At 67.0% G+C, this 230686-nt stretch carries 210 protein-coding genes, 7 tRNA genes and 1 pseudogene (1 of these 218 cut by a window edge); 62 read left to right on the forward strand and 156 right to left on the reverse strand.

Translation table 11 applies throughout. From position 1 onward, the window contains the following. Positions 1-423 precede the first annotated feature (423 nt). Both D107_RS0109145 and D107_RS0109150 read right to left on the reverse strand, forming a co-directional pair. Positions 424-514, reverse strand: a tRNA-Ser gene (locus D107_RS0109145). 93 nt (positions 515-607) lie between these two features. Continuing rightward, on the reverse strand, positions 608-937 hold the full coding sequence (locus D107_RS0109150; RefSeq protein WP_018881310.1) for a DUF1820 family protein: 330 nt from the start codon (positions 935-937) through the stop codon (positions 608-610). Positions 938-1048: 111 nt separating this feature from the next. On the opposite strand from D107_RS0109150, the gene D107_RS0109155 reads away from it, so the two are divergent. The 4 genes from D107_RS0109155 (at position 1049) to D107_RS0109170 (ending at position 5751) form a co-directional block, all read left to right on the forward strand. Continuing rightward, on the forward strand, positions 1049-1909 hold the full coding sequence (locus D107_RS0109155; protein ID WP_018877178.1) for a diiron oxygenase: 861 nt from the start codon (positions 1049-1051) through the stop codon (positions 1907-1909). Between the two features lie 87 nt (positions 1910-1996). After that, the gene (mltF, locus tag D107_RS0109160) at positions 1997-3550 is read left to right on the forward strand and encodes a membrane-bound lytic murein transglycosylase MltF (RefSeq protein ID WP_026280783.1); all 1554 of its coding nucleotides are present in this window, start codon (positions 1997-1999) and stop codon (positions 3548-3550) included. A gap of 111 nt (positions 3551-3661) precedes the next feature. Beyond that, positions 3662-4972 carry a TlpA disulfide reductase family protein gene (locus D107_RS0109165; protein ID WP_018881313.1) on the forward strand — a complete coding sequence of 437 codons (1311 nt, stop codon included), beginning with the start codon at positions 3662-3664 and terminating at the stop codon, positions 4970-4972. 77 nt (positions 4973-5049) lie between these two features. Then, on the forward strand, positions 5050-5751 hold the full coding sequence (locus D107_RS0109170; protein WP_018881314.1) for a rhodanese-like domain-containing protein: 702 nt from the start codon (positions 5050-5052) through the stop codon (positions 5749-5751). Between the two features lie 116 nt (positions 5752-5867). On the opposite strand, the gene pgaD is transcribed toward D107_RS0109170, so the two are convergent. The 7 genes from pgaD to D107_RS0109205 form a co-directional block, all read right to left on the reverse strand. Then, positions 5868-6410: a poly-beta-1,6-N-acetyl-D-glucosamine biosynthesis protein PgaD gene (pgaD, locus tag D107_RS0109175; protein ID WP_018881315.1), complete on the reverse strand. Its 543-nt coding sequence runs from the start codon at positions 6408-6410 to the stop codon at positions 5868-5870. Positions 6411-6414: 4 nt separating this feature from the next. Further along, a complete protein-coding gene (gene pgaC, locus D107_RS0109180) occupies positions 6415-7677 on the reverse strand; it encodes a poly-beta-1,6-N-acetyl-D-glucosamine synthase (RefSeq protein WP_018881316.1) in 1263 nt (420 codons plus the stop codon). A 12-nt stretch (positions 7678-7689) separates the two neighbouring features. Further along, positions 7690-9744 carry a poly-beta-1,6-N-acetyl-D-glucosamine N-deacetylase PgaB gene (gene pgaB / locus D107_RS0109185; RefSeq protein ID WP_018881317.1) on the reverse strand — a complete coding sequence of 685 codons (2055 nt, stop codon included), beginning with the start codon at positions 9742-9744 and terminating at the stop codon, positions 7690-7692. Then, on the reverse strand, positions 9744-12140 hold the full coding sequence (gene pgaA / locus D107_RS0109190; protein WP_026280785.1) for a poly-beta-1,6 N-acetyl-D-glucosamine export porin PgaA: 2397 nt from the start codon (positions 12138-12140) through the stop codon (positions 9744-9746). Before pgaA ends, pgaB begins: the two co-directional genes overlap by 1 nt. Positions 12141-12394: 254 nt before the next feature. Then, positions 12395-13663 (reverse strand): TlpA disulfide reductase family protein, encoded by a 1269-nt coding sequence (locus D107_RS0109195; RefSeq protein WP_018880345.1) that lies wholly within the window; start codon positions 13661-13663, stop codon positions 12395-12397. Between the two features lie 92 nt (positions 13664-13755). Beyond that, entirely contained in the window at positions 13756-14328 is a 573-nt protein-coding gene (locus tag D107_RS0109200; protein WP_018875908.1) for an NUDIX hydrolase, read from the reverse strand. Position 14329: 1 nt separating this feature from the next. Continuing rightward, complete coding sequence (locus D107_RS0109205; protein ID WP_018867821.1) at positions 14330-14944, reverse strand: BMC domain-containing protein; 615 nt, start codon at positions 14942-14944, stop codon at positions 14330-14332. 264 nt (positions 14945-15208) lie between these two features. On the opposite strand from D107_RS0109205, the gene D107_RS0109210 reads away from it, so the two are divergent. From D107_RS0109210 to D107_RS0109220, 3 genes are read left to right on the forward strand one after another with little or no spacing between them, the layout of a single operon-like run. Further along, complete coding sequence (locus tag D107_RS0109210; protein WP_018881320.1) at positions 15209-17233, forward strand: site-specific recombinase; 2025 nt, start codon at positions 15209-15211, stop codon at positions 17231-17233. Then, a complete protein-coding gene (locus tag D107_RS0109215; RefSeq protein WP_018881321.1) occupies positions 17223-18257 on the forward strand; it encodes an alpha/beta fold hydrolase in 1035 nt (344 codons plus the stop codon). The genes D107_RS0109210 and D107_RS0109215 overlap by 11 nt, the downstream gene beginning before the upstream one ends. A gap of 58 nt (positions 18258-18315) precedes the next feature. Further along, on the forward strand, positions 18316-18702 hold the full coding sequence (locus D107_RS0109220) for a YajD family HNH nuclease (protein WP_018880342.1): 387 nt from the start codon (positions 18316-18318) through the stop codon (positions 18700-18702). A 15-nt stretch (positions 18703-18717) separates the two neighbouring features. Here the strand turns inward: D107_RS0109220 and D107_RS0109225 are convergent, their stop codons facing one another. Together D107_RS0109225 and D107_RS0109230 are read right to left on the reverse strand one after the other, a co-directional pair. Continuing rightward, positions 18718-19299, reverse strand: coding sequence for a GNAT family N-acetyltransferase (locus D107_RS0109225; RefSeq protein ID WP_018881322.1), 582 nt, complete (start codon positions 19297-19299; stop codon positions 18718-18720). Positions 19300-19324: 25 nt separating this feature from the next. Then, positions 19325-20362, reverse strand: a complete 1038-nt coding sequence (locus D107_RS0109230; RefSeq protein ID WP_018877173.1) for a DUF21 domain-containing protein — start codon at positions 20360-20362, stop codon at positions 19325-19327. A 225-nt stretch (positions 20363-20587) separates the two neighbouring features. Between D107_RS0109230 and D107_RS0109235 the strand changes: the two genes are divergently transcribed. After that, positions 20588-21037: a host attachment protein gene (locus D107_RS0109235; RefSeq protein ID WP_018867815.1), complete on the forward strand. Its 450-nt coding sequence runs from the start codon at positions 20588-20590 to the stop codon at positions 21035-21037. Between the two features lie 100 nt (positions 21038-21137). Here D107_RS0109235 and D107_RS0109240 read toward each other — a convergent pair whose 3' ends face one another. After that, positions 21138-21722 (reverse strand): histidine phosphatase family protein, encoded by a 585-nt coding sequence (locus D107_RS0109240; RefSeq protein WP_018877172.1) that lies wholly within the window; start codon positions 21720-21722, stop codon positions 21138-21140. A gap of 113 nt (positions 21723-21835) precedes the next feature. Continuing rightward, positions 21836-22432 carry a histidine phosphatase family protein gene (locus tag D107_RS0109245; RefSeq protein ID WP_018867813.1) on the reverse strand — a complete coding sequence of 199 codons (597 nt, stop codon included), beginning with the start codon at positions 22430-22432 and terminating at the stop codon, positions 21836-21838. Positions 22433-22596: 164 nt separating this feature from the next. Between D107_RS0109245 and D107_RS0109250 the strand changes: the two genes are divergently transcribed. Then, positions 22597-23421, forward strand: coding sequence for a proteasome-type protease (locus tag D107_RS0109250; protein ID WP_018867812.1), 825 nt, complete (start codon positions 22597-22599; stop codon positions 23419-23421). 39 nt (positions 23422-23460) lie between these two features. On the opposite strand, the gene D107_RS0109255 is transcribed toward D107_RS0109250, so the two are convergent. Both D107_RS0109255 and D107_RS0109260 read right to left on the reverse strand, forming a co-directional pair. Then, entirely contained in the window at positions 23461-24420 is a 960-nt protein-coding gene (locus D107_RS0109255) for an alpha-E domain-containing protein (RefSeq protein ID WP_028485126.1), read from the reverse strand. A 1-nt stretch (position 24421) separates the two neighbouring features. Further along, the gene (locus D107_RS0109260; RefSeq protein WP_018875899.1) at positions 24422-25870 is read right to left on the reverse strand and encodes a circularly permuted type 2 ATP-grasp protein; all 1449 of its coding nucleotides are present in this window, start codon (positions 25868-25870) and stop codon (positions 24422-24424) included. Positions 25871-26000: 130 nt separating this feature from the next. Here D107_RS0109260 and D107_RS0109265 point away from each other — a divergent pair, with 130 nt between their 5' ends. After that, positions 26001-26279, forward strand: a complete 279-nt coding sequence (locus tag D107_RS0109265; protein ID WP_018881323.1) for a hypothetical protein — start codon at positions 26001-26003, stop codon at positions 26277-26279. A 125-nt stretch (positions 26280-26404) separates the two neighbouring features. Here D107_RS0109265 and D107_RS0109270 read toward each other — a convergent pair whose 3' ends face one another. From D107_RS0109270 to rlmE, 31 genes are all read right to left on the reverse strand, one after another. Then, a complete protein-coding gene (locus D107_RS0109270; RefSeq protein WP_018867808.1) occupies positions 26405-27022 on the reverse strand; it encodes a class I SAM-dependent methyltransferase in 618 nt (205 codons plus the stop codon). 67 nt (positions 27023-27089) lie between these two features. After that, positions 27090-29177, reverse strand: coding sequence for a polyribonucleotide nucleotidyltransferase (gene pnp / locus D107_RS0109275; RefSeq protein WP_018877169.1), 2088 nt, complete (start codon positions 29175-29177; stop codon positions 27090-27092). Positions 29178-29298: 121 nt separating this feature from the next. Then, positions 29299-29568 (reverse strand): 30S ribosomal protein S15, encoded by a 270-nt coding sequence (gene rpsO / locus D107_RS0109280; protein ID WP_018867806.1) that lies wholly within the window; start codon positions 29566-29568, stop codon positions 29299-29301. A 124-nt stretch (positions 29569-29692) separates the two neighbouring features. Further along, on the reverse strand, positions 29693-30652 hold the full coding sequence (truB, locus tag D107_RS0109285; protein ID WP_018881324.1) for a tRNA pseudouridine(55) synthase TruB: 960 nt from the start codon (positions 30650-30652) through the stop codon (positions 29693-29695). A 31-nt stretch (positions 30653-30683) separates the two neighbouring features. Beyond that, a complete protein-coding gene (rbfA, locus tag D107_RS0109290) occupies positions 30684-31151 on the reverse strand; it encodes a 30S ribosome-binding factor RbfA (protein WP_018867804.1) in 468 nt (155 codons plus the stop codon). Continuing rightward, the gene (gene infB / locus D107_RS0109295; protein WP_018881325.1) at positions 31151-33886 is read right to left on the reverse strand and encodes a translation initiation factor IF-2; all 2736 of its coding nucleotides are present in this window, start codon (positions 33884-33886) and stop codon (positions 31151-31153) included. Before infB ends, rbfA begins: the two co-directional genes overlap by 1 nt. A gap of 63 nt (positions 33887-33949) precedes the next feature. Further along, complete coding sequence (nusA, locus tag D107_RS0109300; protein ID WP_018867802.1) at positions 33950-35446, reverse strand: transcription termination factor NusA; 1497 nt, start codon at positions 35444-35446, stop codon at positions 33950-33952. Positions 35447-35520: 74 nt separating this feature from the next. Next, positions 35521-35976: a ribosome maturation factor RimP gene (gene rimP / locus D107_RS0109305; protein ID WP_018867801.1), complete on the reverse strand. Its 456-nt coding sequence runs from the start codon at positions 35974-35976 to the stop codon at positions 35521-35523. A gap of 213 nt (positions 35977-36189) precedes the next feature. Further along, positions 36190-36266 (reverse strand) — tRNA-Met (locus D107_RS0109310). Positions 36267-36326: 60 nt separating this feature from the next. Further along, positions 36327-36671 (reverse strand): DUF2818 family protein, encoded by a 345-nt coding sequence (locus D107_RS0109315; protein ID WP_018867800.1) that lies wholly within the window; start codon positions 36669-36671, stop codon positions 36327-36329. Between the two features lie 3 nt (positions 36672-36674). Next, entirely contained in the window at positions 36675-38123 is a 1449-nt protein-coding gene (gene nuoN / locus D107_RS0109320; protein ID WP_018880335.1) for an NADH-quinone oxidoreductase subunit NuoN, read from the reverse strand. 13 nt (positions 38124-38136) lie between these two features. Continuing rightward, entirely contained in the window at positions 38137-39651 is a 1515-nt protein-coding gene (locus tag D107_RS0109325) for an NADH-quinone oxidoreductase subunit M (RefSeq protein ID WP_018867798.1), read from the reverse strand. Between the two features lie 52 nt (positions 39652-39703). After that, positions 39704-41713 carry an NADH-quinone oxidoreductase subunit L gene (nuoL, locus tag D107_RS0109330; protein ID WP_018881326.1) on the reverse strand — a complete coding sequence of 670 codons (2010 nt, stop codon included), beginning with the start codon at positions 41711-41713 and terminating at the stop codon, positions 39704-39706. 6 nt (positions 41714-41719) lie between these two features. Further along, the gene (gene nuoK / locus D107_RS0109335) at positions 41720-42025 is read right to left on the reverse strand and encodes an NADH-quinone oxidoreductase subunit NuoK (protein WP_018141813.1); all 306 of its coding nucleotides are present in this window, start codon (positions 42023-42025) and stop codon (positions 41720-41722) included. A gap of 99 nt (positions 42026-42124) precedes the next feature. Further along, a complete protein-coding gene (locus D107_RS0109340; RefSeq protein ID WP_018877164.1) occupies positions 42125-42781 on the reverse strand; it encodes an NADH-quinone oxidoreductase subunit J in 657 nt (218 codons plus the stop codon). 15 nt (positions 42782-42796) lie between these two features. Then, complete coding sequence (gene nuoI, locus D107_RS0109345; protein ID WP_018141815.1) at positions 42797-43285, reverse strand: NADH-quinone oxidoreductase subunit NuoI; 489 nt, start codon at positions 43283-43285, stop codon at positions 42797-42799. A gap of 10 nt (positions 43286-43295) precedes the next feature. Then, a complete protein-coding gene (nuoH, locus tag D107_RS0109350) occupies positions 43296-44360 on the reverse strand; it encodes an NADH-quinone oxidoreductase subunit NuoH (RefSeq protein ID WP_018867795.1) in 1065 nt (354 codons plus the stop codon). A gap of 12 nt (positions 44361-44372) precedes the next feature. Continuing rightward, positions 44373-46772, reverse strand: coding sequence for an NADH-quinone oxidoreductase subunit NuoG (nuoG, locus tag D107_RS0109355; protein WP_018881327.1), 2400 nt, complete (start codon positions 46770-46772; stop codon positions 44373-44375). Positions 46773-46805: 33 nt separating this feature from the next. Next, positions 46806-48086 carry an NADH-quinone oxidoreductase subunit NuoF gene (gene nuoF / locus D107_RS0109360; protein ID WP_018867793.1) on the reverse strand — a complete coding sequence of 427 codons (1281 nt, stop codon included), beginning with the start codon at positions 48084-48086 and terminating at the stop codon, positions 46806-46808. A gap of 1 nt (position 48087) precedes the next feature. After that, a complete protein-coding gene (gene nuoE, locus D107_RS0109365; protein WP_012982125.1) occupies positions 48088-48618 on the reverse strand; it encodes an NAD(P)H-dependent oxidoreductase subunit E in 531 nt (176 codons plus the stop codon). Then, positions 48618-49871 carry an NADH-quinone oxidoreductase subunit D gene (locus D107_RS0109370; RefSeq protein WP_017941350.1) on the reverse strand — a complete coding sequence of 418 codons (1254 nt, stop codon included), beginning with the start codon at positions 49869-49871 and terminating at the stop codon, positions 48618-48620. The genes nuoE and D107_RS0109370 overlap by 1 nt, the downstream gene beginning before the upstream one ends. After that, the gene (locus tag D107_RS0109375) at positions 49864-50583 is read right to left on the reverse strand and encodes an NADH-quinone oxidoreductase subunit C (protein WP_018867791.1); all 720 of its coding nucleotides are present in this window, start codon (positions 50581-50583) and stop codon (positions 49864-49866) included. Before D107_RS0109375 ends, D107_RS0109370 begins: the two co-directional genes overlap by 8 nt. A gap of 17 nt (positions 50584-50600) precedes the next feature. After that, a complete protein-coding gene (locus D107_RS0109380) occupies positions 50601-51077 on the reverse strand; it encodes an NADH-quinone oxidoreductase subunit B family protein (RefSeq protein WP_012982122.1) in 477 nt (158 codons plus the stop codon). Then, complete coding sequence (locus tag D107_RS0109385) at positions 51068-51424, reverse strand: NADH-quinone oxidoreductase subunit A (protein ID WP_017941353.1); 357 nt, start codon at positions 51422-51424, stop codon at positions 51068-51070. Before D107_RS0109385 ends, D107_RS0109380 begins: the two co-directional genes overlap by 10 nt. A 265-nt stretch (positions 51425-51689) precedes the next feature. Beyond that, a tRNA-Leu gene (locus D107_RS0109390) sits at positions 51690-51774 on the reverse strand. Positions 51775-51796: 22 nt separating this feature from the next. Beyond that, positions 51797-52177 (reverse strand): preprotein translocase subunit SecG, encoded by a 381-nt coding sequence (secG, locus tag D107_RS0109395; RefSeq protein ID WP_018867790.1) that lies wholly within the window; start codon positions 52175-52177, stop codon positions 51797-51799. Continuing rightward, positions 52174-52941 carry a triose-phosphate isomerase gene (gene tpiA / locus D107_RS0109400; RefSeq protein ID WP_018875888.1) on the reverse strand — a complete coding sequence of 256 codons (768 nt, stop codon included), beginning with the start codon at positions 52939-52941 and terminating at the stop codon, positions 52174-52176. Before tpiA ends, secG begins: the two co-directional genes overlap by 4 nt. A 179-nt stretch (positions 52942-53120) precedes the next feature. Continuing rightward, positions 53121-54461, reverse strand: coding sequence for a phosphoglucosamine mutase (gene glmM, locus D107_RS0109405; RefSeq protein WP_018867788.1), 1341 nt, complete (start codon positions 54459-54461; stop codon positions 53121-53123). Further along, a complete protein-coding gene (gene folP, locus D107_RS0109410; RefSeq protein ID WP_018867787.1) occupies positions 54461-55354 on the reverse strand; it encodes a dihydropteroate synthase in 894 nt (297 codons plus the stop codon). Before folP ends, glmM begins: the two co-directional genes overlap by 1 nt. Before the next feature lie 79 nt (positions 55355-55433). Then, positions 55434-57398: an ATP-dependent zinc metalloprotease FtsH gene (gene ftsH, locus D107_RS0109415; protein WP_018875886.1), complete on the reverse strand. Its 1965-nt coding sequence runs from the start codon at positions 57396-57398 to the stop codon at positions 55434-55436. A gap of 42 nt (positions 57399-57440) precedes the next feature. After that, a complete protein-coding gene (gene rlmE, locus D107_RS0109420) occupies positions 57441-58067 on the reverse strand; it encodes a 23S rRNA (uridine(2552)-2'-O)-methyltransferase RlmE (protein WP_018867785.1) in 627 nt (208 codons plus the stop codon). Between the two features lie 68 nt (positions 58068-58135). Here rlmE and yhbY point away from each other — a divergent pair, with 68 nt between their 5' ends. Continuing rightward, positions 58136-58435: a ribosome assembly RNA-binding protein YhbY gene (gene yhbY, locus D107_RS0109425; RefSeq protein ID WP_018867784.1), complete on the forward strand. Its 300-nt coding sequence runs from the start codon at positions 58136-58138 to the stop codon at positions 58433-58435. Positions 58436-58453: 18 nt separating this feature from the next. Here the strand turns inward: yhbY and greA are convergent, their stop codons facing one another. The 10 genes from greA to D107_RS0109475 form a co-directional block, all read right to left on the reverse strand. After that, entirely contained in the window at positions 58454-58933 is a 480-nt protein-coding gene (greA, locus tag D107_RS0109430) for a transcription elongation factor GreA (protein ID WP_018867783.1), read from the reverse strand. Further along, positions 58930-62163: a carbamoyl-phosphate synthase large subunit gene (gene carB, locus D107_RS0109435; RefSeq protein WP_018881328.1), complete on the reverse strand. Its 3234-nt coding sequence runs from the start codon at positions 62161-62163 to the stop codon at positions 58930-58932. Before carB ends, greA begins: the two co-directional genes overlap by 4 nt. A gap of 49 nt (positions 62164-62212) precedes the next feature. Continuing rightward, a complete protein-coding gene (carA, locus tag D107_RS0109440) occupies positions 62213-63346 on the reverse strand; it encodes a glutamine-hydrolyzing carbamoyl-phosphate synthase small subunit (RefSeq protein WP_018881329.1) in 1134 nt (377 codons plus the stop codon). A 1158-nt stretch (positions 63347-64504) separates the two neighbouring features. Next, the gene (gene ruvA, locus D107_RS0109445) at positions 64505-65113 is read right to left on the reverse strand and encodes a Holliday junction branch migration protein RuvA (RefSeq protein WP_018867436.1); all 609 of its coding nucleotides are present in this window, start codon (positions 65111-65113) and stop codon (positions 64505-64507) included. After that, entirely contained in the window at positions 65110-65625 is a 516-nt protein-coding gene (gene ruvC / locus D107_RS0109450; RefSeq protein WP_026279293.1) for a crossover junction endodeoxyribonuclease RuvC, read from the reverse strand. The genes ruvA and ruvC overlap by 4 nt, the downstream gene beginning before the upstream one ends. Before the next feature lie 21 nt (positions 65626-65646). Next, positions 65647-66387, reverse strand: coding sequence for a YebC/PmpR family DNA-binding transcriptional regulator (locus D107_RS0109455; RefSeq protein ID WP_018877156.1), 741 nt, complete (start codon positions 66385-66387; stop codon positions 65647-65649). Positions 66388-66710: 323 nt separating this feature from the next. Further along, the gene (locus D107_RS0109460) at positions 66711-67340 is read right to left on the reverse strand and encodes a triacylglycerol lipase (RefSeq protein WP_018881330.1); all 630 of its coding nucleotides are present in this window, start codon (positions 67338-67340) and stop codon (positions 66711-66713) included. Positions 67341-67361: 21 nt separating this feature from the next. Beyond that, positions 67362-69146, reverse strand: a complete 1785-nt coding sequence (aspS, locus tag D107_RS0109465) for an aspartate--tRNA ligase (RefSeq protein ID WP_018881331.1) — start codon at positions 69144-69146, stop codon at positions 67362-67364. 119 nt (positions 69147-69265) lie between these two features. Next, positions 69266-69916, reverse strand: a complete 651-nt coding sequence (locus tag D107_RS0109470) for a DUF502 domain-containing protein (protein WP_018867441.1) — start codon at positions 69914-69916, stop codon at positions 69266-69268. 3 nt (positions 69917-69919) lie between these two features. Then, positions 69920-70183, reverse strand: coding sequence for an FmdB family zinc ribbon protein (locus D107_RS0109475; protein ID WP_018867442.1), 264 nt, complete (start codon positions 70181-70183; stop codon positions 69920-69922). Positions 70184-70350: 167 nt separating this feature from the next. On the opposite strand from D107_RS0109475, the gene D107_RS0109480 reads away from it, so the two are divergent. The 3 genes from D107_RS0109480 to D107_RS0109490 are packed head-to-tail and all read left to right on the forward strand — an operon-like array spanning position 70351 to position 72989. Next, the gene (locus D107_RS0109480; RefSeq protein WP_018867443.1) at positions 70351-70728 is read left to right on the forward strand and encodes a DsrE family protein; all 378 of its coding nucleotides are present in this window, start codon (positions 70351-70353) and stop codon (positions 70726-70728) included. Between the two features lie 10 nt (positions 70729-70738). Next, positions 70739-71593, forward strand: a complete 855-nt coding sequence (locus D107_RS0109485; RefSeq protein WP_018867444.1) for an SDR family oxidoreductase — start codon at positions 70739-70741, stop codon at positions 71591-71593. A 19-nt stretch (positions 71594-71612) separates the two neighbouring features. Continuing rightward, positions 71613-72989: a nucleoside recognition domain-containing protein gene (locus D107_RS0109490; protein ID WP_018881332.1), complete on the forward strand. Its 1377-nt coding sequence runs from the start codon at positions 71613-71615 to the stop codon at positions 72987-72989. A gap of 23 nt (positions 72990-73012) precedes the next feature. Here the strand turns inward: D107_RS0109490 and D107_RS0109495 are convergent, their stop codons facing one another. The 5 genes from D107_RS0109495 to D107_RS0109515 form a co-directional block, all read right to left on the reverse strand. Next, positions 73013-76768, reverse strand: a complete 3756-nt coding sequence (locus tag D107_RS0109495; RefSeq protein ID WP_018881333.1) for a PAS domain-containing protein — start codon at positions 76766-76768, stop codon at positions 73013-73015. Between the two features lie 28 nt (positions 76769-76796). Next, positions 76797-77003: a hypothetical protein gene (locus D107_RS0109500; protein ID WP_017941374.1), complete on the reverse strand. Its 207-nt coding sequence runs from the start codon at positions 77001-77003 to the stop codon at positions 76797-76799. 42 nt (positions 77004-77045) lie between these two features. Then, positions 77046-77264 carry a hypothetical protein gene (locus D107_RS0109505; protein ID WP_018867447.1) on the reverse strand — a complete coding sequence of 73 codons (219 nt, stop codon included), beginning with the start codon at positions 77262-77264 and terminating at the stop codon, positions 77046-77048. Positions 77265-77845: 581 nt separating this feature from the next. Beyond that, a complete protein-coding gene (locus D107_RS0109510) occupies positions 77846-81151 on the reverse strand; it encodes an efflux RND transporter permease subunit (protein ID WP_018875877.1) in 3306 nt (1101 codons plus the stop codon). Next, positions 81148-82173, reverse strand: coding sequence for an efflux RND transporter periplasmic adaptor subunit (locus D107_RS0109515; RefSeq protein WP_018867449.1), 1026 nt, complete (start codon positions 82171-82173; stop codon positions 81148-81150). The genes D107_RS0109510 and D107_RS0109515 overlap by 4 nt, the downstream gene beginning before the upstream one ends. A gap of 577 nt (positions 82174-82750) precedes the next feature. Here D107_RS0109515 and D107_RS0109520 point away from each other — a divergent pair. The 6 genes from D107_RS0109520 to D107_RS0109545 all read left to right on the forward strand — a co-directional run bounded on the left by D107_RS0109520 (position 82751) and on the right by D107_RS0109545 (position 88200). Then, a complete protein-coding gene (locus D107_RS0109520; RefSeq protein WP_026279294.1) occupies positions 82751-83092 on the forward strand; it encodes a phenylpyruvate tautomerase MIF-related protein in 342 nt (113 codons plus the stop codon). Between the two features lie 34 nt (positions 83093-83126). Continuing rightward, entirely contained in the window at positions 83127-84836 is a 1710-nt protein-coding gene (locus D107_RS0109525; protein ID WP_018881334.1) for a proline--tRNA ligase, read from the forward strand. 136 nt (positions 84837-84972) lie between these two features. Further along, entirely contained in the window at positions 84973-85254 is a 282-nt protein-coding gene (locus tag D107_RS0109530) for a type II toxin-antitoxin system RelE/ParE family toxin (protein ID WP_018867452.1), read from the forward strand. Positions 85255-85279: 25 nt separating this feature from the next. Next, positions 85280-85579, forward strand: coding sequence for a HigA family addiction module antitoxin (locus tag D107_RS0109535; RefSeq protein ID WP_018867453.1), 300 nt, complete (start codon positions 85280-85282; stop codon positions 85577-85579). Between the two features lie 63 nt (positions 85580-85642). Further along, positions 85643-87505: an SLC13 family permease gene (locus D107_RS0109540; protein WP_018881335.1), complete on the forward strand. Its 1863-nt coding sequence runs from the start codon at positions 85643-85645 to the stop codon at positions 87503-87505. 86 nt (positions 87506-87591) lie between these two features. Continuing rightward, positions 87592-88200 carry an Hsp20/alpha crystallin family protein gene (locus D107_RS0109545; protein ID WP_018867455.1) on the forward strand — a complete coding sequence of 203 codons (609 nt, stop codon included), beginning with the start codon at positions 87592-87594 and terminating at the stop codon, positions 88198-88200. A 12-nt stretch (positions 88201-88212) separates the two neighbouring features. Here the strand turns inward: D107_RS0109545 and yccX are convergent, their stop codons facing one another. Next, positions 88213-88503 (reverse strand): acylphosphatase, encoded by a 291-nt coding sequence (gene yccX, locus D107_RS0109550; RefSeq protein ID WP_018867456.1) that lies wholly within the window; start codon positions 88501-88503, stop codon positions 88213-88215. A gap of 23 nt (positions 88504-88526) precedes the next feature. Here yccX and arsC point away from each other — a divergent pair, with 23 nt between their 5' ends. The 3 genes from arsC to D107_RS0109565 are packed head-to-tail and all read left to right on the forward strand — an operon-like array spanning position 88527 to position 89844. After that, positions 88527-88883 carry an arsenate reductase (glutaredoxin) gene (gene arsC / locus D107_RS0109555; RefSeq protein WP_018877148.1) on the forward strand — a complete coding sequence of 119 codons (357 nt, stop codon included), beginning with the start codon at positions 88527-88529 and terminating at the stop codon, positions 88881-88883. Then, positions 88880-89491, forward strand: coding sequence for an NAD(P)H:quinone oxidoreductase (wrbA, locus tag D107_RS0109560; protein WP_018881336.1), 612 nt, complete (start codon positions 88880-88882; stop codon positions 89489-89491). Before arsC ends, wrbA begins: the two co-directional genes overlap by 4 nt. Next, positions 89488-89844 carry a DUF2069 domain-containing protein gene (locus D107_RS0109565; protein ID WP_018867459.1) on the forward strand — a complete coding sequence of 119 codons (357 nt, stop codon included), beginning with the start codon at positions 89488-89490 and terminating at the stop codon, positions 89842-89844. The genes wrbA and D107_RS0109565 overlap by 4 nt, the downstream gene beginning before the upstream one ends. A gap of 283 nt (positions 89845-90127) precedes the next feature. On the opposite strand, the gene hda is transcribed toward D107_RS0109565, so the two are convergent. From hda to D107_RS0109585, 4 genes are read right to left on the reverse strand one after another with little or no spacing between them, the layout of a single operon-like run. Continuing rightward, complete coding sequence (hda, locus tag D107_RS0109570; protein ID WP_018876913.1) at positions 90128-90862, reverse strand: DnaA regulatory inactivator Hda; 735 nt, start codon at positions 90860-90862, stop codon at positions 90128-90130. Continuing rightward, the gene (locus tag D107_RS0109575) at positions 90859-91977 is read right to left on the reverse strand and encodes an AI-2E family transporter (RefSeq protein WP_018881337.1); all 1119 of its coding nucleotides are present in this window, start codon (positions 91975-91977) and stop codon (positions 90859-90861) included. Before D107_RS0109575 ends, hda begins: the two co-directional genes overlap by 4 nt. Continuing rightward, complete coding sequence (locus tag D107_RS0109580) at positions 91974-92564, reverse strand: CDP-alcohol phosphatidyltransferase family protein (RefSeq protein WP_018867462.1); 591 nt, start codon at positions 92562-92564, stop codon at positions 91974-91976. Before D107_RS0109580 ends, D107_RS0109575 begins: the two co-directional genes overlap by 4 nt. Positions 92565-92584: 20 nt before the next feature. Next, positions 92585-93616: a DUF2066 domain-containing protein gene (locus tag D107_RS0109585; protein ID WP_018881338.1), complete on the reverse strand. Its 1032-nt coding sequence runs from the start codon at positions 93614-93616 to the stop codon at positions 92585-92587. 221 nt (positions 93617-93837) lie between these two features. Between D107_RS0109585 and purM the strand changes: the two genes are divergently transcribed. The 5 genes from purM (at position 93838) to D107_RS0109610 (ending at position 99298) form a co-directional block, all read left to right on the forward strand. After that, the gene (purM, locus tag D107_RS0109590; protein WP_018877143.1) at positions 93838-94896 is read left to right on the forward strand and encodes a phosphoribosylformylglycinamidine cyclo-ligase; all 1059 of its coding nucleotides are present in this window, start codon (positions 93838-93840) and stop codon (positions 94894-94896) included. After that, positions 94893-95621: a phosphoribosylglycinamide formyltransferase gene (purN, locus tag D107_RS0109595; RefSeq protein ID WP_018881339.1), complete on the forward strand. Its 729-nt coding sequence runs from the start codon at positions 94893-94895 to the stop codon at positions 95619-95621. Before purM ends, purN begins: the two co-directional genes overlap by 4 nt. Before the next feature lie 31 nt (positions 95622-95652). Next, a complete protein-coding gene (locus tag D107_RS0109600; RefSeq protein WP_026280375.1) occupies positions 95653-96399 on the forward strand; it encodes a DUF3108 domain-containing protein in 747 nt (248 codons plus the stop codon). Positions 96400-96404: 5 nt separating this feature from the next. After that, positions 96405-97811 carry an NAD(P)/FAD-dependent oxidoreductase gene (locus tag D107_RS0109605; RefSeq protein WP_018881341.1) on the forward strand — a complete coding sequence of 469 codons (1407 nt, stop codon included), beginning with the start codon at positions 96405-96407 and terminating at the stop codon, positions 97809-97811. 107 nt (positions 97812-97918) lie between these two features. Beyond that, positions 97919-99298 carry a hypothetical protein gene (locus D107_RS0109610; RefSeq protein ID WP_018881342.1) on the forward strand — a complete coding sequence of 460 codons (1380 nt, stop codon included), beginning with the start codon at positions 97919-97921 and terminating at the stop codon, positions 99296-99298. Between the two features lie 49 nt (positions 99299-99347). Here D107_RS0109610 and D107_RS0109615 read toward each other — a convergent pair whose 3' ends face one another. The 16 genes from D107_RS0109615 to D107_RS0109690 form a co-directional block, all read right to left on the reverse strand. Beyond that, positions 99348-100331 carry a GGDEF domain-containing protein gene (locus tag D107_RS0109615; protein WP_018881343.1) on the reverse strand — a complete coding sequence of 328 codons (984 nt, stop codon included), beginning with the start codon at positions 100329-100331 and terminating at the stop codon, positions 99348-99350. 47 nt (positions 100332-100378) lie between these two features. Then, a complete protein-coding gene (locus D107_RS0109620) occupies positions 100379-100843 on the reverse strand; it encodes a DsrE family protein (protein WP_018867469.1) in 465 nt (154 codons plus the stop codon). A gap of 44 nt (positions 100844-100887) precedes the next feature. Beyond that, positions 100888-103248: a bifunctional diguanylate cyclase/phosphodiesterase gene (locus tag D107_RS0109625; protein ID WP_196799932.1), complete on the reverse strand. Its 2361-nt coding sequence runs from the start codon at positions 103246-103248 to the stop codon at positions 100888-100890. A 67-nt stretch (positions 103249-103315) separates the two neighbouring features. Next, positions 103316-103744, reverse strand: a complete 429-nt coding sequence (locus tag D107_RS0109630; RefSeq protein ID WP_018867471.1) for a rhodanese-like domain-containing protein — start codon at positions 103742-103744, stop codon at positions 103316-103318. A gap of 232 nt (positions 103745-103976) precedes the next feature. Continuing rightward, positions 103977-104180 (reverse strand): cold-shock protein, encoded by a 204-nt coding sequence (locus D107_RS0109635; RefSeq protein WP_018140642.1) that lies wholly within the window; start codon positions 104178-104180, stop codon positions 103977-103979. 367 nt (positions 104181-104547) lie between these two features. Continuing rightward, positions 104548-106464, reverse strand: coding sequence for a M48 family metalloprotease (locus tag D107_RS0109640; protein WP_018881345.1), 1917 nt, complete (start codon positions 106462-106464; stop codon positions 104548-104550). A 474-nt stretch (positions 106465-106938) separates the two neighbouring features. Next, a complete protein-coding gene (gene pmbA, locus D107_RS0109645; protein WP_026280786.1) occupies positions 106939-108327 on the reverse strand; it encodes a metalloprotease PmbA in 1389 nt (462 codons plus the stop codon). Between the two features lie 108 nt (positions 108328-108435). Further along, positions 108436-108699, reverse strand: coding sequence for a hypothetical protein (locus D107_RS0109650; RefSeq protein ID WP_018867474.1), 264 nt, complete (start codon positions 108697-108699; stop codon positions 108436-108438). A 51-nt stretch (positions 108700-108750) separates the two neighbouring features. Continuing rightward, a complete protein-coding gene (gene tldD, locus D107_RS0109655) occupies positions 108751-110193 on the reverse strand; it encodes a metalloprotease TldD (RefSeq protein ID WP_018867475.1) in 1443 nt (480 codons plus the stop codon). Between the two features lie 134 nt (positions 110194-110327). After that, entirely contained in the window at positions 110328-111158 is an 831-nt protein-coding gene (locus tag D107_RS0109660) for a carbon-nitrogen hydrolase family protein (RefSeq protein WP_018867476.1), read from the reverse strand. A 55-nt stretch (positions 111159-111213) separates the two neighbouring features. Beyond that, positions 111214-115140, reverse strand: a complete 3927-nt coding sequence (locus D107_RS0109665; protein ID WP_038035300.1) for a YhdP family protein — start codon at positions 115138-115140, stop codon at positions 111214-111216. A 148-nt stretch (positions 115141-115288) separates the two neighbouring features. Beyond that, positions 115289-116827, reverse strand: a complete 1539-nt coding sequence (rng, locus tag D107_RS0109670) for a ribonuclease G (RefSeq protein WP_018867478.1) — start codon at positions 116825-116827, stop codon at positions 115289-115291. Positions 116828-116906: 79 nt separating this feature from the next. Further along, positions 116907-118016 (reverse strand): AI-2E family transporter, encoded by a 1110-nt coding sequence (locus D107_RS0109675; protein ID WP_018867479.1) that lies wholly within the window; start codon positions 118014-118016, stop codon positions 116907-116909. Continuing rightward, positions 118013-118498, reverse strand: coding sequence for a hypothetical protein (locus D107_RS0109680; RefSeq protein ID WP_026280787.1), 486 nt, complete (start codon positions 118496-118498; stop codon positions 118013-118015). The genes D107_RS0109675 and D107_RS0109680 overlap by 4 nt, the downstream gene beginning before the upstream one ends. Continuing rightward, positions 118495-119241, reverse strand: a complete 747-nt coding sequence (locus D107_RS0109685; RefSeq protein WP_018867481.1) for a type 1 glutamine amidotransferase — start codon at positions 119239-119241, stop codon at positions 118495-118497. Before D107_RS0109685 ends, D107_RS0109680 begins: the two co-directional genes overlap by 4 nt. Positions 119242-119384: 143 nt before the next feature. After that, positions 119385-120293: a LysR family transcriptional regulator gene (locus D107_RS0109690; RefSeq protein WP_018867482.1), complete on the reverse strand. Its 909-nt coding sequence runs from the start codon at positions 120291-120293 to the stop codon at positions 119385-119387. A gap of 172 nt (positions 120294-120465) precedes the next feature. On the opposite strand from D107_RS0109690, the gene D107_RS0109695 reads away from it, so the two are divergent. From D107_RS0109695 to rpmG, 4 genes and pseudogenes are all read left to right on the forward strand, one after another. After that, positions 120466-120720, forward strand: coding sequence for a hypothetical protein (locus tag D107_RS0109695; RefSeq protein ID WP_018881349.1), 255 nt, complete (start codon positions 120466-120468; stop codon positions 120718-120720). A gap of 270 nt (positions 120721-120990) precedes the next feature. Further along, positions 120991-122475, forward strand: a pseudogene (locus D107_RS0109700) (putative bifunctional diguanylate cyclase/phosphodiesterase); the annotation flags it as partial. A 96-nt stretch (positions 122476-122571) separates the two neighbouring features. Beyond that, complete coding sequence (rpmB, locus tag D107_RS0109705; protein WP_017941409.1) at positions 122572-122808, forward strand: 50S ribosomal protein L28; 237 nt, start codon at positions 122572-122574, stop codon at positions 122806-122808. Positions 122809-122820: 12 nt separating this feature from the next. After that, a complete protein-coding gene (gene rpmG, locus D107_RS0109710; protein ID WP_017941410.1) occupies positions 122821-122991 on the forward strand; it encodes a 50S ribosomal protein L33 in 171 nt (56 codons plus the stop codon). 132 nt (positions 122992-123123) lie between these two features. Here the strand turns inward: rpmG and D107_RS0109715 are convergent, their stop codons facing one another. After that, complete coding sequence (locus D107_RS0109715; protein WP_018867485.1) at positions 123124-123354, reverse strand: hypothetical protein; 231 nt, start codon at positions 123352-123354, stop codon at positions 123124-123126. A gap of 84 nt (positions 123355-123438) precedes the next feature. Here D107_RS0109715 and D107_RS0109720 point away from each other — a divergent pair, with 84 nt between their 5' ends. Genes D107_RS0109720 through mutM form a run of 3 tightly spaced genes read left to right on the forward strand, consistent with a single transcriptional unit; the run spans position 123439 to position 126412 of the window. After that, a complete protein-coding gene (locus tag D107_RS0109720; RefSeq protein WP_018881351.1) occupies positions 123439-124653 on the forward strand; it encodes an EAL and HDOD domain-containing protein in 1215 nt (404 codons plus the stop codon). Positions 124654-124656: 3 nt separating this feature from the next. Beyond that, positions 124657-125604, forward strand: a complete 948-nt coding sequence (locus D107_RS0109725) for a hypothetical protein (protein WP_018881352.1) — start codon at positions 124657-124659, stop codon at positions 125602-125604. Beyond that, on the forward strand, positions 125597-126412 hold the full coding sequence (mutM, locus tag D107_RS0109730; RefSeq protein WP_018881353.1) for a bifunctional DNA-formamidopyrimidine glycosylase/DNA-(apurinic or apyrimidinic site) lyase: 816 nt from the start codon (positions 125597-125599) through the stop codon (positions 126410-126412). The genes D107_RS0109725 and mutM overlap by 8 nt, the downstream gene beginning before the upstream one ends. A gap of 336 nt (positions 126413-126748) precedes the next feature. Here the strand turns inward: mutM and D107_RS0109735 are convergent, their stop codons facing one another. Genes D107_RS0109735 through D107_RS0109750 form a run of 4 tightly spaced genes read right to left on the reverse strand, consistent with a single transcriptional unit; the run spans position 126749 to position 132915 of the window. Next, on the reverse strand, positions 126749-128365 hold the full coding sequence (locus D107_RS0109735) for an ABC transporter ATP-binding protein (protein ID WP_018881354.1): 1617 nt from the start codon (positions 128363-128365) through the stop codon (positions 126749-126751). Between the two features lie 2 nt (positions 128366-128367). Continuing rightward, positions 128368-129636 carry an ABC transporter permease gene (locus D107_RS0109740; RefSeq protein ID WP_018867490.1) on the reverse strand — a complete coding sequence of 423 codons (1269 nt, stop codon included), beginning with the start codon at positions 129634-129636 and terminating at the stop codon, positions 128368-128370. Beyond that, positions 129629-131008 (reverse strand): ABC transporter permease, encoded by a 1380-nt coding sequence (locus D107_RS0109745; RefSeq protein ID WP_018867491.1) that lies wholly within the window; start codon positions 131006-131008, stop codon positions 129629-129631. The genes D107_RS0109740 and D107_RS0109745 overlap by 8 nt, the downstream gene beginning before the upstream one ends. Before the next feature lie 47 nt (positions 131009-131055). Further along, complete coding sequence (locus tag D107_RS0109750) at positions 131056-132915, reverse strand: peptide-binding protein (protein ID WP_018881355.1); 1860 nt, start codon at positions 132913-132915, stop codon at positions 131056-131058. Positions 132916-133167: 252 nt separating this feature from the next. Between D107_RS0109750 and D107_RS0109755 the strand changes: the two genes are divergently transcribed. Then, positions 133168-133971, forward strand: a complete 804-nt coding sequence (locus D107_RS0109755; RefSeq protein ID WP_018867493.1) for an enoyl-ACP reductase — start codon at positions 133168-133170, stop codon at positions 133969-133971. A 339-nt stretch (positions 133972-134310) separates the two neighbouring features. Here the strand turns inward: D107_RS0109755 and D107_RS0109760 are convergent, their stop codons facing one another. The 22 genes from D107_RS0109760 to prmB all read right to left on the reverse strand — a co-directional run bounded on the left by D107_RS0109760 (position 134311) and on the right by prmB (position 153968). Then, entirely contained in the window at positions 134311-136200 is a 1890-nt protein-coding gene (locus D107_RS0109760) for a SurA N-terminal domain-containing protein (RefSeq protein ID WP_018881356.1), read from the reverse strand. A gap of 391 nt (positions 136201-136591) precedes the next feature. Beyond that, positions 136592-136668 (reverse strand) — tRNA-Asp (locus D107_RS0109770). A 36-nt stretch (positions 136669-136704) separates the two neighbouring features. Beyond that, positions 136705-136780 (reverse strand) — tRNA-Val (locus tag D107_RS0109775). A gap of 11 nt (positions 136781-136791) precedes the next feature. Next, a complete protein-coding gene (locus D107_RS0109780; protein ID WP_017940837.1) occupies positions 136792-137064 on the reverse strand; it encodes an HU family DNA-binding protein in 273 nt (90 codons plus the stop codon). 260 nt (positions 137065-137324) lie between these two features. Then, positions 137325-139790, reverse strand: coding sequence for an endopeptidase La (gene lon, locus D107_RS0109785; protein ID WP_018867495.1), 2466 nt, complete (start codon positions 139788-139790; stop codon positions 137325-137327). An 82-nt stretch (positions 139791-139872) separates the two neighbouring features. Then, complete coding sequence (gene clpX / locus D107_RS0109790) at positions 139873-141153, reverse strand: ATP-dependent Clp protease ATP-binding subunit ClpX (protein ID WP_018867496.1); 1281 nt, start codon at positions 141151-141153, stop codon at positions 139873-139875. Positions 141154-141301: 148 nt separating this feature from the next. Beyond that, positions 141302-141943: an ATP-dependent Clp endopeptidase proteolytic subunit ClpP gene (gene clpP, locus D107_RS0109795; RefSeq protein WP_018867497.1), complete on the reverse strand. Its 642-nt coding sequence runs from the start codon at positions 141941-141943 to the stop codon at positions 141302-141304. Next, positions 141940-143247: a trigger factor gene (gene tig, locus D107_RS0109800; RefSeq protein WP_026279296.1), complete on the reverse strand. Its 1308-nt coding sequence runs from the start codon at positions 143245-143247 to the stop codon at positions 141940-141942. Before tig ends, clpP begins: the two co-directional genes overlap by 4 nt. An 82-nt stretch (positions 143248-143329) precedes the next feature. After that, positions 143330-143416: transfer RNA gene (locus D107_RS0109805), tRNA-Leu, on the reverse strand. A gap of 122 nt (positions 143417-143538) precedes the next feature. Further along, a tRNA-Lys gene (locus D107_RS0109810) sits at positions 143539-143614 on the reverse strand. Between the two features lie 139 nt (positions 143615-143753). Beyond that, the gene (locus D107_RS0109815; protein WP_028484713.1) at positions 143754-145022 is read right to left on the reverse strand and encodes a YeeE/YedE family protein; all 1269 of its coding nucleotides are present in this window, start codon (positions 145020-145022) and stop codon (positions 143754-143756) included. Between the two features lie 138 nt (positions 145023-145160). Beyond that, positions 145161-145847 (reverse strand): 7-cyano-7-deazaguanine synthase QueC, encoded by a 687-nt coding sequence (queC, locus tag D107_RS0109820; protein ID WP_018881357.1) that lies wholly within the window; start codon positions 145845-145847, stop codon positions 145161-145163. A 1-nt stretch (position 145848) separates the two neighbouring features. Next, positions 145849-146544 carry a 7-carboxy-7-deazaguanine synthase QueE gene (queE, locus tag D107_RS0109825; RefSeq protein ID WP_018878518.1) on the reverse strand — a complete coding sequence of 232 codons (696 nt, stop codon included), beginning with the start codon at positions 146542-146544 and terminating at the stop codon, positions 145849-145851. Then, positions 146541-147383: a tol-pal system protein YbgF gene (gene ybgF / locus D107_RS0109830; RefSeq protein WP_018881358.1), complete on the reverse strand. Its 843-nt coding sequence runs from the start codon at positions 147381-147383 to the stop codon at positions 146541-146543. The genes queE and ybgF overlap by 4 nt, the downstream gene beginning before the upstream one ends. Before the next feature lie 27 nt (positions 147384-147410). Further along, complete coding sequence (pal, locus tag D107_RS0109835) at positions 147411-147965, reverse strand: peptidoglycan-associated lipoprotein Pal (RefSeq protein WP_018881359.1); 555 nt, start codon at positions 147963-147965, stop codon at positions 147411-147413. A gap of 45 nt (positions 147966-148010) precedes the next feature. Continuing rightward, entirely contained in the window at positions 148011-149297 is a 1287-nt protein-coding gene (tolB, locus tag D107_RS0109840; RefSeq protein ID WP_038035303.1) for a Tol-Pal system beta propeller repeat protein TolB, read from the reverse strand. A gap of 34 nt (positions 149298-149331) precedes the next feature. Continuing rightward, positions 149332-150345 (reverse strand): cell envelope integrity protein TolA, encoded by a 1014-nt coding sequence (tolA, locus tag D107_RS0109845; RefSeq protein ID WP_018881361.1) that lies wholly within the window; start codon positions 150343-150345, stop codon positions 149332-149334. 10 nt (positions 150346-150355) lie between these two features. Beyond that, positions 150356-150808 (reverse strand): protein TolR, encoded by a 453-nt coding sequence (tolR, locus tag D107_RS0109850; protein WP_018867506.1) that lies wholly within the window; start codon positions 150806-150808, stop codon positions 150356-150358. 3 nt (positions 150809-150811) lie between these two features. Next, the gene (gene tolQ, locus D107_RS0109855; RefSeq protein ID WP_018867507.1) at positions 150812-151486 is read right to left on the reverse strand and encodes a protein TolQ; all 675 of its coding nucleotides are present in this window, start codon (positions 151484-151486) and stop codon (positions 150812-150814) included. Positions 151487-151518: 32 nt separating this feature from the next. Continuing rightward, on the reverse strand, positions 151519-151938 hold the full coding sequence (gene ybgC, locus D107_RS0109860) for a tol-pal system-associated acyl-CoA thioesterase (RefSeq protein ID WP_018881362.1): 420 nt from the start codon (positions 151936-151938) through the stop codon (positions 151519-151521). Beyond that, positions 151935-152978, reverse strand: coding sequence for a Holliday junction branch migration DNA helicase RuvB (ruvB, locus tag D107_RS0109865; RefSeq protein WP_018867509.1), 1044 nt, complete (start codon positions 152976-152978; stop codon positions 151935-151937). The genes ybgC and ruvB overlap by 4 nt, the downstream gene beginning before the upstream one ends. A 96-nt stretch (positions 152979-153074) precedes the next feature. Continuing rightward, positions 153075-153968: a 50S ribosomal protein L3 N(5)-glutamine methyltransferase gene (gene prmB / locus D107_RS0109870; protein WP_018878522.1), complete on the reverse strand. Its 894-nt coding sequence runs from the start codon at positions 153966-153968 to the stop codon at positions 153075-153077. Between the two features lie 82 nt (positions 153969-154050). Here prmB and asd point away from each other — a divergent pair, with 82 nt between their 5' ends. Then, positions 154051-154905, forward strand: coding sequence for an archaetidylserine decarboxylase (gene asd / locus D107_RS0109875; protein ID WP_018867511.1), 855 nt, complete (start codon positions 154051-154053; stop codon positions 154903-154905). Between the two features lie 252 nt (positions 154906-155157). Here the strand turns inward: asd and D107_RS0109880 are convergent, their stop codons facing one another. Both D107_RS0109880 and recQ read right to left on the reverse strand, forming a co-directional pair. Further along, the gene (locus tag D107_RS0109880) at positions 155158-155910 is read right to left on the reverse strand and encodes a DUF3581 family protein (RefSeq protein ID WP_018867512.1); all 753 of its coding nucleotides are present in this window, start codon (positions 155908-155910) and stop codon (positions 155158-155160) included. Positions 155911-155953: 43 nt separating this feature from the next. Further along, a complete protein-coding gene (gene recQ / locus D107_RS0109885) occupies positions 155954-157843 on the reverse strand; it encodes a DNA helicase RecQ (protein WP_018881363.1) in 1890 nt (629 codons plus the stop codon). 176 nt (positions 157844-158019) lie between these two features. Between recQ and D107_RS0109890 the strand changes: the two genes are divergently transcribed. The 4 genes from D107_RS0109890 to D107_RS0109905 all read left to right on the forward strand — a co-directional run bounded on the left by D107_RS0109890 (position 158020) and on the right by D107_RS0109905 (position 162221). Further along, positions 158020-158484 carry a c-type cytochrome gene (locus D107_RS0109890; RefSeq protein WP_017940857.1) on the forward strand — a complete coding sequence of 155 codons (465 nt, stop codon included), beginning with the start codon at positions 158020-158022 and terminating at the stop codon, positions 158482-158484. Positions 158485-158497: 13 nt separating this feature from the next. Beyond that, positions 158498-159496: a diguanylate cyclase gene (locus tag D107_RS0109895; RefSeq protein ID WP_018881364.1), complete on the forward strand. Its 999-nt coding sequence runs from the start codon at positions 158498-158500 to the stop codon at positions 159494-159496. Between the two features lie 78 nt (positions 159497-159574). Beyond that, entirely contained in the window at positions 159575-159973 is a 399-nt protein-coding gene (locus tag D107_RS0109900) for a hypothetical protein (protein WP_018881365.1), read from the forward strand. A 427-nt stretch (positions 159974-160400) separates the two neighbouring features. After that, complete coding sequence (locus D107_RS0109905; RefSeq protein WP_018867517.1) at positions 160401-162221, forward strand: ABC transporter ATP-binding protein/permease; 1821 nt, start codon at positions 160401-160403, stop codon at positions 162219-162221. A 261-nt stretch (positions 162222-162482) separates the two neighbouring features. Here the strand turns inward: D107_RS0109905 and arfB are convergent, their stop codons facing one another. The 17 genes from arfB to D107_RS0109990 form a co-directional block, all read right to left on the reverse strand. After that, the gene (gene arfB, locus D107_RS0109910) at positions 162483-162899 is read right to left on the reverse strand and encodes an alternative ribosome rescue aminoacyl-tRNA hydrolase ArfB (RefSeq protein ID WP_018867518.1); all 417 of its coding nucleotides are present in this window, start codon (positions 162897-162899) and stop codon (positions 162483-162485) included. A gap of 7 nt (positions 162900-162906) precedes the next feature. Beyond that, complete coding sequence (locus tag D107_RS0109915) at positions 162907-163212, reverse strand: hypothetical protein (protein ID WP_018867519.1); 306 nt, start codon at positions 163210-163212, stop codon at positions 162907-162909. 166 nt (positions 163213-163378) lie between these two features. Further along, entirely contained in the window at positions 163379-164971 is a 1593-nt protein-coding gene (locus tag D107_RS0109920; RefSeq protein WP_018867520.1) for a peptide chain release factor 3, read from the reverse strand. Between the two features lie 132 nt (positions 164972-165103). Then, the gene (locus D107_RS0109925) at positions 165104-165910 is read right to left on the reverse strand and encodes a tetratricopeptide repeat protein (RefSeq protein WP_018867521.1); all 807 of its coding nucleotides are present in this window, start codon (positions 165908-165910) and stop codon (positions 165104-165106) included. A 169-nt stretch (positions 165911-166079) separates the two neighbouring features. Continuing rightward, complete coding sequence (gene rimI, locus D107_RS0109930; protein WP_018878531.1) at positions 166080-166559, reverse strand: ribosomal protein S18-alanine N-acetyltransferase; 480 nt, start codon at positions 166557-166559, stop codon at positions 166080-166082. Positions 166560-166667: 108 nt separating this feature from the next. Further along, the gene (locus D107_RS0109935; protein ID WP_018867523.1) at positions 166668-167399 is read right to left on the reverse strand and encodes a uracil-DNA glycosylase family protein; all 732 of its coding nucleotides are present in this window, start codon (positions 167397-167399) and stop codon (positions 166668-166670) included. A 4-nt stretch (positions 167400-167403) separates the two neighbouring features. Next, positions 167404-168228, reverse strand: coding sequence for a CDP-diacylglycerol--serine O-phosphatidyltransferase (gene pssA, locus D107_RS0109940; protein WP_018867524.1), 825 nt, complete (start codon positions 168226-168228; stop codon positions 167404-167406). After that, on the reverse strand, positions 168225-168899 hold the full coding sequence (locus D107_RS0109945) for a phosphatidylserine decarboxylase (RefSeq protein WP_018867525.1): 675 nt from the start codon (positions 168897-168899) through the stop codon (positions 168225-168227). Before D107_RS0109945 ends, pssA begins: the two co-directional genes overlap by 4 nt. 61 nt (positions 168900-168960) lie before the next feature. Continuing rightward, entirely contained in the window at positions 168961-169977 is a 1017-nt protein-coding gene (ilvC, locus tag D107_RS0109950) for a ketol-acid reductoisomerase (RefSeq protein WP_018862774.1), read from the reverse strand. Positions 169978-170043: 66 nt separating this feature from the next. Next, entirely contained in the window at positions 170044-170538 is a 495-nt protein-coding gene (ilvN, locus tag D107_RS0109955) for an acetolactate synthase small subunit (RefSeq protein ID WP_018867526.1), read from the reverse strand. Between the two features lie 22 nt (positions 170539-170560). Further along, complete coding sequence (gene ilvB / locus D107_RS0109960) at positions 170561-172279, reverse strand: biosynthetic-type acetolactate synthase large subunit (protein WP_018867527.1); 1719 nt, start codon at positions 172277-172279, stop codon at positions 170561-170563. 289 nt (positions 172280-172568) lie between these two features. Further along, positions 172569-174152, reverse strand: coding sequence for a DNA mismatch repair protein MutS (locus tag D107_RS0109965; RefSeq protein WP_018877046.1), 1584 nt, complete (start codon positions 174150-174152; stop codon positions 172569-172571). 148 nt (positions 174153-174300) lie between these two features. Then, on the reverse strand, positions 174301-175467 hold the full coding sequence (locus tag D107_RS0109970; RefSeq protein WP_018878534.1) for an aldo/keto reductase: 1167 nt from the start codon (positions 175465-175467) through the stop codon (positions 174301-174303). A 228-nt stretch (positions 175468-175695) separates the two neighbouring features. Then, a complete protein-coding gene (locus tag D107_RS0109975) occupies positions 175696-176592 on the reverse strand; it encodes a hypothetical protein (RefSeq protein ID WP_018878535.1) in 897 nt (298 codons plus the stop codon). A gap of 277 nt (positions 176593-176869) precedes the next feature. Further along, positions 176870-178087, reverse strand: a complete 1218-nt coding sequence (locus tag D107_RS0109980) for an acetoin utilization protein AcuC (RefSeq protein ID WP_018881366.1) — start codon at positions 178085-178087, stop codon at positions 176870-176872. Next, the gene (locus D107_RS0109985; RefSeq protein WP_018881367.1) at positions 178084-180639 is read right to left on the reverse strand and encodes a nitric oxide reductase activation protein NorD; all 2556 of its coding nucleotides are present in this window, start codon (positions 180637-180639) and stop codon (positions 178084-178086) included. Before D107_RS0109985 ends, D107_RS0109980 begins: the two co-directional genes overlap by 4 nt. Then, complete coding sequence (locus D107_RS0109990) at positions 180636-181496, reverse strand: CbbQ/NirQ/NorQ/GpvN family protein (RefSeq protein ID WP_018867533.1); 861 nt, start codon at positions 181494-181496, stop codon at positions 180636-180638. The genes D107_RS0109985 and D107_RS0109990 overlap by 4 nt, the downstream gene beginning before the upstream one ends. 219 nt (positions 181497-181715) lie before the next feature. Here D107_RS0109990 and D107_RS0109995 point away from each other — a divergent pair, with 219 nt between their 5' ends. After that, a complete protein-coding gene (locus tag D107_RS0109995) occupies positions 181716-182033 on the forward strand; it encodes a hypothetical protein (protein ID WP_018877049.1) in 318 nt (105 codons plus the stop codon). A 376-nt stretch (positions 182034-182409) separates the two neighbouring features. On the opposite strand, the gene D107_RS0110000 is transcribed toward D107_RS0109995, so the two are convergent. From D107_RS0110000 to D107_RS0110110, 23 genes are all read right to left on the reverse strand, one after another. Next, positions 182410-183279, reverse strand: coding sequence for a glycine betaine ABC transporter substrate-binding protein (locus D107_RS0110000; RefSeq protein ID WP_018877050.1), 870 nt, complete (start codon positions 183277-183279; stop codon positions 182410-182412). 52 nt (positions 183280-183331) lie between these two features. After that, positions 183332-184174 carry a proline/glycine betaine ABC transporter permease gene (locus D107_RS0110005; RefSeq protein WP_018877051.1) on the reverse strand — a complete coding sequence of 281 codons (843 nt, stop codon included), beginning with the start codon at positions 184172-184174 and terminating at the stop codon, positions 183332-183334. A gap of 1 nt (position 184175) precedes the next feature. Continuing rightward, positions 184176-185381 carry a glycine betaine/L-proline ABC transporter ATP-binding protein ProV gene (proV, locus tag D107_RS0110010; protein WP_018881368.1) on the reverse strand — a complete coding sequence of 402 codons (1206 nt, stop codon included), beginning with the start codon at positions 185379-185381 and terminating at the stop codon, positions 184176-184178. Between the two features lie 55 nt (positions 185382-185436). Beyond that, positions 185437-185820, reverse strand: a complete 384-nt coding sequence (locus D107_RS0110015; RefSeq protein ID WP_018881369.1) for a hypothetical protein — start codon at positions 185818-185820, stop codon at positions 185437-185439. Between the two features lie 51 nt (positions 185821-185871). Then, positions 185872-186915, reverse strand: a complete 1044-nt coding sequence (locus D107_RS0110020) for a lipoate--protein ligase family protein (RefSeq protein WP_018881370.1) — start codon at positions 186913-186915, stop codon at positions 185872-185874. 3 nt (positions 186916-186918) lie between these two features. Next, a complete protein-coding gene (locus D107_RS0110025; RefSeq protein WP_018867540.1) occupies positions 186919-187347 on the reverse strand; it encodes a hypothetical protein in 429 nt (142 codons plus the stop codon). Between the two features lie 154 nt (positions 187348-187501). Further along, on the reverse strand, positions 187502-188455 hold the full coding sequence (locus D107_RS0110030; RefSeq protein WP_018881371.1) for a hypothetical protein: 954 nt from the start codon (positions 188453-188455) through the stop codon (positions 187502-187504). Positions 188456-188662: 207 nt separating this feature from the next. Continuing rightward, positions 188663-189928, reverse strand: coding sequence for an OmpP1/FadL family transporter (locus tag D107_RS0110035; RefSeq protein WP_018878541.1), 1266 nt, complete (start codon positions 189926-189928; stop codon positions 188663-188665). A gap of 284 nt (positions 189929-190212) precedes the next feature. Beyond that, positions 190213-191385: a radical SAM protein gene (locus D107_RS0110040; RefSeq protein WP_018867543.1), complete on the reverse strand. Its 1173-nt coding sequence runs from the start codon at positions 191383-191385 to the stop codon at positions 190213-190215. A 54-nt stretch (positions 191386-191439) separates the two neighbouring features. After that, positions 191440-192522, reverse strand: coding sequence for an NAD(P)/FAD-dependent oxidoreductase (locus D107_RS0110045; RefSeq protein ID WP_018881372.1), 1083 nt, complete (start codon positions 192520-192522; stop codon positions 191440-191442). A 22-nt stretch (positions 192523-192544) separates the two neighbouring features. Further along, positions 192545-193639 (reverse strand): biotin/lipoate A/B protein ligase family protein, encoded by a 1095-nt coding sequence (locus D107_RS0110050; protein ID WP_018867545.1) that lies wholly within the window; start codon positions 193637-193639, stop codon positions 192545-192547. Beyond that, complete coding sequence (locus D107_RS0110055) at positions 193632-194813, reverse strand: radical SAM protein (protein WP_018881373.1); 1182 nt, start codon at positions 194811-194813, stop codon at positions 193632-193634. The genes D107_RS0110050 and D107_RS0110055 overlap by 8 nt, the downstream gene beginning before the upstream one ends. A 106-nt stretch (positions 194814-194919) precedes the next feature. Next, complete coding sequence (locus D107_RS0110060; RefSeq protein WP_012982053.1) at positions 194920-195357, reverse strand: glycine cleavage system protein H; 438 nt, start codon at positions 195355-195357, stop codon at positions 194920-194922. Positions 195358-195393: 36 nt separating this feature from the next. Next, on the reverse strand, positions 195394-195801 hold the full coding sequence (locus tag D107_RS0110065; protein WP_026279299.1) for a DsrE family protein: 408 nt from the start codon (positions 195799-195801) through the stop codon (positions 195394-195396). Between the two features lie 8 nt (positions 195802-195809). Continuing rightward, complete coding sequence (locus tag D107_RS0110070) at positions 195810-196256, reverse strand: glycine cleavage system protein H (protein ID WP_018867548.1); 447 nt, start codon at positions 196254-196256, stop codon at positions 195810-195812. A 110-nt stretch (positions 196257-196366) separates the two neighbouring features. After that, on the reverse strand, positions 196367-197278 hold the full coding sequence (locus tag D107_RS0110075; protein ID WP_018867549.1) for a CoB--CoM heterodisulfide reductase iron-sulfur subunit B family protein: 912 nt from the start codon (positions 197276-197278) through the stop codon (positions 196367-196369). Further along, positions 197271-197987, reverse strand: a complete 717-nt coding sequence (locus tag D107_RS0110080) for a 4Fe-4S dicluster domain-containing protein (protein WP_018867550.1) — start codon at positions 197985-197987, stop codon at positions 197271-197273. Before D107_RS0110080 ends, D107_RS0110075 begins: the two co-directional genes overlap by 8 nt. A gap of 49 nt (positions 197988-198036) precedes the next feature. Then, complete coding sequence (locus D107_RS0110085) at positions 198037-198909, reverse strand: hypothetical protein (RefSeq protein ID WP_018881374.1); 873 nt, start codon at positions 198907-198909, stop codon at positions 198037-198039. Beyond that, on the reverse strand, positions 198848-199876 hold the full coding sequence (locus D107_RS0110090; protein ID WP_018877060.1) for an FAD-dependent oxidoreductase: 1029 nt from the start codon (positions 199874-199876) through the stop codon (positions 198848-198850). The genes D107_RS0110085 and D107_RS0110090 overlap by 62 nt, the downstream gene beginning before the upstream one ends. A 23-nt stretch (positions 199877-199899) precedes the next feature. After that, complete coding sequence (locus D107_RS0110095) at positions 199900-201306, reverse strand: heterodisulfide reductase-related iron-sulfur binding cluster (RefSeq protein WP_018867553.1); 1407 nt, start codon at positions 201304-201306, stop codon at positions 199900-199902. Positions 201307-201349: 43 nt separating this feature from the next. Beyond that, the gene (locus D107_RS0110100) at positions 201350-202024 is read right to left on the reverse strand and encodes a 4Fe-4S dicluster domain-containing protein (protein WP_017941141.1); all 675 of its coding nucleotides are present in this window, start codon (positions 202022-202024) and stop codon (positions 201350-201352) included. Between the two features lie 189 nt (positions 202025-202213). After that, positions 202214-202444 (reverse strand): sulfurtransferase TusA family protein, encoded by a 231-nt coding sequence (locus tag D107_RS0110105; protein WP_017941140.1) that lies wholly within the window; start codon positions 202442-202444, stop codon positions 202214-202216. 137 nt (positions 202445-202581) lie between these two features. After that, positions 202582-202911: a rhodanese-like domain-containing protein gene (locus tag D107_RS0110110; RefSeq protein ID WP_018867554.1), complete on the reverse strand. Its 330-nt coding sequence runs from the start codon at positions 202909-202911 to the stop codon at positions 202582-202584. 199 nt (positions 202912-203110) lie between these two features. Between D107_RS0110110 and D107_RS0110115 the strand changes: the two genes are divergently transcribed. The 3 genes from D107_RS0110115 to soxB all read left to right on the forward strand — a co-directional run bounded on the left by D107_RS0110115 (position 203111) and on the right by soxB (position 206865). Further along, positions 203111-203464, forward strand: coding sequence for a hypothetical protein (locus tag D107_RS0110115; protein ID WP_018867555.1), 354 nt, complete (start codon positions 203111-203113; stop codon positions 203462-203464). Positions 203465-203540: 76 nt separating this feature from the next. Continuing rightward, positions 203541-204962, forward strand: a complete 1422-nt coding sequence (locus D107_RS0110120; protein WP_026280789.1) for a M48 family metalloprotease — start codon at positions 203541-203543, stop codon at positions 204960-204962. 94 nt (positions 204963-205056) lie between these two features. Next, positions 205057-206865 (forward strand): thiosulfohydrolase SoxB, encoded by a 1809-nt coding sequence (gene soxB, locus D107_RS0110125; RefSeq protein WP_018877062.1) that lies wholly within the window; start codon positions 205057-205059, stop codon positions 206863-206865. Positions 206866-207007: 142 nt separating this feature from the next. Here the strand turns inward: soxB and D107_RS0110130 are convergent, their stop codons facing one another. Further along, positions 207008-207445, reverse strand: a complete 438-nt coding sequence (locus D107_RS0110130) for an RT0821/Lpp0805 family surface protein (RefSeq protein ID WP_026279302.1) — start codon at positions 207443-207445, stop codon at positions 207008-207010. A 293-nt stretch (positions 207446-207738) separates the two neighbouring features. Between D107_RS0110130 and D107_RS0110135 the strand changes: the two genes are divergently transcribed. The 4 genes from D107_RS0110135 (at position 207739) to D107_RS0110150 (ending at position 211654) form a co-directional block, all read left to right on the forward strand. Then, on the forward strand, positions 207739-208077 hold the full coding sequence (locus D107_RS0110135) for a hypothetical protein (RefSeq protein WP_018867559.1): 339 nt from the start codon (positions 207739-207741) through the stop codon (positions 208075-208077). A 147-nt stretch (positions 208078-208224) separates the two neighbouring features. Further along, a complete protein-coding gene (locus D107_RS0110140; RefSeq protein ID WP_026279303.1) occupies positions 208225-208764 on the forward strand; it encodes a YjbF family lipoprotein in 540 nt (179 codons plus the stop codon). Between the two features lie 17 nt (positions 208765-208781). Then, positions 208782-209546 carry a capsule biosynthesis GfcC family protein gene (locus D107_RS0110145; RefSeq protein WP_018881376.1) on the forward strand — a complete coding sequence of 255 codons (765 nt, stop codon included), beginning with the start codon at positions 208782-208784 and terminating at the stop codon, positions 209544-209546. Next, on the forward strand, positions 209543-211654 hold the full coding sequence (locus D107_RS0110150; RefSeq protein WP_018881377.1) for a YjbH domain-containing protein: 2112 nt from the start codon (positions 209543-209545) through the stop codon (positions 211652-211654). Before D107_RS0110145 ends, D107_RS0110150 begins: the two co-directional genes overlap by 4 nt. Before the next feature lie 251 nt (positions 211655-211905). Here the strand turns inward: D107_RS0110150 and D107_RS0110155 are convergent, their stop codons facing one another. From D107_RS0110155 to D107_RS0110165, 3 genes are read right to left on the reverse strand one after another with little or no spacing between them, the layout of a single operon-like run. Next, positions 211906-214086, reverse strand: coding sequence for a polysaccharide biosynthesis tyrosine autokinase (locus D107_RS0110155; protein WP_018881378.1), 2181 nt, complete (start codon positions 214084-214086; stop codon positions 211906-211908). A 22-nt stretch (positions 214087-214108) separates the two neighbouring features. Further along, positions 214109-214552: a low molecular weight protein-tyrosine-phosphatase gene (locus tag D107_RS0110160; RefSeq protein ID WP_018867564.1), complete on the reverse strand. Its 444-nt coding sequence runs from the start codon at positions 214550-214552 to the stop codon at positions 214109-214111. Between the two features lie 2 nt (positions 214553-214554). Next, the gene (locus D107_RS0110165; RefSeq protein ID WP_018867565.1) at positions 214555-215685 is read right to left on the reverse strand and encodes a polysaccharide export protein; all 1131 of its coding nucleotides are present in this window, start codon (positions 215683-215685) and stop codon (positions 214555-214557) included. A gap of 116 nt (positions 215686-215801) precedes the next feature. Between D107_RS0110165 and D107_RS14065 the strand changes: the two genes are divergently transcribed. The 13 genes from D107_RS14065 to D107_RS0110225 all read left to right on the forward strand — a co-directional run bounded on the left by D107_RS14065 (position 215802) and on the right by D107_RS0110225 (position 229855). Beyond that, a complete protein-coding gene (locus tag D107_RS14065; RefSeq protein WP_155985249.1) occupies positions 215802-216071 on the forward strand; it encodes a hypothetical protein in 270 nt (89 codons plus the stop codon). Next, positions 216068-217093, forward strand: a complete 1026-nt coding sequence (locus D107_RS0110170) for an NAD-dependent epimerase (protein ID WP_018881379.1) — start codon at positions 216068-216070, stop codon at positions 217091-217093. Before D107_RS14065 ends, D107_RS0110170 begins: the two co-directional genes overlap by 4 nt. Next, on the forward strand, positions 217093-218946 hold the full coding sequence (locus D107_RS0110175; protein ID WP_018881380.1) for an ABC transporter ATP-binding protein: 1854 nt from the start codon (positions 217093-217095) through the stop codon (positions 218944-218946). The genes D107_RS0110170 and D107_RS0110175 overlap by 1 nt, the downstream gene beginning before the upstream one ends. Before the next feature lie 34 nt (positions 218947-218980). After that, positions 218981-220066: a sugar-transfer associated ATP-grasp domain-containing protein gene (locus tag D107_RS0110180; protein WP_018867263.1), complete on the forward strand. Its 1086-nt coding sequence runs from the start codon at positions 218981-218983 to the stop codon at positions 220064-220066. Between the two features lie 26 nt (positions 220067-220092). Next, on the forward strand, positions 220093-220812 hold the full coding sequence (locus tag D107_RS0110185; protein WP_018867262.1) for a hypothetical protein: 720 nt from the start codon (positions 220093-220095) through the stop codon (positions 220810-220812). Between the two features lie 12 nt (positions 220813-220824). After that, the gene (locus D107_RS0110190; protein WP_018881381.1) at positions 220825-222162 is read left to right on the forward strand and encodes a phenylacetate--CoA ligase family protein; all 1338 of its coding nucleotides are present in this window, start codon (positions 220825-220827) and stop codon (positions 222160-222162) included. Next, positions 222159-223295 carry a glycosyltransferase gene (locus D107_RS0110195; protein ID WP_026280790.1) on the forward strand — a complete coding sequence of 379 codons (1137 nt, stop codon included), beginning with the start codon at positions 222159-222161 and terminating at the stop codon, positions 223293-223295. Before D107_RS0110190 ends, D107_RS0110195 begins: the two co-directional genes overlap by 4 nt. Next, a complete protein-coding gene (locus D107_RS0110200) occupies positions 223292-224638 on the forward strand; it encodes a glycosyltransferase family 39 protein (RefSeq protein WP_018881383.1) in 1347 nt (448 codons plus the stop codon). Before D107_RS0110195 ends, D107_RS0110200 begins: the two co-directional genes overlap by 4 nt. A gap of 75 nt (positions 224639-224713) precedes the next feature. Further along, positions 224714-226003 carry a nucleotide sugar dehydrogenase gene (locus tag D107_RS0110205; RefSeq protein ID WP_018867258.1) on the forward strand — a complete coding sequence of 430 codons (1290 nt, stop codon included), beginning with the start codon at positions 224714-224716 and terminating at the stop codon, positions 226001-226003. A gap of 183 nt (positions 226004-226186) precedes the next feature. Further along, positions 226187-227401: a glycosyltransferase family 4 protein gene (locus D107_RS0110210; RefSeq protein ID WP_018881384.1), complete on the forward strand. Its 1215-nt coding sequence runs from the start codon at positions 226187-226189 to the stop codon at positions 227399-227401. Next, complete coding sequence (locus D107_RS0110215) at positions 227398-228048, forward strand: sugar transferase (RefSeq protein WP_018881385.1); 651 nt, start codon at positions 227398-227400, stop codon at positions 228046-228048. Before D107_RS0110210 ends, D107_RS0110215 begins: the two co-directional genes overlap by 4 nt. Then, entirely contained in the window at positions 228045-228896 is an 852-nt protein-coding gene (locus D107_RS0110220) for an aldolase/citrate lyase family protein (protein ID WP_018867255.1), read from the forward strand. Before D107_RS0110215 ends, D107_RS0110220 begins: the two co-directional genes overlap by 4 nt. Next, a complete protein-coding gene (locus D107_RS0110225; RefSeq protein WP_018881386.1) occupies positions 228887-229855 on the forward strand; it encodes a D-2-hydroxyacid dehydrogenase in 969 nt (322 codons plus the stop codon). Before D107_RS0110220 ends, D107_RS0110225 begins: the two co-directional genes overlap by 10 nt. A gap of 64 nt (positions 229856-229919) precedes the next feature. On the opposite strand, the gene D107_RS0110230 is transcribed toward D107_RS0110225, so the two are convergent. After that, positions 229920-230686, reverse strand: partial view of a nucleoside-diphosphate sugar epimerase/dehydratase gene (locus tag D107_RS0110230; protein WP_018881387.1) — the end only. The gene runs 1234 nt beyond the window's last position; only the last 767 of its 2001 coding nucleotides appear in the window; its start codon lies off the right edge, out of view; the stop codon is at positions 229920-229922.

The following is a 230686-nucleotide window of genomic DNA, read 5'->3' on the forward strand; positions in this document are numbered from 1 at the left end:
GGAGCAAGGTTCCCGGGCGAAATCCGGGTGCCCTTCTTTGGGCACTTTCTTGGGCAAGCAAGAAAGTGCCTCGGGGCGCGCTGGCGAGTCAGCGCAAGGCAGTATGTGGACCGGAGGCACCGTAAACACTGGATGACGAACCAGGACCAGCCACCAGCCGAACCACCGCATTCATTAGCCGAATGCCGAGCGCTGATGCCAGACATGCAAAAGGGGCCACTGGGGCCCCTTTACTTGAATCTGGCGGAGAGGGAGGGATTACTCGGCACGTTGTGCCTCGCCTCCGGGTCGTCGCCTGCGGCGACGCTCGGGTGCCGCTCCGCGTCACCCGTCGAACCAGCGTTCTTGTTCCTCAGGTTCGAATCCCGGCACCTCCGGGGCCAAACATGCAAAAGGGGCCACGCAGGCCCCTTTGCTCGAATCTGGCGGAGAGGGAGGGATTCGAACCCTCGATACGGGGTTACCGTATACACACTTTCCAGGCGTGCGCCTTCGACCGCTCGGCCACCTCTCCATTTTCCGCAACCGCTGGACGGCTACAGAGCGCGGAATCCTAAACCAGGCGCGGCAGCAGCGCAATGGAGGGCCGGTGGAAAACGCTTGCGGATCAGGACCCACCCTTGCCTGGCAACCCCGGGAAGGCATGCACGTTTCCACCCACCGCGCCCGCGTCGTGGATGCGCGGCGTCCCCACGGCGGTGACCTCGTCGATGCGAATCAGGGCATGCATCGGCACGTGGAAGCGCTCCACTCCCTCGAACTCGGTACGCAGGCGTTCCTCCGAGGGATCCACCACGACCTGCGAGCGCTCCCCGAACAGCACACCCTCGATGGTCACGAACCCGTACAGTTCATCCTGATAAACATCACGGGCGAACAATTCGTAGGTTTTGCCATTGTTCAGAAAGCTGATCCGGTAACGTATGTTCTTGTCCATGATCTTTATGATGGGGGAGCAACCGCAGATTGCAACGGGTTGGCGTTGGTCCGGACGGGCAGAGCCGGTATGATTCCCGGCGTCATCCGCATGGGCCCCGGCACGCCAACGATGAATTCCTCCCAGGAGCTGCTCGATCACTTGAGCCGCAACAGTTCGCCATACCAGGATCCGCTGACGCGGATTCGCTGGGATGCGCTGTCGCCGAAGGACTTCTGGATCCCGGAAGAGGCCGTCTCGCTATTTGGTACGCCGGAATACTCGGCGTTGTCCGCCGAGCAGAAACGCCGCCTGTCGCAGTACGAGTTCCTCTACTTCATCAGCGGGGCACTGTGGCTGGAGGGCCTGTTCATGGAGCGCATCTCGCGCATCTCCATGCACTCGACCGGCCGGCTGGACCGGCTGAACTACCGCCTGCACGAGCTGCGCGAAGAGGCCGGGCACAGCCTGATGTTCATCGAGTTCATGCGGCGCAGCGGCCTGGAGCTGCCGGAGAAGCGCTTCCCGAAGCCACGTCTCGCCACGCTGGTCGGACGCTTCGCCCCGTTCGAGTCCTCGATCTTCTGGATCGCGGTGATGATCGGCGAGGAAGTGCCGGATCGGATGAACCGGCTGATCCACCAGCGCCGCGACCAGATAAGCCCCACGGTGCATGACGTCGTCACCACCCACATGATCGACGAGGCCCGCCACATGGCGCATGCCCGCGACACGCTGGAAAGCTACCTGGACTCCCTGCCCGCCTGGCAGAAGACCACCTACCGGCCGCTGATGCGCCGGGTATTCCGTCAGTTCGTGCACGCCTTCTACTACCCGACGGCGGATATCTACCAGCTCGCGGGCCTGCCCGCGGGTCCGGACTACCGCCGACTGGCACGCGACAATCCGCGCCGGGCCGCCTTCATCGACACCTGTGTCGACCCCGCGCTGCAGATCCTGCGCGCTCAGGGGCTGGTCCTGAACTGGCGATAGGGAAACATTCCGGCCAGGACCAGCGCCCGGACCCGGCACCGCCGCGTCCCGCGCGGCCGTTCCGGCCGATTGGGTATCATCCAGTCCATGGCCCCGCACCTTCAGCTCCGACCTCCAAGCACGACCTGGCGTCAGATCGAGCTCGGCATCTTCATCGTGCTGCTGGTGATGATTGGTCTGCGGGTCTGGTTCCAGCCACCCTCTGCACTGGAGCAGCTCACCTTTCGCGAGGAGTTGCAGGTCGTTCTGGTGGACACTCCACTTGGCCGTTCGGAACTGACCATGGCCAACGGCCACGACCAACTGGACCTCGACTTGCTGCACGGCTTTGCGCGGGAGCTGGGCACGCGCATCCGGGTCACCCGCGTGGACACAGCGGCCGAGGCCCACCAGCGTCTGCGCGAACAGCGCGTGGATCTTGCCGCCGGCTTGCTGGTCGATCCCGGCGATCCCGCGGTCAAACCGGGCCCGGAGATCCTCGCGATCCAGCAGCTCCTCGCCTTCTGGCGCGGCAACGAAGCGAACGCGGCCCTGTCCGCCCTCGACGATCTGCCTGCCGGAACCCGTCTGGGGTTCACCGCGCAATCCCCCTTGCCGGAACGCCTGCAGAACCACCTGGCCCAAGTCGAGGCCTCAAGACAACGGAGCTCGACCCTGGCGGAGGGCCCCGAATCCGCCGATCCGGAAGAGAACCCCTTGGAAACGCTGAGCGACGAGCCCCGTGACCCAGCGATCGACCTGGTACCGCTGGGCACTGCCGAGGCGCTGCGCCAGGCCCTGGCCGAAGGCGAGATCGACTATGCCCTGATGAACTCGCTGGAGTTCGGGCGGTTGCGGCGCCTGCATCCCGAGCTGCGCACCGCGTACGAGTTCGAGCGCGGTGCGACCGTCACCTGGCTGTTCCCATCCGGGTTCGACCACAGCCTGATCGAAGCGGCGGAACGCTATATCGAGCGCCTGCGCGAGAACCGCGAACTGGAGCTGATGACCGACCGTTACCTGGGCCACCTGGAGACCCACGATCTGGTGGACGCCCTGACCTTCGCCCGCCGCGTGGAGGACCGCCTGGATCGCTTTCGCGGCCTGTTCGAGAGTGCCGGCGAGCAGTACGACCTGGACTGGCGCTTCATCGCGGCGGTGGCCTATCAGGAGTCACACTGGAATGCCAACGCCGTGTCGCCCACCGGCGTGCGCGGGCTGATGATGCTGACCCAGAACACCGCTGCGGGTCTCGGCATCGACGACCGCACCGATCCCGCATCGAGCGTGGACGGTGGCACGCGATACCTGCTGGATCTGCGCGAACGACTCCCGGAGCGAATCCCGGAACCGGACCGCACCTGGATGACCCTGGCGGCCTACAACGTCGGCCTCGGTCACCTGCACGACGCCCGTCGCCTGGCGGATGCGCATGGCGACGATCCGGATCGCTGGCTGGACGTGATGCAGTGGCTCCCGCGCCTTGCCGACCCCGAATGGTACGAGCGCACCCGCTATGGCTACGCCCGTGGCTGGGAGCCGGTCGTCTACGTGCAGAACATCCGCAGCTACTACGACAAGCTGATCCAGCGCTTCCCCGAAAGCGGCGACCACAGACCGCCGCCCCCCGAGCCGTATCGCCGGGTCCCGGTGTCGCTCTAGGTGTAATCTCTCAATAGGATGTCCACGGGACGACGGGACTGCATTCAGCACCGGCGGATCAATATCGAGCCCTCGTGCGTCTCTCCCCGAACACCCTCCGGAAAGGCCTGCATGACCCGTTCTCTCGCCGTTGTTCTGCTCACTCTGGTAGCGCTTCTGGGGACGCCGCTTATCGCCCTGGCCCAGGATGCCGGGGATCCAACCGGCGCTGCGAACGCAGCCGCCATCATCGAGGCCGGCGGCGCCGAAGTGCCGGTGGAGCGCTATCGCGCCGACGGCGACGCCGTGCTGCTGTGGTTCCCGTCCGAGCACGGGTTGCGCGACGGCCACCGCACCCAGGCCCTGGCCCTGCAGGCCATCGGCATCGAGGTCTGGCTGGTGGACCCCTTCAGCGGCCACTTCCTGCCGGAGGCGGCCTCCAGCTTCGATGACATGCCCACCACAACCGTCGCGAACCTGATCGAGTCGGCTCACGCCGATACCGGTCGAGCCGTCTTCGCGTTCGGCCACGACCGCGCCCTGCCCTGGCTGCTCACCGGGCTTTACCAGTGGCAGCTCGCCCACCCGGATGCGGACCACCTGGCCGGCCTGCTGATGGCCAGCCCCTACCTGCACACCGGCGTGGACACCGAAGGTACCGAGCTGCAGGCCATCGTCGGACTGACCAACCTCCCTGTGTACATCCTGCAACCGGCGCAATCCCCACAGCGCCAGCAGCTCGGCCGCATCCGCGCGGGTCTCTCGGAGGGCGGCAGTGCTGTGGGCGCCCGCCTGCTTCCCGGGATCCGCGACCGGTTCTTCTTCCGCCCCGATGCCACGGCCGGCGAGCAACTCGCGAGCGAGCACTTCCACCGCGAGATCGCCTTCGGCATGGAGATGCTCTCGCGCCTGCCCCGCCAGCGGACGCCGGCCGTGGCCGAGGCGGACACCGACCTGGCCGTGCGCACCCCCACCGGCAGCGACGCGCAACTGAACACCCTGGACGAACCCGTGGCTGCCCCGCCGCTGGAACGGCCCGACCTTGCCGGCGACACCCGGCGTCTGGAGGACTATCGCGGCGAGGTCGTGCTGGTGAACTTCTGGGCCAGCTGGTGCCCGCCCTGCGTGCACGAGATGCCATCCATGCAGTTGCTGGAGGATGAACTGCGCGCGGAAGGCTTTCGCATCCTCGCGGTGAACCTCGGCGAGGACGAGGCCACCATCCGCCGCTTCATCGAGGACGAAGTGCAAACGGACTTCACCATCCTCCTCGACCCGGACCAGGCCTCCCTGAATGACTGGCGCGCGATGGCCTACCCCACCAGCTACGTCATCGACCGCGAGGGCCAGCTGCGCTACTACCTCTTCGGCGCGATCGAATGGACCGAACCCGGCGTCATCGACCAGATCCGCAAACTCCTCGACGAACAGGCGCAAGGGTAACCCCGCGATCGCTCGAAATACCCGCCAGGCGTGGGCCCTTGCGCGTGCTCGTCAGCATTCGGGACTACGCTCAAGGAATGGCGGATGCCGAGGAGAATCCGATGAAAAAGCCCGAGCCCGCATCGCCCCTTGTACGCGGCCTGCTCGCGAGCCTGGCACTGCTGGTGGCCTCGCCCACCTTCGCGGAGGTGGAGGTGGGCATCACCACGGACATGGCCGAGTTCGAGGTACGCCACGGTGACGAACGTGTGATGGTGACCCGCGACCAGGACACCTTCGCGACCATCGATCTCGACTATGCGCAGATTGCACGCCCCTGTCCGCCCTTCTGCATCCAGCCGATGAGCCTGGGTCGTGGGGTCGAGACGCTGGGTGAACTGGAGTTCATCGATTACCTGCGCCAGACCACCGAGCGCGACGACCTGCTGATCATCGATTCACGCACCCCGCGCGAATATCGCCGCGGCACCATCCCCGGGGCCATCAACATCCCCTGGGATCGCCTGCACTTCGCCTCCGGGGCCGACCCGGACGACGTACGCAATGTGCTGAGCGACCGGTTCGACGTGGTCTTCGACGGGGACTTCTACGACTTCAGCCACGCGAAGACCCTGGTGCTGTTCTGCAACGGCCCCTGGTGCGGGCAGTCCCCCACCAACATCCGCACCCTGACCAATCTCGGCTACCCCGCCGAGCGCATCAAGTGGTACCGCGGGGGCATGCAAATGTGGCACGCCTTCGGCCTGACCACGGTCGAAGGTTCATCAGCCAAGGACTAGTCCGGTTACATCCATCTAGTCGTTGGGTACGCGGCGACGCCGTCGGAAGTACCCATAGCGCCTGGGGTGGCATTCCCCGCTGTAAACGAAACGGGTGCAGTGACAATCCCAACCGGTCAACCGTATCGGCGTTCACCATCCGGGTCCGCCGGATCAAAGTCATCGGATTCGCCGGGACCACTCTCAACCCCCGAAGGCGCCTCTGGAGCCACACACTGGACATCAACAATCCGCGCGGCTTCATCAAAATGAACCGTCACGATGTTCGCCGTCGCGATCGTCTCGGCCGCGAGACGGTCGATGCCGAAATGCCGGGCGAGCTCCTCCGTCCCCACCGGTTGCGGTGCATGTCGCCGTTCCTTGTTATGGAAGCGAAACCAGTTGTAACCGGCCCAGCCAATGAAGATCACGCCCGCCGAGAAAATAGCGATCCCGTACGCCTGTATTGCACGCAAGGTTCCCATGGGGTCGTCCAGAATATGGCGTTCGAACAGCTCGACGCCCAGAGCCCACCCGATCAGCGCGATCAGGGGCATGAACAGGTAAATCCAGATTCCCCACCCCACGATACTGATCAACTGACCCACGTACCGCTTTCCACTCGGCTCCAGGTCCGAGCGGTCGATCACCTTGGGTACACGCGGCCGCAAATGCTTCATGCGTTCATTTTTCCGGCGGCCGCAAGCCGCGATCCGGACTGATCCATCGAGCGCGCTCCCCGGAACGCTTGAGGAGGGCGCGCGGAACGGCCGCGACCGTGGTCGCCATGGACAACAACCAGAACGCCAGTGGATACCAGATCACCCAGAAGTAGTTCCGAAAGAATCGCCGGTCGGACTCATAGCGGCGGTCGATCGTCAAGCTGACAGAGAACTGTATGAGCGCCGTCAGCCCGAGAATCACGCCCGCCCATTGCGGCAACAATCCCGGCTGGATCCAGCCCTCCGGAAGATCGATCACCAAGCCCAGCAAAGCCACCAGGATGATGGCAAACATCACATAGGCCCAGACGATACTGGCCACGTACTCGAGCGCTACGCCCCACAATCGCCGCTTGGGCCAATGAAAAAGGCTGGTGCCGTGCCGGAGGATCGTTTCCACGCCGCCTTGAGCCCAGCGCAAGCGCTGACGCCAAAGGCCCCTCAGGGTCTCCGGCATGTAAATGTAGGAAAGCGCATTGGGCTCGTATCGGATGTCCCAGTGATCGAGCTGGAGACGCCAGGAAATATCAATGTCCTCAGTGACCATGTCACTGCTCCAGTACCCGACACGATCGAGCGCTGTGCGACGGAAGCCCGCGATCACGCCCGAGACGGTGAATATGCGCCCGTACACCCGCTGGGCCCGCTTGATCAGTCCGATGGTGGCCGAGAATTCCCCTACCTGGAGTTTGCCCAGCAAACTGCTGCGATTAACGATTCTGGGATTCCCGGTAACGGCGCCCACCCGAGGCCCCGAAACCAGGTGAAACATCATCCACGCCACGGCACTGGGATGCAGCAGCGCGTCGCCATCGATACAGATCAGGAAATCGTTCTTCGCCGCCAGTGCGCCGGTCCGCAGTGCCACGGCCTTGCCCTGATTGGTTGCCAGGTGCACCACACGCAGGCGGGGATACTCCTGGGTCAATTGATCGAGGATCTCGGGGCTGGCGTCGCTGCTGCCATCATTGACGGCAATGATCTCGAAGTCGTGGTATTCGCTGGCATGGGCATAATGGATGGTGTCGCGAATCACCTCGGCCTCGTTGAAACAAGGGATGATGATGCTGCACGAAGCCGGGTGCTTGCTGTCAGGCGGATGATCGGGATCGGTGCCATTGCGACCTTCCCAATGGAAGTAATACCAAACACCCCCAATGATCCAGACCCATGCCATGATCAGCGGATAGAAGAAGGCAAAGTTCATCAGGGCGTTGAAGGTCATGCCTGAAGGCTCCTACCGTGGGTGAGGGAAGGCATTCAGCGACATGCCCTCGAATGTGGGGCCAAACTCCGGCTGATTCCGGAGGAAATCGTCCGGGTAATACCCAAAGTTCAGCACCCCGCGCCGCACAAGCTGTTCCATCCAGTCGCGCAGGAGCCTCGCCTCCAGCCAGCGGCCCTCGCCGCGCCAGTCACGTGCCTGCAATTCGAACACGACGTCCTCGAAGCCCCCGATCTGCTCCTCCACCGCATCCGCAAGCCGGGCAAGCCAGATATCCGGCGGCAACTCGGTCCCGTCCAGCCAGGGCATGGCCATGATGGCAACCTCGTCGTACGCCTCGACGGCAGCGGGCAGCGCCTGAGCGAACCTGGCCTCGGCTTCCGGCTCGAGGACCACCCGCGCATACAGGTTGCGTGCGGTGCGAAAATCGAGCGACAGGTTGGTAAAGTTCCGCAGTCGGCCGATCACCTCGTCCCCAAAATCGATCAGCGCCTGGGTCTTCTCCTCTGGCCTCAGGATGCACTCCGAAAGCGGGCGGTCCGTTCCGGGCCAGCGCGCTGCGTGCTGGCAGGCGGCCAGATCCTCGTCAGCCGCCAGGTAAGCGTCGTCGTGGATCAGCACACCGGCAATGCCACTCGCGGCCATCCCAAGGTCCTCGTAGATCTCCCCGACAATCTCCAGCGACTGTGGAAGAAACGGGCTCAGACGGCGATAGTCACGATCCGCCGGCACAGGATCCCCTTCCGGGCCTGGTCGTTGCACGGACAGTTCGGCGTGGAGATCCTGGTCGGGCAAATCGAAGGCAAGCAACGGCATCCAGGCATATACGCGCACCCCGGCTCGCGTCCGGAGCTGCCAGGCGACCCGATTGAACAGATCTGCGCGCACGGGCAGATGCCGGTTCGGGAAATACAGCGCATCCGCATTGCCGTCTCCGTTCGGGTCGGCGAAGGCCTGCAGGTAGACCGTGCGGACCTGCATCCGCTGGATGCGATCCAGAAGCACACCCAGATTGCGATTGGCCTGTTCCGGGTCAGGATCGTAGACGTAATCCAGGTCCACATGGATCACCCGCTGGGGCTGCGGTGATCCCGCCCGCCTCGCGGATTCGGGGCGTACGCTCTGTGCAATCTCGATCGGCCGTGGATCTTCACTGATTAGTAGCCGATTAAAGCGCGCTTGTGTGGGATGGTTGACCGGATCCGCCCCCAGCGAGATCGACAAGGGCATTCCGGCCTCGGTTGCGAGCGCATCCACCTCCTCACTATGTGCACCGTACGGCCAGACGATGGAACGCGGGGCAACGCCCACCATTGCCTCCAACGAGGCACTGCTGGCCGTCATGTCATCGAGAATCCGCTGACGAAATGCGTCGCGGTCCTCGTAACGGCCGCTTTCCGGGTCATAGCGCCGCGTAATGGCTGCTGGCTGCTCGTTACCCTGCGGGTTGGCCAGAATCCCTCGATGCAAATCGTGACTATGACTGGCGAACTCCACCAGTCCCGATGCCTGCATCTCGCGCAGTTCGGACAAGGCCAAAAAGCCCTCGGCCCCGAGCGGCACCTCGTTGTACTGGATGGTCCCGGGCAGGGCTTGCTCCGCGGCCACCTCGCGACTCGCGCCATCGGCGAAGGTCTCAGGGTTGTAGGTCACACCGTCCCCGGCCCAGACGGTCTCCAGCCAGCCGGTCTGCAGCGCCACCAGCGCAGGGTATTCATAGGCCTGCAACAACGGGAACACGTGGCTGTAAACACTGGCCAGACCGTCATCGAAGGTCAGGAGAACCGCATTGGCCGGGAGTGGTTCCCGCCCCTCGCGGGCGTCCACGATCTGCTGCAACGAAACCGGCTGCCATCCCTGCCGCTGCATCCAGTCAAACCATTCCACCAGCCGCCGCGTGCTGACGGCGTAAGGATCCGGGTCCCTTCCCGGAACCACGTCGTCGCGCACATCGTGATAGGACAGCGCCAGGAAGTGCCCCTCCGGGACGGTGAAGGTCTCCTGCGCATGCACCGAAGCATGCCCTATACCCGCGAGCATCAGCAGGATCATGAAAAACCGTTGCATCAGAAGATCCCTCGCAGGCGCACCAGCCCAAAGAGCCGGTCTTCCCGGTCGCCGTCGTACGTGGTGGAACCCCAGCCCACCCCGTAATCGATGGACCAGCGACGATCCAGGTCCCAGCGATGCTCGTAGCGGAGCGCTACGGTCGGATCATTGCCGAAGCCAGATTGGTAACCCCCACCGACGGCCGCGTGAAAATGTTGTGTAAAGGCCCGGTCATAGTCGCGCCAGGTAATCCAGTCGTGGTCCACCCGAACCGAGGAGCTGGCCGACCGCTCCGGATTGAAATAGGGTCCGCCCGGCTGGCTGTTCTGCTGGAAAAAGAGATCGGCGCCCACATCGGTCGCGTGGTGGGCACTGGCATACACCCGCCGTGTCACGCCCCCGCCCAACGAGCTTCGGCGATTGCCGTCATCAATCGACAGCAGACCCACATTGGCATAGGCCGAGAGGGATTCGTGGGCCCGCCAGTTCACGGAAGCCGAGGCCGACCAGCCTTCGAGGCCCGCTTCGATTGCCCTCAAGGGCGTTTGCATCGAGTAACTGTCCGCTTCGATCCCGATCCGCCAGTGGTCACCGAGCCACTGCGACCACCCCGCCGCGATGCCGGGGTTGGCATCGCCCTTGAGGTCGCGATCGAACCGCACCCAGGCCTGCTTGCGACGGGCGTCCCACTCGATTCCCGCGCCAATGCGGTCATAGCGACCTTCCACATCGCCAAAAGTCGCCGTGGTGTATCGGTGTTCCAGAAAGGCCCGAAGCGGATGATCGGACCAAGGCGAATTCAGTCGTGTACGCCATTCCCGGTCGCGATCACCGCTGACCAGCCCGTCGCCACCTGATGTTCGGCCAAAAATCACCTCGCTCTCGATGGATGGGCGACCGCGGTCCTCCAGCTCTTCGGACAGGCGCTGAACATCCGGGGACCGGGGGAAGTCGGCCCGCAGGGAATCGACCTCCTGCGTCCAGGTGTCGTGCTCGCCGAGGTCGCGCGCGTTCTCCGCCCGATTGAGCCGCGTATCCCGGGCATCGGGTGCCCAACGCTCGGCAATGTCAGCAATGTCCCGCGAACGCGCCGGCCAACCACGCCAGCGGGCCAGGCGGGCCTGGGTGTTACGCAGCCCGGCGTGAGCCGGCGCCTGGCGGACCAGCTCCCCACTGCGCTCCCAGGCCAGGCCGAGATCCTGCCGATAGGCCGCGTCGTACACCCGAAGTTGATCGACATCGACACGTTCCCAGTTGGGGATCGGGTCGCGATCCGGTTCGACACTCAGCCAGACCGGCGTGTGGTGATGGGCACGTTCTAGTTGGTCAGCCGCCGCGGAATAATCTTCCAGCGCGAGGTGTGTGTAATAGAGATCCAGCAGCAACGAAACCTCCGGAGGTTCGTTCGCGGAAACCAGTGATTCGTACAGCGGTAGGGCCTTCTTGGGCTGTTCTTCCGACAAGTAGGCATCGGCTGCCGCCCGGCGCACATAGGCGGGGGCGATCCGATCGCCCGGAAGTGCCTCGAATGACCCAATCGTCTCCGGCATTCGCTCGAGTTCACGCAACAGAGCGATACGGTCGAAGCGAACCCGAAAATGCTGCGGATGCTCCTCCGGAACGCGCGAAAGGAACTCGTCTGCGCTCGCCAGAGCCCGATTCAGCTCCCGGTTTCGCTCCTTGTGGTTACCCTCGGCCTCCATCCGGGAGCGAACATCCAGCGCCTGCCGGATATCCGACGCAATAGTGTCCGCCTGGGTCTGATAGTGAACGTCGTCCGCGAACAGATCCGGCCGTTCCTGCATTGCAACCAACGCCCGGTGGCTGGCGCCAAGCGTCCACAGGGCCAGGGTCTGCTCCTGGAATGCCAGGGAATTCTGGGGATCGCGAGCGCGCGCGCGATTGGCCATCGCAAGGGCCTGCCGTGGTGCATCCACCTGGCGCAGGCCGTACGCCATAAGGGCCAGCTCTTGCGCCGATTCGGGCCAGGGGTCGATTTCTTCGAGGGCATCGCGCGCCGTTGCTGCATCACCGGCCTCGGCACTGGCCACGGCGAACAGGATTTCCGCCGCGGTACCCAGCCGCTTCCTGGATTGGCGCAGGACATCCGCCGCGGCCGCAAACTGCCCTTCGTCACGCAGGGCAAAGGCCCAGCTCATGTGGGCATAGTCCGGAACGGATTCGGGATCGAGGTCCTGGGTTCGAGAGGCGATCGCTGGGTTGTCTCCAGCCAGACGCAACACAACGATCAGGTCCGCTTGCAGGCGGGGCTCGTCCGGGAAACGCGCATCCAGCTCAAGCAAGCGATCAGCGGCCTCGGTCACGCGGCCCTGCTGGGCCAGCTCGACCGCCTGTTCTCGCTGCTGGTCCAGTGCTGAAGCGTACCCGGGAACCGACAGGGCCCATGGCAGCACGAGGAGACACGCGAGTTGCGGCCACGGTCCAGCGGACCGGTGAGGCAGGTGTACCCGACCATACGCCACATCCCTGTCCATCAGCACCTGTCCCACTGCCCTCTTTATTTTGAGAACTCTATCACACAGGACATTCCGCAAAACCGATATTCGTACTGCTGACACCCAAACGTCCGCCTCGGTACCCCGCAGGCGACAGCCGGTGTTGCAAGGGCACGCCAGGCGATGGATGTCGCATTCCGCCCGCCGACCGGCTATTCGGGCTCGGTCATGAGGGTACGGACGCGGTTGATGACGTCGGGGTCGTCCCATTTGATGGCGCTGTTGACGGAATAGCGCACGCGGCCGTCACGGCCGAGGATGAAGGAGCTGGGGAAGGCGAATACGCGCCAGTCGGCGGCGACCCGGCCATCGAAATCCATCAGCACCGGGAAATCCACCTGGACCTCGTCCATGAAGGCGGAGATGTGCTCGGCGCTCTCCTGGTAGTTGACCGAAACGATGGCAAAACCCTTGCCCAGGGTCTCGGCCATGCGGTTCATCGACGGGATCTCGTGGACGCAGGGCGGGCACCAGCTGGCCCAGAAGTTCAGCAGGACCACCTGCCCTGCGTAATCGGACAGCAACTGCTCATCGCCCAGGTGATCGGTGAGCGTGAAGTCGTCGACTGGTGGCGGGTGATCGCGCGCTACCAGCCCCCGGCCGGCCTCGACGTCGCGCGCGAGCTCCGGCATCGGCGCCACCGCCAGCGGGCGCGGGACACTCGCCAGCAGCCGGCCCGCCTGCAGCAACTGCGCGGGCAGACGGGCCGCCATGGCCCTTTCCTCCGGTTCGGGGTCGGAACGGCGCAGGTAGTAGAAGTCGCGCACCCCCGGGATCATCTGCACGAACACCGCGCTGCCACCCCGGCGCAGGTCGGTCAGGATCTCGTCCAGGTGCCAGCGGTAGACGCCCTGGGTCGGCTGCAGCAGAAACACGGGGAGGCTGGTGGCCCGCACGACATCCACAAACTCCGCGGGCGCCCCGGCGACCGGCGTGTCCACCATCAGGTTGGGGAAGGCCAGGGCCGCCCCGAGCACGTAAGCCGAGTCGGGCCCGTCTTCCTGCCACTTGCGCAGGCCGCGCAGCGCGGTGATGGCCGGGCGACCGGAGGCCACCAGCATGACCTCCTTGCCCGTCTCTTCATGCGCGGCGCGCAGCAACGCGGCCACGCTGACACCATCCAGGCTGCGCATGCTCTCGTTGGTGCGGGGGAGGAAATGGGCATCCAGCAGGTCCACCTGCCAGACCTCAATGCCCAGGGCCGCCAGCTCGCGGCCGAACTCGGCATGGTTGGCGTGTGCGCCCGCCTGCGGCAGCAGCCAGAGGTAGAGGCGCTCACCCTCGGCCGGGTAGACGGTCACGTCCAGCTCCACGCCGGCGGGATCCGTCACGGTCATCGAACGCGGCTCCGCGACGTCGGCCAGCACCGGCGCAGCCAGAATCAGGCACAGCAGCAGGCCAAGACGTGGCAGAACGCTCATCGACAAGGGACGCACGGATCAGGTAGACGGAAGGCGACTATAGCGCCCTGTCGGGCGGGCGGAAACATCGCCGGCCCATCCAGCAAACGGGATCAGCGCGGGTGAATGTGCCGGTAGGTACGCAGGCGGCGGGTCTTCTCCACCATCCGCCACAGGGAACGGCTGTTGTTGTAGCGCGAGACATGCTGCAGCGGGACCCACAGGATGTCGTGCGACTCGTGGCTGCCGGGCACCGGCAGGCGGTCATCGATCTCCAGCAGGAAGCGCACGTCGATGTGCTCGTGCATCGGGAAATGCGGGCTGGCGGGGATGGTGTGGATATCCAGGTCGAAGATGTCTTCCTCGACGAGCCGGATATGCTCGGGGGACAAGCCGGTTTCCTCGTGTGTCTCGCGCAGCGCCACCTGCAGGATATCCGCCTGACCATCGGCATGCCCGCCTGGCTGGAACCAGCGATGGTGCTTGCCGTGCAGCAGCAACAGGGCCTGCTCGCGATCCGGACTGACCACCCAGGCCGAGCCGGTCACGTGGGCCGGCGTCAGGTCGCAATTGAAGCAGTCCGGGTGGTCGTTGACGAAATCCAGCGCGCGGCGGACGAAGCCGGCCTCCTCGATGAAGGTCGTCTGGTGACGGGCGAGCAGGTCCAGCAGCTGCGCGCGATGCATCTCAGGTACCGGCGGGGTTGTGCAGCGCGTGGATCGCCGCGCGCGCCGCCTCGTCCACGTCGCCCTCGCGGCCGGCCAGGGTCAGACGCCCGAAGGCGCCCACCGCGCGCACATCGATCAGCGACACATTGGCCGCCTTCAACGCCTGATTCGCGGCATAGATGATGTAGCCGGCCGGCTCCGCCTCGAGGATGAACATGCTCTGATCCGGCAGGATCATGTTCCCGCGGCGGTTCTGGCGGTTGATCAGCACGGTGTGATCCGGGGTCATCCCGCGGATGGTCTCCTGCCACGGGATGCGGCAGGGCTGACGATCCTCCTGGCTGGCGCCCAGGCGCGAGAGCAGCACGCGACCGGCCTCCTGCACCTCGCTCTGGTCGCGGTGGTGGATCACCATGGAACCGAACTCGCGCTCCACGACCTGCTGCGCGAGGTGCACGTTGGTCGCCTTCAGCGCCACGTCGGTCAGACGGTGCACCGCCATCCCCGGCGAAACCTCCACCCACAGGCAGGAGTCCCCCGGTACGGGCAGAAAGCCCTGGGAGACCGTAGCCATGTATTCCGCCAGCTGCGGCTGGAGGGAATCCATGTAGACGTAGGTACGCAGCTGGATCATCGATTCGCTCTGGGCCGGGGCCTGGGCCCCATGGGTCCCGCGCGTCGCGGCCCGAACCCGCGCGGGGCGTCCGCGCACAGGTTACGCAAGCCGCCTGCTACCGCCGGCCTGCGTGAGTACACGGGAGAATTGAGGGGCGTATTGTGAACGCAGCGGGCCTCAAGCTCAATCTCCGGGCCGCATCGGAGCCCCTGCAACGCGCCGACACAACCCCCGTATGGCCTCGTATAATGCAACGCCAGCCCAGCCGCCACAGGGATTGTCATGCCGAAGCAGGACGCGGAACACCTCCTGGCCCGCGTGGAAGATGCCGACCTCGACCTGGCCGAGACCCTGCGCGAACTCGTCGACTGGCTGCGCCCGGAAGACCCCCGCAACGTGGCCCCGGTCATCAGCCGGATCGAACAACTGACCCTGGCGCTCGCGGGCCACCCGGGCCTGCAGGAACGGCTGCGCCAGCGACTGGAGGACGGGCTGGAGGACGCCCGGCACCTGACGCTGTACACCGGGATCGGCCTGTTCTCGCGCAAGGGGTTCTTTCGCGAGGCGGCGGAGCTGATCTACGAGCGCATCAACCCGCGCCCGATGGATCGCCAGGATCTGAAAGACGTGCTGTTTCACGTCTTCCACCAGACCGATGATGCCGACTGGGTCGCGGCCCTTCCGGACGATGCCTGGTGGCGCCTGCTGGAGGCACTGGGCTGCCTGTCCGGCGAACACCCCGGGGTCCTGCATCGGGCCCGCGAGGAGATCCTCTACGCCCTGGAGATGCTGTCCATCTGGGTGGCGGCCGAGGAACTGGAACCGGAACTCCTGCGCCTGGACCCGTCGATCGCGGAGCGCAACTCGGCGTTTGTGGCCCAGGAGCGCGAGATCTCCGCCTACGTGCGCGACTATCGCGCCGCGCTGGAGGACCCCAACCGCGAACGCATGGACGACCGCCACGCCCGCGTGCTGCTGGAGCAGTGCGGCGAGCAGATCGCGCGCCTGCGCCAGCTGGCCATCACACACGGCAACAGCCTGTCCCTGACCCACCTGCTGGAACGCCTGGACCAGACCCTCCGGCGCATCCACAAGCTGCTCGACCTGCTGGAACCCGATGCGGAGCGCGATACCCGCGCCGCCTCGGTCGGCGTGTTCCGCGAACTCATCACCATCAGCGCCCGCCAGCACGGGGTGCGCGCGCTGTGGCAGGACAACATCAAGCTGGTCTCGCGCAGCATTACCCAGCATGTCAGCGACACCGGCGAGCACTACATCACCCAGTCGCGCGGCGAATACTTCCAGATGCTGCGCTCCGGGGCCGGCGCCGGGCTGATTATCGCGGTTATGGCGCTGATCAAGATCCAGATCGGGGCCCTGGATCTGTCCCAGGCGGCCTACACACTGTGGACCAGCCTGAACTACGGGCTCGGTTTCGTGCTCATCCACATCCTGCACTTCACCGTCGCCACCAAGCAGCCGGCGATGACCGCTGCGCGCCTGGCCGCCGCCATCGAGGAGAGCGAACGGGGGACGGCCGACCCGCGCAAGATGGCGGACCTCCTGATGCGGGTGGGACGCTCGCAGTTTGCCGCGGTGCTGGGCAACGTGGGCATCGCCTTGCCCACCGCGATCCTGATCGGGCTGTTTTCCGCCCGCCTGTTCGAGGCCCCGATCCTGTCCGGCCAGGAGGCCGACTACCTGATGGACGGCCTGCGCCCGGTTATGGGGCTGGCGCTGTTCTTCGCCGCGATCGCCGGGGTCTGGCTGTTCGTCTCCGGCCTGATCGCCGGCTTCTTCGACAACCGCTGCGCCTATCTCGACCTGCCCGGTCGGCTGCGGGAGCACCCATGGCTGCGCCGCCTGCTGCCCACCGGCGCCCGCCACCGCCTGGCTGACTGGATCGGCTACAACTACGGGGCCCTGATCGGGAACTTCCTGTTCGGTGTCCTGCTCGGGGTCACCGGATATGTCGGCTACCTGCTGAGCCTGCCGCTGGATATCCAGCACGTGGCCTTCGCCTCGGCCAATCTCGGCTATATCACCGCCAGCGAGACACCCGGGCTGGGGATGTTCACGCTGTTCCTGGTCTTCGTTTTGCTGATCGGGGCCGTCAACCTGTGGGTCAGTTTCGGCCTCGCGCTGTACGTCGCGCTGCGCGCCCGGGGCGTGCGCATGGGGGCCTTCGGCCGCGTGTTCCGCGCCTACGGCCATCATCTGCGCGAACGCCCGCGGGAATTCCTGTTCCCCCCGCGTGCCGTTGCCGCCGCCGACGACAACGACAACGACAAACGCGATGCTCGGTAGCTACACCCGGGGTCTCCTGCTGCCGCTGGCCATCCTGTGGCTGGCCGGCTGTGCCGGAGCGGTGCCCAACCCGTCCGGTGGCGAGTCCCGCGTGCCGATCCTCGCCCCGGAGGTCATCCACACCGCGGACGGTGATCGACTGCCGCTGCATCGCTGGGGTCCGGAGACCCCGGAGCAGGTGGTGCTGGCCCTGCACGGGTTCAACGACCACGGCGGCAGCATGCAGGCCCTGGGCGAGGCCCTCGCCGAGCATGCCATCGCGGTCTACGCCTATGACCAGCGCGGCTTCGGCGGCACGCGCAATGCCGGCTACTGGTCCGGTCATCGGATCATGGCCGAGGACGCCCGCACCGCGCTGCGCCTGCTGCAGGCGCGATATGCCGACCGCACGCCCTATCTGGTCGGCAAGAGCATGGGCGGCGCGGTCGCCCTGCTGGCCGCGGCGGAGGCACCCGACGCCGGGGACGGGACGCCCCTCGTGGCCGGCACGGTGCTGATCGCCCCGGCCGTCTGGAGCCGGGGCGACATGCCCTGGTATCAACGCTTCGGCCTGTGGCTGGGAGCGCGCCTGGCCCCCGGCTGGCGCCTGGACGGCGAGATGGCGGCGGAACTGGATATCCACCCGACGGACGACCCCGCCGTGCTGCAACAGATGCGCGACGACCCGCTCGTGCTGCGCGACGCGCGCATCGATGCCCTCGACGGCCTGACCACCCTGATGACCCACGCGCTGGAGACCGGTCCCGACCTGCCCGCGCCCAGCCTGACCCTCTACGGCGCGCGCGACGATCTGGTGCCACCGCGCCCCCTGGCGCGCCTGCTGGAGGGGCTTTCCGCGCAGGAGTCCGGTGCCCACCGCGCCGTGCTCTACCCCGAGGGCTACCACATGCTGACCCGCTACACCCGCGCCGGAACCACCTTCGCCGACATCGCCGCGTGGCTGCAGGACCCGCAAGCCCCCCTCCCCTCCGGCCACGAACGCAGCCTCGATGCGCTAACGCAATACCTTCGGGATCTAGACTGACTGGCCCCGCCGGCGCATCAAAGCTACGCTCGATGCAGCAACCTCTGGAGAACGCCCCATGAGCCACTCGACCTCCAACCGTCTTGACGACCTGGTGGCCCGCAGTCGGCGCGACCAGGCGGAGCGCGAACGCGGCTATCGCGAGCAGGCCCTGAAGATGTATCCGTGGGTTTGCGGGCGCTGCGGGCGGGAGTTCACCCGCGCCAATCTGCGCGAGCTGACAGTACACCACCGCGACCACAACCACGACAACAACCCCCCGGACGGCAGCAACTGGGAACTGCTGTGCCTGTACTGCCACGACAACGAGCACCAGCGCTATACCGATGCCACCCCCGGAAGCGGCAAGACGGGCGGCACCACGGCCACGCACAACCCGTTCGCCGGGCTGGCCGGCATGCTCAAGGGGGACAACGATCCACAGGATGACGATTCGGGGGCGTAAACCCCCGCGACCGCTTCACAGCCCGCGCCACCAGAACTGCAATGGCTTGTGGGTTCCCTGCGTCTCGCCAATATCCGGCCAGGGAAACTGGCAGACCAGGCCCTCGGCCCGGGTGTAGCCGCGCCTCCTCCAGAAACCGTCCAGCGGCCGATAGTCCGCCGGGCGCCGCGGGTGATCCTGCGGGCGCACCACCGCACAGAAGGTGGCATGCGCAAACCCCAACCGGCGGGCCGCCGCCTCGCGCGCGGCGAAAAACCGGTGCCCGGCTCCCTGACCACGAAACTCCGGCTCCAGCACTGACTCCGCGAGGTAGTAGTACGCCGCCGGGTCCAGCCCCTGCTCGCGAAACGGGGCCTGGAATTCCGCCTCGGCCGCGGCCAGAGGCAACGCGGTGGAAGCGCCCACCACACGGCCATCTTCCAGCGCCAGCACCAGCGTGCTGTCCGGGCAGTCCGCGTAGTCCTGCAGGTACCGCGCCTCGTACTCCGCACTGCCGTCGTAGAGGTACGGCCACTCGCGGAACACCGCGATACGCAGGCGTGCCACGGCGTCCAGATAGGGCGTTATACCCGCCCCGCCCACGGTCCTGAATTCCATTCGTTTCGGCCTCCTGCGCTCGCGCTCAGACCGCTCCCGGGGTGTCGGCCGGGGCCGGCTGCCCCACACCGCGCAGCAAACGGCCGAGGATATCGGTCCCGCTCAGGATGCGGCGCTGATCATCGGTCCACAGCAGGATGACATCGTCGCCGACCACGGTGTCGCCACTGCTGGCCGGGCGCACCTTGAAATGCGGCACCAGCCCGCCCAGACGTCGGCCCCCATCACGCACCACCAGAGGATGATGGCAGTGATGCTGGGGATCAAAGCGTTCCGGTGCAAACAGGGCCTCGCGGGTAAACTCCGGGACCCGGATCACCGTGCGCGGCTCGCCTTCGGGGTCGGTAATCACTATCCATCCCCGCCCCGGCCGATTGAGCCGAACCAGGAACGGATCATCGGTCCGCGGCGCGATCGCGGGGAAGACCGGGCGCCCGTCCGCGAATTCCATGGCGACCACGCTGTCCGGATCCAGCGCCTGCCCCTCGTGCTGCACCAGGATGTCGTCCAGCTCCAGGAAATTGCGGGCACCGCGGCCCTCGACCCGCGTGATCTCGCTGCCGTGCGCCTGCATATGCAGATCGATCAGATAGTGCAGATCGCGCTCCGGAAAGAACCGGATCTCCTCGCCGCCGAGCCAGCGATCCAGCACCCAGGCCGTGGGGCGCGCCACCGGATACATCAGGAACTGGTAGAACCGCAGCAGCGGATAGAGCGCCCCGGCCACCTTCAGCGCGTGCCGGGAGAAATAGGACTGCGGCAGGATCTCGGCAAAGATCGTGATCACGACCGTGGAGAACAGGAACGCCGCCACGCCCCCCATCACCGAGCCCGACAGCAGCGCCAGGAGCACGTTGACGGCGACATTGCCCCAGAGGATGGTCACCAGTGCAAAGTTCGCATCGCCGCGCAGGGCCAGCAGGCGTTCCGCGCGCGGATCCCCCTTCTGCGCCTGGACCTCCAGTTCCAGCTTGCTGCGCGAGAACAGCCCGAGATTGAGCCCGGACAGGATAGCCGATTGAGAGAGGCAGACGAGGATACCCAGCCAGGTCAGGAGGCTCATGGGGTCTTTACCTTGGCTCGCGCATACATGGCATCAGGGTACCGCGCCGTACGCCGTGCGCGCCCGCACGGAACAGGCCCTGCGCTTTGCGATACCACCCCAAGCCGCTGCAGAGCATCTACACTCGAAGACGGGGCCGGTGCCTGCCGGGCCGGCCCCGCAGCGGTCCCGTCGCCCCGTCCAACGGGTACCCGGGGCCACCGTCTACGCCACAGGAGGATCTGCATGGACACTGTCTGGATCGTTGTCGCCGATGCCGCGCGCGCCCGCATCTTTGCCTGCGAGGGCCGCGCCTGTCAGGGGATGCACGAGAGCGAGACGCTCTCGCACAGCGAGTCCCGCGCCCACAACCAGGATCTCGTCTCGGATCGCCCCGGGCGCAGCTGGAGCAGTGCCAGCGGGGATGCGCGGCACGCCATGCAGGAGAGTACCGATCCCGCCGCCAACGAACGCAACCGTTTTGCCCGCCAAGTCGCCGAGCGGCTCAAGGCCGCCTATCACGAGGGCACCTTCAAGCGACTCGTGATCGTCGCCGCGCCGACTTTCTTGGGCGCCCTGCGCGAGGTACTGGACCCGACCGTCGCCCAGAGCGTTACCGCCGAGGTGGCCAAGAACGTGACCAAGTCCACCGACGCCGCCAGCCTGCGCAAGCACCTGCCGGATTTCCTCTACTGACCGACCCGCCCCGGCCCCGACCCGGGGCCGGCCTTCACCACGCGCGCCACACCCAAGCGACGGGCGCGCGATTGTGTGCATGGATCCGAGTTTTCCTGGCTCAGTGCATCAGGTCATCGGGCTGCAGCGTTCCGAGCAGACGCGGCCCGTCAGTATGCGGCTCGAACACGGCCATCTCGGCCTCGTCGATCTCCACCTCCGCGGCGTGGCGCAGGTTCAGGTCATGGCCCACGATCACAATGTTCTTCCCCGGGGCTTCGGGCGGCGTGTTCAGGTGCCGCCGCAGCCCTTCGATCAGCTCCTCGCGGCGCGCAGCATCCTGAATAATCGGCAGATTGTAGAGTTCGGTCCGGATCTCGTACTCGCCGAACCCGTAGTGCGCGGTCTCCCAGTTACGGCAGAACTCGCTGGTCAGCACCTGCTCGACCGGTATGGCGTGCCGCTCGAAGCCCTTGCCCACCTGCCGCGCCTGTTCCCGCCCGCGGGTGCTCAGGTTGCGCTGCCCTTCGCAGTCCGTCATGTCGGAGAGGTCATAGTCGTCGTGCGACCGATCCGTGGCCGCATGCCGCCAGTAGATCACCAGCCCGCCCGCCTGCAGGCGCTCGATCAGGGCCTTCGGTGCCAGCGGCTCGGCGCCGGCCGGGGCCACCATCGCCAGCATCAGGGCCAGTACTCCACCCACCATCCCGTTCCTCACCACATCACCCCCGATCTTTCCGCCCTCCCCTTTGCGTAGACGCTCCGGCGTCATTCTGCCCGGCCACGCGACCCCGGCCCGCCAGGGCGGGCCGGGGTCGCTTAGTCGAAATCCTCCGGGGTCAGTATGCCGAGCACGCGGGGCGCATCCCCGCCCGGCTCGAACACCGCGATCTCGCCTTCGTCGATGCGCACCCGCGCCGCGCGCTGGAGGTTGATGTTGTGCCCCACGATCACCACGTTGCTGTCGCCATCCTCCGGCGGCGTCACGAGATAGTCCCGCAGGGCCGTCACCAGCGCCTGCTGTCGCTGACGGTCGCGCACCGGCGGCACGTTGAACAGGTCGTCCCGAACCTCCCAGGAGCCCTCGCCGAAGGCGATCCGGGCGCTGTCGATATTGCGGCAGAACGCCGAGCTCAAAATGCGCTCGACCGGGATCGCGTGACGTTCGAAGCCGGCGCCGACCCGGCGCGCCTGCTCGCGTCCGCGGTCGTCCAGATTGCGCTGCAGTTCGCAGCGGCTCATGTCGGTCAGGTCCTGATCGCGGCGGCTGTGATCGGTCGCGGCGTGGCGCCAGTAGATCACCAGCCCGCCCGCCTGCATGCGCTCGATCAGGGCATCGGGCTCGAGCGCATCGGCACTCGCCAACGTGGGCAGGAACAGCATGGTCAGCAACAGCCACAGGCCGGAACGAAACATCGGCATCTCCTCGCAAGAACACGCATTCAGTAGGCCTGCAGACCACGCGGCGGGGGCACCGGTTCGGTGCATCCGCCGACGGCACTCAACGCGACACTGCGTTGACGCCCCCCGACCCCAGCCCTAGTATGCCGTCACTGCCTTGCCCGGAAACCCGCGCCCCCATGACCTACTGTGTCGCCATCGACCTGGACGACGGCCTCGTCTTCGCCTCCGACTCCCGCACCAATGCGGGCGTGGACCAGGTGAGCACCTACAGCAAGATGCACACCTTCGAGATCGAGGGGCAGCGGGTATTCGTGGTCCTCGCGGCCGGCAACCTGGCCACCACGCAGTCGGTGGTGCAGCAGCTCAAGCGCGACATGGAGGAAGGCGCCGAGGAAAGCCTGGCGACGGTGGAGCGCATGTCGGATGCCGCCGAATACCTCGGCCGGCTCAACCGCGAAGAGGCGGAGAAGCATTCCGAGGCCCTGTCCCGCTCCGGTATCAAGGCCGAGGCCACCCTGATCATCGGCGGCCAGATCGGCGACGATGCCCCGGCGATCTTCATGGTCTACCCGCAGGGCAATTACATCACCACCTCGCAGCAGACGCGCTTTTTGCAGATCGGCGAGAGCAAGTACGGCAAGCCGATCCTGGACCGCATCATCGAACCGGCCACCCCGCTGGGGGATGCCGCGCGCTGCGCGCTGGTCTCCATCGACTCGACCATTCGTTCGAACCTGACTGTGGGGCCCCCGATCGAGGTGATGGTCTACGAGCGCGGCACCCTGACCTTCGACCATTACCTGTGCCTGGAGACCGACGACGCCTACCTGCGCTCGCTCACCCAGGCCTGGGACACCAACATCAAGAAGGCCTTCACCGACCTGCCGCGCTTCGACTGGGAGTCCGCCCACGCGCGCAAGCAGCGCGGGACCCGCGTCAGCCGCGGCTCCGGCAAGGCCGCAACGCCCGCTTCGAGCAAAGCGAAAAAGTCCCGCCGCTGAACGGATCGCAGCTTCACCCGCGATCCATCGACTACCTCCCTATGCCGCCTGCGTCTGGGTTTGCGCCGGCGCGATCCGGAACCAGGTCTCCACGTTCGCACCGTGGATGTCCCCGATATCCCGCTGCAGCACATCCATGAAGGCATGCAGGCCGTCTTCCGCGATCAGCTCCTCCACATGCGCACTGGAGGCGTGGCGGCGCGCCTGGATCACCAGGCGCAGCGGCAGTTCGTTGCGCGGCAGCTTCTCCAGCGCATCCTGCACCTGAGTCAGGGCGTGGGTCACCGAACGCGGGAAGGCGGTGTCCTGCAGCAGGAACCGCACCACGTCCACACCGTTGATCCGCCGCTTCACATGCTGGCGGTACATCTGAAAGCCACTCCCCGAACGCAGGATGCTGGTCCATAGCAGCCCCTCGTAGGGCTCGGGATCCTCGCCGTCCTTTTTCAGGAGTTTGAGGGCGCCCACGTCGACATGCCGGGTGGACATGTCGGCGCGCTCCAGATTGCGCCCCAGGCGGATGAAGTCATAGGCCGCATCATGACTCATGGTGCCGGCCAGCAGCCCTGTCAGGGTCTGGCAGCGCTGAACCACCTCGGAGAGAAACTCGAACCGGCCGCGCTTGCCGATGCCCTGATCGATATGGTCACGGGCGAACAGGTACAGCTCGTTCATCACCTCCCAGGCCTCGGAGGGAACCAGGTCGCGGGTGGTACGCACATTCTCGCGCGCCGCCCGCAGGGAGTTGAGCACCGAACTCGGGTTGTCGGCATCCGCCAGCAGGAATTTCACGCAATTGCGTTCATCGTCCCGCTGATAGTGGTTATCGAACAGGTCCTCGTTGCCGGTGACCTCTACCAGGCCCTTCCACGACACCTGCACCGATTTCGGCATGTCCAGCGCCAGCAGATTGAAGGCCGTGACCATGCGTGCCGTATTCTCGGCGCGCTCGACATAGCGCGCCATCCAGTAAACGCGTTCGGCGACTCTCGAGAGCATCTCAGTTCTCCTCGTCCACGATCCAGGTGTCCTTGCTGCCCCCGCCCTGCGAGGAGTTCACCACCAGCGAGCCCTTGCGCATGGCCACGCGCGTCAGCCCGCCGGCGGTCACGTCGGTGCGCACCCCCTGGAGGATGAACGGGCGCAGGTCCAAATGGCGCGGCTCGATCTCGTCGCCGCACAGCGTCGGGGCGACGGAAAGATCCAGCGTCGGCTGGGCGATATAGTTGCGCGGGTCCTTCTTGATCAGCTGGGCAAACTCGGCCCGCTGCTTCTTGGTCGCGTGCGGGCCCACCAGCATGCCGTAGCCGCCGGACTCGTTGGCCGGCTTCACCACCAGTTCGTCGAGGTGGTCCAGCACATAGGCGCGGTCCTTCTCGTTCACGCAGAGATAGGTCGGCACATTGGGGATGATCGGCTCCTGGTCCAGGTAGTAGCGGATGATGTCCGGCACATAGGCATACATCACCTTGTCGTCGGCCACGCCGGCACCGGGGGCGTTGGCCAGGCCCACGTTCCCCTTGCGCCAGGCGCGCATCAGGCCGGGCACGCCCAGCATCGAATCGGGGTTGAACACCTCCGGGTCGAGGAACTCGTCATCGATGCGCCGGTAGATCACGTCCACGCGCTCAAGACCGTCGATGGTGCGCATGTAGACGCAGTCGTCGTCCCCGACGACCAGGTCCGCGCCCTCCACGAGCTCGGCGCCCATGCGCTGGGCCAGGAAGGAGTGCTCGAAGTACGCGGAATTGTAGATGCCGGGCGTCAGCACCGCGATCTCGGGATAGTCCTGCGGGCGCGGCGAGATCGACGCCAGCATGTCGAACAGCTGAGTCGGGTATTCGTCCACCGGCAGGATGCTGGAGCTCTCGAACATCTCCGGGAACACGCGCTTGGTGACCTGGCGGTTCTCCAGCATGTAGGAGACCCCGGAGGGTACGCGCAGGTTGTCCTCCAGCACGTAGAACTGCCCCGATCCGTCGCGCACCAGGTCGGTACCGCAGATATGCGCCCAGACGCCCTGCGGCGGCTTGATGCCGATGCACTGCTCGCGGAAATTCTTCGACTGGTTCAGAACGTAGCGCGGGATCACCTTGTCCTGAAAAATGCGCTGCTCGTTGTAGATGTCGTCGATAAAGAGATTCAGCGCGTTCAGGCGCTGCTCCAGCCCGGCGGACACCTGGTCCCACTCCTTGCGCGCGATCACCCGGGGGATGATGTCGAACGGCCAGGCGCGGTCGATATTCTCGCCCTCGGTATACACCGTAAAGCTGATCCCCATCTCGAGGATCGCGCTGTCCGCGGCCTGCTTGCGGCTGTGGATCTCGCCCTCGTCCAGCGAGGCCAGGTATTCCGCCAGCGCCTTGCCCGGCCCGCGCGGCTTGCCGGGCTTATTGATCAGTTCGTCATAGAACGGGGCGGGGTCATAGCGCTTCCAGTCGATGGCCATTCGTCGGATCCTCTGACGCGGTGGGCGGGTTCCTCTACAGTAACGCCTTTTCCGACCACTGGCGCGACGGCCAGGGCCACTCAGACGTCTCTCTGAGGCTTTCGTCCGCTACAGCCCGACCGAGGTTCCCATGCCCGACGCACTCGAACACCGCCTGATCGCGCTCTTCCAGCACCCGAAGATCCAGGGCTGCAACTGGCAGCCGCGGCTGTTCTGGCACGCCGCCGCGGACGGGTCACCGTTTGGGCGCCTGCGGGTGGACGGGGGCGAACTGGAGGTCTTCCTGGCCACGATCGTCGGCGAGGCTTCCACCGAGCAGGCGCGCCTGGACCGCGAACAGGACGGGAGAGGACGCTTCATCGCGGCCAATGCGCGCCGCCACGAGCTGCCGCTCTTCACACGCATCTGACACACCCCGGAATCATCACGCGCCCCGTCATCGCGAGGAGCGTAGCGACGTGGCGATCTCCCGGGGCGGCCCCTGCGGGGCATTCCAAGGCAGTGCTTGTAGCGGAGCCCGGCGAGCGGCACCGCTCAGGCAGGCTTGCGGAATTCGACCTGTTTCCAGTAGCCGAACAGGCTGGCCGGGGCGACCATGCAGGGTTCCTGCCCGGTGACGCGGACAAAGTCCTCGAACTCCATATCGGGGCGAAATCCGACGGCCTTGGACAGCGGGCGCAGGCAGCGCTCGAAGCCGCGCAACAGCCATTGCTGCGAGGCGAAGTGATTCACCACCAGCAGGCGACCGCCGGGGCGACAGACCCGCCACATCTCGGCGAACAGGGCGTCGGGGTTCGGCACCACCGTGGCCACGTACATCGCCACCACCGCATCGAAGCTGTTGTCGGCAAAGCCGAGTTGCTCCGCGTCCATTTCGCAAAGCCCGGATACGGCCGGGAGTCCCCCGTTCAGGCGGCCCCGTGCGACCTCCAGCATCTCCCGGGAGACATCGATCCCGACGACCTCGCAGTCGTCCGGGTAGTCCGGCAGCGAGATGCCCGTACCCACCCCGACCTCGAGGATGCGCTTGCCGGAGAGCGGTGCCAGGGTTTCCTGCGCACTTGCGCGCCCGGTCGCGAACACCCGCCCGAACGTCGCGTCGTAATGACGGGCGTAGCGCCGGTAGCTCTTGCGAATGCTGACGAGATCCATGCCGAAGCGTCCCGAATCTGAATGGCCGGGCACCGCAACCCGGTGCCCGTGAACGAAACGAGCCCGATCAGGACTCGGGTTCGACTGCCTTCATGCTCAGACGAATGCGCCCCTGCTTGTCCACTTCGAGTACGCGAACCGTCACGGAATCCCCCTCGGCGAGGAAATCGCCCACGTTCTCGACTCGCTCGTCGGAGATCTGCGAGATGTGCACCAGGCCGTCGCGGCCCGGCAGGATGGAGACGAACGCGCCGAAATCCATGATCTTGGCGACCTTGCCGGTGTACTGCCGGCCCACCTCGATATCCGCGGTCAGCTCCTCGATGCGGCGCTTGGCCTCGAGACCCGCCGCCTGGTCGGTGGAGGCAACCTTGACCGTCCCGTCGTCCTGGATGTCGATGCTCGCGCCGGTCTCCTCGGTCAGGGCCCGGATGGTGGCCCCGCCCTTGCCGATCACATCGCGGATTTTGTCCGGGTTGATCTTCATGGTGATGAAGCGCGGCGCGTGGGAGGACATCTCGTCGCGATGACGCGGCAGCACCTCGTTCATGCAGCCGAGGATGTGCATGCGGCCCTCGCGCGCCTGCGCCAGCGCCTGCTCCATGATCTCGCGGGTAATGCCGTCGATCTTGATATCCATCTGCAGGGCGGTGACGCCGTCCGACGTCCCGGCGACCTTGAAGTCCATGTCGCCCAGGTGGTCCTCGTCTCCGAGGATGTCGGACAGCACCGCAAAGCGGTCCCCTTCCTTGATGAGGCCCATCGCGATCCCCGCGACCGGCGCCTTCAGCGGCACCCCGGCATCCATCAACGCGAGCGACGTACCGCACACCGAGGCCATGGAGCTGGAGCCGTTGGATTCGGTGATCTCGGAGACCACGCGGACCACGTACGGGAAGTCCTCGTCGTTCGGCATGGCCGCGGCGACGCCGCGCTTGGCCAGACGCCCGTGCCCGATCTCGCGGCGCTTGGGCGAGCCCACGAATCCGGTCTCGCCGGTGCAGTAGGGCGGGAAGTTGTAGTGCAGCATGAAGCGGTCGCGGCGCTCGCCCTCGATCGCGTCGATCACCTGGGCGTCACGGTCGGTCCCCAGCGTCGCGACTACCATGGCCTGGGTCTCGCCGCGCGTGAACACCGCGGAGCCGTGGGCACGTGGCAGCACGCCGGTGTCGATGCGGATCGGGCGGACCGTCTTGTTGTCGCGGCCGTCGATGCGCGGATTGCCGTCGAGGATGCGATCGCGCACCAGACGGTACTCGAGATCGTGGAAGGCGGTCTTGATGGCATCCGCCGATGGGCCGGACTCGGCGTCGCTGGCGAGGGCCTCGACGGCCTGGGTACGCAGCTCGCCGATGCGCTGGGTACGCGCCTGTTTCTCGGCAATCTGGTAGGCCTCGACCAGGGCATCGCCCACTACGGCCTTCACCTGATCCTCCAGCGAATCGCTGGTGGCCGGGGCCTCCCACTCCCAGGCCGGCTTGCCGGCCTCGGCCGCCAGCTCGCGGATCGCCTGGATCGCGGCCTGCATCTGCTCGTGGCCGAACATGACCGCCCCCAGCATCGCCTCTTCGGAGAGTTGGTTGGCCTCGGATTCAACCATCAGCACGGCATTCTCGGTGCCGGCCACGACCAGATCGAGGTCGGACTCCTCCAGCGCGCTGTAGGTCGGGTTCAGCAGGTACTCGCCGGCGCGGTAGCCAACCCGCGCGGCCCCGATCGGACCCGCGAACGGGACCCCGGACAGCGCCAGCGCCGCGGACGTGCCGAGCATCGCGGGGATGTCGGGATCCACCTCGGGGTTGATCGACATCACCGTCGCGACCACCTGGGTCTCGTTCTTGAAGCCTTCCGGGAACAGCGGGCGGATCGGGCGATCGATCAGGCGCGAGGTCAGGGTCTCCTTCTCGCTCGGACGCCCTTCGCGCTTGAAGAACCCGCCGGGGATCTTGCCCGCGGCGTAGGTGCGTTCCTGGTAGTTCACGGTCAGGGGAAAGAAGTCGCGTCCCGCATCGGCCTCCTTGCGGGCGACCACGGTGACCAGGACCACGGTCTCGGCCATGTTGACGAGGACGGCGCCACTGGCCTGGCGAGCGATGTCACCGGTTTCGAAGGTGACCGTATGGTTTCCGTACTGGAACGACTTCTTGTATGCCACGTTATTTCCCGTTTCCCGTGTTCATCCAACGTTGATGCCTGAATTCTGGCCTTCGCGGGCCATTGCGCGGCCCCGAAAGCGAACAGGCCCGCACCAGTGGCGCGGGCCTGTCGTGCCGGCCTTAGCGGCGCAGCCCAAGCTCCTGAACCAGGGCCTGATAGCGGTCCTGGTCGTGGCGCTTGAGGTAGGTCAGCAGCTTGCGACGCTGGCTGACCATCTTCAGCAGGCCGCGGCGCGAGTGATGATCCTGCTTGTGCTTGTCGAAGTGCCCCATCAGATGCTGGATGCGGGCCGTCAGCAGCGCGACCTGGACCTCCGGCGAACCGGTGTCGTTGGCATCGCGCTTGTGCTTCTCGACGATGGCCGATTTTTCTTCGGTAGTGAGCGACATGAAAACCTGACTCCTGAGATTACTTGACCGTTAATCGACCAGTGGCGCTGGCGATAGGCGCGCAATGGTACCACGGCCCACGCCGGCATGAACAGAATACAACCACCCGCTTGCCGGGCCGCCGTCAGGCCGCGGGAACGAACAGCCGCCGCGCCCGCACCTGCCCCGCGTCGTCGCGCACCCCCACCGCCAGGAAGGCCCCTGCGGCATCGAACACCCGGACCAGGGCCCAGCCGGTTTCGGCCTCGCGCGGGGCATCGGACGCGCCCGGGGCGTCGGCGATCACCGCCGTCGCCGCCGCGGGATTGCCATGGCGCATGGCGGCACTGGCGGCTGCATCCAGGGTCACCGCCGGCCAGTGCGCGAGCGCCGCCTCGGCGGGTTGCAGCAGGGCTTCGATGGCCGCGGCCCCGCCGGCCTCGAACGCGGCCTCGACCGTCTCCAGCGACACCATGGACTCGGCATCGAAATGGCCATGCCCGACCCGGTGCAGGGTATCCACCGCCGCACCGCACCCCAGCGCATGCCCGATATCGGCGACCAGCGACCGGATGTACGTGCCCTTGGAGCAGTGCACCTCCAGGCGCAGCCGGTCCGGGGCGGTCTGCTCGATACGCAGGGAATGTATACGGACCGGGCGCGGCGGCCGCTCGACCTCCACCCCGCGCCGCGCCAGCTCGTACAGCCGCTGGCCCTGGTGCTTGAGCGCCGAGACCATCGGCGGGACCTGGGCCTGATCGCCGCTGAAACGCTGCTCCAGCTCGCGCAGGGTGGTCGATGCAATCGCCGGCACCCGGGACTCGCGGATCACCTCGCCATCGAGGTCGGCGCTGTCGGTCTCCACTCCCAGCTGTGCCTCGGCGATGTAGCGCTTGTCCGCATCCAGCAGCCAGCCGGAGACCTTGGTCGCCTGACCGAAGCACAACGGCAGAAGGCCGGTCGCCCGCGGGTCCAGTGCCCCGGTGTGACCGGCCTTCTTCGCCTGCAGTAGATACTTGACGCGACCCAGCGCCTGGTTGGAACTGCGCCCCCGAGGCTTGTCCAGCAACAGGATGCCGTCGACCTCGCGCCGCTTGCCCGCCATGGATGGATCGCCCGACCGGAAACGCCGGGGCTCAGGCCCCGCGTTCCGGCCCTTCGCCCGGGTCACGGGCGTCCTCGGCATCCCCCTGTGAGGACTCGCCGCTACCGTCCCCGGCATCGGGATCGTCCGCGTGGTGCGCACGATCCTCGGCCAGTGCCTGGTCGATCAGCGACGACAGGTGCGCCCCGCGCTCCGGGGTGTCGTCGTAGGTGAAGCGCAGTTGCGGCACCGAGCGCAGGCGCATGCGCTGCCCCAGAGCCCGGCGCAGGAACCCGGCGGCATTGTTCAGCCCCTGCTGCGCCTCCGCGCCCTTCTCGGCTCCGCCCAGCTGGGTGAAATACACCCGGGCATGAGCCAGGTCGCGGGATACCTCTACCCCCGCCAGGGTGATCATGCCAACGCGCGGATCCTTGACCTCCATGCGGATGAGCTCGGCCAGCTCGCGCTGAATCTGCTCGCCGACCCGGTCCGAGCGATGAAAGTCGCGGTTTCCGGGCATCAGAGGGTCCGTGCCACCTCGACGCGCTGGAAGACCTCGATCTGGTCGCCCGCCTTCACGTCGTTGTAGTTCTTCACCGCGATCCCGCACTCGGTGCCGGCCTTGACCTCGTTCACGTCGTCCTTGAAGCGACGCAGGCTTTCCAGCTCGCCCTCGTAGACCACCACGTTATCGCGCAGCACGCGGATCGGGTTGCCACGCTTGACCGAGCCCTCGACCACGAGACAGCCAGCGACCTGGCCGAAGCCGGAGGCCTTGAACACATCGCGGACCTCGGCCAGACCGATCACCTCTTCGCGGATCTCGGCCGACAGCAGGCCGGACAGCGCCTGCTTCACGTCGTCGATCGCCTCGTAGATCACCGAGTAGTAGCGCACGTCGATGTCGTTCTCCGCGGCCAGGCGCTTGGCGCCCGCATCGGCACGCACGTTGAACGCAATCACGATCGCCTCGGAGGCCATCGCCAGGTTCAGGTCGGACTCGGAGATCCCGCCAACCCCGGCGGAGACCACCTTCACGCGCACCTCGTCGGTGGACAGCTTGACCAGCGATTCGCGCAGCGCCTCGGCCGAGCCCTGCACATCCGCCTTGATCAGGATGTTCACGGTGGCGATCTCGCCTTCCTGCATCTGGTTGAAGATGTTCTCCAGCTTGGCCGCCTGCTGCGCGGCCAGCTTGCGCTCGCGCTGCTTGGTGTCGCGATGTTCAGCCACCTCACGGGCAGTCTTGTCGTCCGCGACCACCAGGACCTCGTCACCCGCCTCCGGCACACCGGACAGGCCGAGGACCTCCACGGGCATGGACGGACCGACTTCCTTCACCGCCGTGCCGGTATCGTCGAACATCGCCCGCACACGGCCGTACTCCTTGCCCGAGAGCAGGATGTCGCCGTGCTTGAGCTTGCCGGACTGGACCAGGATGGTGGCCACCGGGCCTCGGCCCTTCTCCAGGCGCGATTCGATGACCACGCCACGCGCCGGGCCCTCGTCCGGGGCCTTCAGTTCCATCACCTCGGCCTGCAGGCCCAGGGCCTCCAGCAGTTCGTCGATCCCCTGTCCGGTATGGGCAGAGACTTGGATGAACTGGGTATCGCCGCCCCAGGCCTCCGGGATTACCTCGTGCTGGGCCAGCTCGTTCATGACCCGCTCCGGTTCGGCCTCCGGCTTGTCGACCTTGTTGACCGCGACCACAACGGGCACACCCGCCGCCTTCGCATGCTGGATAGCCTCTATGGTCTGCGGCATCACGCCGTCATCCGCGGCCACCACCAGGATCACGATATCCGTGGACTGCGCGCCCCGGGCCCGCATCGCGGTAAACGCGGCATGGCCGGGCGTATCCAGGAAGGTCACGCCGTCGTGGTTGTTCTTCACATGGTAGGCGCCGATGTGCTGGGTAATACCGCCGGCTTCGCCGGAGGCGACCTTCTCCTTGCGGATGTAGTCCAGCAGCGAGGTCTTGCCGTGGTCCACGTGACCCATCACGGTGACCACCGGCGGGCGCGGCTTGGCCTCGGCGGTCTGCTCCAGACCGGTATCGATCTCGTCCTCGACCGAGGTCTCCTTGGCCGCGATGGGGTTGTGCCCCATCTCCTCGACCACCAGCATCGCGGTGTCCTGGTCGATGGACTGGTTGATGGTGGCCATCACACCCATGCCCATCAGCGCCTTGATCAGCTGCGGCGCCTTGATCGCCATCGCCTGCGCCAGGTCCGCCACGGTAATGGTCTCCGGCACCTCGACATCCCGCACCACCGGCGCGGTCGGCTTGGCAAAGCCATGCTTGCTGGTCACCGCCTGGGCGGCCGCGGACTGGGCCTTGCGGCTCTCGCCCTTCTTGCGGCGCCCGCGACGATCGCCGGCCACATGCAGCTCCTTGCGATCGTCCTTGCGGCCGCCCTTGCGGGCACCCTTGCTGGACTTCGCATCGCCTTCCGGCGCCGCGGGCGCGGCCGCCCTGGCCGCGGCCTCGCGTTCCAGACGGGCCTGTTCTTCCTTCTCGCGCTTGGCCTCCTGGGCCTCCAGTTCCTTCTGCCGGCGCTTCTGGCGTTCCTCGCGTTCAGCCGCCTCCTGCTTGCGTGCCTCGGCCGCTTTGCGCTGGGCCTCGCGCTCGGCCTCGACCTGCAGGGCCAGCTGCTCGGTGCGGCTCAGCGGACGTTTCGGCTTGGCCGGCTCCGGCTCCGGTTCCGGCGCGGCCTCCTCGGCGGGCGCCTCCTCTACGGGTTCGGGCTCCGGCTCGGCGGGCGCCTCGGCCTCCTCGACCGGGAGCTCCTCGGCCGCCGGGGTCTCCTCGACCGGCGACTCGGCGACCGGCTCCTCCACCGGGGCCGCGGCGCGGGTCTCTTCGGGGGCCTCCGGCGCCGGGGCCTGTTCCTCGACCGCCGGGGCCTCTTCTACCGGCGCCTCGGGCTGCGCCTCGGCGGGCTTGCGCTTCAGCGTGCGCTTCTTGCGCACCTCGACGTTGACCGTCTTGGAGCGGCCCTGACCGGAGCTGACCTTGAGGGTCTGCGCCTGGGTGCGGCGTTTCAGGGTCACGCGCCCCGACTCGCCGCCTTCGCCGTGCGACTGGCGGAGGTGATCGAGCAGCTTGCGCTTTTCGGCATCGGTGATCGCCGCCTCGGGACCATCGACCTCGACACCCGCCTCCTTGAGCTGAACCATGAGGCGGTCAACCGGTGTCCCCACCGATTCCGCGAATTGCTGCACTGTCATTTGCGCCATGGCGCCTACCTCCATTCCAGATTCTTTTCAGGCCTGCCGACAGCCCGGATACGGGTTCGCGATAACGGCGACCGGGGCTTAATCCCCGGTCTCGAACCACGGGGCGCGCGCGGTCATGATCAGCGCCGACGCCTCTTCCGTATCCAGACCGGTCATCTCGACCACATCGTCGGATGCCTGCTCCGCCAGGTCCTCCATGGTGCACACGCCATGTGACGCCAGCTTGTTCGCCAGCGCCGCGGTCATGCCCTCCATGTTCAGGAGATCCTCGGCGGGCTGATAGCCCTCACGGCCTTCCTCGGCCGCAATGGCCTTGGTCAGAAGCGCATCGCTCGCGCGGTTGCGCAGCTCCTCGACCATGTCCTCGTCGAATTCCTCGATCGCGAGCAGCTCGGCCTCGTCCACGTAGGCCACCTCGTCCAGGGTGGTAAAGCCTTCTTGGACCAGAATGCCGGCGACTTCCTCGTCGACATCCAGGGCCTCCATGAAGAAGGTGACCAGCTGCTGTGCCTCGGCCTCGCTCTTCTCGGCCGCCTGTTCCTCGGTCATCACGTTCAGTTCCCAGCCGGTGAGCTGGGAGGCCAGGCGGATGTTCTGTCCGCCGCGACCGATCGCGAGCGACAGCTTGTCCTCCTCGACCGCGATGTCCATCGACTGCTTGTCCTCGTCGACCACGATCGACAGGACCTCAGCCGGCGACATCGCATTGATCACGAACTGGGCCGGGTTCTCGTCCCAGACGATGATGTCGATACGCTCGCCCGCCAGTTCATTGGAGACCGACTGCACACGCGAGCCGCGCATGCCGACACAGGCACCGACCGGATCCAGGCGCGGGTCGTTCGAGCGCACCGCAATCTTCGCGCGCATGCCCGGATCGCGCGCCGCGCCCATGATGTCGATGATGTTCTGCCCGACCTCCGGCACCTCGAGCTTGAACAGCTCGATCAGGAACTCCGGCGCGGTACGGCTGAGGATCAGCTGCGGGCCGCGCGCCTCGGGACGGATCTCCTTGAGGAAACCGCGCAGCCGGTCATTGGTGCGTACGGTCTCGCGCGGGATCATGTGCTCGCGCGGGATCAGCGCCTCGGCGTTGCTGCCAAGATCCACGTAGGTCCCGTTGCGGTCGGTGCGCTTGACGATGCCCATGACCAGCGTACCCACGCGATCCTGGTACTCCTCGACCACCTTGGCGCGTTCGGCCTCGCGCACCTTCTGCACGATAACCTGCTTGGCGGTCTGAGCGGCGATGCGCCCGAAGTCGACGGCCTCGACTGGCTCCTCGATCACGTCGCCAACCTGCGCATCGGGATTCTTCTGCTGGGCATAGGACAGCAGGATCTGGTACTCCGGGGACTCGAACTCCGGGTCCTCGTCGTCCACCACGGTCCAGCGGCGGAAGGCCTCGTAGTCGCCCTCCTCGCGGTCGATGCTTACGCGCACGTCCATCTTTCCGCCGTGGTACTTGCGGGTCGCCATCGCTAGGGCCGATTCCAGGGCGTCGAAGATGATGTCCTTCTCCACTCCCTTCTCGTTCGCCACGGCATCGGCGACCAGCAGGATCTCCTTGTTCATGTCTTGCCTCTCCGCACTCGGCAGTCACCTGCCGATTCAACAAAAGCGTAGCAGCGTCCCACGCAGCAGCCGCGTTACAGCTGCTCCAGGACGCGCGCGTTGTGGATCGCGGCCAGCGGCAGCTCGTAGGCCATGCCGTCCACTTCCACCTCGATCATGGGTTCGTCCACCGACAGCAGCACGCCACGGAAATTGCGGCGATCGTGCTCCGGCCATGACAGGCGCACCTTCACCGGGTGTCCGATGTAGCGCCGGAACTGCTCGGGGGTAAACAGGGGGCGTTCAACGCCCGGGCTGGAAACTTCCAGGGTGTAGTTGCCCTTCAGGACCTGCTCGACTTCCAGTACCGCGCCCACCTGCTCGCTGACCCGCGCGCAGTCATCCACGGTGACGCCGTTCTCGCCGTCGATAAAGATCCGCACGACGGGCGGCTTGGAACCGGCGTGATACTCCAGCCCCCAAAGCTGCATGCCCTCCCCCTCGACCACCGGGGTGAGCAGCGTGTTCAGTTGTTCGGCCTTCTGCGACAAGGGCGTCTCGATCGACTCCGTCCCGCTGGCGGGACCCGGAAACAAAAAAAGGGCGCCGAACGCCCCTCGTACACCTCTAACGATGGCTGCAGCGAACCTTCCGCTGCGAGGCGCGCGGGAGCGCGGCCTTAAGAACCGGTACCCGGCGGCGAGCAGTTGCCGCCGGGTCCGTATCCTTAACAAAAAGGCCCCATACGGGGCCTCTCTGACAATTGGTAGCGGGGGCAGGATTTGAACCTGCGACCTTCGGGTTATGAGCCCGACGAGCTGCCAGACTGCTCCACCCCGCATCCGAGACGCAGAACTATACCAAAGCGCCGCCCTGGCCCGCAAGAGCCGGCGGCGATTATTTACCGGGTGCGGCGCTCGCCGGTGCGCAGATGCGGACGCAGGTCGTAGCGCCAGATGTACCCCGGCAGCGCGAACATCGCGAACAGCGACAGGGTGATCACATAGAACTCCCAGCCCTGCGAATGGATGCCGCCGGTTGCCTGGAACTCCAGCCCCTTGCCGATCAGCCCGGCGAGGATATAGAGCCCGAACCACTCGAAGATCCGGGTCCAGGGCCCCTTGGTCCCATTTTTCGGAAGCACCATCAACGCGATGCGTTCACTCAGCCATGGCAGGTTTGCGCTGATGAACGCGACTACCACAAACCCCCAGACGAGGGCCTCGAACGGAATCCACTGTGTCACGACTTACCCAATGATTGCGTAGTGGGTGAGAGACAGCAGAAGCCCCGGGAAAATTCCCAGCAGCAGTACCGCCAGCCCGTTGATGCTGAGCGCGGTGGCCAGCGCGCCGGACGGCTGCACCGGCTCCTCGGCGCCCTCCTGCGGGTCATCGAAGAACATCATCTTGACCACGCGGAGGTAGTAGAAGGCGCCAATGATGGAGAAGATCACCGCAACGATCGCCAGCCACACCAGGTCCGCACCCACGGCCGCCTGGATCACCGCCAGCTTGGCGTAGAACCCGACGGTCGGCGGCACGCCGGCCATCGAGAACAGCAGCAACAGCATGATGAAGGCGAACCAGGGGTTACGCTTGGCCAGGCCCTTGAAGTCGTCGATCTGGTCGGCTTCATACCCCTTGCGCGACAGGAACACGATCATGCCGAAGCCACCGGCCGCGGTGATCGCGTAGACGATCACGTAGAACATCGCCGAGGCGTAGCCGCTGTCGGTCCCCGCCAGGATGCCCATGAACAGGAAACCGATATGGGCAATGGTCGAGTAGGCGAGCATGCGCTTGATACTGGTCTGCGCGATCGCAATCACGTTGCCCACCGCCAGCGACAGCACGGCCAGGATGATCAGCATCCCCTGCCAGTCCGCGTGCATCGGGCCCATGCCCTCCACCAGCAAGCGCATCAGGAAGGCGAACGCGGCGATCTTCGGCGCGGTGGCAATGAACAGCGTCACCGCCGTCGGGGCGCCGTCGTAGACATCCGGCACCCACATATGGAACGGGACCGCCCCCAGCTTGAATGCGATCGCCACCACCAGGAACACCAGGCCGAACACCAGCGGGATGTTCAGGCTGTCGTCTGCGGCCACCAGCTCGGCGGCGATCACGGCGATATCCAGCGAGCCGGTCATGCCATAGATCATCGACATGCCGTACAGCAGCAGGCCGGAGGCCAGCGCGCCCAGCACGAAGTACTTCATCGCCGCCTCGGTCGCCCGGCTGTTGTCGCGCCAGAAGGCGACCAGCGCGTAGGACGACAGCGACAGCAGCTCCAGACCCAGGTACAGGGTCAGCAGGTTGTGCCCGGAGATCATGATCATCATGCCGAGCACCGCAAACAGGCCCAGCACGTAGAACTCGCCCTTGTGGATACCGCGCTCCATCAGGTATGGACGGGCATACAGGAACACCAGGAAGCTGGTCACGTACACCGCGACCTTCAGGATGTCGGCCATCGGGTCCTTCACGAAGGTATCCGAGAAGGTCAGGACCGTCTCCGGCCCCATCAGCCACAGCGTCAGGCCGGCCGCCGCGACCAGCGTCGCCTGCACCAGGCCGTAGGTGACATCGCGCCGCGAATCCGGCAGGAACGCGTCGATCACCAGGATCAGGCACGCCATCCCGAGCACGAACATCTCGGGCACGGCGGGGAGGAAATTGGGGATCTCGAAATTCATGTCAGGCGTCCCTTCAGAGCTTCGACTGCGCGATATGCGCCACGAGGTGGTCGATGGTCGCGTTCATCACATCCAGCAGCGGCGCCGGCCACACACCCAGCAGCAGGGTGAAGAAGGCCAGCACGCCCATCAGGAAGAACTCGCGGCGGTTCATGTCGGACAGGCCGGCCACGTTGTCATTGGCCACCGCGCCGAAGATCACGCGCTTGACCAGCCACAGGGTGTAGCCCGCGGCCAGGATCAGCGTGGTCGCGGCGAGGAAGGCGATCCAGAAGTCCGCCTTGAACGCGGCCAGGATGACCATGAACTCCCCGACGAAGCCCGAGGTGCCCGGCAACCCGGTGTTGGCCATCGCGAACAGCACGAAGAACGCGGCGAACCACGGCATGGTGTTCACCACACCACCGTAGTCGGCGATCTGCCGGCTGTGCAGGCGGTCGTACAGCACGCCCACCGCGAGGAACATCGCCGCCGAGATGAAGCCGTGCGAGATCATCTGCACCATGCCGCCGGCAATACCCAGCGAGGCCCCCTCCCAGTCACCGGTGTTGGAGTAGATGTAGAAGGCGAGGAAGAAGCCCAGGGTCACAAAACCCATGTGCGCGATCGACGAATAGGCGATCAGCTTCTTCATGTCGCTCTGGATCAGCGCCACCACGCCGATGTACACGATCGCGATCAGCGACAGCACGATCATCAGCGTATCCAGCACCGCGCTGGCATCCGGGGTAATCGGCAGCGAGAAGCGCAGGAAGCCGTAGCCCCCGATCTTCAGCATGATCGCGGCCAGGATCACCGAGCCGCCGGTGGGCGCCTCCACGTGCGCATCCGGCAGCCAGGTATGTACCGGGAACATCGGGATCTTCACCGCGAACGCCATGAAGAACGCGAGGAAGATCAGGATCTGCGCGGTCATGCCGATCTGCAGGGCATGGAAGTCCTGGATCAGGAAGCTGCCGGACTGGATGTACATCCAGATCAGCGCGACCAGCATGAACACCGATCCGAGGAAGGTATAGAGGAAGAACTTCAGCGTCGCATAGACGCGCCGCGGCCCGCCCCAGATCCCGATCACCAGGAACATCGGGATCAGCATCGCCTCGAAGAACACGTAGAACAGCACCGCGTCCATCGCCGCGAACATGCCGATCATCAGGCCTTCCATCACCAGCATCGCGGCCATGTAGTAGGCGATGCGGTCCTTCACCGATTCCCAGGCCGCCACCACGACCACCACGGTGATCAGCGTGGTCAGCAGGATCAGCGGCATGGAGATCCCGTCCACACCCAGGTGGTAGTTCACATTGAACGCGGGAATCCACGAGGCCAGCTCCTGGAACTGCATCTCGGCGGTGCCACGCTCGAACGCGAACCACAGCGGCAGACTGGCCACAAAGGTCGCCACGGCCACCGCGAGCCCGAGCCGCCGCGCGACATGGGGCGCGTCGCGCCCGGCGGCCAGCACCAGGAAGCCGCCGAGAATCGGCAGCCAGATCAACAGACTCAAGATAGGCCAGTCAGCAAACATGGTCGTTCCTTGAAACAGCGATGGGCTTCGAGCGCATGGGTGTCGAAGCCGCTCAGATCACGTAGGCGAACATCAGGACCAGCAGGCCGATGATCATCACGAACGCATAGTGGTAGAGGAAGCCGGACTGCATGTGGCGGATGCGCGCGGCGATCCAGCCGACCGAGCGCGCGGTCCCGTTGACCAGCAGCCCGTCGATGATCAGCGCGTCACCGTAGCGCCACAGCGCACGGCCCAGCCGGACGGTCCCGCCGGCGAAAAACCAGTCGTTGAAGCGGTCGAAGCCATACTTGTCCTCGAGGATGCGCACGCCCAGTTTCAGCCGTTCGGCGATCACGCCCGGCAGCTCGGGCCGCTTCATGTACAGGTACCAGGCCGTCGCCAGGCCGGCCATCGCGAGCCAGAACGCGGGCAGCATCAGGCCGTGCAGGACGAAGCCGATCACCCCGGTGTAGGTCTCGCCCTTGGTCGCGAGCACGTCCTGCTCCGGCAGCACGAACAGGCTGTCGGCGAAGAAGTCGCCGAACAGCATCGGGCCGATGAAGTAGCCGGCCACCACGGACGGGATCGCCAGCAGCACCAGCGGAACAGTCACCACCCACGGCGATTCCTTCGGCTGCAGCGGTCCGTGGTGATGATCGTCACCATGTTCGTCGTCGTGGTCATCGCCATGGTCGGGCATGTACTTGTGCGCCTGGTCATAGCGCTCCTCGCCGTGGAACACCATGAAGAACATGCGGAAGGTGTACAGCGCGGTCACGAACACCCCGGCCAGCACCAGCCAGTAGGCAAAGGCCGCCCCCGGGATCTGCGAGTAGCCGACCGCCTCGATGATCGCGTCCTTGGAGAAGAACCCGGAGAAAAACGGGAATCCGATCAGCGCCAGCGAGCCGATCAGCGCGGTCACGTAGGTGACCGGCATGTGCCGGCGCAGCCCGCCCATCGCACGCATGTCCTGCAGGTGGTGCATCGCGATGATCACCGAGCCGGCAGCCAGGAACAGCAGCGCCTTGAAGAAGGCGTGCGTCATCAGGTGGAACAACCCGGCGGCGTAGGCCGAGGCCCCCAGCGCCACGGTCATGTAGCCCAGCTGCGACAGCGTCGAATACGCGACCACGCGCTTGATGTCATTCTGCACGAGCCCGATCAGGCCCATGAAGAACGCGGTGATCGCCCCGATGATCAGGATGAACGACAGCGCCGGGACGGAGAACTCGTACAGGGGCGACATGCGCGCCACCATGAAGATCCCCGCGGTCACCATGGTCGCCGCGTGGATCAGCGCGGAGATCGGGGTCGGACCCTCCATGGAGTCCGGCAGCCAGACGTGCAGCGGCACCTGGGCGGACTTACCCATCGCACCGATGAACAGGAAGATCAGCGCCAGATCCAGCAGACCGAAGGTCCAGCCCGGCCAGATGGTGATGGTCGCATCCCGCATCGACTCGGCTTCGGCAAACACCTCGGTGTAGTTCAGGCTGCCGGCGTAGAACACCAGCGCGGCGATCCCGATCAGGAACCCGAAGTCCCCCACCCGGTTCACGATGAACGCCTTCATGTTGGCGTAGATCGCGGTCGGGCGCTTGTACCAGAAGCCGATCAGCAGGTAGGAGACCAGACCCACAGCCTCCCAGCCGAAGAACAGCTGCATGAAGTTGTTCGCCATCACCAGCATCAGCATGGAGAAGGTGAACAGCGAGATGTAGGCGAAGAAGCGCTGGTAACCCGGATCGTCCTGCATGTAGCCGATGGTGTAGATGTGCACCATCAGCGACACGAAGGTGACCACCAGCATCATCATCGCGGTCAGGTTGTCGACCAGGAATCCGACCTCGAACTGGATGCCGTCGGAGACCATCCAGGTGTAGACGGTCTCGTTGTAGACCCCGGCATCCCCGAACACGTGGGCCCAGAACACCACCACGGACAGGATGAACGAGATCGCCACCCCCAGGATGGTGACGCTGTGCGCGCCGGTACGCCCGATCTGGCGGCCGAACAGCCCGGCGGCAATCGCGCCGAACAGCGGCGCCAGAACGATAAGCAGATAGATCGTATCCATGGCCCGTTATCCCTTCATTGCGTCCATGTCCTGGACGTTGATGGTTCCGCGGTTACGGAACAGCAACACCAGGATGGCGAGGCCGATGGCCGCCTCGGCCGCGGCGACGGTCAGGATGAAGAACACGAACACCTGGCCCGCGAGGTCCTGCAGGAAGAACGAGAAGGCGATGAAGTTGATGTTGACCGCGAGCATCATCAGCTCGATGCACATCAACAGCACGATCACGTTTTTCCGATTCAGGAAGATCCCGGCCACGCTGATGGAAAACAAAAGCGCGGCCAGCACCAGGTAGTGCTCTAGCGTAATCATGTTCTAGCCCTGAGTTCTTTCGGGGGCGGCTTCCGCCCCCGGTGTCCGGGTCCCGCCGCGCGCGGCCGGGATCCCCGATTGGGATTGCACTCGGTTTGCCTACTTGGATTCGTCCTCGCCGCCCGGCGCATCGGCCCCGGACCCCTGCCCACCCCGGCGCGGGGCCTTCTTCTTCTCCGACGCCATGGTGACCATGCGCACGCGACCCTCGCGCGAGACCGCCATCTGCTTGCCCGGATCGATGGACTTGTTGTCCGGACGCTTGCGCATGGTCAGCGAGATCGCGGCGATGATCGCGACCAGCAGGATCACCGCGGCAATCTCGAACGGATACACGTATTCGGTGTACAGGATCGCGCCCAGGGCCTCGGTATTGGCGTACTCGGGCCCGGCGCGTTCCGGGACGTCCATGGTGATGTAGCGGGTGATCACCAGCACCAGCACGGTGGCCATGGCCAGCGCGACCACGATGCCCACCGGCAGGTACTCGGTGAAGCCCTCGCGCAGCTTGGCCAGGTTGATGTCCAGCATCATCACCACGAACAGGAACAGCACCATCACCGCGCCGACGTACACCAGCACCAGCACGATACCGAGGAACTCGGCCTCCGCCAGCAACCACAGGGCGGCGGCCGCCACGAAACACAGCACCAGGAACAGCGCGGCATGTACCGGGTTGCGCACACTGATCATGGCCAGCGCGCCGCCCAGCAGGATCGCGCCGAACAGATAGAAAAGGACGAGCTCGAAGGTCATGAGGCGTTCCCTGCGTTACCGGTAGGGGGCATCGACCGCGCGCGCCTGCGCGATCTCTTTTTCGAAGCGATCACCAATGGCCAGGAGCTTGTCCTTGGTCATGATCTGCTCGCCCCGGTTCTCGAAGTGGTACTCGAAGATGTGCGTCTCGACGATGGAATCCACCGGGCAGGCCTCCTCGCAGAAGCCGCAGAAGATGCACTTGAACAGGTCGATGTCATAGCGCGTGGTGCGGCGCGTGCCGTCGGCGCGCTCCTCGGAATCGATGGTGATCGCCAGCGCCGGGCAGACCGCCTCGCACAGCTTGCAGGCGATGCAGCGCTCTTCCCCATTGGGGTAGCGGCGCAGGGCATGCAGGCCCCGGAAACGCGGCGACATCGGAGTCTTCTCGTCCGGGTACTGCACGGTGAACTTGCGACTCAGCAGGTAGCGCCCGGTCAGGCGCAGCCCCAGCAGCAGCTCGAAGAACAGGAAACTCTTGAAGAAACGGCGCACGGCTTTCATCTCGAACTCCTCACGCGAACCACGGGCCGACGTTGAAGGCGACCAGCACGCCCTCGACGAACAACCAGACGATGGTCACCGGGATCAGGACCTTCCAGCCCAGGCGCATGATCTGGTCATAGCGATAGCGCGGGAAGGTGGCGCGGAACCACAGGAAGGCGAACAGGAAGATCGCGGTCTTGAACAGGAACCAGTGGATCCCGTGATCCAGCAACGAACCGATCACCGGCAGATCGAAGGCGGCCGCCGGCAGGATCCCCTGGAACGGCGACAGCCAGCCGCCGAGGAACAGGATCGCGGTCAGCGCCGAGATCAGGATCATGTTGGCATATTCCGCGAGGAAGAACACCGCGAACGCCATGCCCGAGTATTCCACATGGAAACCCGCGACGATCTCGGACTCGCCTTCCGCGACGTCGAACGGGGCGCGGTTGGTCTCCGCGATCCCGGAGATGAAATACACGAAGAACATCGGCAGCAGCGGGAGCAGGAACCAGTGGTACATGCTCCCCGACTGCGCCTCGATAATCCCGCCCACGTTCAGGGTGCCGGCGGCCATCAGCACCCCGACCAGGGCAAAGCCCATCGCGATCTCGTAGGACACCAGCTGCGCGGCCGAACGCAGCGAACCCAGCAGCGCGTATTTCGAGTTCGAGGCCCAGCCGGCGATGATGATGCCGTACACACCCAGCGAGGTCAGCGCCAGCAGGTACAGGAGTCCGGCATTCACATCCGCCAGCGCCCCGCCCTCGAAGAACGGCACCACCGCCCAGGCGGCCAGGGCCGGGGCGATCGTCAGTACCGGCGCGCTCAGGAACAGAAAGCGGTTGGCGTTGGTCGGGAGGATGACCTCCTTGGTCAGCAGCTTCAGCGCATCCGCGATCGGCTGCAGCCAGCCCCGCGGGCCGACCCGGTTCGGGCCCACCCGCACGTGGGCGTAGCCAATCACCTTGCGCTCGGCAAAGGTGGTGTAGGCCACGGCCAGCATCAGCGGGATCACGATCAGCTGAATGCCGATCAGGATCTGCATCACGGTCGGCAGGCTGTAGAAGAGGTTCATCATCCAGTCGAACATGTCTTAAGTCCCTCAGGCCCGCGCCAGCGCGACCGTGGTGTTCGGCAGGCCGAGGGCCCCCATCGCCGCGGAGCCCGCGAAGGTCACGGCCAGGCCCGGCGGTACCGAATCGTCCAGCAGCAGGGTCAGTTCCGTCTCGGCCTTGCCCTGACGCAGCCGCACGCGACTGCCGTGGGCATGCCCGCCGGCGGAGTCGGGGTGCACCAGCACGCTCTCCGCCAGTTGCCCCTCGGGGCTGGTCTGCAACGGCTCGGCGCGGCGAAGCAGCGGATCGCCGCTGTAGAGAGCGGCCGCCTGCACGCGCAGAAGGCCCTCGCCGCTGCCGGCCTCGGGCAGTTCCACATGCACCTTGTTCAGGTTGACGCCCGTGTCGAAGCTGGCATCGGCCAGCTGCCCCTTCAGCTCGTCCCGCACCGCAGGCGAGTCGAGATAATCGAAGCCGGCCTGCTCCAGCAGGTTGCCCAGCACACGCCACACCTTCCACCCGGGGCGCGCGTCATCCGGCGTGCGCGCGGCGGCGCGGAAGCTCTGCCAGCGACCCTCGGCGTTCACGAAGGTTCCGGAGTGCTCGAAGCTGGTGGCGATCGGCAGCAGAACATCGGCGACCGCCTCGAGGTCCTCGTTCGCGAAACTGGTGAGTGCGACGACCAGCCCGGCCTGTTGCAGGGCCGCGCGGAAGGCGACCGGGTCGGCGCCGTCACGCCCCGGCTCGAGCCCGGCGATCACGAAGGCGTCGCGGCCCTGTTCCAGCATCGCGGCGGCATCGGCGCCGGCAGTCTCCAGCTCGCGGCCGGCCGGACCGCGATGCGGCAGTACACCCGCGAGCCATGCGCCCCCGGCATTGGCGCCCTGCGGGAGGTAGCCCAGGCTCGCCCCGGTATGCTTGGCGATCCAGCCGGCCAGGGCCCGCAACGTGGAGAAGGCCGGCCCCTGCATCGCGGCAGCCCCGAGCAGGACGTGACCCTGCTTCGCGTCCAGCAGGGCCCGCGCGGCGCGTTCGAAGGCCTCGCGCGTGGCGGGGTCGTCGGTCTCGGCCGCCTTGACGACCTTTTCCAGCTTCTTCGGCAGCGCCTTGCCGGCCGCGGCGATCTGTCCGGCGACCCCGGCCAGCGCCAGCACCTGGTCGTGCGCGTCACCGACCAGCTGGGCCTGCACCGGATAGGTCAGATCCAGCAGCATGTCGTTGATCAGGCTGACCCGGGCACCACGCGAGGCGGCCTTGCGCAGGCGGTGCGCAATCAGCGGCTGCTCGCGACGCGGGTTGCTGCCGACCAGCAGGACGCCATCGGCGTTTTCCAGATCGCCGATCGCGGCACCCAGATAGGGGAACAGCGGCGCTGCGGCCTCGTCGCGGAAATCGCGCTGGTTCACGCGGTGATCGATATCGGTCACACCCATGCCGCGCAGCACCTTCTGCGCGAGATAGTGCTCCTCCAGCGAGAGCGAAGGCGACAACAGGGCGCCGATGCGCTCCGGAGCGACCTCTTTGAGGCCCTCGACCGCATAGCTCAGCGCGGTCTCCCAGGAGACCTCCTGCCACTGGCCATCGACCTTGATGCGCGGACGGGTCAGGCGATCCTCGGCGTACAGGCCCGTGTAGCTGAAACGGTCGCGGTCGGAGATCCAGGTCTCGTTGACGGCCTCGTTCTCGCGCGGGACCACGCGCATCGCGCGGCCGTCATCGGTATGCAGGAACAGGTTGGAGCCCACGGCATCGTGCGGGGCAATGGTGGCGGCCTGGGCATATTCCCAGGCACGCGCGCCATAGCGCGACGGCTTGGCGGTCAGCGCGCCCACCGGGCACAGGTCGATCACGTTGCCCGACAGCTCGTGGGCGACGGTCTTCTCGACGTAGGTGCCGATGCGCATGTGCTCGCCGCGCCCGGTCGCCCCCAGCTCGCGCACCCCGGCGATCTCCTCGCCGAAGCGCACACAGCGGGTGCAGTGGATGCAGCGGGTCATCTCGGTCTCGATCAGCGGACCGATGTCCTTGTCCTTCACCACGCGCTTGGCCTCGGTGTAGGTGGACACGCTCTCGCCGTAGCCCATGGCCACGTCCTGCAGCTCGCACTCGCCGCCCTGATCGCAGATCGGGCAATCCAGCGGGTGGTTGATCAGCAGGAACTCCATGGTCCCCTTCTGCGCGCGCAGCGCCAGCGGGGACTGGGTGTACACCTTCATCCCGTCCATCACGGGCGTCGCACAGGCCGGCAGCGGCTTCGGCGCCTTCTCCACCTCCACCAGGCACATGCGGCAGTTGGCCGCCACCGACAGCTTCTTGTGATAGCAGAAGCGCGGGATGCGGATATCGGCATCATCGGCGACGTCGATGAGCATGGCGCCCTTGGGCGCCTCCACCGTACGGCCGTCAATCTCGATGCTGACCAGATCCTGTTTCTGATCCTGACTCATGCTCGATTCCTGATGCGATGGCGCGGTAGAGCGTCAGGCGGCGTCTGCCACCGGGCTCCGGCCGTGCTGGATGTAGTATTCGAATTCGTGGCGGAAGTGCTTGACGAAGCTGCGCACCGGCATGGCCGCGGCGTCGCCCAGGGCGCAGATGGTGTGCCCCTCGATCTTGCTCGCCACGTCGTCCAGGCGTTCCAGGTCCTCGGGACGGCCCTGGCCTTCCACGATGCGGGTCAGCATGCGGTAGAGCCAGCCGGTCCCCTCGCGGCAGGGCGTGCACTGGCCGCAGGACTCGGAGAAGTAGAAACGCGAGATGCGCTGCAGGGCCTTGACCATGTCGGCGGTCTCGTCCATCACGATCACCGCGCCGGAACCCAGCATGGAGCCGGCATGGGCGATGGAGTCGAAGTCCATGTTGGCCTGCAGCATCACGTCGCCCGGGACCACCGGCACCGAGGAGCCGCCCGGGATCACCGCCTTCAGCTTGCGGCCGTTCAGCACCCCGCCGGCCATCTCGAGGAGATCCTTGAACGGCGTGCCCAGCGGGATCTCGTAGTTGCCCGGCTTGTTCACATGCCCGGAGACGGAGAACAGCTTCTCGCCACCCGACTTGGGCACGCCGAGATCCGCGAACCACTGGCCACCATTCCGAATGATGGACGGGATGGACGCCAGCGACTCGGTGTTGTTGATCGTGGTCGGCTTGCCGTACAGACCGAAGTTGGCCGGGAACGGCGGCTTGAAGCGCGGCTGGCCCTTCTTGCCCTCCAGCGACTCCAGCAGGGCCGTCTCCTCGCCACAGATGTAGGCGCCCGCGCCCAGCGACGGGTGGAGATCGAAGTCGACCCCGGACCCGAAGATATCCTTGCCCAGATAGCCGGCCTCGTAGGCCTCTTTCAGCGCCGCGGTGAAGCGCGTGTTCACCTCGTCCATGAACTCGCCGCGCATGTAGTTGTAGCCCACGGTCGCGCCAATCGCGTAGCCGGCGATCGCCATGCCCTCGATCAGGGCATGCGGGTTGTACATCAGGATCTCGCGGTCCTTGCAGGTGCCCGGCTCGGATTCGTCCGAATTGCAGACGATGTACTTCTGGCCCGGGGTGTTGCGCGGCATGAAGGACCATTTGAGCCCGGTCGGGAAGCCCGCGCCGCCGCGGCCGCGCAGGTTGGAGGTCTTGACCTCCTCGATCACGTCCTCGGGGGCCATCTTGCCCTTGTAGACCTTCTCCAGCGCCTGGTAGCCGCCGACGCTCTTGTAGGTCTCGAGCGAGGCCGGATCGTCCAGGTAGCGGGTCGCAAAGCAGATCTGGTTGGCCATGCTACTTCTCCAGACCGTCGAGGATCTCGTCGACCTTCTCGGGCGTGAGATTCTCGTAGTAGACGTGATCCACCTGCATCATCGGGGCGCCACAGCAGGCCGCCAGGCACTCCTCTTCCATCTTCAGGTAGAACTTGCCGTCCGGCGTGCTCTCGCCGAGCTTGATGCCGAGACGGTTCTCCAAGTGCTCGATGATCTGCTCCGAGCCGCGCAGCATGCAGGAGATGTTGTTGCACACCATGATCGTGTGCTTGCCGACCGGCTCCAGCTCGTACATCGAGTAGAACGAGCCCACCTCGTAGACCGCGATCGCCGGCAGGCCGAGGTACTCGGCGACGGCGTCCATTTTGGCGGTGGAGAGATAGCCATCCTCGTGCTGCACCGCGCGCAGGGCGCCCAGCACCGCAGAGCGCTTCTGGTCTTCGGGATAGCGCGCCAGCCAGGCGTCGATCTCTTCGCGCTCGTGGTCGCTGAGCTCCACCTTCTTGCCGGCGGGCTTGTGGAAGGCGACGGTTTTCTGTTCGGCAGCCATCAGCGGTCGATCTCCCCGAATACGATGTCCTGGGTCCCGATAATGGCGACCACATCGGCCAGCATGTGGCCGCGCGCCATCTCGTCCAGCGCGGACAGGTGCACAAAGCCCGGCGGACGGACCTTCAGGCGATAGGGCTTGTTGGAACCATCCGAGACCAGATACACCCCGAACTCGCCCTTCGGATGCTCCACCGCGGCGTAGGCCTCGCCTTCCGGCAGGCACATGCCCTCGGTGAACAGCTTGAAGTGGTGGATCAGGGCCTCCATGTCGGCCTTCATCTCCTCGCGCTTCGGCGGGGTGATCTTGTGATCCTCCAGCAGCACCGGGCCCGGGTTCTGGCGCAGCCAGTCCACGCACTGACGGATGATGCGGTTGGACTGGCGCATCTCCTCGATGCGCACCAGATAGCGGTCGTAGCAGTCGCCGTTGACGCCCACCGGGATATCGAAATCGAGGCGGTCATAGACCTCGTAGGGCTGCTTCTTGCGCAGGTCCCACTCGATGCCGGAGCCGCGCAGCATCGGGCCGGTGAAGCCCAGCTGCTTGGCGCGGTCGGGATCGACCACGCCGATGCCCACGGTGCGCTGCTTCCAGATCCGGTTGTCAGTCAGCAGGGTCTCGTATTCGTCCACGCAGCCGGGGAAGCGCTCGGTGAAGGCCTCGATGAAGTCCAGCAGCGAGCCCTGGCGGATTTTATTCAGGTCATCCACCACTTCCTGGGATTTCCAGGAGGACGGCTGATACTTGGGCATCGTGCCCGGCAGGTCGCGCGCCACGCCGCCCGGACGGTAATAGGTCGCGTGCATGCGCGCACCCGAGACCGCCTCGTAGCAGTCCATCAGGTCCTCGCGCTCGCGGAAGGCATACAGGAACACCGCCATCGCGCCGATATCCAGCGCATGCGCACCCAGCCACATCAGGTGATTCAGGATGCGGGTGATCTCGTCGAACATTACCCGGATGTACTGCGCCCGCAGCGGGGCCTCGATGCCCAGCAGCTTCTCCATCGCCAGCACGTAGCCGTGCTCGTTGGCCATCATCGACACGTAGTCGAGACGGTCCATATAGCCGATGGACTGGTTGTAGGGCTTGCTCTCGGCGAGCTTCTCGGTGCCGCGATGGAGCAGACCGATATGCGGGTCGGCGCGCTGCACGACCTCGCCGTCCATCTCCAGCACCAGACGCAGCACGCCGTGGGCGGACGGATGCTGCGGCCCGAAGTTCAGGGTGAAGTTGCGAATCTCAGGCATTCTCGGCTCCTTCGCCCGGCTTCTCGCCCTCGCTGTAGCGATGGTCGTCGCGGATCACCTTGGGCACCAGCACGCGGGGCTCGATGGTCACTGGCTGGTACACCACGCGCGCCTGTTCGGCGTCGTAACGCATCTCGACGTGGCCGATCAGCGGGAAGTCCTTGCGGAACGGGTGGCCGACAAAGCCGTAGTCGGTGAGGATGCGGCGCAGGTCCGGGTGCCCGGAGAACAGGATGCCGAACAGATCGAAGGCCTCGCGCTCGAACCAGTTGGCCGAGGCCCAGACCTCCACCAGCGACTCGATCTCGGGAAATTCCTCATCGTCCAGCCAGGCCCGCATGCGGACGCGGCGGTTGTGCGCCACCGACAGGAGGTGGGCCACCACGGTGAAGCGCGGCCCGTCCCAGTTGGAATCTTCCGGCGCGTCATCGAAGGTGAAGCGCCCCGAGGTCGCAGCCTCGACTCCCCGGGAGAAGCCCGTATTGGTAGCGGAATCGGTACCCCACTCGTCCTGGCCGTATTCGAGGTAATCCACCCCGCACAGGTCGATCAGGATCTCGAAACCCAGCGCATCACGGAGCTTCTCGCCCGCCTCGCGCCAGGACCCGGGCGTGATATCGACGGTGATCTCGTCGTTCGCCTCGTGCAGGCTTTCCAGGGCATCGCCCAGTTCCGCCCGCAGGGCGTCGATCCAGTTGTCTTGTTCAGCCATCGGAAACCCCGGGTGCGTCAGCGCGCGATGGTGTTCGTGCGCCGGATCTTGTTCTGCAGCTGGATGATGCCGTAGAGCAGCGCCTCGGCCGTCGGCGGGCAGCCCGGCACGTAGACATCCACCGGCACGATGCGGTCGCAGCCGCGCACGACGGCGTAGGAGTAGTGGTAGTACCCGCCCCCGTTGGCACAGGAGCCCATGGAGATCACCCAGCGCGGCTCGGGCATCTGGTCGTAGACCTTGCGCAGGGCCGGGGCCATCTTGTTGACCAGGGTGCCGGCGACGATCATCACGTCCGACTGGCGCGGACTGGGCCGGAAGATAATCCCGAAGCGGTCGAGGTCATAGCGCGCCGCACCGGCGTGCATCATCTCCACCGCGCAGCACGCCAGGCCGAAGGTCATCGGCCACAGGGAGCCGGTACGGGCCCAGTTGATGAGCTTGTCCGCCGAGGTCGTGACGAAGCCCTTTTCAAGAACGCCTTCTATTCCCATTCCAGCGCCCCCTTCTTCCACTCGTAAATGAAACCGACCACCAGAATGACGAGAAACAGCGCCATCGCAAGAAGCCCGAACAGGCCAATGGTGTCTAGCGACACTGCCCACGGGAACAGGAAGGCGATCTCCAGATCGAAGATGATGAACAGGATCGCCACCAGGTAGAAGCGCACATCAAACTTGAGCCGCGAGTCCTCGAAGGCCTCGAAGCCGCACTCGTAGGGCGAGTTCTTGGCGGCGTCCGGCTTGCGCGGACCCACCGCCATACCGACGATCAGCGGTACGATCCCGATCACGATGCCCACTGCGATGAACAGCAGGATGGGTAGATAACCTTCCAGCATTTCTCTCTCCCGTACGCCGCCTCTGGCGGGCAGGTTCGCGAGGCGTCGCGTGGATCGGGCGCGCCGGCGAGCCGTTCAGCGTTGCTGGTTGAAAGCGCGGGTACGGACCGCCCTCGTGGAGACGAGACAGGACCGCACACCGGGCACGGAGTCTAGGTGATGCCCAAAAACGGTGTCAAGTATTCGTAATTTTATAAGACGCTGATTTTATTGTTATTTGGCCCGGGCACTCAGGAACAGAGAGCAACCCGGGCCATCCAGAATTTGGTGCAGATGGTGGGACTCGAACCCACACGGCTTGCGCCACTACCCCCTCAAGATAGCGTGTCTACCAATTCCACCACATCTGCCGTTTGGTACAGGTACCCGGGATCAGTCGGGCACGTCGGCCGGCCGGCCGGATTGCGGGGTATCGCCCGCGGGCTCCTGCCCCGGGACCACCTCGCGCGGAAGATCCGGCGGACCGTCACCTTCCTCTTCCATGGCCTCCATCTGGTCCAGCAGGCTCTCGGCCTCCGGGCTGGAGGCGGCCAGATAGGCCAGTGTCAGGCTATTCAGGAAGAACACCACCGCCAGAAACGCGGTCGAACGGCTCAGAAAGTTGGCCGAACCGGCCGCCCCGAACACCGTTGCCGAAGCCCCGCTGCCGAAGGCGGCGCCGGCATCGGCCCCTTTGCCGTGCTGCATCAGGATCAGCGCGATCAGGCCGATCGAGACCGCGACCTGGACAACCAGGAGCAGGCCGTAAATCATGCTGCGACTCGCTCGCCCGCGGCACGGACGATGGCGGTGAACCCGTCGGCATCCAGCGAGGCGCCGCCGATGAGACCGCCGTCGATATCCTCCAGCGCCAGCAGCCCGGATGCATTGTCGGCCTTCATGCTGCCGCCGTAGAGAATGCGCAGCTCCGCGGCGATGCGCGGGTCGCGGCCGGCGACGCGATTTCGGATGAAGGCATGCACCTCCTGGGCCTGTTCCGGCGTGGCGGTCAGCCCGGTGCCGATCGCCCAGACCGGCTCGTAGGCCACCACGGCACTGGCGAAGGCCTCGACCCCGGCCGCGTCCAGCACCGCATCCAGCTGCTCGGCCACGACGCTCTCGGTACGGCCACCCTCGCGGTCGTCCTTCTGCTCGCCGACACACAGGATCGGAATCAGGCCGGCCGCCTGGGCCGCAACGAATTTCGCGGCCACCCAGGCACTGTCCTCGTTCTGCCGCTCACGGCGCTCGGAGTGCCCGACGATCACGTAACGGCAGCCGACCTCGGCCAGCATGGCGCCGGCCAGTTCGCCGGTGTAGGCGCCCTTCTCCTGGTCCGAGCAATCCTGGGCACCCACCGCAATGGGGCCGCCCGAGAGGTCGTCGGCGATTTCGGCGAGGTAGACCGCGGGCGGACACACCGCCACGTCCACGCCCCGGATATCGCCCAGGCTGCCCTTCAGGGCGCTCAGGAGCGCGCGGTTCGCGTCCCGCGAACCGTTCATCTTCCAGTTTCCGGCGACCAGCGGCGTGCGCATGCGGATCTTCCTCCTGCGGTCGGACGCACCCCATGGATAGACGGGGTCCGATCATGATGATTAGAGCGGCGGGATGTTACCGGCGCACCGGGAGCAAATCAACCAAGCCGGCACGCGCCACGCCGGCGGCGCCCGGCGCGGGGTGACGCAGGGAGAGCCGCCCGCGGGCGCCGAGGGCGTCAGATCGCCGCGCGGATACTGTCGGCGATGCGCTCAGCGGCCGAGCGGGTCTCGTTCGCGTCCTCGCCCTCGACCATCACCCGCACCAGCGGTTCGGTACCCGAGGGACGCAGCAGCACTCGGCCGCGCTGGCCCAGCTGGCCCTCGACCGCGGCAACCTCCGCGCGTACCGGCTCGGCCTCCAGGCAGCCCGAAGCGGCACCGCTGACGGGCACATTGATCAGGCACTGCGGGAGCTTGGGGATCGCACCGGCCAGCGCCGACAGCGGCTGGCCGGTGCGATGCATCAGGTGGGCGACCTGCAGCGCCGCGACCGTGCCATCACCGGTCGTGGTGTGCTCGAGGCAGACGATGTGGCCCGACCCCTCGCCACCCAGGGTCCAGTCGCGACGCCGGAGCTCCTCCAGCACGTAGCGATCCCCGACCTTCGCGCGCACGAACGGGATGCCGGCGCCATTCAGGGCCTGCTCCAGGCCGAGGTTGGTCATCAGCGTCCCGACCACCCCACCATCGAAGCCCCCGCTCTGCTGCCGCGCCAGCGCCAGGATGCCGAGGATCTGATCGCCGTCCACGACCGTGCCATCGGCATCGGCCAGGATCACGCGGTCACCATCGCCGTCCAGGGCAATCCCGAGGTCCGCCCCGCTGGCGCGCACCTGCGCCGCCACCTTCTCGGGGTACAGGGCGCCCACGCCCTCGTTGATGTTGTAGCCGTCAGGACTCGCGCCAAGGATCTCGACACGGGCGCCCAGCTCCTCGAATACATGCGGGGAGACGTTGTAGGTGGCCCCATGGGCGCAGTCGATCACCACCTTCATGCCGCGCAACTCGGAGCGCGCCGGGATGGCGCTCTTGCAGAACTCCACATAGCGCCCGGCCGCATCGCTGATGCGCACGGCCTTGCCCAGTCGCGCCGCGTCGATCGGCTGCGCCGGCTGATCCAGGCGCGCCTCGATCGCGGCCTCGGTCGCATCCGGCAGCTTGTCGCCCTCGGGCGTGAAGAACTTGAACCCGTTGTCGTGGAACGGGTTGTGCGAGGCACTGATCACGATGCCCGCGGTCGCACGGAAGGTATGGGTCAGGTAGGCGATCGCGGGCGTGGGCATCGGCCCCAGCAGCGCGACATCCAGCCCGGCGGCCGACAGCCCGGCCTCCAGCGCCGACTCGAACATGTAGCCGGACACCCGCGTGTCCTTGCCCACCAGCACCGGGCCCTGGCGCTGGCCGTTCTCGCCCAGCACCTCGCCCACGGCATACCCCAACCGCAGCGCAAACTCCGGCGTCATGGGCCACTCGCCGGTGCGCCCGCGAATCCCGTCCGTCCCGAAATACTTGCCCATCAGTTCCCTCGATTGTCCTGCTCTTCGCCGCCATCCGGCCGCAACTCCGAGTATAGCGCCAGCGCGTCGCGGGTCGCCGAGACGTTGTGCACACGCAGGACACGCGCCCCGGCCTGCGCCGCCAGCATCGCCGCCACGGCACTCCCCGGGTCCCGCTCGGCGACCGGGCGATCCCCCAGCAACTGGCCGATCATCGATTTGCGCGAAACGCCGACCAGCAACGGCAGGCCGGCCCCGGCCAGATGAGGCAGGCCACGAAACAGGGCGACGTTGTGCGCCAGGGTCTTGCCAAAGCCGAACCCCGGGTCTAGCAGGATCTGGCCTCGCGGCACGCCGGCGGCCCGCAATTCGCGCACCCGCTGGTCCAAAAAGGCCGCGATCTCGGTCACCACGTCGTCGTAATGCGGCGCACGCTGCATCGACTGCGGCTCGCCCTGCATATGCATCGCGCAAAGCGCCACGCCATCCTCGCGCGCCGCCTCGACCGCCGCCTCCAGGGCCCCCTCGGCTCGGAAGCCGTTGACGTCGTTGAGCAACCCGGCGCCGGCCGCGACCGCCTCGCGCATCAACGCCGGCTTCATCGTATCCACGGACAGCGGCACACCGATTTCCGCGTGCAGCGCCTCGATCACCGGCAGCACCCGGCGGCGCTCCTCCTCCAGTGGTACCGGCTCCGCGCCGGGACGCGTGGACTCACCCCCCACATCGAGGAGATCCGCCCCCTCCGCGACCATGGCGCGGGCGCGCGCCAGGGCCTCTTCGACCCGGGCATATTGCCCGCCATCGGAGAACGAGTCCGGGGTCACATTGAGGATACCCATGATGCGTGGCCGCCCCAGGTCCAGGCGGCGCGCTCCGCATTGCAGCACGGGTGCATCGGTCGGCACGATCATTCTCCTTTGCTACCAACGAAAAAGGCCGCCAGGAAAGGGCCTGGCGGCCTGGGTTCGACGCGTCGGCGGGGGGGCCCGCTCAGGACTGCGGCGCGGGCCCGCCTACAACACCCTTGTTGTCGTCGTCATCACGACCTTCGGAGCCGTCACCCGAGCCACTGGCGTCGGACTCCTCGCCGGCCTGCGCGGTACCGCCGGGGCCGCCGCCGCTGTCCCAGTCGGCGGGTTCGCGGGGTTCGCGCCCGGCCATGATGTCCTCGATCTGCTTGTCGTCGATGGTCTCGTACTTCACTAGTGCCTGGGCCATCGCATGCAGCTTGTCGATGTTATCCACCAGGATCTGCTTCGCGTGCTGGTAATTCGTGTCGATGATCTGGCGCACCTCGGCGTCGATCTCGCGCGCGGTCTCGTCGGACATCGGCTTGGACTTGCCCATCTGCCCGCCCAGGAAGGGATGCCCCTCTTCCTCGCCGTAGTCCAGCGGGCCCAGCTTGTCCGACAGGCCCCACTTGGTGACCATATTGCGCGCGATCTGGGTGGCACGCTCGATGTCGTTGGAGGCCCCGGTGGTCACCTTGTCGTTGCCGAAGATGATCTCTTCCGCCAGCCGCCCGCCGAACAGGCTCGCCAGCTGGCTTTCCAGACGCGTCTTCGAGTGGCTGTAGCGGTCTTCCTCCGGCAGGAACATGGTCACCCCGAGGGCGCGCCCGCGCGGGATGATGCTGACCTTGTACACCGGGTCATGCTCCGGCACCGTCAGGCCGACGATCGCATGCCCGGCCTCGTGATAGGCGGTCAGCTTCTTCTCGTCCTCGGACATCACCATGGACTTGCGCTCGGCACCCATCATGATCTTGTCCTTGGCGCGCTCGAAGTCGGACATATCCACCAGGCGCTTGTTGGCCCGGGCCGCGAACAACGCCGCCTCGTTGACCAGGTTGGCCAGATCCGCCCCGGAGAAGCCCGGCGTACCGCGGGCAATCAGGTCCGGGCGCACATCCTCCGCGATCGGGGTCTTCTTCATGTGGACCTTGAGGATCTGCTCGCGGCCGCGCACGTCCGGCGGCGGCACCACCACCTGGCGGTCGAAGCGGCCCGGGCGCAGCAGCGCCGGGTCCAGCACGTCCGGGCGGTTGGTCGCGGCGATCACGATGACCCCCTCGGTGCCCTCGAAGCCGTCCATCTCGACCAGCAGCTGGTTCAGCGTCTGCTCGCGCTCGTCGTGACCACCGCCCATGCCGGCGCCGCGCTGGCGACCGACCGCATCGATCTCGTCGATGAAGATAATGCAGGGAGCGTGCTTCTTGGCCTCGGAGAACATGTCTCGCACGCGCGAGGCGCCCACGCCGACGAACATCTCGACGAAGTCGGAACCGGAGATGCTGAAGAACGGCACCTTGGCCTCGCCGGCGATGGCCTTGGCCAGCAGCGTCTTGCCGGTACCCGGAGAGCCCACCATCAGCACGCCACGCGGGATCTGGCCGCCGAGTTTCTGGAACTTGGACGGGTCGCGCAGGAAGTCCACCAGTTCGGTGACCTCTTCCTTGGCCTCGTCGCAGCCGGCCACGTCACCGAAGCCGACCTTGACCTGGTCCTCCGACATCAGCTTGGCCTTGGACTTGCCGAAGGACATCGCGCCCTTGCCGCCGGCGCCACCGCCCTGCATCTGGCGCATGAAGTAGATCCACACGGCGATCAGCAGCAGGATCGGGAACCAGCTGATCAGGATGCTCATCAGCAGGGAACGCTCGGCCTCCTCGTGGGCATTGACCTCCACATTGTTCTGCAGCAGGTCGCCGATCAGGCCCGGGTCGTTCGGATTCACCGTGGTGAATCGCTGGCCTTCCAGCGTGGTGCCCTCGATCTTCTCGCCCTTGATGGTCACGTTATCCACGCGCCCGCCCTGCACATCGCGGATGAACTCGGAGTAGGTAATGCTCCGCACATCCTGCGTCTGCTGCTGTGGGCCGAAGTTGTTGAAGACAGACATCAGGACGACGGCAATCACCGCCCAGATGATCAGGTTCTTGGCCAGACCGTTCAAAACGACACCTCGAAAAACATCAATCGTCAGTTGCAGGCAGCTTTACACATCCCGGGGCTCGCGTGCCAATACATACACTTCCCGTGACCGAGGCCGCGAGGCCTTCGGTTTGCGCACCTTGACCGAGCGAAACCGGCGGCGCACCTCGGCCAGGTAGGCATCGGAACCTTCGCCCTGAAACAGCTTGACCAGAAAAGCCCCCCGGGGGTTCAGAATCTGGGTGGCCAACTCCAGCGCCAGTTCACACAGATGGATGGAACGCGGCTGATCCACGGCATCCGTACCGGTCAGGTTGGGGGCCATATCGGAAAGCACAAGGTCGGCCGGCTCGTCCCCGAGCGCGCTCAGGATCGCATCCAGCACGGCGTCCTCGCGGAAGTCGCCGGTCACGATCTCCGCGCCCGGCACGGGATCCATGGGCAGGATATCGGTCGCGACCAGGACCCCTTTGCGCCCGATTTTCTGCGCGGCGTACTGGGTCCAGCCGCCCGGCGCCGCACCCAGGTCCACCACGCGCATCCCGGGCTTCAGCAGCCGGTCGCGCTCGTCGAGCTCCTGCAGCTTGTAGACCGCGCGCCCGCGGTAGCCCTCCTGCTGGGCCCGCTGGACGTAGGGGTCATCGAAATGTTCCTTCAGCCAGCGCTGGCTGGAGCGGCTACGCTTGGGCATGCCCGATCCTTGCGCCGGCACTCGGCGTGCTACAATTTTGGCTTTCCAACACCGAAAAACGGCCTCCCGTGAATCTGACCGACGCGCAACGCCGCCACCTGCGCAGCCTCGCCCATCCCCGCAAACCCGTCGTGACCATTGGCCGCAACGGGCTGACCGACGCGGTGCTGGCGGAACTGGAACTGGCGCTCACCCACCACGAACTGGTCAAGATCAAGGTGAATATCGGGGATCGCGAGGCCCGCAACGGGGCCGTCGAGGAACTGTGCGAGCGCACCGGCGCCGAGCGGATTCAGCGCATCGGTCATGTCGCCACCCTGTTCCGGCGCAACCCGGAGGACCCGAAGGTCTCGCTGGACCCGGCCTGACAGCCGGATACGGCGGCGTCAGTTGACGTAGCGGACCTCCAGGATCTCGTACTCCGTCTCCCCGCCCGGGGCCTGCACGGTGACCACATCGCCCTCTTCCTTACCGATCAGCGCCCGCGCGATCGGGGAAGACACCGAGATCATGTTGTTCTTGATGTCGGCCTCGTCCTCGCCCACGATCTTGTAGGTCACCTGGCGCCCGTCCTCGGTCGCCTCCAGCACCACCGTGGTGCCGAACACGACCTTGCCGGTCTGCGGCAGGGCCGTGACGTCGATGATCTGGGCATTGGAGAGCTTCGCCTCCAGCTCGCGGATGCGGCCCTCGATGAAGCTCTGCTGCTCGCGCGCGGCGTGATACTCGGCGTTCTCCTTGAGGTCACCATGCTCGCGCGCCTCGGAGATCGCGTTGACCACGCGCGGGCGGTCCTCGCCCTTCAGCTTCTTCAGCTCTTCCTTCATCTTTTCCGCGCCAGTCACGGTCAAGGGCGTCTTGTTCATGCGCTTTTCCCTCCGAGATTTTCCTGGTGGAGGTCCTGCAGCCGGAAGACGTCGTTCGCCCCCAGATGATCCAGGGCCTGCACGGTGGCCTTGGCCCCAGCAATGGTGGTGGTATAGCCCACCTTGTGCATCAGCGCCTCGCGGCGGATGGTGTAGGAGTCGGAGGTCGACTGCTTGCCCTCCACGGTGTTGATGATGAAGCTGATCTCGTCGTTCTTGATCATGTCCACGATATGCGGACGACCCTCGGTGACCTTGTTCACGCGGGTCACCGCGATCCCGGCCTCCTCCAGCACGTTCGCCGTGCCCCGGGTGGCCAGAACCTCGAAACCCAGCTCGACCAGGCGGCGCGCGACTTCACCCACCAGCGGCTTGTCGATCTCGCGCACGGACACGAAGGCCTTGCCGGTGGACGGCAGCAGCACGCCCGCCCCCAGCTGGCTCTTGGCGAAGGCCTCGGCGAAGCTGCGACCGACCCCCATCACCTCGCCGGTGGACTTCATCTCCGGCCCCAGGATCGGGTCCACGCCCTGGAACTTGGCGAACGGGAACACCGATTCCTTTACCGAGTAGTAATCGGGGTAGACCGCATCGCCCACGCCCTGCTCGGGCAGGGTCTGCCCGGCCATGCAGCGGGCGGCAATCTTGGCCAGCGGCCGGCCGACGCTCTTGGAGACATACGGCACGGTGCGCGAGGCGCGCGGATTGACCTCCAGCACGTAGATATCGTCGCCCTTGATCGCGAACTGGGTGTTCATCAGGCCGACGACCTTGAGCCCCAGCGCCATCTTGCGCACCTGCTCGACCATCGCGTCCTGTAGCGCCATCGACAGCGAGAACGGCGGCAGCGAACAGGCGGAGTCGCCCGAGTGCACGCCGGCCTGCTCAATGTGTTCCATGATCCCGCCGATGATCACGTTCTCGCCATCCGAGATGGCATCGACATCAACCTCGATCGCGTCATCCAGGAAGCGATCCAGCAGCACCGGGGCATCGTTGGAGACGGACACCGCGTTCTGCATGTAGCTGCGCAGGTCCTCGCGGTCGCGCACGATCTCCATCGCGCGGCCACCGAGCACGTAGGACGGACGCACCACCAGTGGGTAGCCGATCTCGTCGGCCAGCTTCTCCGCCTCTTCCTCGCTGCGCGCGGTGCGGTTCGGCGGCTGCTTGAGTCCCAGCTTGTTCAGCAGGGCCTGGAAGCGTTCGCGGTCCTCGGCCAGGTCGATCGAGTCCGGGCTGGTGCCGATAATCGGCACCCCGGCCGCCTCGAGATCCCGCGCCAGCTTCAGCGGGGTCTGCCCGCCGTACTGCACGATCACGCCGGCCGGGTTCTCGGTCGCCACGACCTCCAGCACGTCTTCCAGCGTCAGGGGCTCGAAGTACAGGCGATCCGAGGTGTCGTAGTCGGTGGAGACCGTCTCCGGGTTGCAGTTGACCATGATGGTCTCGTAGCCATCCTCGCGCATGGCGAGTGCGGCATGCACGCAGCAGTAGTCGAACTCGATGCCCTGGCCGATGCGGTTCGGCCCGCCGCCCAGGACCATGATCTTCTGCTTGTCGGTCGGCTCCGCCTCGTTCTCCTCTTCATAGGAGGAGTACATGTAGGCGGTGGTGGTTGCGAACTCGGCCGCGCAGGTGTCCACCCGCTTGTACACCGGGCGCACGCCCAGGCCGTGGCGGTGCTTGCGCACGGCCTTTTCGGTCTCGTTGAGGATCGTCGCCAGGCGCAGGTCGGAGAAGCCGCGCTGCTTCAGGCGGTACATCTCCTCGGCCTTGATGTCGCCCAGGATGCGGTCGCGCAGGCCCTTCTCGACATCCACCAGCTCCTGGATCTGGGCCAGGAACCAGGGGTCGATCGCCGTCAGGTCGAAGATGTCCTGGATCGAGAAGCCGGCACGGAAGGCGTCGGCCACGTACAGCACCTGCTCCGGGCTGGGATTGGCGAGCTTGGTGCGCAGCTGGTCCACCACGTCGTCGGCTTGCAGGTCGATGCGCTCGTCGAGGCCGTCCATGCCGGTCTCCATCGAGCGCAGAGCCTTCTGGAACGACTCCTGGAAGGTGCGGCCGATGGCCATGGCCTCGCCCACCGCCTTCATCTGCGTGGTCAGCCGCGCCTCGGCCTGCGGGAATTTCTCGAAGGTGAAGCGCGGGATCTTGGTGACCACGTAGTCGATGGACGGCTCGAACGAGGCCGGGGTCAGCCCGCCGGTGATCTCGTTTTTCAGCTCGTCGAGGGTGTAGCCCACCGCCAGCTTGGCCGCGACCTTGGCGATCGGGAAGCCGGTCGCCTTGGAGGCCAGCGCGGAGGAACGCGACACCCGCGGGTTCATCTCGATCACGATCATGCGCCCGTTCTCGGGGTTGATCGCGAACTGCACGTTGGAGCCGCCGGTTTCCACGCCGATCTTGCGCAGCACCGCCAGCGAGGCGTCGCGCATGATCTGGTATTCCTTGTCGGTCAGGGTCTGCGCCGGGGCCACAGTGATCGAGTCCCCGGTGTGGATGCCCATCGGGTCCAGGTTCTCGATGGAGCAGATGATGATGCAGTTGTCCGCCTTGTCGCGGACCACCTCCATCTCGAACTCCTTCCAGCCAAGCGCCGATTCCTCCAGCAACACCTGGTTTACCGGCGAGAGGTCGAGCCCGTTCTTGACAATGTACTCGAACTCCTCGCGGTTGTAGGCGATACCGCCCCCCGAGCCGCCGAGGGTGAACGACGGGCGGATGATTACCGGGAAGCCGATCTTCGGCTGGATCTCCTGCGCCTCCTCCCAGGAGTGCGCGAGCATCGCGGTCGGGGTGTCCAGACCGATATCGGCCATCGCCGCCTTGAAGTGATCGCGGTCCTCGGCCATGTCGATCGCCGCCTCGTTGGCGCCGATCATCTCCACCCCGAACTTCTCGAGCACGCCTTCCTTCGACAGGTCCAGCGCGCAGTTCAGCGCGGTCTGACCGCCCATGGTCGGCAGCACCGCATCCGGGCGCTCCTTCTCGATGATCTTGGCGACCGTCTCCCACTCCACCGGCTCGATGTAGGTGGCATCCGCCATCTCCGGATCGGTCATGATGGTCGCCGGATTGGAGTTCACCAGGATCACCCGGTAACCCTCCTCGCGCAGGGCCTTGCAGGCCTGGGCGCCGGAGTAGTCGAACTCGCAGGCCTGACCGATCACGATCGGGCCGGCCCCGAGGATCAGGATGCTCTGGATGTCGGTACGCTTGGGCATGTGACGGCTCTCGCAGGCTGTCGATATCGGAAATTCGGGAGGAGGAGCTTTAGCGACGCGCGGCGCGCATCATCTCGACGAAGTCGTCGAACGCCGGGGACACGTCGTGGGGGCCCGGGCTGGCTTCGGGGTGTCCCTGCAGGCTGAAGGCCGGGCAGTCGGTGCGGGCGATCCCCTGCAGCGTGCCGTCGAACAGCGACCGGTAGGTCGGCGTCAGCGTATCGGGCAGGTTGTCCTCGTCGATCGCAAAGCCGTGATTCTGCGACGAGATCATCACCCGCCCGCTTTCCTCGTGGCGGATCGGGTGGTTCGCCCCGTGATGGCCGAACTTCATCTTCACGCTCTTGCCGCCGCTGGCAATGCCCAGCAGTTGGTGCCCGAGGCAGATACCGAACAGCGGCAGCTTGCGCTCGCAGATGTCGCGGATCGCATCGATCGCGTAGGTGCAGGGCTCGGGGTCGCCTGGGCCGTTGGACAGGAACACCCCGTCGGGTTTCAGCTCCATGACCTCGGCCACCGGAGTCTCGGCCGGCACCACGGTCACGCGACAACCCCGGTCCGCCAGCTTGCGCAGGATGTTCTGCTTCATGCCGAAGTCGTAGGCCACCACATGAAATTCAGCCTGCTCCGGGTCCACCCGGGCCGGCTCTTCGCCGAGCTGCCAGGTGCCCTCCAGCCATTCGTAGCGGCTGCGCGTGGTGACCTCGCGCGCCAGGTCCATGCCCTTGATGCCGGGAAACTCGCGCGCGGCGGCCAGGGCCGCTTGCTCGTCCACCTCACCGGCCTGGATGCAGCCGTTCAGCGCGCCCTTCTCGCGCAGAATGCGGGTCAGTTTGCGGGTATCGATCCCGCTGATCGCCACGATGCCGTGGCGCAGCAGGTAATCCGGCAAGGATTCGCGCGAGCGCCAGTTCGACACCAGCGGCGGCAGGTCACGGATGATCAGCCCGGCCGCATGGGCGCGGGCGGACTCGTCATCCTCCGGATTGGTCCCGGTGTTGCCGATATGCGGATAAGTCAGCGTGACCATCTGCCGGTGGTAGGAGGGATCCGTGAGGATCTCCTGATAACCGGTCATCGCGGTGTTGAACACCACCTCGCCGACCGTCTGGCCCTGGGCGCCAATCGCCTGACCATGAAACACAGTGCCATCTTCCAGGACGAGCAGAGCGGGCGCGGACACAGGGGACCTCCGGATGGTCTGGGTCGGGGCCGCCAGGCGGTTCGCCGGCGGCGGTACTGCGATCGATTCGGGTCTTTGACCCGGCCTCGCCCGCACCGTTTCAACAGGGACGGGACCCTGTTCTGGACAACGGTTCGGTGCTCGCGGGACGGGTACGGATACGCCTTCAAGTGTACGCGAGCGCCGCGCGCGGCGTCCAACGAGATGCCCGCTTGCGACGTCATCCGCCTCTCCGCTCCAGCCTGGCGATCCCTCACTCTTGGGCGTTGATGGCTGGCCCCCGTTCGTCACCCGGTGTTTCGCCTGCCTTGTTGTGGCTGGCCCTGGCTCGGCCTCCGGTGTTTACGGTGCCTTCGGTCCGCATACTGCCTGGCGCTGACTCGCCAGCGCGCCCCGAGGTCCTTTCTTGCTTGCCCAAGAAAGTACCCAAAGAAGGGCACCCGGATTTCGCCCGGGAACCTCGCTCCGGACGTGCTGGGCCGGCGGCGCTGAACTCGCTGCGCCTTCGGCTCCGCTCAGACATCCAGCGCCTTCTCCCGGCCCATCACGCCCTCCGCGAGGGGCTCCATACGGGAGGCGAAGGTCAAGACAGAAGGATTTCCGACCCCACGACACAACAACGGCCTTGCCGTCCGACAGCCCCCGGCGCCCGCTAGCGGGCGCGGCACGCAACGGCCGAAGGCCGAGCGTGCCCAGATGTCCGAAGACCTAGCCTTCGTCCACTCGCAGTATCGTCGGGACGGCCGTTGTTTTGACCTGCCTCCCCGTTGTCGTCGCGCTGAGCGGAGAGGGTTTTCGCGGGACGATTCAAAATAGAAACGGGGGCGCTGGATGTCTGAGCGGAGCGCAGCGTAGCGAGTTCAGCGCCGCCCGCGAAAACCCTCGGAGCGAGGGAAACCCCGGACCGCGCAGCGGGCCGGGGTCGCGGCAGTCGGGCGTGTTTCTTGGGTACTTCTTTGCACGAGCAAAGAAGCCCGTTTTTGATCAACAACGGGCGCGGCGCGCTGGCGAGTCAGCGCCAGGCAGTATGCGGACCGAAGGCACCGTAAACACCGGAGGCCGAACCAGGACCAGCCACCACGAGGCAGGCGGCGGACCGAAAGCACATAAACGCTGACGACCACGCTGTCCCTGCCAGGATCACCGCGGATTCGCGCGCTAGCGCTTGACGGTAGAGCGCAGCGCGAGACGCACCAGCGTCTCCACCGAGTCGGCCTGGTCGCGGACCGCCGCAACCATCTTCTCGGCACTGGCCCGCGGATAGCCAAGGGACTCCAGCGCGGCCAGGGCCTCGCCCTCCATCGCGGCAGCCGGCGTGGGCTCGCTGCCCGCCGCCGCCCCGGCGGGCGCGGCGGCAAAGCCCATCTCGGCCAGGCGCTCGCCCAGCTCCAGCACCACCCGTTCGGCGGTGCGCTTGCCGATACCCGGCACCTTGGCCAGGCCTGTCACGTCACCACCACTGATCAGGCCCGCCAGCTCGTCGCCGGCGTAGGTCGAAAGCATGGCCAGCGCCAGTTTGGCACCGATACCGTTGACGCGGATCAGACGGCGGAACAGGTCGCGGTCACGCTTGTTCAGGAATCCGAAGAGCTGGTGGGCATCCTCGCGCACCACCAGGTGGGTCGCCAGCACGACCGTCTCGCCGGGTTCCGGCAGGGCCGCCAGCGTGGACAGCGGGACATCCACCTCGTAACCAACCCCGCCGGCGTCGATCACCACGCCGTTCACCTCGCGGCTGATCAGCCGCCCCTCCAGTCGGGCGATCATGGGCGCCCCCCGATCATCGCAGCAGCCGAGCCCTGCAGGCGCGCCTCGTTCTGCCGGGTGTGGGCGTGGCAGAGCGCGACGGCCAGGGCGTCGGCGGCGTCGCTGCTGGCCGGTTCGGCCAGACGTAACAGTTGCTGCATCATGTGCTGGACCTGCTCCTTGTCCGCGCCACCGACACCGACCACGGCCAGCTTGATCGCGCGCGGGGCGTATTCGTGTACCGGCAGACCGGCCTGGGTGGCAGCGCAGATGGCCGCGCCACGGGCGTGCCCCAGCTTGATCGCGGACTGGGCATTGCGGGCGACGAACACCGACTCGATGGCCAGTACGTCGGGCTTCAGCTCGTCGATCACCTCGACCACGCCGGCGAAGATCTCGCCCAGGCGCTCGGGGAAGGCCTTCGCCTTCGGCCGGATCACGCCGTGGCCGCAGGAACGGCCGCGGCTGCGATCAAACTCGATGACCGCGAAGCCGGTCACGCGGGAGCCGGGGTCGATCCCGAGGATGCGCACGCCGCTCACGCTGCGGCCGGTTCAGTCACCGCTGACTTCTTCGGGGAAGTCGGCGTTGGTGTAGACGTTCTGCACGTCGTCCAGATCATCGAGCATGTCCAGCAGCTTCAGGACCGACTCGGCGGTCTCCGCATCCAGCGGGGCCAGGGTCTCCGGCCGCCAGGTGACCTCGGCGTTTTCCGGCTCCAGGCCGCGCTCCGTCAGTGCGGCGCGCACGTCCTGATAGGTCTCCGGCTCGGTAATCACCTCGATCGCACCGTCGTCCTCGACCTGGACGTCCTCGGCCCCGCCCTCCAGCGCGGCCTCCATCACCACCTCGTCATCCAGGCCCGGGGCGAAACGGATCACGCCCTTGTTCTGGAACAGGTAGGCGACCGAGCCGTCGGTGCCGAGGTTGCCGCCCATCTTGGAGAAAGCATGCCGCACCTCGGCAACCGTGCGGTTGCGGTTGTCAGTCATGCAGTCGACCAGGATGGCCGCACCGCCAGGCCCATAGCCCTCGTAGCGGATCTCCTCGACGTTGTCGCCATCGGTCTCGCCGGCGCCACGCTTGGCGGCCCGCTCGATGGTGTCGCGGGTCATGTTGGAACCCAGCGCCTTGTCGATCGCCAGGCGCAGGCGCGGGTTGGTCTCCGGGTCCGAGCCGCCCTGGCGGGCGGCCACGGTGATCTCGCGGATCAGCTTGGTGAAGAGTTTGCCGCGCTTGGCGTCCTGGGCGTTCTTGCGATGCTGGATATTCGCCCACTTGCTGTGGCCTGCCATTCGGTCACGACTCCTTGAGTTGGGTTCGGTTATGCCGACCCGGCATGCCGCCGGGCACCGGAATGCGCACAGTCTAATCGCTGGGGCCGCGCTAATCACGAATGCGGGCGGCATGCCCCTGCCGTGGTCCCTTCGTCATTGCGGGGCCGCGCAGGGGCGGTGAACGGCCGCAGGCCGGCTCGAAGGGCGCGCGCAGCGAGTAACCTCCGGACCGAACCCCCGACGCCCGCCCGGGCCAGCGCCGGGGCCAGCCACGGAGATCGCCACGGCGCTCCGCGCCTCGCGATGACCGCGGTGGTCGGGCTTGACGGGCCCGTCCGGCGTCAGGGCAGAAACTCGCCCGCCTCCAGGAAGTGCAGGGTCTCGCGCGCCACGACGGTGTCGAACAGCATGCCCATATGCGTCACCGGCAGGGTCAGGTGACGCGAGACGTCGGGGCCCCGCGTCTCGTCCACCGCGACCAGGCCATCATGGGGATGCGGCAGGCGCGCAATCAACGGGCCCGGCCCGAACGGCCGGCTGCCGGCCAGCATGCCGATGTCGCGCCCGCGCAGGATCGGGCTCCCACCGAGCAGGCCGCGTTCCAGGGGCGCGCCCAGCCACCAGTGCCCGGCCCGGTTGCGCGCCAGCCGGGCCGCCACGCGGCTGCCAGCCAGGGGCGAACCCAGCATCACGATGCGGCCGGGACGCTGCACGGGCGCGACCTCGAACAGGTGGCGCACCACCACGCCGCCCAGGCTGTGGGCGACCAGGTGCACGAGGTCGCCGGGGACGTCGTCGAGAAAGGCCGCCAGCGCGCGCCCCGCCTGCTCCGGCGTCTGGCGCCGCGAGGCGTAGCGGAAGGGGTGAACCGCGTGACCGGCCGCGCGCAGGCGCCGGGCGAGCAGGGCCATCTCCAGGCCGGACATATGCCAGCCATGGACCGTAACCACACTGGTACGCATGCCGGCCATGGTGAACGACCGGCCCGTTGCCTACCCGGCCTGTTGCGTAGCGCTGGCGCGCAGGCGGATGCCCAGCTCGCGCAGCTGCTTCTCGCCGACCGGCGCCGGGGCGTCGGTCAGCAGGCAGGCGGCCGTCTGGGTCTTGGGGAAGGCCATTACGTCGCGAATGGAGTGGGCGCCGCTCATCAGCATCACCAGGCGGTCCAGGCCGAAGGCCAGGCCGCCGTGCGGCGGGGCACCGAACTCCAGCGCATCCAGCAGGAAGCCGAATTTCTCGCGGGCCTCGTCCTCGCCGATACCCAGGGCCTCGAACGCAGCCTGCTGCATCTCGGGGTTGTGGATACGGATGGAGCCACCGCCCACTTCGGTGCCGTTGAGCACCATGTCGTAGGCACGGGACAGGGCCTCGCGCGGGTTATTGCGCAGCGCGTCCGGGCTGTCCACCGCCGGGGCAGTGAACGGGTGATGCAGGGCGTACAGGCGCTTGTCCTCGTCGTCGTACTCGAACATCGGGAAGTCGACGACCCACAGCGGCTGCCAGCCCGCCTCGACCAGCTCGAGGTCGTGGCCGAGCTTCACGCGCAACGCGCCGATCGCCTCGTTGACCACAGAGGCCTTGTCCGCACCGAAGAAGATCAGGTCGCCGGCGGCGGCCGCGGTCTTTTCCAGGATCTGCCGGGTCACGTCCTCCGGCAGGAATTTCAGGATCGGCGACTGCAGCCCGCCCTCGATATCCGCCGGGTCGTTGACCTTGATGTAGGCCAGGCCCTTCGCGCCGTAGCGGCCGACGTACTCGGTGTAGACGTCGATCTCCTTGCGCGTGAGCTTGGCTCCGCCCGGAACGCGCAGCGCGGCCACGCGGCCCTCGGGGTCGTTCGCCGGGCCGTTGAAGACCTTGAACTCCACCGCCTGCATCACCTCGGTCAGTTCGGTGAACTCCAGCGGAATGCGCAGATCGGGCTTGTCCGACCCGAAGCGGGCCATCGCCTCGGCGTAGGCCATGCGCGGGAACGGATCGGGCAGTTCCACGCCCTGCACCTCGCGGAACAGGTGCCGGATCAGGCCCTCGGTCACGCCCATCACGTCGGCCTCGTCGACGAAGGCCATCTCCATGTCCAGCTGGGTAAACTCCGGCTGGCGATCGGCGCGCAGGTCCTCGTCGCGGAAGCAGCGGGTGATCTGGTAGTAGCGGTCCATGCCGGACATCATCAGCAGCTGCTTGAACAGCTGCGGCGACTGCGGCAGGGCAAAGAAGCTGCCCGGATGCGTGCGGCTGGGCACCAGGTAGTCGCGCGCGCCCTCCGGCGTGGCCTTGGTCAGCATCGGGGTCTCGAGGTCGAGGAAATCGCGCTCCTCGAGGAAGCGGCGCATGGCCGCGGAGACCTGCGCGCGCAGGCGCAGGCGCTCCTGCATCACCGGGCGGCGCAGGTCCACGTAGCGATAGCGCAGGCGAGTGTCCTCGCCGACATCCTCGTCGTCCAGCGGGAACGGCGGGGTCTTCGCGGCGTTCAGGACCTCCAGCTCCAGACCCAGGATCTCCACCGCGCCGGTGGACAGATCGGGGTTCTCGGTGCCCTCGGGGCGGCGGCGCACGCGGCCGGTCATGCGGATCACGAACTCGCTGCGCAGCTGCTCGGCACGCGCGAAGACGTCCTCGCGGTCGGGGTCGAACACCACCTGCACCCGACCCGTATGGTCGCGCAGATCGACGAAGATCACGCCCCCGTGGTCACGCCGGCGATTCACCCAGCCGCAAAGGGTCACCTCCGAGTCGAGTTCGTTCTCGGTGACACGTCCACACAGATGAGTTCGCATTGCGCTGTTCCAGCCGAAGGGCACGCCCGCCAGGGATCGGTGGTTCCTGAGAGGCCTGCATGGTTAGTCGGGAAAACGGGGCGCACGCGACGTCCGCACCCGCGAAAAGGCCGGAAATCTTACGATTTGCCCTGCCCTTGCGCAACCGGAGCCGGGGCCTCTTCAGGTCCTTTCAGGGGCGTGACGACCCCCATGGACATCACGAACTTGAGGCCGTCCTCCACCGTCATGTCGAGTTCAATCGCCTCTTCGCGCGGGACCATCAGCACGAAGCCCGAGGTCGGGTTGGGGGTCGTCGGGACGAATACGGTGATTACCTCGTGCTCGGTGCGCTCCTGCACCTCGCCGGTGCCGACGCCGGTCATGAACCCGACCGACCACAGGCCGCGGCGCGGGTATTCGATCAGCATCACCTTGCGGAAGGCCTGGCCGCCATCCGCCAGTACCGTCTCGGTCACCTTCTTCACCGCCCCGTAGATCGAGTTAACCAGCGGGATGCGGTGCACGATGGACTCGCCCAGCGCGACCAGCTTGCGCCCGACGATGTTGGCCACGATCACCCCGGTGACGAACACCACGACGATCGCGACCACGATCCCCACGCCCGGGATGGAAAAGCCCAGCAGCGCCTCCGGCCGCCAGCCCGGCGGCAGGAGGAGGATGGTGAAGTCCAGCAGGTCGACCAGCAGCTTGATAATGAAGCCGGTGACGATCAGTGGCAGCCAGACCAGCAGCCCTGCAATCAGGTAGCGGCGCAGGGAGACCAGCATGGGTCAGGTGCTGGCCGCGGCCTTGCTCGTGGAGGTATCGGACTTGCCGGCGCCACCGCCCGAATCCTTCAGGTTGCGCTTGCCGTCCTTCTTGAAATCGGTCTCGTACCAGCCGCCCCCGGCCAGGCGGAAACCGGCGGCGGAGACCTGCTTGGTCAGGGCCTCGGCACCGCACTCGGGGCAGGTGGTGGCGGGCGGGTCGGAGATCTTCTGCAGGATCTCGGAGATCTCGCCGCAATCCTTGCACTGGTATTCATAGATGGGCATGGCTGGAATCCTCGGAACACATCCGCGAAAACACGGGTTGAGGCGTATTATGCGGCCGTTCGCCGGGAATAAAAGGCCTTCCGCACCGACAGGCGGTGTTTGCGCCGCGCGGCCGCAGCGCGGATGATTCGCCCCATACCCGAATGTACTGCCCGCAAGGACCTGCCATGGCCGAAAAGATCGTGATCATGCTGCTCAATCTGGACCTCGACCGCCCCGGCACCCTGGGCGCCCCGTTCTTCCAGGCCACCGTCGCCGCCGCGATGGATCTCGAGGTCGAGATCTACTTCGCCGCCGGCACCACGCGCCTGCTGCGCGCGGGCGTGGCGGACCAGATCTACCCCGGCGAGGCGAAGGAGAAATCCGTCTACAGCTTCATGCAGGACGCCCACGAGGCCGGCTGCGCCTTCTACGCCTGCGCCGGTGCAATGGACGAAAACGGACTGACCCTGGACAACGCGGTCCCGGAACTGGACGGGATGCGCGGCGGCGGCGCCTTCATCGGCGAGGTCGTTGAGGACGGCGTCGCCACCCTCACCTACTGATCCGGCCGCCATGAGCGAACCCTCCCAGCGCGCGGTCCTGATCACCGGCTGCTCCAGCGGCATCGGTGCCTGCACCGCGGGCATGCTGCGCGAACGCGGCTACCGGGTCTTCGCCACCGCCCGGCGCAGCGAGGATGTCGCGCGGCTGAAGAAGGACGGCTTCGAGGCATTGCAGCTGGACCTGGATGACTCCGCCAGCATCCACAGCGCAGTCACCGAGATTCTGCACCGCACCGACGGCCACCTCTACGGCCTGTTCAACAACGGCGCCTATGGTCAGCCCGGCGCGGTGGAGGACCTCAATCGCGCCACCCTGCGCGCACAACTGGAGACCAACGTGCTTGGCTGGCTGGAGCTGACGAATGCCGTGCTGCCCGCCATGCGCCGCGCCGGCGAGGGCCGCATCATCCAGAACAGCTCGGTCCTTGGGCTGGTCGCCCTGCGCCTGCGCGGCGCCTACGTGACCTCCAAGTTCGCGATCGAGGGCATGAGCGACACCCTGCGCCAGGAACTGCACGGCACGGGTATCCATGTCTCGCTGATCGAGCCGGGCCCGATCCGCAGCGAATTCCGCGCCAACGCCCTGAAGGCCTTCCGCTACCACATCCAGCGCGAGCACAGCCCTTGGCAGGAGACCTACCGTGCCGCCGAGGCCCGCATGGCGGACGCCGAGTCCGATGCGCCGTTCACACTGGGGCCCGAGGCGGTCGCGCGCTGTGTGGTGCACGCCCTGGAGGCCCGCCGGCCACGGGTGCGCTATCACGTGACCTTCCCCACCCGGTTGTTCGCCTTCCTCAAGTGGCTGCTCCCGGCGCGGGCGCTGGATGCTGTGCTGCGCGGTGTATCACGCGGAGAGAACCGCTGACCGTGGCAAACTGCGCCGCATGAACCTGATCTTTCTCGCCCTGATCGTGATCGCCGTGGCAACGGCCGCGATCCGCGAGATCCGCTCCACCGACCCGGACGAGCAGCCGATGCAGGCGCTGTCCGAGGGCGCAATCGACGCGGCCGGCTCCGCGGTGGAACTGGCGCTGGGCCTGGTCGGGGTGATGGCACTGTTCCTCGGCCTGATGAAGATCGCCGAGGCCGGCGGCTTGCTTACCGTGCTGGCCCGCCTGCTGCGGCCGCTGATGACCCGCCTGTTCCCGTCGGTCCCGCCGGAGCACCCGGCGATGGGCGCGATGATCCTGAACTTCTCCGCCAACATCCTGGGGTTGGGCAATGCCGCGACCCCGTTCGGCATCCGCGCGATGCAGGAGCTGGAGAAGCTGAACCCGCACCCGGGCACCGCCACCAATGCGATGGCCCTGTTCCTGGCGATCAACACCTCCAGCATTACATTGCTGCCCACCGGGGTCATCGCGCTGCGCGCCAGCCTTGGCTCCGAGGCCCCGGCGGCGATCCTGCCGACCACGCTGTTCGCCACGCTGTTCGCGACCATCGCCGGCATCACCAGCGCCCTGATCCTGCAGCGCTATTTCCGCAGCCCGGCGCCGACCCGATCGATCGACCCGGACGCCGCCGATCGCGACGGCGCCACGGACCTGGACGACACGGTTCGCGCGACCGAGTCCCGCAGCGCCCCGTCCGACGCCGAAGCGGGCGCGACCGAAGAACCCGCCCCGGAGCAGCAACCGATGAACATCGAGGTGCCCACCGAGGGCTACCCGGCCTGGGTCTCGCTGACGGTACTGGCCGGGGTGCTCGCGATCATCCCGCTGACCATCCTCTACGGCCAGGCGATCGCCCCCTGGATCATCCCGGGGCTGGTAGTCGGCTTCCTGTCCTACGGGGTGATCCGCGGCGTGCCGGTCTACGAGGTCTTCGTCGAGGGGGCCAAGGAGGGCTTCAACGTGGCCCTGCGCATCATCCCCTACCTGGTGGCGATCCTGGTCGCGGTGGGGATGCTGCGCGAGAGCGGTGCTTTAGGCATGTTCGTCGGGCTGGTCGGGCCGCTGACCACGCCCTTTGGCCTGCCGGCCGAGGCCCTGCCGATGGCCCTGCTGCGCCCGCTGTCCGGCTCCGGCGCCTATGGCATCATGGCCGGCATCATGCAGGACCCGGCCACCGGGCCGGACACCCACGTCGGCATCCTGGTCTCCACCCTGCAGGGCTCGACCGAGACCACCTTCTACGTGCTCGCGGTGTACTTCGGCGCAATCGGCATCAAGCGCGTGCGCCACACTCTGGCGGCCGCGCTGACCGCGGACGCCGTCGCCGTGGCCGCGGCGATCGCGATCGTCGCATTCCTCTTTCTTTGAGAATCGCCGACGCGCGCGGCGGCTCAGCCGCTCGCGCGACCCGCGGCACAGCGCTGCAGCGCGCCCAGCAGATCGCTCGCCCCGATCGGCTTGGTGAGCAGAGCATCAAAGCCGGCCGCCGCCACCCGCTCGCGCGTGGCCTCGGTGGCATCGGCCGTCACCGCGATCACCGGGATCGCCGCCAGCGCCGCCTCGGCGCGCAGCGCGCGCAGCACCTGAAAGCCGTCCATCACCGGCAGATTCAGATCGAGCAGGACAAGCCCCGGCGGGTCCCGCAGGGCCATGTCCAGGCCCGCCACGGCGGAGTCCGCCACCCGGCAGTCGCTCACCCCCTGCTGCCTCAGCATCTCGCGCAGCAGACGCTGATTGGCGGCATGATCCTCGATGCAGAGCACCCGGCAACCCTCCCGGATCGCAACGTCCGAGGCTGCGGCCGCGGGCGGGAGGTGCTCCTGCGCCGCGGGCAGACGGAACCAGAAGGTGCTGCCCGTACCCGGTATGCTGTCGACGCCGATCTCGCCGTCCATCAGCTCCACCAGGTTGCGGGTCACCGCAAGGCCCACCCCGCTCCCCTCGATTCCCTGCTCCTCGGCCACCAGGCGCTCGAAGGGCTGGAACAGCCGCTGGCACTGCTCCGGCGTCAGCCCCGGCCCGTCGTCTTGCACCGCGATCCGCACGCCGGAGCCCTCGTGTTCGCAGGTCACGCGCACGCGCCCGCCCGGCCGGTTGTACTTGACCGCGTTGGACAACAGGTTCAGGAGTACCTGCCTCAAACGCCGGGGGTCGGCCTGCACCATCAGCGTCGGCAGGGGCTCCGCTGCGAGCACCACGCGATGCTCGCGCGCCAGGGGCTCCAGCAGGGACAGGCATTCATCCAGTAGCGGGTCCACGGCGACTGGTTCCGGCTCCACCTGCATGCGCCCCGCCTCGATCCGCGCCAGGTCCAGGATCTCGTTGATCAGGTCCAGCAGATGGCGCCCGGCGCGCATGATTTCATCGAGATGGCCGCGCTGGTGTTCATCCAGAGCCGGATCGCGCTCCAGCAGCTGGGCAAACCCGAGAACCGCGTTCATCGGCGTGCGCAGCTCGTGGCTCATGTTGGACAGAAAATCCGACTTGGCCCGGTTGGCCGCCTCGGCCGCCTCGCGCGCACGGTGCAGCTCGGCGCGACGACGCAGCTCGTCGGTGAAGTCGCTGAAGATATTGAAGCCGTATTGCGGTTCGCCGCGATCGTCGAGGACGACCCCGATGTTGCTGACGGTGATAAACACCGCCCCATTGGCGCAGCGGTGGGGTAGCTTTCCGGCCCAGGAACCGCCTTCGGAAAGCACCCGGTCGATCTCCCGCGCCTCCTCTTCGGAGTCCTCGGGGATGATATCCATCTCGCGGAAGCTCCGGCCCAGCATCTCGCTCGACTCGTAGCCCACCATCTCGCGCGCGGCGGCATTCACGTAGACGAAGCGGCCCGCACGGTCCACTACCGCGATGCCCTGCCCGGAGGACTCGAAGATGCGCTGGAACAGGGCCAGATGTTCCTGGGCCTCGTGCAGTTCGGTGATGTCCTGCAGGCTCCCGGCGATGTGCGCGGGTCGGCCCTCTGCATCCAGGCTGACACTGGCGATGACGTGGACAAAGCGGGTCCGCCCGTCCCGGAATTGCACCCGGTGACCGAGTTCGTGGTGTCCGGCCGCATTCAGGCCCTGCAGAAAGGCCGTCACCGGCTCGCGATCCTCCGGGTGCACCAGCGCCAGGTATGCGTCGCGCCCGAAGGACGCATCCCCCGCATCCGCCTCGAAGATCTCGTGGATGACCCGCGACCATGTGATCGCCCCGCTTTGCGGGTCCATCTCCCAGTTGCCGATGCGCGCCAGGCGCTGCGATTCCAGCAGCCGGGTAGACAGCTGGGACAATGCCAGTTCCGAGGTCTTGCGCTTGGTGATGTCCTGCATCACACCCAGCATGTACAGAACCTCGCCGTCCTGATCCCGGACCACGTCGCCGCGCTCGAGCAGCCAGTGCTCCGAGCCGTCGGGCCAGATGACGCGATGCTCCAGTTCAAGATAGGACCCGCGACGCAGACTGCTGGCGATCGCATTGCGCACCCGGATGCGATCGTCGGGGTGCACCGCCTGCACGAAATTGGCGACCGTGGGTTCCAGCCCGCCCTCGGGATAGCCCAGAAGCGGCGGGATGCGCTCCGACCAGCCCAGCGCCTCGCGGTTCGGCGCCCATTCCCAGGTCCCCATGTTGGCGAAGATCTGGCTGGAGCGCAGGCGGTGCTCCTGATGCTTCACGTGGGTGATCTCGGTGCGGATCGACACGTACTGGTAGGGGCGCCCGTTGCTCCCGAGATACGGGACGATGGTGGTCTCCACCCAGTACAGCGAGCCGTCGCGCGCACGATTGCACATTTCGCCCTGCCAGACGCGCCCGGACGCGATGGTGGACCAGAGCTCGGCATAGAATTCCGGTGGATGCTGGCCGGACTTCAGGATGCGGTGATTGCGGCCCATCAGCTCGGACACCGCATAGCCGCTGACCCGGGAAAAGCGCTCGTTGGCGTAGACGATGTTGCCGGCCACGTCCGCGATACTGACCAGGGCATGTTCGTTGACGGCCACATGCTCGCGTTCGCGCTCGTACAGGGCATCGCGATAGGACTGGCTGACCCCGTCGATCTGGCGCATCTGGCGCGCCCGCGCGGCAATCGCGGCCTGGATACGGGCTGGCTCCACGGGCTTCAGAAACACCCCCGCCACACCGGGGTGCACCGTCATCAGGGCGTTGATCCGTCCGGGGTCCTCGGTCAGGAACAGCAGCGGAACCGCCCCCCCGTTGTCCCGAGTACGCAGCAGCGCGACAAACGATTCCGCCGGTTCGTCCAGCCCCTGCAGATCGAGGACCACCACATCGGCGCCGATCTCGCCCAGCCGGAGGCGCGCATCCTCCGGGTCGGACACCGTCGATACCTCCAGCCCGGAAGCGGCCAGATGATGAGCGAGTTCGCTGTCCGCCTCCCCGGCGACCAGCAGCACGCGATAATCCGACTCCACGATTACGCCGCCGATCTGCATCAGCTGCTCGACCAGGGTGTCGGTTACCAGGGGGTGATCGAGGCAGCGCGTCACCCCCTGGCGCACGCATTCGAGGCGGGCGCCGGGACTCCAGGCCTGAGCGACGGCCAGCACCGGAAGCCCGCTGGCCAGCGCAGACGCCAGCCCCGGCAAGCCGCCCCCGTCCGCCGCGACCACGTCGGCACACAGCACCACTGCGGAAAGCGGCTCGTCGTCGGCCACGGCAACCTCGCCCCGGGTTACACGAAAACCCTGGTCGGCCAGCATGCGGGCCACCGCCTCGCCGACCGCGCCGCCGTCGTCGATCAGGCGGACTCGTGACTCCGCCGGACGCCCCCCCACAGGCTGCATGCGCGCCTGCGCCGCCGGCGGCGCCCGCTGCCGATAGGCCTCCACGGCCGTGGCCAGGCGGCGCACCCCCGCGACAATCAGGTCACGATCCGGTCCGGGCGGGGCCCGGCGTACGCCGGCCACGGCGGCCCGCAGGGATTCCGCCGCGCCGCGGATCAAGCCGACATCGAAGACCTGCCCCGACTGCGCCAGCGCCTGGGCCTCGCGGTACAGGGTGATCAGGCGTTCGCCATCCGCAAACGTGCCGTCGAGCTGACCGGACAGGGCCTCCAGATCCGCGACCCGCTGCCCCAGTGACTCGAGGAATTCGCCCCGCAGGCGTGCCAGCCCCGGCGATGCCGGGGCTGGTGTCACGAGAGGCGTACGTGACGGATGCACCGAATCAGTTCGGCGGGCCGCCCGGATTGATGTCCTTGTCCTTGACGATGAAGTAGACCCCAATCGCCGCCAGGCCCATCCACATCAGCAGTGCAAACACCCCGAGGATCTCCCAGAGCGTCACGAAGAAGAACAGCATGATGGCGGCGGCGCCAAGGAAGATGTTGCCGATCACGAAATTGGACGGCCGGCGGGAATCATTGTCGGGCATGGAGCACTCCGGTACGGGTGCCAGGGACGGCACCGGGCAGGGCTATTGCTTCTTGTAGGGGGCGAAGTCGAACTGCCCGGCGGTCATGTCGTCCCACAGATCGCTCTGCAGCACGGCCAGCAGCTTGAACAGCTTGCGCAGTTCGGGGTCATCCATGAAGCGCTGGTCCTCGCTGGCCTTCAGCGTCTCGACCAGGGTGGCGCACTGTTCGCGGCTGATTCCGAGGACGTTCAGGCCCTCTTCTCCCATCTCGACATCCATCGAGCGTCTCCGGTTCGGTTAAGTGGCACCGATTGTAGCCGCATGCCGGCACACGGCGAAAACACCGGAACGGGATCCTGTCATTGCCAGGCCCCACGTGTTGGAGCGAGGCAGCGCCCGCCCCCCACAACGTCATTGCGAGGAGCGCAGCGACGAAGCAATCCCCGCCCGGAACCACCGGATCGCTGACACTGGCACTCTGCCAGCTTCAGGAGGTTGCCGCGTCGCCTTCGGCTCCTCGCAATGACGGTGCCCGGCACGGCGCTCGTGCCACGACCCCTTGCAGGGCTTCGCTAGGGAAACACTGATCAATGTACACGCTCGCGCTCGAGTCGCTTTTGCGTGCGAACAAGGCGCGGTGACTGCCGTGCATTCATTCTGCACAAGGGAGCCGCAACGCCGTGCGCGCGCAAAAGCGGCCGAGCCCCGTGGGGTTGGTGCCCCAGGTTCCCCGATCCAGCGTTGCGTCGCTTGCGGGTAGGACCACTACCCGCTGCGCGACGCGCCTTGTCTCGAAAAACCTGGGGTACCAACGCGAGTGTGTACCTTGATCAGTGTTTCCCTAGGACAGGGTCGTGGCGTTACGCCGCCTGGGCGCGGATCAGCTCGACCCGGTTGCGCACGTACAGGTAGTACAGCACCGGGATGATCACCAGCGTCAGCAGCGTGGAGACAAACACGCCGAAGATCAGCGAGATCGCCAGGCCGGAGAAGATCGGGTCATCCAGAATAAACCCGGCGCCGACCATCGCCGCCAGCCCGGTCAGGATGATCGGCTTGGCGCGCACCGCACCCGCGTGCACCACTGCCTCGATCACCTCCACGCCACGGCGGATCTCCTCGTTGATGAAGTCCACGAGCAGGATCGAGTTGCGCACGATAATCCCGGCCAGCGCGATCATCCCGATCATCGAGGTCGCGGTGAACTTGGCGTCCATGAAGAAGGCATCCATGAAGGCATGCCCCGGCATCACCCCGATCACGGTCAGCGGGATCGGCGCCATGATGATCAGCGGCACCATGTACGAGCGGAACTGCGCGACCACCAGCAGGTAGATCAGGATCAGCCCCACCGAGTAGGCAATACCCATGTCGCGGAAGGTCTCGTAGGTCACCTGCCACTCGCCGTCCCACTTCAGGGAGAAGTTGTACGGGTTGTCCGGCTGGCTGATGAACAGCTGCTCCAGCGGCTCGCCATAGGCCATCGGCTGATCGCGCAGGCCGAAGAACATGTCGAACATGCCGTACAGGGGGCTGTCCAGCCCACCGGCCAGGTCGCCCATTACGTAGACCACCGGCAGCAGGTTCTTGTGATGGATCGAATGCTCCAGGGTCGAGTCCACCACATTGACCACCTCGGACAGCGGCACCAGGGTGCCGTCGCGCGAGCGCACCTTGAGCCCCAGCACCGGGTCCAGGCTGCCCTTCTCGGCCTGCTCGAACTCGAGCCGCACGGGCACCGCGTACTTCACGTTGGAGCCGTAGAGGTAGGTCACGTCCTCGCCGGACAGCGCGGTCTCGATCGCCTGCACCACCGCCTGCTGCGACACGCCCAGGCGCGCGGCCCGCTCGCGGTCCACCTGCAGGATCTTCTTCTGCCCCGGATATTCCACCGAGTCGTCGATATCGGTAATGCCGTCGGTGTTCTCGAAGCGCTCGCGCACCTGGCGGGCGATCTCGATCTGACCGTCGTAGTCCGGCCCGTAGATCTCGGCCACGATCGGCGACATCACCGGCGGCCCCGGCGGCACCTCGACCACCTTCACCGCGGCACCGTGACGATCGGCGATCTCGTTGATTGCCTCGCGCACACCGAGCGCCACCGCATGGCTCTGGCGCGAGCGCTCGGAGGCATCCACCAGATTCACCTGGATGTCGCCGACGTGCGAGCCCTCACGCAGGTAGTACTGCCGCACCAGGCCGTTAAAGTTGATCGGCGCCGCGGTACCCGCGTAGGTCTGCACGTTGTGCACCTCGGGCACGGTCTTCAGATAGTCGCCCATCTCCGCCAGCACGCGGGAGGTACGCTCCAGGCTGGTGCCCTCCGGCATATCCAGCACCACCTGGAACTCCGACTTGTCGTCGAACGGCAGCATCTTCATGACCACCAGCTGGAAGTAGGCCAGTGACACCGAGCCCAGGATCAGCACCAGGGTCCCGACCCACAGCACCAGGCGGTTGGTCTTCTTGCGCCCGGAGGTCCCGAGAAACGGCAGCAGCAGGCGGTTGAAGATCTTCATCAGCCCGGCGGAGGCGCTCTCGCCTTCCGCGCCGTGCCCGCCGCCGGCCGGTGCGGCATGCGCGTGCTGCTCGGCCTGGCGTCGCAGCACCTTGTACGTCAGCCAGGGCGTGACCACGTAGGCCACCGCCAGCGAGATGATCATCCCCATCGAGGCGTTGATCGGGATCGGGCTCATGTAGGGCCCCATCAGCCCGGTCACGAAGGCCATCGGCAGCAGGGCCGCGATCACGGTGAAGGTCGCGAGGATGGTCGGTCCGCCGACCTCGTCCACCGCGAGCGGGATGGCCTCGAGGAATTTCCTGCCGCCCTTGGCCATGTGCCGGTGGATGTTCTCCACCACTACGATGGCATCGTCCACCAGGATCCCGATGGAGAAGATCAGCGCGAACAGCGACACGCGGTTGAGGGTGAAGCCATAGGCCCAGGAGGCGAACAGGGTGATCGCGAGCGTGATCACCACGGCCACACCGACGATGAAGGCCTCGCGCCAGCCCAGTGCGATCCAGACCAGGATCACCACCGACGCGGTCGCGAGGATCAGCTTCTGGATCAGGGTGTTCGCCTTGTCGTCCGCGGTTACGCCGTAGTTGCGGGTAATGGTCGTCTCGATACCGTCGGGGATATAGGTCCCGCGCAGTTGATCCAGGCGCTCGACCAGGGCGTCGGCGATATCCGGGGCGTTGGTCCCCGGTTGCTTGGCAATCGCCACGGTGACCGCCGGGTGGCTCTCGCCCGCGCGCGCTCGATCACCGGCGGCCGCGCCATGGGCAAAGCGCACGTGCTCGGTGGCATAGGCCGGGCCCTGCACCACCTCGGCAACGTCCTCGAGGTAGATCGGACGGCCGTCGTGCATGCCGACCACCAGACTGGCGAAAGCCTCGGGTTCGGTAATGAAGTCGCCAGCCTGGACGAGGATCTCTTCATCGTCCTGATAGAGCTGACCGGCGTCGCGCGAGAAGTTGGAGGCCTGCAGGCTGGTGCGCAGGTCATCCACCGACAGGTTGTAGGCAGCGAGCGTCTCCGGCTTGAAGCGCACGTGCACCACGTGGTCCGGGCCGCCGACCGTGTAGATATCACGGGTACCCGGGACCCGCTTGAGCTCGGCCTCGATCCCGTGCGCCACGCGCAGCAGATCGTGCCCGCCGCGCTCGGGGTCCTCGGTCCACAGGGTCACGTTGACGATCGGCACGTCGTCGATGCCCATCGGCTTGATGATCGGCTCGCCGACCCCCAGCCCCGGCGGCAGCCAGTCCTGGTTGGAGAACACCTGGTTGTACAGGCGCACCAGCGCCGCGGTGCGGTCCTCGCCGACCTCGAACTGAATGGTGATCTGCGCCATGTTCGGGCGCGAGACGGAATAGATGTCATCGATGCCCTCGATCTCCGAGAGCACCTGCTCGGCCGGCGTGGCGACCAGTTGCGCCACCTCCTGCGCGCTCGCCCCGGGGAACGGGATGAACACGTCGGCCATGGTCACGTTGATCTGCGGCTCTTCCTCGCGCGGGGTCACCAGAATCGCGAACAGCCCCAGCAGCAGCCCCAGCAGGGCCAGCAACGGGGTGATCTGGGTGGTCAGGAAGGCCTGCGCGATGCGCCCGGAGATCCCCATCCGCTCGGACGCCCCCTCCGTGGTGGCATCGCTCATGGGTTCACCTGCTGATGTTCCTTCAGCCAGATCTGCGCGTGGACCGGATCCAGCGCCACGCGCTCGCCGGCCTCCAGACCGCCGTGGATCTCGATCAGGCCGTCATGCTGACGCCCGACCCGTACCTGGCGGAACGCCACCCGGTCGTCCGCATCCACCACATAGACGGCGATGACCTCGCTGCGATAGACCACGGCCTCGGTCGGCACCACCAGGCGCTCCACCGCGTCCACGACGAAGGCGGTCTTCACGAACATGCCGGGGAACAAGCCCAGATCCTGCTGCTCCGGCAGGTTCACGCGGATGCGGAAGGTCGAGCTGGCGGGATCGGCGTAGGGGAAGATGGTCAGGCTTTCGGCCGCCACCCGGTCTCCGTTCAGCAGGACCTCGGCACTGCGCCGCTCACGCACGCTGTGAATCAGACGCTGCGGCACATCCACCGCCACCCGCAACTGGTCCAGGCTGATCCCGGACAGCAGCGGCGACCCCGGGCTGACCGACTCGCCGACCTCTACATGGCGCTCGGTCACGATCCCCGAATAGGGCGCGTACACCTCGGTGTAGCCCAGTTGTTCACGGGCCTCCTCGACCCGACCCTCGGCCGAGCGCAGGCGGGCACGCGCCGACTCCAGCGCGGCCTCGGCGCGATCGAACTCGGAGCGCGACACCACCCCGCGATCGAACACATCGCGAATGCGCTCGAACTCCGAACGGGCCTCATTGAAGCGGGCGCGGGCCTCGGCCAGATCGCCCTCGGCCTGGCTTACACGGGCCTGCTGCTCGGTGTCGCTGACCCGGACCAGCAATTCATCGGCCTCGACGAAGTCGTCGACATCCACGTAGATCTCGCGGATCCGCCCGGAGGTCTGCGCCGAGATCGTGGACCGCTGCACTGCCTCGACGCGGCCATCCAGGATCCGTTCCTGGGTGATCGTCTGGCGTTCGGCGGTGGCCGTCTCGAACGGCAACTCCGCCTGGGCCGCAAACGGCAACAGCAGCAGGGCCCACAGGGTGTGGCGCATCCGGTTTCGTGTCATGAGGCGTCTGTCCTTGCTCGAAGAGGTCGTCGGGGGTGCGCAGGCGCGCACCGGGCCCGGAACCATATATTAGATTTTTCTAATTTATTATTTCCTGATGTTGAACGCAATCCGGCCGTCCTGCCCCGCCGCGTTCGTCTCCCTCGCAGCGAGTATAGCCACCCTGACAAGGGTTTCACCCGCTAGGGAGACGCTGATTGAATCGCACGTCCGCGTTGGTGCCCCCTGTTTTCCGAGACAAGGCGCGTCGTGCAGCGGGTAGTGGTTCTACCCGCAAGCGGCGCAACGCAGGATCGGGGAACAGGGGGCACCAACCCCACAAGCCATTGAAAGCAGGGGCTCGGCCGCCCGTTGTTGATCAAAAACGGGCGCGGGAACGGCGTTGCGGTTCCCTTGTGCAGAATGACTGCACGGCAGTCACCGCGCATTAAACGCACGCAAAAGCGACTGGAGCGCGGACGAGCGATTAAATCAGCGTCTCCCTAGGCTGACGCGAGCGCTGCACCGACCCCGCGCTCCCCGTATCATGGCGACCTTTCGCCGCAACGCCCCGGAGGATGCCATGCCGCTGCTGCAAGTCGAGACCAATGCCGCCCTGCCCGACGACACCGCCACGTTGTGCCAGCGTCTGTCCGCCGCGGTCGCCGACTGGCTGGGCAAGCCCGAGGGCTACGTGATGGTCGCCTGCCGCCACAACCCGGCCATGTGCTTTGGCGGGCGCACCGATCCGCTCGCGTACTGCGAGCTGAAGAGCATCGGCCTGCCCGAGGGCCTGACCCGCGAGCTGTCGCGCAAGCTGTGCGACAGCCTGCAGGCGGAACTGGGCATCGAGCCGGCCCGCGTCTACATCGAATTCGCCGACGCCCCGCGCCACTTCTGGGGCACCAACGGCACCACGTTCTGAACCCTTTCCAGCCATCAACCACGGACTGCCCCCGATGCGCGTCTCGCAATTCCCGCTGAACACCCTGAAGGAAACCCCGGCCGACGCCGAGATCATCTCCCACCAGCTGATGCTGCGCGCCGGCTACATCCGCCGGCTGGCCTCCGGGCTGTACACCTGGCTGCCACTGGGCCTGCGGGTGCTGCGCCGGGTGGAAAACATCGTACGCGAGGAGATGAGCCGCGCCGGCGCCCTGGAGGTGCTGATGCCGGCGGTGCAGCCGGCCGAGCTGTGGCAGGAGTCCGGGCGCTGGGACTTCTACGGCGCCGAACTGCTGCGCATCAAGGATCGCCATGACCGCGACTTCTGCTTCGGCCCGACGCACGAGGAGGTGATCACCGACCTGGTACGCCGCGAAGTCCGCAGCTACCGCCAGCTGCCGGTCAACTACTACCAGATCCAGACCAAATTCCGCGACGAGCGCCGCCCGCGCTTCGGCGTGATGCGCGCCCGCGAATTCCTGATGAAGGACGCCTACTCCTTCCATATCGACGCCGACTCCCTGGGCGACACCTACCAACAGATGCACGCGGCCTACACCCGCATCTTCGAACGCTGCGGTCTGGACTTCCGCGCGGTGGAGGCCGACACCGGCGCCATCGGCGGCAACACCTCGCACGAGTTCCACGTGCTGGCCAGCTCGGGCGAGGACGCCATCGCGTTCTCCCCGGCCGGGTTCGCCGCCAACGTCGAACTGGCCCCCTGCCCGGTGCCCGCGCCGGCCCCGGCCCCCGGCGCGGCGCTGGAGAAGATCGCCACGCCCGACGTGCACACCATCGACGATCTCGCGAAATTCCTGGACATCCCGACCGAGCGGACGGTGAAGACCCTGGTGGTGGCCGCCTCCGACGCGATCGACGCCGACCTGGTCGCCATCGTGCTGCGCGGCGACCACGAACTGAACGCGGTGAAGGCCGAGAAGCACCCCTGGGTCGCCGAGCCGCTGCGCATGGCCGAAGCCGCCGAGATCCGGGCCGCATTCGGCGCCGACCCCGGCTCGCTGGGGCCGGTGGACAGCCCGATCCCGGTTCTCGCCGATCAGGCCATGCTGGGTATGGCGGACTTCGTGGTCGGCGCCAACGAGGACGGCTACCACCTGACCGGCGTGAACTGGGGCCGCGACCTGCCGCAGCCGGAGACCGCCGACCTGCGCAACATCCTCGAGGGCGAGCCGGCCCCGGACGGCTCCGGGGCGATCGAGATCCGCCGCGGCATCGAGGTCGGCCATATCTTCCAGCTGGGAGACAAGTACAGCCAGGCCCTGGGCGCCCGCGTACTGGACGAGGACGGCCGCGAACAGGTGGTGACCATGGGCTGCTACGGCATCGGCGTCTCGCGCGTGGTCGCCGCCGCGATCGAGCAGAACTCCGACGAGCGCGGCATCTGCTGGCCCACCGCCATCGCCCCCTTCGACATCGCCCTGTGCCCGATCGGCGCCAAGAAGTCCCAGCGCGTGCGCGAGGCGGCCGAGAAGCTGCACGACGAGCTGGAGGCCGCCGGCTTCCAGGTCCTGCTGGATGACCGCGAACAGCGCCCCGGCGTGATGTTCGCCGACATGGAGCTGATCGGAATCCCGCACCGCCTGGTCATCGGCGAGCGCGGCCTCGACGCCGGCGAACTCGAATACCAGGCACGCACGGCCACCGAGGCCGAACACCTCCCGATGGATGGCCTGCTCGACGCCCTGCGCCAACGCCTGCAATAAGGGCTCGGCGGTCACCGTGCCTCGCCCGCAGAAAACAGCGCCGAAGTGACGGGCGTATTCGGGACCGGTATTTCCCGGGAGAGTCCGGTTCGACAACCGTTTGCGCGCTAATAACGCAGCGCGTTAACATTTATCCATGATCCAGAGCTACCGCGGCAAGGAAGCCGCGCGGCTGGCCCGGGGCGAGAGGGCACGCCGCCTGCCCGACGAGGTAACGCGCCGGGCACGAATGCGTCTGGCGCGCATCCACGCTGCCACCCGCCTCGAGGATCTGCGCCAGCCTCCCTCGCATCGACTGGAGGCACTGAAAGGCGACCGCGCGGGTCAATACAGCATCAGGATCAACGACCAGTGGCGCATCTGTTTCGAATGGCGAGACGGTCACGCCTACAACGTCGAGATCGTGGATTACCACTGATCCGACGACCACCAGGGAGGCAACGATGACAGCACAGGATATCGAGGCCCCGATCCATCCGGGCCAGCACCTGGCCGAATTCATCGAGGAGGCAGGCATCAGCCAGTACCGCCTGGCGCACGACATCAGCGTGCCCCCCCGCCGAATCAACGAGATCGTGCAGGGCAAGCGCGCGATCACGGCGGATACGGCGCTTCGCCTGGGCCGTTATTTCCGCACCTCGCCCGAGTTCTGGATGAACCTCCAGGATCACTTCGAGCTCGAGCAGGCCCGCCAGTCCCTGGGGCCTCGGCTTGAACAAGAAGTACATCCGCGCGTTGCCTGATTCACGCGGCCCCCTCATCGACTGCCCCGCCGCAACCGATCCCCGCAAACAGGGCCGCTTCTGATGGGGTCGGTCGCCTTTACCCTGGAGATGGGGATCGTGTTCGGCCTGCTGGGGCTGACGATCCTGCTGTTCGTGACGGAGGTGATCCGGATCGACCTGGCGGCGCTGAGCGTGCTGTTCCTGCTCGGCATGGTCGCGCTGGTGCCGGGGGTGGCGCCGATCGTCGAGGGCGAGGCGCTGTTCTCCGGCTTCGCGTCGAACGCGGTGATCGCGATCATCGCGGTGATGATCATCGGCAAGGGGCTGGACCGCTCCGGGGTCATGAACCGCCTGGCGGACCTGATCCTGCGCTTTGGCGGGCAGACCGAGCGCCGCGTGATGGCCACCACCTCGGGGGCCGTCGGCATCATCACCAGCTTCATGCAGAACATCGGTGCCGCCGCCCTGTTCATGCCGGTGATCAACCGCATCGGGGCCGCCGCGCGCATCCCGCGCTCGCGCCTGCTGATGCCGATGGGCTTTGCCGCGATCGTCGGCGGCACCCTGACGCTGGTGGCCTCCAGCCCGCTGATCCTGCTCAACGACCTGCTGCCGCGGGATGTCGAGGGCTTCGGGCTGTTCGACGTCACCCCGATCGGACTCGCCCTGCTGGGTACGCTGATCCTCTACTTCGCGCTGTTCGGACGCTGGGTCCTGCCGGCCCGCGATCCCCAGACCGAGGACCCGGACGAGAGCCGGGTGCAGACGACCTCGGCCTGGTTCCGCGATGTCTACGGCATGGATTTCGGCGTGCGCGAGGCACGCCTGGACGAGGACAGCTCCCTGGCCGGAATGCGTGTGGGCGATTTCGAGGCGGCCTTCGGGGTGCACGTCGTGGGCGTCACCACGGGCGACGAGACCCGCATCGAACCCAACCGGGACGTGGAGCTGGAGCGCGGGGCACACCTCGCCATCCTCGGCCCGGTCACCACCATCGAGACGACCTGCGACCACACCGGCACCGTGCTGAAGGACGAACTGGACGTGTTCGCCCGCGCCCTGTCCGCTCGCCACGGCGGCATCGCGGAGGTGATTATCCCGCCCGGCTCCGACCTGATCGGCCAGACCGTGCGCGACAAGGGCATGCGCCGCAGCTACGGCATCTCGGTGCTGCGCATCCAGCGCGGTGATGACCTGATCGTCGACGAGGTCCCGGATACCCCACTGAAGGCCGGCGACACCCTGGTCGTGCATACCCCGTGGGAGAACCTGCAGGCGCTGGAGGACGACCGCGACTTCGTCGTGGTCACCAGCCGCTATCCACGACGCAAGCAGGAGGCCTCAAAGACCCACCGGCCGCTGGCCGCGCTCGGCTCCCTGGCGCTGGGGCTGGGGCTGGTGCTGTTCACCGACCTGCCGCTGGCACTGGCCCTGCTGGGCGGGGCCCTGGGGATGATCTTCACCGGCGTGATCACGATGGACGAGGCCTATCGCGGCATCAGCTGGAAGACCGTCTTCCTGCTCGCCTCGCTGATCCCGCTGGGGCTGGCGGTGGAGAACTCCGGCGCCGGTGAGTGGATCGCGACCAACGGCATGCAGCAACTGGAAGGGATGCCGGTCTGGGTGCTGCAGGTCGCGGTGTTCCTGCTGACCACCTTCTTCACGCTGGTGATGTCCAACGTCGGGGCAACGGTTCTGCTGGTCCCGCTGGCGGTCAGCTTCGCGAGCGTCGCCCAGGGCATGGGGATCGACGCCGACCCGCGCGTGTTCGCGCTGATCGTCGCGATCGCCGCATCCAACTCCTTCATCCTGCCCACCCACCAGGTCAATGCCCTGATCATGGATCCCGGCGGGTACCGCGTGGCCGACTACCTGCGCGCCGGCGCCGGTGTGACCCTGCTGTTCATGGTCGTCTCGCTGCTCGTCATCAACCTGCTGTTCTGAGGGAAACAGTGTTTCCCTCAGCCCGGTTCAGGGCCGGTACAGGCTACTCGGACAGACTCGGCTACAAACCCACACGGAAATCGCGCATGCCCGCAACGCTTCGTCTGTACCCGGTCCTGGCAGCCCTGGCACTGCTGCTGGCCGCCTGCAGCCCGCGGATCTACGGGGTAAGCGAAGAACAATGGGACGCCATGGGCGAGGCCGAACGGGTCGAGGCCATCCGCGCCTGGGAATCGGTGCAGAAGGCCCGCGAGGCCCGGCTGCAGGCCGAAGCCGAGCAGGAGGCGGCACGGGCAGCCGAACGCGCCGAGCGGGTCGCGGCCATCCGCAGTGGCCAGGCCGGCCTGCCCGGAGACCTGATCCGCGTCAGTCTCAGCGGCGGCACGCTGCGGATCGGCGGTCGCGAACGCGCGCTGGAGCCAACGGCCTTTACCCTCGCCAGTGGCGAGAGCCGCAGCATCGAGGTACACGCCGAGCGCTACCGCAGTGAGCTCGAGGTCGCCTATGAAGACGGCCTCTTGCTGATCGACCTGCCGCGCCATTCGCGCACCGGGGCGGCCCGCCTCGCCTGGGACGGCGCCTGGATGCAGGGGGCCGAGACCCGCATCCGGTCGGAAGGTCCGCACCGGCTGCGCGACGTGCGTGCCTTCGTCCAGGTCATTCCGCCACCGGGTCGCCCGCTGCGGCGCTACTGAGGCACCGCCGAGTCAGCCCGTGGAGAACTCGCGCGGCGCCGGCTCCGGGGGTTCCAGCTCCTCGGCCTCCACCGCATCCACCCGCGCCATGCGCGGCCCGTCGGCCAGCCACTCCTCCAGCGTGTCCAGCGCCCTGCGCGGGCCCACGGCCAGCACCTCGACGCTGCCGTCCGGCTCATTACGGGCATAACCGGTCAACCCGAGCCGCCGGGCCTCGTCGCGGGTAGAGGCGCGGAAGAACACCCCCTGCACCTGACCGCTGACACGCCAGCGGCGGGCATGGTTATCATTGGCCTCCGTCATTTTTCGTCCTCCGGAGTGGATTCATGTCCGATGCCCCTACGCTGTACCACAACCCGCGCTGCAGCAAGTCGCGCGCGACCCTGGCACTGCTGCGCGAGCAGGGCGTGGAGCCGCAGATTGTCGAATATCTGAAGACGCCGCCGGATGCCGCCACCCTGCGCGCCATCGTCGACCGGCTGGGCATCGCCCCGCGCGATCTCCTGCGCACCGGCGAGGCGGAGTACCGCGAACTGGGCCTGAAGGATGCCGAGCTGGACGACGAGGCGCTGATCCAGACCATGGTGCAGCATCCGAAACTGATCGAACGCCCGATCCTGGTCGTGGGTGAGCGCGCCCGCATCGGGCGTCCGCCCGAGCAGGTGCTGGAGATCCTGTCGTGAGCGCGGTCCCCGAGGTCCTGGTGCTGTACTACAGCCGCTACGGCGCGACCGCCGAGCTGGCCCGCCACGTCGCCAGCGGCGTGGAGCGCGCCGGCGCCGTCGCCCGCGTGCGCACCGTGCCGCCGGTGAGCACCAACATCACCGGCGAGGCGCCGGCGGTTCCCGCCGACGGCCCGCCCTACGCGGAGACCCGCGACCTGGAGGAATGCGCCGGGCTGGTCATGGGCTCGCCCACGCGCTTCGGCAACATGGCCGCGCCGCTGAAGCACTTCCTCGACGGCACCAGCGGCCTGTGGGCCAGCGGCGGCCTGGTCGATCGCCCGTTCGGGCTGTTCACCAGCACCGCCACCCAGCACGGCGGGCAGGAAACCACCCTGCTGACCATGGCCCTGCCCCTGATCCACCAGGGGATGCTCTGGGTCGGCGTGCCCTACACCGTGCCGGAACTGAGCACCACGACCTCCGGGGGCTCGCCCTACGGCGCCAGCCATGTCGCCGGTGGCCAGGGCGAGCACCCGGTGACCCGCGAGGAGCAGCGCATCGCCACGGCCCTGGGCGAGCGGGTCGGGCGGATCACGCGCCGCCTGCAGAACGGGGAATCGGCATGATCCTCGCGGCGCGCGCGCTGGCGCTGGTCGCCTATCTGGCCCTGATCGGCCTGATCCTGGTCTGGACCACCTGGATCGACCGGCCGGAGATCGTGCCGGTCTCTTTGGCGCTGGTGATCCTGGTCCTGCCGCTGCTGTTCCCGCTGCGCGGGATGCTGCACGGGCGCCGCTACACCCACGCCTGGTCCAGCCTGCTGGCGCTGGCCTACGTGACCCTGGGGATCACGCTGGCCGCGGCGGCCGACGCGCGCCTGTACGGGCTGCTGATGACCGCCGCCAGCCTCGCCTGGTTCGCCGGCTGCCTGCTCTACGTCAAACTCGACGCCCGCCGCGCTCGCAAGCTTACTTCCTGATTTTCACCACGAAGCGCACGAAGACACGAAGAAGGTCAAAACCCGTTCACAGGAAGACGGGAAGGCTGGAAGAGGGCATTTTGTTTACAGGAGGTTGCGGGAAAGTCCTTTCCGGTGCGCAATGTACCCACGCTTCGGCCGGAGCGAGGCGCCCAGCCAGCATCCCCGGGCCGAGGACCGCCTCCCGGTACGCCCCATCCAGAATCTTCCGTCCTTCCCGTCTTCCTGTTAAACGCCCTTGACCTGGCCCTTCTTCGTGCCTTCGTGTGCTTCGTGGTGAAGATCAGGAACGCGCGAGCTGGTCGCGGACGAAGGGGATGGTCAGACGCCGCTGTTCGGCCAGGGCGGCCAGGTCCAGGCGGTCCAGCAGGGCCAGCAGGGCCACCAGATCACGGCGGTAGTGGCGCAGCAGGTAGTCGGCCACCGCCTCCGGCAGCTCCAGCCCGCGCAGTGCGGCGCGCTGGGCGAGGATGCGCTTGAGGTCGTCTTCCTCCGGTGCCTGCATCCGGAACACCGGCCCCCACGCCAGGCGCGAGGTCAGGTCCGGCAGGCGACTGCCCAGCCCGTCCGGCGCATGGGTCGCCGCCAGCAGTACCCGGCAGCCGCTGTCGCGCAGGCGGTTCAGCAGCCCGAACAGGGCTTCGTCCCAGTCGCCCTGCCCGACCACCTCGTCGAGATCGTCCAGTGCCACCAGGCGGGCACCCTCCAGGCCGTCCAGCACCGCCAGCGGCGGGGCGGATGCGACCTCGCCCAGCGGCAGGTAGGACACCGGATCGCCGCGTTCGTGGCTCTGATGGCAGGCCGCCTGCAGCAGGTGGGTCTTGCCGACGCCGGACGGCCCGTGCAGCAGGATCTGTGGCTCGCTCATGCCAACCCCGACGGCCAGCGCCTCGACGGCATCCCGGGCGAGCGGATTGCCGCCGGGATAGAAGCCGGCAAAGCGCGACGTATCCCGCAGGCGCAGGTCCAGCGGCAGCTGGCGCTGCGGGGCAGCCTCGCGACCCTGGCCGGCACTCATTCCCCGGGACCTCCCGGCTCCGAGGGCGCTTCCCCGGCATTCAGGCGCCGGTAGTGCACCAGCAGGTGGCGCACGCCGACAGCCAGCACCGCCGCCACCGGCAGCGCCAGCAGCACGCCGAAAAAGCCGAACAGCTGTCCGCCGGCCAGCACGGCAAAGATCACCGCGACCGGATGCAGCCCGGTGCGGTCGCCCACCAGCCAGGGCGTCAGCACCATGGACTCCAGCACCTGGGCCACGGCGAAGATCACCAGCACGATCAGCAGCAGGGTCCAGCCGTCGCCCTGCACCAGCGCGGCGGCGCTGGCGAGCAGCACCCCGACGATCACGCCAACATAGGGGATAAAGCTGACCAGCCCGGCGATCAGGCCAATCGCCAGCCCCATCTCGACCCCGGCCACGGTCAGGGTGACCGCATAGAACAGGCCCAGCGCCAGCATCACCAGCATCTGTCCGCGCAGAAAGGCCCCCAGCGTTTCGTCCGACTCCGCGGCGAAGGTCATCACCGCCGAACGCCAGGCCCGCGGCAGCAGGTCGCGCAATCCGTCCAGCAGGCGCGGCCAGTCGCGCAGCAGATAGAAACTCACCACCGGGATGAGCACCAGGTTCAATACCCCCAGCACCAGCGCGCCGGTGGAGCTGCCGATCCACTGCAGTACACCCCCGGCCAGCCCGCCGGCCTCGCGCCAGTGCTCGGTGACCAGCCCCTGCAGCGCACCGGCGTCCAGCGGCGGCAGGCCGTCCCCGGCCAGTTCCTCCAGCCACGGCCGCACCTGCGCATCGAACCAGCCGAGGATCTGCGGCAGCGCCAGCGTGAGTCGTTCGAACTGGGCGATCGCCAGCGGGATCAGGATCAGGATCAGCGCGGCCAGCCCGAGCATCACCAGCAGGAAGATGACCACCGTGGCCAGGGTGCGCGAACGCCCGGTGCGCACCGCCAGACGTGTCACCAGCGGATTGAACAGATAACCGATCAGCAGCGCCACGACGAAGGGGGTAAGGATTGGCGCGAGCAGGTACAGCGCCCCGCCCAGTACCAGCAATCCGACCAGGGCGGCCAGGGTCGCGGCCGAGACCGGGCCGACGCGCTCGCGCAACTCGATCCCCGTGCTCATGACGCCCTCCCGTTCGCCGCGTCCGACCCGCCCTGGCCGCGCAGGTAACGCCACGCATACAGGCCCCACTGCACGGTATAGGCCAGACCGCTGGCCAGGGTCGTGAAGGCCACGACAATAATCAGCAGCTGCACCCAGATCGGGTCCAGTGCCAGCAGACCGACCTTCACGATGGCCACCAGCACCAGCGCGATCTGCAGGAAGGTGTTCACCTTGCTGATCAGCAACGGCCGAATGGCCAGGGGCCCGACAAACACCCGGTACAACGCGGAGCCAAGGGTCAGCCAGACATCCCGCCCCACCACCAGCAACAGCAGCCAGAGGGGCAGCAGTCCGGACAGGGTCACGGCCACATAGATCCCCAGCATCAGCAGCTTGTCCGCCGCCGGATCCAGCCAGGCACCCAGCGGCGTATGCCAGCCGTAACGCCGGACCAGCCAGCCGTCCAGGGCGTCACTCAGTCCGGCGATTGCCAGCAGCACCACCGCCACCAGGTAGTGCTCCAGCGCCAGCAGCACGACAATCGGCGGGATCAGCAGGATCCGGCCGATCGTGACGGCATTGGGGATCTGGTGGCGGGGCAGCATCCGGTTCGCCGTGACAGCAATCAGCGCCGATCAAGCCAGGCATCGGCCTCGGGTGCCGCATCCGGCGCCTCGGCCCGGGCAAAGCCGGAGCCGCGCAGCAGGTCGACCAGGTCATCGCGATCAAGGCCGGTGCGCACCTGCAGCACCACGCTGTCGCCGGCCAGCGCATCCAGACGCGCCGCCTCCACCGCCTGCAGCCGCGCCAATTCCGCGCGCAGGCGCTCGAAGGCCGCAAAGCCCTGGATCCCGGCAAACCCCAGGCGCAGCCATTCCGGCTCGGCCGCGACCCGTGCCAGGGGCTCGGCCACCCGGTCCAGCGCCCGCGCCACCGCCTCGCGGGCCGCCACTGCGGGGCTGTCCCCACTGGCGGAACTGCGGTATTCACGGGTGTCGTGCACCGCGACCACCCGCGCCTCGGCCCCGCTCGCGGTCTCGCGCACGTGCAGCAGCAGAACCCCGTCGGCCTCGTATCGGCGCGCGGCCGCAACCAGCGGCTCGCTCACACCGCCCACGATATCGGAGGGTTGGGCGGACCGGCGATCCTCCAGATCGCCGAGCGGGAACAGCAACGGCATGTCCCGGGCCTCGGCCAGCTCGTCCAGCGCCGCGAGGATCCCCGGGCCGTCCACCGCATCCCCGAGCAGGTCACGCTGCCCGCCGGCATCATGTACGGCCCATACCAGCAGCGCCGGACGCTCGCCCAGCAAGGCCGGCACACCCGCGTCTCGCAGCGCGGTGCGCAGACGAAACGGGTCGAACTCCAGGCGGTAGCGATCTTCTTCGACCTGTTGCCGCCGCTCCAGCACCGCGATCCAGCCCTCGTCGTCGCGGCCTTCGAGGAGTTCGCCCGCCAGATCCAGCACCGGGCCCGAACGCAGCCCCGCCAACCTTACCAGCGCCTGTTCCAGCCCCTGCTCCAGGGCCCGGGCCTCGTCCTCGGCGGTGACCGTCACCACCAGCGCGTCATCGGCGGCCCCGGCCGGGGTCAGCACCAGGAAAAGGAGGCCCAGCAGGAAGGCCAGGCGGGAATGCGCTCGAGGATGCAGGGGCATGGTCATGATCGGTTGTTCGACAGGCGCCACAAAATACCACAGGCATGCGCCCCGGCATCGCCGGAGAAGGCTCGCCAGCGCCGCCCGTTCGCACCCGCCTTCTTCGCCGCGAAACGCTTCCCGGCTTTGCACCCCCGCACCCGGCTCGCTACCATGCCGGGTTCTGCGAGACCGCCGCAGCGCGCGGCCTCCACCCGCGCTCATTCAACATCGGGGAACCCATGTCCGAATCCCGTTCAGGCCTGACCTACCGCGAGGCCGGTGTCGACATCGAGGCCGGCGCCGAGCTGGTCGAACGTATCAAGCCGCATGCGGCGCGCACCCGACGCCCCGGCGTGATGGCCGGCCTGGGTGGCTTCGGGGCCCTGTTCGAACTGCCGATGGATCGCTACCGGCAGCCGGTCCTGGTATCCGGCACGGACGGCGTCGGTACCAAGCTGCGCCTGGCGCAGGAGACCGGCCGGCATGACCGCATCGGCATCGACCTGGTCGCGATGTGCGTCAACGACATCGTCGTCCAGGGGGCCGAACCGCTGTTCTTCCTTGATTACTACGCCACCGGCCACCTGGATGTGGACATCGCGGCGGACGTGGTGACCGGCATCGCCGAGGGCTGCGAACAGGCGGGCTGCGCCCTGATCGGTGGCGAGACTGCCGAGATGCCCGGGATGTACCAGGGCGAGGACTACGACGTGGCCGGCTTCGCTGTCGGCATCGCCGAGAAGGACGCCCTGATCGACGGCAGCCGAGTCGCCGCCGGGGATGTCGTCCTCGGCCTGGAGGCCAGCGGCCCCCATTCCAATGGCTACTCCCTGATCCGGCGCGTACTGGAGCACGCCGGCACGCGCCTCGACGCACCGCTGCCGGGCGCCGACGGCATCACGCTGGGCGAGGCCCTGATGGCCCCCACCCGGATCTACGTGCGCCCGTTGCTGGAACTGCTGGAGCAGTTCCCGGTGCACGCCATGGCTCACATCACCGGCGGCGGTCTGACCGAGAACCTCCCGCGCGTGCTGCCCGACACCCTGGGCGCACGCATCGACCCCGACAGCTGGGCGCGGCCGCCGGTGTTCGACTGGCTGCAGCAGGCCGGCGACATCGCCGACGAGGAGATGCTGCGCACCTTCAACTGCGGCATCGGCATGACCGTCATCCTCCCCGAGGACCGGGTTGAGGCCGCCAGCACACAGCTCGCGCGGGCCGGCATCCGCAGCTGGCCGATCGGCGTGATCCGCGAACGCGACGAGTACCAGCCCGGCGTCACCTACGCCGCCGCATGAGCGGACCCATCGGGCAATCGGACACGACTCCGCGGCGCCTGGTCGTCCTGATCTCCGGGCGCGGCAGTAACCTCGGCGCCCTGATCGAGGCCTGCGAACAGGGCCGCATCCCCGCGCGGGTGGTCGGGGTCATCAGCAACCGGCCGGATGCCGGCGGGCTCGCACTGGCCGAACAGCACGGCATCCCGCGGCGTGTCCTGAACCATCGCGACTACCCCTCGCGCGAGGCCTTCGACGCCGACCTGGCCACCGCGATCGAGGACTATGCCCCGGACCTGGTCATCCTGGCCGGCTTCATGCGCATCCTGACCCCCGGTTTTGTGGACCGATTCACCGGCCGCATGCTGAACATTCATCCCTCGCTGCTGCCCAAGTATCGCGGCCTGGATACCCACGCCCGCGCCCTGGCCGATGGCGAGACCGAGCACGGCGCCAGCGTCCACTTTGTCACCCCGGAGCTGGACGGCGGACCGGTGATCATGCAGGCACGCGTGCCAGTGGCGCCCGACGATACGCCCGACACCCTGGCCACCCGCGTGCAGCGGGCCGAACACCGACTGTACCCCGAGGTCGTCCGGCGCGTGTGTTCAGGCGAAATTCAGTGGTGCGGGCGGATCCTGCAAGGCGACGGCAGGCCGCTTGAGGCACCGCTGCAACTCGACGAGGACACCCATGAACGTTCAGGCCCCGACGACCGGAGCCCGCCGCCCCGCACGGCCGGCTAGCCGCGCGATGACCCGGCGTGCTGTTTCCATGATGCTGGCCCTGGTGCCGGCCCTGCTACTGGCCCTGCTGGCCACCCCGGCAGCCGCGGACCGCGACCTGCGCCCGATCCCGCCGTACACCGCCAGCTACGAGGCCAGCGCCATGGGCAATACGCTCAAGGCGCGCATCACCCTCAACCACGAGGATGTGCAGACCCGCATGGCGATGGATGCCCACGTCTCCGGCTTCCTGCGCATCCTCGGCCGCTTCGAGCTGAGCCGCGAGGCCTTGATGAACAGCCGCAACGGCGACCTCCAGCTGGTGCAGTCGCGCAGCCAGCAGATCACCCCGCGCCGCGAGCGCAAGGTCGAGACGCGTTTCGACTGGGAGAGCAACCGCGCGATCGGCACCATCAATAGCGAGCGCTTCGATCTCGAGGTCCCGGAACAGACCCTGGACTTCCTCGGCTCGCTGTACCTGATGATGCAGCGCCTGGAGACCGGCGAACTGGCCGCCGCGGGGGACCGCGAGACCATCCAGGCGCTGGAACGCGACCGCCTGCGCGAATACGAGTTCGAGGTCGTCGGACGCGAGACCATGGACTCCCCGATCGGCCGCGTGGAGACCATCCGCATCGACCGCCGCAGCAAGGACAGCGACGTTGCGCTGTCCGCCTGGTTTGCGCGCGAGCTGCGCCACGTCCCGGTGCGTTTCGACTACGAGGCCGACGGCCGCGTGTTCGAGCTGAACCTCACGCAGCTGGAATGGCACGACCCGATCATTGACCTGACCGAGTAGACACCATGAGCGAGACCTTTGACCTGGCCATCATCGGCAGTGGCCCCGGGGGCTATCGTGCCGCCGTTCTGGGCGCCCTGCGCGGACTGAGCGTCGTCATCATCGAGAAGGGCGACTGGGGCGGCTGCTGCCTCAACCGCGGCTGCGTACCCAAGAAGGACTGGTACCACACCGCCCGCACCGTCGCCGCGCAGCGCCACTTCGAGGGCCGCGGCATCAGCGGCAGCCTCACGGCCGACATGGATCGCGCCTGGGACCACCAGAAGGACGTGGTCACCGAGGTCCGCAACTCCTACCTCGGCTACATGAAGCACCTGAAGATCCAGTACCGCCACGGCACTGCGAGCTTCCGCGACGCCGAGACCCTGGAGGTCGTCACCGATGACGGCATCGAGACCGTCAGCGCCCACCACACCATCATCGCCACTGGCGCCACCGCCACCGTTCCGGCCCCGTTCACGGCCGAACCCGGGCGCGTACTGACCACCGACATGCTGTTCGACGACAAACCGCCTACGGGCGAGCGAGTCGCGATCATCGGCTCCGGCGTTGTCGCCACCGAGTTCGCCTGGATCTTCCATCATCTCGGCAAGCAGGTGACCTGGCTGTCGCGCTCCAAGCCGCTGTCCAACCAGAAGTTCAGCCCGCAGGCACTGGGCACGCTGAAGGAACAGCTGGCCGCGGACGGCATCGAGCCGGTGCGGGTCAAGGGCTACGAAAGCGTCGAGACCTCGGATGACGGCGTCACCATCACCGACAGCGAAGGCAACACCTTCGAGGTCGACTGGGTCCTGCTCGGCACCGGACGCACCCCGCACACCGAGGGCCTGAACCTCGACGCCATCGGGGTGAAGACCGACGCCCGCGGCTTCGTGAAGCGCCGCCCCACGCTGCAGACCGATGTCGACACTATCTACGCCATCGGCGATGTCGCGAGCGAGTGGCAGACCGCGAACCACGCCCTGGCGGACGCCACCATCGCGGTGGAGAACATTCAGAACGGCAACACTCGGGAGCAGGACGAGCGCTTCGTGCCGATCGCGATCTACTCCGCGGTGGAAATGGCGCGCCTTGGCATGGACGAGGACGACGCCGAGGACGAGGAACTGGAACCGGCGGTCGGCTTCGCCGCCTTCGAGACCTCGCCGCGCGCGCTGGGCCAGGACGAGCCGGAGGGCTTCGTCCGCCTGATTGGCGACATGGACACCGGCGCCCTGCTGGGCGGCGAGGTCATCGGCAGTGATGCCGGCGAGCTGATCCACATCCTGTCCCTGGCCCCCGACCGCGCCACCGCGCTCGCCTGGATCGCCCAGGGCCAGTGGAACCACCCGACCCGCGCCGAGGAGTTCCTCAACGCCACCGAGACCCTCGCCTCCAAGTGGAACCTCAAGTCCGAGATCTTCGGCCTCTGACCGGACCTATTCGTCCTCGCACGCAGTGGGTTGCGAGGGCGGTTCGCCTCGCATTCCCGCTTCGGAGAAGCTAGCTTCTTGGGTTCACATCAAGACAAGGACGCCACATGGTCGCGAAACCCGACTACGTCGAGGGCGGCGAAACTGCTCGCCTGATCCCGGTCGCCGCAGACTCCAATCGCGAGGTACGCGCTGCATCTGTCGTTCTTGCCGCAATGCGTGGCGTCTTCGAATTCAGACAGACAATGCTCCACTCGCTCAATGTGCGGGTGGGCAATCGCGCCGATCTGGGCGCCTGGACCGAAGTAACATTCAAGGAGGAACGCAAGGGAAAGCAACGGAGAAGCAAAAATGATCGGCCCGATGGGCTGATCGTGCTGGACACTGGGCGCAAGAAATGGACTGCCCTGATAGAGGCGAAGATCGGCAACGCCGAAATCGGCGAAGAGCAATTAACCGCCTATCTCGAACAGGCCAGGGCACATAAGATCGATGCGGTAATCACCATAACCAATCAGTTTGTGGCCGAGCCTTCCCATCACCCCGTCAAACTCCCGAAGACCCAGACACGCAACATCGAGCTCTACCACTGGTCGTGGATGTACCTGTTGACCCAAGCCACACTTCTACTGGAGGGCAACGAGGTCGGGTCGTCCGACCAGCACTTCCTGCTTGAGGAAGTGGTCCGCTACCTCGGGCATGAGTCCAGCGGCATCAGCCGCTTCGACAGCATGAACCGTGAGTGGAAGGAGGTCGTCTCCAAAGTCAAAAGTGGTGCCACACTCAATAAGAACAGCGAAGAGGTCGAGAACACCGTCTCCAGCTGGCATCAGGAACAGCGCGACCTGAGCCTGGTAATGAGTCGGAAACTTTCACAACCGGTTCGGCTGCGTCTTTCCCGCGCGCATCGCACCGACCCAAAGAAACGTCTCAAAGACGATTCAGAGATACTTGCCAGCAAGCACATCCTGGAGTGCGAACTCGAAATCCCGAACGCAGCGGCAGAACTGCGTGTCACGGCCGACTTGGCCAAACGTGTGATTGTCTGTTGCATGAAAGTCGGGGCCCCGCAAGACAAGAAACGCACCAGTGCGCGCGTCAACTGGCTCCGCCGTCAGCTCACTGGTATCGATACCACGGGACTATTCGTGAAGGCCATCCGGCCCGGCCGCGCCGAATCCACTCAAGCGCCTTTGGCCGACGTCCTGGAAGACGCCGATGCGCTGGAACCAGGCAACACGGATGTCGTACCGACTGCCTTTGAAATCTTCTACATGTCCGACCTGGCGTCACGATTCTCTGGCAGCAAAGTCTTCATCGAAGAATTGGAGCGAGCCGTCCCCCACTTCTACGAACAGGCTGGGCAACGTCTCCGCGCCTGGGTTCCTCCACCACCAAAAATCAAAAGAGGGGACCCAGCGTCTGCTCTGTCTTCTGAAGAAAGCGCACCAGAAAACGACGAAGGGCATGACAACGCAGCATCTTAAGAACCCAATCCCCGGGTCGTAACCAACCACAGTCGCGAGGTGAGTGGCTTTACTCCGCCTTGCGGGCGCGCTTGGCCGCGAGGACCTCGGCGTCGGCGCGTTGTACGAGCATCTCGAGCTGCGTATCGGCGGCCTCGAAACCGGCGACCCCCAGGCTCAGGGCCACACCCGCGTCCTCCTGCACCTGAGTACGCAGGCGCTCGCCCATCTGGCGCGCGGCCGCGAGGGGCGTATCGGGGAGGAGCAGCACGAACTCATCCCCGCCATAGCGGGCAAACAGGTCATTCGCGCGCAGGGTCGTCTGCACGCTCGCCGCTACCTTTCTCAACACGGCGTCGCCCGCCGCGTGACCGTCCTGGTCGTTGATGCTCTTGAAGCCGTCGAGGTCGAACATGAGCAGGGACAAGGCGCCACCATGCCGTCGCGCGCGTTCCATCTCGCGCTCGGCCCCCGCCTGGAAATGCCGGCGGTTGCCCACCCCCGTAAGGGTATCGCTCGAGGCGAGCGCCTCCAGTTGCCGGTTCGCCTCCTGGAGCTGCTGGTTCACCGCGTTCAGGGCCCGTGTGCGCTCGTCGACCACGGCCTCGAGGTCGCGGTTGTAGCGCTCCAGGCTCGCGCGCGCCAGCCGCAGCTCGGTGACATTCTGGGAGACCCCGAACAGGTGCGTGATGGTCCCGTTCGGGTCGTGTACGGGCACCAGCAGGGTCAGCCAGTGCCCCTCGCGTTCCTGGCCACGGGCATCGTGAAAGGTTGCGTGTTCCTCGTAGCGCAGAGGGGCATCCTGGCGCAGACACTCGCGGTAGTGCGCCACCACCTCCTCCGCGACCGACCAGGGCAGGAAGTCGTGCAGGCGCTTGCCGCTGCAGTCCTGCCCAAACAGTTCCGTCATCTTCGGGTTGGCCGCCTCGACCAGGAAGTCCGGCCCCTCGACCCGGATCAGGAACATGTTCTCCGGGAAGTGCTCCCAGATCTCCACCAGCAGGCCCGCCTGCTCGATGGCTTCCAGAAATCCCGGTTGCTGGCGGTCCGTCATGCGTTCGATCCCTCTGGGTCCGGGTTGCGTGCCCGGCAGCCCCGGGCTCAGCGCATGTAACCGTAGCCGTCCTGTTGCTGCAAGCGCACGATCTCGGCATCGGCCATCGGGACCACGCTGGCGAAGCCGTGGAAGTCCTCCGGTCCATAGCCACGGCGGGCGGCGCCGGCCTGGCAGATTCGGTACTCGATGACGCCATTCAGCGTGAGCCCGCGGGCGCGGGTCATCAGGGTTTCATGTTCGGCAAAGTGTTCACGCGCGAACAGGTCCAGTGCGTCCCCGTGGATGACCAGCACGATGTGACTGTCGAACGGATCGTCACCCGTCATGCGGCTCAGGTAGGCGGCGTGATCCAGCACGTCCTCCAGGGCCTCCGGGGTACCGGCCGTCACATCATAGACGGCCTTCAGGCCCGCATAGTCCTGCTCCACCGGCGCGGCGCTTCCCCAGGGTGCCGGGGTCTCCTCCGCGTGAACCAGGGCGGCCGGAACGGCCAGGAGCCCAATCCACAATCCGGCAAGCACCCGCGACCGCCACCTGCCCTGCCGTATCCGAATCATTCCTGCTCTCCTTGGGTATCAATCGTCCCGTGATCGGCGGCGTCCGTTCCGGCCGCAACCAGGGCCTCGAAATCGGCCACCGGCATCGCGTGGTGGTACAGATAGCCCTGGAAACGATGGCAGCCGTGGCGCACCAGGAAGTCCCGCTGGGCCTCGTTCTCGACCCCCTCCGCGATCAGGCTGAGCCCCATGTTGTGGGCAATGGCGGCGATGGTCGCGACGATATTGGCGTCATCGGCGTCGTGTTCGATGTCCTGGACAAAGGAACGGTCGATCTTCAGCACGTCCAGCGGCAGGCGCTTGAGGTAGCCAAGGGACGAATAGCCGGTCCCGAAGTCATCCAGCGCCAGGGCGACGCCCCGGGCCCGCAGGGCCTCCAGGTTGGCAATCAGGGGCTGCGAGGCATCCGCCATCACGCTCTCGGTAACCTCGATATGCAGCCGCTGCGCGGCGGCCCCGGTCTCGTCCAGGATGGTGGTCACCTCCTCCATGAGCCGGGGCTGGCGCAAATGATGCGGGGACAGGTTCACCGAGATCGGCAGCGTGTCCAGAACCGGGCGCCCCTGCCAGGCCCGCAGGGTGTGGCAGGCCTGCTGCAGCGCCAGGCGCCCAACCTCGAGGATCTGGCCGGTGTGTTCGGCCACGGGGATGAATTCACCGGGCGAGATCCAGCTGCCATCGGGCTGCGGCCAGCGCATCAGGGCCTCCGCCCCGAGGATCCGCCCCTCCGGGTCGACCTGGGGCTGCAGGTGGATCACCAGTTCCTCGCCCTGCAGGGCCCGGCGCAGCTTGCGCTCGAGTTCCGCCTCGCGCAGCAGCGTGCGCTGCATGGCGGGATCATAGAAGCGCACCCCGTTGCGCCCCTGCTGCTTGGCCTGGTACATCGCGAAATCGGCCTGCTTGAGCAGCTCCTCCGGGGTGTCAAAGCCACGCGGGAACAGCGTGATACCGATGCTCCCGGACATCACGTGCTCGATATCGTCGATGCGCACCGGCTCGCGCATGGCCTTCAGCAACTCGCCCGCGATGCGCTGGGCGTCCGCGCCGGCCTGCGAGCGATCCGGGCTCAGTTCCTCCAGAAGGGCCACGAATTCGTCCCCGCCCAGACGGGCCACGATATCCTGATCGCGCAGGCGCGCGGTAAACCGCTGCGCGAGGGCCTGCAGCAGGCGGTCGCCGGCGGAATGGCCGCAGGTGTCGTTGAGCGTCTTGAAGTTGTCCAGGTCGATCAGCAGCAGTGCCGCGTGGCGCCGGGTGCGATTGACCGTGTGGATGGCGTGCTCCAGGTGCTCCAGCAGCAGCCGCCGGTTCGGCAGATCGGTGAGCGCATCACGGAAGGCCAGCCGGGCATTCTCTTCCTCGATCTCCACGATATGCCCCAGGCGGCCGGCCATGGTCCGGGTCACCTCCTGCAGGCGGGCGATCTCGGCCACGCGCGAGTCGGCTTGCAGATCGGTCTGGAAGTCCCCGTGCCCGATCCGGTCCAGCGTGTCCATGGCCCGCCGCATCGGGCGCAGGGTACGCCCCAGCCACAGGTACAGCCCGCCGGCAATCAGCACGAGCATCCCGAAGGCGGCGACGTAGGTCGTGGCATTGATCAGGTTCTGGGTCGCCACCGATTCGGTCAGATCCCGCGCCAGGACCACTGTGGCCGTCGCCTCTTCGCCATCGAACGGGACCAGCGGCAGATAGACCAACTGGGAATGCCGGCCATCTGCGTCAACGCGGCTGGCCGCCGCCTGCTGGTGCAGTCGCTCGCCCGGCGCGAGCGACATCAGGAACGGCGCGGTCAGCGCCAGCGGCCCGCGCTCGTCCAGCAGCGCGGCGCGTCCCCCGCTGGCTTCGGCCATGGACTCGAGCGCGGAGGTCGACAGGTCGCGTAACTGCACGACTGCACCGATCGGATTGCCCCCTCTATAGACCGGGATCGCCAACCCGGCATAGACCCGCTCCCCGGGTACATGATGCAGCCCCTCGTGGAAGCGCCCGTCCTCCAGCGCCGCGCGCGCCAGCGGGACGCGTTCGCCGTGGTTGTCCGCGGAGTCGTAGCGCACGTCCCCCTGGGCATCGACGACCACGATCCGGTCCGCGATACCCCCGGCGCGCAGCCGGTTGTACAGGGGGTCGGCATAGGTCCGGATGCCGGCATCGTCGCGCAGCGCTCCGATCAGCGCCTCGTTGCGGGTCACGGCCGTCGCCTCGGCGCGCATCCGCTGCCATTCGTTCGCCAGCGTCTGGCGCCAGGCGGCCGACTGGCCCTCCACGCCCAGCCGGTCCAGGCGCTGCTCGGCCTGCCCCACGGCGAGATGAGTGCCCGTGGCCAGAGTCGCGGCCAGCACCAGGAGCCCGGCGAACATGACCCCGGCCAGGATCGTCTGGAGCCGGATTCGCCGGCCGGTGGGTGCGCCTGCGGACACCACCCGATTATTCAAACGGATACCCCGAGCGAATCCACTCCGGGAAGCCGCCGGGGAAGTAGTAGAGGTTGGTAAAGCCCCATTCCAGGGCGCGGCGGGTCGCCGCCTCGGTGCGCCAGCAGTCCCGCTCGTTGCAGTACATCACCACCGGCGCGTCGACATCGCCGATGAAGTCCAGCAGGTTCTCGCGGGTAAAGCGATTCCGCTCGTCGTCCCGGTCCCGCATGATGGTCAGATTGCGCGCCTCGGGCACCCGCCCCGCCTCGTAGTCCGCACGCAACCGGGTGTCGACAAACGGCACCCCCGCGCGGAACAGCGCCCAGGCCTCGGCGGCCTCGATGGTCTGACTGCCCGGGATCATCTCCGGCGCGCGGTAGGGCCCCTGGGCCGCCGCCTGCTGCGCGAATAACAGCAGGCACAGGACCACCAGCCCCACCCGGACGAGCGATCCGCGGCGGGGCCGGAAAAGGGCCTGGTGAAATACAGCATTCATGCGCGAACGGTAGCACGGTCCGCGTCCCGAACCACGCGAAAATGCGGCCGTTTCGGGGCAGATCCGTGCAGGCACGGCCCGCATCAGCCCTCCCCCGCGCACCCGGCCCCACACGAAAAAGCCCCGCACAAGGCGGGGCTCTTCAACAACCTGGCGCTTGCGCGCCGGGGTTGTCTTACTGCGCTTCGACGTTCGCGGCAGCCGGACCCTTCTGGCCCTGCTCGACGTCGAACGAGACGCTCTGGCCTTCGGCCAGGGACTTGAAGCCACTACCCTGGATGGCGCTGTGATGGACGAACACGTCCTTGGAGCCATCGGTCGGGGTAATAAAGCCAAAGCCTTTTTCGTCGGAGAACCACTTCACTGTACCTGTAGCCATTTCGGTTACCTCTGTTTTGTACGTACTGGATTGGGATTTCGAGGGGGGAGAGACTGGAGGGCAACCGAACGACGGTGAAGATTGATCGTGATTCTCTGCGGCCCCAACCGGGACCGGAACTGCGAATCTGAACGCCCCTTGCGGGGTGTCGCCTGGTGCTGCATGGAGCCTGTTACCGTTACCTCGCGGCCATTGTCCGCCCAAACCGCGGTGCATTGATAGTGTTTTTTCGGGTTTTCTCGGGCGCCGACCCGAAACCCCTTTGGGATCCGTGACTTGCCAGCGAATTTATTTTTCGGTTCGCACACGGGCCAGACCGTCCCCGCGGCAACCGAGCGCAAAACCCGCGATTCTGCCGGCATCGCGTTCAGACGCCGCCCTCGCCGGTCGGCTGGGATCCAGCCCAATCGTCCACGGCCAGCGGCAACGGGACATGCAGCGCGGCCGCCATCACCCGCATCAGTTCGACCTCGGCGGTCACCACCTGCCCGCCATGGCTCGCGGTGGTAACCATGGCCTGGATCAGCTGGTCCTTGTCGCGCATGCGCAGGCCATCCAGTTGCTCCAGCACACGGTCCAGCACACTGGCCCAGGCGCGGGCCCCGGAGGGACCGGTCAGGGCCTCTGGAAGCTCGACTGTCAGCGGCAGGGCGCCGGTCAGGACACCCACGCCGGCCGTCAGCGCCGCGCGCGCCGCGGCCGGATCCGCCGCGTGACCGTGATGGGCAAGCACCGCCAGCAGGAAATGCGCGCCCTCCTGGTGGTCCTCCAGGGCAGCGTGGCGCGGCCGGGACGCGGCGGCCGGGTCCTGAATGTCCCCGAGCTGCCGGTCAAGAAGACGCCCCAGCGCGTATTCGAAGACCGCCACTCGCCCGTCGGCATGGATCAGGCGATCGACCAGGGACCGCAGGCGTGCCCTGTCGTCCGCGTCCAGGCGCCGCAGGGCCGGGAATCCGAGCTCCAGCAAGGGCAGGCGCAGATCGTCCCGCAGCTCGGGTTCCGCTGTCTGCAGGCGACGCACGGCCTCCTGGAGGTCACCACCCAGCGCCTCGCCGATCACCGCCAGCTGCCGTTCGCGTACCTCCGGGTCCGGGTTCAGGAGCAGATACAGCACCACCTCGATCGCCCGCGCCTCCGAGCGCGCGGCCCAGGCCAGCGGCCCCGGGATGGCGGCCAGCAGCATCCCCGCCCCCAGGATGTGGGTCAGGGCCGGATGGCCACCCAGGGCGTCCTCCACGGCCTCCGCCCCGGGCAGACGCCCCTCGCGCTCGCGCTGCATGCCATCCACCGCGCGCTCGCGCGCCCGTTCGCGCACGCGGGCATTGAGCCGCTCGCGCAGGCCCTTGAGCTCCTCCGGATCGAATTGCGGCTGCAGGATGCGTACGCGCTCCAGCAGCGGCGGATGGGTCTCGAAGAGCTGCCCGATCGCGTCGCTGGCAAACAGCATATGGGTGATCTCCTCGGTATTGCCGTTGAGACCGGCATAGCGCGCCGCCACCTTCTTCTGGGCGCCGGCCAGGCCGTCCGGCTCGCGGGTAAACTGCACCGCGTGGGCATCCGCCAGGTATTCGCGCTGGCGCGAGATGCCCGCGCGGATCCAGCGCGCCAGCGCCAACCCCGCATAGCCGACCACGATCAGCGTGACACTGAGCACCCCGACCCCGGTATCCGCGACATCCCCCTTGTGGCGGCGGCGCCGGCGCGCCAGCCCGCCCTGGCCCAGCAGCGCCAGGACCTCGATGCCGTAGAGGATGCCGATCAGGCGCATGTTGAGGCGCATGTCGCCATTGAGGATATGTCCGAACTCGTGCGCGACCACCCCCTTCAGCTCGGCCCGCTCCAGGCTGTCCAGGGCGCCGCGGGTGACCGCGATCACCGCGTCATTCGGGGCAAACCCGGCCGCGAAGGCGTTGATGCCCAGGTCCTGTTCCAGCACGTAGACCTCGGGCACCGGCATCCCGGAGGCAATCGCCATCTCCTCGACCACGTTGCGCAGCCGCTGCCACTGGGGGTCGGCGGGGTTGCCCGCGATGCGCACGCCGCCCATCTCCTGCGCGATCAGGCCGCCACCCCCGGCCCGCAGCTGCCAGGCCCGGTACAGGCTCGCGAGCACGATCAGCCCCGCCGTGATCCCCATGGTCCAGGCAATCGCCGCACCGCCGCCGCCCATGAGCCAGACCGCAATGCCCAGCACTCCGACAACCGCCAGCACCGCCAGGGCGAACAGAACCAGCAACCAGCGGGTCCTGCGCTGCACCTGGTCCTGCTGTTCGAAAAAGTTCATGGCTGTCCCTCGCCCGCGCTAGGGAGACACTGATTGAATCGCACGTCCGCGCTCGAGTCACTTTTGCGTGCGTTTAATGCGCGGTGACTGCCGTGCAGTCATTCTGCACAAGGGAGCCGCAACGCCGTGCGCGCGCCCGTTTTCGATCAACAACGGGCGGCCGAGCCCGCTCTTTCAATCACTTGTCGGGTTGGTGCCCCCTGTTCCCCGATCCTGCGTTGCGCCCCAATCCATCAGAAACGGGCGGGTAGAACCACTACCCGCTGCACGACGCGCCTTGTCTCGGAGCGCTTTGTTTCGAAAAACTGGGGGGCACCAACGCGGACGTGCGATTCAATCAGCGTCTCCCTAGGCCGCCGCCTCGAGGGATCGGGCGGTCACGGCCATGCAGCCACACGACGAGCGTAGCAGCGTGGAGGGTACCGGGGAATGCGCGGCGCACGCCCACTGCCGGGCGCGCGCCGCGAGGGCGGCTCAGTCGCCGGCGACGGTCATCGACTCGATCAGGATGGAGCCGGTGTGGATGTTGCCGCGGCGGTCGACATCGGTGCCCACGGCCGCCATGCGCCGGAACATGTCCTTCAGGTTGCCGGCGATGGTGATCTCCTCCACCGGGTACTGCAGCTCGCCGTTCTCGACCCAGAACCCGGCAGCCCCGCGGGAGTAGTCGCCGGTCACCATGTTCACGCCCTGCCCGATCAGCTCGGTCACCAGGAAGCCGGTACCCATCTCGGACAGCAGGGCGTCAAAGTCCTTGTCCCCCGGGGCCACGGTCACATTGCGCGCGCCACCGGCGTTGCCGGTGGTCTCCAGCCCCAGCCGACGCGCAGCGTAACTGTCCAGGGTATAGCTCTGCAGGACGCCATCGGCGATCAGCGGCCGGTTGCGGGTGCGCACCCCCTCGCCGTCGAAGGGTGCGCTGCCCAGCGCGCGCGGGGTCAGCGGGCGTTCCTCGATCTGCATCCAGGCGGGGAACACGGTCTCGCCCACGGCATTCAACAGGAACGAACTTTCGCGGTACTGGGCCGGCCCGGAGATCGCGCGGGTGAAGCTGCCGATCAGGGTGCGCGCCATCTCCGGCGCGAACAGCACCGGGCAGGTGCGGGTGGAGAGCTTGCGCCCGCCCAGCCGGCGCACGGCGCGCTCGGCCGCCTCGCGCCCGATCGCCTCGGCGGCGGTCAGGTCGCCCGCGTGGCGGGCCACGGTGTAGGCATAGTCGCGCTGCATGCCGGCCGCGTCGCGCGCCACCAGGGCGCAGGACAGCGAGTGCCGGGTACTGCGATAGCCCCCCATGAAGCCCTGGCTGTCGCCGAGAAAGGCCATGGCGCGCCGCGTACTGACGCTGGCGCCCTCGGAGTTCTCGATCCGGTCGTCGGCCGCGAAGCCCGCGGCCTCGATCGCGCGGGCCAGTTCGGTCGCCTCAGTGGCGCTGCAGCCCCAGGGGTGGTCAAGGTCGAGGTCCTCCCAGTCGCTCGCCTTGAACGCGGGGTCCGGCATCCCGGCATACGGATCCGGCTCGGTGTAGCGGGCGATGCGGCAGGCGGCCTCGACGGTGTCGATCAGGGCCTGGTCGCTGAAGTCCGTGGTGGAGGCCGCCCCCTTGGACTGGCCGAAGTAGACGATCAGCGACAGGCTCTGGTCGCGCTCGTGCTCCAGGCTCTCGATCTCCCCCTTGCGCACACCCAGCTCCAGCCCGACGCTGTGGCTGACCACCGCCTGGGCGTCCGAGGCCCCGCGCTCGCGCGCCGCCTCCAGTGTGCGCTGGACCCGTGCCTGGAGGGATTCCGGCGAATGGGACAGGGCCTGGACCTCGCCGTCCTGGGACAGGGATTCCGGGCTCACGCGTTCGGGAGATGTACTCATGCAGGGTTCCGCTATAAAGGGACGAGTCGGGGATATCCGTCAGGGATACAGAAACAGGGAAGCGGCCCCGGGCCATTCAGCCCGGAACCGCATGCGGTGCCGGGCGATCTAGTCGACCCGGGCGCCGTGCTTGTGGACCGCGCCGGCGTTGCCCCAGCGCTCAAGGTCGTCGACATGCACGCCGACCCAGTACAGCATGCCAACGCTGTCCCGGGTCCAGCCGCCGACCAGGTCCTGGCCCTCGCCCAGCTCGACGTGGTGGGCAAACTGCTCGGCCTTGTCACGCGCGCGGAACACATGCCACTGCACGATCTGGTCGTGGCCATGCCCTTCCGGCAGGGAACGTTCCTGTTCGAGGAAATCGAGATTCATCTGTTGCCTCCTTGTCGCCGTTTCGACGCCGATTCTCCGGTCCCGCAGCGCTCACGCCGCCTGGGTACCGCCCACGGTCATGCCATCGATCCGCAGCGTGGGCTGACCCACGCCAACCGGCACGCCCTGGCCCTCCTTGCCGCAGGTCCCGATACCGGAATCGAGCTTCATGTCGTTGCCGATCATCGATACCCGCGTCAGCACATCCGGGCCATTCCCGATCAGGGTCGCACCCTTGACCGGGTACGTCACCTTGCCCTTCTCCACCCGATAGGCCTCGGAGGCGGAGAACACGAACTTGCCGGAGGTGATGTCCACCTGGCCGCCGCCGAAATTGACTGCGTACAGGCCGTCGTCCACCGAGGCCAGGATCTCCTCCGGGTCGGCGTCGCCGCCGAGCATGTAGGTATTGGTCATGCGCGGCATCGGCAGCCGGGCATAGGACTCGCGGCGGCCGTTGCCGGTGGAGCGCGTGCCCATCAGGCGGGCGTTCATCTCGTCCTGCATGTAGCCGCGCAGTACGCCGTCTTCGATGAGCACGGTCTGCTGGGTGGGGTTGCCCTCGTCGTCGACGTTCAGCGAGCCGCGCCGCCCCTCCAGGGTGCCGTCATCGACGATGGTGATGCCCTTCGCCGCGACCTGCTCGCCGACGCGCCCGGAGAACGCCGAGGTGCCCTTGCGGTTGAAGTCGCCCTCCAGCCCGTGGCCGATCGCCTCGTGCAGCAGCACGCCCGGCCAGCCGGGGCCGAGCACCACCTTCATGGTCCCGGCCGGGGCCTCGCGGGCCTCCAGGTTGACCAGCGCCTGGCGCACGGCCTCGCGGGCATAGCCGGCGGCCCGGTCCGACTCGCGGAAGTACTGGTAGCCGAAGCGTCCGCCGCCGCCCGAGGTCCCGGATTCGCGACGCCCTCCCTGTTCGACGATGACCTGCACGTTCAGGCGCACCAGCGGGCGCACGTCGGTCGTCAGCTCGCCGCGGGCGTTGAGCACCAGCACGACCTCGTGCACCCCGGCCAGGGAACACATCACCTGGGTGACGCGCGAATCCTCGGCGCGGGCCACGGCATCCACCTCCTTCAGGAGGTCGATCTTGGTCTGTTCGTCCAGCGAATCCAGCGGGTTGTCGGGGGCGTACAGCGCCGGGCGCGACGGCGACCGCGAGGCCACAGCGATGCGCCCGCTCTGACCGGCGCTCGCGATGCTGCGCGCGGTCTTCGCGGCCTCCAGCATGGCCGGCATCGCGATGTCGTCGGAATAGGCGAACCCGGTCTGCTCGCCACGCACCACGCGGATGCCGACCCCGCGCTCGATATTGAAGCTGGCGGACTTCACGATGCCATCCTCCAGCGACCACCCCTCCTGGCTGGCGAACTGGAAGTAGCAGTCGCCCCCGTCGATGCCGTGACCGAAGGTGGTACCCAGAAGGGTGCTCAGCTCGCTGTCGCCGAGACCGGCGGGGTCGAGCAGGGTCTGTTGCGCAAGACGGTCGATCATGCAGTCCTCTCGGGTTCGGAGATCGACTGCCCCGCCGCACTCGCAGGCGGGGCAGCACTTTTTGTTTCAGTATGGAGCTTGGGGCACCGCCCGCGCTTTCAAGCGCGCCGGCGTTGCGGGTTTATGTCGCCGGATCAGGTGGTCCCGGGGCACGGCAGGCGGCGATGCTCCACGGCCGGGAAGCTGTTGCGGATGCGCGCGGCCTGGGCCCGGTCCAGATCGGCCAGCAGCACGCCCGGGTTGCGCTGGAGCTGGCCGACGATCCGGCCCCACGGATCCACCAGGGCGCTGTGGCCATAGGTTTCGCGGCCGTTCACATGGAACCCGCCCTGAGCCGCCGACAGCATGTAGCACTGGTTCTCGATGGCGCGCGCCCGCAGCAGCACGTCCCAGTGCGCCTGCCCCGTCTGCGCCGTGAAGGCCGCCGGCAGGGCGACCCATTCCGCCCCCTGATCCAGCAGGGCCCGGAACAGCTCGGGGAAGCGCAGGTCGTAGCAGATCGCCAGGCCCATGCGGCCGGCCGGCGTATCCACGACCACCACCTGGTCGCCGCGCTCGAAGACCTTCGATTCGGTATAGGCCTCGCTGCTGTCCGGCAGGCGCACGTCGAACAGGTGGATCTTGTCGTAGCGCGCCACCTGCTGCCCCTGATCGTCGAACACCAGGCAGGCGGACCGCACCCGGTCGCCACCCGCGGTCTGCAGCGGGATGGTCCCGCCGACAATCCACAGCCCGAGGCGCCGGGCCTGCTCGGCGAGAAAGGCCTGCAGCGGACCGGCCCCGTCGGCGACCTCGGCGATGCCGAGGACATCGGTCTCCTGCATGCCCATGAAGGCGAAGTTCTCCGGCAACACCGCCAGGCGCGCGCCCTTGTCGGCCGCCTCCTGCAGCAGTCGCTTGGCCTCCAGGAGGTTCGCCTGGGGCTGGGGTCCGGAGGCCATCTGGATGGCCGCTACCTGAGTCATGTTGCTCCGCTTGTCCGTTGCGAGACCGGTCGGGGCGCCACTGCCCGCGCCGGTATCAGTCGTTGTCGGCCCCGTCGGTCTCCGCTGCCGGCTCCACCAGCACGCGTACCTGCGGGTCGTCCCAGGGGCCCGTCACCGCGTACTCGACGCGGGCCGCCTCTTCTATCTGATCCCCGATCCCCAGCACGCGTTCCGCAAGAAGCACCACAACCCCGGTCACGGGGCCGCCCACCAGGGCCCCGACGATCGGGAGCGCGGTGCGCAGGCTCGGCACGACCACGATCTCGTGATCATAGTCACGTGCCACCAGCCCGGTGCGGCCGCTCAGACGCACCTTGGCCGAGGGTCCCTCCAGGCGCAGGTCGGGCACATGCAGGTCCCCGTCGCGCAGCACGGCGTCCGCGGTCAGCTCGCTGAAGGTCAAACCCTCGGTGAACACGTCGCGGAAATCCAGCCGCAACCGCCGCGGCAGTACGTCCAGGCTGACCAGCCCCAGCAGGCGACCCGCCCCCGGCTCGACATCCGCCAGGCGCCCGTCGGACAGCGACAGCTCCACGGACCCTGTCAGCTGCGCCAGGCTCGGGGCGTACAGCGGCCCCGGCCAGACGAGCGACAGCGACCCGTCGCCGGCGCCCCCGACCAGGGCCCGCGACAGCCCCGCCGACCGCAGGGCCGCGCCCCAGTCGTCACCGGACAGGGTCGCATCCAGGCGTGTCTCCGGCAGACCCTCCCCGGACACCCGCCAGATGCCGACGGCGTCGGCGTGGAGATCGCCTTCCGGGGCACGGACCTCCAGGTCCCGGATCACCAGACCGCTGGACTGCGGCTCCAGGCCCAGTTCGATATCCGCGAAACGGTAATCGCCCAGCGCCAGGCTGTCGAGCGTCAGGTCCACCGCCGGCCAGGCCCGCGGATCCTCGAAACTCCCGGCCGTGACGGGCTGCACCTCCGCTTCGGCCTCTTCGCCAGCGCCGGTCCACTCGAGATCGTCCAGAATCAGGTGACGCAGATGCGCCTCCCAGCGATCACGCCCGCCAGCGGCCATCGGGCGCCAGCGGGCCTCGCCGGCCAGCCAGTCGGACGCCACCTCCAGATCCCAACCCGCGTCCCCGCGCCGGCCCAGAAAGCGCAGCCCGGGCAGGTCCCGCCCGCCCCAGCGGATACGGTCGCGGATATCCAGTTCCAGGCGCGTCAGCGCCACGGCCTGCTCCGCCTCCTCGGCTCCGTCGCCGGCCGCGCCCAGATCCACCGCACCGCCCCAGGGGGCCTCGCCCAGGGCCTCGAGCCACGGGTCCACCTCCAGCCGTGGCAGGCGGGCACGCACCGACACACCCGCCCCCGGCAGGGCCAGGGCGCTAGCCCGGGGAGCGCCGATCTCCAGCGCCAGGGCCTGCAGGGCAACCCCGCGCGCCGCCGTGCGGGGCTCGGCGCCACGCACGGCCGGATCCTCGGGAGCGGCAGTCGGGGAGAGACGCAGGTGGGCCCGCAGGACCGAGCCCAGTGTCAGGTGGCCAATGCCCGCGCCGTCATGCCCCAAGGGCAGCGTCAGTTCCAGCGCACGGGCCTCCTCCGCCGGCTTGCCGATCGGCTCCGGCCAGTCGATCGCCACACCCACCAGATCCGAGCTCAGATCCAGACGCACGCCATCCACCGCCTGGCCAAGGCGCAGTTGCGCCTCCCACTGCGCCGAACCCTCCAGATAGGGGGCCAGCTCCGGAAAATCCTCCAGCCAGGGCCCCAGGGGTTGCCTCCCGCGCACCGTGAGCCGTGCGGTCTCGCCATCCAGGGGCCAGTCCGCCCCCAGGGTGACGGTCTCGTCATGGACACGCGCGGTCACATCCTCCGCCGCGATGCGATCGGCGGTATCGAACCGGACCTGACCCTCCACCGCCTCCAGCACCGCGGGCCAGCCCGGGACCTCGGCGCGCGTGCCCTGGAGATCCAGCGTGCCGGCGACCCGCGTCTGGTCCATGCGCCCCTCCTGCAATGGCAGGCTCAGGGAGAGCCCCAGCCGGGTCGGACCCTCCAGACGTGCCTGATCGCGCAGCTCCGCCGCCTCCGCCAGCAGGTCGGCCTGACGCAGATAGGTCAGCAGATCGGCGGCATCACCGTCGGCCGTGCCCTCCAGTTCGAGGACCGCGTTCTCCATATCCTCGATCCCGATCCGGGTGGCATGCACCTCGGTGTCGAGGATGCGGCCCCGCGCGTCCTCGGCGCGGAAGCCCGCGTTGTGGAACAGCAGCCGCCCGCCGACGCCCTCGGCCCTGGGCCAGCCCTCCTGGTAGTCGAGGATGCCCGCCTCGACATCCGCCCACAGGTCGAACACCCCCTCGCCGTCGGCAAACGGGAAGTCCTCTCCGCGTCCGCGGTAGGCCATGCCGCCCCCCGTGGAGACCCCGGTCACGATGCTGTCCACCAGCCACTGATAGGTGTTCTCCGGCAGGTGATACAGCGGCAGGTAGCGCGCGGTTCGGTCGCCGTTGGCGCGCAGGATGTCCATGGCGATATCGACCCGCGGGCCGGCCGCATGCCCGTCCAGCCGCATCCGCATGCGCCCGCGCACCGCGGCGTCGGCATTCGCGGCATTCAGGCCCTCGCCCGCCAGATGCCAGCGCCCGGAGTCGTCACGCTCGGCGCGCAGGCGGCCACGGGCGGTGTCCAGCACCACCGGCTCGGCCAGTACCCGCGGCAGGTCGATCTCCAGGTCGCGGCTGTCCAGAAGCAGCTCCACGCCGCCGCGACGCCACTGCAGGTAGCCCGCCGCCCCCTGCACCCCGAGCCCATGCCCGGCGGCGCGCCAGCCGAGATCCCGCACATCGGCCTCGGCCCAGACCGGCTGCAGCCGGTCCGACTCGCGGCGTGCCTCGAACCGGGCCAGGTCCAGTGTCCCGCGCGGATGGAGGTCGGCGATACGCTCAGCCAGCTCGGGCGCCGCCTGGCGCAGCAGCGTGAGCAGGGGTGCGTAGGGCTCGACGTCGACATCGCGGGCCGCCAGCTCCACCGCATCCACCACCAGCTCGCGGGGCTCGCCCTCCAGGCGGTAGGCCAGGCGCAGGTCCCCGGAACCCGGCCGCGTCCCGCTCCAGGACGACCGGTGCCGACCGTCCCGGACCCGCCAGTCGAATCGATGGCCGATGGCCGGACCGTCCGGTTCCCCGGCCAGGCTAAGAGTCGTCTCGTGATCCCCGCGCAGCCAGGCCATGCGGCCATCGTCGAGCGCACCCCACAGGCGCAGTGTCGCGGTGCCCTCGGGCGCGGGCCAGCCCAGGTAGGCCAGCCACGGCTGCCAGGCGGTCAGGTCCACCGCATCCGCTTCCAGGAAGAAGCGCGCATCGCGCAGATCGGCCGCCGGCGCCTGCAACCCGAGCACGAAATGCCCACCCGCGTCCGGCGCGTCCAGGGCCCCGTCGAGAAACAGCCGCAGCGAGCCGTCGTGCGCCGTGCGCAGGGCCGCCCGGTCCAGCCGCGCGGCGGACTCCAGGCCCGCGCCGCGGTCCTCCCAGATCAGCCGGATCGCCTCCGCCTCGACATCGGGCCACTGCGCCACCGGGATGGTGAGCAGCCGCCCCTCGCCCATGCCGATCTCGCGCCCGTGGAGAGAAAACCGGCCATCGGCATGGCGCACCAGGCGCAGGTCCACCCCCTCGACCCGCACCGCCAGCGCCGGATGCCGGCTGCGCAGGCTGGCCCCGGCACTCAGCGATATCCCGAGGCGCTCGATGGCAACCGGCTCGCCCTCGGGCATCGCCACCCGGACCTCCCGCGCCACCAGCGCCGGGGACCAGCCGGCCCAGCCCAGTTCGATGCCCGCGGCGGAGACCTCGCGCTCAAGCTGCTCGCTGGCGGTCGCCTCCACCCAGGCGTGCAGGCCGTCCCAGTGCGGCAACGCCAGGCGCAATGCCAGGATGGCGATCACCAGTGTCAGCACCAGGGCCAGCAGGATCCCCAGGGCCACCCGTACACTTTGTGAACGGATGCTCATTTCTCACCCGTCCAATCACAGCGCGGCCTGCCCGGCCGACCGGGACCCCGATCCATGCTGGGTCCGCACGCGTGCTTCACCTTGGTGTCTCTCCCTCCCCGCTGGCGACAATCGCCCGCACCGGGCGAGCATCTAGACTAGGTATAGCTCAGACGAAGACCACGTCGAACTGTTCCTGGGTGTAGAGCGTCTCCACCTGGAAGCGGATGGGGATGCCGACAAAGCTCTGCAGCTCCGCCAGCGCGGCGGATTCCTCGTCCAGCAGCAGGTCGATCACGTTCTGCGACGCCAGGACCCGCAGCTCGCGCGCGTCGTACTGGCGCACCTCGCGCAGGATCTCGCGGAACAACTCGTAGCAGACGGTCTCCGCCGATTTGAGGTAGCCGCGCCCGCCACAGACCTGGCAGGGCTCGCACATCTGGTGCTCCAGGCTCTCGCGGGTACGCTTGCGGGTCATCTCCACCAGCCCCAGCGGCGAGACGTCGCAGATCTGCGTCTTCACGTGATCCCGTTCCAGCGCCTTTTCCAGCGCTCGGATCACCTGGCGCTTGTGCTCGTCGTCCTGCATGTCGATGAAATCGATGATGATGATCCCGCCGAGATTGCGCAGGCGCAGCTGGCGCCCGATGGCCTGGGCCGCCTCCAGGTTGGTCTTGAAGATCGTCTCCTCGAGCTTGCGATGGCCGACAAAGCCGCCGGTGTTGATGTCGACCGTGGTCATCGCCTCGGTCTGGTCGAAGATCAGGTAGCCACCGGACTTCAGCTCCACCTTGCGCTCCAGGGCGCGGTGGATCTCCTCCTCGACGTTGAACAGGTCGAAGATCGGGCGCTCGCCGGGGTAATGCTCGATGTGCCCGATCAGTTCCGGCAGGTAGCGTTCGACGAAGCTGCAGACCTTCTGATAGGTCTCGCGCGAGTCGATACGGATGCGCTCGATATCCACTCCCACCATGTCGCGCAGGATGCGCTCGACCAGCGGCAGGTCGGCGTAGACCTCGGTCCCCGGCGGCGCGCTGGCGGCCTGCTCCTGCAGGCTGTCCCAGACCTTCTTCAGGAAGGCGGTATCGTTGTACAGGGCCTCGTAGTCGGCCAGCTCCGCGGCGGTGCGCACGATGAAGCCGTGCTGCGGGGCCAGCTCGTCACGCAGCTGCTCGATGGACTCGCGCAGCCGCGCGCGCACGCCCTCGTCCTCGATGCGCGTGCTCACCCCGACATTCGACTGGTTCGGCATCAGCACCAGGTTGCGCGACGGCAGCGTGATGTAGGTGGTCAGACGCGCGCCCTTGGACCCCAGCGGGTCCTTGACCGCCTGGACCAGGACGTCCTGCCCCTCGCGCAGCAGTTCGCGGATGCCCTCGCGCGCCGGCGCCGCGCCGCCATTGGCGGTCCCGTTGCCCGCGGCGGTTGCCGGGGCATCCCCGCCCGACAGCGCATTGCCATTGAGCTCCTCGCGCTCCACCGGCGCCACGTCGGAGGCGTGCAGGAAGGCCGTACGCTCCAGGCCGATGTCGACAAAGGCTGCGTCCATGCCCGGCAGCACGCGCACCACCCGACCCTTGTAGATGTTGCCCACGATCCCGCGGCGACGGGTGCGTTCCAGGTGCAGCTCGGTCAGGACGCCGTTTTCCACCAGGGCCACACGGCTCTCCTGGGGCGTCACATTCATCAGGATCTCGGTTCCGGTCATGCGTTCTTCTTGTTATCGAATGGGGACCAACCAGCCGCCGGGCCCGCGGGCGGGCGCGGCGGAGGTCCGGGATTTCGGGCTACTTGGTGACGGCTTCGGCCGAACCGGCCTCGCCGTCCGTCGAGGTTTCGGGCGGCGGGTGCTGGGCTCGCGGCCAGGACTTGATCACCGCATGCACCAGGGTCGCCAGCGGGATGGCGAAGAACACCCCCCAGAGCCCCCAGATGCCGCCGAACACGAACACCGCGGCGATAATCGCCACCGGGTGCAGGTTGACCACCTCCGAGAACAGCAGCGGCACCAGCACGTTGCCGTCGAGGAACTGGATCACCCCGTAGGCGATCAGCACCCAGGCGAACTCGGAACTCAGGCCGAACTGGAAATAGGCGACCGCGGCCACCGGGATGGTCACCACCGCCGCCCCGATGTACGGGATGATCACCGAGATGCCCACCATGAACGACAGCAGCACCGCGTATTCCAGCCCGAACCAGTTGAAGGTCAGGAAGGTGACCGCCCAGACGATCACGATCTCGATGAACTTGCCGCGCACGTAGCTGGCGATCTTCAGGTTCACCTCGCGCCACACCTGGCTGGCCAGGTGGGTATCCCGGGGCATGAACCCGCGCACCCAGCCGAGGATCAGGTCACGGTCCTTCAGCATGAAGAACACCATCAGCGGGACCACGATCAGGTAGATCACCACGTCCACGATGTGCCGCGCCGAGGACAGCGAGAAGGACACCACACGCTGCCCCAGCAGGGTCGCCTCGGCGCGGATCGCCCCCATCAGCTCGAGGACCTGTTCGTCGGTAATCAGCTGCGGGTAGCGCTCGGGCAGCTGCAGCAGCAGCTTCTGGCCCTCCGAGATCATGCCCGGCAGCTCGCGCACCAGCTGGGTGACCTGGGCCGACATCAGCGGCACCACACTGAACAGCGCCGCAACGGTGAGTGCCAGAAAGGCCAGCAGCACGCAGGTGACCGCGAGGATACGCGGGATGTGCCAGAGGACCAGCCTCCGCACCGCGCCCTCCAGCAGGTAGGCAATGATCAGCGAGGCCAGCAGCGGCGCCAGGATGCGCCCGGCAAAGATGATGACCAGGAATCCCGCGAGCAGCAGAAACGCCAGGATCACCACCTGCGGATCGGTGAAATGACGCTGGTACCACTGACGCAGGATGTCGATCATCGCGACGCTCCTCCCGCCTCCGGGTCATCCCCCTCCGCGGAACGAGTCGGGTCCTGGGCCACCGCCTTCTCGTAATGGGTACGGAAGACGACCTCCAGCTCGTCGATCACCTCCACCGCCGGACGCCCCTGCATCACGTGCTGTCCCATCAGGGCCGAGGTCTCGTTCAGCAGCTTGGAGCGATCCAGCATGTGGTAGGTCGCCGACAGGCGGCGCATGGCCTTGATCACCGACTCGCTCTCCGGCCGCGGAATGGGCTCCGGCTCGGGCACCGGCTCCGGTGCGGGGGCCGGCGATTCCTGCTCCAGAAAGCGGGCAAACTTCAGCAGGCTGGCCTGGTCCTCGGGCGACAGCCGCGCCGCGATCTCGGCGATCGCCCGCGCCGGGTCCTCGCGGCCCTTCTTGCGCGCGCCCCCCAGCACCGAGCCGAGATCGCCTCCCGACAGACCGCCATCGCTGCCCATGCCCAGTGGAGGGATCATCCCTCGTCCTCGATCTTCAGGCTGAATACCGGCATCTTGCGGCGCTCCTGCATCAGGCCCAGCGCCTTCACCAGCGCCACGATCACGTCCTCGGTCACCTTCTGCATCTCGCCCCATTCCACGCGCGCCTCGCCCAGGAGTTCGCCCATGTTCGGCGGCGGGTTGTGACGCGCCTCCATGATGATGTCCTCGAGCATCCCGGGCTTCATCTCGGGTCGAAACAGCATGCCATAGGTCAGTTCGTCCGGCCGGATCGCCAGCCAGTCGCCGTCGTCGTCCACCAGCACCGGCTGCACGCCGTCCGGCAGGTCGACCCGGCCATTGACCAGTTGCAGCACCCGTCGGCCATCCAGGGCCTCGGCGAGTTCGTCGCCCTCGCCCGCCGCGGTCTTGTGTGCGGTCACGAAACGCGCGCGATACATCGGGTCCTCGTGCGCGGTGCCACCGGCCTGCTCGGCCACCAGCAATCCGCCCATGCCGATCCCGACTACCGGGCGCTTCGAACGGCGAAAGATGTCGATCAGCGACAGCTCGTCCGGGACCTGCGGGTTCTCCTCGTGATCCGCGGTCGGCCAGGCGCCGCCCAGCAGCCACAGCCCGTCGAACTGGGCCGCGGAACCGGGCAGATCCTGCCCCACGAACGGCCGATAGTAGGAAAAGCCAATATCGCGTTTTTCCAGCTGTGACTCGATCAGTCCGAGAAACTCGGAATAGGTATGCTGCACTACGCAGTAGTTCTTCATGTCGCGTCTATCCTGATTTTGTATTCGGGTCCGGGCGAGGAAAACACGGATCGGGGCCGGCTCGCGGCGGCGTCACTCCGACCGGCGAACAACGCACATGACGGCCGTGCGGTTGCCCGGCATCGCGGACCGCACCGCGTACCTCAATCCCGGTTTTCCTCTGCCGTGCAGTATCCGCGCAGGAACTGCATCAACACCTCCAGCGTGGGCACGCGGAACTTCTGCCGCGCGTGCACCAGGGAGATCGGCCGTTCCAGCGGCGGTGACAGTGGCAGTGCCACCAGTTCGCCCAGTTCCAGCTCCTTGGCCACCACCGCCTCGGACAGCACCGAGAGCCCCATACGGGCCACTACCGCACCCTTGATCGCCTCCGAACTGCCCAGTTCCATGCAGCCCCGCAGGCTGCTGCGGTCGTACCCGGCGCGCCCAAGGTACTCCATGATGACCTCGCGGGTCCCGGAACCCTCCTCGCGGCATATGAATGGGCGCTCGATGAAGTCCGCGACGCGGACGCTCTCGCGCGTGGCCAGTTCGTGATCCGGCGGCACGATCAGGCGCAACTGATCGACCAGGCAGGGCTGTACCTGCAGACTGCGGTGGGTCACCGGGGCCTCGACAATGCCGAGATCCACGCTGCCCTCCTCGACCATGAGCACCACGCTCTCGGTATTGCCCACCCGCAGGCGGATGCCGATATCCGGATGCTCGCGACGGAAGGCCCCCAGCAGCGCCGGCAGCATGTATTCCGCCACCGTGGTACTGGCCCCGATCACCAGCGCCCCGCCATTCGCGCCCTTCAGCTCGCGCAGGGCGGCCTCCAGCTCGCCGTAGGTGTCGAAGATGCGCTCGGCATAGCGTTGCACGAGCCGCCCGGCATCGGTCAGTGTGACCCGATTGTGATTGCGATCGAACAACCGGGTATCCAGCTGTTCCTCCAGCTGCCGCACCTGGAAGGTCACCGCCGGCTGCGTCATGTGCAGCACTTCGGCGGCGCGGGTGAAGGACAACAGGCGCGCAACCGTTAGAAAGACCTGCAACCGCCGATCAGCCATGCCGCCCCGTCCTGGAGAATAAAGTCCGTACCATCCCCGGATGCTACCAAGCCCCCGCGACGGGCAACAGCGACCCGCCGCCCGGATGCATCGACCCGGATCATACCCCCGCCCGCGCGAGAAACGTCTATAAGGGAATCACGACATCATGGCGCAAGCCGAAGGAACCGGAATGGGGGCATCCCCGTACCACGCCTGGTCGCATGGGCGCTCGCAAGGCATCCACAAGCGCTGGAGGGTCGCCGGGACTGCCGCCGCCACGCTCCTGATGGCACTGGTCACCCTGCTGGTCTATCAGACCGGCGGCACCTCCACGGCCTACCTCAACTTCATCCTGATCCCGGTGCTGCTGGGGGCGGCCCTGTTCGGCCTGTGGGGCGGGCTGGCCTTCGGGCTGCTGGCCGGCCTGCTCCTAGGGAGACGCTGATTGAATCGCACGTCCGCGTTGGCGCCCCCTGTTTTCCGAGACAAGGCGCGGCGTGCAGCGGGTAGTGGTTCTACCCGCAAGCGGCGCAACGCAGGATCGGGGAACAGGGGGCACCAACCCCACAAGCCATCGAAATCAGGGGCTCGAGTCGCTTTTGCGCGCGCACGGCGTTGCGGCTCCCTTGTGCAGAATGACTGCACGGCAGTCACCGCGCCTTGTTCGCACGCAAAAGCGACTCGAGCGCGGACGTGCGATTCAATCAGCGTCTCCCTGGGGCCCTTCATGCCCCTGGACACCACCACCGGGGCGGCCCAGCCCGCCCTGAACTGGCTCACGCGCACGGGCATCTACGTGGTGCTGGGCGGCTTCTCCGGCTGGCTCTTCGACACCCTGCGGCGGCATTCCGGCCGTCTGCTGGAGCAGGCCTACACCAACCCGGTAACCAACCTGCCCAACCGCGAGTCGCTGGAACAGTACGTCCAGCAGCTGATGCGCCAGGCGGAGGCCCCGCAGGCCGCCGCCACACGGGTGTTCGTGATCAGCCTGCAAATGGACAACTACCAGGACAGCATCAGCGCCCTGGGCCTGGCCGCCGAGCGTCCCCTGCTGCGCGGCATTGCCGACCGCATGCAGGGCGTGGCCGGTCCTGCCGGGGCCGACGTGTTTCATATCCACGACGACCACTTCGCCCTGATCCTGCCGCACCGCGGGCGCAAGGAGGCCCTGGCGGTAACCCAGGCGGTGATCGACGCCCTGCAGGCCCCCTTCGAGGTCTACGACATCCCGGTTTATCTCGGGGCCCACGCGGGGATCTCGTCCTTCCCCTTCCACGAGCAGGACGAGCCGACCCGGCTGCTGACCAGGGCCTGGATGGCCATGCACCAGGCGAGCCATTCGGGCCGGCGCTACCGCAGCTATGACCGGCGCAGCGACGACCACAGCCTGCATACGGTCGAGCTCCTCGGCGAGCTCCAGGGCGCCCTGGACGACGGCCAGCTGCACCTGCACTACCAGCCCAAGGTGGACCTGGAGACCCGGCAACTGATCGGGCTGGAAGCCCTGCTGCGCTGGGAACACCCCACGCGCGGACGCATCTCCCCGGGCGAGTTCATCCCGCAGGCGGAGCGCACCGGGCTGATCCACGAGCTGACGCGCCGCGTCCTGCGCCTGGCCCTCGCGGACCTCGCCACCCTGCGCGAGCACGGCCTGACCATGCCGGTCAGCATCAACATCTCCGCACGCAATTTCCTCGACCCGGCATTCGCCGATGATCTGCTGGAACAGGTACACGCCTCCGGCCTGCCCCCCTGCGCCCTGGAGCTCGAGTTCACCGAGACCGCCCTGATGGCCGATCCGGACGAGGTGATCACCGCCCTCAACCGCCTGACCGCCGCCGGGCTGGCGCTCGCCATCGACGACTTCGGCACCGGCTACTCCTCGCTGGCCTATCTCAAGCGGATGCCGGTCACCACCCTCAAGATCGATCAGGCCTTCGTGCGCCAGATGCTGGAACACGCGGTGGATGCGCAGATCACCCGCGCCAGCATCAGTCTCGCCCGCGACCTCGGGCTGAAGGTGGTGGCGGAAGGGGCGGAGGACGCCGCCACCCTGGACACCCTGCAACAATGGGGCTGCGACGCGGCCCAGGGCTTCGGCATCGCCCGTCCGATGCCGCTGGACTCAACGCTTGCCTGGGCCCGCGAATGCGGCGTGGCGCCCCGGGTCCGAGCCCACTGCGCCCCCGGGGCCAACTGAGCGCGCCGCGCCAGACCCGTTTCTCCCTTGCACCGGCCCCGGGGCTGCGCTATAGTCCGCCGTCTTTCTGGTAGACCCAAATTCCGGAGTCCCCCGATGGCCCGAGTATGTCAGGTGACCGGCAAGCGCCCGGCGACCGGTAACAACGTTTCGCACGCCCACCGCAAGACGCGGCGGCGCTTCCTGCCCAATCTGCACTCCCACCGTTTCTGGGTGGAGAGCGAGAACCGTTTCGTACGCCTGCGCGTCAGCAGCAAGGGCATGCGCATTATCGACAAGCGCGGCATCGACGCGGTCCTGGCGGACTGCCGTGCCCGCGGTGAAAAGGTCTAAGGAGGCTTCACGATGGCTGCCAAGTCCGCACGCGACAAGATCCGCCTGGTGTCCTCCGCCGGCACCGGCCACTTCTACACCACGTCGAAGAACAAGCGGAACATGCCCGAGAAGATGGAGATCAAGAAGTTCGATCCCGTCGTCCGCAAGCATGTGATGTACAAGGAAGCCAAGATCAAGTAATCGCGCCCCCCGGCACGATTGCCTGATCCCGGGCGAAAAAGGGCCCGGCCCGCTCACGCGGTGCCGGGCCCTTTTTGTGTCTGCGTGGCCGGAAGCCCCGGATGCACCGCAACGCGCACCCGGGGCCCATCCTCAGACCGGATCCGGCTGACCACCCTTCCCGGATGCCGCGCTGCCCTCCGCAGCGGTCTCCGCCCAGCGCGTCATCACGCGCCCCCAACGATGCGCGGTCGCCGGGTCCAGTTCGATCTTGGTATAACGTTCGCCATCGCGGATAATAACCCGCAGCAACGGAACCCCCGAGTCGTGCAGGATCTGGCGCAACTCCACGACTTCGCCAAATGGCGCATCAATCGAATCCATGGTGCGTGTGTTCCTCCCGAGCCGGCCTGCCGCACTTCGTCGTGGCCGCCCATCCGTGATTGATCGTGTTCACCTGACGCAAGCATGCAACCAATTTTTGTCGGCCGGCAACCCATCTTCGACGATCAGGAGAACCTGGTCGGCTTCGAGCTCCTCTTTCGCGCGGGGCATATGGATACCGCCTCGGTCACCGACGGCGACCTGGCCACCTCCGATCTCCTGCGCAGCGCCTTTATCGACATCGGGCTGGAGCATCTCGTCGGCGAGCACCTGGCGTTCGTCAATCTGACCCGCGGCTTCCTCGAGCACGACGTCATCACCAGCCTGCCACCGGAGCAGGTGGTGCTGGAGATCCTTGAGGATGTCGAGATCGACGCCGAAGTGGTCGCCGCCGTGCGCCGCCTGAAGGCCCGGGGCTTTCGCATTGCGCTCGACGACTACCAGTTCCAGGAGAGCCACGCGGAACTGGTCGAGCTGGCCGATCTCGTCAAGCTCGACGTGCTGACCCTGGGCCGCGAACGCCTGGAGCAGGAAGTCGACACCCTGCGCGGCTTCGGAGTGGAACTGCTGGCCGAGAAGGTCGAGACCGCCGAGGACTATGCGCGCTGCCGACACCTCGGGTTCAGCCTGTTCCAGGGCTTTCACCTGTCCTTCCCCCACGTGATCGAGGGGCAGCGCCTGGAGAGCCTGGAGCTCGCCCTGCTCCGCCTGCTGAAGGCCCTGCAGGCACCCGACCCCACGCCGGCCGAACTGGAGAGCCTGATCGCCGCCGAACCGGGGCTGGCGATCCAGCTGCTGCGCCTCGCCAACAGCCCAGCCTACCGGGGCCGGCGGGCCACGGACTCCCTGTACGACGCGATCCTGCGGCTGGGCCAGGGGCGAATCAAGCGCCTGGCGATGCTGATGGTCCTGCGCGGCGCCGACGGCCAGAGCCACGGTCTCGAACAGGTCATGATCCGCGCCCGCATGGGCATGCTGATGGCCCGCGCCCTGGGCCTGCCCCCGGAGGAATGCGAGCGCTACTTCACGCTCGGCATGCTGTCCGGCCTGGACCGAGTGCTGGGTGTGCCGCTGCGGCGCATCCTCGGCGAACTCCACCTGTCCACGGAGATGGAACAGGCACTGCTGGAGGGGAGCGGCCCGCTGGCGCCGCTGCTGGCGACCATCGCCGCCTTCGAGGGCCCGGCGCTGCCGCCCGACAGCGAGAATGCCCCCGTCCCCGCGCCGGTCTCCAGCCGGCTCTACCTGGAAGCCGTACGCTGGACCGAGGACCTTCTCGCATCCCTGGCGGAGCCCTAGACGATGACCCTCACCCTGCGCAGCCAGCTGATGCCGGAAGCCGCGACAGGCCCCGACACGGGGTTGCGGATCCGGCTGCGCGAGCCCGCAGGGATCGAGGCCGCGCGCGGCACCCTCGAGATCCATCCGGGACTGAGCCCCCTGGCGCCGGATGACTATGTCGAATACTGGACCGCCCCCGGCACGCCGCGCTCCTCCCGCGAGGGCCCCGTGTACCTGCTGGAACACGACGATGTGCTGTTTGCGAGCTGGACCGGCCCGGACCACGGGCTGCGGGAGCAGACCGAACAGGCCTACCAGTCGCTGCTGGCCGCCTGCCGCACGCGCGGCTACGAACACCTGGCGCGCATCTGGAACTTCTTCGGCGATATCCACGGCGAAGAGGACGGACTGGAACGCTACCAGGCGTTCTGTGTCGGGCGCGCCGCCGCCCTGGAGGCTCTGCAGGTCCCGCTGGCCAGCATGCCGGCCGCCACCGCGATCGGTGGCGACCGGCGCCAGCTGGTGATCTACCTGATCGCCACCCGGACACCGGCGAAACCGCTGGAGAACCCGCGCCAGGTCAGCGCCTACCACTACCCAGCGCGCTACAGCCCGAAGAGCCCGACCTTTGCCCGCGCCACACGACTGGATACGGCCGACGGCCCGCTGATCCTGCTCTCCGGCACCGCCAGCATCGTCGGCCACGAGAGCCGGCACCCGGACGACGTGGTGGCCCAGACGCGCGAGACCCTCGCCAACCTCCAGGCCCTGCACAATACCGCCGGGCGCAAGCTGCCCCGGCCGTCCTGGTTGCGTGTCTACCTGCGCCGCCCGGAGGACCGCCCCCGGGTCGCGGCCGTGCTGGCGGAACACTACAACGCGGCCCACCCGGGTCCGATCGTGCAGTGGGTGCGCGGCGACATCTGCCGCCGCGAGCTGCTGCTGGAGATCGAGGGCGTGCATGCCTGAACTGCCCGAGGTCGAGACCACCCGACGCGGTCTGGGACCCCTGCTGGCCGAGCGCCGCATCACCGCCTTCGAGGTCCGCGAGCCACGCCTGCGCTGGCCCGTCCCCGAAGACCTGACCACGCGGCTGGCCGACGCGCAGGTCCACCGACTGGCCCGCCGGGCCAAGTATCTCCTGCTGGAGACGGATCGCGCCGGCGTGCTGCTGCACCTGGGGATGTCCGGCAGCCTGCGCCACTGCCCGCCGGAGACACCACTGCGACGCCACGACCACCTGATCGTTCACCTCGACAACGGCTATCAGGTCCGACTGCATGACCCGCGCCGCTTCGGCTGCTGTCTGCCGCTACCAGACGACGGCACCCCGCATCCGCTCCTGGCTGAGCTCGGCCCGGAACCCCTGGACCCCGCATTCGATGGCGACACCCTCTTCCTGCGCAGCCGCGGCCGCCGTGGCCCGGTGAAGGCCTTCATCATGGACCAGGCCATTGTGGTCGGGGTCGGCAACATCTACGCCACCGAGGCCCTGTTCCTCGCCGGCATCCGGCCCGGTCGCGCGGCCGGCCGGGTCACCCGCGCGGAATACCAGCGCCTGGCCGCACACATCAAGGCCGTACTGGCCGAGGCCATCGAGCAGGGCGGGACCACCCTGCGCGACTTCCTCCGCGAGGACGGTACCCACGGCTACTTCCGCCAGTCCCTGCACGTCTACGGCCGCGCCGGGGAACCCTGCCACGTCTGCGCCGATGTACTGCGCACCCGCCGCATCGGCCAGCGCGCCAGCAGCTACTGCCCCACCTGCCAGAAATAGCCGCCCGCTGTGGCCTGGAGGCCGCGAAAGGCTTTTTTACCACAGAGGGCACGGAGGACACGGAGAAGGGCGGGTCACAGGAAGACAGGAAGCTCGCGAAGGTTTCTTCTGGTATGGAGTGTGATCGCGGTCATACCAACCCTCGAGAAGCGGAGAGCCTGGATATCACCCAGGACAAGACCGATTGCCAGCCCACTACAAACCGCCCTTGGTCTTCTCCGTGCACTCGGTCTCCTCTGTGGTGCAAAAATGCCCTTGACCTTCTTCGTGCCTTCGTGCACTTCGTGGTGAATCAAAACGACCGCACCAAGGCACATTGCCGCCGGCTCGCCCGGTTCAGAGGTAGCGCGAGACGCGGGGCACGGCGTCCAGCAGGTGGCGGGTGTACTCGGCCTTCGGACTGGCCAGCACCTCCGCGGTGGCGCCGATCTCTTCCATGCGCCCGTCGTGCATCACCAGCATGCGATCGGAGAAGTACTCGACCACGCCCATGTCGTGGGTGATGAAGATCATCGCCAGACGCCGCTCGGCCCGCAGCCGGGCGAGGATCTGCAGCACCTCGGCCTGCACCGACACGTCCAGCGCACTGGTGACCTCGTCGCAGATGATCACGTCCGGATCCAGCACCAGGGCCCGCGCGATCGCGATGCGCTGGCGCTGACCGCCGGAGAACTCGTGCGGATAGCGCCACAGGGTATCTTCCGGCAGCGCCACCTGCTGCAGGACCTGCCCGGCCAGGGCGATGCGTTCGTCCACGTCCGCCCCGATGCCGTGCACCGCCATCGGCTCGGTCAGCAGCGTCAGCACGTTCAGGCGCGGATTCAGGGACGAGGCCGGGTCCTGGAACACCACCTGCAGGTGGCGCCGCAGTCGGCGCAGGGGCTTGCGCGGCATGCGGGTCAGCGACTCGCCGCGGTAGCGGACCTCGCCACCGGTCGGTTCCACCAGGCGCAGGATGGCCCGGCCCAGGGTGGTCTTGCCACAGCCGGATTCGCCGACCACCGCCAGCACCTCGCCGTTCTCCAGCTCGAAACTGACATCGTCCACCGCGCGCACCACGTCGACCTGGCGGCGCATCAGCCCCTTGAGCACCGGGAAGTGCACCTGCAGCCCGGAGACCTGCAGCAGCGCATTGCGTCCGGCGCCCGGCACCGGCGGCAGCGGGGGCAGATTCTCCGGCAGGGCCTGGATCAGCTTGCGCGTATAAGCATCCTGCGGGTCGCGCAACAACGGCAGGCACTCGCCCTGCTCCACCAGCCGCCCCTCGCGCATCACCGCCACCCGGTCGGCCACCGAGGCCACCACCCCGAAGTCGTGGGTGATCAGCAGCACCGCCATGCCGTTCTTCTCGCGCAGGCGGTCGATCAGCTTCAGGATCTCGGCCTGGATGGTCACGTCCAGCGCGGTAGTCGGCTCGTCCGCGATCAGCAGGTCCGGCTCCGCCACCAGCGCCATCGCGATCATTACCCGCTGGCGCTGCCCGCCGGAGAGCTTGTGCGGATACTCGTCGCGGCGCTGTTCGGGGTTCGGCAGCTGCACCTCGCGCAGCACCTCCAGCGTGCGCGCGGCGCGCTGCTCCGGGCTCATCTGGGGGCGGTGCAGACGCAGCACCTCCTCGATCTGATCGCCCACGGTCAGCACCGGATTCAGCGAAGTCATCGGCTCCTGGAAGATCATCCCCACTCGGTCGCCGCGTACCTGCTGCATCGCCGGGGCTGGCAGCCCCAGCAGTTCCTGGCGTCCCTCGCGCCCGGCCAGCCAGACCTCGCCCGTGGGGCGCTCGAAGCCCTCGTCCAGCAGGCGCATGATCGCCAGCGCGGTGATCGACTTGCCGGAACCCGACTCCCCGACCAGCGCGAACAGTTCGCCACCGCGGATGGCGAAGCTCGCCTCCGCAACCAGCGGTGCCTCGCTGTCACGGTGACGGATCTGCAGGTTGCGCACCTCCAGCATGTTCAGCGCACCCCGCCGCTGGTCGCGCTGGTGGCACCGGCCGCCGGACGCGCGCCGGCATCGCGATTGGCACTGCGCGCGGCCGAGCGCGCGTGCGGGTCCACGGCGTCGCGCAGGGCCTCGCCGATCAGGTTGTAGGCGAACACCGTCAGGAAGATCGCCCCGCCGGGGAAGGCCGCCATCCACCAGTTGAAGGTGGAACTCTGTACCGCCTGGTTCAGCATCTGCCCCCAGGAGGGATCATCCACCAGACCCAGGCCGAGGAACGACAGCGTCGCCTCGGCGAGGATGGCCGAGGCGACCCCGAAACTGGCTGCCACCAGGATCGGCGCGATCCCGTTCGGCAGCATGTGCCGGAACAGGATCGACGGCAGCGACAGACCCGACGCGATCGCCCCCTGCACGAAGTCCTGCTGGCGCAGGCGCAGGAACTCCGCGCGCACATAGCGCGCGTAGCCGGACCAGGAGGTCAGGCCGATGATCAGCATCATCAGGTACAGCGAGCGGCCGAAGAAGGCAACGAAGGTCAGCAGCAGGAACAGCGTCGGGATCGCCTCGAAGATCTCCACCAGGCGCATGCCGATGATGTCCACGATCCCCGAGAAGTAGCCCATCAGCCCGCCCAGGATCACCCCGATCCCCAGCGCGATCCCGGTGGCGATGAAGCCGATGGACAGCGCGATGCGCGAGGCGTGGATCATGCGCGAGAGGACATCCGCACCGGTGTCGTCAGTGCCGAACCAGTGCACCCGGTCCGGCGCCTCGCGCGGGGCCTCCAGGCCGGTATCGGCATAGTCGCGCAGGTAGTCGCGCGGCGAATACGGGATCGGGGCACGAATCACCGTCTGGTATTCGCCCATGCGCTCGGCCTCGCGGTACTGATCGTGGATCACCAGCGACGGCGGCGAGACCGTCTGCCAGGCCACCGCGGCCAGCACCGCGCCCAGCGCGGCCCACAGTCCGAAGCGTCGCCAGGGCCGCCCGGGCAGGCGCCAGAAGACCAGCGCCAGCACCAGCAGACCGAACAGCGTCACGTCGGCCGCTGTCAGATAGCGCAGGAAGGGCATCGCCCACTCGCCGTCGGTGGTCTGCACCAGCAGCGGATGGGAGGTCGCCAGCACCGGCGCGAGGATCGCCACCAGGGTCAGCAGCGCGATCCAGCCAATCCCGAGGCGCGCGCCCCAGCGCAGCAGGACCTCGCCCACCACGCGCCGCGCCCAGGAGCGGCTGCGGCGACCCCCGGTTTCCGGATGGCGGCTCGGCTCAGTCATAGTTCACCCGCGGATCGACGATGGCGTAGGCGAGGTCCGCCAGCAGGTAGCCGACCAGGGTCAGCACCCCGGAGATCAGGGTGATCGACAGCACCAGTTCGCGGTCGCGCGTCTGCACGGCCTCCACCGCCAGCTTGCCCATGCCGTCAATGGAGAAGATCGCCTCCACGATCACCGAACCGGCCAGCAGCGAGGGCAACAGGGTGGCGGACACGGTGATCAGCGGCAGCAGGGAGTTGCGGAACACGTGGCGCCACAGCACGTCGTGCTCGGCGACCCCCTTGGCCCGCGCGGTGCGCGCATAGTCCGAGGTCAGGTTCTCCAGCACCGCCGAGCGCGACAGCTTGGCCAGGAACGCCAGCCCGCCGTAGGACAGACACAGCACCGGCAGCACCAGGTGCCAGGCCCGATCCAGCAGGAAGCCGGGCACCATGCTGCCCGGCGCCAGTCCGAGGGCCAGCGCAAGCCCCGCGCCCAGCCCCAGCGTGCCCAGATAGAAGCCGCGCAGCACCCCCCAGTCACTGTGCGCCATCAGCCAGCCGACCGCGGCGCCGACCCCCATGGCGACCCCGGTACTGACCGTCCCGGCAACGGCCAGGTCGCGGAACATCAGCCAGCCACACAGGGCCCCGAGCACGGCCCCGAGCCCGCCACGGATCCGCGCCGGCAGGGTTCGCGCCAGGTAGATCCCCAGGGCCGCGCCCAGAAACGGCAGGACCAGCAGCAGCGGCAGGGCCCACACCACCTCCACCGTCGGCAGGAAGGTCATGTCCAGTGCCGCGCGCTGGCTGATGCCCCCGGTGGGAAACCACTGCCAGAACTGGTCGGAGGCGAAGAAGCCGATCAGCAGCACGCCCGCCAGCATGGTCGGCACCGACCACAGCGCCAGCAACACCACGCCGGATTGCGAGTCGAAGGCCTGGCCGTGCTGGGTGGCCGCGCGCACCCCCACGGCCACCGCGACGATGTAGATCAGCGGGATCGACAGCACGTTCAGCAGCAGCGTAATCGGCAACCGCTCCGCGATCAGGTCGACCACCGGGCGGCCGTAGCGAAAACTGGTCCCCAGGTTGGGCGCCTTGAAGTGCGGCCATCCGGTCAGCGAACCGTCCGCGTCCTGGGCGAATCCGATCGGCGAGATGTTGTTGAGCCAGCGCCCGAACTGCACCGGCGCCGGTTGATCCAGGCCGTAGAGGCGGTTGTAGTACTCCTCCATCGCCTTCTGCGCCTGCGGCTCCAGGCCCTGCCCCTCCACCAGGGTCAGGGCGCTGATGCCCCCGGGCGCCGCCGCCATCACCGCGAACACGACCACGGTGATGCCGAACAGGGTCGGCACCATCAGGATCATGCGGCGCAGGATATAGGTCAGCATCCCGCGCGCCGCCTGCCGATCGATTCCACTGCGTGGCCCATGGGCGACTACTGCCCGTAGCGCTGGAGTTCGAAGGGCACGTAGATCTCCAGCGGCACCGCCCCGAGGTTCAGCCCCAGCGCGGTCTGTTCCAGGTTCTGGATGCGCCGGTCGATGAAGGCCAGCGTCTGGCGCCGCATCAGGAAGGTGTAGGGCTGGTCCTCGTGCAGGATGCGCTCGGCCTCGCGCCACAGCTCCATGCGCGCCGGCTCGTCCACCTCGCCGCGGGCCGCCTCGATGATCGCGTCCAGCTCGGGGTTCTGGTAGTGGATAAAGTTGTCGCCGCCGGAAACGGTCTGGCTGGAGTGGAACATCTGGTAGATATCCACCTCGACGCCACTGGTCCAGCCCAGCGTGATGGCGTCGAAGTCCTGGCGACTGAGCTTTTCCAGCATCACCGACCACTCGGTCGGCTGGGGTCGCATCTCCACTCCGGCACGCGCATAGAGATCGCGCAGGAACAGAGCGATCCGTCGGGTGTCCTCATTGTCCTGGAAATACGCCAGTTCGAAGGAGAACGGCTCCCCGTCCTCGTTGACCAGCACGCCGTCCCGGTTACGCTCGCGGTAGCCGGCCTCGGCGAGCAGCTCCAGGGCCCGCTCGACATCAAAGGGGATGGGTTCGAGATCCGGATTGTGCTGATCGCTGCGCGGCGAGAACGGCGAGATCGCCCGCTCGGCATACCCCAGCATGACCTCCTCGATCAGCCGGTCGACGTCCGTCAGGTAGCTCATCGCCTTGCGCACCCGCGGATCGGCGAAGCGCGTTGGCTCGCCGTTGCGCTGCTGATTCCAGGCGATATAGGAATAGCCCGCCGTCGGACTCATGTACTCGTGGGTGTCCGCGCGTTCGCGCAGCGCCTCGTCGTCACGTAGCCGGGCGTATTCACGCGGCCGCGCGCCGTAGACATCGATATCCCGGTTGCGGAAGGTGGTCAGGCGCGCGCTGTCGTTCTGGATTACGCGCCAGACCAGGCGATCCAATGGCGGCTCGATCGGGCCCCAGTAGCGCGGGTTGCGCTCCAGCTCGATGCGCCCGGCGTCCGGCGTCCAGCCGGTCGGGTCCTCCAGCCGGTAGGGGCCGGATCCTAGCAGGATGCCGCGCGACTCGTTGAAGGTCTCGGGGTCCTCCAGGTAGCGCTCGTAGAAGTGCTTCGGCAGCACATCGAGGCCCCCGGCCACCCGCATCGCATCGAAGAACGGTTCCTCGAACACGAAGCGCACGGTGCGTTCGTCCACGGCCTCCACGGCCTCGACCTTCTCCAGGAAGGCACGCGCCCGCGGCACCGCGATGGCGTCGGTCATCAGGAAATCGAAGGTGAACTCGACATCCTCCGCGGTCAGTGGCTCGCCATCGGAAAACTGCGGCCCCGAACGCAGGCGGAAGGTCAGCTCCGTCCCGCTGTCGTCGAATTCCCAGGACTCGGCCAGCAGACCCTGCCATTCCAGGGTGTCCGGATCGCGAACCACCAGCGACTCCAGCACATAGTTCTGCACCTCGGAGGCATAGGCATCCGAGGACACATACGGCGTAATGGTCGCGAGCCCCGTGCCAAAGGCCTGCACCAGCCAGTCACCCTCGGCGTAGTCCTCCTGCTCCGCGGCCCGTGCCGCGCGGCGGAAGGCCGACGGGACCGCGTCCGCCCGCGGGGCCTGCTCGGCCTCCATGCCGGCGAAACGTCCCGAGGCCAGGTCCGACTCCAGCCCCTGCAGGCTGCGCCGCAGCGCCCGCAGGTCCCGAGCCTGCTCGCTCATGGTGTTCTGCATGGAGGCCATGCGCTGCCACTGGCGGTCGATCTGGACCATCACCAGCAGCAACAGGATGCCCAGCACGATCAGGGTCACGATCCAACCGAAATGACGACTCACAAGACCTCCGGGTTGTTGCGCTGGCCGCCCGCCACACTGTTTTCGGCATGACGGGCGAGCGGTCGCGGGGACCGCGGGTGCTGGCACTATAGCAAGCCACCTGCTTCGGCTCATCGGGTGCTGGCCGCACTAGCACCACATCGGTATGATCCCGGAGACAGTCGCGCCCGTCCCCGGTTCCGCAGCCGGGCGGGCGCCGTCGAGACGGCCCGCCCGGGTACGTCCGCACGGATCCGAACCAAGGAGTGTCACATGGGTTTTCTGAAGGGCAAGCGCGCACTGATCGTCGGCGTTGCCAGCAACCGTTCCATCGCCTACGGCATTGCCGCGGCCATGCATCGCGAGGGCGCCGAGCTCGCCTTCACCTACCAGAACGAACGCCTGCGCGATCGCGTCGAGAAACTGGTCGCGGACTTCGACTCCGACATCCTGGTGCCCTGCAACGTCGAGGATGACCGCGAGATTGAACAGGTCTTCGAGCACCTGGACAATTACTGGGACGGCGTCGACATCCTGGTGCACTCGGTGGCCTTCGCACCCAAGGAGCAACTGGAAGGCGACTTCCTCGACAACATGACCCGCGACGGCTTCCGCATCGCGCACGACGTCAGCTCCTACAGCCTCGCGGCCTTTGCCAAGGCCGGCCGCGCGATGATGAAGGATCGAGACGCCTCCATCCTTACCCTCAGCTATCTGGGCGCCGAACGCTCGATGCCCAACTACAACGTGATGGGTCTGGCCAAGGCGAGCCTGGAGGCGAACGTCCGTTACCTGGCCTATACGCTGGGACCGGAGAGCACCCGGGTGAACGCGATCTCCGCCGGCCCGATCCGCACCCTCGCGGCCTCCGGGATCGGCGAGTTCAAGCGCATCCTCGACCACGTCGAGGCCAATGCCCCGCTGCGGCGCAACGTGACCACCGAACAGGTCGGAAACGCCGGCGCCTTCCTCTGCTCCGATCTCGCCTCCGGCATCACCGGCGAGATCATGTATGTCGACTCCGGCTACAACACGGTGGGCCTGGGCGCGGCCGAGATCGGCCTCGACAACAAGTAGCTCGCGGGCTTCGGCCCCGATGCCGCCTCTTCCCGTGGCAGACATGGAAAAGCCCGGCCCGCATGAGCGGAGCCGGGCTTTCTTGTTTTCGGGCTGCAACCGGTCTCGGCCAATCAAACCCGCTCGGCATTAGCGGCCATAAGGCAAGGGCGTTGAACCACAGAGTGCACAGAGGACACGGAGAATTCGCAGGGACTGCTTAGCGCGAAGGTATTCCGAGAGACAGGACAAACGCATCGCTCCCCGCGCCCCGTCCAGTCAGTCACAATCGACGTTCTTCGTGGGCTCCGTGTCCTCCGTGGTGTTACGTCCCTTGGCCTTTCCAAACAACGACTCAGGCTAGTCGAGCGCGTCGGGGAAGCGCTTGATGTCGGCCTGCTCTTCCAGCCAGGCGAGGTAGGCCCGGAATTCGGCGCTGCCATAGGCATTACCGATCTGGTCACGCTCCTGCTGGCGTGCAGCGGCATCGGCGGCGTCCTCGCCCATACGCACCTCTTCCAGCACGGTCACGGCAAAGTCGCCGTCGCCGATCCGGGCACCGGCGATCTCCACCGCGCCCTCGCCCGGGGCCGGCAGGCGGAACAGGTGGTCCTGCAAGCCGGTGGGCAGTTCCGCGGCGCGCTCGCGGGTGACCTCGACCGAGCGACTCCAGGCCCCGTTCTCGTCCGCCTCTGAGGCCCAGTCCTCCGCCGCGGTCAGGCGCTCGATCAGGGCCTCGCCGGCTTCACGGGCAGCATCGGCCGCCGCCTGACGCTGCAGGCGCTCGCGAATCGTGTCTTCCACCTCCGCCAGCGGGCGCAGCTCGGACGGCTGGTGTTCGTCGATCCGCAGGATCACGGTGGAGCCGTCCTGCAGGTCGATCGCCTCGCTGTTGTGGCCGTCTTCCAGCACCCGCGGATCAAACGCCGCGTTTCGAATGGAGCGGTGCCGCGCAATGCCGTCCCCGGAGCCCCGCGAGAACCAGTCGCTGGTCTGGATCTCCAGCCCGGTCGCATCGGCCGCCGGCTCCAGGCTGTCGGGGAACTCGATCCCCAGCGCCATCATGTCGTCCAGGGCGTCAATCTGCATCTGCTCCGCCGTGCGATCGCGCAGATCCTGCTCGACCTCGTCGCGGACCTCTTCGAACGGCTGCGGCTGGGCCTCCTGGATCGCGGTCACCTCCAGGATGAACCAGCCTCGCTCGGTGCGCACCGGCTGGCTGATCAGATCCTTCGGCAGGGTGAAGATCACGGTCTCCAGCGTCGAGCCCAGGTCCCCCCGGGCGATCTCGCCCATTCGCCCGCCACGGTCGGCGGTCAGGCTGTCCTCCGAGTATTCCTCGGCCAGCTCGGCAAAGTCCTCGCCGGCCTCCAGCCGCTCGCGCAGCTCGCGGATGCGGGCCTCGCCCTCCTCGCCCGTGTCCTGAATACGGATCTGGCGCACCTCGCGCAGCTCCGGCTGCTCGTAGCGGCTGCGGTTCACCCGGTAGTGCTCGCGCACCTGGTCCTCGGTGACCTCGACCCCGGCCTCCAGGCCCTCCGGATCCAGCCGGAGATAACTCACCCGTACGCGCTCGGTGGTGGTGAACTCATCGGGATTGGCTTCGTAGTACGCCTGGATGGCGTCCTCGTCCACCACGTCCGGACGGTCGAACTCGTCCGCGGAGAAGACCCGCCAGCTGGCCACGCGGGTCTGGTTGCGCAGACGACTGTAGTCTTCCACCAGGCTTTCCGGTACCACGCCGGTCGCCTGGATCCCCCGCTGGATCTGCGACAGGACAATGCTGCGCGCGATGTCCTGTTCGAAGTCCGCGGGACTGATCCGCTGGGCGTTCAGCAGCTGGCTATAGCGTTCGCGGCTGAAGCGGCCCTCTTCCTGAAACACCGGCATGCCGCGGATCTCGCGCAGCACGCTGTCTCCGGCGGCCTTGAAGCCCGCGGAATCCGCCGCCTGGCGCAACAGCTCTTGCCGGATCAGCGTCTCCAGGGCCTGCAGGCGGATACCCTGCTCGTCGAGCACGTCCTCGGGGATCTCGCCGCCGAACATGCGCGCCATTTCGTCGCGCTGGGCGCGCGCCTCCTGATGCACGTCGCGCACCGCGATATCCGTGCCGTTCACCTCGGCCGCCACCAGCGGGCCCGCCCCGCCGAAATACTCGCCCAGGCCCCACAGGGCAAAGGGGATGGTGATCAGGCCGATGATCACATAGGCGAGCCAGCCGCTCGCCCGGTCACGAATCGCTTGCAACATGATGGTCTCTGCTCACTCCGCCGTGGAGAGGAAATCGGGAATCGACCGCCGATGGTAGCAGGCGCGCCCGCGCGCGTCTGCGCCTGGGTTATCCACCACGAAGCGCACGAAGGCACGAAGAAGGGCCAGGTCAAGGGCGTTTGCACCACAGAGGACACGGAGGGCACGGAGAAAGTCGATAGCGATCCGCGGGAAGGACAGAGCATCGTAGGATTGGAAGGATGAAGTTGTGTCAGGGGGGGAACGCCGCGTGTTGCCGCGGCCCCGAATTCCTTGCCCTTCTCCGTGTCCTTCGTGTCCTCTGTGGTGCAAACGCCCTTGACCTTCTTTTCTCCTGGATCCCAATCGCCAAGAAAAGAAAAAGGCGCCACAAGGGCGCCTTTCTCGGAGATGGCGGAGCGGACGGGACTCGAACCCGCGACCCCCGGCGTGACAGGCCGGTATTCTAACCAGCTGAACTACCGCTCCGTATTCTTGCAGTGCAACCAGGGTCAGGGTTGCACTTGGTGGGTGCTGACGGGTTCGAACCGCCGACATTCGCCTTGTAAGGGCGACGCTCTACCAACTGAGCTAAGCACCCGATAAAGCGCGCTAGTTTACTCGATCCTTGAGCGCTTTACCAGCCTTGAACGAAGGCGTTTTCGAAGCGGCGATCTGGATGGTCTGACCGGTACGCGGGTTACGACCGGTGCGGGCCTCACGCTCGCGCACCAGGAAGGTACCGAAGCCGACAAGGGAGACCTGGTCACCCTTGGCGAGGGTGTCGCCAACAACACTTACCATGGCATCCACGATCCGGCCGGCCTGGGCCTTGGGGACATCGGCTTCCGCCGCGATCGCGTCGATCAGTTCGGATTTATTCATGAAGCGCTTCCTTATCTCAGTGGTGACTCAGGCTTTCTGCCGGACTGGGCCTAGCTTACACCAGCCGGAGGCCTTTTCTCCATGGCCCCGCAACTGCCCTCGGCGAGAAATCAGGTGATGCGGATGGGGTTATAGCAAGCCCCCGGAAAACGAGTCAAACGCGATCTCCTGACCGCCCCCGCACGGGTGTGATCCAGTCCACAAAAAACCGCGGAGCCCCGGTCTGCGGGTCCCCGCGGTTTCCGTCCGTTTACAGACGCTTAGTGGTGCCGAACCCGGCGACGGCCGGATTCCTTGGCCGGTTTGACGACTTCTTCGACCTTCTCCGGGGTTTCGCCCGCCTTGCCCTCCGGCATATGCGTCAGCGCCACCTCCAGGACCTCGTCGATCCAGCGCACCGGGCGAATATCGAGCTTCTGCTTGATGTTCTTCGGGATGTCGACCAGATCCTTCTCGTTTTCTTCGGGGATCAGGACCGTGCGGATCCCGCCGCGATGGGCGGCCAGCAGCTTCTCCTTCAACCCGCCGATCGGGAGGACCTGGCCGCGCAGGGTGATCTCCCCGGTCATCGCCACATCCGCTCGCACCGGGATCCCGGTCAGTGCCGAGACGATCGCGGTGCACATGCCGATACCGGCAGATGGTCCGTCCTTGGGCGTCGCACCCTCCGGCACGTGGATATGCAGGTCCTTCTTCTCGTGGAAGTTTTCCTCCAGCCCCAGGGCCTCGGCACGCGAGCGCACCACGGTCAGCGCCGCGTGGATGGATTCCTGCATCACGTCGCCGAGCTTCCCGGTCTGCTGGGTCTTGCCCTTGCCCGGGACCACGCTGGCCTCGATAGTCAGCAGCTCGCCCCCGACCTCGGTCCAGGCCAGACCGGTCACCTGACCGATCTGATCGTTCTCCTCGGCCAGGCCGAAGCGGAAACGGCGCACGCCCAGGTACTTCTCCAGCGTCTTCGGGGTCACCGACGTGGTCCGCGCACGCTCCTTCTCGCTGGCCAGCAGGCGCTGCTTGGCCACCTTGCGGCAGACCTTGGCGATCTCGCGCTCCAGCGAGCGCACACCGGCCTCCCGGGTGTAATAGCGCACGATGTCGCGCACCGCCGCATCGGAGATCTGGATCTCGGCCGGCTTCAGGCCATTGGCCTTGATCTGCTTGTCGAGCAGGTAGTTGTGGGCGATGTTGACCTTCTCGTCCTCGGTGTAGCCGGACAGCCGGATGACCTCCATGCGATCCAGCAGCGGCCCGGGGATGTGCATGCTGTTGGCCGTGGCCACGAACATCACGTCGGACAGGTCGAAATCGACCTCCAGATAGTGGTCGCTGAACGTGTGGTTCTGCTCCGGATCCAGCACCTCGAGCATGGCCGAGGCGGGGTCGCCCCGGAAATCCATCGCCATCTTGTCGATCTCGTCGAGCAGGAACAGCGGGTTGCGCACCCCGACCTTGGCCAGGTTCTGGATGATCTTGCCCGGCAGCGAGCCGATGTAGGTGCGACGGTGGCCGCGGATCTCGGCCTCGTCACGCACCCCGCCCAGCGCCATGCGCATGAACTTGCGGTTGGTCGCACGAGCGATGGACTGACCCAGCGAGGTCTTGCCGACGCCGGGCGGGCCCACCAGGCACAGGATCGGGCCCTTCAGCTTGCGCACTCGCGACTGCACGGCGAGGTACTCGAGGATGCGTTCCTTGACCTCTTCCAGGCCGTAGTGGTCCTCGTTGAGGATCTTCTCGGCACGCGCCAGATCCTTGCTGACCCGGGTCTTCTTCTTCCACGGGACATTGACCAGCCAGTCGATGTAGCTGCGCACGACGGTGGCCTCGGCCGACATCGGCGACATCATCTTCAGCTTGTTCAGCTCGGCGGTGGCCTTCTTCTTGGCCTCCTCCGGCATCCCGGCCTTCTCGATCTTCTCGGCCAGGTCTTCCTGTTCGTTCGGCGCGTCCTCGAGGTCGCCCAGCTCCTTCTGAATGGCCTTCATCTGCTCATTCAGGTAGTACTCGCGCTGGGATTTCTCCATCTGCTGCTTCACGCGGCCGCGGATCTTCTTCTCGATCTGCAGCACGTCCATCTCGCCCTCGATCTTGGCGACCAGGTGCTCCAGGCGTTCGCGCACATTGGCGATCTCGAGGACCTGCTGCTTCTCCTCGAGCTTCAGGGACATGTGCGCGGCGATGGTATCGGCCAGGCGCGAGGTGTCGTCGATCCCGGCCAGCGAGGTCAGGATCTCCGGCGGGACCTTCTTGTTCAGCTTGATGTACTGCTCGAACTGGTTCAGCGCGGACCGCCCGAGGACCTCGAGTTCCTTGTCCTCGGTGTCGTATTCCTCGTCGATCAGGCGAATGTCGGAGACGAAGTAGTCCTCCTCCTTCTCCGCATCGCCGGTGGTGGAAACATCCATCACGCGGGCGCGCTGGGCCCCCTCCACCAGCACCTTGATGGTGCCGTCGGGCAGGCGCAGCAGTTGCAGGATGTTGCCCAGGGTACCGATATCGTGCAGATCGCCGGCTTCGGGTTCGTCGACCTCGGCGCTCTTCTGGGCGACCAGCAGGACCTGCTTGTTCTCGGCCATGGCCGAATCCAGCGCGCGGATCGACTTCTCGCGACCCACGAACAGCGGGATGACCATGTGCGGATAGACCACGACATCGCGAAGCGGCAGCACCGCGACGCGCTTGACGGGGGAGTCCACCTCGTTCTGGGAGGAGTGGGTATCGGTCATGTTGCCCCCTCAGGGCTGGACGAATGTACAGAAGGAAGTGGGGGCGGCGGCGCCCATTTCAAGGGCGCCGCAACACTTCCGCTCAGGAATCCGCGGCCGCCTGCTTCTTGGCGAACGAGTCGTTCTCGTACACCAGATACGGCTCGGCATCGCCGCGGATCACCGCCTCGTCGATCACCACCTTGCTGACGCCTTCCATGGACGGCAGCTCGTACATGGTGTCGAGCAGGATGTTCTCCATGATGGTGCGCAGGCCGCGCGCCCCGGTCTTGCGCTCCATCGCCTTGTGGGCGATCGCGGACAGGGCGTCGTCGCGGAACTCCAGTTCCACCCCTTCCATCTCGAACAGGCGGGCATACTGCTTGACCAGGGCGTTCTTCGGCTGGGTCAGGATGGTGATCAGCGCGTCCTCGTCCAGCTCGTCCAGGGTCGCCTGCACCGGCAGGCGCCCCACGAACTCGGGGATCAGGCCATAGCGCACCAGGTCGTCGGCCTCCAGCTGCTTGAGCCACTGGCCACCGGACTTGGCCGCCTCGGTGGTACGCAGCTCGGCGCCAAAGCCGATGCCGCCCTTCTCGGCGCGCTGCTGGATGACCTTCTCCAGCCCGGAGAAGGCCCCGCCGCAGATGAACAGGATGTTGCTGGTATCGACCTGCAGAAACTCCTGCTGCGGGTGCTTGCGCCCGCCCTGCGGCGGGACCGAGGCGGTGGTGCCCTCGATCAGCTTCAGCAACGCCTGCTGCACACCCTCGCCCGAGACGTCACGGGTGATGGAGGGGTTGTCCGACTTGCGCGAGACCTTGTCGATCTCGTCGATGTAGACGATGCCGTTCTCGGCCTTCTCCACATCGTAGTCGCACTTCTGCAGCAGCTTCTGGATGATGTTCTCGACATCCTCGCCCACGTAACCGGCCTCGGTCAGCGTGGTCGCGTCGGCGATGGTAAACGGGACGTTCAGTACTCGCGCCAGCGTCTCGGCCAGCAGCGTCTTGCCGGAGCCGGTCGGGCCGATCAGCATGATGTTCGACTTGGACAGCTCGACATCGTCCTTGCCGGCCTTGGCCTGCAGACGCTTGTAGTGGTTGTACACCGCGACCGAGAGGATCTTCTTCGCGGAGTTCTGGCCGATCACGTAGTCGTCCAGGATCGCGCGGATCTCGTGCGGGGTCGGGAGGGAATCCCGCTCGGTGTGGCCGGCCTCCTGCATCTCCTCGCGGATGATGTCATTGCACAGCTCGACGCACTCGTCGCAGATGAATACGGATGGCCCGGCGATCAGCTTGCGCACCTCGTGCTGACTCTTTCCGCAGAAAGAACAGTACAGGAGCTTGCCGTCGGCGGAGGGGGTGGTTTCGTCGCTCATCCGTTTGCCTCGGTTGCGATTTCAGTGTTCTTCAAAACATGCCCCGTTTGCCTGTGAGTTGCAAACGGGCCAAGCAGAAGTCCGGTATTGAGGCCCCGCCCCGGAGCCGGTTTCCGGGGCGCGGTTGCGATCGGCGCGGACGAGGGGATCAGTCGTCCGCGGAGTTGCGGTGGGTCAGGACGTGGTCGACCAGGCCGTATTCCTTGGCGTCGGTCGCGGTCATGAAACGGTCGCGATCGGTGTCCTGCTCGATCTTCTCGATCGGCTGGCCGGTGTGGTGGGCCAGTACGCGGTTCAGCTCGTCGCGGATCTTCAGGATCTCGCGGGCATGGATATCGATATCCGACGCCTGACCCTGAAAGCCGCCCAGCGGCTGGTGGATCATCACCCGCGAGTGCGGCAGCGTATGGCGCTTGCCGGGGGCCCCGCCCGCCAGCAGAACAGCGCCCATGCTCGCGGCCTGGCCCACGCACAGCGTGCTGACCTCGGGCTTGATGAACTGCATGGTGTCGTAGATCGCCATGCCAGCGGTGACCGCGCCCCCCGGGGAGTTGATGTACAGGCTGATCTCCTTGTCCGGGTTCTCCGACTCGAGGAACAGCAGCTGAGCCACGATCACGTTGGCCATGTAGTCCTCGACCGGACCCACACAGAAGATGACCCGGTCCTTCAGCAGACGGGAATAGATGTCGTAGGCGCGCTCGCCGCGGGCGGTCTGTTCGACCACCATCGGGACCAGGTTCAGGCCCTGGGCATGCTGCGCACCCTGGTCGGCCATGTCGTGGCTCATTCAGTCGACTCCTTGTTCGGATTCATGACGTCCTGGAAGCTGGTTTCCTTCTCGGTGACCTTGGCCTGCTCGACCACCCAGTCGACCACCTGGTCTTCCAGCACCAGCGACTCCAGGTTGCTCTTGGCCTGGGGATTGGAGCGGTAGTAGTTCTTCACCTCTTCCGGGTCCTCGTAGGTCGCGGCCATCTCCTCGAGATCGCGCTCGACGCGCTCGGCGTCCACCTCGAACCCCTTCTGGTCGATGATCGCACGCAGGGCCAGCCCCAGGCGGACGCGGCGCTTCGCCTCGTCCTCGAACAGGCTGTCCGGCAGCGGCTGGGTCTGCTCGGCACCCCCGAAACGCTTCTCGGCTTCCTCGCGCAGACGGTTGATCTCCGACTTCACCAGGGCGTCCGGCAGGTCGAAGTCGTGCTTGTCGACCACGGCCTCCAGGACCTGCTGCTTCACCCGGCCCTTCAGGGCCTGACGCAGTTCCCGCTCCATATTGGACCGCACATCAGCGCGAAGTTTCTCCACCGAGCCGTCCTCGATGCCGAATTTCTTCGCGAACTCTTCGTCGACCTCCGGCAGCTTGGGCCCCTCGACCTGCTTGATGGTCAGGGCGAACTGCGCGGTCTGGCCCTTCAGGTTCTCCGCCGGGTAATCCTCGGGGAAGGTGACGTCGATGGTCGGCTCCTCGCCGGCCTTCACGCCCTTGAGCTGCTTCTCGAAGCTCTCGATCAGGCGCCCGGCGCCGACCTCGACCTGGAAGTCCTCGGCCTTGCCGCCCTCGAACTCCTCGCCGTTCAGGGTGCCGACGAAGTCCAGGGTGACACGGTCGCCCTTCTTCGCCTTGCGCTTGACCTCGGCCCACTCCTTGTTCTGCTCGCGCAGCGAGTCAATTACGCGGTCGATGTCCTCGTCCGCCACCTCGGCCTTCGGCCGCTCGATCTCGACGTCGGCGAAGTCGGCCACCTGCACCTCCGGGAACACCTGGAAGCTGGCGGTGAACTCGATGGCGTCGCCGCCCTCCAGGCTGGTCGGCTCGATGCTCGGGTTACCGGCCGGTTCCAGGCCCTCCTGCTGCACCGCCTCGCGGTAGCTCTCCTGCAGGACCTCGCTCAGCACCTCCTGGTAGACGCCGGTGCCATAGCGCTGGCGCACCACCTTCAGCGGGACCTTGCCCGGGCGAAACCCGTCCAGCTTGACCCGCTTGGCCAGGGACTTCAGGCGGTTGTCGACCTCGGTGTCGACCCGCTCGGAGGGGACCTGGATGGTCATCTTGCGTTCCAGGTTGCCGGTGGCTTCAACAGAAACTTGCATGGAGGGCCTCGTCATAGTTCGGATATCGGTCATCCCTGCCGATCGCAGTGGTAACCTTCATGGCGTTGGGAAATGCGGACTGTGGTGCGAAAGGAGAGACTCGAACTCTCACGGGTTTTACCCCACTGGGACCTAAACCCAGCGCGTCTACCAGTTCCGCCACTTTCGCGATCTTGCAGAAAACTCTTGTTGTGTTCGCGCGTTAGCCGCGCATTCTAGCGTGTTCCCCGCCCACAAACACAAAAGGCCCGTATGAACGGGCCCTTGTGCCGGCGCGGGGACCGGAGAAAATGGTGGGTCGTGTAGGATTCGAACCTACGACCAATTGGTTAAAAGCCAACTGCTCTACCAACTGAGCTAACGACCCTTTTCGGTTTGGCCGGCGGCGACCCCGCGGGTCGCCCTGGCCGAGCTGCAAAACCGAAGGCCCGGGATCACCGGGCCTCCAGTGCCGCGTAGTTTACGGCGCGGCGGGGAAAACGCAAGGCGCCCCCGCCGCTACGCCATCAGATGGCTTCCAGCTTGCGCATGCCACCCGGCAGCAGCTTCATGTCCACCAGCGAGGTGATCAGCGCCTTGCCGAAGGAGGCCTCGTCTTCGTAGACCATCTTGTAGTACTGGATCTTCATGGTCAGCGCGGCCCCGAAGACGATCATGATGAAGGTCAGGAAGCCGCCCAGCGCGAGCGTGGAGATCCCGGTGATGCCCTGACCGATGGTGCAGCCCATCGCCAGCACGCCACCGAAGCCCATCAGGATCGCGCCGATGAAGTGGTTCACGAAGTCGCGCACCGAGGCGAACCACTCGAAGCGGAACGCACGGGTAACCAGGGCCCAGAAGAAGGAGCCGAGGATCACGCCGGCCAGCGCCATCACGCCGAAGTACAGCACGGTGTTGTCAAACCCGCTCGACACGTAACGCAGGCTCTGGCCCATCGGATTGATGAAGGTGAACGACTGGTTGGCCCACGGGGCACTCTCGGACGGGCGCTCACCCGCGTCTGCATCGGCCACGAAGTCCCAATCGGCCACGTAGGCCTGCGGGGTATAGGTGTCCATGCCATCGTCGATCTGGATGTTGCTGGTCAGCCACCAGGCGCCGAGCACCATCAGGCCGATCACCAGACCGCCCAGGATGTTGTCAAAGCTCTTGCGGAAGTCCGCGGCCTTGAAGATCAGGGCCAGCAGCAGCACGCCGATCACCGCGCCCAGCACCAGGCGGGCGGTCAGGCCGTTCTCTTCGCCGGCCACCAGGGTACCCAGGTCCTGGCCCGCCGGGGTGGAGATGGCCAGCGCGGTGGTCCAGTCCATGAACAGCAGGGAATAGAGGGTATCGGAAGTACCCGGCAGCGGGCGCACCATGTAGTAGGCGATGATCGCGATCACGATCAGCACCATCAGCGACTTGATGTTGCCGCCACCGACGCGCACCAGGGTCTTGTTCCCGCAGCCGGAGGCGTAGGTCATGCCGATCCCGAACAGGAAGCCGCCCAGGGCATGCTCGACCCACTGGAACTCGCTCATGCGGTAGTTCGGGAAGGAACCGTCGGCGCTCAGCACCCCGAAGAACTCGAGGATGGCCACGCCCAGCATGGCCACGGCGATCGCTAGCAGCCAGGAGCGCATACGCCCGGTATCACCCATGTTCACCCAGTCGGAGACGGCGCCCATGGTGCAGAAGTTGGTCTTGTTCGCCACGGCCCCCATGATGAAGGCGAGGATGAACGCCCCACCGAGGAACGCCATCGCGGCAGTTGAAAAACTGGAGAATTCCATCACGTATCCTCTCGACGAAAGATTTCAGGGCAGGCCTGCACCCACGGGGTGCGCAGCATACATCGGACGCTAGACGAGATCGAGCCCGTTTTCATTCCTGCGGGAACGAACATGCAGCCGGCGGGCTGCCGGCGGGCATCACGCGGGGATATAGCGGGTCGGGTCCGGCACGCCGGCCGCAGCAAAGCCCTCGCCCCGGATGCGGCAACTGTCGCAGCGGCCGCAGGCGCGCCCCTCGGCATCGGCCTGATAGCAGCTGACCGTGTGGCGGTAGTCCACCCCGAGCTCGCTGCCCGCCCGGATGATCTCGGCCTTGGACAGGTGCATCAGCGGCGCCCGCACCTCCCAGGGCGTGCCCTCGACCCCGCTGCGGGTGGCCACCCGGGCCAGGTCGCGGAACGCGTCGATGAAGGCCGGACGGCAATCCGGATAACCGGAATAGTCCACCGCATTGGCGCCGACGTAGAGCAGCCGCGCGTCCAGGGTCTCGGCCAGCCCCAGGGCCAGGGCCAGAAACACCGTGTTGCGCGCCGGCACGTAGGTCACCGGGATGCCCTCGGTCGGCGCGGTCGGTACGTCGATCGCCGTGTCTGTCAGCGCCGAGCCACCGATGGCGCTCAGGTCCACCGCCACCACGCGGTGGTCGGTCACGCCCTGGTCCGCGGCGACCCGCCGCGCAGCCTCCAGCTCGGTCCGGTGGCGCTGTCCATAGTCAATGGACAGGGCATGGCACTCCAGGCCTTCGGCGCGCGCCATGGCCAGGCAGGTCGCCGAGTCGAGCCCGCCCGAGAGCAGCACCACGGCCTGTTCCGCGCGTTCGTTCATATCAGCGGCCCGGCTGATCGCCCCAGAGGAGCTTGTGCAGCTGAACCTGGAAGCGTACCGGCACACGTTCGGCCACGATCCAGTCAGCCAGGGTCCGCGGCTCCAGTTCGCCGAACACGGGCGAGAACAGGACCTCGACCTCCGGGTCCAGCCCCAGGCGCTCGAGCTCGGCCCGGGCCCAGTCAAAGTCTGTGCGCCCGGCCAGCACGAACTTCAGCTGGTCCCCGGCCTTCAGCCGCGGAATGTTATCGGGGAGGTTGCGTTCGGCCTCCTTCGAGCCCGGCGCCTTCCAGTCCATCACGATGGCGACCCGGGGGTCGACACCGGCGATGTCCATCGCCCCGCTGGTCTCCAGCGACACCGTGAACCCGGCGTCGCATAGTGCCTCCAGTAGCGGCAGGCAGCCCGGCTGGGCCAGGGGTTCACCACCGGTCACGCAGACATGCCGCACCCCGGTGCGCCCGACCCAGTCGAGGACCGTCGGCAACATCAGCGCCTCGCCGCCCTCGAAGGCGTATTCGCTGTCGCACCAGCGGCAGCGTAGCGGGCAACCGGTCAGGCGCACGAAGGCTGTGGGCCAGCCGACCTGCGCCGCCTCGCCCTGCAGCGAGACAAACATCTCGCTGATCCGCAGCCGCACCGACGCCGGGTCGACGACCCCCGAGCCACGGGCGTCACGCAACGGGGCGGTGGTCATTGGGCGCGATCGATCCGCTGCAGGCGTTCGCGGGCCAGGCGGTCCAGTGTCGTACCGCCATAGTCGGCACGCACTGCCTCCAGGGCCTCGCGGGCCGCATCGAAGTCCTCCAGCTCGTAGTGGGAGTACCCGATCTTCAGCAGTGCATCCCCACTCTTGTCGCTTTCGGGGAAATCCTCGCGCAGGCGCTGGAAGTCCTCGAGCGCCGCCTCGAATTCGCCGCTGGCGTACTTCGCCTCCGCCAGCCAGTACCACGCATTCGCGGTAAAGCTCCCCTCGGGGTAATCCTCGATGAACCGCTCCAGCTTGCGCATGGCGGTGGCAAAGTCGCCGGCCATCAGGTCGTCAAAGGCCTCCTGATAGGCGGCCTGCTCGTCGGCCTCCGGCAGATCCAGCTCGACCACCTCCTCGCGCGGGGCCGCATCCGGCGCCGGCCCTCCGCCCTCGACGGCGGCCACGCGCTCGTCCAGGTGGCGGAACTGGTCGCGCTGACGGGTACTGAGGCGGTTCACCTCGTGGCGCAGGGTCTCCACCTCCCCGCGCAGTTCGCGCAGGTCCCGGTTCAGCGACTCGGAGACCTGCAGCAGCTCGTTCATCGCGCTGGAGTCCAGCACGCGTTCGATGCGGTCCAGGCGTCGATCCAGCTGGCGAATCTGCGACTGGGTCGCGAACACCGTGTCGTCCTGGGCCCCGGCGGTCCCGGGTATCAGGGCCAGCGGGGCCAGGACGAAGACCGCGGCCAGCGTGGCCGCCAGGAAAGACCCCGGGCGGCCCGGGCAGCGAAACAGAAATGCCCCCGAGGGGGCATTTCCGCAAGACGTGTTGAACATCGATCGCATCTGGCTTCCCGGGTTTACTACCCTGACTTAGCGCCGGGATTCGTAGACGAGCTCGACCCGGCGGTTCTTGGCCCAGGCCTCCTCGTTCTGCTGGAAGGCCACCGGCATTTCCTCACCATAACTGATGACCTCAAGCTGGTCATCCGAGGCGCCGTTCAGGTTCAGCACCCGACGCACGGACTGCGAGCGGCGTTCGCCCAGGGCGAGGTTGTATTCGCGGGTACCGCGTTCGTCGGTATGCCCCTCCAGGCGCATGCGCGCGCCAGGGTTCTCCGCCAGGTAGGCCGCGTGGGCCTCCAGCATCGGCATGAATTCGGACCTCACCTCGTCACGGTCGAAGTCAAAGTAGACCAGGCGCTCGGCCAGCGGGCTGTCCGGGTCGTCCAGGGCGGCGGCATCGAACTCCCGATCGCGACCGATACCGCGGGCCTCGGCCGCCTCGCGCTCGGCCCGCGCCTGCTCGGCGGCGCGTTCGCGCTCGGCAGCACGCTCGGCATCTTCGGCATCGCGGGTCGGGGTGGCACAGGCCGACAGGGCCGCGATCACCACGGCGGCAAGGGTCAGACGAAACGCGTTGTTCATGGTGTTGGTTCCTCGAAAGAAGGTGACAGTCAAAGGGTCCGAAAATCAGTTCAGGGGTGACCAGGCCGGCTCGCGCACCTCGCCTTCGCGGGCGGCCAGACGCTGGTGCACCTGGCCGTCGCGGCTGACGGAACCGAGCACGCCCCGCCCCCCGTCGGTCATGGCATACAGGATCATGCTGCCATTGGGGGCAAAGCTTGGCGACTCTGCATCGCGTCCGTCCGTGAGGCGCGTCACACGGCGGTCATCCAGATCGAGTCGGGCCAGCTGAAATCCGCCGTCACCCCCATGGACATACACCAGCGACCGCCCGTCCGGCGAGATGGTGGCGGCGGCCGCGTAGCCGCTCTCGAAGGTCAGACGCCGCGCATTCCCGCCGCCGGCTGGCTGGGCGTAGATCTGCGGGGCCCCCGCCCGGTCGGAGGTGAAATAGATCGTCTCGCCGTCCGGCGACCAGACCGGCTCGGTCTCGATCGCGCTGGAACGCGTCAGCTGCCGCAGCTCCCCGGAGGCCAGGTCCATCACATAGATATTCGGCGAGCCGTCGCGCGACAGGCTCAGCGCCAGTTGGCGACCGTCCGGGGACCAGGCCGGGGCACTGTTGATCCCGGTGAAGCTGGCGATGCGCGAGCGCTCGCCGGTCTCCACATTCTGGCGAAAGACCTCGGAACGGCGGTTCTCGAACGAGACGTAGACCAGCTCGCGGCCATCCGGGGACCAGTCCGGCGACATGATCGGATCCTCGGAGCGGAACAGAGTCCGCGGATTGGCCCCGTCGGAGTCGGCCACCTCCAGTCGGAACTCGCGCGAGTCGTTCTGGCGCTCGACACTGACGAACGCGATACGCGCGCTGAAGGCGCCCGGGTCGCCGGTGATCTGTTCGTAAACGATGTCCGATACGCGGTGGGCGCCCCTCCGGAGCATGTCCGCCGGCACCGGGATACGCCAGCCACCCAGGCGCTCCTCCGCCAGCACGTCGAACACGTGGAACTCCACGATCACGTTGTCCCCGTCCGGGCGCTTGGAGCCCACCACCAGGTACTCCATGCCGGCGTCGGCCCAGGGCTGCGCGATAAAGTCGGCCGGGCCCGAGGGGGCCCGCGGCAGCCCCTCGCGCTCGACGTCGAACAGACCGCTACGGGTCAGATTCGCGGCCAGGATTCGCCCCACATCCTCGTCCGGGCGGCCCTCACCCTCCCAGGTGAACGGTGCGACCGCGACCGGAATGGCCCCGGTCACACCCTCGGTCACGGTCACTTCCAGCACCGCGTGAGCCTGCGCCGACCACAGCAGCGCCAGCCCCAGCAGCATCGCGTGAATCATTCGTTGCATGGTGCTCCTCGTGGCCCGGTTGGGAGCGGGCCGGTCAGTCGGGCTCGAAACGGATGCGCACCCCGCCGCGCACGGCATCCGCGTCGGGCGGACGCGGCAGCGAGGACAAACGGTCCATGGTCTGGCGGACCGATTCGCAGAAGGCGGACCCGCCCGAGCAGCTCTCGATATCGAAATTGATGATACGCCCGGTCTCATTGACACGCACGAGAACAATGGCACGGTCCGACGCATCCAGACCCGAGGGCTGGCGCCAGCGCCGCTGCACCACCGACTGCACCTGGGCACGCCATTCGTTCAGCTCCTGATCCAGCTGCGCCTGGCGCTCGGCGGCCTCGCGTTGCGCCTGTGCCTCGGCCAGACGTTCGCGCTCGCGCTCCATCGCCTCGCGCCGGCGCTGCTCTTCCAGTTCACGCTCCTGCTCGGCGCGACGCTCGGCCTCCTCCCGCTCGCGGCGTTCGGCCTCCTCGCGTTCGCGCCGCTCCGCCTCTTCCCGCGCCTGGCGCTCCGCCTCCTCGCGCTCCCGCCGCTCGGCTTCCTCGCGTTCGCGCGCCTCCTCGGCCTCACGCCGCGCCTGCTCCGCAGCCTCGCGTTCCTGGCGAATGCGCTCGCGTTCGGCCTCGGCCTCCTCGCGTGCGCGTTGGCGTTCTTCCTCCGCCTCGCGGCGCGCCTGCTCGGCCTCCTCCAGCGCCTGCTGGCGCGCGCGCTCGGCTTCCTCGCGGCGGCGCTGTTCCTCGGCCTGGCGACGTTCCTCCTCGCGCCGGGCCTGCTCCTCGGCACGGCGGCGCTCCTCTTCCGCGCGCAGCTCCTCCGCGATTCGTTCCTGTTCCGCCACCTCGCGCTGGTGCTCGACGCGGTCGAAGGTCTCGGCATCCACCGCGACCGCGTCGATCACCTCGATATCTTCCTGCACCGCGATCTCCACCGCCGCCCGGGTCGAGGTCGGCGACACCAGGCTCACGTTCAGCAGCAACGCCGCGAACAGCACCCCGTGCAGGATCAGGACGAGGAGCAGGCTGAGGGGGTGACGGCGCAGGAGCTCGAACACGGCGTGTGGCTCAGTCCTGGTTGTTACGTGGCGGTTCGGTGATCAAGCCGACACGACCGCCCCCGGCGCGCTGGAGGGCGACCATTGCATCGATCACCCGGCCGTAGTCCACGTTGCGGTCCCCGCGCACGAAGGTCTGGGTGCCCGGATTCTCGGCGAGGAACTCGCGCACGATCTCGGTCATCTCCTGCGGCGCCAGCGGCTCGTTCACGTACGGGCCCTGGTTCAGGCTCATGGCCCCGGAAGCATCCACGGTGACCACCAGTGGCTCGGCCGCGGATGGATCCTCGTCCAGGGCCTCGGCATCGGCCTCCGGCAGATCGACCTCCACCCCCTGCTGCAGCATGGGGGCGGTGATCATGAAGATGATCAGCAGGACCAGCATCACGTCGATGAACGGCACGACGTTGATCTGCGACATGGGCCGCCGCAGGCGGCGGCTGTTGCGACGCGACTCGGCCATGGTTCAGGCCGGCGCCCCGGCGGCGCCCTCGGCCGGCTTACCCGCGCCCTGGCGGTTCAGCAGGGCCACGAACTCGTCGCTGAAGTTCTCCAGGCGCGAGGCCACGCGATCGACGTCCCCGGCAAAGCGGTTGTAGGCGATGACCGCCGGGATGGCCGCGAACAGGCCCAGCGCGGTCGCGATCAGCGCCTCGGCGATCCCCGGGGCGACCATGGCGAGTGTGGCCTGCTGCACCCCGGAGAGCCCGAGAAATGCATGCATGATGCCCCACACGGTCCCGAACAGGCCGATGTACGGGCTGGTGGAGCCAACCGTGGCCAGGAATTGCAGGTAGCGCTCCATCTCGTCGGTCTCGCGGGCGATGGCCACGCGCATCGCGCGATGGGCCGGCTCGCCGGCCACCATGCCGTGCTGGCGGGCACGCAGGAATTCCTTGAAGCCGGAGGAGAACACGTGCTCCATACCGGACATCTCGGACTTGCGGCGTACGCCCTCGTACAGGTGCGAGAGGTCCGCGCCCGACCAGAACCGTTCCTCGAACTCGTCGCTGGCCCGCTGGGCCGCGTTCAGCGAGCGCGCCTTGATGATGATCACCAGCCAGGAGAGCACCGAGGCGATCACCAGGATCACCATGACCAGCTGCACGATCAGACTGGCGTCCATGATCAGCTGGTACATCGAAAAGTCGACTGTCACTTGTCCATCTCCCGTTATGCCGTTGTTCCGTCCGCCGCCCGCATCGCGCGCGCCACTTCATCGGGGATCGCCACCGGCGCCTGCCGGGCCGCATCGACACAGGCAATGGCGACCTCGCCGGTTGCCAGCGCCGTCGCCTCGCGCTGCACGACCTGCGCGAACTCCACGCTGGCGCGACGCATGCGCGTGACCCGGCAGGTGACCGTCAGGGCCTCGTTGAAATGCGCGGGACGCTGCATCTCCACAGCCAGACGCCGCACGGCGAACACAATTCCATACTCGGACCGCAGCCGGTCCTGCTCGAAGCCGAGGGCACGCAGCCATTCGGTACGCGCGCGCTCCATGAATTTCAGGTAATTGGCGTGATAGACCACGCCGCCGGCGTCGGTATCCTCGTAGTACACCCGCACCGGCCACTCGAATGCTGCGGTCATGGCTGGCGCGGGCCCTCCGCCGCGGGCGTCAGCAGATCGCCCTCGTCCATCCGGGTCAGGCCGAACATCGCCAGGGTACGCCGGGTCGCCTGGCGCCCGCGCGGAGTGCGCTGCAGGTAGCCCTGCTGAATCAGGAAGGGCTCGACCACATCCTCCAGCGTGCCACGGTCCTCGTTCATCGCCGTGGCCAGGCTCTCGACCCCGACCGGGCCACCGTCGAACTTCTCCACCAGCACCTCCAGCAGGCGACGGTCCTGGGCATCCAGCCCGGAGGCATCGATCGCCAGCAGGTCGAGCGCCTGCGCTGCCACGTTGTGGGTCACCACGCCATCGGCCCGGACCTGGGCGAAATCCCGCACCCGCCGCAGCAGGCGATTGGCCAGCCGCGGCGTGCCGCGGCCCCGGCGGGCGATCTCCGCGGCCCCCTCGGCCTCGATCCCCACGCCCAGCAAACCGGCCGCGCGATCCACAATATGCGCGAGATCGGTGACAGTGTAATGATCGAGACGCTGCACGATACCGAACCGGTCACGTAACGGGGCCGAAAGCAGCCCCGCGCGGGTGGTCGCGCCCACCAGCGTGAACGGCGGCAGGTCCACCTTGATCGAGCGCGCCGCCGGGCCCTCGCCGATCACGATGTCCAGCTGGCCGTCCTCCAGGGCCGGATACAGCACCTCTTCCACCACCGTCGGCAGGCGGTGGATCTCGTCGACGAACAGGACATCGCGCGGCTCCAGGGCCGTCAGGATGGCGGCCAGGTCACCGGCGCGTTCCAGTACCGGACCAGAGGTCTGGCGCAGGCCCACGCCGAGTTCGTTGGCGACGATGTGCGCCAGCGTGGTCTTGCCCAGCCCGGGCGGGCCGGCGACCAGGGTGTGATCCAGGGCCTCGTCGCGCCGGCGGGCGGCCTCGATGAACAGCCCCAGCTGCTCGACTACGCGGGGCTGGCCGGTGTAGTCCGCGAGCCGCTTCGGGCGCAGGCTGACCTCGGCCCGCTCTTCCTCGGACCGACTCTGCATATCCACCAGACGTGATTCCATAGCCCCGCAGTATGCATCGCCACCGGTGCCGTTTACAGGGCCGTCCGGCGGGTTTTCGGATTCGCGTGCGTTCGAGCGTTCCCGCCCGTAGCGCCGTCAGGCGCCGGGGAGATCGCGGGCGTAGACCAGGAACACCCCGTGCCCGCCCGCCTCGAACTCCAGCCAGATCAGCGGCAGGTCCGGGAAGGCCGCCTCCACCGCGGCCTGACTGTTGCCGACCTCGACGATCAACACGCCGTCTTCCGTCAGGTGTTCGCGGGCCCCGTCCAGGATGCGGCGCACGATATCCAGTCCGTCGCCGCCGGCGGCCAGCCCCAGCGCGGGTTCGTGACGGTATTCGTCCGGCAGGGCCGCCATGTCCTCGGCATCCACGTATGGGGGGTTGGACACAATCAGCTCGTAGCGATCCCCGGGTTCCAGCCCGTCGAACACGTCGGACTGCACAGCGCGCACCTGATCGCCCACCCGGTGGCGCTCGATGTTGATCCCCGCCACCGCCAGCGCATCCGTCGACACATCCGCCAGATCCACCCGCGCCTGCGGCAGCGCCAGGGCCATTGCAATCCCGATACACCCGCCCCCGGTGCACAGATCCAGCGCGCGGGTCACGCCATCGGGGTCGACCCAGGGCTCGAAGCCTGCGGCAATCAGCTCGGCCAGCGGCGAGCGCGGCACCAGCACGCGCTCGTCGACATAGAACGGCAATCCGGCGAACCAGGCCTCGCGGGTCAGATAGGCCGCGGGCTTGCGCGTGGCGACCCGCTCGCGCAGCACCGCGACCACCCGCGTGCGCTCGACCTCGCTCAGGCGGGCATCCCACCAGGACTCGGGCAGATCCAGCGGCAGATGCAGGGTGTGCAGTACCAGCCAGGCGGCCTCGTCGAAGGCGTTGTCGGTGCCATGCCCGAAGCTCAGGCCGGCGCCGCGAAACTGACTGGCGCCGAAGCGAATGAAGTCGCGCAGGCTGCGCAATCCGGTGGTCGAATCCATGCCCGGTCTTTCCGTTACGTGCGAGGGCGGTCATCATACCGTCTCGCTACCGCCCTGTACGTAACCCACCCACGGACTCCGCATGAGCAAGATCGACCCCTGGCTGGCGCGTCTGTCGCACCTGCTGCCCCAGCACGCCCTTTCGCGCGGCGTGCACTGGCTGGCGCGCATCGAGTCGCCGCGCCTGCAGCCCCTGCTGCGCGCCTTCGTGCGCCGCTTCGGCCTGAACCTGGACGAGGCCGCCGAGCCGGACCTCGCGGCCTATGCCAGTTTCAACGCACTGTTCACTCGGGCCCTGCGCGAGGATGCGCGGCCGCTGGAGGGGGACGCCAACACGGTGGTCAGCCCGGCCGATTCGCGCGTCAGCGCGGCCGGGCGCATCGAGGCCGGCCAGATCTTCCAGGCCAAGGGCCATCACTACACCGTGCGCGAGCTGCTGGGTGGCGAGGACGATCTGGCGGAGGCCTTCCGCCACGGACACTTCGTCACCCTGTATCTGTCACCGCGCCACTACCACCGGCTGCACATGCCGCTGACCGGCACCCTGACCCACATGATCCATGTGCCCGGGCGGCTGTTCTCGGTGGCCCCGCGCATCGTGCGCCACGTACCGCGGCTCTACGCCCGCAACGAGCGGGTCGTGGCCTGCTTCGACACGCCTGTCGGACCCATGGCCATGGCCCTGATCGGTGCCCAGAACGTCGGTTCCATCGAGACCGTCTGGGCCGGCGAGGTCACCCCGCCGCGCGGGCGCGAGATCAGCGTAAGCGAGTATCCGGACCGCGATATCACCCTGGAACGCGGGGCCGAGATGGGCCGCTTCAACCTCGGGTCCTCGGTGGTGGTGCTGCTGCCCGACCATCCGCTGAAGCTCGCCGACCACCTGACGCCCGAGACCGAGGTCCAGGTCCGCTCCGCACTCGGCCAGTTCTACTGACTTTTTTCACCACGAAGCACACGAAGGCACGAAGAAGGGCCAGGTCAAGGGCGGTTAACAGGAAGATGGGAAGACTAGAAGTAAAAACGATCGGTTAGATGGACTCGGGGGGCGGCCGGCCATCGAGGGCTATTAACTGCATCGCCCGGATCAGCCGTATCTTGCCTTTCTTCCGATCTTCCCGCCTTCCTGTCCGCTCCAAGCCCTTGACCTTCTTCGTGCCTTCGTGCGCTTCGTGGTGAATAAAAACGTTCAGGCGTGGGCGCGGGCTGCGGTCTGGTTGAAGTAGGCGGCCTTCCAGCTCTCGTAGTCGGCGACGAGTTGCTCGACGTCGGCGGCATCGAACGGGCGCAGGCCGCTCAGCACCAGGTGCTTGCTGCCGTCGGCGACTACGGACTGATCGATCACCAGCTCGTAGTCCAGGCGGATCTCGCCGCGCTTGCCGTTGACGGTCATCACCGCATCCTTCAGGCGCGGCTCCGGCACCCCGGCGCTGGCGGCCAGCGGCTCGGGCAGGCGGAAGCCCATGCGCTCGTACATCACCAGCGGGCGCTTCGGGTTCACCATCACGCCGTGCTCCTCCATCAGCGGCACCAGCACATGCGGGAAGTTCTGCCCGGAGAAGCTCACATAACTGCGGATCAGGGATTCAATCGCGTTGGGCTCGTCGATCACCGCGCCGGAGCGCTCGACCTCGATCACGCTCTTGCCATTGTCGTCGGTAATCGCAAAGGCCTCGCCCGGGGCCTCCGGGAAGATCAGCGGCACGTTGCCCCCCACCATGCCGGTAAAGCGGAAGTGCATGTTCGCGCTCGCGCCGTAGGTATCCAGCACCAGCGCGAACAGCAGATCGCCCGGCACGCAGAAGCGCCGGTTGTCGGCATCGTGAATCGGATTGAAATCGCCGGCGAGCGTCTTGGCAAAGTCACTGCCCTGCTCCGGGGTCACGACCAGTTGACCGTCGCGATGGCGGTAGAAATCCTCAAGGAAGCTTTTGTCGGTCACGCGGTCTCCCCGAAATCGTATTGCGGCGTGGTTTTTCGCACCACTATAGCCCGAAATGCCCCTCGATGGCCTTGATGAAGGCATCGCCATAGCGCTCCAGCTTGTGCTGGCCGACCCCGGAGATCCCGGCCATCTCGTCACGGCTGCGCGGGGCGGCCGCAACCATCTCCAGCAGCGTGGCATCACTGAAGATCACGTAGGGCGGCACCCCCTGATCGCGCGCAAGGTCGGTGCGCAATGCGCGCAGGGCCTCCCACAGCGCGCGGTCCTCGCTGTCCATCGCCGCCACACTGCGGGCGGTGTCGCGGCGGGCCGGGCGGGCCGTGCGCGCCTCGCGTTCCGGGCGCGCCACCTCCTCGCGCAGGTGGATCGAATCCTCGCCGCGCAGCACCGGGCGACAGGCCGGGTCCAGCTTCAGCCCGCCGTAGCCCTCCTCGTCCAGACGCAGCAGACCGCGGGCGAGCAGCTGACGCACCACGCCGCGCCACTGCGCCTTGTCCAGTTCCTTGCCGATCCCGAAGGTGCTCAGGCGGTCGTGACCGAGGCGGCTCAGGCGTTCGCTCGCGGAGCCGCGCAGCACGTCGATCACGTGCCCCGCGCCGAAGCGCTCGCCGGTGCGGTAGATGCAGGACAGGAGCTTCTGCACCGGGACACTGGCATCCCAGGTGGCCGGCGGCTGCATGCAGTTGTCGCAGGTCCCGCAGGGCTCGGGCATGCGCTCGTCGAAGTAGGCAAGCAGGGCCTGGCGCCGGCAACTGGTGATCTCGCAGAACCCGAGCATCGCCTCCAGCTTTTGCTGCTCGATGCGCTGGCGCTCGGCGCCGGCCTGCGAGCCCTCCAGCATCTGGCGCAGGGTGACCACATCCTGCAGGCCATAGACCATCCAGGCATTCGCGGGCAGGCCGTCGCGCCCGGCGCGGCCGGTCTCCTGGTAGTAGCCCTCCAGGCTCTTGGGCAGGTTCAGGTGAGCCACGAAGCGCACGTTCGGCTTGTCGATACCCATACCGAAGGCGATGGTCGCCACCATCACCACGCCCTCCTCGCGCAGGAATCGGGTCTGGTTAGCCGCGCGGGTCGCCGCCGGCAGACCCGCGTGATAGGGCAGCGCGGTAATGCCCTGCTCCACCAGCCACTCGGCCACGGCCTCGACCTTCTTGCGCGACAGGCAGTAGACGATACCGGCCTCGCCCGCGTGTTCCTCGCGGATGAAGCGCAGCAGCCGGTCGCGTGCGGAACCGCCGCGCCCCCCGTCGGCCTGGGCGATGCGGTAGCGGATATTGGGGCGATCGAACGAGCTGACAAAGGCACGGGCCTGCTCCAGGCGCAGCCGCTCGCGGATCTCCTGGCGAGTGGGCCCGTCCGCCGTCGCCGTCAGGGCCAGACGCGGCACCTGCGGGAAGCGTTCGGCCAGCACCGCCAGCTGGCTGTACTCCGGGCGGAAGTCATGCCCCCATTGCGAGACGCAGTGGGCCTCGTCGATGGCGAACAGCGCCAGCTCGATACCCTCCAGGCGCTCCAGCATGCCCGCGGCGAACAGGCGCTCCGGCGACATGTACAGCAGATCCAGTTCGCCCGCATGCAGCGCGGCCAGCACGGAGCGGGCCTCGTCCGCCTTCTGGCCGGAATCCAGACTGGCGGCCGCCACGCCGTTCTGGCGCAGGGCCGCCACCTGATCCTGCATCAGCGCGATCAGCGGCGAGATCACGATGCCGCACCCGGGCCGCGCCAGCGCGGGGATCTGGTAGCACAGCGACTTGCCGCCGCCGGTGGGCATCAGCACCACGGCGTCGCCACCCGCGGTCACATGCTCGACGATGGCCTGTTGCTGACCGCGAAATTCCGTGTAGCCGAAGGTCTCGCGCAGGATCTCCAGTGGCGCCGCCGCCGGAGCGCTTCCCTGCGCTTCTCCAGCTGCAAGACCCGAGGGTTCCAATGGACGTACTCCAGACGGGAAGACAAGCCACGAAGACTGCCGAATGCCCGCCACCGCTGCAAGCCACCAGCGCCACAACCGCCCCGCGCCGGCCGCAATCCCTCCCGGTGCGCAGTCGCCCGCCGTGACCCGCCGCGATAAACTCCCCACCTGAATACCAAAATCCAGGATGCCCGATGCCGACAACCGCCCGCCTCCTGCCCGCCGCCTTGCTGGCCCTGTTCGCGTTGACCGCCTGTTCCGACGCCCCGGAACCGGACACCGCCGCCGAGCCGCCTGCGCAGGCATCCAGCGAAGACTCGAGCGCGGCCTCCGGCTCCACCGCGCAGCTCGACTACAGCCTGCCGCCAGAGGACTTCGCCGCCGACCCCGAGGCCGGGCGCTCGCTGTTCCGCGCCAACTGCATGCAGTGCCACGGCGAGGACGCCCGCGGCACCGACCAGGGCCCGCCGCTGATCCACCGCATCTACGAGCCTTCGCACCACCCGGACATCACCTTCCATCGCGCCGTGGCCCTGGGCGTGCACGCGCACCACTGGGACTTTGGCGACATGCCGCCGGTGGCCGGGGTCACCGGTGAGGAGACCGCCCACATCATCGCCTGGATCCGCCAGGAACAGCGCGCCGTCGGCATCGACTGAACACAACCCGTACATGACAGATCCACGCACGGAGGCGATCCGCGGCACGGTTCACGCCTACCTGGACGCCTGGCTGCGCCAGCGCGATCTCGCGGCCCTGCTGCGCTTTCACACCCCTGGGGTCAGCGGCTTTGGCACCGGTGCCGACGAGGCCGCCTTCAACCCCGAAGAGGTCGAACGCATCGCCGGGCGCGACATCGAACAGGTACCGGAGCCCTTCGACTTCGCGATCCACCGCGAGGAGATCCGACTGCTGACGGATGACGTGGCGCTGATCATGCTGATCTTCGACATGATCCTGGATACCCGCGGGCAGCGGGTCCGACTGAACGGCCTGCGGGCCAGCCTGGTGCTGCACGCGACCGCCGACGGCTGGCGCCTGGAGCACCTGCATGGCTCCTTCCCCGCGAGCGTCCATGGAGACGACGAACCCTACCCGGTGAAGGAGCTGGAGGAGCGCGCACAGGTGCTCGAACGCCTGGTACGGGAACGCACGCACTCCCTGGAGGCCGCCCAGCAACACCTGGAACACCTCGCCACCACCGACCCGCTGACCGGATTGAACAACCGCATGAAGGCCAGCGAGGCCCTGGCCGAAGAGATCCTGAGGGCCGAGCGTCACGCGAGCCCGCTCAGCGTAATCCTGCTGGACCTTGATCACTTCAAGCCGATCAACGATACCCTGGGACATGGTCGCGGCGACGCGGTACTGACCGCGGTCGGGCGGCTGATCACGGGCCGTATCCGCGCCACTGATCGGGCCGCGCGCTGGGGTGGCGAGGAGTTCCTCATTCTCTGCCCGCAAGACGACATCGCCGCCGCAGTCCGGCTGGCCGAGGACCTGCGCCAGTGCCTGGAGATCCACGACTTCCAGACCGGACAGCCACTGACCGCCAGCTTCGGCGTCGCCCAGCTGGAGCCCGGCGAGAGCGCTGAGTCCCTGGTAGACCGGGCCGACCGTGCCCTGTACGCGGCCAAGCACGCCGGGCGCAACCGGGTCCAGGGCGCGTGAAATCAATCCGGCCCCGGGGGCGTCCCGCCCGGTAACCGCAGGAACGCATTCACCCCGATCGGCAAAAGGAGCCTTGCCATGTGCACGAAGAGACTGACCCTCGCCACCCTTATGGGCCTTCTGGCCCTGCCCGCTCAGGCAAACCCGGTCGACATCCTGGAGGCCCAGCTGCATGCCAGCGGCCCGAACCAGTGGCGGGTCGCCGTCACCGTGGAGCATCCCGATACCGGCTGGGATCACTATGCCGATGCCTGGCGTGTGCTGGACGCCGATGGGAACGTCCTCGGTGAACGCATCCTGCACCACCCGCATGTCAACGAGCAGCCGTTTACCCGCAGCCTGCGCCGGCTGTCGATCCCCGATGACACGCGCTTCCTGCAGATCGAGGCCCGCTGCTCGCAGGACGGCTGGAGTCACCAGCGCCTGCGGATCGACCTGGAACAGGACCGGGGCGAGGGCTTCCGCATCCACCGGTGAGATGCGCGGCCGGGCCGCACCGGGCCGGGGAGCCGCCACGGAACGCGCGCCCATGTGCGTACCCGGCGGGGACCTCCTAGGGAGACGCTGATTTAATCGCACGTCCGCGCTCGAGTCGCTTTTGCGTGCGAACAAGGCGCGGTGACTGCCGTGCAGTCATTCTGCACAAGGGAACCGCAACGCCGTTCCCGCGCCCGTTTTTGATCAACAACGGGCGGCCGAGCCGCTGCTTTCAATGGCTTGTGGGGTTGGTGCCCCCTGTTCCCCGATCCTGCGTTGCGCCCCGAATCCATCAGAAACGGGCGGGTAGAACCACTACCCGCTGCACGACGCACCTTGTCTCGGAAAACAGGGGGCACCAACGCGGACGTGCGTTTATATCAGCGTCTCCCTAAAGTAGGCAGCCTACCCAGCCCCGGATTCCTCCATGCGCGGTCACTCCAGCGTGCACGATGCGCCCGACGACGCGATCAACTGGCGCATCGTTCGCTCCCTGTTCCCCTATCTCGCGGAGTTCCGCGGCCGGCTGTTCCTGGCCCTGGGCCTGATGGGCCTGGCCAAGCTGGCAACCGTGCTGGTCCCGCTGGCGCTGAAGTACATCGTCGACCACTTCGAGGACGGCGGCACCGAGGCGCTGGTCGCGGTCCCGGTGGCGCTGGTGATCGCCTACGGCCTGCTGCGCTTCGGCAGTACCCTGTTCGGCGAGCTGCGCGACGCGGTCTTTGTGCGCGTGGCCGAGCGGGCCATGCGGCGCGCGGCCCTGCGGGTATTCGAGCACCTCCACCGGCTCGAGCTGAGCTTCCACCTGGCGCGCGAGACCGGTGGCCTGGCACGCGACATCGAGCGCGGCACCAGCGGCATCAGCTTCCTGCTGCGCTTCATGGTGTTCAACATCCTGCCGACCATCATCGAGATCGCGCTGGTCGCGGTGATCCTGCTGGTGGCGGTCGGTCCGGTCTTCACCGTCACCGTGATCCTCGCGGTGGCCGCCTACATCGCCTGGTCGGTATGGATTACCGAGTGGCGTACCCGCTTCGTGCGCGAGGCCAACCAGCGCGACAACGAGTCCAACACCCGCGCGATCGACTCGCTGCTGAACTACGAAACGGTGAAGTACTTCGGCAACGAGGGCTTCGAGGCCCGGCGCTACGACGAGGGCCTGGCCACCTGGGAACAGGCGCGCACCAAGAACGTACTGTCGCTGGTGCTGCTGAACTCCGGCCAGGCCCTGATCATCGCCGCCGCGATCACCGTGATGATGCTGCTGGCCGCCAGCCGGGTGGCCTCGGGACAGATGTCACTGGGCGATCTGGTGATGGTCAATGCCTACATGATCCAGCTGTTCATGCCGCTGAACTTTCTCGGCTTCGTCTACCGCGAGATCCGCCAGTCGCTGGCGAACATCGAGCGCCTGTTTGGCCTGCTGGAAAAACCGGTACAGGTCGAGGACCGGCCCGGCGCGCCGGATCTCGACGTCGCGGAGGGGCATGTGCGCTTCGAGCAGGTCGCCTTCCACTACCAGCCGGAGCGCCCGATCCTCGAGGACGTATCACTGGAAATCCCAGCCGGGCACAAGCTGGCGGTCGTCGGGCCCAGCGGGGCCGGGAAGTCCACGCTCGCACGCCTGCTGTTCCGGTTCTTCGACGTGACGGACGGGCGCATCACTATCGACGGCCAGGATATCCGCGAGGTGACCCAGCAAAGCCTGCGCAGTGCGATCGGCGTGGTCCCGCAGGATACCGTGCTGTTCAACGCGAGCATTCGCTACAACATCGCCTATGGTGATCCGGAGGCCTCCGAGGAGGCCATCCGGCGCGCGGTGCGTCTGGCGCACCTGGACGATTTCATCCAGCGCCTGCCCGACGGCCTGGATACGGTCGTCGGCGAACGCGGCCTCAAGGTCTCCGGCGGCGAGAAGCAACGCATCGCCATCGCCCGCATGCTGCTGAAGGACCCGCCGATCCTGGTCTTCGACGAGGCCACCTCGTCCCTGGACTCGGGCTCGGAGAAGGCGATCCTGCAGGCGCTGAACGAGGTCTCGGCGCGGCGCACCACGCTGGTCATCGCACATCGCCTGTCGACCGTGAAGGATGCCGAGCAGATCGTGGTCCTCGATCAGGGACGCGTGGTCGAACGCGGCACCCACCGCGAACTCCTCGCGGCGGGCGGCGCCTACGCCCGCCTGTGGCAACACCAGCAGGAACACGAACCCGCGCCCGTCGATCCGCGCCCGAATGCCGGGACCTGAACCCTTTTATTCACCACGAAGCACACGAAGGCACGAAGGAATTCAAGGGCGGTTAACAGGAAGGTACGAAGACGGGAAGATGAATAGGGTGCGTCTCCCAGAGCCCCTGATGCCCGGGCGCGCGGATGTGGCCAGCCGGTGCCCGGCGCCCCAACCAGAAATCCTTCCGACCTTCCCGTCTTCCTGTCCGCTTTTATGCCATTGACCTGGCCCTTCTTCGTGCCTTCGTGTGCTTCGTGGTGAATAAAGAGCTCTTGGCAGTCAGTCGGGATCGACGCGGCCGCGCAGGGCCTTCTTGCGGCCGCGGTGGGTCTTGCCCTCCAGGCGGCGCAGCTTGGAGGCGCGCGTGGGGCGCGTCGGCTTGCGCGCCTTGATCGGGCGACCCACCTCGCGCAGCAGCTCCGCCAGGCGCTCCAGCGCATCCTCGCGGTTGGCTTCCTGAGTACGGTACTGCTGCGCCTTGAGCACGACCACGCCGTCCTTGGTGATGCGCTGGTCATGGCGGCGCAGCAGGCGCTCCTTGTAGACGTCGGGCAGGCTGGAGGCGCGGATATCGAAGCGCAGATGAATGGCCGAGGCCACCTTGTTCACGTTCTGCCCGCCGGCCCCCTGGGCACGGATCGCGGTCAGCTCGATCTCGTGCTCGGGGACGCTCACGCTGTTGGAAATGCGCAGCATCGGGGAATCAGCGGAAATCGCCGCCATGGATGCGGCCATCCGCGTCCAGTTCGGCGAAGAAGCGGCTGTTATCCGTGCGGTATTCCTGGGTCACGATGTCGCCGGGCAGCACCAGCATCACGTCGGGGTAGACGCGCTCGAACTCCTCGGGCGTCGGCCGACTCTCGAGGAAGTGCAGGAACGGGTTCATCCGCTCGACCGTACCCGGTCGCGGCTCGGGTCCATCGCCCCGGGTCTCGGTCTTGTGCACCGCGCAGCCGCCAACCACCAGCGCCACGACCACGCCAATCACAGACAAGAATCGAAACGCCATATTCTCCTCCTGCACCACACAACTGCACCGTCATTGCGAGGCGTCGAAGACACCGTGGCAATCGCCTCAAGCTGGCATCAAGCCCGGGGCCGCTGATTTCGGATGGAGTTCGCCACGTCGCTTCGCTCCTCCCGATGGCGGTTCCAGTGCACCCCGGAGCGGCGATCTACTCCGTCGGCTGGCCGTGCTCGCGGGTCGCCTCGAAGCGGATCTCCGGCCATTTTTCCATCGCCATCTGCAGGTTCACCCGAGTCGGGGCGATATAGACCAGATCGCCACCGTGATCGATCGCCAGGTTCGCCGCGGCCTTCTCCCTGAACTCCTCGAGTTTCTTCGGGTCGTCGCACTCGACCCAGCGCGCGGTCTGGACGTTCACGTTCTCGAACTGCGCCTCGACCTTGTACTCGGTACGCAGGCGCTCGGCGACCACGTCGAACTGCAGCACGCCGACCGCGCCCAGGATCAGGTCGTTGTTGGTCAGCGGGCGGTAGAGCTGGGTCGCACCCTCCTCGCACAACTCCTGCAGGCCCTTGGCGAGCTGCTTCATCTTCAGCGGGTCCTTCAGCTGCGCGCGCCGGAACAGCTCCGGGGCGAAGTTGGGCACGCCGGTGAAGGTCAGGTCCTCGCCCTGGGTGAAGGTATCCCCGATGCGGATGGTGCCGTGGTTGTGAATGCCGATGATGTCGCCCGGATAGGCGGTCTCCACATGCTCGCGGTCGGAGGCCAGGAAGGTCAGCGCATCCGGGATCTTCACGTCGCGCCCGATCCGCACGTGACGCAGCTTCGCGCCCTTGTCGAAGGTGCCGGAACAGATGCGCATGAAGGCGATGCGGTCACGGTGATTCGGATCCATGTTCGCCTGGATCTTGAACACGAAGCCGGTGAACTTCTCCTCGGTCGGCTCGACCTTGCGCGAGTGTGTCGGACGCGGCAGCGGACCCGGGGCGTATTCGACGAAATCGTCCAGCAACTCCTCGATGCCGAAGTTGTTGATCGCGGAGCCGAAGAACACCGGGGTCTGCTCGCCGCGCAGGTAGGCGTCCGCGTCGAACGCGTGCGAGGCGCCCTGCACCAGCTCGAGCTCCTCGCGCAGCTCCTGCGCCTGATCGCCCAGCACCTCGTCCAGGCGCGGATTGTCCAGGCCCTCGATGATCTCGCCGGTGGACTTCTTCCCACCCTGCTCGGGATCGTACAGGTGCACCGCGTCGCGACGGATATGGTAGACGCCACGGAAGCGCTTGCCGGAGCCGATCGGCCAGGTGACCGGGGCGCACTCGATCTTCAGTACCTCCTCGACCTCGTCGAGAAGCTCGATCGGGTCGCGGCCCTCGCGGTCCATCTTGTTGACGAAGGTCATGATCGGCGTGTCGCGCAGCCGGCAGACCTCCATCAGCTTGATGGTGCGTTCTTCCACGCCCTTGGCCGCGTCGATCACCATCAACGCGGAGTCCACCGCGGTCAGCGTGCGGTAGGTGTCCTCGGAGAAGTCCGCGTGCCCGGGGGTGTCCAGCAGATTCACCATGCGCCCCTTGTACGGGTACTGCATCACGGACGAGGTGACCGAGATCCCGCGCGACTTCTCCATCTCCATCCAGTCGGAGGTGGCATGGCGCGACGACTTGCGCCCCTTGACCGTACCGGCGAGCTGGATCGCGCCGCCGTACAGCAGGAGCTTTTCGGTCATGGTGGTCTTGCCGGCGTCCGGGTGCGAGATGATCGCGAAGGTCCGGCGTCGGCGGGTTTCCTCGATAAAGGACATGCATTCGGGCCGCTGGGAACAGCCCGCAAGTTTAACGCGAAATCGGGGGTCCGGTTCAGCCGGATGCCCCCGAAACGCAAACGGCCCCGGAAGCCGGGGCCGTTGTGCAACCCCACACTGGCCGCTGCGGGCTCAGCGTGCGGCGGCCGCCTGGATCGCCGCGTTCTGCTCCTCCAGACGCCCGCGCGCGGTCACCAGGTCGCGGTTGTTCATGCGGGCCTCGAGCGTAGCAATGCGCTCTTCGTCCTGGGCCAGGCTGTACCAGACATGCGCCTGCACCAGGTCACGCTCGACCCCGCGGCCGTTCTGGTGCAGCCGGCCCAGCCCGATCTGGGCATGCCGGTAGCCCTGTTCCGCCGCGGCGGTGTACCAGCGGGCGGCGGCGGCCGCATCGCGCGTGGTGCCCTGGCCGTTCTCGTGCAGCAACCCGACGTAGTACTGGGCGGCGGGCAGCCCCTGATCCGCGGCCCGGGTCAGCCATTCGAGACCGGCGGCCGGGTCCTGTTCGCCATTGGCCAGGTGGCTCCCTAGCCAGTACTGGGCATCGGCATGTCCCAGTTCGGCGGCGCGGGTGTAGTGCTCGCGGCTGCGCTCGGGGTCCGCCGGGGCGCCCTTGCCGGCCGCCAGGAGATAGCCCAGGTAGTAGTGGGCCCCGGCGTGGTCGGCATCCGCTGCGCGGGCGAACCAGCGCACGGCCTGGTCGTGGTCCACTGGCGTACCCCGCCCGGAGTAGTTGGCCATACCCACGTCGAACATCGCCGCGGTATTGCCCTTCTGCGCGTTGCTTTCGCGGATCTCGTACCAGACCTCCAGCAGTTCCTGCTGGCGCTCGGCCTCGTCATAACCAAAGGACTGCTGGGCCTGAACGGCCCCGGCGGACAGCGCCAGTGGCAGGGCCAGAGGGAGCGAAACGAACAGTGCGCGCAGGGATCGGGACATGGGTTACCTCATCCGGTGTCGGGGCGAATACCGGTTTTGATCATAGTCCGGGGGGCGGGCCGTCACAACGCGGGGGTGGCAGGACGAGAACCGATGACGGCAAAACGGGCGCACATCACGCAAAGGTCACCCGGGACTGTGACCGGTTTCACGCCGCCAGCGGAACCCGTCAGGCCCCGGCCGGGGCGTTGCAGCGACGTGTCAGAACCCAGGCATCCTCGCGGCCGCTGGGTAGCGGGTAGTAGCGCGGGCGGGTGCCGACATGCTCGAAGCCCTCGGAACGGTAGAGCTGGACCGCGGCCACGTTCGACGGACGGACCTCCAGAAAGAGCGCCTCGGCCTCCTGCTCACAGGCATAGTCGAACAAGCGCCGCACCATGAACCGGCCCAGCCCGTTGCCCTGCCAGCGCGGGTCCACCGTCAGGTTCAGCAGGTGGGCCTCGCCCGCGGCCACGCTCAGCACGGTGTGGCCCACCTGGCGGCCATCCACCTCGAGCACCCAGCAGTCATAGCCCACACGGATGCAGTCCTCGAAGATGCGGGCGGTCCACGGGTAGTCATAGGCCTCGCGTTCCACGCGCATCACCCCCTCCACATCCGCCGTCTGCATACGGCGCAACTCGGGCTGGACGCGGGGTTCAGCACTCATGTCGCAGCTTCCTCCTGAACGGGGTGAACGAAGGGGATACGGGGCGCTTCCGGGAATTCCGAGCCCGGGAATGCTGCCCGGGTTCCCATCTCCACAACGGGAATCGGGTTACTCCAGGAAGGCCCGGGCGCGCTGCAGGTCCTGCCAGGCCTTGCCCTTGTCTCCCGGCTTTCGCAGCAGGTAGGCCGGGTGATAGGTCACCACCAGCGGCACGCCCTGATAGCGGTGCTGCGCCCCGCGCAGGCGTCCCAGGGGCTCCTCCGATGCCAGCAGGCTCTGGGCCGCGATCCGTCCCAGGGCGACAATGACCTGGGGCTGGATCAGGGCGATCTGGCGATCGAGGTAGGCGCGGCAGGCCGCCGATTCCTCCGGTTTCGGGTCGCGGTTTCCGGGGGGCCGGCACTTCAGCACGTTGGCAATGAAGACATCGTGGCCCCGCTCCAGCCCCAGCGCCCGCAGCATGTTGTCCAGCAGCTGTCCGGCACGGCCGACGAAGGGTTCCCCCCGCCGGTCCTCCTCCGCGCCGGGGGCCTCGCCAATGAACAGCCAGCGGGCGCGCGGATCGCCCACCCCGAACACGGTCTGCGTACGTTCGCGCGCCAGCTCGGCACAGGCCTGGCAGTCACGCACGCGTGTCTGGAGGGCCTCCCAGTCCAGGGTCGCGACGGCGGCGTCCTGCCCCCCGCCACCCGCATCCGCCGCCCCGGACGGCACCTCGGCGGCCGGGGCCAGCGGTTCGCCCGGCGGCGCTTCGATCGCCGGGGCGGCCGCGACCCGCGACCGCCACACCGGGATACCCATATCCGCGAGGATGCGGCGCTGGCGCACCGACAGCGACACGCGACTACTCCCCCGAGGGCGCCCGGCGACGATGCCGGCGCCAGCGCTCCAGGGTCAGCAGCGGACCGGACAGGGCGTAGATCACGAAGCCCGCGAGGAGGACCTTGGGCGGATCCAGGGCCAGCAGCATCAGCGCGACCACCACGCCGACGATCGCCAGGAAGGGCACCCGGTGCTTGAAGTCCATGTCCTTGAAGCTGAAGTAGGTCAGGTTACTGACCATTGCCGCCCCGGACAGCACGGTAACCACCAGGATGCCGACCACGTACGGATCGGCCAGCTCGGCGGGGATGCCCCAGTCCTCCAGCACCCAGACCATGCCGACCAGGATCGCGGCACTGGCGGGGCTTGGCAGGCCCTGGAAGAAGCGCTTGTCGCTGACCGCGAGGCGACTGTTGAAGCGCGCCAGACGCAGCGCGGCGGCGGTGGTAAAGAAGAACGCCGCCACCCAGCCGAAGTTGCCCAGGTCATGCAGTTGCCACAGGTAGACGATCAGCGCCGGCGCAACGCCGAACGAGACCAGATCCGACAGCGAATCGTACTGCGCGCCGAACTCGCTCTGGGTGTCGGTCATGCGCGCGACGCGGCCGTCCAGGGTGTCCAGCACCATGGCCACGAAGACCGCGATGGCGGCGGTGATGTATTCGCCGTTGATCGCCGAGACGATGGCGAAGAAGCCGGAGAAGAGCACCCCCGTGGTGAACAGGTTGGGCAGCAGGAACACGCCGCGCCGGCGCCGACGATGCGGGGGCTGGTCGTCGGCGATGGTGTCCTCGCCCTCGATGTAGTCGGGTTCCGCGCGGCGGTCGCCTTCGTCGCCTGTACTCATTGCAGCATCTCCACGGCCCCCTCGGCGTCCCCGGTGGATTCGGACTCCGGCAGTCCGCCCAGCAGGGCGGAACCGGCCAGCACCCGCTGCCCCGGCTCGACCATCACCTGCGACCCGGCCGGCAGCCACACCTCGAAGGTACCACCAAAGCCGGCGAACCCCATGCGCTTGCCGCGCCCCAGACGATTCCCCGGGACGTTGTTCTGCATGCGGATCATCCGCGGCCAGTGATCGACACTGAGGGCCAGGGTCAGCCGCGTGCCCTCGTCGGTCTCCAGCGCGTAGGCCAGGCGGCCCTCCAGTTGCGCATCCGGGGCTTCATCGGTTTCCTTGCCCGGCCAGACCCGTTCGCGGATCTCGGCCTCCTGCGGGGCGTGCACGTTGTACTCGCCCAGCCGCCGCTGGCGCAGGCGGATGCAGACCGCCGGCTTCTTCGTGAACGGGTCGCGGGCCTCGGCGACCGATTCGATGGTGCCATCAGCCGGGGCGATCACGCCCAGGGCCGGCGCCGGGGCCTTGCGCCGCAGGTCACGGAACACCGCCATCAGGAACACGGTGAGGATCACCATGAACAGGCCCAGCTCCGCCTCCCCGACCAGCAACGTGATGACCGCCATCCACGCGGCGATGATCACGAACAGGCGGCCTTCAGGGGCTAGCGGAAACAGCATCGGGCGCTCGGCAGGAATGAAGGACCACGGCGGGCCGGAACGCCCGCCGCGGGGAGCCGCATCAGTTGCGGGACTTGTCGACCAGCTGGTTGGCCTTGATCCACGGCATCATCGCACGCAGGCGTTCGCCCACCTGCTCGATCTCGTGGGCGGCGTTCAGGCGACGGTTGGCGGTCATCGACGGGTAGTTCATCGCGCCTTCCAGGATGAACTGCTTGGCATACTCGCCGTTCTGGATGTTCTTCAGCGCCTCGCGCATGGCCCAGCGCGACTCCTCGTTGATCACCTGCGGGCCGGTCACGTACTCGCCGTACTCGGCATTGTTGGAGATCGAGTAGTTCATGTTGGCGATGCCGCCCTCGTACATCAGGTCGACGATCAGCTTCAGCTCGTGCAGGCACTCGAAGTAGGCCATCTCCGGGGCGTAACCCGCCTCGGTCAGGGTCTCGAAGCCGGCCTTGACCAGCTCCACCGCACCGCCGCACAGCACGGCCTGTTCGCCGAACAGGTCGGTCTCGGTCTCGTCCTTGAAGGTGGTCTCGATGATGCCGGTGCGACCGCCGCCGATCGCGGAGGCATAGGACATCGCGATGTCACGGGCCTTGCCGGAGGCGTCCTGCTGGATGGCGATCAGGTCGGGGATACCGCCGCCACGCACGAACTCGGAGCGCACGGTGTGGCCCGGGGCCTTGGGCGCGATCATGATCACGTCCAGGTCCTTGCGCGGCTCGATCTGGTTGTAGTGGATCGCGAAGCCGTGGGCGAAGGCCAGGGTCGCGCCCTGCTTCAGGTTCGGTTCCAGCACGTCGCGGTACAGCGCGGCCTGGTACTCGTCCGGGGCCAGCACCATGATCAGGTCGGCGCCGGCGGTCGCGGCGTCGACGTCGGCGACCTTCAGGCCGGCCTCTTCGGCCTTGGCGCGGGAACCGGAGCCCTCGCGCAGGCCCACGGTCACGTCCACGCCGGAGTCCTTCAGGTTGTTCGCATGGGCGTGGCCCTGCGAACCGTAGCCGATGATGGCCACCTTCATGCCCTGGATGATGGAGAGATCGGCGTCTTTGTCGTAGTAGAGATTCATCACAATTTCCTTGATATCGGGCAAACAAACGGGTCCGGCACCGCAGGCAGCGCCGGACCCGGGGATTCAGATCTGCAGGCTGACGTCGCCGCGTGCGATGCCCATGACGCCGGAACGCACGACCTCCAGCACCGGGAACGGCTGGAGCGCCTCGAGGAAAGCATCCAGCTTGGAGCCCTCGCCGGTGATCTCGACGACATAGGTGTCGTGGGTCACGTCGATGATGCGGCCGCGGAAGATATCCGCCAGGCGCTTCGCCTCCTCGCGGTCGGCGGCCTCCGGCACGCGGACCTTGACCAGCGCCATCTCGCGCTCGATGTGCGGGTAGGCGGTCATGTCCAGCAGTTTGATCACGTCGATCAGCTTGTTCAGCTGCTTGGTGATCTGCTCGACGATCTCGTCGGAACCACTGGTGACGATGGTCATGCGCGACAGCGACGGGTCGTCGGTCGGCGCGACGGTCAGCGACTCGATGTTGTAGCCACGCGCGGAGAACAGCCCGGCCACCCGCGAGAGGGCACCGGCTTCGTTTTCCAGCAGGACACTGATGATATGACGCATACGGCTCTTCCCTGTACCCGGCTCAGACCAGGATCATCTCGTTCTGGCCGGCACCGGCCGGGATCATTGGATACACGTTCTCGGACTGGTCGGTGATGAAGTCCAGGAACACCAGGCGCTCCTTCTGCGCCAGGGCCTCCTTGATCGCACCCTCGACGTCCCCGGGCTGGGTGACCTGGATGCCAACATGGCCATAGGCCTCGGCCAGCTTCACGAAGTCCGGCAGGGCATCCATGTAGGACATCGCGTAGCGGCCCTGGTAGAAGAACTCCTGCCACTGCCGGACCATGCCCAGGTAGCGGTTGTTCAGGTTCAGGATCTTCAGCGGCAGCTGGTACTGGAAGCAGGTGGACAGCTCCTGGATGCACATCTGGATGCTGGCCTCGCCGGTGATGCAGCCCACCGTCGCGTTCGGGTGCGCGAACTGCACGCCCATCGCGAACGGCAGGCCCACGCCCATCGTGCCCAGACCGCCGGAGTTGATCCAGCGGTTCGGCTTGTCGAAGCGGTAGAACTGCGCGGCCCACATCTGGTGCTGGCCGACATCCGAGGTCACGAAGGCCTCGCCCTGGGTGAGCTCCCAGAACTTCTGCACCACGTACTGCGGCTTGATCAGCTCGGAATTCTGGTCGTACTTCAGGCAGTCCTGCGCCTGCCATTCCTCGATCTGCTTCCACCAGGTGGCCAGAGCCTCGGCATCCGGCTTGCCGCCGTTCTCGTCCAGGCCCTTGATCAGCTCGCGCAGCACCGGCTCCACCTCGCCCACGATCGGCACGTCCACCTTCACGTTCTTGGAGATGGAGGACGGGTCGACATCGACGTGCACGATCTTCGCATGCGGGCAGAACTTCTCGATGTTGCCGGTCACGCGATCGTCGAAGCGCGCGCCGATCGCGATCAGCACGTCCGCGTGATGCATGGCCATGTTGGCCTCGTAGGTCCCGTGCATGCCGAGCATGCCGAGGTACTGCTTGTCCGACGCCGGGTAGCCGCCCAGCCCCATCAGGGTGTTGGTGATCGGATAGCCCAGCTTTCGGGTGAACTCCGTCAGCGCCTCGGAACCCTTGCCCAGGATCACGCCACCGCCGGTGTAGATCATCGGCTGTTTCGCCGACAGGATCAGCTCCACCGCCTTGCGGATCTGCCCGGTGTGCCCCTTCGAGACCGGGTTGTAGGAGCGCATGTGGATGCTCTCCGGGTACTCGAACTCGCAGCTGTCGGCGGTCACGTCCTTCGGGATGTCCACCACCACCGGGCCGGGGCGACCGGTGGTCGCCACGTAAAAGGCCTTCTTGATGGTGGTGGCCAGGTCCTTCACGTCCTTGACCAGGAAGTTGTGCTTCACGCAGGGACGCGTGATCCCCACGGTGTCGACCTCCTGAAAGGCATCATTGCCGATCAGGCTGGTCGGCACCTGGCCGGTGAACACCACCAGCGGCACGGAATCCATGTAGGCATCGGCGATCCCAGTGATCGCGTTGGTCGCGCCGGGGCCGGAGGTGACCAGCGCCACGCCGGGCTTGTCGGAGGACTTGGCATAGCCCTCGGCCGCATGTACCGCGCCCTGCTCGTGGCGCACCAGTACGTGGGAGACCTTGTCCTGCCGGTACAGCGCATCGTAGATGTGCAGTACCGCGCCACCGGGATAGCCGAATACGACCTCGACGCCCTCGGCCTGCAGGCTGCGGCAGAAGATTTCGGCGCCGGTGATGGCGGTGGAGGAACTTGCGGTCTCGGACATGATGGTCGACTTCCTTACCGGGGGCTTGTGCACGATCGTCGAGCGATCATGCACCACAAATCAAAATAGCCCACCATCCTAATATGAAATCGCCCCCATTTCACGCCATGACGCGCGGAATCGGTGCAATTCATGCAGCGCCGAGGAGCCTGCCGCAACCCGCGTTGGGGTTGTGCCCAGAGATGGCCACGGCCCCGGCGGGGCCTCGCCATGACCGGCACGAAAAATAATCGTCATCGCGAGGCGCGCAGCGCCGCGGCGATCTCCAGGGAGCACCCCGGATCAAGGCTCAGCTGTGCTCGGCCCCAGCCTGCGCGGTGGGCAGCTCGGCGAAGTGCTCGCGGGCGCGGGCCACCAGCTGCGGCGGCAGGCCGTTCTTCTCCGCGATGGTCAGACCGAAGGAGACGCCGGGCTCGCCAATCAGCAACCGGTAGGTGGGCGACAGGGTCTCCGCGTCGAACTGCATCGAGGCGTTGACGATGCCCGCATGCTGTGCGGCGTAGTCCTTCAGCGGCGCCAGGTGGGTGTTCACGATCCCGCGCGTGCCCCGCGCGCGCAGTTCGTCCAGCATCGCCATCGCCAGGGCCGCGCCCTCGTCCGGGTCGGTGCCCGTGCCCAGCTCGTCCAGCAGGATCAGGCTCTCGGGGCCGGCGTTTTCGAGGATGCGTTTCAGGACCTCCACATGCCCGGCGAAGGTCGACAGGTGGTGGAACAGGCTCTGGTTGTCACCAACATCCACCATCACCTGATCGAAACGCCCGATGCGGCAGTCCTGTTCGGCCGGGATATGCAGCCCGCACCACGCCATGGTGACCAGCAGGCCCAAGGTCTTCAGCGCGACCGTCTTGCCACCGGTGTTCGGCCCGGTGATCAGCAACAGCGGCTGCTCGCCATCCAGCCGGATCGACAGCGGCACCGGCTGCGGGCCGTTGCCCTCGGCAAACTGCAACAGCAGCAGCGGATGGTAGGCCTCGACCAGCTCCACGCCCGCCTCGGCCTCCAGCCGCGGGGCGTGGGCATTCATCTGGGCCGAGAGCTGCGCCGCGGCCGAGGCGAGATCGATCCAGGTCAGCGCGGTCAGCATCAGCTCCAGCGGCTCGCCGTACTGGCGCACCACATCGGTCAGCTCGCGTAGCAGGCGCTGCTGCTCGGTGTTGATCTGACCGTTGACCGTATCCAGCTGGTTGTTCAGCGGCACCGCCTCGATCGGCTCCACGATCTGGTCGCGCCCGCCCATGGCCGTGCCTCGGCGCACGCCCTTTACCGCGCTGGCGGCATCCCCGCGCAGCACCATCACGGCGCGCTCCTGGTGCCACTGAACCTTCAGCGCGTCCTCGCCCTTCTGCGCGACATCGGAGGCTGCCAGACGCTTCTTTACCACCGCCTCGACCTCGCCGCGCAGGCGGTTGCGCTCGCCAAAGGCCTCGACCAGTGATGCACTGGCGTCCTCGCGCAGCGAACCCCCAGGATTCAGGCACGCGGACAGACGCTCTTCCAGTGCCTCGGGCGGATACAGTTTGTTCAGGTCGGCCGGGTAGATCTCCGGCGTATCGGCGAGCTGGTCCGCCAGCTCGCGGGCATGACGCATGATGGTCTGCAGGTTGTGCAGCGCCTGCACCGGGAGGGCCGCGCCGGGATTGGCCGCCTGGCGTAGCGCCGCGCGCACGTCGGGAAGCTGGCCCAGCCGCGGCAGGGTGCCGGCGTCCAGGCGCTGGCGCGCGACGGTTACCGCCTTTTGCAGGGCCCGGGCGGCATCCAGGTTCGGCGCCGGCTCCAGGCCGCGCGCGGCATCGGCACCGTAGGGGGTGGCAGTCAGGCGCTCCAGCAGGCGCTGGATCGCGGGAAATTCGAGGGCCTTCAGATCAACCTGCATGGCATACCCTTGTGCGTGAATTCTCTATCGCAGCCAAGGTCCGGGACCCTGTGGGAGCGTGCTTGCACGCGAAGCCCCTGCCAAAGCCGGATGCAGGCAGGGCTTCGCCGGCAAGCCGGCTCCCACCAGGGAAAGACCCGGCTCCGGCTTACTCCTCGGCCTTCTTGAACATGCCAAGGTAGGCCTTCTTGTCCATCATCGGCTCGCGCATCACCGCCAGCATGTCGTCCAGGTGCGCCGGCGTACTCATGCCGACCAGCGAGGTGCCCAGCCCCGGCGTGGAACGGTTGAACTGCATCGCGCGCTGGGCCGGATTAGGCAGGCTGGCCAGCTGCTGCTCGACCACCTCCACCGACTGCTGCGCCAGATGGCCCTTGAGCATGGAGTGCGAGGCAATCATGTACACCTCGAGCTGGTGGGCGGCCTGCAGCGGGCTCGCCACGTTGCCCTGCCCGGTGGCGGTGTTGAAGCGGGTGAACCCCTCCAGCATCACCTGGTTGAAGGGGAGCATCGCGATCTTGAAGTGATGCCGGGCATGGTCGTCGCCGGTGACGGTCTGCGCGGCGCGCTCGGCCAGCCCCTGCATCGAGGTCAGCGACTGGAACACCGCGGCATCGGTCTCCTCGCGGAAGCCCTCGAAGGTGGAGATGCCGTAGGCGCGGATCTTCTTCTCGCGCGCGGCCCGCTCCAGCACCTCGAACACCGGCTCCAGCTTGCGGTTGGTCGCTTCCTTGCCGATCTCGTGGATGTGCACCTCGGGCTGGTCGATGATGAAGGCATCCAGCGTCTCCACCCCCATCAGCGAGCGCGACAGCTCCATCTGGTAGTGGATGTATTCCGGCGTCAGCAGGTGCGCGCCCTTGGCCAGGTCGTCCTTCGTCCCCATGCCCTGGGACTCGATCTCGCGCTGGAACCAGGCCTCCATGTCCTCCGGCGGCCCGCCGCGCAGCGTCAGGAAGCCGCCCTTGGAGATCAGGAACATCGCCTCGCGCGGGACCCCGGCCTCCAGCGCGGTGCGCACACCCGCCCCGACGGCCGCCAGCGAACGCCCGTACCGGTAGTGCGCGCCAGTATCCACCACGTTGACGCCCTCGGTCAGCCCGCGCGCGACGATCGCGGAGATCTGCGCGTCCACCTCGGCGGTGGCCGCGCCGCCGAAGGTGCCGATTCCGAGGCTCGACAGGCGCATCTTCGCGCGCGAGAACTCGCTGTAATGCCCCTCGGCGGCCTTGCCCTCGGACACGAACTGCTCCGCGTAGCGGCGCGTTGCCTTGGCGTTGGCGTATCCGGGTATCAGTTTCTGCTCGGACTCCATGCGTTTCCTCGCTCGGTCGCAGCCATCCCTCATCCGGCCAGCGGGGGCTGGCCGACCCGGGCCGAACGGGGTCCGGGCGCGGGAGGAATCCTACGTCAGCGGCCAGGATTTGCGAAAACCCGCAACGCGAGCGGGCCACTACTGCGCCGTTTCACCCCAAATGCACTGCGCCCCGGCATATGCCGGGGCGCAGGGTCAAGCGCGGAAAGGCCGAGAGGGGCCGGGCGCCTAGTGGGCTGCTGGACCCGCGCGACCGCGCCGGCGCACGGCTACCACCAGCAGGGCCAGGCCAAGCCCCAGCAGCAGGAACGAACCGGGCAGCGACACCGGCGTACCGTTGGTGAACCGGCCACTGAGGTAGAGCTCCTCGAAACCATTGTTCAGGTCATTCATGAAGAAATCGATCCCGAACAGATAGCCGGCCCCGGCAAACAGACTGAGGTCCATGGTCGGCGCGAACACGATGTAGTCCAGTCGGCCGCTCCCGACATTAGCATTGGCCTCGTACACGGTGCCGGATTCGCCGATCACCTCCACGTTACCGGGCGAGAGCGCCGGGTTGCCGTTGCCATCGTCGAAGATCCAGCGGGCCACGCGTTCCCCGGTCTCGGGGTCGTAGATGAAGACCTCGGCCTGCACCCACAGATCGGGGGAGCCCCCAGTCTGGTTGTGGTCGAAAATGAAGGTGGGAATCGTCGCGCCCGGATTGATGGCGTCGAGGTAGGCCAGCAGATTATCCACCAGGACCGGGCCATTGGCCTGCGTGCCCATGCCCCAGGTGCCGTCAAACTCCGAGGTATTGCCGCTGGGGAAAGGCATGGGGCTCTCGAAACTGTAGCTACCCCCCGGCCCGATGTTCTGATTGTCCTGGCCACTGGATCCCGTGCCCACGATCAGGTCCAGCGATCCCGTGCCCTGACCGGTGTACTGGTTCTGAGTGAGGAAGCCCCACTGGTACAGCAGGGAACCGGAATAGGAATAAAAGTCGTTGTACTGCAGCGCGACCGGGATCCCGTCGTAGGTTTCATCGATACCCGGAAGCTCGATGATGGCGGCATTCGCCACCGATCCCGCGAGCATCACGCCCGCCAGCACTGCAACCTGATTCGCCCACCACTTGCGCATCGCACCCACCTCCAGCTCCCGGCCCCGCGGCCTTCGAGGGCGCCCATCGCCCCTTGCTGGAATACAAAGCAAACGCCGGACCAAATCCGTAAGCGCCTAGTTTGTTTATGCGTTTTCGTGAATATGTTCACCCCGAGAGGCTGTTATGTAAAAAGATCCGACGCTGAACGCCGAATATCCACCGTAGAGGCGTCGGACATCTTTACACCGAGGACCGAGGGGACCGGTCCTCCACTAAGGACGCCGCCCCTGCCGCCGCAGGGCCAGGCCGCCCGCGCTAGCCGCGCAGCAAGGGGTGTGTGGCGCGCAGCTGCGCCAGTCGCGCCTCGAGCTCGGGGCGGACTGGGCCCGAGCGGTCGGCGTCGAGGCGGGAGACGAACAGGTTCTCGTACCAGTCCTCCTCCTCGTCCATGTCCCAGTCGACCTCGCGCAGCAGGGCCTGGCCGGCCGCCGGGATCGCGGCGGGTAGCTCGCGACCAGTCAGCAGGGCCCAGACCCCGGTCCAGCAGCGTGCCAGCGCCAGCGGGTGATAACCGCCGCCACCCAGGACCAGGAGCTTCGGCGTGCCGTCGGCGTGGCGCGGGCTGGTCTCGATCACGTCGTCGATGCACTGGAGGAAGCACTGGGTGGAGATGCCGAACTTGCCGAGCGGGTCCGGCAGCAGCGCATCGGTACCGGCCTGGACCACGACCGCATCCGGCTGCCAGCGGGTGCGCACGGCCTCCCAGACGGCCGCGAAGGCGGCGCGAAACTCGCTGTCGTTGGTCTCCTTCGGCAGCGGCAGGTTCACGGCGTTGCCCAGCGGTCCGGTGTCCTCGATGCGCCCGCCCTCGAAGGGGTAGCCGTATTCGGTGTCCATGTGCAGGGAGACGGTGAGCACGTCCGGGTCGTCGGTGAACGCGGCCTCGACCCCGTCGCCGTGGTGGGCGTCGATGTCCAGATACAGCACGCGCTGCCCGGCCTGACGCAGGCGCAGGATCGCCAGCGCCGGGTCGTTGAAGTAGCAAAAGCCACGGGCCTGGTCGGGGGCGGCGTGATGCATGCCACCGGCCGGGTTGAAGGCCATGCGCCCGCCCAGCACCACCTCGGCCCCCTGGATGGAGCCCCAGGTGGCAGTCGCCGGAGTAGCGAAGAAACCGGCGAAGAACGGGTTCTCGAAGTTGCCGATGTTGTGGCGGTCGCGGTAGCGCTGGAAGACCTTGCCCAGCGCCTCGGCGCGCTGCATCGCGGCCACGTACTCGCGGGTGTGGAACCACTCGAGCTCGGCCGGCTGTGCCTTGCGCGATACGGCCATCTCGGCCGGCGTGATCGCGTCATAGGCCTCGATCAGGTCGATGGTCAGCGAGACGCGCGGGATCCCGAGCGGGTGGTTGTCGCCATAGCTGTGCCCGCGATAGCGCGGGGCATGCAGCAGCGTGGCATGTCGGCGGGCCGGCTCCGGGTGCCGGTCCGCGGCCCCGGTGGATGCGTCGATGGATTCGGGGGTGGCACTCACTGGCGCAGCCTCAGGTAGATCTCGGGCAGACGGCGCGGCAGCTCGTCCACATGGTCGATGATGGTGTAGTGGCCGGGACCGAAGATCGCCGGCAGGTATTCCGAACCGGACGGGTCCAGGGTGATGCAGAACGGGTGCACACCGGCGTCCACCGCCTCCTTCATCGCCATGCGCGTGTCCTCGTGCAGGTAGCGCTGGTCACCGCCGTCGTCGTAGTCGGCCGGGCGGCCGTCGGACAGGATCAGCAGCAGCCGGCGCTGGGCCGAGCTGCGCCGGAACGCCTCCAGCGAGTGGCGGATGCCCGCGCCCATGCGCGAGGCCAGGCGCCCGGAGACCCCGGCGATGCGGGCGCGGACGGTGTCGTTCAGGTCCTCGTTGAAGTCTTTCAGCCAGTAGTAGTTGACCTGGTCGCGCTGCTTGGAGGCGAAGCCGGAGATCGCGTAGGGGTCGCCGACCTTCTCGATCGCCTCGGCGAACAGCATCATCCCCTCGCGCACGCGGTCGACGATCTTGCCCCGCCCGCCCGGGTGGCGCGCCATGATCGAGGTGGACATGTCCGCCAGCATCAGCACGGCCGTATCGCGGTGCTGCACTGCACGGCGACGGTAGATGAAGGCCTTGGGCGACAGCCCCGCCTTCTTGTCGGCGATGTAGTCGATCACCGCCTCGGTGTCGAGCTCGTCTCCGTCGAGCTGTTTCCTCAGCGGCGCCAGGCGCATCGGGCGCTGCATCTCCAGGCCGCGGGTCAGGCGCTTCAGGGTATCGGCGTTCTCCGACAGGAGCGTGGCCGCCCGCTCCGGGTCCTCGTCGTCCAGCACCCGCTCGTAGAGGTTCACCCAGTCGGAGATGTAGCGCTGCTCGCGGTAGTCCCATTCCGGATACGGGATGCCGTCCTTCTTCGGGGTGTAAGGCGCGGCGCGCTTGGCCACCTGCGCCGGCTGCGGGATGCCCGTGCCGATGCGCCCGCCGGTGCCGGAAGTCTCCTGCTGCGGGGTCTGAATGTCGGCGTCCGGGTCCTTCTGCGCCTGCTCCGGGGCCTGCTGCGGCTGTTCTTCCTGTTTCTGATGCTCGAACTTGTGCTCGTCGTGCGCCTCGTGGTCGCGGAAGTCGGCCAGGCTGCCGTCGCGTTTGCGCTGCGGATACACCGGCAGCGACTGGTTCAGCGACAGCCCGGGCAGATAGGCCTCGGCGCGCTCCTCGATGGTGATCTCGGGGAAGGCCTCGTCGGCGAACAGCTCCTCGCCGACCGCCCAGGCGGTTACGACGTCCGCGTCCGGCTCCAGCACACGCGCCAGACGCGGGTCCTGCGGCTCGTCGCGCAGCAGGGCCTGGTGGGCCTTCAGTGCGAAGTCGAAATAGACGCCGGCCACGCCTTCCGGGCGACCGTGGACCTCGGCCAGCGCCACCAGGCGCGGCAGGAAGTTCGGGATACGCGGGGCCAGGCGTGCGTTCACGCGCAGGTCTTCGGCCAGGTCGAACAGCACCTGGAAGCGGAACATGCGCGCCTCGAAGGGCGCGAACAGCGGGCGCCAGGTGATGCGCGACTTGTCGTCCAGCGGCGGATGCTCCGCACCCGCGCGTGCGAACAGCCGCTCCACCTCGCTGTGCGCATAGGTATCGAAGGCGAGATGCGCGGCCGCGTGCTGGGTGGCGACGATCGCCTCCTCGCGCGAGCCCATGACCGCCGGCATGAACAGGCGCCGGCCGTCGGTCTCGAGCATCGGGCGGCCCTCGCCCGGCTTCCAGCTGGAATCGGCCAGCGGGATGTCGGCGTCCAGCCAGGCCATCAGCACCAGACGCAGGAAGCGCCCGTGCATGCGCGGGCGAAAGCCCGGCAATGCCTCCAGCAGCAGCTTCAGGCTCTCGTCGCTCTCCAGACGAAAGTAGGCCTCGCCGCGCGAGCGGCCGGCCTTCAGCAGGTCCGCGCCGCGCCGCGCCCAGGACAGCAGGCCCTGGTCGCCGACCAGGTTTCGCGCGATCGGTGCACCCTCGAGGTAGGCATCCAGGGTCAGGCCGCGCTCGTCGAACAGGGTCTCGGCCGGCTCGATCAGGGCGCGCAGGCCGTCGATGCCACGCCCGCCGGCGAGCTTCTCGAAGTCGGTCTCGAAATAGGCCCGGGCATCCGGCAGGCTGCGCGCGCACCAGCGCAGGCCGATCTCGGCCCACTCGCGCTCGCCGGCCTCGCCCCAGGCGTCATACACGCGATCGGCCTGGGCCATGAAGCCTTCCAGGGCATAGTTGGAGTTGACCCACTCCTTGAAGCGGGCCGCCTGCTCCAGCCACAGCTCCACCGTCTGCATGTGCTCGGCGAGTCGCGCCGAGTGGCGCATGAAGCTCTTGCCCGACTCCCGGTCATGGAAGAACAGGTCGCGGGCCGTCTCGATCCAGCGCCGCGCAATGGTGGCGCCGAACGGGCGGATAGCCGGCAGGGCTTCCTTCGTGTCGCGGTGGGCGACGAAGCTGATGTCCTCCAGGTGCTGGAGGATTTCCTCGATCTCGACGAGTTCTTCCGCCTCCGGTTTCGCGCCGCCGTTGGTCGCGATATCGCTCACGCGGCTTCGGACTCGGGGAAGTGGGCGTCGAAGATCTCTTCCAGCGCCTGGATCAGCTCGGGGTCGTCGGTGATCGGGGCGATCATCGCGGCACGGCAGGCCACACGCGGGCTCAGACCGGCCTGCATCAGTTCGCCGGCATAGGCGAGTGCTCGGGTGGAGGTCGCCTCTTCCAGCCCATGGTCCTTCAGGGCCCGGGCCTTGCGCCCGGCCGCCACGAGTTTTTCCACGCGGTCGGCATCCAGGCCGCCGGATTCCTTGGCCACGATCTCGCGCTCGACATCCTCGGCCGGGTAGTCAAAGTGGATGCCGACAAAGCGCTGCTTGGTCGAGGGCTTCAGATCCTTCAGCACGGTCTGATATCCCGGGTTGTAGGAGATCACCAGCATGAAGTCCTCGTGCGCGTCGATGATCTGGGACTTCTTGTCCAGCGGGAGCTGGCGGCGGTGGTCGGTCAGCGGGTGAATGACCACGGTGGTGTCGGTACGTGCCTCGACGATCTCGTCGAGGTAGCAGATCGCGCCCTCCTTGACCGAACGGGTCAGCGGGCCGTCCTGCCAGACGGTCTCCTCGCCTTCCAGCAGGAAGCGGCCGACCAGATCGGAGCTGGTCAGGTCCTCGTGGCAGGAGACGGTCACCAGCGGCTGGCCGAGGGTGTGCGCGACATGCTCGAGAAAGCGGGTCTTGCCGCAGCCGGTGGGGCCTTTGAGCATCACCGGCAGGCGCTTCGAGTACGCCGCCTGAAAGATCTCGATCTCGTCACCCTGGGGCTTGTAGAAGGGGGCACCACCCGCGTCCCCCGGCTTCTCGATGACATCGCGTTCCACACCGCGGATGCGGTTGATCAGGTTCTTCATGGGATCTCCGGCAGGGACTGGTGTATGCGCGTGCGCAGCGTTACCCTCCAGCGCGCTGGGCGGGCGGCCAATCGTGTTCGCGCAGGCTTTGTTGTATCATTTGCTGTTTATATTCTATCGAACCTGCGCACTTGCATGAACCAAACGCCCCACGGCTGCGGGGTTGGGCGTGCAAAGGCGCCCGTCACTCGGATTCAGCGCTTCAACAGAGGACCCGGTATGAAACTTGTCAAACTCGTCAAGCTGAACAACCTGCAGTACAACCCGAACCGCGACCCGAACGTGTACCGCCGTCCGATCAACGAGGAATTCCGGGTCCAGGCCATGCTGAACGGCTCCGGCAGCGCCAGCTGCAAGTTCTCGGTGGAAGGCGAAACCCTGTGCGAGGGCAGCGTGTCCCTGCCGGGTACCTTCGATTGCAAGTTCAGCTTTGATACCGCCGGCACCCGCATTGGCGACCTGGTGATCGAGGGCAATGGCGAGACCTTCCACGAGAAGATCCGCATCGACGTGCTGGAGCACGCCTGGATCGGCTGATCCCGGATCGCCCCACCCCGCGGCTCGTCCCGGGGCGCGTCACTCAAAGGCCCCGCGGCGACCCGCCCGGGGCCTTTCGCGTTTCTGGACCAGCCACAGTAGCGGCCCGCTCAAAGCACCCGCCCCCGCCATCCCGGACGCCCGCCAATCTTCATCGTGACCGGAGAATGCCGACAACGTGTTCCATTCGCCCCGTCGTCCGCCCCTGAACCGAACTTCTCCGTGCTGTTCGTGCCCTCCGCCCCCTCCGTGCTGCAATAGCCCTTGCCCTTCTTCGTGCCTTCGTGCGCTTCGTGGTGAAACAAAATGCAGTGGCCTGAACGAAGAAAGCCCCACCGGGGCGGGGCTTTCGGGTGCTGCGGGTAGTCCGTGCTGATCAGTCGATCACGCCGGTCACCCAGTACTGCACGTACTCCGGGTGGTCCTCGATGAAGCGGTCCACGGCCTCAGCGTAGGAGTTCTCCTGGGCGTAGAACATCGCCTCTTCCAGCACGTCCAGGTTCAGGTGCATGCGCGAGATCATCATCGCGACATCGTGATACTCCTCGGCGAAGCCCTCGCGGGCCAGGGCATGGATACGCTCGAAGCCGCCCAGGGCCTCATCCGGGTCTTCCAGGTAGCGCAGGTCGTAGGCGCCGAACTTCCAGTGCGGGCTCCAGCCAGTGACGACGATCCATTCATCACGACGGATCGCCCGGTCCAGCGCGGAGGTCATGCCCGCCCCGGAGGAGATCTGCAGGCTGTAGCCGTCCAGGCCGTAGGTCTCGAGGGCCTCTTCCGAGAGCCGGGTCAGGCCCGCGCCGGGGTCGATCCCGGTAATGCGGCCGTCCAGGCGATCGCGGACCGAGTCCTTCTTCAGATCCTCGATAGAGCCGAGTTCATCCTCGGGCACGTAGTCCGGCACCACCCAGCCCAGGCGGGCATTGCCGTACAACGGGCCGAGGTTCACCACGTCCTGCCCGACGCGCTCCATGTAGTCGGCATGGGTACCCGGCAGCCAGGCCATCAGCATCATGTCGATATCGCCGGAGGCCAGGCCCTGATACTGCGGGGCGATGTCGGTCTGAATCAGCTCGACCGAATAGCCCATTTCGTCCTCGATGACCCGCTCGGCCAGCTTGGTCACGAACTCGGCATCGGACCACGCAGTCCAGCCGATCTGGATATCGTCGGCCTGCGCGGTGGACAGGCCCATGGAGGCGGCCAGCACGCCGCCCAGCAGGGTTGAAGTCAGTGTCTTGTTCATCTTGCTACTCCTTCCTTCGAGTGAAACGGATGGCGCAGCGCACGAGCCCGGATCAGCCGCTCGCCTTGCGCCGCAGCCCTACGCTCTGGGTGATCCGGTCGAGCAGGATGGCGAGGATCACGACCCCCAGGCCGCCCTCGAATCCCAGCCCGACATCGAGCCGCTGGATACCGGTCAGCACGGTATTGCCGAGCCCGCCGGCACCGATCATCGACGCGATCACCACCATGGAGAGTGCCAGCATGATGGTCTGGTTGATGCCGGCCATGATGGACGGCATCGCCAGAGGTAACTGAATCTTGGTCAGAAGCTGGCGCCGATTGCAACCAAACGCCAGCCCCGCCTCGATCTGCTCGCGGTTGACCTGGCGAATACCAAGGTTGGTCAGGCGCACCACCGGCGGCATGCAGAACACCACCGTGGCGATCGCACCCGGCACGGTGCCCAGCCCGAAGAAGATCGCCGCCGGGATCAGATAGACGAACGGCGGCATGGTCTGCATCAGGTCCAGCACCGGACGGATCGACGCCTCGACCCAGTCGCTGCGCGCCATCGCCACACCCACCGGCATGCCGATCGCCAGCGCGACGGCGGTCGCCGCGAGCACCAGCGACAGCGTCTTGATCGTGGGCTCCCACAGGTCCATCCCCAGGATCAGCCCCAGCGCCACGATGGCGAAGATGCCGAAGCGCCAGCTGACCCGCCACCAGCTGAGCCCGACCAGGATCAGCACCAGCAGCCACGCCGGGATCGCCAGCAGCGCCCCCTCGAAGGAGTTGGTCAGCAGCCCCAGGAACCAGGCGATGCCGTCCAGCGCGGGCTCCAGGTTGTCGAGGATCCAGTCGACCGCGGTCTCGATCCAGTCCCCCACGGGGATGTTGATGCGTCCTTCCATGTCAGTGATCTCCGTTCGCGGCGGCCGCGGTCCGGCTGCGATCCAGGGCCTCGACCAGGCGCTGCAGGGTCACCAGCCCCCGGAACTGTCCTTCCGCATCCACTACCGGGATGGACACCGACGCCTGCGCCGCCCGGCCCGGGAGATTCGCGAGAGGCGTGTCCTCGCCTACCGGCTCGACCTCCACGGCCACCTCGCTGGCCGGGCGGTCCACGGTCAGTTCGCCCAGGCGCTTGGCCTGAACCACGGACTGGAAACGCCCCGCGGCATCGACGATCACGGCCTCGTTGCCGGGCACGCGCGCAATGCGGCTGCGCGCCTCGCCGGCCGTGGTATCCGCCGCGAGGACGGGGATGGTCTCGCTGTCCATGATGTCGCGCGCCTGGAACACCTGGGTGATGTCCACCCCGTGAAAGAACGAACGCACGTATTCGTTGGCCGGATCGAGGATGATCTCCTTGGGCGTGCCAACCTGCACCACCTCGCCGCCCTGCATGATGGCGATGCGATCGCCGATGCGGATGGCCTCGTCCAGGTCGTGGGAGATGAACACCACGGTACGCCGGTGCTCGCGCTGCAGATCCAGCAGCCGGTCCTGCATCTCGGTACGGATGAGGGGGTCCAGCGCGGAGAAGGCCTCGTCCATCAGCATGATGGAGGGGTCGGTCGCCAGCGCCCGCGCCAGTCCCACGCGCTGCTGCATGCCGCCGGAGAGTTCGTCGGGATAACTGCGGGCATGGGCCTTCAGACCAACCTGGTCGAGCGCCTCCAGCGCGCGCTCGCGGCGCCGGGCGCGGCCCACGCCGGCGATCTCCAGCCCCAGCGCAGCGTTGTCGATCACGGTCTTGTGCGGCATCAGCGCGAAGGACTGAAACACCATCGCCAGATCCTCGCTGCGCAGCCGGATCAGCTCGCGCTGACTCATGCGCGTGACGTCACGCCCGCGGACCTCGACGGTCCCCGCGGTCGGCTCGATCAGGCGGTTCAGCAGCCGCACCAGGGTGGACTTGCCGGACCCGGACAGCCCCATCACCACGAAGATCTCGCCTTCGGCGATATCCAGGTTGCAGTCCTTCACGCCCACCGTGTTGCCGGTACGCTCAAAGATGGTGTCCTTGTCGAGCCCGTCCTCGATCAGCCGCAGGCCCTCCTGCGGGTTCGGGCCAAAGACCTTGTACAACTCGCGCACCCGGATGATGGGGTCCATTCGACGATCTCCCTGCAATACACCTCGCGGCGCCAGGCCCCGCGCGGGCCGATGGCTACCAGTCGTACTGGCGGACGAATTCGGGCAGCTTTTCGATCATCTCGTCGCGCCCGAAGAAGCGATCGGCGCGGGCCAGGCGCATTTCATCCTGGATGTCCTGATCGCCACCAAAGCAGAATACCGGAAGGTTGATCTGGTATTCCATGCGCAGCATCCGGATCACGTCGAGCGGATCAAAGGCCTCGATCTCGTCCAGGTCCAGCAGCAGGAATCGGTACAGCAGGATCTCGTTCCACGGCCCGAGCTCATCCAGGTCGGTGACCTGGTGCAACTGCCACTCCGGCGGCAGCTGGGCCTGCAGACGCTCGGCCATCGCGCCGTCCCGGGTCATCAGGATCAGGCGTTTCTCCAGGCGGCGTTCGATCGTCGGTTCGGACATGCGGCTTCTCCGGCGTTCGTGGGGAGGGGGCTCGGGACCGGGGCCTGTCTGTCAGGCCGCTGCGATTCCGCGATAAAGCCCGTCGATGCGGGCACTGATCTCGTCCACCATGCGGGCATCGAGCTGGCCGTTCAGGCGCGAGCGTACGCGCAGGCGTTCCGGCGATTCACCGACCAGACGCTCCTCCAGGATGGCGGTGGTGGCCGCATCCTCGCACCAGATCCGCGCGATATGCGATCCCTCCACGTGCAGGCGCAGGCGCCCGCAGGCCCCGCGGGTCTCGAACACGTGATTGTCGCGGTTCACGCGGATGCCATCGCGCACCGACGGCGATCCCTGCCCGTCGGCGAGGTCCGTCAGTTCCTCGCGTCCCAGCGCCAGCCACTGATCGAGGATCGCCCGGTCCGGCTCGATCCGGCGTGCCGGAATGCCGAAACGGCGCGCCAGCACATCCTGCAGGGCCGCCTCGACCTGCGCGGGCGCGGGGACCTGCGGACACTGGCGGGCGCAGTCGGTCATGCCCGTCTCCAGCGCCGGGCGCAACCAGTCACGGTAGCCCTCGCTGGGGGCATACACGCAGGCGAGGAAGCGCTCGACCGGGAAATGTCGCAGGAAACTGGCGCCGAACACACAGCCCTCGTCGAGCGTTGCGGCCCCGGTCCCCATGATCTTGCGCCCCTGGACCCAGACGTCCTGGCCCCGGGCCTCGACGCCTTCCAGACCGAGCGCGCGCAGCACATCCATGGCGATGCCCAGTCCCACGGCGAAGAGGTGGCGATGCCCACGGGCCAGCACCTGGCGCGGCTGGATCAGGAAGAAACAGGCCTGGTCGGCGTCCACCCAGACCGAGCCGCCGCCCAGTGGACGCCGCACGACCGGCACACCCTGTTCGGCGCAGGCAGCCAGGTCCAGGTCGGATTCCGCGTCCTGGCTGGCCCCGATCGAGATATGCGGCTCGTGCGCGTGCACCCACAGGATACGCGGGGGCGCATCCGGAGCGGTGGAGGCCGCAAGACCGGTATACAGCGCGTGGAGTTCTTCGGCGGATCGGGCCCCGGCGTCGATCCACTCCGGGGTTACCGTGGATGCGACCAAGTGTCAGCCCTCGGGCTTGTCCTGTCCGGCACTGGAGTCGTCTGCCTTGTCCTCCTGGCCGGGCTGGTAGAAATAGCGGAAATAGAAGTCACTGCGGGAGAGGTCCTCGTACAGCTTGGCGCGCTCCTCGACCCCGCTGCGCATGATCTCGACCATGGCCATCGCCTGCTCGCCATCGATGATGTGGATGCCGCCGGTCAGTTCCTGGTCGGTATCGAGGAAATGCGCGGCCAGCTCTTCCGGCTCCTGGATATATACCAGGAAGGACTTGCAGTCCGGGTCTTCCAGATCGAGCGGCTGCATCACGATCTTGCCCAGCCAGGCCAGGCGCGCCACCTGGTTGAACTGGTGGATATCGAGCTTCTTGCCCTTCTTGTACTTGTTGAGTTCGTTGCGGATCTCGCCAATGTTGGCGATCTTCATCGATTTCATGGATGTGCGTCCTGCCGCGAATGTTGCGGGAGCATAAAACAAGTGCATGTCCGGATCGTAAAAAAACCCCGGCGGACCGGGGTTCTTGAGTGGGCTACGCGGGAATTCCGCGCACCCTTGCGCCGTTCCATGGCGCAGGCGGTCTCCAGCGGTCTTACCACTCGAAGCCGGTATCCTCTTCTTCGTAACCCGCGACTTCCTTCAGGGTCTCTTCCAGCGCACCGGGCGAGCTGCGCAGCCGCATGAAGCTGTTGTCACCCAGCATGCGCAGATCCGGGAAGTGCAGGGCCTTGCGGAAACGCATGTGCAGGGCCTCGACCTCGCCGCCGCGGACCAGGATCTCGATCGGCACCGTCGCGGTATGGCGGAACTCGCCCACGTCCACGATGCCAAGCTGGTGCAGATCGGCCGAGTCCTGGGCCGCCCCGTCGGACTCGCGCACGGCCACACCGATCACGGTCACGTCCTGGCCCGGGATATCCACCCGGTAGATCTCGCTGACCCCCGCGACCCGGTTGCCCAGGTTGCTGTCCAGCTCGCTCAACGCGCTCCTCCGGTTGCCATGGCTGGCCAGCTCGTAGGGCGCATCGAAGCGCTCCATGCCGAAGGTGTAGCGATAGCGATTCAGGTCGCGCTCGCTCATGCCGTCCTCGGACCCGAAGTCGCGCTCCGCTCCGAGGGTACTGGCCAGCCGGTCGCTGACGCCGGATACCGGCGCATCCAGGCGGTAGGCATGACGGAAATACTCCAGGTTGTTGTAACTCACCTGCAGTTCGCCATCGACGGCCGTCACGGACACACGGATCGGGGCGATGTAGCCGCCGCGTGCCTCGGAACCGGCCACCGCCAGCAGATCATCGTGGGTCACCACGACCACATGCCGGTCGTCACTGACCGGATATTCGCCCAGGAACCGGAAGTCGGCCCCCTCCAGGCGTTCCCGCACACTGGCGGCCTCGGCGGAGACATCCGTCCCCGATTCGGTGTAGGCCAGCACGAACGGACGGTAGTTGTCCGCCGCCACGGTCTGGCTCGCCGCGAACAGCGCAACCGCCGCGACCATGCCGACGGCGCGGACACTCCCGCGCAAGGCGTGGATTGCTCGCATGGCATCCTCCTTTGAATTCTCAGGTAAATCCGAGCGGAATGCTCGACAGAAAGAAGGGCCCGGGACGCACCCCCCGGTGCGTCCCGGACTTCAGAATCACCCGCCCTCCCTGGCGGATCCGACCTTCCCCTCAAGGTCGGCGCGCCCCTCCCGGGCGCGTGACACCGAAGCCCCGCGGCGGTCAGGCGACCGCCCCGGACCTCCCGATCAGAATCGGTACGCGTACCCGATCTCGAGCTCGTACTGCTCCATCTCGATCTTCACGTCGGTCCCCGGCTGCATCATGTGTGCTCCGGATACGCTATTGCTCGGAGCATACATGGCGGCGAAGTTCAGCTCATGCTGACCGAAAGCCTTGGTGAATCCGGCGGTGAAGTGGTCTTCCATCACGGCCGGCGCCAGGATATTGAGCGTTACGTCACGAGCGTGGATCGGATTCTGCCCTCGGTTGTAGCCCACACGCCAGGTCCAGTCATTGGCCGTCTCGAACTGGGCACCAATCTTGAATACGCCAATGTCTCGCCAGCCGAAGCCGGGCCCGCCTTCCGCGCCGAAAGGCATACCGGTCATGCTCGGATTGGAAATCGAATCAATCTCGGAATAGTTGATGCGCGTGTAGTCTGCGGAAACCGTGATACTCGGGGTTACCTCAACGGCGATGCCCAGACCGAGGGTCGATGGGATATCAAAGCTCCCGCCGTCTGCGAAGAGCCCACTGTAGTCATCAAATTCACTGTTTCGGATTTTGGTGCGATAACTACCACCGAGGGTCACGGTCTCCGCCAGTTCAGCCTGGAAACCAATCTGGGCTCCGTACCCCCAAGTGGTATCGGTTCCATTGTTCGTGAGGTTCTCGGGGTCACTGCTCATCCCCTGGAACGCCCCCAGGCCCTTCGCACTGAATCGCTGGTAACTGATGATCGGACTGAAGCCCACGCTGAATCCGCCGTTAGCCGATCGCTGAGCGTAGGTCGGGATAATCGCCAACTGCTCGAGGTCCACACCAGCCGGTCCTCCACAGAAGATCCCGCCACCCCCTTGATCGCAGGTCGGGTCACCGGTCATGTAGCCGGGGTAATCGGTGTTCATGCCGCCATTACCCAGCAGGGCAATACCCCAGGAGCGGTTCTCATCGATCTGTTGCACGTACCCGAACGAGGGAATGAAGAAATCTTCACTGCCGGAGTCGACGGTCATGGACCCCATCTGATTCTCGAAGGTCACCGAACGTTCGGGACGGAAATAGGCGAGGGAGCCGTCGATGCGGGTTTCCATGCCGGCGATGCCGGCGGGGTTGATGCCCGGGGCGTAGGAATCCTGGGAGATCGCCATCCCGACGCCCCCCATGCCCTTGGCCTTGGTGCCGTAGCCGTGGGCGAAGTAGCCGTTGGTGGCGTGCGCGACGCCGGCGGAGCCCATGGCCAGGCCGACCGCGATCGTCACCAGGCTGCGGCGAATGATGCGTGCTTCCATTTTGTATCTCCTTTGGTGGTCTTCTTGTTGTGTTGTGCGAACACCCCGGTTACGCGCGGCCCCCTTGAAATGCCGCCGGTCCGGTCTTGATGGTGTTCCCACGGCTCGCGCCACGGTGACCGACCGTGGCGCGAGTTTTTCGGCAGGTCTGTTCAAGGGCACTCTTCGGAATGGCCTTGATAACCCTGCTCGAAACCTGAATATTCAAAAAGTCTTATTGATCCCCTGACGTGCGAAAGCCCCGGGGATGCCGGGGCTTTCGCTGGATACTACCACTATCGTTTTCAGGCTGTCTTCTCGTCTTCCGCCTCGTCGGCGTCGAAGTCGAAGGTGCCGACGTCCTCCCCGGCCATCTGCCGCTTGACGAACCCGACGTCGCTGCTGTTCAGCGCGAATGGGAACGACAGGATGTCCGTCGGGCTGGAATCGCCGTAAGGGCGATTGCAGGCCGAGACCTCCTCGTCCGACTTGCCGGGGCAGCCGGAGGTCTGGAACGGCTTGCCGGAGGCGATCAGTTCCTCGACCTCGGACTGCGGCAGACCGAAGTCCACCACCTGGCCGTCGGCGTTGAACTTCATGTCGTCGATGCGGCCACCGGCGTAGTCGATGACGAAGCGGCCCAGCTGCACGCGGCGCCACTGGTCACGCGGGACCGGGTTCCAGTCTTCCATCAGCGAGCCCTCTTCCGGGAAGAAGGCAAACATGTGGTTATGACCGCCCAGGTCGCGGATGCGCTGGCAGACCTGCAGGATCTCTTCCTCGGTCTCGCCCATGCCGCAGATCAGGTGCGCGCCGAACTTCTCCGGGCCGAAGATCTCGGCGGCCCACTCGATGGACTGCCAGTACTTGTCCCAGGTATGCGGGCTCTCCACCGACTTGCCACGGGTGCGCTCGAAGATCTCCGGGGTCACCGCGTCCAGCGCGACCGTGAAGATGTCCGCGCCCTTGTCGCGCAGGAGCTGGAGGTCTTCATAGCTCATGGTGGTCGGGTTCGACAGGATCGACACCGGGATATGGTTGACCTCGGCGACCCAGCGCTCCAGCAGCTCGACGGTGTCGGCATCGGAGTTCGGGTGCGTGATCATGGAGATGCACATGCGCTCGAACTGGCCGGCGTCGGCATGATTCTTGACGCGCTCGATCACCTCGTCGTACTTGGCGGTCGGCCAGTCGACGCGGATGAAGTTGCGATCGGCGTAGTCCCGCGATTCCTCGCGGTGGCGGGCCAGGCCGCAGTAGGAGCAGTTGGCGCGGCAGCCTTCCGGATAGGTCACCAGGAGGTTAAGGCAGTGCGTGCAGGACGTGCGATGCATGGTGCCCGGCACCAGGCCCAGCGTGATCGCGGCCGCGGTGGACATCTGCACGTACTCCGGCGAACGCATGTCCGGGGTCTTGATGTGATAGTCGGGCCGGTAAAAGTTGATCGGCGCGACCATCTCCTCTGCACTTGCACTCATGGGGTTCCTCCAGCGTTGTCTCGGGGATGCCAGGCATCCGTCGACCGGGTCCGATTACGCGGCCCGGTCACCATCGTTGAAATACTCGGAAAATGCAATCCATCCGCGGCGCTGGGTGGCGTCTTCCTGCGCCCGCGGGGTTCGCCAGTGTTCGTTGAGGAAGGCACGCCGTTCGCAGGCCCGCTCCAGCGCCGGCCCGTACTGGTCGCGCATCTCCTCGTCGTAGTCGGCAAAGGCCTCGGCATCGCCTTCCAGGTGGCCGATCGCGGCCTCGCCGGCGGCCTCGCCCGACACCACGGCGGCGGCGATGCCGGCGCCGGTGATGGGGTGGGTCAGCCCGGCGGCATCGCCGACGAACAGGACATCCCCCGCCACCAGCGACTCCCGCAGGCCGCCGACCGGGATCGCCCCGCCGGTGCGATAGCGGATCTCTTCGCCCAGCAGGCCCTGCTCCACGAGCTGGGCATGCAGCGACTCCAGCGGGGCCTTAAGGTCACCGGCGATCCGCTTGTCGGCGCCCAGACCAAGGTTGGCCCATTCCCCCTTGGGGAACAGCCACGCGTAGCCACCCGGATAATCGTCGGAGAGCCAGACATCGGTTGCGGTATAGGCCTTTTTCAGCGGCACGGTGTACTGGCGCGTCTGCACCGTGGGCAGAGACTCCAGGCCGAGCGATTCGGCGACCGGAGAATGCGGACCGTCGGCGGCAATCAGCACGCGATAGCCGACCTCCTGCTCCGCGCCCTGATGTTTCACCCGGGCGACGTGACGCTCGGCATCCACCGCCATCAACGGCGTGGAGGTGACCAGCTGCGCCCCATTCGCCTCGGCCGCGCGGATGATGGCGCGGTCGAACTCGCCGCGATCCACCATCAGGCCGGGGAAGTCGGAATGCTCGACGGTGCCGGAGGGCAGGAAGCTCTGCATGGAATCGATGCGCTGCAGCAGAACGCCCTCGGGCTTTGCATAAGCGCCCATCGGGTTGGGGATAAACTCGGCGCACTGTACCGGCTCGCCAAACGCCTTGTTGCGCTCGACCGCCAGCACCGACAGCCCGGCCGCGGCACATACGCGCGCGGCGGAGGCCCCGCCGGGCCCCAGCCCCACCACCAGGACATCGACCCTGGTCGGCAGCATCAGCGAAGGCTCCCTGCGCGGCTCACTGCGCGGCCGCCGAGTCGACCTCGGCCTGCGCCAGAGCCGACTGGATGGCGGCGATGAAGTCGTCGGCCGTCAGCTGCAGCATCTCCACGTCGCGTTCCGCGAAGAAGGCGCGCACGCGATCCTCCATCTCCGCCTGCGGCGTATCGCGCAGGGCGGCTTCCAGGTCCGCGATGGTCCGCGCCGGCTTGACGAAGATATCGCCGGTAATCCAGAGCTGCTTGAGGCGCTTGCGCTCGGGATCCAGCGCCGCACCCACGCGCATCAGGCCACCGTCGGACTTGAAGATGCTCTCGAACATCGGGGCATCGGTCGCCGGGCGGTTGCGCTGGTACACCCACTCCTCGGTATCGATCTCGGCCAGGGCCGCGTCGAAGGCGCGACGCTCTTCCGGCAGCAGATCGGCGGCCTCGGTGCGCACACCGAACTCCTCGGCGAAGGCACGCACGATGGCGTCCTTCACCACATCCAGGGCCGGCATCTCCTCCAGCAGCGTCGCCAGGTTCACGACCCGGTCCCGGGCGGACTCGATCGCCTTGTTCGAGAGCTTCTCGGCCGGAATGCGCAGGATGCGCAGCATGTCCTCTACATCGAATTCGATCAGCAGCGTGCCCTGATACATGATCGACTCGCCATCGAAAGCGCCGCCGGTACCGGAGATCTTGCGGCCATCGACCTCGATGTCGTTACGCGGGCGGAACTGCGCGTCCACGCCCAGCGAGCGCATGCCCGCGGCCGCCGCGTTGCAGATGCGGGCGGCGATCTGGCCCATGTCCGCCGTGCCGAGGAAGCGCTTGTCCAGGTACAGCTCCCAGCCGAGCTGCGTGGCATCGAAATAGATCGCACCGCCGCCGGTAATGCGCCGCTGGATCGCGATCCCGTGCTCCTTGCAGTACTCGGTGTTGATCTCCTGGTCGACGTTCTGGTGAAAGCCCACCAGCGCGCAGGGCTCGAACTGCAGGAAGCGCAGGGTATGCGGGGAAACGCCTTCCTGGTGACACTCCAGCAACGAGCGGTTGAAGGCCATGTTCTCGGCCGCCGGGCGCAGCCCGGTGTCCAGGACGCGCAGGGTCGTCTGATCGCGTTCAGGCATGACAGCCACCCCCGGATGCCACTTCGCCGCCTTCGGTCACGATGCGGATGCCGCCCAGGCCCTGGCGCGCCTTGCGCTCCTGTTCCCGACGGCGGGTCTCCTCCGCCACGATGGTGTCGAGGTCCAGCTCAACGCCGCTGCCGACGCCGGCGTCCTCGGCCATCACCTCGTCGCCGACCGCGATGGAACAGCAGGCCGGCGTGACCCGGACCTTCTTGCCCAGGCGCGCAGCGAGTTCCACCACACCCTCGGCCGGGTGCGCGATGCCGGACAGTCCCGCCATCACCGCGTAGCTGTCGATCTGGCTCTTGGCCTCGCCCGGCGGCCGGGCACACCCCAGCAGCAGCGACGTATCGCCCAGGCGCTCGCGCGCATCGTGGAAGAAGCGACCGACCGCGTGCACGTCCGGGGTCTCGAACGGACGGCTGGCCGGGGCGTAGAACGGCATGACCACCACCAACACCACCGCGTCGGGCAGATGGCGCGCCAGCATCTCCAGCGCGTTCCACTCGCCCAGCAGCTTGCCGTAGTGCAGGCCGATCACGATATGGGGGACCACCTTCATGTTGGTGTTCACCAGGCTCTCGATCGTCTGCTCGAAGTCATCCACGCTACGGCGCAGGTGATAGACCTGGGTGATCGTGTCCTGGGCACCGATCACGTCCATCATAGCCGCGTCGATGCCGGCCTGCTCCATGGACAACGCGATGTCGTCATCCACCAGCGCCGTGTGCATGGCAATACGGAACTCGGGGAACTCGTCCTTGATCCGGCGGATGGTGGAGTAGTACGGGTCGTACTCCACCTCGTTGCGATGGTTGGAGCCTCCGGTCAGCAGCATGCCCTGGGCCCCCGACTCGATCACACCATTCACCTGGCGCCAGAGATCCTCCGGGGTGCGGACGGGGATCATCGGCTCCAGGATCTTCGCCTTGCAGTGATCGCAGGCAAGCTTGCAGTCACCGCCGGTGATGGACATGGCCGGCCAGGCACTCTTGCCGCAATCGGCCAGTTCCGTCGACTGATAGGACTTGAACGTAGGGGTGTAGAAGTGCACCGAACCCGGGTCACCGCTGTGTCGCAGGCTGTGCTGGAGGTCATCAACCAGCGACGGATCGACAGGGACGTCCTCGAGGGGCTCGACCCGCTGGATTACATCGTTCCAGCTCGTCATGGGCGTTCTCCGGGTTCGGCGAATTTCTTGAAGGTTTTACTCGGGTATTACCGAAAAAAAGGGGCCGCCGACCTCGAGGGAACGGCGGCCCGGACCGGAACCGGGATCAGCAGCCGCCGAAACCGTCCGCTTCCATCTTGGCTTCGAAGGCCGCCAGGGCATCGGAGCCGGTCTTCAGATCACCGACTTCGCCGTCCCAGTCTTCCGGCTTCAGCTTGATCAGCCAGCCTTCGCCGTAGGGATCTTCGTTGATCAGCCCCGGATTGGCAGCAACCTTGTCATTGGTCTCGGTGACTTCACCGGTGACCGGGGTCTTCGCCGGACCTACCCACTTGCCGGATTCGACGGTGGTGCAGGACTTGTCCTTCTTGACCGTCTTGCCAACCTTCTTCGGGGTGTAGGACACGATCGTGCCCGCCAGCGAACAGGCGTAGGAAGTCAGGCCGACCGTCGCGGTACCGTCGCTTTCCTTGCGCACCCAAACGTTGTTTTCAACGTTGTACATCAGATCTTCCGGAATATCACAACCCCGAACTGCACCCATGTCTTCCTCCAGGAATATTCAAATAAAGCGGGAAAATTAAAACGTTATCGTTTTATCACTGCGTAGTATCAGGTCGGCTAGTTCGCTCGCCCGATTCACTTCATCGACTTCGTCGATGAGATCCGAAGACGCGTCGATTCTATACCCCGGCAGCGCGGGCTGGCAAACGTGCAGCCGCACTCCGGCGCGCTTCGCGTCCTGAATAAAATCCTTGATCAATTTGCCGTCTTCCATGGCCCGAAGGTCGTCCGCGACCCCCTTCTCCATCAGGCGCACGCCTTCCATAGTGAAGAAGATATAGACATCCACGTCCATGGACGCCATCACGGAACCGAGATAGAACGGGGTGGCACAGCGCCCCGGCGTCGACGGGCCCGAGGTCATGATGATCACGACCGTCTGCTCGTCGTTGTCCAGGTAGTAGTCGTCGTCGAGATTCGCCATGGTTTCGCTCACCGCAGCTTGCGCTGGCACTGGATGTCGTCATCCTTGGCCCGCTTGCAATAGCCTTCCTCGGCCTTGTCCCCGGTGAGGAACTCCTCCAGCGCCGCCTCGACCCCATTGGTGGGCTCGACCCGGGCGATCCAGGCATTGTACGGATCGGAGTTCAGCAGCACCGGATTCTCCAGCACCTCGTCATTGCCCTCGACGATCTTGCAGTCGATGAAGTTCGGAATCGGGCCTGCCCACTTGCCACTCTCGATGGTCGCCACCGGCTTGCCCGGGGGGCGTCGCGTGCCGGGGCGCCGGACGCGCACGTGGATGATCTTCCCCGCGATCGTCTGCGACAGGTCGGTCATCCCCACCGTCAGGGTGTCGTCGTCCTCGCGGCGCAGCCAGATCTGGAACTCGTCGTCGTAGAACAGTTCAGGGTGAAACTCGCAGCCGTTGCAATCCATGTTTCGCCTCGTTCCCGGGACCGAGCGGACCCGTGCCTCCACAAAAAACGGGCGCCAGGCGCCCGTCTTCTGAACTCGTCAATGGGCCATGCTGGGCATGGATCGGGGGATCAGATGACCCCCTTCTCCTTCAGCAGACCGATCGAGTCACTCACGTTTTCGTGAATGCCCAGCTTGCGCGGGGACAGGCCCATGGCCAGACCCAGCAGCTGGGTGAAGTACAGCACCTTCACGTCGGTCTTGATCCCGAACTCGGTCTCGGCGCGCACCTGATGCATCTCCAAGCCGGAGTGGCAGGTCGGGCACTCGGTCGCGATCACTTCCGCGCCGGAATCCTCGGCCGACTGCAGCAGGTTCAGCACCAGCTGGGTCGAGGTGTCGGAATCCGACAGCGTATGTGCCCCGCCGCAGCAGGAGGTCTTCAGCGGATACTCTACGTTCACCGCACCGGCGGCACCCAGCAGGTCGTCCATGAAGTGCGGCTGGTAGCTGGAGTCAGAACCCGGGCCGTTGTCCTTCTCGGGGAAGATCTGGCGCGGCCGGGTATACATGCAGCCGTAGTAGTTGGCGACCTTGATGCCGTTCAGGCTCTTGGTCATCTTCTGCTTGATCCCCTCGGGACCCAGCTCTTCCATCAGCCACTCGAGCAGGTGCAGCGTGCGCACGTCGCCGCTGTAGACCGGGTCGTCCGACTTGCGTGCCAGATCCTGGACGGTATTCATCGCGTCCTCGGAGGTGGCGGTCTCGTACTCGGCCTTCTTCAGGTTGTGGTAGCAGCCGTTGCACGGCGCCATCACGGTGTCCATGCCCATCTGCTCGGAGGCGATCGCCATGTTCCGCGCGGACAGGTAGGTCTGCAGCATGGGATGGACGTTCTTCACCTCCATCGCGCCACAGCAGTTCCAGTCCCGCAGGTTCTCCATCTCGAGACCCAGCGCCTTGACCAGCACGCGGGTGGAGCGGTCGTACGGCCCACCGGAGCCCTCGAGCGCGCAACCCGGATAGTAAGCAACCTTAGCCATGAGCGGCCTCCTTCTGTTCGCGCACGTAATTCTTCAGCACGTCCCCGGTCTTGCCCCAGGACTTCGTGCGCGGCGTATGAATCGTGTTGAAGCCCATCGCCATCAGATGCTTCACCGGCAGGTGCTTCATCATGCGGAAGATGAACACCTTCAGCCATTCCTGCACCAGCGGCTGGCCGGTCTTCTTGAAGAAGTTCTGCATGACCTTGCCGTCTTCGATGCGGCCGGTCTTGTAGATCTGGTCGGCGAACTCTTCGTCGAAGTGCGTGGACGGGGCCTTCTCGGTGATCCCTTCCTCTTCCATCCAGTGCGCCAGGGCCTTCATCACACCTTCAGGCTTCACGTCCTTCGGGCAGATGTTCGTGCACTTGTTGCACGAGACGCACTGCCAGATGATGTCCTTGTCCTTGACCAGCTCTTCCTTCATGCCCAGGCGGGTCAGGTAGATCCAGTAGCGCGGATTGAACTGCACGTTCTGCGCGTACATCGTGCAGGAGTTCGTGCACGAACCACACTGCCAGCAGCGGTGGACGTTTTCGCCACCCGCGAAGCTCTGGATCTTCGATTCGAAATCGTCGTCGTAATCGCGCACCGTGCGCGGGGCGATCATGGTGTTCCAGTGGCCGGACACATCCACCCCGTCGACCACCAGCTCATCGTGCTGCTGGAGGCGCTCGTCCTCGATCAGTGCCTTTTCATGTATTGCCATGACGTCTCTCCGAAAACCTGTGTAGCCAGGCTCAAGTTCGTTCCGTTATTCAATGCAGCGACGCATCGGTTCCTTTCAGGCGACCTTCCGGGGAGTCGATCCCCAGCATCTTGACAGCCAGTTCCAGCGGGTCCTGCTTGGTACCGAACTGGCTGTCGATCATCCCCAGACTCATCGACAGCGACCGGGCATAGTCCGAATAGGCCTGCACCCAGACCAGGTCCGTCACGAACGGCAGGTCCCGATAGAAGCCCTCCTCGGCCAGCGCATCGAAAAACCAGCGCCGCGCCCCCTCGATCGCCCCGACGGAATCCCCGATGGGGATCGACCGGAGGGTGTCATTGCCGCGGATAAACTCCCGCAGCGCACCCGTCGTGGTCGACGTATCCCAGACCCAGCGACACGCCAGCGGCATGGCCTCGGGGTCCGCGAAGTGCAGGATCTCGGCACCGAAGTCCCAGATCGCTCGCCGCAGCTTCTTGTCGTCGGCCGCCAGGTCCGCGAACCCGGCGAGGCGCTCGTTGACCTCGACATCCGGCCGCACCAGCGCCCGAACCCCGTCGACCAGCGCACCCTGTCGTTCGGCCATCAACGCGCCCAGCTTACGCCGGACCGAGAACACCAGACCGCCAAGGGTCCGGACATCTTCGGCATCGATCTCGTCGCCCTTGGCCACGATCGCGGCAAACACCTCGTGCTTCGACCGCAGGGCCTCGATGAAGGTCTCCAGTCCGTCGACCCCGCCGGCCTCGGCGATGGCCTCGTTCAGACTGTTCAGCTTCGTCGCAAGGATCTCCTTGTCGAAGCTGACCTCCAGCGGCTCCGGGGCAAGCCCGGAAGCCGCCGCGTCGCTAACGACCTCAGCCGGCTTTCTGAACCAGCGCATGCAGATCCGCAACCGCGCGACCACCAGCGGCGGCACCCTGGGCGATCGAGTCATCGATCGTCTCGGGACCGTAGGCCGCACCGCAGGAATAGACGCCCTTGCGGGTGGTGCCACAGGTGTTGGTGTACTGCTCGGCGCGCTCCAGGAAGCCGTGCTTCTCGAGCCCGACACCGAAGACCTGCGAGATCTCGGGATTGTCGGCGTTCGGGTCCATGCCGATCGCGTGCACCACGATGTCGAACGGGATGACGATCGGACGCTTGACCAGGGTGTCTTCGCCCTTGACCAGCAGGCGGCCATCACCAGAGGCCGTCACTTCGGCGATACGCGCCTTGACGAACTTGGTTTTGAACTCTTCCTGGGACTTCCAGTAGAACTTGTCTTCGTACAGGCCGAAGGTCCGGATGTCCATGTAGTAGATGAACACGTCGGTTTCCGGCGAGATCTCCTTGATCTCCATCGCAAGGTTGGCGGACACGGTGCAGCAGATCTTGGAGCACCACTCGCGGCCGATCTGGCGGTCACGGGAACCCACGCACAGCAGGATGCAGACCCGCTCGGGCACACGGCCGTCGGACGGGCAGGCGATCTTGCCGCTGGCGACCATCTGCTCCATCTGGGTGGTGGTCAGGACGTCTTCGTACGTCCCGAAACCCCACTCCGGCTTGTTGATGGAGTCGAAATGGGTAAAGCCGGTGGCGAGCACCACGGCGCCGGCCTGGACCGATTCGCCATTGGTCAGGGTCGCGGTGAAGTTGCCGGCTTCGCCGTCCAGCTTCTCGACCTTGGCACCCTTGTGCACGGTGGCGTTCGAGTCATCCTCGACACGCTTGACCATGCGGCCGATGGCGTCCTTCGCCCACTCGCCGGAGGGCACCAGCTTGGCGTAGCCCGAGAGGATCGGGGCGCCCCCCAGGACGTCTTCCTTCTCGACCATCACGGCCTTGAAGCCAGCCGAGGTGACATTCGCGGCGGCGGCCAGACCGGCCGGGCCACCACCCACTACTAGAACGGTATCTTGCTGCATCAGACCTTGCCCCCGTAAGCGAGTTCAGGATTGTAGAGGTATTCGATATTGCCGGCCTCGACCTCCTTCAGGTACTCCTGGAAGGTCTTCTTGGCCTCGGACCAGGACATGCCCATCTTCTCGACCAGGTCCTCGCAGGGCGACGCATGCCACTGCAGCTGGACGATCTTGAACGGATCCGCACCGCAGGCCAGGGCCGCGAACTGGACTTCCGCCATGATCGGGATCTGGAAGTTCTGGTTGTGGGCCTTACCGATCCACTGGTTCTTGTCCATGGTGGTGACGCAGCCGGTGTCGTTGGCCAGCATCACGTCGGCGTTGGCTTCCTCGCGGGCCACGCGGATCTTGCGATCCATCGTGAACGAGCGGGTGAACTCGCGCTCGGAGATGATGTGGCGGAAGCCGAAGCCGCAGCAGTCGTACCAGGTCGAGTAGTCGATCACCTGAGCACCCAAGGCCTGGGCGGTGGAGGTGATGATCGCGGTACGGTTGCCACCCAGCACGGACGGATCGTACACCGCGTCCTCGTGCACCATCTTGTAGTAATGGCAGGCCACGTGGGCGGTCGTGCGGATATTGGAGACGTCGATGGTCTGCAGCTCGGAGGCAATGCGGTTGCGCATCACGTGCACCCACTCGGAGTAGTGGATGATCTCTTCCGGGATGACCAGCTTGCCGTCGACCAGGCGACCCAGCTTGCCGAGGATCTTGGTGACCTTCTCGCGCAGCTCGGCGGACTCGACCAGATACTTGCGGATCTCCTTATAGTTACCAAAGGAGGTGCCGCAATGGACCAGCGGGTAGAAGTGACCCAGCTCGTGCCCGTGCTGCTTGCCGGAGACGTAGGCCTGGTGGAAGTTGCGCAGGAACACCGCCGCCAGCGACTCGACGTTCCCGATACCGGAGCCGTGGTAGTTCCACGCGGTGCAGGAGGTCTGGTCGGTCTCGTCCAGGTAGTCCTTGCCCGGCTCGAAGCCGAACTTGTTCATGAACCACAGCAGCGAGGTCGGGTAGCCCGGGATGTTGCCGCACTGGCCGCAGGACTTGTGGTGCCACAGCTGCTTGGTCGGGACCTTCTTCTCCCAGCCGAACAGGGTGTTCACCGACATCGGCTCGTGCTGATCCTCGATGCGATGGATGATGATCTGGCCGTCCTTCTCGAGCTCGTACATGTGCTCGCGGACGTCATCCATGCGATCACCAAGATCGATGGTGCGGCGGTCGACGTGCTTGCGCACCCAGTCGGTGGCCTTGACCGCGTCTTCCTTCGACAGATCGGTCGACTGGAAGAACGAACCGTGACCGGCAATGCCCTGGCCGTCGGTGTTGTGGTAGCCCGGCTTCATGGTGCCGGCGCCAGCGCCTTCACCATTCTGGTTGTGATTGCCTGGGGTCTGTTCACTCATAACGCTTCTCCTGATGTCTTGGATGCGGGATTCGGCGAGCGACTTATTCGTCGTCTTCCTCTTCCTGCTCCTCGAGCCAGTCTTCATAGTCCTCGCGCTTCTCGTCGATGAAGTCTTCGATCACGTCGAAGAGGTTCTCGTCCATCAGCTCGAGGGACTTCAGGACCCCGGTCATTTCCCAGATGGTGTACATCTCGACCGAGGTCTTCAGGGACACTTCCCAGGCGGTCTCGACCGTCTGCAGCGTCTTCACCGGAATCGCCTTGCGCAGGATGCGCAGATCGCCTTCCACCTTCTGGATGTTGGGGCCCCAGTCAGGGAAGTGATCGGGCTGGATCATGTCGGGGGACAGCTGGTTACCCGTGGTGATCAGCTTGAGCATGACGCGGCCGAACGGACGGAGTACGTCCTTCGCGGACTGCATCTCGTGCTTGATGGCCACTTCGCGCATGATCGCGACCAGGCCACCGGGAGAGTTCTTGAACGGGCAGCGCGCCGCACAGGTCATGCACTGGGCGCAGGCCCAGATCTTTTCCTGCATCGCGTCGTAGATCTGCTCGACGTTCTCGGTCCAGAGCAGCTGGACGATCTCGCGTGGCGAGTAATCGTAGAACTGGGCGGACGGGCACGTGGCCGTGCAGATCCCGCAGTTCAGGCAGCCGTTGAGCTCGTGGTCGTAGCGAAAATCTCCGCGGATATCGTCGAAGATTTGCTGCATCTCAGCGTATGTCGCCATATCTCACACCTCTTCGCTTTAGGCGATGCAGGTTTCTTTGTGAACCTTGCGCAGCCAGCCTAGACCTCGTCCAGGCACCAATCCAGTTACCGCATGGCAACCGTCGTTATTCAGGATTCGGGGCGGTCAACCCTTGCGGATTGCCGCCCCGAATCAAGCGTTTGAAACGCTTCAGGCCTTCTTTACGAGGAAGTAGAACTTGCCGCCTTCTTCCTTGTGTTCCATCAGCTCGTTGCCGGTCTGCTTGGCGAAGGCCTGGAAGTCCTTCACGGCGCCCGGATCGGTGGCGATGATATGCAGAACCTGGCCGGCGTCCATCGCGGCGAGCGCCTTCTTGGCGCGCAGAATGGGCAGCGGGCAGTTCAGGCCGGAAGCATCGAGTTCTTGGTCAAAGTTGGCCATCGTTTCTCTCCTTTGAGTGCGTTTTATCAGTCGGGTACTGCAGTCCGAATCGGGCCCTGAACGCGACAGCCTCGACCGAACAGTTACCTGCCGAATTCCCCCTTATAGGCGAAACGGCATCGGAATACAACCGAATTCTAATCCGGGCTTACCACCGGCTTGCCCGTCTGTGCCCAGCCGACGATGCCGCCCCGCAGGCTGCTGGCGCAGTCGACACCCTGCTGGGCGAGAAAGGCACAGGCCTGCGCGGATCGGGCGCCACTCTGGCAGTAGATCACCAGCGGCGTGTCGTCGCCGGTGAACTCGTCCTTGCGCATCGGCAGGGTCGCCAGCGGGATCAGCTCGGCACCCGGAATGACCCCGCGCCCGGTCTCGCCCGGCGAGCGCACGTCGAGCAGGCGAAAGGTCTTGCCTTCGCTGCGCCACTGCTCCAGTTCGTCCGGGGTGATCTCGCTGAATCCGTACACGCTGTGCTCCGGGTCGTCTCGTCGTGGAATGCGAACTCTCGCGACTCCCGCCGGCATGCCTTCGGCGCTGACAGCGCAAGAGTGGGCGCGGAGCATAGCGAAACCGGCCGCAAATGCAAACAAGTCCGACGGCGGGCAGGTGGATGGTCGCCCGTGGCGAAAAGTTCTGCTATGGTCGCTCCCGCTTCAGGAAACGCTGATGCATACTGATCAGCTTCATTGCTTCGCGGAGGATATCCCGGTGGACAAGAGCGAATTCCAGGTGGACGGCCATTACGCCGTCACGCTGAAAGACGAAAACGGCAAGCTGCGCCCCGCCAACATCTATGTGCACGACATGCAGGACGACTACATGATCGCGCGCCGCACCTCCGGTGGCGACGTCGGCCTGCTGTTCAAGATGGGCTACGACGACATCGTTAAGAAGGTCCGGACTCACAAGGTACTGGATCGCAAGAAGTTCATGGTGCCCGAGGCGATGCTCAAGCCGAAGCTGTGGGAAACCCGTGACAGCATGCGCACCTATTCGTCGGCCCCGGGGCTTGGCAAGTAACTACGCCTCCCGGCATTGCCGCAATGCAGGGCCGGCGCCCGCCGGCCCTCGCGGCCTGCTGTTTATTGCTCATTTCCTGCTCGCCGCGCTGCTGGCGCTGGCACTACTGGCGGCCCCGCCCGCCCACTCCGGCGGGGTCTCCCTCCCTGATCTCGGCGAGGCCTCCGGCGGCGTCCTGACCCCCGCCGAAGAACGCGAGCTCGGTCGCTCGCTGCTGCGCGAGATCCGCCGCACCGCCCCGCTGGTCACCGACCCCGAGGTCGTGTTCTACGTGGACTCGCTCGGGCGCCAGCTCCTGGCTAACGCCCCCAGTGCAGACGGCCCCTTCTACTTCCTGACCGTAGACAACGGCCAGGTCAACGCCTTTGCGATGCCCGGGGGCATCATCGGCATTCACTCCGGACTGATCCTCGAGGTACGCGATGAAGCCGAACTGGCGGCGGTCATGGCACACGAGATCGCCCATGTGACCCAGCGTCACCTGGCGCGCATGTTCGCGCGCGGGCGCGACATCAACTTCACCACCGGCCTGGCGATCCTGGCGGGCATCCTCGCCTCCGCGGTCGACCCGACGCTGGGCTCGGCGGTCATCACCGGCGGCGTGGCCGGCGGCATCCAGCAGCAGATCAACTTCACCCGCGCGAACGAGGCCGAGGCCGACCGCGCCGGCATGCAGATCCTGCAGGGCACCGGGCTCGACCCGCACGCGATGGCGGATTTCTTCGAGCGGTTGCAGGAGCTCTCGCGCGGGGTCGGCGACCAGGTACCGGAATACCTGCGCACCCACCCGGTGACCCTCGACCGCATCACCGATGCCCGCAACCGGGCCAGCCAGATGGCCGCGACCGAAACCCGCGCCCGCGGGCCCGAATTCGAATGGATGCAGGCCCGCGTGCAGGCCCTGAAAGACCCGCGCCGCACCCTGGAGCGCTTTCGCGCGACGGACGCCCCATCCCCCGCGCGGCGCTATGGCGCAGCCGTCGCCTATCTCGAGCGCGGAGAGGCCACCCGCGCGCGCGAACAACTGGAACGGCTCGATGCCGCCGACGCCCCCGGGCTGACCCTCGAGCTGGCGTTCGCCGCCCTGCTGCGCGAGGAGGGCGAACATGAACAGGCCCTCGAGCGGCTGCAGGACCTGGACGCGGTGTACCCCGGCCACCCGGTGATCCGGGAACGCCTCGCCCGCGTACACCGGGATCTTGGCCAGCCCGATCGCGCGATCCGCATCCTGTCGGACATGATCCGCCAGGAGGCCGCCCCCAACCCGGAGCTGCTGCGCCTGCAGGCCGACATCGCGGACGGCGCGGGCTATGTTGCAATCAGCCGCGAAGCCATGGCCGAATACTTCTTCCACCGCGCTCAGTATGAAGAAGCGGTCCGCCAGTTCGAGGCCGCCATGGACGCCTCGGATGCCAGCGAACGGGACCGTCAGCGTATCGAGGACAAGCGTGACTCCGCCCGCGAGACCGCGCGCGAGGCCCGCGAGGGGCGGCGCTAGGGAATGCACGCCGGCAACGGATCGTCTACCTCGCGTCGCAAAATGTCTTTACTGCCATTCACCACCAACCCGGAATAGAGAGGTAGGATTCCTCATGCACATCTCACGCCGAGAATTCATGCAGTTGCTGGCCGCCGCCAGCGCCGCCGGTTTCCCCCTGGGCACCGCTGCCTGCAGCAACAACAAGGGCGGCACCGCGGGTGATCCCTACGATGCGCTGGATCGCTTCGGCAACGTGCACCTGCTGCACTACACCGACTGCCACGCCCAGCTGAAGCCGATCTACTTCCGCGAACCGAACATGAACCTCGGCGTGGCCGACATGCGCAATCGCCCGCCGCATATCGTGGGCGAGCACTTCCTCAAGCACTACGACATCGAGCGCGACAGCATCTACGCGCACGCCTACACCAATCTCGACTTCATGGAAGCGGCCGAGAAATACGGTCGTGTGGGCGGCTTCGCGCACCTCAAGACCCTGGTCGACAAGCTGCGTGACTCCCGCCCGAACGCCCTCCTGCTGGATGGCGGCGATACCTGGGGCGGCGGCTCCGGCTCCGCGCTGTGGACCAACGCGCAGGACATGGTGGATGCACAGAAGCTGCTGGGCATCGACATCATGACCGGCCACTGGGAATTCACCTACGGCGCCGACCGCGTCGAAGAGGTCGTGAACGGCGACTTCGCCGACGCCGGCATCGACTTCGTGGCCCAGAACGTGCGCGACGTGGACTGGGGTGATCGGATCTTCAAGCCCTACGTGATCCGCGAGATGAATGGCGTGAACGTGGCGGTCGTAGGTCAGGCCTTCCCCTACACCCCCATCGCCAACCCGCGCTGGATGGTGGAGCAGTGGTCCTTCGGCATCCGCCCGGACGACATGCAGGAACAGGTCAACGCGGCCCGCGCGGAGGGCGCCGAGATCGTCGTTGCCCTGTCGCACAACGGCATGGACGTGGACATCAAGATGGCCGGCATGGTCGAGGGACTGGACGCCATCATGGGTGGCCACACCCACGACGCCGTGCCGCAGCCGCTGCCGGTGGAGCGCCCCGATGGCGGCACCTGCCTGGTCACCAACGCCGGCTCCAACGCCAAGTTCGTCGGCGTGCTGGACTTCGACTTCCGCGACGGCGCGATCCAGGACTGGGAATACCGCCTGGTGCCGGTGTTCGCCGAGATGCTGCCGGAACACCCGGGCATGGCCTCGTTCATCCACAACATGCGCAACAGCGAGGTCACCTGGAAGGGCGAAACCTTCAACATGGAGGAAAAGCTGTCCGAAGAACTGGCGGTCACCGACGACCTGCTTTACCGCCGCGGCAATTTCAACGGCACCTTCGACCAGCTGATCTGCGACGGCCTGATCGAATACAACGACGCCCAGATCTCCTTCTCCCCGGGCTTCCGCTGGGGCACCACGGTGCTGCCGGGCATGCCCATCACCTTCGAGCACGTGATGGACCAGACCGGCCTGACCTATCCGGAGATGACCCGCAACACCTTCACCGGGGCCCAGATCAAGGACATCCTGGAAGACGTCGCGGACAACCTCTACAACGCCGACCCCTTCTACCAGCAGGGCGGCGACATGGTGCGCGTCGGCGGCCTGAAGTACGCCATCGATCCGACCGCCGAGATCGGCAACCGGATCTCCGAGATGGAACTGGACGGCCGCAAGCTGGATGCCGACAAGGAATACGTCGTCGCCGGCTGGGCCAGCGTGCAGCAGAATGTTCCGGGCGGTGTCGGGGTCGACATCTGGGATGGTGTCGCCGAATACTTGCGCAGCCTGGACGGCAACGTACGCATCAGCGACCTCAACGAACCCAAGGTCAAGGGTATCGGCGAGGACAACCTCGGTTTCGTTCCGACCACCGAGGACATGTACCGCCGCTCCTGATCGGTTGCCGGCACCCGTCCGGGCCTTGCCCGGAACGAGAAAGCCCCGCTCATGCGGGGCTTTTTTGTGGCTGCGCGGCTCTCGACAGCCGGGCTTGACCGGTTACCACCGGAAACCAAGACCGAGCGATCACGCCTGGACGTCAGACGTTCACCCAGCGCCCGCTGGCATCGCGGCAGGCCGTGCCCGTGATGGTCTCCGGATATCCGTCCATCGTCGCCTGCACCTGATACTCGCGGCAGTCCTGCCCCGAGGAACGGTAGGTGCGGGTGGGCGTGGCCTGATACTGATGCCCGGTGTTCGGATTGCGCCAGGTCGAGCTCTGCCGGTCCGGGACCGTCTCCAGCGTGCGCGACACCCGCATCCGGTCGACATCGTCCATGCTGCGCCCCACCGAACCGCCGATCGCCGCACCCGCCAGGGTGCCGGCAATAATCGCGGCGGTACGCCCGCGCCCGCCACCGATCTGACTGCCGATCGCGCCCCCGGCGGCCCCGCCGATCAGGGCCCCGGTCTGCTGCTTGCTGATCGTCTGACACCCCGCCAGCAGTGCCACCGCACCCGCCAGTGCCAGCATCATCAGGATTTTGCTCATCATCTGTGCCTCCATTGCGCCGCCATCCGGCCACGCGATCACTTGGCCCATTCCAGCCTAGGCCTGCTTGGCTGAACCCTTCGTGAAGAGACCCGCGATGCGGCAGCCGGGACCGAATGTGACCTCCAGAGGGCAAAATTCCCAACCCGATCAAAACACGTACGCGAAACCCCGTATTCACCTCTCAAAATCACCCCCCTGCTCTGGCCCGCGGGTGCGCTCCCCTCCTAGACTGCATCCCGACAACCGACACCCCCGGTGAAGCGAGGAACGTGACCATGATCAAGAAGATACTTGCCACGGCCGCCGTTGCAGGCCTGTTCGCAACCAACCCCCTGATGGCGCAATCCGTCGGTACGACGGGCGGCCCCGCTGCGGCTGCCCCGTCCAGCGCCAGTTCCAGCGCGAGCGCCCCGCAGGGCCGCGCCAATGCGCCGGTGGCGGGCGGCTCTCCGTCCGGCGGCATCTCCGCGGCCGCTCGGTCCGAACCGGGCGCGATCTCGCGCATCGCCACCCGCTCCGGCCGTCTGGTCGGCCTGATTGCGTCGACCGGCACCACGCCGGGCACGGGTACCACCCCGGGTACCGGCACCACCCCGGCTACGGGCACCCGGTAACGCCAGCCCATGCGGACCAATCCGCTCTTCCCTCGCGAAGGCCGCCTCCGGGCGGCTTTCGCATGTCTGGGCCTGGGAATTTTCGTGAGCCTGGTCACGGGCTGCGGCAGCGGGGGCCCCACCCCGCTCGGGGCATCCCTGAAAGGGATGGTTTCCGGAGGCCCGGACGTGACCTCCCACGCCGAGGAGCTCCCGTACGCATCCCTCGCGGTCCACACCGAGAACCACCGCGGGCTGCTGATCCTCGGGGCGATGGCGAATGGGCACACGTACTGGCCAAGCGCCGAGGGACTGTCGCTCCAGTTGCGCGACGGGGGCCTCTTCGCCACGGCCGGTATGGGTCGCGACCTGCTCGGCACCCACTACCCAGGCATGGACGATTCCCCCTGGCGGAGTACCTCTCCCGCCGGCTACGCCATCGAGCGCCACGTCCGCGACGCCTCGGGGACCGTGGTGCGCCACGTCGGTGAGGGCACGCTCGAATGCAGCGCCCCCACCACGCGGGAATTGCCCCTGGCCACGCTGGAACTCGAGCGCTGTCGCGAACGGATCGACTGGAAACAGGCCGGCACCACCCGCGCCGAATTCTGGCGCGATCCCGAAACCCGCGATCTCTGGGAGTACGAAGGTCAGGCCTGGCCGGACGGTCCCGCGATCGCCTGGCAGGTGGCGCGTCCCTGGTGGTAGCCGCGGCTGGAGACCTCATGCAGAAGCCATTGCGTCTTTTCTGGCCGGTCCTTTGCGGGCTGGCGCTGATCCCGGCGGCTAGCCAGGCCGACACGGCACCGGCCGGGACGACCCTTCCCGACCACTGGGTCGCCTGGCAGGGCGAGCGGTCCGAACCGATCGACTGGGCCTACAGCTTCGGCCTGCGCAGCCGCGACAAACGTTCCGTGGACCACGAGCGCAAGCGACTGCTGGCCGAGATCGAACTGATCGGACAGACCATGGATATCGCCGGACGCCCGCAGACGGCGCGCGCTCTCAGCGACTGGAGCCGAACTGTCGAATCAATGGAGCCCGCACCCAGGGCGCGCAGCGCGGAACGTCTCGACCTGCCCTGGCTCCTGGCGAACCTGCGCCACGCGCCGGCCACGGCCGACCTGGCACACATCGGCTATTGCAAGCCACCCGACTGGGTGGAGCTGTGGTCCATGGAGGGGGTCCAGCGCTACGAATGGCGGCCGGGCATGACCCTGCAAGACCTGCTGGGGCAACCGTCGCGCACTGCCGTTCGCGGCTCCGATACCGCCGCCGTGGTGACCCCGCTCGGGGAGGTCCATGTGTTCGGGATCGCCCCCTGGAACCGGGAAGACAGCGTGATCGCCCCGGGAACCCGGGTGATGGCACACCTCAACATCCGCGACCTGGGCGGGACCCTGGAAGGCGACCTCCTCAACCAGCGCCTGCCCCGCTTTCTTGCCACCCGCCTGCCGGGTGACGACTGCACCCTACGGACCCTGCCATGAATCCACCCGCACTCCCCCAGCGCCGCCGCAGCCTGGTGGTTGCCGTACTCATCGGTCTGGGCATACCCGCGGCCCAGGCCGACGACTTCGGACTCGGACAGGGCCAGCGCGATACCGGCGGCATCGGCCTGCTGCAGACGCCCACGGCCCGCACCGGCGACGCCGGCCATTTCGCCGCGGGCTGGAACCGGACGTTCCCCTATCGCCGCTGGAGCGTCTTTGTCCAGCCGATGGACTGGATGGAACTGGGGTTCCGCTATGTCCAGGTGGAAAACCGGCCCTATCTGGCGGCCGGTGACGACGACCGCTACAACATCGACAAGGGGGCGGACCTGAAGCTGCGCCTGAAGCAGGAGACGCGCTACATCCCGGAGATCGCCGTCGGCTTCCAGGACCTTGGCGGCACCACCCTTTTCGGCGGGGAGTACCTGGTCGCGAACAAGCGCTGGAATAATCTCGATTTCTCCCTGGGCCTTGGCTGGGGCTATCTGGGCAACCATGGCGACATCGAATCGCCGCTGGGCTGGATCCACGACAGCTTCGACACCCGCCCACGGTCCGCCGGCGGCGGACAGGGCGGGCAGGTCGCCACACACCAGATGTTCCGCGGGCCCGCCGCCGTTTTCGGCGGGGTGGAGTACCAGACCCCCTGGGACCGGTTGTTGCTGCAGGTCGAGTACGAGGGCAACACCTATCAGCACGAACCCCAGAGCAATGCCCAGGAGCAGGACTCGCGTTTCAACTTCGGCGCCCGCCTGCGTCTGACCCGCAACGTGGAGCTGCACGCCGGCTGGGAACGCGGCAATACCGCCATGGTCGGCCTGCACTTCACCACCAACCTGGCCCGGCTGTCACAGCCCAAGGCCGATGACCCGGCCCCGGTCGAACCCGCCCATCTGGAGCGACGCGACTGGGATGCGGTCGCGGCTGACCTCAATGCCAACGCCGGGATTCACGTGACCGAGATTCGCCAGGTCGGCGACACCCTCCGAGTGACCGGCCAGCCCAGCCGTTTCCGCGACCTGAAGCAGTCCGAAGGCCGAGCCAATCGCCTGCTGGAGGCCCAGGCCGACGCCGGCATTCATACCTTCCAGTACCGCTGGCAGACCCTCGGGCTCGATCTGCGCGAGAGCCTGCACGATCGCGAGGCCTTTGGCCGCGCCCTGGCCTCGGCCGATCACGAGATCGACTACCGCCACGGCGTGCGGGTACGCGATGCCAAACCCTCGGACCACGAACGCGGCGACGTCCTTTACGAGGCCGAACCGCGCCGCTTCGAGTGGGGCATGGGGCCCTCGCTGGAACAGAACTTCGGCGGACCGGATGGCTATCTCTATCGCCTCTCGGCCTATCTCGACGCCAGCTATTTCCTGAGCCAGGGCACCTGGATCTCGTCCATGCTGTCCACCACGTTGCTGGACAACCTGGAGAACTACGACTACATCGCCGATTCGGAACTGCCCCGCGTGCGTACACACATCGGCGACTACCTGGCCGAGACGGATGTGGGGATTTCCAATCTGCAGGCCACCCACACCCAGCGCCTTGGCCAGGACTGGTACGCCATGGGTTACGGTGGCTTGCTGGAGACCATGTACGCCGGCATCGGTGGCGAGGTCCTGTACCGACCGTTCAACAGCCGCTGGGCCGTCGGACTGGATGCCAACTGGGTCCGCCAGCGCGCGTTCGACCAGCAGTTCGGCCTGCGCGACTACGAACAGGTCACCGGGCATGTCACTTCCTACCTCGACACCGGTGTGCAGGACATCCATGCGCGGGTCAGCGTGGGCCGCTACCTCGCGGGCGACATCGGGACCACCCTCGACTTCTCGCGCGAGTTCGACAATGGCGTAGTGGTCGGCGCCTGGTCCACATTCACCGACGCGGGCGACGACTTCGGGGAAGGAAGCTTCGACAAGGGCCTGTACCTGTCCGTGCCGTACGACTCGTTCTTCTCCACCTCCAGCCGCAACCGGGCCAACATCGCCTGGCAGCCGCTGACCCGCGACGGCGGCGCGCGCCTCAACCGGCGCCATCAGCTGTTCGACATCACCGAGGAACGCCAACTCGGCCGCTACTGGGACGACCCCGACGCCACCTGGCGTTAGATCCGGGTTCGTCCCTTCGGGTCCCCGGGCTGCGAATCGCCCTTTTCCCTGGACCGCGGCACGCCGACGGCCCCCGGCGGCAGCCGACACATAGGCCGTCGTGGGCTCCCCGGCACCGGCTCGAATAGCGCACCCGGTGAACGTGCGCGCCCCACCGCGCCGCGTTCCTTCCCCCCTCCAGCAAAAAGCCCCGGCAGATGCCGGGGCTCCGGTTGAGGCCCTTTCGGGCCCGGGCGCACGGTTACCGACTGCTACTTGTAGGAGTAGTGGTAATAGCCATACCCGTAACTGGTCGAGGCCTTGTACTCGATCGAGTTCAGGATGCACCCACGCACATCCACACCGGCCGCTTCCAGGCGGCGCCGGGCCGAGTCGATCTCGCGCAGCGGGTTCAGCTGGAAGCGCACGACCATCAGCGTGGTCGAGCACTGGCGGGCCACCACGGCGGCGTCGGTCACCGCCAGGATCGGCGGCGTGTCGATCAGCACCAGGTCATAGGCGCGGCTGACCTGATCGAGCAGGCGGCTGAAACGGTCTCCCATTAACAGCTCGGACGGGTTGGGGGGCGCGCTGCCGCGCGCGATGTAATGCAGCCCCTCGACCTCCGTACGACGCACGATGCCGTCCAGCGACTCGCGCTCGCCCAGGTATTCCGACAGCCCACCGTCGCTGCGCTGCCCGAAGGCGTGGTGCACGTGACCCTTGCGCAGATCCGCATCCACCAGCAGGACCCGCTGGCCCGCCTGGGCACAGACCGCCGCGAGGTTTACGGACACGAAGCTCTTGCCCACGTCCGGGCTCGGCCCCGTAATCACCAGTCGGTTGTTGGCCGCCTCGAGCATCGCGAAGTGCAGGCTGCTGCGCAGGCCGCGCAGGGCCTCGACCGCATCGTCGGCGGGGTCAATCGAGGCGAGCACGCCCCCCGGCACCTCATAGCCGCGCGGCTGGCGGCGCCGCTTGACCCGACGCAACAGGTTTTCCTGCTGCCGGGATCGCGGCACGCTGGCATACACCGGCAGGTCGATGCCCTCGATCTCTTCCTGCGACTCGACGCCGCGGTTCAGCATCCCGCGCACCAGGACCAGCGCAATGGCCAGACCACCCCCGAAGACCGTGGACAGCATCACGATCATCCGCCGCTGGGGCTCCACGGGCGACAACCCGGCCTGGGCGTCATCGAGGATGCGCACGTTGCCAACCGTGCTGGCCCGGGCGATATCCATTTCCTGCATACGATTGAGCAGCTGGACATAGATGTCCTGGTTGACCTCGACATCGCGGTTCAGCCGCAGGATCTGTTGCTGGGTCTCCGGGAGCGCCCCGACCTCCTGGTTCAGCCGGTCGCGCTCGCTTTGCAGTTTCTGGCGTTTCTCGATCAGGGCCGCATAGGTCGGATGGCTGGGCGTGTAGCGCCGGGAGATCTCGGCCTCCTCGAATTCCAGTTCGTTCAGCTGGCGCTCGAGGTTAACGATCCGGTCGAGCACGGTGCGGGTCTCCTGGGACAGGTCCACGCTGTCCCGTTCCATCCGGTAGTCGTTCAGGGCATCCTCGGCCTCCTGCAGTTGCCCGCGGACATCCGGGACCTTCTCCTCCAGGAACTCGAGGCTCTTCTCGGCCTCGGCGGCCTTGCGCTGAATGTTCTGTGTCAGATAGATCTGGTTGATGGTGTTCAGGATGCGGCGCGCCCGATCCGGATCCGGGTCGGTCAGGGCCAGACTGAACACGCCGCTCTCGCGGCCCTGCTGTCCGACATCGAACTGGGCCCGCAGGGCGTTGATCGCGGCCAGGTGGGAACGGCGCCGGATGTCGAAGCGAGCCCCCGGGGCCGCGTCCAGTTCCGCCACCCGCAGGCGCACGGCCCCGTCGAGAAACTCCGCATCCTCGCCAACGCGGCCCTCGCCCAGGTCGCGATCACCGCCCAGGAGCCGGTAGTGGTCGCCGTCCAGCACCTCCAGCGTGAAGGTTTGTCCCTCGTAGGCCTGGGACACCCGGAACTCGCCGACATTAATCGATTCTCCGGCCCATACGCTCGAGCCGGCGAAGGCGGGGCGCTCCATGCCGCGGCGCACCAGATAGTCACCCACCACCGGCATGCGCTGCGGCGTCACCTCCAGATCCAGCGATTCCTGGTCGACCGCGCGCCCGAGCACCATGCGCGAACGCAGGATCTGCAGCTCGGCCTCGACCCGGGGCTCCTGGCCCAGCATTTCGCGCACGTTCGCCAGGGGGCTGCTGAAACGCCCCATGTCCTCCACCTGCACCAGGGCATCGGCGCGGTAGATCGGGGTCGACAAAATCGCGTGCACCGCGCCGGCGACGGCGAACATCGCGGTGATCGCCAGGATCCACCACTTGTGGTCGAGCAGCTGGCCCAGCAGCCGGCCAATGTCCAGCTCGCCTTCCGGCGTGCCGGGGGAATGATTCCGGGTCATCGGTATGTACCTGTATCTAGAGTCATCGATTGAGGCGGCGTGCCCAGGCCTCGGCCGCTTCCACGAGCAGGGCATGGGTCTGCTCGAAGACCTCGGGGCTCTTGCCGTAGGGATCGGGGATATCGCGCCCCCCGCCCCCATCCAGCCAGTGCCCGAAGCGCATGGTCTTGCCCAGCACCTCCGGGTGGCGCGACCCGACCGCCTGACGCTGCCTCTCGCTCATGACCAGTACCAGGTCGGCGTGATGCAGGAAGTCAGGCTCCACCTGTCGCGCCACATGCGAGGCGACATCCAGCCCATCGGCCTCGGCCAGACGCCGGGCCTCGGGGTGGACGCCCTCCCCGACCACCGCCCCGAGGCCGGCCGATTCCACCTCGCGTGCGGGCAACCGGTCGCGCAGCAGGGCCTCGCCGACCGGGCTGCGGCAGATATTGCCGGTACAAACCACCAGAATCCGATTGAACATGGCTAGAGGTCATCCCCGAGGTTGCGAACATCACGCGTGGTACGGGACGCCTGATAGACCGCGCTCACGGTGGGCAGGAGCTGGCTGATCACGCGGTTCCAGCGCCCGAGCGGCGTGGTCGTGACGTAGACGATGTCCAGCGGCTCGAGCTCGAACTCGGCACCCAGCATCAGGGCCGAGGCATTGCGTGCATCCAGCTGATACACGGTGGCGAGCTTGTCGCTGTCCGGGGGGGACCGGCGGATCACGAAGATCCCGCTGGCGTCCGCGCGGGTTTCGTTAAATCCTCCGGCCTGGCTGAGGGCATCCATCAGGGTGACCTGGCCCCGCCCCAGCGGCAGACGCTGGGGATCGCCCACCTCCCCCATCACGTAGACCTGCTGGCCCGCGGTATCCGGAATGTGCAGGACATCGCCGTCACGCAGCAGCCGGTTCTGCGACATGTCCCCATGGCGCAGCATGTCGTACAGCGAGATGACGATCTCCTCCCCGTCGCGGGTCAGGATGACCTCGTGCCAGTTAGCCGAGTCCGCCAGCCCACCGGCATGCTGAATCGCATCGAGGACGGTCTGCGGGACATTGGTGACGGGCTGTACACCGGGCTCGCGCACCTCGCCGGTCACCCGCACGTTCTGCGAGTTGAATGCGGCCACGCGAACCTCGACCTGGGGCTCGTTCACGAATGCCGCCAAATCACGCGCAATGAGGTCGCGGACCTCCGCGACCGTGCGCCCCTCGACATGCACCCGGCCGATGTACGGATAGAAGATCGTGCCGTCCGAATGCACGGTGTTGCCCGATTCCACGGCGGAGCGCTCGCTCCCGGCCGGGATGGTCAGCTCCGGGTGCTCGTAGACGATGATCGCCAGCACATCGCCCCGACCCACGCGGTAGTCGTACGCGTCGACATCTTGTGCCAGCTCGTCGCTCACGCGGCGCAGATCCGGGGGCACCGAGCGTCCCTCCTGTGCCCGAATCAGCCCGAACGTGATCGGTTCAATATCCACCAGGTCCTCGATCGGGGCGCTGGAACTGCGCTCGGAGATATGCCCACCCGGGGCCCAGGCACAGCCGCCCAGGGTCATCCCCATGACCAGCGCCAGGGCCCAGCGTACGGCGGGTTTCTCGTTCATGGATCGTCCTCTTTATCGCGTTGCCGCAGCACCCGTGGTGCAACCAGTCGCGCGGCTTGATTCGTCATGGCGAGCGCGTGCGCACCCTCTAGCGGATGGTGCCAACCGTGTCACGAATGACCCGGATCGTCGCCGAACTGGCGCAGAATATCGGCGTCTCCCCCTGCCTCGACAACGCCCGGATCCGAAACTTACGGGCCCGTTCACAGCTTCGACGGATCGACCTCACGTTTCCCGGAAACGGCGTTGCGGGCCCGCGAACGGCGGTGCTTGAATCCATCGCGTTCCGTCCATGCGCGACTGTCCCGGACCTCCGTCACGCCGCATTCGCAGCGCTGCCGGAGGGCCGCGAACGGCCGCCATTCATCGAGGTAGAGGCGACATGAAAGTCCTGATCACCGGAGCAGCCGGCTTTATCGGCTCCCACCTGGCCCTGCGCCTGCTGGAACGCGGCGACACCGTGATCGGTGTCGACAACCTGAATGACTACTACGACCCGGGCCTGAAGCGGGCGCGTCTGGACCGCATCCGCGCCCTGCCGGCCGCCCGCCAGCACTTCGTGTTCGAGCAGCAGGACATCGCCGACCGTGCCGCGATGGAGCTGGTATTCCGCGAGCACCGTCCGCAGCGGGTGGTAAACCTGGCGGCCCAGGCCGGGGTGCGCTACTCGCTGGAGAACCCGGCGGCCTATGTCGATACCAACCTGGTCGGCTTCGGCAACATCCTGGAGGGCTGCCGCCACAACGGCGTGGAGCACCTGGTCTACGCCAGCTCCAGCTCGGTCTACGGCGCCAACACCACCATGCCGTTCTCGGTGCACGACAACGTCGACCACCCGCTGACCCTCTACGCCGCGAGCAAGAAGGCCAACGAGCTGATGGCGCACACCTACAGCCACCTCTACGACCTGCCGGTCACGGGCCTGCGCTTCTTCACCGTCTACGGCCCCTGGGGCCGCCCGGACATGGCGCTGTTCCTGTTCACGAAGAAGATCCTGGCGGGCGAGCCGATCGACGTCTTCAACTACGGGCACCACCGGCGCGACTTCACCTATATCGACGACATCGTCGAGGGCGTGATCCGCACCCTGGATCACGTGGCGCCGCGCAACCCCGAATGGAGCGGGGCCGAGCCGGATTCCGCCACCAGTGCCGCGCCCTATCGGCTCTACAACATCGGCAACCACGAGCCGGTGGAGCTGATGCGCTACATCGAGGTGCTGGAGGACTGTCTGGGCCGGAAGGCCGAAAAGAACCTCCTGCCGCTGCAGCCGGGGGACGTGCCGGACACCTATGCCGATGTCGAGGCCCTGCGCGTGGATGTGGGCTATGCCCCGGCCACCCGCGTGGAAGACGGTATCGCCCGGTTCGTGGACTGGTATCTGGGGTATTACCGGGCGGCCGCCTGATGGGCGTCTACCGCAAGACCCTGCAACTGCTCACGCCGGCGGAGAAACGCCGCGGGGCACTGGTGCTCGGCATGATGATGGTCATGGCGATGCTGGAAACCGCCGGCGTCGCCTCCGTGATGCCGTTTCTGTCCGTGCTCGGCAACCCGGAGCTGGTCGACACCAACCCGGTGCTCAACCTGCTCTACACCCGCCTGGGTTTCACCTCGGTGGATGCCTTCATCTTTGCCCTGGGGGCTGCCGCGTTCGGGCTGATCCTGTTCTCGGCGATCTTTCGCACCCTGACGCACTTCGCGATGAACCGCTTCATCGAGATGCGCCGCCACAGCCTGGGGAAGCGCCTGCTGGAGACCTACTTGCGTCAGCCGTATGCGTTCTTCCTCAACCGCCACAGCGGCGACATGGCCAAGAGCATCCTGTCGGAGGTCGACCAGCTGGTGCTGAACGTCTTCCGCCCCGGGATCACGATGATCGCCTACCTGGTCGTGACCTTCGCTATCGTGACCCTGCTGGTCATCGTGGACCCCTGGCTGGCGCTGGGCGTCGCCGTGGTGATCGGTGGCGTTTACGGCACGATCTTTCTCTTGGTGCGGGGACTGCTGGGGCGCATCGGGCGCGACCGTTCGCGCGCCAACAAGGAACGCTTCACCGCCGCCGGCGAGGCCCTGGGCGGCATCAAGGACATCAAGCTGCTGGGTCGCGAACACGCCTACCTGGCACGCTTCGACGCGCCCTCCAGGCGCCAGGCCCGGCATCAGGCCACCAACCAGACCATCGCCCAGGTCCCGAAATTCCTCATCGAGGCGATCGGCTTCGGTGGCATCATCGCGCTGACCCTGATCCTGCTGCACACCCAGGGCGGGACCGGAACCGACTCGCTCGGCGAGATCCTGCCGATCCTCGGCCTGTATGCCTTTGCCGGCTACCGCCTGCTGCCCGCCGCGCAGCACATCTACGCGGGCCTCGCCAAGCTGCGCTTCGGCGCCGCCGCCGTGGAGAGCGTCACCGACGACCTGCGCGAGCGCGAGGCGCTGGCGGAACTGCATCGCCAAGCCCCGCAACCCCTGTCCCCGCGCGAGTCGATTCAGCTCAAGGGCATCGACTACACCTACCCCGGTGGCCACCGCCCGGCGCTGCAGGCCATCGACCTGGAGATCCCGGTCGGCAGTTCGGTCGGGATCATCGGCACCACCGGATCCGGCAAGACCACGCTGGTCGACGTGCTGCTGGGACTGCTGCGGCCGACACAAGGCGACATCCTGGTGGATGACCAGCCAGTCACGGATGCCAACCTCCGTGCCTGGCAGCAGTCCCTGGGCTACGTGCCCCAGGACATCTTCCTCACCGACTCGACCGTCGCCGAAAACATCGCGCTGGGGATCCCCGCCGCACGGATCGACCATGACCAGGTCGAGCGCTGCGCGCGCATGGCGCAGGTCCACGAGTTCATCGTCCACGACATGCCGGAGCAATACGCGACCATGGTCGGCGAGCGCGGCGTGCGCCTGTCCGGCGGCCAGCGCCAGCGCATCGGCATCGCCCGGGCGCTCTATCACGATCCCGACGTCCTGGTCTTCGACGAGGCGACCAGCGCCCTCGACAACGCCACCGAGCGCGCCGTGATGGAGGCGATCGAGTCCCTGGCCCGGAGCAAGACCATCATCCTGATTGCGCATCGCCTCAGCACGGTTCGCGCCTGCGATCAGGTCGCCCTTCTGGAGCGCGGGTCGTTTACTGCCGTGGGCCGCTTCGACGACCTCGTCACCGACTCGGACTCCGAGTCCGAGTCCGAAACCGGCACGGCGCCGGCCCGATCCATTCCCACTCCCGCCGCCTCCGGCACGCATGGCTAGACCCATGGCATCGCGGCGAATCGAGGAACAGCCTGTGACACACATCCAGTCCCAGCCCCTGCAGATCAAGAACAGCGGGCGCATCGCGCAGACCATCGCGCGGGCGGTCCACCTGCGCCACCTGCAGAAGTCACGCAAGATCGCGACCCAGTGGCGCGAGAAACTGATCCGGGCACACGGCGAGTCCGTGGTAACCCGAACGGTCCTGCAACGGATCAAGCGCTACGCCGCCCGGACCTACGGCCACGAGTCCTGGTGGCCATGGCTGGCGGCCTATACCGAAGTCCGCCGCGAGTTCGTCGAGGGCTGGATCGGCGACGACTACTACACCGAGCACCTCAATCCGCTCTGGAACCGCCAGGACATCCGTCGCCTGAGCGGGCTCAAGACGATGGACTCGCGCCTGTTTCCGGACAGCGTCGTGCCGCCGGTCTTCGTACGCGTGGGGGGGCAGTACCTGGATGCCCGGGGTACACCGGAATCACTGGCAGCGGCCCTGGACCGACTCGAAGCCGGCAGGACCTACGTGCTCAAGCCGGACGAGGGACGCCAGGGCCTTGGCGTGACCTTTGCGCCCGCCAACCGAGTCGGCGAGGAACTCGCGCAGATCCCCGGCAACTGCATCGTGCAGCCCCTGATCGAGCAGCACCCGGACATCGCGCGCATCAATGCCAGTTCGGTCAACACCCTGCGGGTGCTGACCTTTCTCGATCCGGAGTCCGGCGAACTGCGCATCCTCAACCAGTTCCTCCGCCTCGGGCGCGAGGGACAGCGCACCGACAACGTCTCCACCGGAGGCTATTTCGTCGGCGTCGACGGCGATGGCTGGCTGGACGGCCACCTGCGGGATCCGGTCTGCGTCAGCATCGGCTCGGTCCACCCCGACAGCGGGGTGGATGTGAAGGGCCTGCGAATCCCGGACTTTGCCGCCGTGCGCGAGCTGTGCCTGAACGCCCATCGCCGCATCCCCTATCTGCGCTTCATTGGCTGGGATGTCTGCATCCAGGCCAGTGGTGAACCCGTGATCCTCGAATGGAACGCGGAACAGGTGGCCTGGTCGCGCAACGAGTCCTGCTTCGGGCCGCTGTTGCCCTCGGTCCCGCGCGGCTATCCGCGCTGATCCGCCACCGCCATCAGGAGAGCGACATGAACCCGACCAAACTGCTGTGGACCGGCGGCTGGGACTCCAGCTACCGCCTGCTGGATCTGGCCCTGTATCAGGGCCGGAGGGTACAACCCGTCTATGTGCTGGATCCGCGCCGGAAGTCCTATGTCTACGAGCTGCGGGCAATGGCGAAGATTCGCGCGGGCATCGAAGCCCGCACCGAGACCCGCGGACGCGTCGCGCCGGTGCGGGTCTACCTGCGCAGTGACATCCTCGAGGACCCGGAGATCACCGGGCTCTATCACCGCCTGGCCAGCGAGGTGCATGTCGGTACGCAGTACGACTGGCTGGCGCGGCTGTGCGCCCAGGAAGACCTGCGAGACCTGGAGCTGTCGCTGACCGGACACGAGGCCGGAACCGAGTTGCAGGAACGTTTGTTCCGCAACCCGCAATACGGGGACTTCCGCTTCCGCGAGGACGACTTCGCCTGGGAGCTGTTCCAGTACTACCGCTTTCCCCTGCTGTCGGTCACCAAGGAGGCGATGAAGTTCGACGCCGAGGCCAAGGGCTTCCTGCCCCTGCTCGAACAATCCTGGTTCTGCCACTCGCCGATCCTGGGTCGCCCCTGTGGCCACTGCCAGCCCTGTCGCTTCTCGCGCGAGTCGCGGCGCAGGATCCAGTATTCGCGTCTGGGCCCGATCCTGGACCTTGCCCGCCGAGCCCGCTCCGGCCTGCGCTCGATGCGCGCGGCCGGCGCCTGAGACGCGAACATCATGTCCCTCGCCTTTGGTGCCCTTCTCCCCTGGCTGTCCGGGCCGCGCGAGTTTGCCGCGCTGCGCCGGGCCGAGCGGCTGTCCCTGCCCGCCCTGCAGCGCCTGCAGGCCGAGCGGCTTGCACGCCTGCTGCTCCAGGCACGCGACGACGTGCCGTACTACCGCGAAATCCTGCCGGATGCGGACACCATTGCGGCCGATCCGGTGGCCAGCCTGCTGTCGCTCCCCATCCTGGACAAGGACACGATCCGCCGCGAAGGCGCGCGCCTGCGTTCGCAGCGGCCCCGGCCCGGGCTGCGGCGCAACACCTCGGGGGGATCGACCGGCGAGCCCGCCACGTTCTATCAGGACACCGCCTATCGCCGCTGGGGTCGCGCCACCAAGGCCCTGTTCGACGCATGGACCGGCTACCGCCCGGGACAGCACAAGGCCGTGCTGTGGGCCGCTTCGCGCGACCTGAGCGCGGGGGGCGGCGCGCGCCGCCTGGCCGAACGCCTGAAAAACCGGACCCTGCTCAACGCCTACCGCATGGATCCGGCGACGCTGGACGCGCACCTCGAGGCCCTGCGCGCGGCGCCGCCTGCCCAGCTCCAGATCTATGCGGAGAGTGGCCACGAACTGGCGCGCCATGCCCTGCATCGGGGTATCCGTGTCCAGGGGATCGGTAGCGTACTGAGTTCGGCCGGCACGCTGTTTCCCGATATGCGCGAGACCATCGAGAGGGCCTTCGAGGCCCCGGTGTTCAACCGCTACGGCTCGCGCGAGGTCGGCGACATGGCCTGCGAATGCGAGCGTCACCGGGGCCTGCACGTGAACCCCCTGACGCAGTACCTCGAGATCCTGGACGACCAGGGCCGCCCGGTGCCACCCGGCACCCCGGGGCGGGTTGTCGTGACCTCACTCACCAACCACAGCATGCCCCTGCTGCGCTACGCGATCGGCGATCTGGCGAGCTGGGCCGGCGAGCCCTGCGACTGCGGCCGGGAGTGGCCCTTGCTCGAGGGCGTATGGGGGCGCGTGACCGACCACATCCGCGGCGCCAATGGCGCGGTGGTCTTCGGCGGGTGGCTGCGCCAGTTGCTGTACCCGGAAGACTGGATCGGGCAGTACCAGTGGGTCCAGCACGCCGAGGACCACATCCGGCTGCGCCTCGTCCCGGTCGACAGCGCCACCGATAGCACGCGCGAACGGGCCCTGCACCGGCGCCTGGAACCCGTGATCCGCGAACACCTCGGCGCACAGACGCAGCTCGACATCGACCGCGTCGACACGATCCCGCCATCCCCCAGCGGGAAACACCTGCATGTGGTCAGCGAGCTGTCGGAGAACCGGCCGTGAGGATCCTGCATGTGATCAACGGGCTCGGTCAGGGCGGCGCGGAACGCCAGCTGGGGAACCTGCTGCGGGCGGCGCCGGAGTCCGGCGCGGTGTTCGCGCTCAAGGAGCCCGGCGTGATGGCCGGCGATATCCGCGCGCACGGTGTTCCGGTATATACCGGCGGCCTGCGCAATCCCCTGTCCCCGGGATGGATCGCGGCGCTGCGCCGGGCAGTGGCCGCCTATCAGCCCGATGGCGTGATGGGCTGGATGTACCACGGCAATCTGGCCGCGTCGCTGACCCGGCGTCTGGGCCACCGGGGCCCGGTGTTCTGGAACGTGCGCCACTCGATCCACGACCTGGCACACGAGAAACGCGGGACCCGCTGGGTCATCCGTACCGGCGCATGGCTATCGCGGTATCCGGCACGCATCGTCTACAACAGCGCGACCGCGGCCGCGCAGCACGAGGCCCTGGGGTTTTCCGCGGCGCGGCGCGTGGTGCTGCCGAATGGCTTTGATCTGGAACGTTTCCGTCCGGACCCGGAGGCCCTCGGGGGGCTGCGCGCGCAACTGGGTATCGGCGCGCAGCCCTGGCTGCTGGGCATGGTGGGGCGTGCCCATCCGATGAAGAACCATGTCGGGCTGGTGGCGGCCCTGGCCCACCTGGTCCGTGCCGGAATGGACGTGCACTGCGTGATGGTCGGTACCCGCGTCTCCGCGGACGACCACCCCCTGACCCAGGCCATCCGCCAGCACGGGATGAACCGGCATATCACGCTGCTTCCGTCGACCCCCGAACCCGAGGCCCTCTACCCGGGCCTGGATCTTCTGGTGCTGCCCTCGCGCTGGGGCGAGGGGTTCCCCAACGTCGTGGGCGAAGCCATGGCCTGCGGCGTACCCGCCGTGGTCACGGATATCGGCGATGCCGCCACGGTCGTCGGGGAAACCGGTTTTGTCTCCGCGAGCCCGGAGCCTGCGGATCTGGCCGCTGCCATTGGTCAGGCGGCAGATCAGGGGCGTGAGCGCCTGCGCGAACTGGGGGGCGCGGCGCGTGCACGCATGCAGGCGCATTACGCCCTCGAGGCCGTGAGCGCGCGCTACCAGGCCCTGTTCCTGGGGGCCCGGGCGGATACCGCGCCCGTCTCGCCATGAGCTATACCTCGATCCCGTTCACCTTCATGGAGCTGCTGCTGGCGGGCAGCTTTCTCATGCTGGTGCTGGTCGCGGTGCTGTGGACCGGGCGCACCCGCGAGGGCTACCTGTGGCCGCTGCTGGCGGCCTTCGGGGCGCGCATCGGCGCCGCCCTGGTGCAGCGCTTCCTGTTCCCCCTGCCCCAGGGTGGCGCCGATGCGATCAGCTTCGAGCGCCGGGCCTGGTTCTGGGCCCAGAGCGGCTGCGGGAATCTCGGCGATCACTTCAGCATGGGCAGTTCCTACCTGCACAGCTGGCTGATTGCGAACGTCTACGCCTGCGCCGATCGCGCGCCCCTGGCCTTCCAGGCCGTGAACATCGCCCTGGGCATGCTCACCGTCTACCTGATCGCGCGCATCGCCGAACAGCTCTGGGACCGCCAGGCCGCGGTACGTGCCGCCTGGATTGCCGCCCTGTTCCCGATCCTGATCGTGAATGCCGCCGTGCCGCTGCGCGAGGTGTGGTTCACCGCCTTTTTCCTGCTCGGCGTGCTGTGGCTGGTGCGCTGGGTACAGAGCCAGCGCACCGGGTTCCTGGTGGCCGCCGTCGGGGTGCTGCTGGCCTCGGCGATCGTGCATGGCGCAGCGGTGTTTGCGATCGCGGGCATCGCGGTGGTTCTGGTCGGCTGGTCGATCAGGGAATTCCTGCGCGCCTCGGATCTGGGGCGCATCCGACCGGGCCTGCTGTTCGGCGGCGTCCTGCTCGGCTCGGCCGGTGTCATGGGCTTCCTGGTGATGGACGACATGCGGTTCTCGTCCATCGGCCAGCTGGGCGATGTGATGGAGCAGACGGAGACCCTCGACCAGCGCGCCGAACGCAGTGCGCGCGGTGGAGCCGCCTATCCGTCATTCCTTATCCCCTCCAACGACCTACAGGCGCTGGTCCTGACCCCGATCCGCATGGGCTATCTGCTGTTTGGCCCGCCGCTGTGGGAGGTGCGCTCGCCGGTCCATCTCGTTGGCATGCTGGAGGGCCTGTTCTACTTGTCCCTGGTCCTGCTGCTGGCGCTCTACCGCCACCACTGGTGGCAACGCCAGGACTTCCGCCTGCTGGTGGTGATCTTCGTCGTACTCACGATCATTTTTGCCTGGGGCACCAGCAACTTCGGCACCGCCGCCCGCCACCGGGCCAAGTTCCTCGGGATCCTCATCGCCCTGGCGGCGGGCCTGGCCGGGCGCCACCTGTGGCGCCGGGAACGGCTGCAACGGCTCACCGGCGGGCACCAGGCGGCCGAAGAGACGGCCCCCGACCCGCCGGAACCCTCCAGCGCGGGCCTCCCGCGCCCGCGCCGGGCCGGGCCCTGATTGCCCGCACGCGACCCGCGCGTACCCGCCCCGCTCGCGGGGCCCCAGCTACACACCTGCACAGGAGATTCGAAGATGGTGGAATTTGCGGCACCGGACGCCCCGCGTCTGGCCATTATTGGTCTGGGTTATGTCGGCCTGCCCCTGGCGGCCGAATTCGGCCGTGTCCTGCCCACCCTGGGCTTCGACATCGACACGGGCCGCGTCGAGGAATTGCGCGGCGGGCATGACCGGACGCGCGAAGTCTCGCGCGAGGAACTTGCCGGCGCCGAGCACCTGGACCTGACCGCGGACAAGGAGCGCCTGCGGGAATGCAACGTATTCATCGTGACGGTACCCACCCCGATCGATGCCCATCGGCGTCCCGACCTGGGCCCGCTGCTGGCCGCCAGCCGTACGGTGGGCCGCGCCCTGAAATCGGGGGACGTGGTGATCTACGAGTCCACGGTCTATCCCGGCGCCACCGAGGACGACTGCGCCCCGGTGCTGGCCGCGGAATCCGGCCTCGAGCTCAACCGGGACTTCTTCCTCGGTTACAGCCCGGAGCGGGTCAATCCCGGCGACAAGGAACACCGCATCCCGGACATCGTGAAGGTCACGTCCGGATCGACCCCGGAGGTCGCCGCCTTCGTCAACGCCCTGTACAGCCGCATCATCCGCGCCGGCACCCACCCGGCCGCCAGCATCCGCGTGGCCGAAGCGGCCAAGGTGATCGAGAACACCCAGCGCGATGTGAACATCGCCCTGATCAACGAACTCGCCATGCTGTTCGAACGCCTGAACCTGGATACCGAGGCGGTGCTCGCGGCGGCCGGCACCAAGTGGAACTTCCTGCCGTTCCGGCCCGGCCTGGTGGGCGGGCACTGCATCGGCGTCGACCCGTACTACCTGACCCACAAGGCCCAGGCCGCCGGCTACCACCCGGAGATGATCCTGGCGGGAAGGCGCACCAACGACGGCATGGGCGGCCATATCGCCGACCGCACCGTCAAGGCCATGATCCGCAAGGGCTTCCCGGTCGTGGGCTCGCGCATCCTGGTCCTGGGTCTGGCCTTCAAGGAGAACTGTCCGGATCTGCGCAACACCCGGGTGGTGGACATCATCCAGGATCTGCACGGCTATCACGCCGAGGTCGAGATCTGGGATCCGTGGGTGGACGCGGCCGAGGCCCGTCAGGAATACGGGCTGGAACTCCTGCCCGACTCACCGGACCCGGGCCGTTACGACGCGATCATCCTCGCCGTCCCCCACCGCGAGTTCATCGACCTGGGCCCTCGGGGCCTGCAGAGGTTCGCCCGCGAGCGAGCCGTGATCTTCGACGTGAAATCGGTGCTCCCGCCAGAGGCGAGTGACCTGCGTCTATAAACGCTGAATCCCTTTCAGCCGCCATTGTCTTTTCGGGGTGTCTCGCACACTTTAAGCGCCCCGAATCATGGCGCTAACTCATTGTCCTGGTTACCTTTTGTGCTCATGAAAACGGGCTTCCGAGAGGCCCGGCCATCGCCCCCGTCCACACGGCGATGCTCCCTCGAACCAGGAGCGCAACGCATGCAGGAAACCGAACACCGAAGGGTGGCAGCCTCGCTGCGCGAGCAGCGCCACGCTACGGCACAACCGGCCCCGGAAACCCGGGCTCGCGAACGCGGCGGCATCGATCTTTTGATCATAGCCGCCAATGCCCGCTCGTTGATCGCCAACCGGGGCGACCTGATCCGCGAGATCCGCGCTCGAGGGCACACCGTCGCGGCGGCCGTCCCGCGCAAGGACTATCTCCCGGAGGTCGAGGAGCTGGGCATCCCGATCTACCCCTTCGATCTGGGCCGCACCGGGATCAACCCCATCGCGGACCTGCGGACCGCCATCGCCCTGGCTCGCCTGATCCGCCGGCTGAACCCGGAAGCGGTGTTCAGCTACACCGTCAAGCCGGTGGTGTACGGCTCCCTGGCCGCGCACTGGGCCGGGGTCCCGCGGGTGTACGCGATGATCACGGGCCTGGGGCATGCCTTCACGACCGAGTCGTGGCGCACCCGGGTACTGCGCGCGATCAGTTCCCGCCTGTACCGGGCCGCGCTGGCGCGCTGCGACCGGGTGTTCTTCCAGAATCCGGACGACCTGCAGGACTTCCTCGACCGCCGGATCCTGCCCGATGCCGACCGGGTGGTCCGGATCAACGGCTCCGGGGTGGACGTGCAGCGCTTTGCGCGCCAGCCCCTGCCCGAGGGCGAGGCGCTGTTCCTGTTCGTCGGGCGCCTGCTGACCGAGAAGGGCATCGTCGAGTTCGTGGACGCGGCCCGGCAGGTGCACGCGCAATACCCCAACGCCCGGTTTGTCGTGGTCGGCCCCCACAACCCCGACCTGCCCCATTCGATCCCGGCCGAACAGGTCGAGGCCTGGAAGCGCGAGGGCATTGTCGAGTTCGCCGGCGGTGTTGCCGATGTCCGTCCCTGGCTCGAGCTGGCCTCGGTCTTCGTACTGCCCTCCTACCGCGAAGGCACGCCGCGCTCGGTGCTGGAGGCGATGAGCGTGGGCCGTCCGATCGTCACCACGGATGCCCCCGGCTGCCGCGAGACCGTCCTGGATGGCGAGAACGGCTTTCTTGTCCCGCCGCGAACCTCCGCGCCCCTGGCCGAGGCCATGCAGCGGTTTCTGGATGACCCGTCCCTGCTTGCCCGCATGGCCAGGGCCTCGCGCGAGCGGGTGGAAGCCAAGTACGAGGTGGGTCAGGTCAACCGCGTCATCCTTCGATCCATGGAGCTCTCATGAACGCGACCCTGAAACGGCTGTTCGACATCCTGGCCAGCCTGGGCGCCCTGCTCGCGCTGACACCGCTTCTGCTGCTGATCGCAACCGCGATCCGGCTGGACAGTCCCGGACCGGTCCTGTTTCGCCAGCGGCGCATTGGCCTGCACGGCCAGCCGTTCCGGGTGCTCAAGTTCCGCACCATGGTCGATCGCGACCCGGACGCGATCGACCAGCACCAGGAGCAGGTGGTCAGTGCCGGCATCGATCCGCGCATCACCCGCGTGGGTCGCCTGCTGCGCGCCACCAGTCTCGACGAGGTGCCGCAGCTGTGGAACATCCTGCGCGGCGACATGAGCGTGGTCGGCCCGCGCCCCATCCTGCCGGAGCAGGTGGAGGTCGTCCCGCCCTCCTACGCCTCGCGTTTTGATGTACGTCCCGGCCTGACCGGGCTGGCCCAGGTCCGGGGCCGGCGCACCCTGGGCTGGATCCAGCAGCTGGAGGCCGATACCGAGTACGCCGCGCGTCACCACCTGCTGTACGACCTGGGCCTGATCCTGAAGACGGTCCACGTGGTCCTGACCGGCCAGGGGATCTATGGCGAGGCCGGCGTCAACTGGCGCACGTATCGCGATTCGTTGCGTAACCGACAACAAGGGGACACGAAATGACTTCGACCCTGAAACACATGTTCATCACCGCCTCCGCCGACGCCGCCCGTCAGGCCGAGGCGGCCGGGATCGCACGGATCTTTGTCGACATGGAGACCCGGGGGAAGGCCGAGCGCCAGGGCCACCTGGACACCCACAAGGCCCGCCATACGCTGGACGATGTCCGCCGACTCTCCGACGCGTTAACAAGGGCGGAGCTGATGGTTCGTATCAATCCGCCGGCACCGCAAACGCCCTCGGAGGTCCGCCAGGCCATCGAGGCCGGCGCGGACCGGCTGATGCTGCCGATGTTTACCCATCTCGACGAGGTCGCCCGCTTCCTCGATGCGGTGGGCCAGCGCGTGCCGGTCACCCTGCTGGTGGAGACGCCGCAGGCCCTGATTCGTCTCCCTTCCTACCTGCCGCTGCTGGGGCCGCGCGACCAGATTCATGTGGGCCTGAACGACCTCAGCCTGGCTTCCGGTCTCGACTTCCTGTTCGAACCGCTGGCCGGCGGCATGCTCGAGACCCCCGCTGCCCAGTGCCGCGAGGCCGGCGTCGCTTTCGGCTTTGGGGGCGTCGGGGCTGTGGGCAAGGGGGAGATCCCGGCGGAATCCATCCTCGGGGAGCATGTGCGCCTCGGGTCCGAGTGGGTGATCCTCTCGCGGGCGTTCCGCGAGGGGGTCAGTCAGGACGACCCGGCCAAGGGGGCCGCGCGGCTGCGCCACGAACTGGAACGCCTGCGGGCGGCGGAACAGCGCTTTCGCGCGGCAAGCCCGGAACAGCTGCGCAACAACCGCGACGCGGTGCGCGAGCGGATCTTCCGGCTCGCGGCCCGGCTGCACAACCGGAGTCGCGCATGCGCCTGAGCCAGATCCTGTTCCTGCAGAAACCGGAGGTACTGCGGGAACAACAGGCCGCCATCGAGGCTCACCTGCACAAGGCACTGCCCAGCACCACCCTGACCTTCGCTGCCGCGCCGGAATCCGTCCCCAAAGGACTCGCGGTGGACGCCGTGATCGCCCCCACGCTTCCCTGGCTGCCCGAGGCCCTGGAGCGCCTGGCGCGTTATCGCTGGATTCATTTCCTGTCGGCCGGAGTGGAACGCATCTGGGACATGCCCTTTCCGAAGGAGGACCTGCTGCTGACCAAGAGCAGTGGCGTACATGGCCCCCCGATGAGCGAGTACGCAATCGGCGCGATGCTCTACTTTGCCAAGTCCTTCGACCGCTTCAACGCACAAAGCCGGGAAAGCCGCTGGGAACGCTGCTGGCTCGGAGAACTGACCGGCCGCACGGCGATGGTGCTCGGCATGGGGCACATCGGTGCGCAGGTCGCCCGACGCGCCCGGGCCTTCGACATGCGCGTGATCGGCGTGCAGCGCAACCCGCGGCCCCACGAGGACGCCGACGAGGTCATCGCGCTGGACGCGGTGGACGAACACCTGCCCGAGGTGGACTACCTGGTCGTATGCCTGCCGCTGACACCCGATACCCGGCACCAGGTCGGCCCGTCCCAGTTCCAGTACCTCAAGCGCGGCGCAGTCCTGGTGGACATCTCGCGCGGGGGCGTTGTCGATCAGCAGGCCCTGACCCGGGCGCTGGATGCGGAACAGCTGCGCGGGGCCGCCGTGGATGTCTTCGAGCAACAGCCCTTGCCGGCCGAATCGCCGCTGTGGAACCGTGCGAATGTCCTCGTCACGCCCCACGTCTCGGGCACCTCGCCGCACTACATGGACCGCGCCCTGGAGATCTTCGTCCGCAACGCCCGCGCGCTGGTACAGGGCATGGACCCGGCCACCCCGGTCGATCGCAGCGCCGGTTACTGACGCCTGCACGCCCCCGGGGTTGGCAACCGGCGCGGGGGCAAAGCCCAGCGCGGCCAGGCCGGCCTTACCGGGAGACCGGCTCCACCGTTCGTGCGTAGGCCACTGCGGCGGGGCGCGCCGGGGTCGGGGCGACCGGGCGGGGGGCGTATGCCGGTGCCGGCGCCCGGTGGCTGGCTTGTTCCTCGGTTCCCGGCCGGTACCCGTCCACCACACGGCACACGGTCTCGAACGCGGCCCGGGCATCCCGCTCGCGGTCGGCCCGCTCAAGCGCTGCGAGCGCCTGGGCCAGCACCTCGCTCGCCACACAGGTCTCGCGCGCGCGCATGATCTTGGCGTGATCCGTCGCCTCCACGTTCTCTCCGATAAGAAGCTCCTCATAAAGCTTTTCGCCGGGACGCAGACCGGTACAGGTGATGGCCACGCCCTCACCCCCCGGGGCCCCGTCCTCGCGGACCTGGTGGCCATGCAGACGAATCATGCGCCGTGCCAGATCGATAATTCGGACCGGTTCGCCCATATCGAGCACATAGACCTCGCCCCCCTCGGCCATGGCCCCGGCCTGAATCACCAGTTCCGCCGCCTCGGGGATGGACATGAAGTAGCGGGTGATCTCGGGATGGGTCACGGTCACCGGTCCCCCTTCGCGGATCTGGCGGTGAAACAGCGGGACCACCGAGCCGGAAGAACCGAGGACGTTGCCAAACCGCACCATGGAGAACACGGTCTCGTTCTGGTGCCGGGCACGATCCTGCAGCACCAGCTCGGCCAGGCGCTTGCTCGCACCCATGATATTGGTCGGACGCACGGCCTTGTCGGTACTGATCAGGATGA

The sequence above is a fragment of the Thioalkalivibrio sp. ALE30 genome, from assembly GCF_000377465.1.
Lineage (GTDB): Bacteria > Pseudomonadota > Gammaproteobacteria > Ectothiorhodospirales > Ectothiorhodospiraceae > Thioalkalivibrio.

What these genes read in the sequence shown, in the direction of transcription:
- D107_RS0109150 (WP_018881310.1), bottom strand. Translation starts at nt 937, where the DNA reads ATGGACAAGAACATACGTTACCGGATCAGCTTTCTGAACAATGGCAAA.
- D107_RS0109155 (WP_018877178.1), top strand. Translation starts at nt 1,049, where the DNA reads ATGAATTCCTCCCAGGAGCTGCTCGATCACTTGAGCCGCAACAGTTCG.
- mltF (WP_026280783.1), top strand. Translation starts at nt 1,997, where the DNA reads ATGGCCCCGCACCTTCAGCTCCGACCTCCAAGCACGACCTGGCGTCAG.
- D107_RS0109165 (WP_018881313.1), top strand. Translation starts at nt 3,662, where the DNA reads ATGACCCGTTCTCTCGCCGTTGTTCTGCTCACTCTGGTAGCGCTTCTG.
- D107_RS0109170 (WP_018881314.1), top strand. Translation starts at nt 5,050, where the DNA reads ATGGCGGATGCCGAGGAGAATCCGATGAAAAAGCCCGAGCCCGCATCG.
- pgaD (WP_018881315.1), bottom strand. Translation starts at nt 6,410, where the DNA reads ATGAAGCATTTGCGGCCGCGTGTACCCAAGGTGATCGACCGCTCGGAC.
- pgaC (WP_018881316.1), bottom strand. Translation starts at nt 7,677, where the DNA reads ATGACCTTCAACGCCCTGATGAACTTTGCCTTCTTCTATCCGCTGATC.
- pgaB (WP_018881317.1), bottom strand. Translation starts at nt 9,744, where the DNA reads ATGCAACGGTTTTTCATGATCCTGCTGATGCTCGCGGGTATAGGGCAT.
- D107_RS0109195 (WP_018880345.1), bottom strand. Translation starts at nt 13,663, where the DNA reads ATGAGCGTTCTGCCACGTCTTGGCCTGCTGCTGTGCCTGATTCTGGCT.
- D107_RS0109200 (WP_018875908.1), bottom strand. Translation starts at nt 14,328, where the DNA reads ATGCATCGCGCGCAGCTGCTGGACCTGCTCGCCCGTCACCAGACGACC.
- D107_RS0109205 (WP_018867821.1), bottom strand. Translation starts at nt 14,944, where the DNA reads ATGATCCAGCTGCGTACCTACGTCTACATGGATTCCCTCCAGCCGCAG.
- D107_RS0109210 (WP_018881320.1), top strand. Translation starts at nt 15,209, where the DNA reads ATGCCGAAGCAGGACGCGGAACACCTCCTGGCCCGCGTGGAAGATGCC.
- D107_RS0109215 (WP_018881321.1), top strand. Translation starts at nt 17,223, where the DNA reads ATGCTCGGTAGCTACACCCGGGGTCTCCTGCTGCCGCTGGCCATCCTG.
- D107_RS0109220 (WP_018880342.1), top strand. Translation starts at nt 18,316, where the DNA reads ATGAGCCACTCGACCTCCAACCGTCTTGACGACCTGGTGGCCCGCAGT.
- D107_RS0109225 (WP_018881322.1), bottom strand. Translation starts at nt 19,299, where the DNA reads ATGGAATTCAGGACCGTGGGCGGGGCGGGTATAACGCCCTATCTGGAC.
- D107_RS0109230 (WP_018877173.1), bottom strand. Translation starts at nt 20,362, where the DNA reads ATGAGCCTCCTGACCTGGCTGGGTATCCTCGTCTGCCTCTCTCAATCG.
- D107_RS0109235 (WP_018867815.1), top strand. Translation starts at nt 20,588, where the DNA reads ATGGACACTGTCTGGATCGTTGTCGCCGATGCCGCGCGCGCCCGCATC.
- D107_RS0109240 (WP_018877172.1), bottom strand. Translation starts at nt 21,722, where the DNA reads ATGGTGGGTGGAGTACTGGCCCTGATGCTGGCGATGGTGGCCCCGGCC.
- D107_RS0109245 (WP_018867813.1), bottom strand. Translation starts at nt 22,432, where the DNA reads ATGTTTCGTTCCGGCCTGTGGCTGTTGCTGACCATGCTGTTCCTGCCC.
- D107_RS0109250 (WP_018867812.1), top strand. Translation starts at nt 22,597, where the DNA reads ATGACCTACTGTGTCGCCATCGACCTGGACGACGGCCTCGTCTTCGCC.
- D107_RS0109255 (WP_028485126.1), bottom strand. Translation starts at nt 24,420, where the DNA reads ATGCTCTCGAGAGTCGCCGAACGCGTTTACTGGATGGCGCGCTATGTC.
- D107_RS0109260 (WP_018875899.1), bottom strand. Translation starts at nt 25,870, where the DNA reads ATGGCCATCGACTGGAAGCGCTATGACCCCGCCCCGTTCTATGACGAA.
- D107_RS0109265 (WP_018881323.1), top strand. Translation starts at nt 26,001, where the DNA reads ATGCCCGACGCACTCGAACACCGCCTGATCGCGCTCTTCCAGCACCCG.
- D107_RS0109270 (WP_018867808.1), bottom strand. Translation starts at nt 27,022, where the DNA reads ATGGATCTCGTCAGCATTCGCAAGAGCTACCGGCGCTACGCCCGTCAT.
- rpsO (WP_018867806.1), bottom strand. Translation starts at nt 29,568, where the DNA reads ATGTCGCTCACTACCGAAGAAAAATCGGCCATCGTCGAGAAGCACAAG.
- truB (WP_018881324.1), bottom strand. Translation starts at nt 30,652, where the DNA reads ATGGCGGGCAAGCGGCGCGAGGTCGACGGCATCCTGTTGCTGGACAAG.
- rbfA (WP_018867804.1), bottom strand. Translation starts at nt 31,151, where the DNA reads ATGCCCGGAAACCGCGACTTTCATCGCTCGGACCGGGTCGGCGAGCAG.
- infB (WP_018881325.1), bottom strand. Translation starts at nt 33,886, where the DNA reads ATGGAGGTAGGCGCCATGGCGCAAATGACAGTGCAGCAATTCGCGGAA.
- nusA (WP_018867802.1), bottom strand. Translation starts at nt 35,446, where the DNA reads ATGAACAAGGAGATCCTGCTGGTCGCCGATGCCGTGGCGAACGAGAAG.
- nuoN (WP_018880335.1), bottom strand. Translation starts at nt 38,123, where the DNA reads ATGAATTTCGAGATCCCCAATTTCCTCCCCGCCGTGCCCGAGATGTTC.
- D107_RS0109325 (WP_018867798.1), bottom strand. Translation starts at nt 39,651, where the DNA reads ATGTTTGCTGACTGGCCTATCTTGAGTCTGTTGATCTGGCTGCCGATT.
- nuoL (WP_018881326.1), bottom strand. Translation starts at nt 41,713, where the DNA reads ATGGATACGATCTATCTGCTTATCGTTCTGGCGCCGCTGTTCGGCGCG.
- nuoK (WP_018141813.1), bottom strand. Translation starts at nt 42,025, where the DNA reads ATGATTACGCTAGAGCACTACCTGGTGCTGGCCGCGCTTTTGTTTTCC.
- D107_RS0109340 (WP_018877164.1), bottom strand. Translation starts at nt 42,781, where the DNA reads ATGACCTTCGAGCTCGTCCTTTTCTATCTGTTCGGCGCGATCCTGCTG.
- nuoI (WP_018141815.1), bottom strand. Translation starts at nt 43,285, where the DNA reads ATGAAAGCCGTGCGCCGTTTCTTCAAGAGTTTCCTGTTCTTCGAGCTG.
- nuoH (WP_018867795.1), bottom strand. Translation starts at nt 44,360, where the DNA reads ATGTTCGACTGGATGATGAACCTCTTCTACAGCCTGCCGACCGTGATG.
- nuoG (WP_018881327.1), bottom strand. Translation starts at nt 46,772, where the DNA reads ATGAGTCAGGATCAGAAACAGGATCTGGTCAGCATCGAGATTGACGGC.
- nuoF (WP_018867793.1), bottom strand. Translation starts at nt 48,086, where the DNA reads ATGGCCAACCAGATCTGCTTTGCGACCCGCTACCTGGACGATCCGGCC.
- nuoE (WP_012982125.1), bottom strand. Translation starts at nt 48,618, where the DNA reads ATGGCTGCCGAACAGAAAACCGTCGCCTTCCACAAGCCCGCCGGCAAG.
- D107_RS0109370 (WP_017941350.1), bottom strand. Translation starts at nt 49,871, where the DNA reads ATGCCTGAGATTCGCAACTTCACCCTGAACTTCGGGCCGCAGCATCCG.
- D107_RS0109375 (WP_018867791.1), bottom strand. Translation starts at nt 50,583, where the DNA reads ATGGCTGAACAAGACAACTGGATCGACGCCCTGCGGGCGGAACTGGGC.
- D107_RS0109380 (WP_012982122.1), bottom strand. Translation starts at nt 51,077, where the DNA reads ATGGGAATAGAAGGCGTTCTTGAAAAGGGCTTCGTCACGACCTCGGCG.
- D107_RS0109385 (WP_017941353.1), bottom strand. Translation starts at nt 51,424, where the DNA reads ATGCTGGAAGGTTATCTACCCATCCTGCTGTTCATCGCAGTGGGCATC.
- secG (WP_018867790.1), bottom strand. Translation starts at nt 52,177, where the DNA reads ATGATTTACGGCCTGCTCCTGGTTGTCCAGGTCGCGGTCTCGATCGGC.
- tpiA (WP_018875888.1), bottom strand. Translation starts at nt 52,941, where the DNA reads ATGCGCACGCCGCTGGTCGCCGGAAACTGGAAGATGAACGGTTCGCGG.
- glmM (WP_018867788.1), bottom strand. Translation starts at nt 54,461, where the DNA reads ATGGGCAAGTATTTCGGGACGGACGGGATTCGCGGGCGCACCGGCGAG.
- folP (WP_018867787.1), bottom strand. Translation starts at nt 55,354, where the DNA reads ATGATCGTGCCGACCGATGCACCCGTGCTGCAATGCGGAGCGCGCCGC.
- rlmE (WP_018867785.1), bottom strand. Translation starts at nt 58,067, where the DNA reads ATGCCCAAGCGTAGCCGCTCCAGCCAGCGCTGGCTGAAGGAACATTTC.
- greA (WP_018867783.1), bottom strand. Translation starts at nt 58,933, where the DNA reads ATGAACAAGACGCCCTTGACCGTGACTGGCGCGGAAAAGATGAAGGAA.
- carB (WP_018881328.1), bottom strand. Translation starts at nt 62,163, where the DNA reads ATGCCCAAGCGTACCGACATCCAGAGCATCCTGATCCTCGGGGCCGGC.
- ruvA (WP_018867436.1), bottom strand. Translation starts at nt 65,113, where the DNA reads ATGATCGCCCGACTGGAGGGGCGGCTGATCAGCCGCGAGGTGAACGGC.
- D107_RS0109455 (WP_018877156.1), bottom strand. Translation starts at nt 66,387, where the DNA reads ATGGCAGGCCACAGCAAGTGGGCGAATATCCAGCATCGCAAGAACGCC.
- D107_RS0109460 (WP_018881330.1), bottom strand. Translation starts at nt 67,340, where the DNA reads ATGGCCGGCATGCGTACCAGTGTGGTTACGGTCCATGGCTGGCATATG.
- aspS (WP_018881331.1), bottom strand. Translation starts at nt 69,146, where the DNA reads ATGCGAACTCATCTGTGTGGACGTGTCACCGAGAACGAACTCGACTCG.
- D107_RS0109470 (WP_018867441.1), bottom strand. Translation starts at nt 69,916, where the DNA reads ATGCTGGTCTCCCTGCGCCGCTACCTGATTGCAGGGCTGCTGGTCTGG.
- D107_RS0109475 (WP_018867442.1), bottom strand. Translation starts at nt 70,183, where the DNA reads ATGCCCATCTATGAATACCAGTGCAAGGATTGCGGCGAGATCTCCGAG.
- D107_RS0109480 (WP_018867443.1), top strand. Translation starts at nt 70,351, where the DNA reads ATGGCCGAAAAGATCGTGATCATGCTGCTCAATCTGGACCTCGACCGC.
- D107_RS0109485 (WP_018867444.1), top strand. Translation starts at nt 70,739, where the DNA reads ATGAGCGAACCCTCCCAGCGCGCGGTCCTGATCACCGGCTGCTCCAGC.
- D107_RS0109490 (WP_018881332.1), top strand. Translation starts at nt 71,613, where the DNA reads ATGAACCTGATCTTTCTCGCCCTGATCGTGATCGCCGTGGCAACGGCC.
- D107_RS0109500 (WP_017941374.1), bottom strand. Translation starts at nt 77,003, where the DNA reads ATGCCCGACAATGATTCCCGCCGGCCGTCCAATTTCGTGATCGGCAAC.
- D107_RS0109505 (WP_018867447.1), bottom strand. Translation starts at nt 77,264, where the DNA reads ATGGATGTCGAGATGGGAGAAGAGGGCCTGAACGTCCTCGGAATCAGC.
- D107_RS0109510 (WP_018875877.1), bottom strand. Translation starts at nt 81,151, where the DNA reads ATGAGCGATGCCACCACGGAGGGGGCGTCCGAGCGGATGGGGATCTCC.
- D107_RS0109515 (WP_018867449.1), bottom strand. Translation starts at nt 82,173, where the DNA reads ATGCGCCACACCCTGTGGGCCCTGCTGCTGTTGCCGTTTGCGGCCCAG.
- D107_RS0109520 (WP_026279294.1), top strand. Translation starts at nt 82,751, where the DNA reads ATGCCGCTGCTGCAAGTCGAGACCAATGCCGCCCTGCCCGACGACACC.
- D107_RS0109525 (WP_018881334.1), top strand. Translation starts at nt 83,127, where the DNA reads ATGCGCGTCTCGCAATTCCCGCTGAACACCCTGAAGGAAACCCCGGCC.
- D107_RS0109530 (WP_018867452.1), top strand. Translation starts at nt 84,973, where the DNA reads ATGATCCAGAGCTACCGCGGCAAGGAAGCCGCGCGGCTGGCCCGGGGC.
- D107_RS0109535 (WP_018867453.1), top strand. Translation starts at nt 85,280, where the DNA reads ATGACAGCACAGGATATCGAGGCCCCGATCCATCCGGGCCAGCACCTG.
- D107_RS0109540 (WP_018881335.1), top strand. Translation starts at nt 85,643, where the DNA reads ATGGGGTCGGTCGCCTTTACCCTGGAGATGGGGATCGTGTTCGGCCTG.
- D107_RS0109545 (WP_018867455.1), top strand. Translation starts at nt 87,592, where the DNA reads ATGCCCGCAACGCTTCGTCTGTACCCGGTCCTGGCAGCCCTGGCACTG.
- yccX (WP_018867456.1), bottom strand. Translation starts at nt 88,503, where the DNA reads ATGACGGAGGCCAATGATAACCATGCCCGCCGCTGGCGTGTCAGCGGT.
- arsC (WP_018877148.1), top strand. Translation starts at nt 88,527, where the DNA reads ATGTCCGATGCCCCTACGCTGTACCACAACCCGCGCTGCAGCAAGTCG.
- D107_RS0109565 (WP_018867459.1), top strand. Translation starts at nt 89,488, where the DNA reads ATGATCCTCGCGGCGCGCGCGCTGGCGCTGGTCGCCTATCTGGCCCTG.
- hda (WP_018876913.1), bottom strand. Translation starts at nt 90,862, where the DNA reads ATGAGTGCCGGCCAGGGTCGCGAGGCTGCCCCGCAGCGCCAGCTGCCG.
- D107_RS0109575 (WP_018881337.1), bottom strand. Translation starts at nt 91,977, where the DNA reads ATGAGCACGGGGATCGAGTTGCGCGAGCGCGTCGGCCCGGTCTCGGCC.
- D107_RS0109580 (WP_018867462.1), bottom strand. Translation starts at nt 92,564, where the DNA reads ATGCTGCCCCGCCACCAGATCCCCAATGCCGTCACGATCGGCCGGATC.
- D107_RS0109585 (WP_018881338.1), bottom strand. Translation starts at nt 93,616, where the DNA reads ATGCCCCTGCATCCTCGAGCGCATTCCCGCCTGGCCTTCCTGCTGGGC.
- purM (WP_018877143.1), top strand. Translation starts at nt 93,838, where the DNA reads ATGTCCGAATCCCGTTCAGGCCTGACCTACCGCGAGGCCGGTGTCGAC.
- purN (WP_018881339.1), top strand. Translation starts at nt 94,893, where the DNA reads ATGAGCGGACCCATCGGGCAATCGGACACGACTCCGCGGCGCCTGGTC.
- D107_RS0109600 (WP_026280375.1), top strand. Translation starts at nt 95,653, where the DNA reads ATGCTGGCCCTGGTGCCGGCCCTGCTACTGGCCCTGCTGGCCACCCCG.
- D107_RS0109605 (WP_018881341.1), top strand. Translation starts at nt 96,405, where the DNA reads ATGAGCGAGACCTTTGACCTGGCCATCATCGGCAGTGGCCCCGGGGGC.
- D107_RS0109610 (WP_018881342.1), top strand. Translation starts at nt 97,919, where the DNA reads ATGGTCGCGAAACCCGACTACGTCGAGGGCGGCGAAACTGCTCGCCTG.
- D107_RS0109615 (WP_018881343.1), bottom strand. Translation starts at nt 100,331, where the DNA reads ATGACGGACCGCCAGCAACCGGGATTTCTGGAAGCCATCGAGCAGGCG.
- D107_RS0109625 (WP_196799932.1), bottom strand. Translation starts at nt 103,248, where the DNA reads ATGTTCGCCGGGCTCCTGGTGCTGGCCGCGACTCTGGCCACGGGCACT.
- D107_RS0109635 (WP_018140642.1), bottom strand. Translation starts at nt 104,180, where the DNA reads ATGGCTACAGGTACAGTGAAGTGGTTCTCCGACGAAAAAGGCTTTGGC.
- D107_RS0109640 (WP_018881345.1), bottom strand. Translation starts at nt 106,464, where the DNA reads ATGAACTTTTTCGAACAGCAGGACCAGGTGCAGCGCAGGACCCGCTGG.
- pmbA (WP_026280786.1), bottom strand. Translation starts at nt 108,327, where the DNA reads ATGAGTACATCTCCCGAACGCGTGAGCCCGGAATCCCTGTCCCAGGAC.
- D107_RS0109650 (WP_018867474.1), bottom strand. Translation starts at nt 108,699, where the DNA reads ATGAATCTCGATTTCCTCGAACAGGAACGTTCCCTGCCGGAAGGGCAT.
- tldD (WP_018867475.1), bottom strand. Translation starts at nt 110,193, where the DNA reads ATGATCGACCGTCTTGCGCAACAGACCCTGCTCGACCCCGCCGGTCTC.
- D107_RS0109660 (WP_018867476.1), bottom strand. Translation starts at nt 111,158, where the DNA reads ATGACTCAGGTAGCGGCCATCCAGATGGCCTCCGGACCCCAGCCCCAG.
- D107_RS0109665 (WP_038035300.1), bottom strand. Translation starts at nt 115,140, where the DNA reads ATGAGCATCCGTTCACAAAGTGTACGGGTGGCCCTGGGGATCCTGCTG.
- rng (WP_018867478.1), bottom strand. Translation starts at nt 116,827, where the DNA reads ATGACCGGAACCGAGATCCTGATGAATGTGACGCCCCAGGAGAGCCGT.
- D107_RS0109675 (WP_018867479.1), bottom strand. Translation starts at nt 118,016, where the DNA reads ATGATCGACATCCTGCGTCAGTGGTACCAGCGTCATTTCACCGATCCG.
- D107_RS0109680 (WP_026280787.1), bottom strand. Translation starts at nt 118,498, where the DNA reads ATGATCCCTCCACTGGGCATGGGCAGCGATGGCGGTCTGTCGGGAGGC.
- D107_RS0109685 (WP_018867481.1), bottom strand. Translation starts at nt 119,241, where the DNA reads ATGAAGAACTACTGCGTAGTGCAGCATACCTATTCCGAGTTTCTCGGA.
- D107_RS0109690 (WP_018867482.1), bottom strand. Translation starts at nt 120,293, where the DNA reads ATGGCTGATCGGCGGTTGCAGGTCTTTCTAACGGTTGCGCGCCTGTTG.
- D107_RS0109695 (WP_018881349.1), top strand. Translation starts at nt 120,466, where the DNA reads ATGGGGGCATCCCCGTACCACGCCTGGTCGCATGGGCGCTCGCAAGGC.
- rpmB (WP_017941409.1), top strand. Translation starts at nt 122,572, where the DNA reads ATGGCCCGAGTATGTCAGGTGACCGGCAAGCGCCCGGCGACCGGTAAC.
- rpmG (WP_017941410.1), top strand. Translation starts at nt 122,821, where the DNA reads ATGGCTGCCAAGTCCGCACGCGACAAGATCCGCCTGGTGTCCTCCGCC.
- D107_RS0109715 (WP_018867485.1), bottom strand. Translation starts at nt 123,354, where the DNA reads ATGGATTCGATTGATGCGCCATTTGGCGAAGTCGTGGAGTTGCGCCAG.
- D107_RS0109720 (WP_018881351.1), top strand. Translation starts at nt 123,439, where the DNA reads ATGCAACCAATTTTTGTCGGCCGGCAACCCATCTTCGACGATCAGGAG.
- D107_RS0109725 (WP_018881352.1), top strand. Translation starts at nt 124,657, where the DNA reads ATGACCCTCACCCTGCGCAGCCAGCTGATGCCGGAAGCCGCGACAGGC.
- mutM (WP_018881353.1), top strand. Translation starts at nt 125,597, where the DNA reads ATGCCTGAACTGCCCGAGGTCGAGACCACCCGACGCGGTCTGGGACCC.
- D107_RS0109735 (WP_018881354.1), bottom strand. Translation starts at nt 128,365, where the DNA reads ATGCTGGAGGTGCGCAACCTGCAGATCCGTCACCGTGACAGCGAGGCA.
- D107_RS0109740 (WP_018867490.1), bottom strand. Translation starts at nt 129,636, where the DNA reads ATGACTGAGCCGAGCCGCCATCCGGAAACCGGGGGTCGCCGCAGCCGC.
- D107_RS0109745 (WP_018867491.1), bottom strand. Translation starts at nt 131,008, where the DNA reads ATGCTGACCTATATCCTGCGCCGCATGATCCTGATGGTGCCGACCCTG.
- D107_RS0109755 (WP_018867493.1), top strand. Translation starts at nt 133,168, where the DNA reads ATGGGTTTTCTGAAGGGCAAGCGCGCACTGATCGTCGGCGTTGCCAGC.
- D107_RS0109760 (WP_018881356.1), bottom strand. Translation starts at nt 136,200, where the DNA reads ATGTTGCAAGCGATTCGTGACCGGGCGAGCGGCTGGCTCGCCTATGTG.
- D107_RS0109780 (WP_017940837.1), bottom strand. Translation starts at nt 137,064, where the DNA reads ATGAATAAATCCGAACTGATCGACGCGATCGCGGCGGAAGCCGATGTC.
- lon (WP_018867495.1), bottom strand. Translation starts at nt 139,790, where the DNA reads ATGACCGATACCCACTCCTCCCAGAACGAGGTGGACTCCCCCGTCAAG.
- clpX (WP_018867496.1), bottom strand. Translation starts at nt 141,153, where the DNA reads ATGAGCGACGAAACCACCCCCTCCGCCGACGGCAAGCTCCTGTACTGT.
- clpP (WP_018867497.1), bottom strand. Translation starts at nt 141,943, where the DNA reads ATGAGCCACGACATGGCCGACCAGGGTGCGCAGCATGCCCAGGGCCTG.
- tig (WP_026279296.1), bottom strand. Translation starts at nt 143,247, where the DNA reads ATGCAAGTTTCTGTTGAAGCCACCGGCAACCTGGAACGCAAGATGACC.
- D107_RS0109815 (WP_028484713.1), bottom strand. Translation starts at nt 145,022, where the DNA reads ATGGAATTCTCCAGTTTTTCAACTGCCGCGATGGCGTTCCTCGGTGGG.
- queC (WP_018881357.1), bottom strand. Translation starts at nt 145,847, where the DNA reads ATGAACGAACGCGCGGAACAGGCCGTGGTGCTGCTCTCGGGCGGGCTC.
- queE (WP_018878518.1), bottom strand. Translation starts at nt 146,544, where the DNA reads ATGACCACCGCCCCGTTGCGTGACGCCCGTGGCTCGGGGGTCGTCGAC.
- ybgF (WP_018881358.1), bottom strand. Translation starts at nt 147,383, where the DNA reads ATGCGATCGATGTTCAACACGTCTTGCGGAAATGCCCCCTCGGGGGCA.
- pal (WP_018881359.1), bottom strand. Translation starts at nt 147,965, where the DNA reads ATGAACAACGCGTTTCGTCTGACCCTTGCCGCCGTGGTGATCGCGGCC.
- tolB (WP_038035303.1), bottom strand. Translation starts at nt 149,297, where the DNA reads ATGCAACGAATGATTCACGCGATGCTGCTGGGGCTGGCGCTGCTGTGG.
- tolR (WP_018867506.1), bottom strand. Translation starts at nt 150,808, where the DNA reads ATGGCCGAGTCGCGTCGCAACAGCCGCCGCCTGCGGCGGCCCATGTCG.
- tolQ (WP_018867507.1), bottom strand. Translation starts at nt 151,486, where the DNA reads ATGTACCAGCTGATCATGGACGCCAGTCTGATCGTGCAGCTGGTCATG.
- ybgC (WP_018881362.1), bottom strand. Translation starts at nt 151,938, where the DNA reads ATGACCGCAGCATTCGAGTGGCCGGTGCGGGTGTACTACGAGGATACC.
- ruvB (WP_018867509.1), bottom strand. Translation starts at nt 152,978, where the DNA reads ATGGAATCACGTCTGGTGGATATGCAGAGTCGGTCCGAGGAAGAGCGG.
- prmB (WP_018878522.1), bottom strand. Translation starts at nt 153,968, where the DNA reads ATGGATTCGACCACCGGATTGCGCAGCCTGCGCGACTTCATTCGCTTC.
- asd (WP_018867511.1), top strand. Translation starts at nt 154,051, where the DNA reads ATGAGCAAGATCGACCCCTGGCTGGCGCGTCTGTCGCACCTGCTGCCC.
- D107_RS0109890 (WP_017940857.1), top strand. Translation starts at nt 158,020, where the DNA reads ATGCCGACAACCGCCCGCCTCCTGCCCGCCGCCTTGCTGGCCCTGTTC.
- D107_RS0109895 (WP_018881364.1), top strand. Translation starts at nt 158,498, where the DNA reads ATGACAGATCCACGCACGGAGGCGATCCGCGGCACGGTTCACGCCTAC.
- D107_RS0109900 (WP_018881365.1), top strand. Translation starts at nt 159,575, where the DNA reads ATGTGCACGAAGAGACTGACCCTCGCCACCCTTATGGGCCTTCTGGCC.
- D107_RS0109905 (WP_018867517.1), top strand. Translation starts at nt 160,401, where the DNA reads ATGCGCGGTCACTCCAGCGTGCACGATGCGCCCGACGACGCGATCAAC.
- arfB (WP_018867518.1), bottom strand. Translation starts at nt 162,899, where the DNA reads ATGCTGCGCATTTCCAACAGCGTGAGCGTCCCCGAGCACGAGATCGAG.
- D107_RS0109915 (WP_018867519.1), bottom strand. Translation starts at nt 163,212, where the DNA reads ATGGCGTTTCGATTCTTGTCTGTGATTGGCGTGGTCGTGGCGCTGGTG.
- D107_RS0109920 (WP_018867520.1), bottom strand. Translation starts at nt 164,971, where the DNA reads ATGTCCTTTATCGAGGAAACCCGCCGACGCCGGACCTTCGCGATCATC.
- D107_RS0109925 (WP_018867521.1), bottom strand. Translation starts at nt 165,910, where the DNA reads ATGTCCCGATCCCTGCGCGCACTGTTCGTTTCGCTCCCTCTGGCCCTG.
- rimI (WP_018878531.1), bottom strand. Translation starts at nt 166,559, where the DNA reads ATGAGTGCTGAACCCCGCGTCCAGCCCGAGTTGCGCCGTATGCAGACG.
- pssA (WP_018867524.1), bottom strand. Translation starts at nt 168,228, where the DNA reads ATGAGTACAGGCGACGAAGGCGACCGCCGCGCGGAACCCGACTACATC.
- D107_RS0109945 (WP_018867525.1), bottom strand. Translation starts at nt 168,899, where the DNA reads ATGCTGTTTCCGCTAGCCCCTGAAGGCCGCCTGTTCGTGATCATCGCC.
- ilvC (WP_018862774.1), bottom strand. Translation starts at nt 169,977, where the DNA reads ATGAATCTCTACTACGACAAAGACGCCGATCTCTCCATCATCCAGGGC.
- ilvN (WP_018867526.1), bottom strand. Translation starts at nt 170,538, where the DNA reads ATGCGTCATATCATCAGTGTCCTGCTGGAAAACGAAGCCGGTGCCCTC.
- ilvB (WP_018867527.1), bottom strand. Translation starts at nt 172,279, where the DNA reads ATGTCCGAGACCGCAAGTTCCTCCACCGCCATCACCGGCGCCGAAATC.
- D107_RS0109965 (WP_018877046.1), bottom strand. Translation starts at nt 174,152, where the DNA reads ATGCAGGTTGATCTGAAGGCCCTCGAATTTCCCGCGATCCAGCGCCTG.
- D107_RS0109970 (WP_018878534.1), bottom strand. Translation starts at nt 175,467, where the DNA reads ATGGAGTCCGAGCAGAAACTGATACCCGGATACGCCAACGCCAAGGCA.
- D107_RS0109975 (WP_018878535.1), bottom strand. Translation starts at nt 176,592, where the DNA reads ATGCGCAAGTGGTGGGCGAATCAGGTTGCAGTGCTGGCGGGCGTGATG.
- D107_RS0109990 (WP_018867533.1), bottom strand. Translation starts at nt 181,496, where the DNA reads ATGAAGAACCTGATCAACCGCATCCGCGGTGTGGAACGCGATGTCATC.
- D107_RS0109995 (WP_018877049.1), top strand. Translation starts at nt 181,716, where the DNA reads ATGAAACTTGTCAAACTCGTCAAGCTGAACAACCTGCAGTACAACCCG.
- D107_RS0110000 (WP_018877050.1), bottom strand. Translation starts at nt 183,279, where the DNA reads ATGAACAAGACACTGACTTCAACCCTGCTGGGCGGCGTGCTGGCCGCC.
- D107_RS0110005 (WP_018877051.1), bottom strand. Translation starts at nt 184,174, where the DNA reads ATGGAAGGACGCATCAACATCCCCGTGGGGGACTGGATCGAGACCGCG.
- proV (WP_018881368.1), bottom strand. Translation starts at nt 185,381, where the DNA reads ATGGACCCCATCATCCGGGTGCGCGAGTTGTACAAGGTCTTTGGCCCG.
- D107_RS0110015 (WP_018881369.1), bottom strand. Translation starts at nt 185,820, where the DNA reads ATGTCCGAACCGACGATCGAACGCCGCCTGGAGAAACGCCTGATCCTG.
- D107_RS0110025 (WP_018867540.1), bottom strand. Translation starts at nt 187,347, where the DNA reads ATGAAATCGATGAAGATCGCCAACATTGGCGAGATCCGCAACGAACTC.
- D107_RS0110030 (WP_018881371.1), bottom strand. Translation starts at nt 188,455, where the DNA reads ATGCGAGCAATCCACGCCTTGCGCGGGAGTGTCCGCGCCGTCGGCATG.
- D107_RS0110035 (WP_018878541.1), bottom strand. Translation starts at nt 189,928, where the DNA reads ATGGAAGCACGCATCATTCGCCGCAGCCTGGTGACGATCGCGGTCGGC.
- D107_RS0110040 (WP_018867543.1), bottom strand. Translation starts at nt 191,385, where the DNA reads ATGAGTGCAAGTGCAGAGGAGATGGTCGCGCCGATCAACTTTTACCGG.
- D107_RS0110045 (WP_018881372.1), bottom strand. Translation starts at nt 192,522, where the DNA reads ATGCTGCCGACCAGGGTCGATGTCCTGGTGGTGGGGCTGGGGCCCGGC.
- D107_RS0110050 (WP_018867545.1), bottom strand. Translation starts at nt 193,639, where the DNA reads ATGCCTGAACGCGATCAGACGACCCTGCGCGTCCTGGACACCGGGCTG.
- D107_RS0110055 (WP_018881373.1), bottom strand. Translation starts at nt 194,813, where the DNA reads ATGACGAGCTGGAACGATGTAATCCAGCGGGTCGAGCCCCTCGAGGAC.
- D107_RS0110060 (WP_012982053.1), bottom strand. Translation starts at nt 195,357, where the DNA reads ATGGGTGCAGTTCGGGGTTGTGATATTCCGGAAGATCTGATGTACAAC.
- D107_RS0110065 (WP_026279299.1), bottom strand. Translation starts at nt 195,801, where the DNA reads ATGGCGAATCTCGACGACGACTACTACCTGGACAACGACGAGCAGACG.
- D107_RS0110070 (WP_018867548.1), bottom strand. Translation starts at nt 196,256, where the DNA reads ATGGATTGCAACGGCTGCGAGTTTCACCCTGAACTGTTCTACGACGAC.
- D107_RS0110075 (WP_018867549.1), bottom strand. Translation starts at nt 197,278, where the DNA reads ATGGCTAAGGTTGCTTACTATCCGGGTTGCGCGCTCGAGGGCTCCGGT.
- D107_RS0110080 (WP_018867550.1), bottom strand. Translation starts at nt 197,987, where the DNA reads ATGGCAATACATGAAAAGGCACTGATCGAGGACGAGCGCCTCCAGCAG.
- D107_RS0110095 (WP_018867553.1), bottom strand. Translation starts at nt 201,306, where the DNA reads ATGAGTGAACAGACCCCAGGCAATCACAACCAGAATGGTGAAGGCGCT.
- D107_RS0110100 (WP_017941141.1), bottom strand. Translation starts at nt 202,024, where the DNA reads ATGCAGCAAATCTTCGACGATATCCGCGGAGATTTTCGCTACGACCAC.
- D107_RS0110105 (WP_017941140.1), bottom strand. Translation starts at nt 202,444, where the DNA reads ATGGCCAACTTTGACCAAGAACTCGATGCTTCCGGCCTGAACTGCCCG.
- D107_RS0110115 (WP_018867555.1), top strand. Translation starts at nt 203,111, where the DNA reads ATGCATACTGATCAGCTTCATTGCTTCGCGGAGGATATCCCGGTGGAC.
- soxB (WP_018877062.1), top strand. Translation starts at nt 205,057, where the DNA reads ATGCACATCTCACGCCGAGAATTCATGCAGTTGCTGGCCGCCGCCAGC.
- D107_RS0110130 (WP_026279302.1), bottom strand. Translation starts at nt 207,445, where the DNA reads ATGATGCTGGCACTGGCGGGTGCGGTGGCACTGCTGGCGGGGTGTCAG.
- D107_RS0110135 (WP_018867559.1), top strand. Translation starts at nt 207,739, where the DNA reads ATGATCAAGAAGATACTTGCCACGGCCGCCGTTGCAGGCCTGTTCGCA.
- D107_RS0110140 (WP_026279303.1), top strand. Translation starts at nt 208,225, where the DNA reads ATGGTTTCCGGAGGCCCGGACGTGACCTCCCACGCCGAGGAGCTCCCG.
- D107_RS0110145 (WP_018881376.1), top strand. Translation starts at nt 208,782, where the DNA reads ATGCAGAAGCCATTGCGTCTTTTCTGGCCGGTCCTTTGCGGGCTGGCG.
- D107_RS0110150 (WP_018881377.1), top strand. Translation starts at nt 209,543, where the DNA reads ATGAATCCACCCGCACTCCCCCAGCGCCGCCGCAGCCTGGTGGTTGCC.
- D107_RS0110155 (WP_018881378.1), bottom strand. Translation starts at nt 214,086, where the DNA reads ATGACCCGGAATCATTCCCCCGGCACGCCGGAAGGCGAGCTGGACATT.
- D107_RS0110160 (WP_018867564.1), bottom strand. Translation starts at nt 214,552, where the DNA reads ATGTTCAATCGGATTCTGGTGGTTTGTACCGGCAATATCTGCCGCAGC.
- D107_RS0110165 (WP_018867565.1), bottom strand. Translation starts at nt 215,685, where the DNA reads ATGAACGAGAAACCCGCCGTACGCTGGGCCCTGGCGCTGGTCATGGGG.
- D107_RS14065 (WP_155985249.1), top strand. Translation starts at nt 215,802, where the DNA reads ATGACCCGGATCGTCGCCGAACTGGCGCAGAATATCGGCGTCTCCCCC.
- D107_RS0110170 (WP_018881379.1), top strand. Translation starts at nt 216,068, where the DNA reads ATGAAAGTCCTGATCACCGGAGCAGCCGGCTTTATCGGCTCCCACCTG.
- D107_RS0110175 (WP_018881380.1), top strand. Translation starts at nt 217,093, where the DNA reads ATGGGCGTCTACCGCAAGACCCTGCAACTGCTCACGCCGGCGGAGAAA.
- D107_RS0110185 (WP_018867262.1), top strand. Translation starts at nt 220,093, where the DNA reads ATGAACCCGACCAAACTGCTGTGGACCGGCGGCTGGGACTCCAGCTAC.
- D107_RS0110190 (WP_018881381.1), top strand. Translation starts at nt 220,825, where the DNA reads ATGTCCCTCGCCTTTGGTGCCCTTCTCCCCTGGCTGTCCGGGCCGCGC.
- D107_RS0110200 (WP_018881383.1), top strand. Translation starts at nt 223,292, where the DNA reads ATGAGCTATACCTCGATCCCGTTCACCTTCATGGAGCTGCTGCTGGCG.
- D107_RS0110205 (WP_018867258.1), top strand. Translation starts at nt 224,714, where the DNA reads ATGGTGGAATTTGCGGCACCGGACGCCCCGCGTCTGGCCATTATTGGT.
- D107_RS0110210 (WP_018881384.1), top strand. Translation starts at nt 226,187, where the DNA reads ATGCAGGAAACCGAACACCGAAGGGTGGCAGCCTCGCTGCGCGAGCAG.
- D107_RS0110215 (WP_018881385.1), top strand. Translation starts at nt 227,398, where the DNA reads ATGAACGCGACCCTGAAACGGCTGTTCGACATCCTGGCCAGCCTGGGC.
- D107_RS0110220 (WP_018867255.1), top strand. Translation starts at nt 228,045, where the DNA reads ATGACTTCGACCCTGAAACACATGTTCATCACCGCCTCCGCCGACGCC.
- D107_RS0110225 (WP_018881386.1), top strand. Translation starts at nt 228,887, where the DNA reads ATGCGCCTGAGCCAGATCCTGTTCCTGCAGAAACCGGAGGTACTGCGG.